Annotated in this window: 181 protein-coding genes, 5 tRNA genes and 1 other RNA gene (1 of these 187 cut by a window edge); 96 read left to right on the top strand and 91 right to left on the bottom strand. The window is 39.5% G+C overall.

Annotated features, from left to right (window positions below; translation table 11 throughout):
* Positions 1-492 precede the first annotated feature (492 nt).
* From rpoC to B3H30_RS03160, 15 genes are all read right to left on the bottom strand, one after another.
* Positions 493-4,770, bottom strand: a complete 4,278-nt coding sequence (gene rpoC / locus B3H30_RS03090; RefSeq protein WP_070566328.1) for a DNA-directed RNA polymerase subunit beta' — start codon at positions 4,768-4,770, stop codon at positions 493-495.
* A 71-nt stretch (positions 4,771-4,841) separates the two neighbouring features.
* On the bottom strand, positions 4,842-8,651 hold the full coding sequence (gene rpoB / locus B3H30_RS03095; protein ID WP_046672286.1) for a DNA-directed RNA polymerase subunit beta: 3,810 nt from the start codon (positions 8,649-8,651) through the stop codon (positions 4,842-4,844).
* Between the two features lie 168 nt (positions 8,652-8,819).
* On the bottom strand, positions 8,820-9,197 hold the full coding sequence (gene rplL / locus B3H30_RS03100) for a 50S ribosomal protein L7/L12 (RefSeq protein ID WP_002992785.1): 378 nt from the start codon (positions 9,195-9,197) through the stop codon (positions 8,820-8,822).
* 78 nt (positions 9,198-9,275) lie between these two features.
* On the bottom strand, positions 9,276-9,794 hold the full coding sequence (rplJ, locus tag B3H30_RS03105) for a 50S ribosomal protein L10 (protein ID WP_046672239.1): 519 nt from the start codon (positions 9,792-9,794) through the stop codon (positions 9,276-9,278).
* Between the two features lie 2 nt (positions 9,795-9,796).
* Positions 9,797-10,495: a 50S ribosomal protein L1 gene (rplA, locus tag B3H30_RS03110; protein WP_046672240.1), complete on the bottom strand. Its 699-nt coding sequence runs from the start codon at positions 10,493-10,495 to the stop codon at positions 9,797-9,799.
* A 22-nt stretch (positions 10,496-10,517) separates the two neighbouring features.
* Positions 10,518-10,961: a 50S ribosomal protein L11 gene (gene rplK, locus B3H30_RS03115; protein WP_070566323.1), complete on the bottom strand. Its 444-nt coding sequence runs from the start codon at positions 10,959-10,961 to the stop codon at positions 10,518-10,520.
* A gap of 267 nt (positions 10,962-11,228) precedes the next feature.
* Positions 11,229-12,812: a S41 family peptidase gene (locus tag B3H30_RS03120; RefSeq protein ID WP_286833216.1), complete on the bottom strand. Its 1,584-nt coding sequence runs from the start codon at positions 12,810-12,812 to the stop codon at positions 11,229-11,231.
* A 70-nt stretch (positions 12,813-12,882) separates the two neighbouring features.
* Positions 12,883-13,428: a transcription termination/antitermination protein NusG gene (gene nusG, locus B3H30_RS03125; RefSeq protein ID WP_046672242.1), complete on the bottom strand. Its 546-nt coding sequence runs from the start codon at positions 13,426-13,428 to the stop codon at positions 12,883-12,885.
* Between the two features lie 20 nt (positions 13,429-13,448).
* Positions 13,449-13,643 (bottom strand): preprotein translocase subunit SecE, encoded by a 195-nt coding sequence (gene secE / locus B3H30_RS03130; RefSeq protein WP_028072657.1) that lies wholly within the window; start codon positions 13,641-13,643, stop codon positions 13,449-13,451.
* A 23-nt stretch (positions 13,644-13,666) separates the two neighbouring features.
* Positions 13,667-13,737 (bottom strand) — tRNA-Trp (locus B3H30_RS03135).
* Positions 13,738-13,900: 163 nt separating this feature from the next.
* Positions 13,901-15,085: an elongation factor Tu gene (tuf, locus tag B3H30_RS03140; protein WP_075991174.1), complete on the bottom strand. Its 1,185-nt coding sequence runs from the start codon at positions 15,083-15,085 to the stop codon at positions 13,901-13,903.
* 72 nt (positions 15,086-15,157) lie between these two features.
* Positions 15,158-15,229, bottom strand: a tRNA-Thr gene (locus B3H30_RS03145).
* Positions 15,230-15,324: 95 nt separating this feature from the next.
* Positions 15,325-15,397: transfer RNA gene (locus B3H30_RS03150), tRNA-Gly, on the bottom strand.
* A gap of 50 nt (positions 15,398-15,447) precedes the next feature.
* Positions 15,448-15,528 (bottom strand) — tRNA-Tyr (locus B3H30_RS03155).
* Between the two features lie 26 nt (positions 15,529-15,554).
* A tRNA-Thr gene (locus B3H30_RS03160) sits at positions 15,555-15,627 on the bottom strand.
* A gap of 327 nt (positions 15,628-15,954) precedes the next feature.
* On the opposite strand from B3H30_RS03160, the gene B3H30_RS03165 reads away from it, so the two are divergent.
* A complete protein-coding gene (locus B3H30_RS03165) occupies positions 15,955-17,118 on the top strand; it encodes a BamA/TamA family outer membrane protein (protein WP_286833218.1) in 1,164 nt (387 codons plus the stop codon).
* Between the two features lie 197 nt (positions 17,119-17,315).
* Here B3H30_RS03165 and B3H30_RS03170 read toward each other — a convergent pair whose 3' ends face one another.
* The 4 genes from B3H30_RS03170 to B3H30_RS03185 form a co-directional block, all read right to left on the bottom strand.
* Positions 17,316-17,834, bottom strand: coding sequence for a hypothetical protein (locus tag B3H30_RS03170; protein ID WP_286833220.1), 519 nt, complete (start codon positions 17,832-17,834; stop codon positions 17,316-17,318).
* Positions 17,835-17,958: 124 nt separating this feature from the next.
* Positions 17,959-19,278, bottom strand: coding sequence for a sensor histidine kinase (locus B3H30_RS03175; RefSeq protein ID WP_286833222.1), 1,320 nt, complete (start codon positions 19,276-19,278; stop codon positions 17,959-17,961).
* A 3-nt stretch (positions 19,279-19,281) separates the two neighbouring features.
* Positions 19,282-20,643, bottom strand: coding sequence for a sigma-54-dependent transcriptional regulator (locus tag B3H30_RS03180; protein ID WP_286833225.1), 1,362 nt, complete (start codon positions 20,641-20,643; stop codon positions 19,282-19,284).
* Positions 20,644-20,675: 32 nt separating this feature from the next.
* Positions 20,676-22,055: a TolC family protein gene (locus B3H30_RS03185; protein WP_286833227.1), complete on the bottom strand. Its 1,380-nt coding sequence runs from the start codon at positions 22,053-22,055 to the stop codon at positions 20,676-20,678.
* Positions 22,056-22,667: 612 nt separating this feature from the next.
* On the opposite strand from B3H30_RS03185, the gene B3H30_RS03190 reads away from it, so the two are divergent.
* The 20 genes from B3H30_RS03190 to B3H30_RS03285 all read left to right on the top strand — a co-directional run bounded on the left by B3H30_RS03190 (position 22,668) and on the right by B3H30_RS03285 (position 66,631).
* Positions 22,668-23,921, top strand: coding sequence for an efflux RND transporter periplasmic adaptor subunit (locus B3H30_RS03190; protein WP_286833229.1), 1,254 nt, complete (start codon positions 22,668-22,670; stop codon positions 23,919-23,921).
* An 82-nt stretch (positions 23,922-24,003) separates the two neighbouring features.
* Complete coding sequence (locus tag B3H30_RS03195; protein WP_286833232.1) at positions 24,004-26,379, top strand: ABC transporter permease; 2,376 nt, start codon at positions 24,004-24,006, stop codon at positions 26,377-26,379.
* Between the two features lie 30 nt (positions 26,380-26,409).
* Positions 26,410-28,776, top strand: a complete 2,367-nt coding sequence (locus B3H30_RS03200) for an ABC transporter permease (RefSeq protein ID WP_286833235.1) — start codon at positions 26,410-26,412, stop codon at positions 28,774-28,776.
* 90 nt (positions 28,777-28,866) lie between these two features.
* Positions 28,867-29,544, top strand: a complete 678-nt coding sequence (locus tag B3H30_RS03205; RefSeq protein ID WP_286833369.1) for an ABC transporter ATP-binding protein — start codon at positions 28,867-28,869, stop codon at positions 29,542-29,544.
* A gap of 47 nt (positions 29,545-29,591) precedes the next feature.
* Positions 29,592-31,994 carry an ABC transporter permease gene (locus B3H30_RS03210; protein ID WP_286833236.1) on the top strand — a complete coding sequence of 801 codons (2,403 nt, stop codon included), beginning with the start codon at positions 29,592-29,594 and terminating at the stop codon, positions 31,992-31,994.
* A gap of 136 nt (positions 31,995-32,130) precedes the next feature.
* The gene (locus tag B3H30_RS03215) at positions 32,131-34,506 is read left to right on the top strand and encodes an ABC transporter permease (protein WP_286833240.1); all 2,376 of its coding nucleotides are present in this window, start codon (positions 32,131-32,133) and stop codon (positions 34,504-34,506) included.
* Between the two features lie 63 nt (positions 34,507-34,569).
* The gene (locus B3H30_RS03220; protein WP_286833242.1) at positions 34,570-36,990 is read left to right on the top strand and encodes an ABC transporter permease; all 2,421 of its coding nucleotides are present in this window, start codon (positions 34,570-34,572) and stop codon (positions 36,988-36,990) included.
* A 69-nt stretch (positions 36,991-37,059) separates the two neighbouring features.
* Entirely contained in the window at positions 37,060-39,462 is a 2,403-nt protein-coding gene (locus B3H30_RS03225) for an ABC transporter permease (RefSeq protein WP_286833245.1), read from the top strand.
* Positions 39,463-39,510: 48 nt separating this feature from the next.
* Entirely contained in the window at positions 39,511-41,919 is a 2,409-nt protein-coding gene (locus B3H30_RS03230; protein ID WP_286833246.1) for an ABC transporter permease, read from the top strand.
* A gap of 64 nt (positions 41,920-41,983) precedes the next feature.
* The gene (locus B3H30_RS03235; RefSeq protein ID WP_286833250.1) at positions 41,984-44,365 is read left to right on the top strand and encodes an ABC transporter permease; all 2,382 of its coding nucleotides are present in this window, start codon (positions 41,984-41,986) and stop codon (positions 44,363-44,365) included.
* Between the two features lie 32 nt (positions 44,366-44,397).
* A complete protein-coding gene (locus B3H30_RS03240) occupies positions 44,398-46,761 on the top strand; it encodes an ABC transporter permease (protein ID WP_286833253.1) in 2,364 nt (787 codons plus the stop codon).
* Positions 46,762-47,045: 284 nt separating this feature from the next.
* Positions 47,046-49,367, top strand: coding sequence for an ABC transporter permease (locus tag B3H30_RS03245; RefSeq protein ID WP_286833256.1), 2,322 nt, complete (start codon positions 47,046-47,048; stop codon positions 49,365-49,367).
* A gap of 32 nt (positions 49,368-49,399) precedes the next feature.
* A complete protein-coding gene (locus tag B3H30_RS03250; RefSeq protein WP_286833259.1) occupies positions 49,400-51,760 on the top strand; it encodes an ABC transporter permease in 2,361 nt (786 codons plus the stop codon).
* A 98-nt stretch (positions 51,761-51,858) separates the two neighbouring features.
* Positions 51,859-54,252, top strand: a complete 2,394-nt coding sequence (locus B3H30_RS03255; RefSeq protein ID WP_286833260.1) for an ABC transporter permease — start codon at positions 51,859-51,861, stop codon at positions 54,250-54,252.
* 51 nt (positions 54,253-54,303) lie between these two features.
* Positions 54,304-56,694: an ABC transporter permease gene (locus B3H30_RS03260; protein ID WP_115047335.1), complete on the top strand. Its 2,391-nt coding sequence runs from the start codon at positions 54,304-54,306 to the stop codon at positions 56,692-56,694.
* Between the two features lie 33 nt (positions 56,695-56,727).
* A complete protein-coding gene (locus B3H30_RS03265; protein ID WP_286709617.1) occupies positions 56,728-57,180 on the top strand; it encodes an ABC transporter permease in 453 nt (150 codons plus the stop codon).
* Positions 57,181-57,483: 303 nt separating this feature from the next.
* A complete protein-coding gene (locus tag B3H30_RS03270; RefSeq protein WP_286833264.1) occupies positions 57,484-59,133 on the top strand; it encodes an ABC transporter permease in 1,650 nt (549 codons plus the stop codon).
* Between the two features lie 97 nt (positions 59,134-59,230).
* The gene (locus B3H30_RS03275; protein WP_172840647.1) at positions 59,231-61,555 is read left to right on the top strand and encodes an ABC transporter permease; all 2,325 of its coding nucleotides are present in this window, start codon (positions 59,231-59,233) and stop codon (positions 61,553-61,555) included.
* A 246-nt stretch (positions 61,556-61,801) separates the two neighbouring features.
* A complete protein-coding gene (locus B3H30_RS03280) occupies positions 61,802-64,207 on the top strand; it encodes an ABC transporter permease (RefSeq protein WP_075991154.1) in 2,406 nt (801 codons plus the stop codon).
* Between the two features lie 27 nt (positions 64,208-64,234).
* Positions 64,235-66,631: an ABC transporter permease gene (locus B3H30_RS03285; RefSeq protein WP_075991153.1), complete on the top strand. Its 2,397-nt coding sequence runs from the start codon at positions 64,235-64,237 to the stop codon at positions 66,629-66,631.
* Between the two features lie 143 nt (positions 66,632-66,774).
* Here the strand turns inward: B3H30_RS03285 and B3H30_RS03290 are convergent, their stop codons facing one another.
* Complete coding sequence (locus tag B3H30_RS03290; RefSeq protein WP_157625898.1) at positions 66,775-67,398, bottom strand: hypothetical protein; 624 nt, start codon at positions 67,396-67,398, stop codon at positions 66,775-66,777.
* Between the two features lie 196 nt (positions 67,399-67,594).
* Between B3H30_RS03290 and B3H30_RS03295 the strand changes: the two genes are divergently transcribed.
* The 6 genes from B3H30_RS03295 to B3H30_RS03320 all read left to right on the top strand — a co-directional run bounded on the left by B3H30_RS03295 (position 67,595) and on the right by B3H30_RS03320 (position 77,310).
* Positions 67,595-67,819: a helix-turn-helix domain-containing protein gene (locus B3H30_RS03295; protein WP_070566237.1), complete on the top strand. Its 225-nt coding sequence runs from the start codon at positions 67,595-67,597 to the stop codon at positions 67,817-67,819.
* A gap of 204 nt (positions 67,820-68,023) precedes the next feature.
* Positions 68,024-70,465, top strand: coding sequence for an ABC transporter permease (locus tag B3H30_RS03300; RefSeq protein WP_075991151.1), 2,442 nt, complete (start codon positions 68,024-68,026; stop codon positions 70,463-70,465).
* Positions 70,466-70,492: 27 nt separating this feature from the next.
* Entirely contained in the window at positions 70,493-72,940 is a 2,448-nt protein-coding gene (locus tag B3H30_RS03305; RefSeq protein ID WP_070566233.1) for an ABC transporter permease, read from the top strand.
* A gap of 255 nt (positions 72,941-73,195) precedes the next feature.
* Entirely contained in the window at positions 73,196-75,598 is a 2,403-nt protein-coding gene (locus B3H30_RS03310) for an ABC transporter permease (protein WP_286777398.1), read from the top strand.
* 103 nt (positions 75,599-75,701) lie between these two features.
* Positions 75,702-76,361: an ABC transporter ATP-binding protein gene (locus B3H30_RS03315; RefSeq protein ID WP_046672265.1), complete on the top strand. Its 660-nt coding sequence runs from the start codon at positions 75,702-75,704 to the stop codon at positions 76,359-76,361.
* Between the two features lie 97 nt (positions 76,362-76,458).
* Positions 76,459-77,310 (top strand): transglutaminase-like domain-containing protein, encoded by an 852-nt coding sequence (locus B3H30_RS03320; protein WP_312194325.1) that lies wholly within the window; start codon positions 76,459-76,461, stop codon positions 77,308-77,310.
* Between the two features lie 8 nt (positions 77,311-77,318).
* Here B3H30_RS03320 and B3H30_RS03325 read toward each other — a convergent pair whose 3' ends face one another.
* The gene (locus B3H30_RS03325) at positions 77,319-78,479 is read right to left on the bottom strand and encodes a hypothetical protein (RefSeq protein WP_070566229.1); all 1,161 of its coding nucleotides are present in this window, start codon (positions 78,477-78,479) and stop codon (positions 77,319-77,321) included.
* Between the two features lie 178 nt (positions 78,480-78,657).
* Here B3H30_RS03325 and B3H30_RS03330 point away from each other — a divergent pair, with 178 nt between their 5' ends.
* The 12 genes from B3H30_RS03330 (at position 78,658) to B3H30_RS03385 (ending at position 88,709) form a co-directional block, all read left to right on the top strand.
* On the top strand, positions 78,658-79,308 hold the full coding sequence (locus B3H30_RS03330; protein WP_070566227.1) for an epoxyqueuosine reductase QueH: 651 nt from the start codon (positions 78,658-78,660) through the stop codon (positions 79,306-79,308).
* Between the two features lie 102 nt (positions 79,309-79,410).
* Positions 79,411-79,947 carry a YceD family protein gene (locus B3H30_RS03335; protein ID WP_046672268.1) on the top strand — a complete coding sequence of 179 codons (537 nt, stop codon included), beginning with the start codon at positions 79,411-79,413 and terminating at the stop codon, positions 79,945-79,947.
* A gap of 14 nt (positions 79,948-79,961) precedes the next feature.
* A complete protein-coding gene (gene rpmF, locus B3H30_RS03340; RefSeq protein ID WP_046672269.1) occupies positions 79,962-80,153 on the top strand; it encodes a 50S ribosomal protein L32 in 192 nt (63 codons plus the stop codon).
* 106 nt (positions 80,154-80,259) lie between these two features.
* Entirely contained in the window at positions 80,260-81,198 is a 939-nt protein-coding gene (gene plsX / locus B3H30_RS03345) for a phosphate acyltransferase PlsX (protein WP_070566225.1), read from the top strand.
* Positions 81,199-81,205: 7 nt separating this feature from the next.
* Positions 81,206-82,195 carry a beta-ketoacyl-ACP synthase III gene (locus tag B3H30_RS03350; protein ID WP_046672271.1) on the top strand — a complete coding sequence of 330 codons (990 nt, stop codon included), beginning with the start codon at positions 81,206-81,208 and terminating at the stop codon, positions 82,193-82,195.
* A 74-nt stretch (positions 82,196-82,269) separates the two neighbouring features.
* Complete coding sequence (accB, locus tag B3H30_RS03355) at positions 82,270-82,749, top strand: acetyl-CoA carboxylase biotin carboxyl carrier protein (RefSeq protein ID WP_046672272.1); 480 nt, start codon at positions 82,270-82,272, stop codon at positions 82,747-82,749.
* A gap of 73 nt (positions 82,750-82,822) precedes the next feature.
* Positions 82,823-84,178, top strand: coding sequence for an acetyl-CoA carboxylase biotin carboxylase subunit (accC, locus tag B3H30_RS03360; RefSeq protein ID WP_046672273.1), 1,356 nt, complete (start codon positions 82,823-82,825; stop codon positions 84,176-84,178).
* Positions 84,179-84,254: 76 nt separating this feature from the next.
* Complete coding sequence (gene tatC / locus B3H30_RS03365; RefSeq protein ID WP_088160308.1) at positions 84,255-85,115, top strand: twin-arginine translocase subunit TatC; 861 nt, start codon at positions 84,255-84,257, stop codon at positions 85,113-85,115.
* Positions 85,116-85,128: 13 nt separating this feature from the next.
* Positions 85,129-85,575, top strand: coding sequence for a ribose 5-phosphate isomerase B (rpiB, locus tag B3H30_RS03370; protein WP_088160307.1), 447 nt, complete (start codon positions 85,129-85,131; stop codon positions 85,573-85,575).
* 178 nt (positions 85,576-85,753) lie between these two features.
* Positions 85,754-87,328 carry a M28 family peptidase gene (locus tag B3H30_RS03375; RefSeq protein WP_286833284.1) on the top strand — a complete coding sequence of 525 codons (1,575 nt, stop codon included), beginning with the start codon at positions 85,754-85,756 and terminating at the stop codon, positions 87,326-87,328.
* 153 nt (positions 87,329-87,481) lie between these two features.
* Positions 87,482-88,414 carry a DnaJ C-terminal domain-containing protein gene (locus B3H30_RS03380; RefSeq protein ID WP_070566219.1) on the top strand — a complete coding sequence of 311 codons (933 nt, stop codon included), beginning with the start codon at positions 87,482-87,484 and terminating at the stop codon, positions 88,412-88,414.
* A 4-nt stretch (positions 88,415-88,418) separates the two neighbouring features.
* Positions 88,419-88,709, top strand: coding sequence for a chaperone modulator CbpM (locus tag B3H30_RS03385; RefSeq protein WP_046672278.1), 291 nt, complete (start codon positions 88,419-88,421; stop codon positions 88,707-88,709).
* A 23-nt stretch (positions 88,710-88,732) separates the two neighbouring features.
* Here the strand turns inward: B3H30_RS03385 and B3H30_RS03390 are convergent, their stop codons facing one another.
* The 5 genes from B3H30_RS03390 to B3H30_RS03410 form a co-directional block, all read right to left on the bottom strand.
* Positions 88,733-89,623 (bottom strand): hypothetical protein, encoded by an 891-nt coding sequence (locus B3H30_RS03390; RefSeq protein WP_070566215.1) that lies wholly within the window; start codon positions 89,621-89,623, stop codon positions 88,733-88,735.
* A 16-nt stretch (positions 89,624-89,639) separates the two neighbouring features.
* Entirely contained in the window at positions 89,640-91,373 is a 1,734-nt protein-coding gene (locus B3H30_RS03395; protein ID WP_286833287.1) for an energy transducer TonB, read from the bottom strand.
* 31 nt (positions 91,374-91,404) lie between these two features.
* Positions 91,405-91,773: a BlaI/MecI/CopY family transcriptional regulator gene (locus tag B3H30_RS03400; protein WP_115047324.1), complete on the bottom strand. Its 369-nt coding sequence runs from the start codon at positions 91,771-91,773 to the stop codon at positions 91,405-91,407.
* Between the two features lie 150 nt (positions 91,774-91,923).
* On the bottom strand, positions 91,924-92,328 hold the full coding sequence (gene arfB / locus B3H30_RS03405) for an alternative ribosome rescue aminoacyl-tRNA hydrolase ArfB (protein WP_070566211.1): 405 nt from the start codon (positions 92,326-92,328) through the stop codon (positions 91,924-91,926).
* Positions 92,325-93,044, bottom strand: a complete 720-nt coding sequence (locus tag B3H30_RS03410; RefSeq protein WP_070566208.1) for a DUF1003 domain-containing protein — start codon at positions 93,042-93,044, stop codon at positions 92,325-92,327. Before B3H30_RS03410 ends, arfB begins: the two co-directional genes overlap by 4 nt.
* Positions 93,045-93,405: 361 nt before the next feature.
* Here B3H30_RS03410 and bshA point away from each other — a divergent pair, with 361 nt between their 5' ends.
* From bshA to B3H30_RS03430, 4 genes are all read left to right on the top strand, one after another.
* Positions 93,406-94,548, top strand: coding sequence for an N-acetyl-alpha-D-glucosaminyl L-malate synthase BshA (bshA, locus tag B3H30_RS03415; protein ID WP_046672291.1), 1,143 nt, complete (start codon positions 93,406-93,408; stop codon positions 94,546-94,548).
* A gap of 73 nt (positions 94,549-94,621) precedes the next feature.
* Entirely contained in the window at positions 94,622-95,326 is a 705-nt protein-coding gene (gene pyrH, locus B3H30_RS03420) for a UMP kinase (RefSeq protein WP_046672284.1), read from the top strand.
* 28 nt (positions 95,327-95,354) lie between these two features.
* The gene (gene frr / locus B3H30_RS03425) at positions 95,355-95,918 is read left to right on the top strand and encodes a ribosome recycling factor (RefSeq protein ID WP_070566206.1); all 564 of its coding nucleotides are present in this window, start codon (positions 95,355-95,357) and stop codon (positions 95,916-95,918) included.
* 230 nt (positions 95,919-96,148) lie between these two features.
* Complete coding sequence (locus B3H30_RS03430) at positions 96,149-97,132, top strand: sugar phosphate isomerase/epimerase family protein (protein WP_236586123.1); 984 nt, start codon at positions 96,149-96,151, stop codon at positions 97,130-97,132.
* 46 nt (positions 97,133-97,178) lie between these two features.
* Here B3H30_RS03430 and purE read toward each other — a convergent pair whose 3' ends face one another.
* From purE to glyA, 8 genes are all read right to left on the bottom strand, one after another.
* On the bottom strand, positions 97,179-97,688 hold the full coding sequence (gene purE / locus B3H30_RS03435; protein WP_046674039.1) for a 5-(carboxyamino)imidazole ribonucleotide mutase: 510 nt from the start codon (positions 97,686-97,688) through the stop codon (positions 97,179-97,181).
* An 8-nt stretch (positions 97,689-97,696) separates the two neighbouring features.
* On the bottom strand, positions 97,697-98,839 hold the full coding sequence (locus B3H30_RS03440; protein WP_201639724.1) for a 5-(carboxyamino)imidazole ribonucleotide synthase: 1,143 nt from the start codon (positions 98,837-98,839) through the stop codon (positions 97,697-97,699).
* Positions 98,840-98,870: 31 nt separating this feature from the next.
* Positions 98,871-99,374, bottom strand: coding sequence for an NADH-quinone oxidoreductase subunit B (locus tag B3H30_RS03445; protein ID WP_046674041.1), 504 nt, complete (start codon positions 99,372-99,374; stop codon positions 98,871-98,873).
* A 2-nt stretch (positions 99,375-99,376) separates the two neighbouring features.
* A complete protein-coding gene (locus tag B3H30_RS03450) occupies positions 99,377-99,967 on the bottom strand; it encodes an NADH-quinone oxidoreductase subunit A (RefSeq protein WP_201639725.1) in 591 nt (196 codons plus the stop codon).
* Between the two features lie 334 nt (positions 99,968-100,301).
* Positions 100,302-101,642: a signal recognition particle protein gene (ffh, locus tag B3H30_RS03455; RefSeq protein ID WP_286833289.1), complete on the bottom strand. Its 1,341-nt coding sequence runs from the start codon at positions 101,640-101,642 to the stop codon at positions 100,302-100,304.
* Positions 101,643-101,775: 133 nt separating this feature from the next.
* Complete coding sequence (locus B3H30_RS03460) at positions 101,776-102,471, bottom strand: zinc metallopeptidase (RefSeq protein ID WP_070562330.1); 696 nt, start codon at positions 102,469-102,471, stop codon at positions 101,776-101,778.
* A gap of 458 nt (positions 102,472-102,929) precedes the next feature.
* Complete coding sequence (locus B3H30_RS03465; RefSeq protein WP_046674045.1) at positions 102,930-103,526, bottom strand: RNA polymerase sigma factor; 597 nt, start codon at positions 103,524-103,526, stop codon at positions 102,930-102,932.
* Positions 103,527-104,068: 542 nt separating this feature from the next.
* Positions 104,069-105,340 (bottom strand): serine hydroxymethyltransferase, encoded by a 1,272-nt coding sequence (glyA, locus tag B3H30_RS03470; protein WP_046674046.1) that lies wholly within the window; start codon positions 105,338-105,340, stop codon positions 104,069-104,071.
* A gap of 285 nt (positions 105,341-105,625) precedes the next feature.
* Between glyA and B3H30_RS03475 the strand changes: the two genes are divergently transcribed.
* The 7 genes from B3H30_RS03475 (at position 105,626) to B3H30_RS03505 (ending at position 113,368) form a co-directional block, all read left to right on the top strand.
* Positions 105,626-105,976, top strand: a complete 351-nt coding sequence (locus B3H30_RS03475) for a HesB/IscA family protein (RefSeq protein WP_286833292.1) — start codon at positions 105,626-105,628, stop codon at positions 105,974-105,976.
* A gap of 214 nt (positions 105,977-106,190) precedes the next feature.
* Positions 106,191-109,604 carry an isoleucine--tRNA ligase gene (gene ileS, locus B3H30_RS03480; protein WP_286833295.1) on the top strand — a complete coding sequence of 1,138 codons (3,414 nt, stop codon included), beginning with the start codon at positions 106,191-106,193 and terminating at the stop codon, positions 109,602-109,604.
* Between the two features lie 3 nt (positions 109,605-109,607).
* Positions 109,608-109,994, top strand: a complete 387-nt coding sequence (locus tag B3H30_RS03485) for a TraR/DksA family transcriptional regulator (RefSeq protein ID WP_046674049.1) — start codon at positions 109,608-109,610, stop codon at positions 109,992-109,994.
* Between the two features lie 55 nt (positions 109,995-110,049).
* Positions 110,050-110,700, top strand: coding sequence for a lipoprotein signal peptidase (locus B3H30_RS03490; protein ID WP_070562322.1), 651 nt, complete (start codon positions 110,050-110,052; stop codon positions 110,698-110,700).
* Positions 110,701-110,788: 88 nt separating this feature from the next.
* Positions 110,789-111,733 carry a M20/M25/M40 family metallo-hydrolase gene (locus B3H30_RS03495; protein ID WP_201639729.1) on the top strand — a complete coding sequence of 315 codons (945 nt, stop codon included), beginning with the start codon at positions 110,789-110,791 and terminating at the stop codon, positions 111,731-111,733.
* 178 nt (positions 111,734-111,911) lie between these two features.
* On the top strand, positions 111,912-112,826 hold the full coding sequence (locus B3H30_RS03500) for an SDR family oxidoreductase (protein ID WP_286833298.1): 915 nt from the start codon (positions 111,912-111,914) through the stop codon (positions 112,824-112,826).
* A gap of 14 nt (positions 112,827-112,840) precedes the next feature.
* On the top strand, positions 112,841-113,368 hold the full coding sequence (locus B3H30_RS03505) for an acyl-CoA thioesterase (protein ID WP_046674180.1): 528 nt from the start codon (positions 112,841-112,843) through the stop codon (positions 113,366-113,368).
* 110 nt (positions 113,369-113,478) lie between these two features.
* Here B3H30_RS03505 and B3H30_RS03510 read toward each other — a convergent pair whose 3' ends face one another.
* The 4 genes from B3H30_RS03510 to B3H30_RS03525 form a co-directional block, all read right to left on the bottom strand.
* Positions 113,479-113,886, bottom strand: a complete 408-nt coding sequence (locus B3H30_RS03510) for an EVE domain-containing protein (RefSeq protein WP_112373768.1) — start codon at positions 113,884-113,886, stop codon at positions 113,479-113,481.
* A 27-nt stretch (positions 113,887-113,913) separates the two neighbouring features.
* Positions 113,914-114,264: a gliding motility protein GldC gene (gene gldC, locus B3H30_RS03515; RefSeq protein WP_046674054.1), complete on the bottom strand. Its 351-nt coding sequence runs from the start codon at positions 114,262-114,264 to the stop codon at positions 113,914-113,916.
* Positions 114,265-114,368: 104 nt separating this feature from the next.
* A complete protein-coding gene (locus B3H30_RS03520; RefSeq protein WP_286710152.1) occupies positions 114,369-114,614 on the bottom strand; it encodes a hypothetical protein in 246 nt (81 codons plus the stop codon).
* A 6-nt stretch (positions 114,615-114,620) separates the two neighbouring features.
* Positions 114,621-115,991 carry a DEAD/DEAH box helicase gene (locus B3H30_RS03525; protein WP_286833300.1) on the bottom strand — a complete coding sequence of 457 codons (1,371 nt, stop codon included), beginning with the start codon at positions 115,989-115,991 and terminating at the stop codon, positions 114,621-114,623.
* 176 nt (positions 115,992-116,167) lie between these two features.
* On the opposite strand from B3H30_RS03525, the gene B3H30_RS03530 reads away from it, so the two are divergent.
* Together B3H30_RS03530 and B3H30_RS03535 are read left to right on the top strand one after the other, a co-directional pair.
* The gene (locus B3H30_RS03530) at positions 116,168-118,306 is read left to right on the top strand and encodes a S46 family peptidase (RefSeq protein ID WP_286833301.1); all 2,139 of its coding nucleotides are present in this window, start codon (positions 116,168-116,170) and stop codon (positions 118,304-118,306) included.
* Between the two features lie 118 nt (positions 118,307-118,424).
* Positions 118,425-118,604: a histone H1 gene (locus B3H30_RS03535; protein WP_070562307.1), complete on the top strand. Its 180-nt coding sequence runs from the start codon at positions 118,425-118,427 to the stop codon at positions 118,602-118,604.
* Positions 118,605-118,665: 61 nt separating this feature from the next.
* On the opposite strand, the gene B3H30_RS03540 is transcribed toward B3H30_RS03535, so the two are convergent.
* From B3H30_RS03540 to B3H30_RS03570, 7 genes are all read right to left on the bottom strand, one after another.
* Positions 118,666-119,457 carry a GLPGLI family protein gene (locus tag B3H30_RS03540; protein WP_070562305.1) on the bottom strand — a complete coding sequence of 264 codons (792 nt, stop codon included), beginning with the start codon at positions 119,455-119,457 and terminating at the stop codon, positions 118,666-118,668.
* Position 119,458: 1 nt separating this feature from the next.
* Positions 119,459-122,176, bottom strand: coding sequence for an outer membrane beta-barrel protein (locus tag B3H30_RS03545; RefSeq protein ID WP_286833304.1), 2,718 nt, complete (start codon positions 122,174-122,176; stop codon positions 119,459-119,461).
* A gap of 253 nt (positions 122,177-122,429) precedes the next feature.
* Positions 122,430-123,218, bottom strand: coding sequence for a GLPGLI family protein (locus B3H30_RS03550; protein WP_070562299.1), 789 nt, complete (start codon positions 123,216-123,218; stop codon positions 122,430-122,432).
* Positions 123,219-123,236: 18 nt separating this feature from the next.
* On the bottom strand, positions 123,237-125,960 hold the full coding sequence (locus B3H30_RS03555) for an outer membrane beta-barrel protein (RefSeq protein WP_286833306.1): 2,724 nt from the start codon (positions 125,958-125,960) through the stop codon (positions 123,237-123,239).
* Between the two features lie 188 nt (positions 125,961-126,148).
* Positions 126,149-126,502: a hypothetical protein gene (locus B3H30_RS03560; RefSeq protein ID WP_070562294.1), complete on the bottom strand. Its 354-nt coding sequence runs from the start codon at positions 126,500-126,502 to the stop codon at positions 126,149-126,151.
* Positions 126,495-127,046 carry an RNA polymerase sigma factor gene (locus tag B3H30_RS03565; RefSeq protein ID WP_070562291.1) on the bottom strand — a complete coding sequence of 184 codons (552 nt, stop codon included), beginning with the start codon at positions 127,044-127,046 and terminating at the stop codon, positions 126,495-126,497. Before B3H30_RS03565 ends, B3H30_RS03560 begins: the two co-directional genes overlap by 8 nt.
* Before the next feature lie 7 nt (positions 127,047-127,053).
* The gene (locus B3H30_RS03570; RefSeq protein WP_139144912.1) at positions 127,054-127,368 is read right to left on the bottom strand and encodes a hypothetical protein; all 315 of its coding nucleotides are present in this window, start codon (positions 127,366-127,368) and stop codon (positions 127,054-127,056) included.
* A gap of 107 nt (positions 127,369-127,475) precedes the next feature.
* Here B3H30_RS03570 and B3H30_RS03575 point away from each other — a divergent pair, with 107 nt between their 5' ends.
* From B3H30_RS03575 to B3H30_RS03650, 16 genes are all read left to right on the top strand, one after another.
* Positions 127,476-128,846, top strand: coding sequence for a dipeptidase (locus B3H30_RS03575; protein ID WP_070562285.1), 1,371 nt, complete (start codon positions 127,476-127,478; stop codon positions 128,844-128,846).
* Between the two features lie 61 nt (positions 128,847-128,907).
* Positions 128,908-129,810, top strand: coding sequence for a LysR family transcriptional regulator (locus tag B3H30_RS03580; RefSeq protein ID WP_070562282.1), 903 nt, complete (start codon positions 128,908-128,910; stop codon positions 129,808-129,810).
* A gap of 80 nt (positions 129,811-129,890) precedes the next feature.
* Entirely contained in the window at positions 129,891-130,871 is a 981-nt protein-coding gene (locus B3H30_RS03585) for a c-type cytochrome (RefSeq protein ID WP_115047275.1), read from the top strand.
* Positions 130,872-130,902: 31 nt separating this feature from the next.
* Positions 130,903-131,373 (top strand): DsrE family protein, encoded by a 471-nt coding sequence (locus B3H30_RS03590; protein ID WP_286710146.1) that lies wholly within the window; start codon positions 130,903-130,905, stop codon positions 131,371-131,373.
* Between the two features lie 4 nt (positions 131,374-131,377).
* The gene (locus B3H30_RS03595) at positions 131,378-132,292 is read left to right on the top strand and encodes a substrate-binding domain-containing protein (protein WP_112373778.1); all 915 of its coding nucleotides are present in this window, start codon (positions 131,378-131,380) and stop codon (positions 132,290-132,292) included.
* Positions 132,293-132,358: 66 nt separating this feature from the next.
* Positions 132,359-133,150 carry a lysophospholipid acyltransferase family protein gene (locus B3H30_RS03600; RefSeq protein ID WP_286833309.1) on the top strand — a complete coding sequence of 264 codons (792 nt, stop codon included), beginning with the start codon at positions 132,359-132,361 and terminating at the stop codon, positions 133,148-133,150.
* On the top strand, positions 133,132-133,890 hold the full coding sequence (locus B3H30_RS03605) for an ABC transporter ATP-binding protein (RefSeq protein ID WP_070562268.1): 759 nt from the start codon (positions 133,132-133,134) through the stop codon (positions 133,888-133,890). Before B3H30_RS03600 ends, B3H30_RS03605 begins: the two co-directional genes overlap by 19 nt.
* A gap of 122 nt (positions 133,891-134,012) precedes the next feature.
* Positions 134,013-134,234: a DUF2795 domain-containing protein gene (locus B3H30_RS03610; RefSeq protein ID WP_028072584.1), complete on the top strand. Its 222-nt coding sequence runs from the start codon at positions 134,013-134,015 to the stop codon at positions 134,232-134,234.
* 151 nt (positions 134,235-134,385) lie between these two features.
* Positions 134,386-134,853, top strand: a complete 468-nt coding sequence (locus B3H30_RS03615) for a hypothetical protein (RefSeq protein WP_139144911.1) — start codon at positions 134,386-134,388, stop codon at positions 134,851-134,853.
* A 361-nt stretch (positions 134,854-135,214) separates the two neighbouring features.
* The gene (gene trpD / locus B3H30_RS03620; RefSeq protein ID WP_286833311.1) at positions 135,215-136,204 is read left to right on the top strand and encodes an anthranilate phosphoribosyltransferase; all 990 of its coding nucleotides are present in this window, start codon (positions 135,215-135,217) and stop codon (positions 136,202-136,204) included.
* Position 136,205: 1 nt separating this feature from the next.
* Positions 136,206-136,832: a phosphoribosylanthranilate isomerase gene (locus B3H30_RS03625; RefSeq protein ID WP_112373782.1), complete on the top strand. Its 627-nt coding sequence runs from the start codon at positions 136,206-136,208 to the stop codon at positions 136,830-136,832.
* Entirely contained in the window at positions 136,829-138,013 is a 1,185-nt protein-coding gene (gene trpB, locus B3H30_RS03630; protein WP_286833313.1) for a tryptophan synthase subunit beta, read from the top strand. Before B3H30_RS03625 ends, trpB begins: the two co-directional genes overlap by 4 nt.
* 3 nt (positions 138,014-138,016) lie before the next feature.
* Positions 138,017-138,778, top strand: a complete 762-nt coding sequence (gene trpA / locus B3H30_RS03635; protein WP_286833316.1) for a tryptophan synthase subunit alpha — start codon at positions 138,017-138,019, stop codon at positions 138,776-138,778.
* Between the two features lie 184 nt (positions 138,779-138,962).
* Positions 138,963-141,428 (top strand): phosphocholine-specific phospholipase C, encoded by a 2,466-nt coding sequence (locus B3H30_RS03640; protein WP_286752335.1) that lies wholly within the window; start codon positions 138,963-138,965, stop codon positions 141,426-141,428.
* Positions 141,429-141,598: 170 nt separating this feature from the next.
* Complete coding sequence (locus tag B3H30_RS03645) at positions 141,599-142,198, top strand: HYC_CC_PP family protein (protein WP_201639734.1); 600 nt, start codon at positions 141,599-141,601, stop codon at positions 142,196-142,198.
* A 263-nt stretch (positions 142,199-142,461) separates the two neighbouring features.
* Positions 142,462-145,047 carry a TonB-dependent receptor domain-containing protein gene (locus B3H30_RS03650; protein ID WP_286833317.1) on the top strand — a complete coding sequence of 862 codons (2,586 nt, stop codon included), beginning with the start codon at positions 142,462-142,464 and terminating at the stop codon, positions 145,045-145,047.
* A 55-nt stretch (positions 145,048-145,102) separates the two neighbouring features.
* Here B3H30_RS03650 and B3H30_RS03655 read toward each other — a convergent pair whose 3' ends face one another.
* Both B3H30_RS03655 and B3H30_RS03660 read right to left on the bottom strand, forming a co-directional pair.
* Positions 145,103-145,681, bottom strand: a complete 579-nt coding sequence (locus tag B3H30_RS03655; RefSeq protein ID WP_115047264.1) for a Maf family protein — start codon at positions 145,679-145,681, stop codon at positions 145,103-145,105.
* 2 nt (positions 145,682-145,683) lie between these two features.
* Positions 145,684-146,202: a KdsC family phosphatase gene (locus B3H30_RS03660; protein WP_070562067.1), complete on the bottom strand. Its 519-nt coding sequence runs from the start codon at positions 146,200-146,202 to the stop codon at positions 145,684-145,686.
* A 921-nt stretch (positions 146,203-147,123) separates the two neighbouring features.
* Between B3H30_RS03660 and B3H30_RS03665 the strand changes: the two genes are divergently transcribed.
* The 7 genes from B3H30_RS03665 to B3H30_RS03695 all read left to right on the top strand — a co-directional run bounded on the left by B3H30_RS03665 (position 147,124) and on the right by B3H30_RS03695 (position 156,370).
* Positions 147,124-150,549, top strand: a complete 3,426-nt coding sequence (locus B3H30_RS03665; RefSeq protein WP_201639736.1) for a hybrid sensor histidine kinase/response regulator — start codon at positions 147,124-147,126, stop codon at positions 150,547-150,549.
* A complete protein-coding gene (locus B3H30_RS03670) occupies positions 150,537-151,376 on the top strand; it encodes a CheR family methyltransferase (RefSeq protein ID WP_236560115.1) in 840 nt (279 codons plus the stop codon). Before B3H30_RS03665 ends, B3H30_RS03670 begins: the two co-directional genes overlap by 13 nt.
* 6 nt (positions 151,377-151,382) lie before the next feature.
* Positions 151,383-151,943 carry a chemotaxis protein CheB gene (locus tag B3H30_RS03675; protein WP_070562064.1) on the top strand — a complete coding sequence of 187 codons (561 nt, stop codon included), beginning with the start codon at positions 151,383-151,385 and terminating at the stop codon, positions 151,941-151,943.
* Between the two features lie 22 nt (positions 151,944-151,965).
* Positions 151,966-153,567 (top strand): response regulator, encoded by a 1,602-nt coding sequence (locus B3H30_RS03680; RefSeq protein WP_070562062.1) that lies wholly within the window; start codon positions 151,966-151,968, stop codon positions 153,565-153,567.
* A 176-nt stretch (positions 153,568-153,743) separates the two neighbouring features.
* On the top strand, positions 153,744-154,277 hold the full coding sequence (locus B3H30_RS03685) for a plastocyanin/azurin family copper-binding protein (RefSeq protein WP_286833321.1): 534 nt from the start codon (positions 153,744-153,746) through the stop codon (positions 154,275-154,277).
* A gap of 215 nt (positions 154,278-154,492) precedes the next feature.
* Complete coding sequence (gene lpdA, locus B3H30_RS03690) at positions 154,493-155,899, top strand: dihydrolipoyl dehydrogenase (RefSeq protein WP_070560648.1); 1,407 nt, start codon at positions 154,493-154,495, stop codon at positions 155,897-155,899.
* 66 nt (positions 155,900-155,965) lie between these two features.
* On the top strand, positions 155,966-156,370 hold the full coding sequence (locus B3H30_RS03695) for an acyl-CoA thioesterase (RefSeq protein WP_046674085.1): 405 nt from the start codon (positions 155,966-155,968) through the stop codon (positions 156,368-156,370).
* 168 nt (positions 156,371-156,538) lie between these two features.
* On the opposite strand, the gene B3H30_RS03700 is transcribed toward B3H30_RS03695, so the two are convergent.
* On the bottom strand, positions 156,539-156,838 hold the full coding sequence (locus B3H30_RS03700) for a DUF3817 domain-containing protein (RefSeq protein WP_046674086.1): 300 nt from the start codon (positions 156,836-156,838) through the stop codon (positions 156,539-156,541).
* A 245-nt stretch (positions 156,839-157,083) separates the two neighbouring features.
* Between B3H30_RS03700 and lpdA (B3H30_RS03705) the strand changes: the two genes are divergently transcribed.
* Complete coding sequence (gene lpdA / locus B3H30_RS03705) at positions 157,084-158,472, top strand: dihydrolipoyl dehydrogenase (protein WP_070560650.1); 1,389 nt, start codon at positions 157,084-157,086, stop codon at positions 158,470-158,472.
* A gap of 73 nt (positions 158,473-158,545) precedes the next feature.
* Here the strand turns inward: lpdA (B3H30_RS03705) and B3H30_RS03710 are convergent, their stop codons facing one another.
* The 4 genes from B3H30_RS03710 to B3H30_RS03725 all read right to left on the bottom strand — a co-directional run bounded on the left by B3H30_RS03710 (position 158,546) and on the right by B3H30_RS03725 (position 161,445).
* Positions 158,546-159,550 carry a LacI family DNA-binding transcriptional regulator gene (locus tag B3H30_RS03710; RefSeq protein ID WP_070560710.1) on the bottom strand — a complete coding sequence of 335 codons (1,005 nt, stop codon included), beginning with the start codon at positions 159,548-159,550 and terminating at the stop codon, positions 158,546-158,548.
* Positions 159,551-159,677: 127 nt separating this feature from the next.
* Complete coding sequence (locus tag B3H30_RS03715) at positions 159,678-160,208, bottom strand: hypothetical protein (RefSeq protein ID WP_070560652.1); 531 nt, start codon at positions 160,206-160,208, stop codon at positions 159,678-159,680.
* A gap of 77 nt (positions 160,209-160,285) precedes the next feature.
* Positions 160,286-160,765, bottom strand: a complete 480-nt coding sequence (locus tag B3H30_RS03720) for a hypothetical protein (RefSeq protein WP_070560653.1) — start codon at positions 160,763-160,765, stop codon at positions 160,286-160,288.
* A gap of 29 nt (positions 160,766-160,794) precedes the next feature.
* Entirely contained in the window at positions 160,795-161,445 is a 651-nt protein-coding gene (locus B3H30_RS03725; RefSeq protein WP_172462322.1) for an ABC transporter ATP-binding protein, read from the bottom strand.
* 172 nt (positions 161,446-161,617) lie between these two features.
* Here B3H30_RS03725 and sucC point away from each other — a divergent pair, with 172 nt between their 5' ends.
* The 3 genes from sucC to B3H30_RS03740 all read left to right on the top strand — a co-directional run bounded on the left by sucC (position 161,618) and on the right by B3H30_RS03740 (position 165,349).
* Complete coding sequence (sucC, locus tag B3H30_RS03730; protein WP_046674091.1) at positions 161,618-162,811, top strand: ADP-forming succinate--CoA ligase subunit beta; 1,194 nt, start codon at positions 161,618-161,620, stop codon at positions 162,809-162,811.
* Positions 162,812-163,134: 323 nt separating this feature from the next.
* On the top strand, positions 163,135-164,580 hold the full coding sequence (asnS, locus tag B3H30_RS03735) for an asparagine--tRNA ligase (RefSeq protein ID WP_112373791.1): 1,446 nt from the start codon (positions 163,135-163,137) through the stop codon (positions 164,578-164,580).
* A 148-nt stretch (positions 164,581-164,728) separates the two neighbouring features.
* Entirely contained in the window at positions 164,729-165,349 is a 621-nt protein-coding gene (locus B3H30_RS03740) for an L-threonylcarbamoyladenylate synthase (RefSeq protein WP_070560659.1), read from the top strand.
* A 682-nt stretch (positions 165,350-166,031) separates the two neighbouring features.
* Here B3H30_RS03740 and B3H30_RS03745 read toward each other — a convergent pair.
* The 5 genes from B3H30_RS03745 to tilS form a co-directional block, all read right to left on the bottom strand.
* Entirely contained in the window at positions 166,032-166,358 is a 327-nt protein-coding gene (locus tag B3H30_RS03745; RefSeq protein WP_070560660.1) for a DUF721 domain-containing protein, read from the bottom strand.
* Complete coding sequence (recF, locus tag B3H30_RS03750) at positions 166,351-167,454, bottom strand: DNA replication/repair protein RecF (RefSeq protein WP_115047256.1); 1,104 nt, start codon at positions 167,452-167,454, stop codon at positions 166,351-166,353. The genes B3H30_RS03745 and recF overlap by 8 nt, the downstream gene beginning before the upstream one ends.
* A gap of 33 nt (positions 167,455-167,487) precedes the next feature.
* Positions 167,488-167,808: a DUF4834 family protein gene (locus tag B3H30_RS03755; RefSeq protein WP_115047254.1), complete on the bottom strand. Its 321-nt coding sequence runs from the start codon at positions 167,806-167,808 to the stop codon at positions 167,488-167,490.
* Between the two features lie 89 nt (positions 167,809-167,897).
* Entirely contained in the window at positions 167,898-168,392 is a 495-nt protein-coding gene (locus B3H30_RS03760; protein ID WP_070560665.1) for a hypothetical protein, read from the bottom strand.
* Positions 168,393-168,584: 192 nt separating this feature from the next.
* Entirely contained in the window at positions 168,585-169,916 is a 1,332-nt protein-coding gene (gene tilS / locus B3H30_RS03765) for a tRNA lysidine(34) synthetase TilS (protein WP_115047252.1), read from the bottom strand.
* A gap of 54 nt (positions 169,917-169,970) precedes the next feature.
* On the opposite strand from tilS, the gene B3H30_RS03770 reads away from it, so the two are divergent.
* Positions 169,971-172,544 (top strand): OstA-like protein, encoded by a 2,574-nt coding sequence (locus tag B3H30_RS03770; RefSeq protein WP_236560114.1) that lies wholly within the window; start codon positions 169,971-169,973, stop codon positions 172,542-172,544.
* Positions 172,545-172,702: 158 nt separating this feature from the next.
* Here B3H30_RS03770 and B3H30_RS03775 read toward each other — a convergent pair whose 3' ends face one another.
* The 7 genes from B3H30_RS03775 to B3H30_RS03805 all read right to left on the bottom strand — a co-directional run bounded on the left by B3H30_RS03775 (position 172,703) and on the right by B3H30_RS03805 (position 179,365).
* Complete coding sequence (locus tag B3H30_RS03775; protein ID WP_112374049.1) at positions 172,703-173,278, bottom strand: non-canonical purine NTP diphosphatase; 576 nt, start codon at positions 173,276-173,278, stop codon at positions 172,703-172,705.
* Between the two features lie 147 nt (positions 173,279-173,425).
* Positions 173,426-174,085: a hypothetical protein gene (locus tag B3H30_RS03780; RefSeq protein WP_236560113.1), complete on the bottom strand. Its 660-nt coding sequence runs from the start codon at positions 174,083-174,085 to the stop codon at positions 173,426-173,428.
* A 91-nt stretch (positions 174,086-174,176) separates the two neighbouring features.
* The gene (locus B3H30_RS03785) at positions 174,177-175,157 is read right to left on the bottom strand and encodes a deoxyhypusine synthase family protein (protein ID WP_046674101.1); all 981 of its coding nucleotides are present in this window, start codon (positions 175,155-175,157) and stop codon (positions 174,177-174,179) included.
* Positions 175,158-175,286: 129 nt separating this feature from the next.
* Positions 175,287-176,156 carry a hypothetical protein gene (locus B3H30_RS03790; protein WP_159332732.1) on the bottom strand — a complete coding sequence of 290 codons (870 nt, stop codon included), beginning with the start codon at positions 176,154-176,156 and terminating at the stop codon, positions 175,287-175,289.
* Positions 176,157-176,177: 21 nt separating this feature from the next.
* Positions 176,178-177,653: an N-acetylmuramoyl-L-alanine amidase gene (locus tag B3H30_RS03795; RefSeq protein WP_286833326.1), complete on the bottom strand. Its 1,476-nt coding sequence runs from the start codon at positions 177,651-177,653 to the stop codon at positions 176,178-176,180.
* Positions 177,646-178,017, bottom strand: a complete 372-nt coding sequence (locus tag B3H30_RS03800; RefSeq protein ID WP_070560671.1) for a BlaI/MecI/CopY family transcriptional regulator — start codon at positions 178,015-178,017, stop codon at positions 177,646-177,648. Before B3H30_RS03800 ends, B3H30_RS03795 begins: the two co-directional genes overlap by 8 nt.
* 250 nt (positions 178,018-178,267) lie before the next feature.
* Positions 178,268-179,365 carry a mandelate racemase/muconate lactonizing enzyme family protein gene (locus tag B3H30_RS03805; protein WP_070560672.1) on the bottom strand — a complete coding sequence of 366 codons (1,098 nt, stop codon included), beginning with the start codon at positions 179,363-179,365 and terminating at the stop codon, positions 178,268-178,270.
* A gap of 303 nt (positions 179,366-179,668) precedes the next feature.
* Between B3H30_RS03805 and gltB the strand changes: the two genes are divergently transcribed.
* The gene (gltB, locus tag B3H30_RS03810) at positions 179,669-184,183 is read left to right on the top strand and encodes a glutamate synthase large subunit (protein WP_070560673.1); all 4,515 of its coding nucleotides are present in this window, start codon (positions 179,669-179,671) and stop codon (positions 184,181-184,183) included.
* A 17-nt stretch (positions 184,184-184,200) separates the two neighbouring features.
* A complete protein-coding gene (locus B3H30_RS03815; RefSeq protein WP_286776836.1) occupies positions 184,201-185,661 on the top strand; it encodes a glutamate synthase subunit beta in 1,461 nt (486 codons plus the stop codon).
* Positions 185,662-185,809: 148 nt separating this feature from the next.
* On the opposite strand, the gene B3H30_RS03820 is transcribed toward B3H30_RS03815, so the two are convergent.
* Entirely contained in the window at positions 185,810-187,099 is a 1,290-nt protein-coding gene (locus tag B3H30_RS03820) for an esterase-like activity of phytase family protein (RefSeq protein ID WP_286776835.1), read from the bottom strand.
* 346 nt (positions 187,100-187,445) lie between these two features.
* Between B3H30_RS03820 and B3H30_RS03825 the strand changes: the two genes are divergently transcribed.
* Positions 187,446-190,484, top strand: a complete 3,039-nt coding sequence (locus B3H30_RS03825) for a VIT domain-containing protein (protein ID WP_070560677.1) — start codon at positions 187,446-187,448, stop codon at positions 190,482-190,484.
* A gap of 139 nt (positions 190,485-190,623) precedes the next feature.
* On the opposite strand, the gene B3H30_RS03830 is transcribed toward B3H30_RS03825, so the two are convergent.
* The 3 genes from B3H30_RS03830 to tgt form a co-directional block, all read right to left on the bottom strand.
* Positions 190,624-191,535: a DMT family transporter gene (locus B3H30_RS03830; RefSeq protein ID WP_070560678.1), complete on the bottom strand. Its 912-nt coding sequence runs from the start codon at positions 191,533-191,535 to the stop codon at positions 190,624-190,626.
* A gap of 96 nt (positions 191,536-191,631) precedes the next feature.
* Positions 191,632-192,708: an LptF/LptG family permease gene (locus B3H30_RS03835; protein ID WP_046674188.1), complete on the bottom strand. Its 1,077-nt coding sequence runs from the start codon at positions 192,706-192,708 to the stop codon at positions 191,632-191,634.
* Positions 192,709-192,735: 27 nt separating this feature from the next.
* On the bottom strand, positions 192,736-193,866 hold the full coding sequence (gene tgt, locus B3H30_RS03840; protein WP_070560679.1) for a tRNA guanosine(34) transglycosylase Tgt: 1,131 nt from the start codon (positions 193,864-193,866) through the stop codon (positions 192,736-192,738).
* A gap of 275 nt (positions 193,867-194,141) precedes the next feature.
* Between tgt and B3H30_RS03845 the strand changes: the two genes are divergently transcribed.
* Positions 194,142-195,284, top strand: a complete 1,143-nt coding sequence (locus B3H30_RS03845) for a glycosyltransferase (protein ID WP_070560681.1) — start codon at positions 194,142-194,144, stop codon at positions 195,282-195,284.
* Between the two features lie 22 nt (positions 195,285-195,306).
* Positions 195,307-195,942 carry a 16S rRNA (guanine(527)-N(7))-methyltransferase RsmG gene (gene rsmG, locus B3H30_RS03850; protein WP_070560683.1) on the top strand — a complete coding sequence of 212 codons (636 nt, stop codon included), beginning with the start codon at positions 195,307-195,309 and terminating at the stop codon, positions 195,940-195,942.
* On the opposite strand, the gene B3H30_RS03855 is transcribed toward rsmG, so the two are convergent.
* Both B3H30_RS03855 and B3H30_RS03860 read right to left on the bottom strand, forming a co-directional pair.
* Positions 195,943-196,533, bottom strand: a complete 591-nt coding sequence (locus tag B3H30_RS03855; RefSeq protein WP_115047236.1) for a hypothetical protein — start codon at positions 196,531-196,533, stop codon at positions 195,943-195,945. It abuts the gene before it with no gap.
* Positions 196,534-196,608: 75 nt separating this feature from the next.
* The gene (locus B3H30_RS03860) at positions 196,609-196,842 is read right to left on the bottom strand and encodes a hypothetical protein (RefSeq protein WP_070560687.1); all 234 of its coding nucleotides are present in this window, start codon (positions 196,840-196,842) and stop codon (positions 196,609-196,611) included.
* Positions 196,843-197,103: 261 nt separating this feature from the next.
* On the opposite strand from B3H30_RS03860, the gene dprA reads away from it, so the two are divergent.
* From dprA to accD, 5 genes are all read left to right on the top strand, one after another.
* Positions 197,104-198,222 (top strand): DNA-processing protein DprA, encoded by a 1,119-nt coding sequence (gene dprA / locus B3H30_RS03865; protein ID WP_070560690.1) that lies wholly within the window; start codon positions 197,104-197,106, stop codon positions 198,220-198,222.
* An 87-nt stretch (positions 198,223-198,309) separates the two neighbouring features.
* Positions 198,310-199,815: an MFS transporter gene (locus B3H30_RS03870; RefSeq protein WP_070560692.1), complete on the top strand. Its 1,506-nt coding sequence runs from the start codon at positions 198,310-198,312 to the stop codon at positions 199,813-199,815.
* The gene (locus B3H30_RS03875) at positions 199,808-200,035 is read left to right on the top strand and encodes a DUF6814 family protein (protein WP_070560694.1); all 228 of its coding nucleotides are present in this window, start codon (positions 199,808-199,810) and stop codon (positions 200,033-200,035) included. The genes B3H30_RS03870 and B3H30_RS03875 overlap by 8 nt, the downstream gene beginning before the upstream one ends.
* Before the next feature lie 306 nt (positions 200,036-200,341).
* An RNA gene (gene ffs / locus B3H30_RS03880) (signal recognition particle sRNA small type) lies at positions 200,342-200,439 on the top strand.
* A 223-nt stretch (positions 200,440-200,662) separates the two neighbouring features.
* The gene (accD, locus tag B3H30_RS03885; RefSeq protein ID WP_070560696.1) at positions 200,663-201,505 is read left to right on the top strand and encodes an acetyl-CoA carboxylase, carboxyltransferase subunit beta; all 843 of its coding nucleotides are present in this window, start codon (positions 200,663-200,665) and stop codon (positions 201,503-201,505) included.
* Positions 201,506-201,632: 127 nt separating this feature from the next.
* On the opposite strand, the gene B3H30_RS03890 is transcribed toward accD, so the two are convergent.
* Positions 201,633-201,968: a hypothetical protein gene (locus tag B3H30_RS03890; RefSeq protein WP_070560697.1), complete on the bottom strand. Its 336-nt coding sequence runs from the start codon at positions 201,966-201,968 to the stop codon at positions 201,633-201,635.
* A gap of 188 nt (positions 201,969-202,156) precedes the next feature.
* On the opposite strand from B3H30_RS03890, the gene B3H30_RS03895 reads away from it, so the two are divergent.
* Together B3H30_RS03895 and B3H30_RS03900 are read left to right on the top strand one after the other, a co-directional pair.
* Positions 202,157-202,492, top strand: a complete 336-nt coding sequence (locus B3H30_RS03895) for a MerR family transcriptional regulator (RefSeq protein WP_046674120.1) — start codon at positions 202,157-202,159, stop codon at positions 202,490-202,492.
* Positions 202,493-202,616: 124 nt separating this feature from the next.
* Positions 202,617-202,925, top strand: coding sequence for a cupin domain-containing protein (locus B3H30_RS03900; protein WP_286777345.1), 309 nt, complete (start codon positions 202,617-202,619; stop codon positions 202,923-202,925).
* 17 nt (positions 202,926-202,942) lie between these two features.
* Here the strand turns inward: B3H30_RS03900 and B3H30_RS03905 are convergent, their stop codons facing one another.
* Positions 202,943-203,437, bottom strand: a complete 495-nt coding sequence (locus tag B3H30_RS03905) for a metallophosphoesterase family protein (RefSeq protein ID WP_286777347.1) — start codon at positions 203,435-203,437, stop codon at positions 202,943-202,945.
* Between the two features lie 3 nt (positions 203,438-203,440).
* The gene (locus tag B3H30_RS03910; protein WP_112373809.1) at positions 203,441-204,148 is read right to left on the bottom strand and encodes a tRNA1(Val) (adenine(37)-N6)-methyltransferase; all 708 of its coding nucleotides are present in this window, start codon (positions 204,146-204,148) and stop codon (positions 203,441-203,443) included.
* A gap of 97 nt (positions 204,149-204,245) precedes the next feature.
* On the opposite strand from B3H30_RS03910, the gene B3H30_RS03915 reads away from it, so the two are divergent.
* Complete coding sequence (locus B3H30_RS03915; RefSeq protein WP_112373810.1) at positions 204,246-205,403, top strand: hypothetical protein; 1,158 nt, start codon at positions 204,246-204,248, stop codon at positions 205,401-205,403.
* Between the two features lie 206 nt (positions 205,404-205,609).
* Here B3H30_RS03915 and mutS read toward each other — a convergent pair whose 3' ends face one another.
* Positions 205,610-208,216, bottom strand: coding sequence for a DNA mismatch repair protein MutS (gene mutS, locus B3H30_RS03920; RefSeq protein ID WP_286728018.1), 2,607 nt, complete (start codon positions 208,214-208,216; stop codon positions 205,610-205,612).
* 136 nt (positions 208,217-208,352) lie between these two features.
* On the opposite strand from mutS, the gene mtgA reads away from it, so the two are divergent.
* Positions 208,353-209,117, top strand: a complete 765-nt coding sequence (mtgA, locus tag B3H30_RS03925) for a monofunctional biosynthetic peptidoglycan transglycosylase (protein WP_112373813.1) — start codon at positions 208,353-208,355, stop codon at positions 209,115-209,117.
* A gap of 112 nt (positions 209,118-209,229) precedes the next feature.
* Here the strand turns inward: mtgA and B3H30_RS03930 are convergent, their stop codons facing one another.
* The 16 genes from B3H30_RS03930 to B3H30_RS04005 form a co-directional block, all read right to left on the bottom strand.
* A complete protein-coding gene (locus tag B3H30_RS03930) occupies positions 209,230-209,685 on the bottom strand; it encodes an ABC transporter ATPase (RefSeq protein WP_112373814.1) in 456 nt (151 codons plus the stop codon).
* 168 nt (positions 209,686-209,853) lie between these two features.
* Positions 209,854-210,399, bottom strand: coding sequence for a DUF420 domain-containing protein (locus B3H30_RS03935; protein ID WP_286833336.1), 546 nt, complete (start codon positions 210,397-210,399; stop codon positions 209,854-209,856).
* Positions 210,400-210,406: 7 nt separating this feature from the next.
* Positions 210,407-211,135, bottom strand: coding sequence for an SCO family protein (locus B3H30_RS03940; protein ID WP_286803460.1), 729 nt, complete (start codon positions 211,133-211,135; stop codon positions 210,407-210,409).
* Between the two features lie 12 nt (positions 211,136-211,147).
* Complete coding sequence (locus B3H30_RS03945) at positions 211,148-211,525, bottom strand: cytochrome C oxidase subunit IV family protein (RefSeq protein WP_112373816.1); 378 nt, start codon at positions 211,523-211,525, stop codon at positions 211,148-211,150.
* Positions 211,526-211,552: 27 nt separating this feature from the next.
* Positions 211,553-212,287: a cytochrome c oxidase subunit 3 gene (locus B3H30_RS03950; RefSeq protein ID WP_286833340.1), complete on the bottom strand. Its 735-nt coding sequence runs from the start codon at positions 212,285-212,287 to the stop codon at positions 211,553-211,555.
* A gap of 9 nt (positions 212,288-212,296) precedes the next feature.
* Complete coding sequence (locus tag B3H30_RS03955; protein WP_070563556.1) at positions 212,297-212,878, bottom strand: cytochrome c oxidase subunit 3; 582 nt, start codon at positions 212,876-212,878, stop codon at positions 212,297-212,299.
* Complete coding sequence (gene cyoE, locus B3H30_RS03960; protein WP_070563553.1) at positions 212,878-213,783, bottom strand: heme o synthase; 906 nt, start codon at positions 213,781-213,783, stop codon at positions 212,878-212,880. Before cyoE ends, B3H30_RS03955 begins: the two co-directional genes overlap by 1 nt.
* Before the next feature lie 73 nt (positions 213,784-213,856).
* Positions 213,857-214,900: a COX15/CtaA family protein gene (locus tag B3H30_RS03965; RefSeq protein ID WP_286833341.1), complete on the bottom strand. Its 1,044-nt coding sequence runs from the start codon at positions 214,898-214,900 to the stop codon at positions 213,857-213,859.
* A gap of 77 nt (positions 214,901-214,977) precedes the next feature.
* Positions 214,978-216,747 carry a cytochrome c oxidase subunit I gene (locus B3H30_RS03970; protein ID WP_422663718.1) on the bottom strand — a complete coding sequence of 590 codons (1,770 nt, stop codon included), beginning with the start codon at positions 216,745-216,747 and terminating at the stop codon, positions 214,978-214,980.
* Positions 216,748-216,880: 133 nt separating this feature from the next.
* On the bottom strand, positions 216,881-218,218 hold the full coding sequence (locus B3H30_RS03975) for a cytochrome c oxidase subunit II (protein ID WP_070563547.1): 1,338 nt from the start codon (positions 218,216-218,218) through the stop codon (positions 216,881-216,883).
* A gap of 43 nt (positions 218,219-218,261) precedes the next feature.
* A complete protein-coding gene (locus B3H30_RS03980; protein WP_070563545.1) occupies positions 218,262-219,497 on the bottom strand; it encodes a quinol:cytochrome C oxidoreductase in 1,236 nt (411 codons plus the stop codon).
* A gap of 19 nt (positions 219,498-219,516) precedes the next feature.
* Positions 219,517-220,155, bottom strand: coding sequence for a c-type cytochrome (locus B3H30_RS03985; RefSeq protein WP_286833372.1), 639 nt, complete (start codon positions 220,153-220,155; stop codon positions 219,517-219,519).
* On the bottom strand, positions 220,139-220,675 hold the full coding sequence (locus tag B3H30_RS03990) for a DUF3341 domain-containing protein (RefSeq protein ID WP_286833343.1): 537 nt from the start codon (positions 220,673-220,675) through the stop codon (positions 220,139-220,141). The genes B3H30_RS03985 and B3H30_RS03990 overlap by 17 nt, the downstream gene beginning before the upstream one ends.
* Positions 220,676-220,681: 6 nt before the next feature.
* Positions 220,682-222,166, bottom strand: coding sequence for an NrfD/PsrC family molybdoenzyme membrane anchor subunit (gene nrfD / locus B3H30_RS03995; protein WP_046674137.1), 1,485 nt, complete (start codon positions 222,164-222,166; stop codon positions 220,682-220,684).
* A 29-nt stretch (positions 222,167-222,195) separates the two neighbouring features.
* Positions 222,196-225,210, bottom strand: a complete 3,015-nt coding sequence (locus B3H30_RS04000; RefSeq protein ID WP_070563539.1) for a TAT-variant-translocated molybdopterin oxidoreductase — start codon at positions 225,208-225,210, stop codon at positions 222,196-222,198.
* Between the two features lie 37 nt (positions 225,211-225,247).
* Positions 225,248-226,510, bottom strand: a complete 1,263-nt coding sequence (locus tag B3H30_RS04005) for a cytochrome c3 family protein (protein WP_070563536.1) — start codon at positions 226,508-226,510, stop codon at positions 225,248-225,250.
* A gap of 491 nt (positions 226,511-227,001) precedes the next feature.
* Here B3H30_RS04005 and B3H30_RS04010 point away from each other — a divergent pair, with 491 nt between their 5' ends.
* Positions 227,002-227,382: a methionine-R-sulfoxide reductase gene (locus B3H30_RS04010; protein ID WP_046674140.1), complete on the top strand. Its 381-nt coding sequence runs from the start codon at positions 227,002-227,004 to the stop codon at positions 227,380-227,382.
* Here the strand turns inward: B3H30_RS04010 and B3H30_RS04015 are convergent.
* Complete coding sequence (locus tag B3H30_RS04015; RefSeq protein ID WP_112373823.1) at positions 227,372-228,382, bottom strand: LacI family DNA-binding transcriptional regulator; 1,011 nt, start codon at positions 228,380-228,382, stop codon at positions 227,372-227,374. The two genes, B3H30_RS04010 and B3H30_RS04015, sit on opposite strands and share 11 nt — an antisense overlap.
* A 147-nt stretch (positions 228,383-228,529) precedes the next feature.
* Here B3H30_RS04015 and B3H30_RS04020 point away from each other — a divergent pair, with 147 nt between their 5' ends.
* On the top strand, positions 228,530-230,686 hold the 5' portion of the coding sequence (locus B3H30_RS04020) for a GH92 family glycosyl hydrolase (RefSeq protein WP_286833347.1). 126 nt of this gene lie beyond the right edge of the window; only the first 2,157 of its 2,283 coding nucleotides appear in the window; it begins with the start codon at positions 228,530-228,532; its stop codon lies beyond the right edge, outside the window.

Genomic DNA, 230,686 nt, shown 5'->3' on the forward strand with positions numbered 1-230,686 from the left:
TTCTGAACTTCCAAAAACTTTTTGAAGTTTTTTTTCTTTTCCCTTTTTTCGATTTCCGCGTTTAAAATAAACTGAGCGGGATTTTAAATCCTGCCAGACTTCTCTTAAACCCTTCTTTTTTCATGGCTCCTTCTCTCGAAGTAACCGTCCCTCCCTTGCGGAGTGGTGCAAAGATAGGGAGTTTACTAACAAACTTCCAAGCCTTTTGTTTATTATTTTTTAATATTAAAGTTAACTAACTGTAACATTGAACGATTCATTTAAGATAGCTATGCTTTAAACCGTCCTATCAGGTAAAATTAACCAATTAAACGGCCAAGCTGCTTGCTATAAATTTCAGTTCGCCCCCTTCCTTAACAAGCAATTTCACCGCTAAAAAAGCAAGCTAAATATATTTTACGACCTTCTTCAATATCATATAAGGTCGTTATCGAAACAAAAAAGGTCCAGACGAATGTCTGGACCTTCCTATATAAAATAATCGAGTAACGATTAATCTTCTTCTTTCGAAGCCAACAATTGATCGTACTCCTCGCGAGAGCCCACGATTAAATTGCTGTATTGACGGATACCTGTACCAGAAGGGATCAAGTGACCAACAATTACGTTTTCTTTCAAACCTAATAAGTTATCACGTTTACCTGCGATAGCAGCCTCGTTCAACACTTTTGTAGTCTCTTGGAAAGAGGCAGCAGAGATGAACGATTTCGTACCCAATGAAGCTCTGGTAATACCTTGCAACAATGGACTTGAAGTAGCCGGAATTGCTTCACGAACTTCAACAAGTTTTAAGTCACGACGTTTCAGACTAGAGTTCTCTTCTCTCAACTTACGTAAAGAAACAATTTGTCCCGGACGTAAATTATTAGAGTCCCCTGCATCAACAACAACTTTCTTGTCAAACAAAGAATCATTTTCTTCCATGAAATCCCATTTGTTAACGGCTTCTTTTTCTAAGAAACGAGTATCTCCTGGATCTTCGATGTTAACTTTTTGCATCATTTGGTGAACGATCGTCTCGAAGTGTTTATCGTTGATCTTCACACCTTGCAGACGGTATACCTCTTGGATACCATTCACAATGTAATGTTGCACCGCTGATGGACCTTTGATCGACAAGATATCCGCAGGAGAGATCGAACCATCTGATAATGGCATACCAGCTTTCACAAAGTCATTATCCTGAACAAGGATATGTTTAGAAAGAGGTACCAAGTATTTCTTGATTTGACCATCACGAGACTCGATAGACATCTCACGGTTACCACGTTTCACACCACCCAATGTTACCACACCGTCGATTTCTGTTACAACAGCAGGGTTAGAAGGGTTACGTGCTTCGAATAACTCCGTTACACGTGGTAGACCACCTGTGATATCTCGCGTTTTACCTGTAGAACGAGGGATTTTAACCAAGATACCACCTTCTTTTACTGTTACACCATTAGCAACTGCAACGTGGGCGCCTACTGGGATATTGTAGGTACGAATAACCTCGCCCGATTTATCAAGAATCTTGATGGATGGGTTTTTCGTTTTATCACGTGTTTCAATAATTACTTTCTCTTTGTGACCAGTTTGCTCGTCTGACTCCTCACGGAAGGTAACACCTTCGATAATTGCATCAAATTCAACTTTACCGGCAAATTCAGAAATAATTACAGCATTATATGGATCCCATTCAACCAATTTATCACCTTTAGCTACTGTACCGCCATCCTCAACGAACAACTGTGAACCATAAGGGATATTTTGTTGGAATACGATTTTATTATGTGCATCAATGATCTTAACCTCACCAGAACGTCCTAAGACTACCTGATGTGTGCCATTATCGTTTGTTTGCGAAACAGTACGTACGTTTTCAAATTCGATTTTACCATCGTATTTAGAAATGATACTTGAATCAGCAGCAATGTTCGATGCCGTACCACCCACGTGGAATGTACGAAGTGTCAACTGTGTACCTGGCTCACCAATTGATTGAGCGGCGATAACACCCACAGCTTCCCCTAACTGAACACGCTTACCTGACGCCAAGTTGCGTCCGTAACAACAAGCACAAACACCACGCTTAGACTCACAAGTTAATACCGTACGAATTTCAATTCCTTCGATACCTGCTTTTTCGATAGTTTCAGCAATTTCTTCAGTGATATCTTCATTTGCAGAAACGATCAATTCGTCAGTATCCGGATGAAGAACATCATGCAATGGTGTACGACCCAAAATACGATCGAACAATGGTTCAACAACATCGTCATTATCTTTCAATGCCGTTGTATAAATACCACGTAAACCACCACAATCTTGTTCCACAACGATCATATCCTGAGCAACGTCGTGTAAACGACGAGTCAAGTAACCCGCATCCGCTGTTTTCAATGCCGTATCGGCAAGACCTTTACGCGCACCGTGGGTAGAGATAAAGTATTCCAATACGGACAAACCTTCTTTAAAGTTTGACAAGATTGGGTTTTCGATAATCTCACCACCAGAAGTACCTGATTTTTGAGGTTTCGCCATCAAACCACGCATACCACATAACTGACGGATCTGCTCTTTCGAACCACGGGCTCCAGAATCCAACATCATGTAAACTGAGTTGAAACCTTGGTTATCATTCGAAAGAATATCCATAACGTGCGCAGTCAATCTGTTATTGATACGCGTCCAGATATCGATGATTTGGTTGTAACGTTCGTTGTTTGTAATGAAACCCATGTTATAGTTATTCATTACTTCTTCAACCTCGTTAGTTGCTTGTTGAATCAATTCAGCTTTCGCAGCAGGAATGTTCAAATCTTCCAAGTTGAACGAAAGACCACCTTTGAAGGCTGTTTGATATCCCAATTCTTTCATATCATCCAAGAACTGTGCTGCACGGGCCATACCCGTAGTCTTCACAATTTCACCAATGATATTACGCAAAGATTTTTTCGTAAGCAATTCATTGACAAATCCCATTTCGTCAGGAACAACTTGGTTGAAGATCACACGACCTACAGTTGTTTCTAATAAGGTATCAACGATGCTACCATCTTTTTGTCTAACTTTTGTTTTTACTTTAATCCAAGCGTGAAGGTCAATTTGCTTCTCATTTAAAGCGATGATAACCTCTTCAGCCGAATAGAAAGTCATATCTTGACCTCTTACGATGTGATCGCCAGCAGTTCTACGGCCTTTAGTAATATAGTAAAGACCCAATACCATGTCTTGAGATGGTACGGTGATTGGAGAACCATTCGCAGGGTTTAAGATATTGTGCGCGCCTAACATTAAGATTTGGGCTTCCAAAACTGCAGCATTACCAAGCGGTAAGTGGACTGCCATCTGGTCACCGTCAAAATCGGCGTTGAACGCTGTACACACTAATGGGTGTAATTGAATAGCTTTACCCTCTACTAATGTAGGTTGGAAAGCCTGAATACCCAAACGGTGAAGCGTAGGTGCACGGTTTAGTAATACAGGGTGACCTTTCAATACATTTTCAAGGATATCCCATACCACTGGATCTTTACGATCAACGATTTTCTTAGCTGATTTTACTGTTTTTACAATACCACGCTCGATCATCTTACGGATGATAAACGGTTTGTAAAGTTCTGCAGCCATATCTTTAGGAAGACCACACTCGTGTAATTTCAAGTGAGGACCTACAACAATTACCGAACGAGCCGAATAATCCACACGCTTACCTAACAAGTTTTGACGGAAACGACCTTGTTTACCTTTCAAAATATCAGATAAAGACTTCAATGCACGGTTACCTTCTGTCTTAACAGCGTTCACTTTACGTGAGTTGTCAAACAAAGAGTCTACCGCTTCTTGAAGCATACGTTTCTCGTTACGTAAGATTACCTCAGGAGCTTTGATTTCGATCAAACGTTTTAGACGGTTGTTACGGATAATCACACGACGGTATAAGTCATTCAAATCCGAAGTCGCAAAACGACCACCATCCAAAGGCACTAAAGGACGTAATTCAGGTGGAATGATTGGAACGATTTTTACAATCATCCATTCTGGACGATTCTCGATATTTTCACGTGAACTACGGAAAGCTTCAACCACATGAAGACGTTTTAACGCTTCATTTTTACGTTGTTGAGAAGTTTCGTTAGCAGCTTGGTGACGTAAATCGTATGACAATTGATCCAAATCAATACGTTTCAACAAATCTTCTAACGCCTCAGCACCCATTTTAGCAACGAATTTTTGAGGGTCATTATCGTCTAAATATTGATTTTCTTTTGGTAGAGTATCTAAAATATCTAAATATTCTTCTTCAGTCAAGAAGTCCATGAAGTTGATACCATCTTCTTCCTTAATACCAGCTTGGATAACCACATAACGTTCGTAGTAAATGATCATATCCAATTTCTTGGTAGGAAGTCCCAATAAATAACCAATTTTATTAGGAAGAGAACGGAAATACCAGATGTGCGCGACAGGAACCACCAAGTTGATATGTCCCATACGCTCACGACGCACCTTTTTCTCTGTTACTTCAACACCACAACGGTCACATACAATACCTTTATAACGGATACGTTTGTATTTACCACAGTGACATTCGTAATCCTTTACAGGACCAAAAATGCGCTCACAGAATAAACCGTCACGTTCTGGTTTGTAGGTACGATAGTTAATCGTTTCCGGTTTTGTAACTTCACCACTTGAGCGTTCCAAAATAGTTTCTGGAGAAGCCAAGCTGATCGTAATCGAAGTGAAGTTGCTTTTAATTTTATTATCTTTTTTGTAAGACATACTTATTCAAAAGTTAAAGCTTTATAAAGAAGCTTTGAAGGACTGAGCCCTTCAAAGCCCTATTTGCTTAATTAATCCAATGTGATATCTAGACCCAATCCACGTAGCTCGTGTACCAATACGTTGAACGATTCTGGTACCGATGGTGTCGGAAGGTTGTTACCTTTTACGATTGCTTCGTAAGTTTTGGCACGACCAACCACGTCATCCGATTTCACAGTCAAGATTTCTTGAAGGATGTTAGACGCACCGAATGCTTCCAATGCCCAAACCTCCATCTCACCGAAACGTTGACCACCGAATTGCGCTTTACCACCCAGAGGTTGTTGCGTGATCAATGAGTACGGACCGATTGAACGTGCGTGCATTTTATCATCAACCATGTGACCTAATTTCAACATGTAGATTACACCCACTGTCGTCGGTTGATCGAAACGGTCACCAGTCAATCCGTTGTACAAATATGTACGTCCAGATTTTGGTAGGCCAGCTTTCGCAACCCAATCCTGTACCTGATCCATTTCAGCACCATCAAAGATAGGTGTAGCAAATTTCACACCCAATTTTTGACCTGCCCAACCCAATACGGTTTCGTAGATCTGTCCCAAGTTCATCCGTGAAGGTACCCCTAGTGGGTTCAACACGATATCAACTGGTGTTCCATCTTCTAAGAATGGCATATCCTCATCACGTACGATACGTGCAACGATACCTTTGTTACCGTGACGACCGGCCATCTTATCCCCTACTTTCAACTTACGTTTCTTAGCAACGTAAACTTTAGCCATCTGCACAATTCCTGATGGAAGTTCATCACCGACAGACACTGCAAATTTATCACGTTTGAATGAACCTAACTCTTCATTAATTTTAATATTGTAATTATGAAGGGCCATTTTGATCAACTCGTTTTTATCTTCGTCAGTTGTCCATCCCATTGGGTTGATGTTGTTGTAATCTAATTCAGCTAGGATTTTTTGTGTGAACTTAGCTCCCTTAGCGACCAACAACTCTTTATAGACATTGTATACCCCTTGGCTTGTTTTACCATTCACTACTGTGAATAATTTTTCAACCAAACGATCTTTCAATGATTTAACAGCTCTATCGTGAGCAACCTCTAGTTTTTCTAAAGTTTTGCGCTCAACCTCTTTAGACATTTTCTTCGCACGCGAGAATAACTTCGTATCGATAACAACACCTTTTAATGAAGGCGGAGTTTTCAATGAAGCATCTTTCACGTCACCAGCTTTGTCACCGAAGATTGCACGTAACAATTTCTCTTCTGGAGAAGGATCAGACTCACCTTTAGGTGTGATTTTACCAATTAAGATATCACCGCCACCAACTTCAGCACCGATACGGATAATACCGTTTTCATCTAAGTCTTTTGTCGCTTCTTCAGATACGTTAGGAATATCAGCTGTTAACTCTTCCTCACCACGTTTCGTATCACGAACTTCAAGTTCGAATTCTTCAATGTGAAGAGATGTAAACCAGTCTTCTTTCGCTACACGCTCAGAGATTACAATCGCATCCTCAAAGTTATATCCTTGCCAAGGCATGAACGCTACTTTCAAGTTACGACCTAATGCTAATTCACCATTTTCAGTTGCATAACCTTCACATAATACTTGTCCTGGTTCAACTCGTTGACCTTTCTTAACGATAGGCTTCAAGTTCATACATGTATTTTGGTTGGTTTTCTTGAATTTGATCAATTTATACGTTTTGACATCATCATCGAATGATACAAGACGATCATCGTCGTTTCTGTCGTAACGGATTTTGATTTCATCAGCATCTACATATTCTACTACACCATGACCTTCCGCATTGATCAATGTACGTGAATCTTTCGCTACACGACCTTCAAGACCAGTACCTACAATAGGAGCTTGTGGACGCAATACAGGCACAGCCTGACGTTGCATGTTCGATCCCATCAATGCACGGTTGGCATCATCGTGTTCCAAGAAAGGAATCAATGAAGCCGCAATAGATGTAATTTGGTTTGGAGCAACGTCCATATAATCAAGCATATTAGGCTCGATAATTGGGAAGTCACCCTCATATCTGGCTTTCACTTTCGCATCTTCGAAATTACCTTTGTCATCATACAAAGCATTCGCTTGTGCGATTGTTTTACCATCTTCATCCTCAGCAGATAAGTATACAACCGGTTCGTCAACCACAACAACCCCATCTTTTACCTTACGGTAAGGAGTCTCGATAAATCCTAAGTGGTTAATTTTCGCATGTACAGCCAATGAGGAGATCAAACCGATGTTTGGACCCTCAGGAGTTTCAATTGTACAAAGACGACCGTAGTGTGTATAGTGAACGTCACGAACCTCGAAACCTGCACGCTCACGAGAAAGACCACCTGGACCTAAAGCTGACAAACGACGCTTGTGCGTAATTTCAGCAAGAGGGTTAGTTTGGTCCATGAACTGAGACAACTGGTTGGTACCAAAGAACGAATTGATTACGGACGAAAGTGTACGTGCATTAATCAAATCAGTTGGCGTAAATACCTCATTGTCACGAATGTTCATACGCTCACGGATTGTACGGGCCATACGAGATAGACCTACACCAAATTGAGCATATAATTGTTCACCTACAGTACGTACACGACGGTTTGACAAGTGGTCAATATCATCCACCTCGGCTTTAGAGTTGATCAAATTGATCAAATACTTCACAATTGCAATGATATCCTCACGGGTTAATACTTTCGTATCATCCGGAGTTCCCAACTTCAACTTACGATTGATACGGTAACGACCCACATCACCTAAATCATAACGTTTGTCAGAGAAGAATAAACGATCGATGATACCACGAGCAGTTTCCTCATCTGGTGGTTCAGCGTTACGCAATTGACGATAGATATGCTCTACCGCTTCTTTTTCTGAGTTGGACGTATCTTTTTGTAAAGTGTTATATATAATAGAATAGTCTGCATTGTTTGATTCATCATCTTTCGCTAAGATAATAGACTTAACGCCAGCTTCGATGATCAAATCAATGTGATCTTCTTCTAGAACAGTTTCACGCTCAAGGATAATTTCGTTACGGTCGATAGATACAACTTCACCTGTATCCTCATCCACGAAATCTTCTACCCATTTTTTCAATACCCTAGCCGCAAGACGACGACCAACATATTTTTTAAGACCAGATTTACTAACTTTTACTTCATCCGCTAAATCGAACAATTCTAAGATATCTTTATCCGAATCATAACCGATAGCACGCAATAAGGTCGTAACTGGGAATTTCTTTTTACGGTCGATGTACGCATACATGACGTTATTTACGTCAGTTGCAAATTCGATCCAAGATCCTTTGAAAGGAATTACCCTTGCAGAATAAAGTTTAGTACCATTTGTGTGTCTACTTTGACCAAAGAAAACGCCTGGTGAACGGTGTAATTGCGATACGATGACACGCTCTGCACCATTTACCACGAAAGTACCTTTAGGAGTCATATAAGGGATAGTCCCTAAATATACATCCTGAACAATAGTTTCGAAATCTTCGTGTTCTTCATCATTACAAGATAACTTTAACTTAGCCTTTAAAGGAACGCTATAAGTCAAGCCGCGCTCGATACACTCTTGGATATCATAACGTGGTGGATCAATGAAATAATCCAAAAACTCTAGCACAAAAATGTTTCTTGAATCAGAAATAGGGAAGTTTTCCGAGAATACCTTGAACAGCCCTTCCTGATGGCGGTTGTCAGAAGTAGTTTCTAATTGAAAAAACTCCTTGAAAGATTCCAATTGCACATCTAAGAAATCTGGATATTCCAATACTTTCTTACTTGTCGCAAAGTTTATTCTTTCTTGTTGAATATTATTGTTTGCCAAGGGAATATGAATTTTAGTTTTAAAAAAACTGCGCTTACACTTATGCTGTAAACCACCTTTCCACTGTGCCCAGCATATACACAGCATAGTGGCGTATTGATATAAATAGGAATAGACTCTGACGAAAAATCGTCAGAGTCTAAACCTTTTCGGGCTAATTAGTTGAGATTATTTAATCTCAACAACAGCACCAGCTTCTTCTAATTGTTTTTTCAAAGCTTCTGCTTCGTCTTTAGATACACCAGCTTTTAATTCTTTAGGTGCTCCGTCAACTAAATCTTTAGCTTCTTTCAAGCCTAATCCAGCTAAATCTTTAACCAATTTAACTACAGCTAATTTTTGACCACCAGCTTCTTTCAAGATAACGTCAAATGAAGTTTTCTCTTCTGCAGCAGCAGCACCACCTTCAGCTGGAGCAGCAGCTACAGCAACAGCAGCAGCAGCAGGCTCGATGCCATACTCGTCTTTTAAGATATCAGCTAATTCTTTAACTTCTTTTACTGTTAAGTTAACTAACTGTTCAGCAAGTTGTTTTAAATCTGCCATTTTATTTTGAATTTTTGAATGTACTTTATAAAAATTGTTAATTAAATTGTAACGAATGTTTCTGTTCTGGAGGATTCGTTAACCTCTTTCTTCTAAAGCTTTTACTAAACCTGCAACAGTATTTCCTCCTGATTGAAGAGCTGAAATAACATTTTTCGCAGGAGATTCCAAGGCTGCGATAACGTCCGCAATAAGTTCGTTTTTAGATTTAAGATTAACTAATGCAGTTAATTGATTATCTCCAACGAATGCAGTTGCTTCAATGAAAGCCGCTTTTAACAACGGTTTTTCACCTGATTTACGCAATTCTTTGATTAATTTCGCAGGTGCGTTAGCGACTTCTGAAAACATCATTGTAGACGCTCCTTTAAGCGTTCCAAAGATTTCTTCTTCATCAACACCAGCTTCGATTAATGCTTTCTTGATTAAAGTGTTTTTTACAGCTTTAATTTCGATGCCTTGTTCAAAACATTTACGACGAATGTTATTCACTTTTTCAACTGACAACTCAGCAGTATCGGTAATGTAGAAGTTACCGTAAGATTTAATCTGTTCGGCCAAAGCTAGAACAATTTCTTGTTTTTCTTCTTTTCTCATGATTAAATACCTGCTACTGATTTAGTCTCAATATGAATACCAGGACTCATAGTTGAGGAAATGTGAATACTTTTAAAGTAAGTTCCTTTAGCTGCAGATGGTTTCAAACGAGCTAGAGTTTGTAATACCTCTAGTGCGTTATCATATATCTTATCTGCATCGAACGACGCTTTACCAATAGAAGTATGGATGATACCGGTTTTGTCAACTTTGAAATCGATCTTACCACCTTTTACATCTGTTACAGCTTTACCAACTTCTGTTGTAACTGTACCAGTTTTAGGGTTAGGCATCAAGTTTCTTGGACCTAAAATACGACCCAATTTACCAACTTTAGCCATAACACTAGGCATAGTAATAATGATATCAACGTCAGTCCAACCACCTTCAATTTTGCTGATGTAATCATCTAAACCTACGTAGTCTGCACCTGCCGCTTTAGCTTCTTCTTCCTTATCAGGAGTACATAAAACTAAAACACGAACAGTTTTACCAGTACCGTGAGGTAATGTTGCAATACCACGAACCATTTGATTTGCTTTACGAGGATCTACGCCCAAACGAACGTCGATATCCACAGAAGCATCAAATTTGGTCAATGAGATTTCTTTAACTAAAGCCGAAGCTTCTTTTAAAGAGTATGCTTTACCAGCTTCAATTTTGGATAGTGCCGCTTTTTGATTTTTTGTTAATCTAGCCACTTTTCTTAAATTGATTTCTTAATTAATTGTTCCAAGGAGCATTACCTGATACAGTAATACCCATACTACGTGCTGTACCAGCTACCATTTTCATAGCAGCCTCTACAGTAAATGCATTTAAATCAGGCATTTTATCTTTAGCGATTGTCTCAACTTGTTCCCAAGTGATAGCCGCAACTTTTTTACGGTTAGGCTCGCCAGATCCACTTTTTAATTTCGCAGCGTCTTTCAACTGAACTGCTACCGGTGGAGTCTTGATGATAAAATCAAATGATTTATCAGCGTAAACTGTAATGACAACAGGCAATACTTGACCTGGTTTGTCTTGCGTACGAGCGTTGAACTGCTTACAGAAATCCATGATATTCACACCTTTAGCACCTAATGCAGGTCCTACTGGAGGTGAAGGATTCGCAGCTCCGCCCTTAACTTGTAATTTTACTAACGCACTGACTTCTTTTGCCATTTTGTTTTGAATTTAATTTTGTTAAATGTCTGTTAGTAAGTTGGAAGCAAATAACGTAACATTCATCGGCCAGGACGTAACACCCCAACCGAGGTGCAAAGTTAATAAGAAGATTTGAATCCTGCAAGTATCTAACTTTTAATTTTTCAGGAATTTATGTTTTTTTTTATATCCTAGCCCAGATTACACATCTTCCTACAAAAAAATCTTGACACCTTTCTAAATCTTAACACTAGAATTATCGATTTTAACAAATTTACATCAGTTCTACTGTACTCTAATAGACTTCAACACCTTATCCAATACCTGATCCTTCCCTTTGATAACATCATCAACATTTCGTACAATGGAAACATCCGGCATAACACCCCGTCCGGCTTCGCTTACATGATAATAAGGCTTCACGTCCATTAAGCCAAAGCGCCACCTTAAATGGGAGTTTGGCAGTTTCAGTACAGGAAGAACTCCCGCAACCGTGCCACTAGCAGCCCCGCCAGTCTCTTCACCAAAGAAAACAGCACGTTTCCCAACTTTCAGATTTGTAGCAATTAAACTCGCCGCAGAAAAAGTCCCGCCATCGATCAATACAAATAAATCACCGCGATAGCGATTCGCCTTTGATTTTTCAATTTTGCTTCCCGTAAGATGGGTGTAATTTATTCCATCTTTGGAAAACGTCTTTGTCCAAGATACTACAGCACTTGGTATAATAAATGGTGATAAAACGGGATAAGACCAACCCGGCAATCCTTTTACCTGATAAAATGGTAAGTTGAATTTTGAGGTGATAACTGCCGGCTGAACAAATTGGAATTTATCCTCTTCCACTAAGTAACTGTATAATTCACGGACATCGGACAAACGTCCGCCCAAATTGCCACGAAGATCCAAGATCAGGTATTGTACAGAATTAAGCTCCAGTCGATCAAAAATTCTTCTATAGGCTTCTTTTGGACGCCCATACGAAAAGTCAACCACTTTCAATAAAGCAACACTACTATCGCCTTTGACAGGGAAAGAGAGCTGTTTACTCATTCTTTTTAGATTGGCATTATACCCAAAGATTTTACGCTGCTTTTTTAAATCACTTTTCTTCTGATCAGGTTGGCTCACTTTTTTCACAGCCTTGGTCGTTATCTCTGATTTAGCCTTTGTATCGACACTATCAAACCTTCTTACAACAGTCCGCTGGTACGTGCTATCGGCATCGGAAAACAAGATCGCAATAGAATCCCGATAGCCCAATTCCAATTGGTAATACCGCGGTAATAAACGCTCAAAAGCCTGATCTATAAATGTCGTATTATAGCCGTCCGATGTAAAGGTTGGACGATATTTTGTATACAGATTTTGTGGTTGTATCCCCTCAACGGCAAGAATTTTAGAACCTACTACCAAGGTCGAATCTAAGGTCCCATTTTTTGAGAGATAGAGTGTATTTTCTTGCCAATGAAATCCCAATTGTGAGAAAGGACCCTTACTTTTTTGGTAGCGTACTTTATCCTTACCTTTCGGATCAAATTTTGAAATAAGAGGACTTAGCGTCATATGCCCCTGCCGAACTTGAGCCAGTACAGATGCTAATGCCAACTGAAACTGATTGGGCAATAATGGCTGGCGGATCGTCCTACGGAGGCTGTCGAACTTAATCTTTAACTGATCTTCCCGCACATATAGAAACAGGTCCGGATGCATCTTCCACAGGTTATGCTCAACATAGTTGATATCTTGCTGCATAGCTTCCACCGTCAGGGGCGTTTCAATAAATCGATTGTACTTCTCGACATTTGCACAGCTCAGCAATGTCAGCACATACATCAATACGAATAGATAAATAGTTGGCCTTTTCATTTGTAGTAAGATACAAAAAAAAGCCTTCCAATTTTCATGAAAAGCTTTTCTCTATCGTTAATTACTAATCTTACTCTTTTTCTACTTGCATGTAGTTTAGTTCAAGTGGCGTCTTACGACCGAAGACTTTCACCATCACGATTAATTTCTTTTTATCTTCGTGGACTTCTTCGATTTCTCCGGTAAATCCGTTGAAAGGACCATCGTTTACTTTCACTGTTTCACCCACATAGTAAGGAACGTTAATGGTTTCACCTTGCTCGGCCATTTCATCCACTTTACCTAGGATACGATTTACCTCTGCTTGGCGCAAAGGGACTGCATTACCAGCTTTATCTCCCAAGAAACCAATGACACTATTGATATTTTTGATGATGTGCTCTAACTCACCGTCAAGAGCTGCTTCTAATAAAACATAACCAGGATAGTAGTTACGCTCTTTAGCAACTTTCTTACCATCGCGCATCAAGTAGTATTTTTCCATTGGAATCAACACCTGAGGAATCAAGTGCTCAATACCTAAACGGCTAACTTCGGCATCAATATATTGCTTTACTTTCTTTTCTTTACCACTTACAGCACGAACTACGTACCACTTTAAACCTTGATCTGCCATAAATAAATACGATTGAAAAATTAAGAAGCAATACCGTACAAGAATTCTAACCCTACACTTGAAGCTTTATCCATTACAAAGACAACCAATGCAATAAGAAGAGAAGCAACAAGTACAATAACAGCTGAACTTTGTAACTGAGACCATGTAGGCCAAGTCACTTTCTCAGTGATCTCTACATAAGAGTCTTTAAAAAAATCAAGTACTTTTGCCATTTTAGTTTATCTGTTTTTATAAGCACGGGCACCAGGACTCGAACCCAGACCAAAGGTTTTGGAGACCTTCGTTCTACCTTTAAACTATGCCCGTGTATTTCTTATTTTGTGATGCAAATATAGTGTTTTAAACCACTTTCTGCAAATCTTTTTTCACTTTTTTTTATTTTAATCCGATAAATCGCTTATCGAAAAAATAAGCTAATCAACCTCAGTTGATTAGCTTATTCTATGTGATTCTAAATCTTTATTAAAGACTAGATAATTTCAGTTACCTGACCAGCACCTACTGTACGACCACCCTCACGGATAGCGAAACGTAGACCTTTTTCCATTGCAATAGCAGAAATTAATTTCACGCTGATTGTAACGTTATCACCTGGCATAACCATTTCAGTACCTTCTGGTAAAGAGATTTCTCCAGTTACGTCAGTTGTACGGAAATAGAATTGAGGACGGTATTTGTTGAAGAATGGAGTATGACGACCACCTTCAGCTTTTGACAATACGTAAACCTCAGCTTTGAAATGATCGTGAGGAGTTACTGAACCTGGTTTACAGATAACCATACCACGTTTGATATCAGTTTTCTCAATACCACGTAACAATAAACCTACGTTATCACCAGCCTCACCGTAATCTAAGATTTTACGGAACATCTCAACACCTGTTACTGTAGATTTCAAGTTCTCAGCACCCATACCTAAGATCTCAACTGGATCACCAGAGTTGATTACACCTCTTTCGATACGACCTGTAGCAACTGTACCACGACCTGTGATCGAGAATACATCTTCTACTGGCATCAAGAAAGGTAAGTCAGTCAAACGTGGAGGAATTGGAATGTAGTTATCTACAGCATCCATTAATTCCATGATTTTCTCAACCCACTCAGGCTCACCGTTCAATGCACCTAAAGCAGAACCTTTGATTACAGGGATATCATCACCAGGGAATTCGTAGAATGATAATAACTCACGAACTTCCATTTCAACTAAGTCTAACAACTCAGGGTCATCAACTAAGTCAGTTTTGTTCATGAATACTACTAACGCAGGAACACCTACTTGGCGAGCCAACAAGATGTGCTCACGAGTTTGAGGCATAGGACCATCAGTCGCAGCAACTACGATGATAGCACCGTCCATTTGAGCAGCACCAGTTACCATGTTCTTAACGTAGTCAGCGTGACCTGGACAGTCAACGTGTGCATAGTGACGGTTAGCTGTAGAATATTCTACGTGTGCAGTATTGATTGTGATACCACGCTCTTTTTCTTCAGGAGCAGAGTCAATTGAATCAAATGAACGAGCTTCTGACAAACCTTTATCAGCCAATACTTTAGTGATAGCAGCTGTAGTTGTAGTTTTACCGTGGTCAACGTGACCGATAGTACCAATGTTTAAGTGTGGTTTACTACGGTCAAATTTCTCTTTTGCCATGTTTATGCGAATTAGTAATTATAAATTATTTCTATTTGTTATATACTCTTGCTTAACTTTTACACAAGTACGAGCCAAAGATGGGATTTGAACCCACGACCTCTTCCTTACCAAGGAAGTGCTCTACCCCTGAGCTACTTCGGCTTACTAAAAAACCTTATTTACGTATTAATGCCCCCACCTTTAGATACATTATTATCAAAGAAGATAGAGACTAAATTTAATACTTGAAAAATTTGAGCGGAAGACGAGGTTCGAACTCGCGACCTATAGCTTGGAAGGCTATCGCTCTACCAACTGAGCTACTTCCGCTTAATAATTAGAAACTAGAGTAAATCTAACACTCTAATTAAAATAAAGTGTGGAGGGAGAAGGATTCGAACCTTCGAAGCCGAAGCAACGGATTTACAGTCCGTCCCATTTGACCGCTCTGGAACCCCTCCAGACCTGTAACTCTCGTTACATTTAGAGCCTCTTATCGGAATCGAACCAATGACCTACTGATTACAAGTCAGTTGCTCTACCAGCTGAGCTAAAGAGGCTTCTAATATCTTTATTTAAACTTACATTCTATCAACATCTGACCAAGTATTTCTACCTTTTCAGCGAGTGCAAATATCGAATTTACTTTTGATTTCTGCAAGTTTATTTTTTATTTTTTTTTCATTTAAAGAACTAAGCAAACTTTCGTTGTTTTGAACCGTTGTTCCCTTGTTTGCTGATGCAAAGATAGACACAAAACTCACTTTACAAAAATATTTGTCAAAAAAAAAAGACAGTTTTTGGCAATTATACTGATATGCAGCACAATAATTTTTCATTGCATATTTACCTATTTTGGTTATTTGGCTAATATACTATCTTTGGGCATGCAAATTTTACCGCAATCACTTTCAAAACTTACCCGATACTCCGTACTATTTACGGTACTTTTAATGGGATCGGCCGAATTGAAAGCTCAAAATATTATTCAAAAATTGAGTAAAAAATTTCTTTCCTCTGAAAGAGATTCTACACGCTCCGGTAGTTTTATGGTTTTACCGGCCGTTGGTTATGCGCAGGAAACGGGCGTCGAATATGGTCTGGCAAGTGCTTATAATTTTTATCTGGACAAATCTGATCCCAAAATCCGCACCTCCACGGTCATGGTCATGGGAACCTTTACATCTAATAGTCAGTCCAACTTTAAACTACAGACCGATCTTTGGACTAAAAATAACGACTATCATCTGATTAGTGAAATACGCTACCGTAATTGGCCCTTTAACTATTATGGTGTCGGCATGGACACCTGGAAAGCAGATGAAGAACGCATTGATCAAAAATTATTTCGCGTTAAACTCGAAGCTGAGAAAAAAATCAGCAACAACCTCTATTCTGGTATCAACATTCAATACGATAACTTCACCATTCGTAGCGACAGCGCCGATCGCATTTTCAATCATTCCGATCTTATTGGAAAGGATGGCGGACAACAACTCCTCATAGGTCTATCGCAATTGTTTGATAATAGGGATAACGTTTCTTATACGACAAAAGGTTATTATGCCAAATTACGGTTGGCATATGCTCCCAAATTATGGACAAGTACTGATTTTACAGGGGCAAACCTCGATGTTGATCTCCGTGGCTTTATTCCCCTGCACAACCAAGTCACGCTGGCCCTACAGGGAATCTTTCGTTCCACATTTGGGAAAACCGTTCCATTCTACAACTACCGTGAACTAGGCGGAGACATGATGATGCGCGGTTATTACCTCGGACGTTACCGGGACAAGAATTACCTGGCCTCACAGGCTGAACTGCGTTATCGCTTTCATCCACGCTTTGGCATCGTTGGATTTTCAGGACTCGGATCGACCTTTTCCAAGGAAAATAGCAGCCGATATGTCGCAAGTTATGGTGGCGGTTTACGCTATTTCTTTAGTCTCGAACATAATAGCAGTATACGCTTTGATTATTCCTTTGGCGAACAAAGACCCGGAGAAAAACGTCAATCGGGCTTCTACCTGTCCCTAAGTGAAGCTTTTTAATAAAAAAACATATCATAAAGAACAGCATCCATAATACCTATTGATCGATGCTGTTCTTTATTAGTAACAAACGAAATCGACTTTCCTATCCCTACTCCTTCTCAATTCTCACAAGTTTTAAATAAAATATTTTATGTCCAACGGAATGCTGTTGATGACTACCCCACCATCAATCAGGCAATGGTAGTAACTGCAGTTTAAAATCGGATCAGAAAATTCTCTTTCCGCTGTTCTTTCCTAAAGTAAACCAAACCAATCCGGTATAGATCGATCGTAATCACAACACGATTATCCTTTTTCAGGTTATTCCAATAGGCTTCTCTTTTCGCTGATAAATGGGGCTCATTTATAATTAGTATATCCCGGTCTCGAACGTTTTCCAAAACTTTCAGGTCAAGATCATCCAGATCGATATAATAGATATGCCGGTATGCATAGCTTCCACACTGCTCCTGCAAAAGGCTCCGATAACTTTCGAGCGGACGATCGCCCCAATAGCTAAAATCATCGTAAGCAAATGTCTTTAATAATCGATCGATTAATGCATACTTTTTCTGTTCTACCTTGCTTTCGTTTTGAATAAATTGGGGTAATTCTGAAACACGCGCTTTGGAGGTCTTTTGATAGATCACCTCGTCAACCAATTTATAGACAAAAGGAGAATGGGTCCCATGGCGACTATGGGATACAAAATAATGCCGCCAATACTTAAGCATGTAGTTCATTTCGCTGCAAACATCGCTAAATTTTATGATTTTTCACATGGAACATGAGGTTTTTAGTACCAATGAATACATGCTATTAAATTAGAAAAGCGACAGGTCAGAGGGAATGATATCGCTAAAACTGGAGGACAAAAACACTACCCTCTCCCTCCGTGCTATTGAGAAAAATAGTCCCTTTGTGCAATAACATGATCTGTTTGCTTAGGGTCAAGCCGACACCTGTACCCGTTTTCTTTGTCGTAAAAAATGGCGTGAAGATCTGTTCCTGGAGATCGGCAGGAATTCCGGCCCCATTATCTTCAATCCGGACCTGAACCTTACCGTCTACTTCGAGAGCAGATAAACTGATATAAGCCTCTTCCCTATTTTTTACTGCATCAATTGCATTCAGCATCAGGTTAATAATAACCTGCTCGATCAAATTGACATCTGCAGATAAAATTAACCGTGTATTTTTAAGGATAATATCTACGTCAATATTTTTCTGGATCAAGGTTGGTTCAAGCAGCTGATAGATATGCTCAAATAACTGCGAAATTTGGATCGGCGCTAGCTGAGGCTGATCGACTTTATTGATCATGCGATAACTCTTAGCAAAGTGCAAGAGTCCTTCGCTCCGGCGTTTAATGGTCGATATACCTGTTTTTAGATCATCAATATCTTCATGTCCCTTAAAATGGTCCAAACGGCCATTCAACGTTTCAGCCAACGAGCTGATCGGAGCAATAGAATTCATAATTTCATGTGTCAGTACGCGCAATAATTTGTGCCATGCCTTTGTTTCTGTTTCATCAATTGCTTCATTGATATTTTGGTACACAACAATGCGAAACAAAGCATCCTGTGTCTCAAAGCTTGAGCTTTGAATCAATAATTTAATTTTCCCTTTACTTGACTGAACGGACTCCATTTGTTGCTGCCCATTTTCAAGTAACATGGTTTTTTCATAGAGATCGTTATTTTTTTTCTTTAGCCCGGTAATGTTTCCGAGATGTGGTAAGTGAAACAGCTGCTTAAATGCTTCATTTACCCACATGACCTTACCACTATCCATCTCATAAAAAATGATCGCCGAATTCAGCATATTGATCACACGGTCCAGGTATTGATGCTGAATTTCCTGTTTAATGCTGATCTCTTTATAGGTCTCGTTGATCTGGTTAAAGGCGAGGAAAAGCTTTCCCTCTACTGATTTTGTATTTTTCACCAAAAAACGTCTGGTAAAATCGCGGTATTTTACCGCTTCTGAAAATTCAATCAACTGCCTGGTCAAAAAATTATATTGTGCATATAGATTAAAGCCCAGATAAAGCATCATACAAAAGATCAAAGACGCCTGGACGTATTCACGTTTTAGCAGCAAATAGGCACTCACAAGAGCTGCTGCCAGCAGTAATATAATCTTGATGGTATTTAAGATTTTCCCGTGCCTCATCGACTAAATATCATATTTCTCCAAACGTCTATAAAGCGCTGCTCTTGTGAGCCCTAATTCCTTTGCTGCTTTACTGATATTTCCATTGTAACGCTCAATCGCAGATTTGATTGCTTTACGTTCCAATTCTTCCAAATTTTGACTGCTGGGACTAGATTCAACAACGGGACTATCTACTTGTTGCTCGATGGGCGAGAAAAAGAGGTCATTTCCGGCAATGCTGAGCTGGTCTGCCATAATAACAGCGCGCTCGATACTGTATTGGAGTTCTCGGACGTTACCCGGAAAATGATAGGCACACATTTTCTTAACCGCATCCGATTCAAATCCTTCAATCCGCTTATTGTATTTCTTCGAATAGATATCGAGAAAATGATCAGCCAATAGTTTGATATCCTCTCCCCGCTCACGCAGCGGGGGTACCTGAATTTCTACGGTATTGATCCGATAAATTAAGTCTTTTCGAAAACGACTCTCATCCGCGAGTTGTTTCAGCGGTACGTTCGTTGCTGAAATTAAGCGGATATCAACCGGGATTGGTTGATAGGAACCCAACGGTGTCACCTGTCTATTCTGCAGTACAGTCAACAATTTGGCTTGTTGCTGCAAAGAGATATTGCCAATTTCATCGAGGAACAATGTCCCTCCATTCGCCGCTTCGAATCGCCCTTGACGGTCTTCACGTGCATCCGTAAATGCCCCCTTCTTATAACCGAAAAGCTCGCTTTCAAACAATGTTTCCGTCAGCGCGCCGACATCAACCTTAACATAGGTCCGATCTGAACGTAGTGATCGTCGCTGAATGGCTTGGGCAATCAGGTCTTTACCTGTCCCATTTTCCCCTAATATTAATATATTGGCATCTGTAGGCGCTATTTTCTCCAACTTGTATTGCAGTTCATCCATAACAATGGAGTTACCAATCAAATCAGGGCTGTTCGCACTGCTGAGCAAGGAACTTTTACTTTTCTTTTCTTTATTTTTTGATTCTGCAAGCGCGCTTTCGATTGTTGCCAGCAATTGTTCATTTTCCCAAGGTTTGACGACAAAATCAGATGCACCTTGTTTCAGCGACTTTACAGCGAGATCAACAGCTCCATAAGCTGTAATCATAATCACATGTACCTGTGGAAATTTCTCTTTGATTCGTGACAACCAATATAGCCCCTCATTGCCTGTATTAATCGTGCTTTTAAAATTCATATCTAAAAGCACCAGATCATAAGGTGTTTTCTCCAGATGTGCAATTAGATTCTCCGGATTAGGTTCAACTTGAATATGACTAACTTTAGGTTTAAGCAAGATTCTTGCCGCAGTTAATAAATCCTGGTCATCATCCACGACTAAAATAGATGCTTTTTTCATACTTCCTGACTTCATTGAAGATACTAAGATAACTATAAATTCAACGAGCTTGCGTAATAATCATTGATATATTTTTGCAGCAGCCATTCATACTGCTTGACGACCAATTGAATCTGGCTGTTGTCGAATTTGTTTTTTGCTGTCAAAAAAATCACTGAATTACTATTTCCCAACTCGAAAACTACCTTGGCAATACGAAAAGATTCCGCGTAATTTTCATTTTGACTGCGCAATTGTACAATCATATTATTTGCATTCTCCAAATTAAATACAGCTTTAGAAGTTTCAGCACGTAGATTATTTAATTCCATCTCTTTCCGGAATTTTGCAGATTCCAAATCTAATTTTGCTAACTTAACTTGATTTAGAACCTGAAATCTATTAAAAATAGGTATAGAAAGCCCCAAAGAAATAGACTTCCCCAAGTTATTATTTACCTGATCCCAAAATTTATCTGTTTTCGTATTTGAAAAATTTGAATTCATTCCAGCTCCTAGACTCAGCGATGGCCAATATGCTGCCTTGGCCACCTTAATGTTCTTTTCTGCAGCCTTAATTCGCCAATCCAAAGCAGGAATATTCGGCAAAGCTTCCGTCGCAAGTTGAAAAAGCTGTTCGGAAGATAACCTCCGTCCATCTTCCACATATTCTGGTGGCTGCAAGTCTCCGAGCTGTTGTTCATCTATATTTAAAAAGTTCGCTAATTTAACTCGATAAGCATATAATAGCTGTCGATTATTCTGAATTGTGTTCATGTCATTGGCGAGTTGCCCCTTCAGATCAAAATAATCACCAGGACTAATCGCCCCTTCCTTATGCATGGCCTCAGCCCTATTTACCTGTTCTTTGGTCACTTCTGTCTGCATTTCAGACTGCTTAAGCACATCTTTAGCCGTAAGCACTTGGATGAAACAGGTAATAACATCTAAACGTAATGCGTTTATCTGTGAATCGAATTCAAGTTTACTGGCAGACTTTGCATCCGCCTTCATACGGATATCATAAAGCAAACCCAATCCTCTAAATAGCGGAATATTAGCATCGATACCATAACTTCCAAATTCACTATTACTATTCACATATTGTTTTGTCGATTCATCAAAGAATCTACCAAAACTAAACACATGATTCATATTTGCATTCATGTTTGGCAATCGATTCGCTTTAGCCTGCGCCAAATTCACCTCCGCACGTTTCACATCCAGTTCATTCTGCAGTAAGCTTGGATTGGCTTTTACAGCCAATTGTATACATTCAGCTAAAGTTCGCTTAGTCATTTGTTTATCGTCGCTCCTCGCAACTGTTGGTGTCCCCATCGCTCTTTCCGATAGTCCTTGCTCAGCCTGTTGCGCTTCTGCGCCGACATAACTCAATAAAAAGCATAAGGTAGTATATATATAGATTCTCTTCATATCCATTTTTTATTTTTTTGCTGACCATCGCCATGCCAAACAACTAAAACATTAAATATCAAATTAATACAAAATTTGAATTTTGAAAAATGTTCATTAATGGACAGTCGGTGTGCGTAGTTGGACAATTAAAATCAACAAGGGTATAAATAGTAGAATGACAGGGATCAAATTCGGCATTTATTCGTTTTTTTAACGGATATACATCGGTTCTTGTTCGGATTTTATTCGGTTACAACCGAAGAAGCACCGAACAAGCTCCGAACAAGAACCGAAGAAGCACCGACTAAAGTCCGAATATAGTATTATTTAGATACTGCTGTTAAGTTACCATCTTAAAAGATCAATAGGACTACGAATAAGATCAGGGGAATACCGAGTAAGGATATTTTATCAAAAACCCTTAGACCTCACCACAACCTGTGGTTATAGTTATTCAGAGTGCCTCAGTTACCACAATAGATAGCAAAAAACGACAGTTGTACGTCTTCGTACAAGAAGTGTCCGCTATCGAACACCGATCGCTAAACAAAACAAAATAAACAACTATAAATCAATACATTAAATTATTGGCACAGCTTTCATAGTTACATACGAAATTGATATTAAATTATGGACAGACCTTTAGAAAAGAAGAAGTGGAATAGCAAACGTATCATGACCATTGTAGGGGTTGCTGGTTTAGTTGGCTTAATCAGCGCCAGCTTTTATTTTACATCTGGTAAAAGCAAACTCAATGTAGAAGCTGACCGCATCTCTATTGTCGAAATAAAAAACGGTAACTTTCAAGAATTTATCCCCATAAACGGTACAGTACTTCCGATTAGTAGTATATATCTCGATGCTTCTGTGGGTGGACGTGTAGAGGAAAAATTTGTAGAAGATGGTGCTATCTTGAAAAAAGGAGATGCCATCATGCGCCTATCCAATACGGATCAGGAGCTCACTCTGGTTCAACAAGAAACGCAAGTTTTGAATTTATTGACACAGTCCCAGATTGCGCAAACCAATGCCCAACAAGCTTCCATTAATAACCGCAACCAAATGGCTGATGTGGAACAAGCCTACAGAGAAGCAGAACGTGTATATAACCTCAATAAAAAATTGCTCGCTGAAAAAGCGATTGGAACACAAGAATTCGAAAAATCAAAGAACGATTATAATTATCAAAAAGAGCGTGTCAGCTTGACCAAACAGATCCTGAAACAAGACGAAATCTCCAATGCGCAAAAAACCAATCAGGACAAACAGACTTATCAACGTACACAAAGCGCTTTGGAACTGATGAAAAGGAAAATTGGGGACTTAATCGTTAGGGCACCTGTTGACGGACAATTGACTGCCTTCGATGCCGAAATTGGACAAAACAAAAACGCCGGGGAACGGTTGGGACAAATCGACGTTTTGACAGGATTTAAAGTCCGTGCTGATATTGACGAACATTATATCAACCGTATTTTCCCAGATCTACAAGGTGAATTTTCCATCGGGGAGAAAACATATAAACTCCGTATCAAGAAAGTGTACACACAAGTCACCAATGGTCGATTCCAGGTTGACATGGAATTTATCAACGATGTTCCGAAAGGGATACGTCGTGGTCAAACCCTGCAAATACGTCTTGCATTAAGTGATGAAACAAAAGCTTTGCTGCTGGCAAAAGGTGGATTTTATCAACAGACCGGCGGTAACTGGATCTTTAAATTGGACAAAAATGGATCTACAGCATATCGTGTAGATATCCAGCTTGGAAGACAAAATCCTGAATATTATGAGGTTATCAAGGGCCTACAACCGGGAGATAAAGTTATCGTATCGAGCTATGAAACCTACGATAAGGTTCAAGAATTGAATATTAAAAAGTAACATCATATAGCGACTATCGAAGAGAAGGCGATTAAGAGCATCAAATCTTTTCGATAACCGCTGTGATCATATTAAAAGAACAATGATAAAGAACGCGATCAAAACTGCAATTCGTTCCTTACTGACGAACAGGAGGTTTACTCTTCTGAATCTAACCGGACTAAGCATTAGTCTGACAGTGGTTATTGTTATTGCACTTTGGATCACAGACGAATTGTCCTTTAATAAAGTCTTCCATAATGCGAATCAAGTCTATGAACTGTCAACAAACTTCGACAAGGAAAATGACCAATTCGTTCATGCTGCACCACCGCCAATTGCACTATACGGAAAATTAAAAATTCCGGCGATACAAGAAGCTTGCCGCATTAGTGCCGCACAAGGCATACAGTTCAATAAGAGCGAACTTATGGCCACCGAACATGGAGTTTATGTTGACAGTACTTTTAACAAAGTATTTGATGCTTCTATAAGAGAATTGACTCCCGACAAATTATTCCAGGGAAAACAGTCTATTGTCATTACAGAGAAGATTGCCAATAAATATTTTAAAAATGAAAATCCACTAGGACAAACGCTCTATTTAGAAGTTGACCCTATTTTAAAAACTGGTAAGCAACCTTTTTTAATTACTGCTGTTATTAGGGACTTTCCTAGCAATAGTTCCATTAAGGCTGATTATCTATTGCCATTTGAACTATTGTCCAGCCTTTCCAAAGAACCGCTGGATGAAAAATGGGGTAATTTTCAATATTACATCTATTTTTTGCTAAAGCCAGGTTCCAACCCCGCTCAGGTAGCACAGCAACTCACTGCTATTCAAAAAGGCAATTTTCAAGGAAATCCACTGTATACTAAATTTGCATTTTTCCTTCAGAAAATAACACAAACAAATCTATATACTCCTAAAGGTGATGATAGCGGTATGCAGTCCGTTTATATATTTTCAATCATTGCCCTTGTTATCTTACTCGTTGCCTGTATTAATTACGTCAATTTAGTTACGGCCCGAGTTACAAAAAGAATAAAGGAAATCAGTATTCGTAAAATTATTGGCGCCAAGAGAAGTCATCTATTTCTTCAATATCTGACCGAATCTGCGGTGGTGTTTCTAATTTCATTATGTACTGCTATCCTACTCGCTTACCTAACGATCCCATTTTTTAATTCCCTTGCTGAAAAAAACATTCAATTCAGCTTTTTTGCGTCCGAATTATGGTTTATCTTTTTACTCACCTTTGTCGTCACTGTAATAATCGCAGGGATCTATCCTGCAATACTTTTCTCAAGCAACAAGGTGTTGAGCCAGTTAAAAAATAATAGTACACTATTTGGCAACAAAAATAATCTACGAAAAGGCCTTGTTGTCCTACAATTTTGCTGCACGGTCATACTGATTATCACCACTTTTATTTTTGAGAAACAACTGCGCTATATGCGTCACAAGGATTTGGGATACGACAAAGAAAATGTCTTTTTATTTGAACAGAAAAACTTCTTGACGCATTATGACGCAATTCGAGACGAACTGCAGAATCAACGGGGTATTGTAGGAGTCACTGCGGCCAGCAATGACATCAGTAACATTGGGTCTGAAACCGCCGACATCGATTGGGATGGAAAAGACCAAGGGCAGTCCAATTTTTTCATTAGACGCGTTGCTATCGATCCAAATTTCACTTCTGTATTAGGTATTAAATTAGCAGAAGGAGATGGTTTTAAAAACAATCCCTCGGATAGCAGCCACGCGCTACTAAATGAAACGGCAATTAAGCAAATGGGATTAAAAAATCCGATTGGTAAAACCATTACTTTTCAGGGGAAACGGCTGATCATTATGGGGATTATGAAGGATTTTAATTTCAATGATCTTAAAACAGCCATAAAACCTTGCATCTTTTTTTCCGGCATGGGCTATGCACTTGGGGGAATGTATGTAAAAACGAGTCCCGGACATGAAGAACAGGCGATTGGTGCTGTCCAAAAGCTATGGAAAAAGTACAATCCTGAATCAACCTTCAATTATGCCTTTATGGACGAATCTTTTGATAAAATGTATAAAAGGGATATTATCCATGGAACGCTTGTTCAGTTGTTTGCCGCTATAACCATATTACTTTCCTGTGTTGGCCTATCCGGACTCGTCTTATTCAGCACAGAAGCTAAACTGAAAGAAATTGGAATCCGTAAAACCCTGGGTGCATCGACACAGGATATTGTCATGATGATCGGCAAAGACTATATGATCCCGGTAGTCGTATCATTCCTGATTGCTTTTCCTCTTTCCTGGATGATTATTTCGAAATGGTTGGATAATTATGTTTACCGCACATCAATAGATCCTTGGGTTTTCCTACTAGCAGCCCTAATAACTATTTTATTGGTTGTTCTTACGGCTGGATCGGTGTCGCTCAAAGCGGCAATGGTAAACCCCACAAAAATTTTGAGAGACGAATAGAAAAATAAAATACATAATACACGATATACGATGATTAAAAACTTTATTAAAACCGCACTTCGCAACCTCTGGAAAACCAAAGGCTACAGCTTTCTTAATATTTTCGGATTGGCGGTCGGCATCGCTGCGGCATCGTTGATTTTTCTATGGGTGGAAAACGAGTTGGGTTACAACGATAATTTCGCCAACAAAAAGGATATCTATATTGTCAAATCAAAACAGACATACGACGGTGCCACCTATGTTTTTCAATCTACCCCCGGACCATTTGCACAAAGCATAGAGAAAGAGATTCCTGGTATTAAACATGCAGTCCGTATGACTTGGGATACCCCGATGCTCTTTTCAGTCGGCGATAATAATTTGTTCCAAACAGGACTATATGCTGATGGTACCATTGCCGATGTACTGTCTTTAGAATTTTTAGAAGGCGATCGTAAAAGTGCATTCGATCAAGTGAATAATATTATCCTATCGGAGACAGGTGCAAAAAAATTGTTTGGGGACCGTCCCGCATTGGGAAAAACTGTCAAAACAAATAATAAGGAACCATTTATCGTAGCAGCTGTCATCAAGGATTTACCTAAAAACAGTAGTTTTAGTTTTCAATGGCTCATCCCGTTTAAGAAATACGAATCTGGACAAGATTGGCTGGAAACCTGGGGGAATAATGGCTTACAAACACTTGTACAGGTTGATGAAAACGCCAATGTAGATCAGATCAACAAACAGATGATGGATTTCGTCAAAAAGAAAACCAATGGTGATGTTACATTTTCGCAAAACTATCTTTATCCAATGGATCGTTGGATTACTTACAATCAGTTTGACAACAGCGGAAATGAAAAAGAAGGTGGTATTAAAAATATTCGCCTATTTACTTTTATCGCTTGGATCGTTCTACTAATTGCCTGCATCAACTTTATGAATCTTGCAACTGCCCGATCAGAAAAAAGAGCAAAAGAAGTGGGCATGCGCAAAGTTATTGGTGCTAGCCGTCAATCCTTGATTGCACAATTCTTGGGAGAATCGATCGTATTAGCAACAATTTCTTCATTAGCGGCGATTCTATTGATTTACATCTTTATCCGCCCTTTCAATACAATGATCGGCCAAGAACTACAGGTCAATATTTTCGAACCTTTACACATCGGCTTTTTACTTACTGTGACGGTCTTGTGCGGTTTGTTTGCCGGGAGCTATCCTGCATTTTTTCTATCTGCATTTAAGCCGCTTTCGAGCATTAAAGGTACAAAGCAAAAGACAGGTAGCGGTAGTCTTATCCGAAAAGGACTGGTTGTCATTCAATATTCTGCTTCAGTCGTATTAATTATCAGTACCATTATTATTTATCAACAGATCCAACACAACAAAAACAGAGATCTCGGATTCGATAAGAGTCAAGTATTGACAACAGCACTCCAAGGTGATATGGCTAAACACCTCCCTTTGATTAAAAGTCAACTATTGGCAACAGGAGCCGTCCAAGAAGTGGGTGTCAGTGATATGAGTATCCTTAATATTTATTCCAACAGCTCCGGCTTCAGCTGGGAGGGAAAAGATCCGAATGCAAGTATTTTAATTGGCATGTTACGTTCGGACGAAGGACTCATCCCGGCTTTAGATCTCAAGCTATTTGACGGGAGAAATTTTCATCAAAATTTCCTGGGCGATAGTACATCTGTCGTCATCAATGAAGCATTAGCGAAACTGATCCGAAAAGATGGTCACGTCGCCGGCGACATCATCAGCTATGGCGACGAGAAATTCACCATAGCAGGCGTTGTCAAGAATTTTGTTTACAACAACGTGTATGCTGATCCTGAGCCAATGTTATTCATACCAATGAACAGAGATAATGGCATCATGACAATCAAAACCAAAGCGGGAATAGATCTACCAAATGCGATCCAGCAAATCGAAAAGGTGATCGTCAAAAATAATCCGGGCTTCCCTTTCGACTATAAATTTTTAGATGATAGCTTCAACGCTAAATTTCAAGCCGAGCTTTTTGTACAGCGACTTTCTAGTGTATTCGCTATTATGTCCATCATTATATCCTGCCTGGGACTGTTTGGCCTGGCCGCATTTGCAACAGAGCAGCGTGCCAAAGAAATCAGTATCCGCAAAGTACTGGGGGCTTCAGTATCAGGGCTTATCCAGATGCTCAATCGGGAATTTGTTATTCTTGTGGCAATATCATGTATTATTGCCTTTCCAATTGCCTGGATCATTATGAGCAAATGGTTAACCAACTATGTACATCATGTGGAGATTTCCTGGAGTATTTTTATAATCAGCGCCTTTGCAGCAATTATCATTGCCTTATTGACTATTAGTTCACAAGCATTTAAAGCAGCAATAGCCAACCCCACCAAAACATTAAGAGATCAATAAAATTTAAACGAGTTTAATAATAAAAACAGTAACCGTCCAAAGCAATTTCGCTAAGGATACAAAAACATAAAAACCATGAGCACAAAAAATATGATCAAGATCACAAACCTTCAAAAGTATTACCGCACTGAAGAAGTGGAAACCGTCGCATTAAACAACCTAAACATTCATGTTAAAGAAGGGGAATTTGTTGCTGTAATGGGACCTTCCGGCTGTGGAAAATCGACATTACTCAATATCATCGGATTACTGGATGATTTGGATGAAGGAAGCTATCTATTCAATGACATTGAGGTTGCTAAATTTAAGGAACGTGGGCGTTCAGATCTTCGCAAGCATAATATTGGTTTTGTATTCCAGAGCTTCAATCTAATTGATGAACTGACTGTATTTGAAAACGTGGAGCTTCCACTTGTTTATACCAACGTTCCAGCCGCTGAGCGTAAAAAACGTGTAGAAGAAGTCCTTGAGAAGGTTCAGATCATGCACCGTCGCAATCACTTCCCTCAGCAGCTCTCGGGAGGTCAACAACAACGCGTGGCCGTTGCTCGTGCCGTCGTGAACAATCCAAAATTGATTCTTGCCGATGAGCCTACAGGTAACCTCGATTCCAATAATGGTAACGAAGTCATGCAGCTGCTTACCGAATTGAACGAAGCTGGTACAACGATTGTCATGGTAACACATAGTGAACATGATGCCAAATTTTCTGATCGTGTAATCCGCATGTTAGACGGACAAGTTATTATGGAAACAACTGCAATATAAAGAAATAACGTGGTGACTTAGCTATTAACCCGATAACCCTAATAATGATGAGCAGCATTAAGTTAATTTTTAGACAACTCTGGCGCAACCGCCTTTTTACATTTTTAAATGTAATTGGACTTGCCATTGGAATAAGTGCCTGTTGGCTTATTTTCCGTATTGTCAATTATGAATTTAGTTTTGACCAGCATCATCCCGATAGGGAATTGATTTATAAGGTACACAGCTCTTACGAAGAAAAGGATAAGCTGGATCACTTTGACGGTATTCCTGCGCCTTTACCGGCATATATCAAAGAAAACTTCGCAAACGTTGAACTTACAGTACCTGTATTCAAGCAATACTTCGAGCGTATTAGCAATACAAATCAAAAACAGAAAATCGAATTTGAAGATCAACCGGAAATTATCGGTACCACAGGAGATTACTTCAAAATGACCCCTTATGTCTGGCTGGCCGGTGATCAAAAAAATATACTGACCAGCAGTCACGAAGTTATATTAACCGAGTCTCGCGCAAAACTCTATTTTCCGGGCACACCAATAAACCAGATCATTGGGCAAACACTGTCTTATGATAGTACACTGTATAATGTCACCGGAGTGGTGAAAGATCTGGTCCATCCGAGTAGCTTTTTGGCCAAGGAATTTATCAGGATCCCTGAAAAGGAATGGAACAGCAGCAACTGGAACAATTCAAATTCAAATTGGCAGCTTTTTATAAAGGTAAAATCTTCCGCTTCACTTCCCAATTTAATAAAGGAAACCGACAAAAAGGCTTATGAGATGACACATGCTGAATTTGACAAGTTTGGATTTAAGATGCATCTCAATACAGTACCGCTAAAAGATTTGCATTTTACTTCTTTCGCTCAAAACAATGTAGACAAGAAAATCATGTTTGGACTTATCGGTATTGGTCTCTTTCTACTCTTGCTAGCCTGTGTCAATTACATCAATCTGGCTACAGCCCAAATTCCACAACGGGCAAAGGAAATTGGCATCCGAAAAACATTGGGTGAAAGCCAAAAAAGGATCACTAAGTCCTTTTTGCTGGAAACATTGTGCATAACAACATTTTCGGTTCTTTTATCTTGGCCCCTACTTATCCTTATTCAAACAATTCTAGCTTCCTATATTCCCAATCAGCTCAATTTATATCCAGACCCATGGGGTGTATTTTTCTTTTTGGCAGCACTTACAATTCTTATTACATTAATCTCTTCAGGTTACCCGATCCTATTAACTAATAAAATTAAGATTGTTGAAGTCATTAAAATTTCAAATACTCAAGGTACCAAATTTGGCAATCTATCTTTTCGAAAAATGCTCATCATCTTTCAATTTTTGATTGCGCAATTATTTGTTATTTCAACTTGCATTATTGGTTTACAGCTGAAGCACTCCTTGCAAAGTAATCCCGGTTTTGACAAGGATGCGATTATCACCATCAACTTTCCAAGTAAAAGTTATCAGGACAGTAAGGTTGATCCTTTCGTTTTTAAACAAGCACTTAGAAATATAACGGGTATAGAACAGGTATCCTTAGGTCATCTTCCGATGAGCAACGACCATTGGGGAAATGCCCTGTTTGTAAAAAGTGATACCGGACAAGTGCAGGCAGATGTGCAAATGAAATTTGCCGATCAAGATAACTTTAAGCTCTATAATTTCAAAATGCTTGCCGGTCGCCCGCTACAGCTAGCCGATACAAGTACAGGTATTGCTTTAAACTTAGCTGCCGTGCAAAAATTAGGGTTCAAATCTGCAGCTGATGCCGTTGGGAGCTTTGTTACGTTTACGGACAAACAGCGGCAAATTGTGGGTGTAACTGACAATTTCCATACAAAAAACCATCATGCCGCCATTCAACCTGTGGTTATGTTAAGCTCCGTGAAGAAATGGGAATTAAACAGATTAAGCGTGAAGCTGAATAACAATTCAGCGACCTGGCCAGAAACACTAAAGCACATTGAAAAAGAGTGGAAGAAATATTATCCTAAAGCTCCATTTAAATACGATTTCTATGATCAACAAATTAAAGAGTTATACAGCAGTGATCTAAAATTCTCAAAGATCATCAATCTCTTTACCTCAACAACGATTCTGATCAGTTGTTTGGGATTAATTGGGCTTGTCACCATAACAACAGCACAACGTACAAAAGAAATCGGTATTCGAAAAGTCTTGGGAAGTACAGTTTTGGGTATTATCGGTCTATTATCAAAAGATTACATCAAACTTATTCTCGTTTCCATATTAATTGCCTCCCCTATTGCCTGGTGGGCAATGCACAAATGGCTGGATGATTTTGCGTATAAAATTGATCTATCCTGGTGGATGTTTATGATTCCGGCAGTCGCGACTCTTTTTATCGCATTCTTTACCATGAGCTATCAATCCATCAAAGCAGCGCGTGCAAACCCGGTTAATAGTCTGAGAGATGAATAGAACAGTCAAGAAGCTCAATAGTGATCAAGGAGAATGATGGGAATCAGCAATGATCCCATCACAATCCTTGTTTTTAAAAGACCTGTACTGAAAAAACAAAAAATAGAATTGATTAATACAATAAACACCTGTCCTTATGATAAAGAACTATTTAATAACTGCCATTAGAGAATTAAGGAAACGGAAATTTTATACCGCTATCAATATTCTAGGTCTATCAGTCAGTCTTACGGCCTCTATATTAATTATCCTTTGGGTACAAGATGAGCAGAGCTTTGATAAATTCCATCCAAATTACGAGGATATCTATAAAGTCAATTCACATTTAGACCCCGAACACAATGGTTCGATATGGGGAGGATCTCCCGGCCCTATAGGAAACTATGCGCAAAATGTACCGGAGGTAGACTATGCAACGCGAGTTTCACAGGATTACGATGTCACCTTGGTCAACGATAAGCTGAAACGTCCGATAACTGACATGAACATCTACTATGTTGACGGTAATTTTTTCAAGATGTTTCATTTTCCCCTGCAAGAGGGTTCCCTTTCCGGTTTTCAGGAAAATTATAAACAGGCACTGATTACGGCATCGACAGCCGAAAAACTTTTTAGTGCTCAAAACGTCATTGGAAAAACTTTCCGTTACCAAAAAGATCTTTTCACTGTAGCGGGTATCCTGAACGATATCCCACAAAACTCCTCAATGCAGTTTGATGTGGTGATCCCATTAGGTTATCATGCACAGCGGTTTACAAACTGGGGCGGTAATGGTAAATGGAAAACAATCGATGAAGATATGGGCAACTACAGTTTTTCAACTTATATTAAGGTCAAACCTCATGCTTCAGCAGCCCTTGTCGGAAAATCTGTTACAGACACCTATACCAAAGCTCGTGACGGTGAAAACTCGACCATCTTTGTTTTAGATCCACTCAAAACCATGCACCTCATCGCTCCTGACGGAAATAAATCGACGCTCCGCATGGTCCAGATTTTTGGGGTCATCGCCATATTGTTGTTAGTGATCGGCGCAGTAAATTATGTCAACCTAAGTACTGCAAGAGCATTGGACCGGGCGAAAGATGTTGGTATCCGCAAAATAATCGGCGCCAATCGTTTCCACCTATTCATACAATTTATCACAGAAACTGCTGTTGTATTTCTTTGCTCGCTACTGATAGCTTTCATCCTCATCTTGATCCTTCATACAGGATATAATCAAATCGCGCAGAAATCGATCAGCCTTTCTTTCCATAATACGACCATATGGCTGTACATCGGGGCTGCAATTATAGGTACATTGGGACTTTCGAGTATATATCCGGCAATTCAACTCTCTTCGTTCAGTCCAATTAACTCATTGAAAGGAAAATCATTGAAAGGGGTTTCATCAAATACGATGCGTAAAATATTGGTGGTTTTCCAGTTTACACTCTCTGTAACACTTATTGTATGTACGCTGGTGATCCGAAACCAATTGGCTTTTATCCAAAAGATCAACCTCGGCTATGACAGAGATCATGTCCTAACACTTGGTCTTCCTGAGGAGGCTTACAAACATATGGACGCGATACGTGCCGAGCTCAAAAACAATAACGCAATACAGGGAGTATCCCTATCCAGTGTATACAACATGACAGATTTCGGAAATGCCACAGGCGATATAGACTGGCCTGGTAAGTCAAAAGATAACAAATTGATTGTTTCTCAGGCTACTATCGATAAGGACTTTATCCCCTTGATGAACATGCAGTTTCTCGAAGGAAAAAACTTTAGCGGTATGCCCGCTGATTCGTCTGGCTACGTCATCAACGAGACCTTAGCGAAGCAAATGGGTTTAAAGCCGCCATATGTAGGATCCAATATGACTTTCCACGATTTTCCTGGACAAATCATCGGAGTGGTAAAAGATTTTCACTTCAAATCCATCAAGGATAAGATCGGCCCAATAGTCTTCTGGACACGCTGGGGAGGGGGCACGCTGTATGTTAAGACGAGTACGACAAAAGCTCCTGAGGCCATTAAAGCTTTAGAAAAAATCTATAACCGCTATCCATCAGATGCCCCATTTAACTATACCTTCATTGATCAGCAATTCGATAATCTCTATAAATCCGAGCAACGTACAGGCCTGTTGTTCAATATTTTTGCAGGCATCGCCATTTTTATATCCGCTTTGGGACTATTTGCATTAGCGACCCATGAAGCCCAAATGCGCATTAAGGAAATCGGTATCCGTAAAGTTCTTGGAGCGAGCACCTTTGGTGTCGTGCGTCTATTGGGGAAGAATTTCGTAATACTTGTGGCTATAGCCATTCTGATTGCCTGCCCTATTGCAGTTTACTTGATGAAACAATGGTTGAGCAATTTTGCCTATAAAACAGATCTCGAAGTGCAAACATTTGTCTTCGGTGGTATTCTGGCCCTACTGATTGCCATTATCACGGTCAGTTACCAGGCGGTTCGGGCAGCATTGTCGAACCCCGTCGATAGTTTAAGAGATGAATAAAAAGCTGAAATATAAGAAAGTAGATGATCGTTATCTATACACTAAAGATTAAGAAATAAAGCTATGATCCGCAATTATATAAAAATAGCCTGGCGCAATATCTCAAAAAATAAAGGATATTCGACCATTAATATCATTGGTCTGGCAATAGGCTTGGCCTGTTGCCTATTGATAGCAATTTATGTACAAAATGAATTGTCTTACGACAAATATCATGTAAATAAAGAGCGTATTTACCGCATCGTCCATGACTATAAAGATGTAAGCAGTACCGAGCAGCATCAAATCTGGGGCAATGGACCTATCGGAGAAGCCCTTAAGGAAGATTTTCCAGAAATAGAGAAAGTTGTTCAATTTTCAGGGCAGACTTCCATCCTACTCAAACAGGGCGATAAAAGATTCCAGGAAGAAAATGTGTTTTTTATGGATTCCACCGCTTTTGATGTGTTCAGCTGGAAAATTCTCGCTGGCGACCCTCATACGGCCTTAAAAAATGCCTATTCCGTGGTATTAACAGAAAGTACGGCAAAAAAATATTTTGGAGACCAAAATCCTATTGGTAAAACGCTCGAAGGTGGATTAGCCGCAGGCCGCGCCGATGCGGGACTGTACACCGTAACAGCCGTAATGGCCGATGTACCGGCCAACTCGCATTTTACTTTTGATGCACTACTCTCCATGACCACCTTCCGAAAAGCACTTCCAGGAGTCTTTGAAAAAGAAGGTTGGGATTATGTAGACTTCTATACCTACTTCCTGGCCTCAAAAGATTTCGATCCTGCAAAATTCAACCAAAAAATACCTGCGTTTCTAAAACGGCATCTGCCAACAAATGAAAACTCAAACGCAAGATATAATTTTCACATCGAGCCTATGCTCCAAGCCTATATGCACTCAGCAGCAGATCGGCAACCGGGAGCTAACGGCAACTATCAAAATTTATATATATTCAGTATCATTGGTGGATTTATCTTACTTATCGCCTGTGTGAATTTTATGAATCTCGCTACCTCCAGGTCTATGGAAAGAGCGAAAGAGGTGGGTGTCCGAAAAACCATTGGTGCCAGCAAACGTAATCTCGTTTTTCAGTTCATGTCTGAATCATTGGTTCTAGTATTCGTCAGTAGTATTTTAGCGATAGTGTTAGTGGTGGCTTTTCTGCCTTTTTTGGAAGCATTTTCGGGCAAACACCTTAATTACTCGTCCTTGCAAAATGCAACGACCTGGGCAATATTCATCATAACGACCATTTTTACGGGCCTATTGGCGGCAAGCTATCCGGCCCTGATCTTAGCCAATTTTAAACCAATTACAGTACTCAAGGGCACTTATAGTACCAGCAAAGGGGGGACACTATTACGTCGCGTATTAGTTGTTTTTCAATTCTGTCTTTCCATTGCGTTAATTGCAGGTACTGTTGTGGTCTTTTCTCAACTCAATCAATTGCAACACCAAGATCTTGGATTCCAAAAAGATCAACGGCTTGTGATAGATTATAATTTTGATGATAAGGTAAACAATAACCTTGAAGCTATAAAGTCCACGCTTGCAAAAGATAAAGATGTCTTGTCTGTCACCGCATCGCGCACGGTACCGGGAACATTTTTTCCAAATGCGGGAACCGAAATCATGTCGGCAAACGGAACGATGACTCAATTTGCTCCTTTCCTATACGAAGTCGATGTAGACTTTATCCCTAATATAGGTTTACAGATGGCTGCAGGGCGTGCTTATTCGAGAAATTTCCCTGCTGATACCGCTCATTCGCTTGTTATTAATGAATCTGCAGCAAAGCAATGGGGCTATTCAAATCCACAGGATATTATTGGCAAGCAGTTCCGTCAATGGGGACGAGAAGGAACAGTTATCGGTGTGGTGAAAGATTTTAACTACCTCTCCTTACACCGCAAAATTGAACCCTTAGCGTTACGACTAGAACCAGGTAGCAGCCGCTATTTAACCGTGAATATCCAACACGGAGACCAAGCTGAGACTGTTGCCAGAATCGGCAAACTGTGGAATGAACTGATACCCAACCGACCATTTTTATATAGCTTTCTGGATGATAATTTTAATAGACAATATGAAGCTGACTTTAATTTCAGAAGACTTTTTACGGCTTTCTCTGGATTAGCACTTTTCATTGCCTGTCTGGGGCTGTTAGGTCTTGTTACTTACACAGCACAGCAACGTACCAAAGAAATCGGTGTACGTAAGGTACTCGGCGCATCACTATACAATTTAATCTTGCTGCTTTCTTCTGACTTCATCAAATTACTGGTTGTAGCTCTCCTCATTGCAACGCCGCTATCCTGGATGGCGATGAAAAAATGGTTGGACAACTTCGCTTACCACATTGAGCCGCAATGGTGGATGTTTGCCTTTGCTGGTTTTGCGGCAATCTTGATCGCATTATTTACAGTCAGCTATCAAACACTTAAGGCTGCCAGAATGAACCCTGTAGACAGTTTACGGGATGAATAAATAGAATCACTAAGACAGACTTAGTAAAGCACCAATAAATATATAAGCAAGAAACAAATACATACGATCATGATAAAGAACTATATAAAGACAGCTTGGCGGACGATTAGAGCAAACCGATTTTTCAGTATCCTTAATATTAGTGGGCTGGCTATAGGTATCTGTGTATCGCTGTTGTTATTTGCCTTTATCCGCCAGGAACTAAGTTTTGATACTATGTATCCAAAAGCTGACAATATCTACCGGGTCTACATGAAACTATCCGCAGAATATAATCAGGAAAAAATGCTCACGCTCCCTAATGCCGTAGGTCCAGCTTTAAAGTCAGACATTACGCAGGTGGATAATATGGTGCGTCTTGTAAAAGACGGGTACGGTGCGACGGCTTCTCTCCGCACCGAAAATGATAATTTCTCCGAAAAACAATTATACCTAGCAGATTCTTCCCTGTTTTCCATATTCGATTTTCAATTTATTGAAGGCAATGCACATACCGCTTTTTTAAATAAAAAAAGCATCGTTCTGTCTCAATCATCAAAAGAAAGGTTATTCGGTAAACAGGAAGCAATAGGCAAATTAATTAGCATCAACCAGCGCGATACCGTGCAGGTAACCGGTGTTTTTAAAGATCTTCCAGCAAATAGCACAATAGATTGCAACATGGTCATGAATATTATGGATTCATGGATGGGGCAAAATGTACACTGGAGCAATGCGAGTTACGAAACTTATATCCTATTAAAAAAAGGTGCCGATCCAGCAAACATTGCTCAAGAAGCTACCAAATTAATTGATAGATACATCGAAAAAGACCATCAGTATTATACGCAATTTTTTCTCCAACCATTATCAAAGGTACACCTCTATTCATCAGATCTAACAAGCGGAGTTACCACACGCGCCGGAAATATAGACATCATTAGGACACTATCTGTTCTTGCCTTTCTAGTCATTATGATAGCATGCATCAATTACATGAATCTAGCAACAGCTAAATCGCAAAAAAATGCGAAACAGGTGGGTGTCAATAAGGTACTTGGTGCTACCCGTAGCCAGCTCATTATTCGTTTTTTCGTAGAAACCGCAACAATCAGTTTTTCGGCTATGCTCATTGGGATTGTCCTCGCCATTATACTCATTCCTGCGTTCAATTTGGTCGGTAAGACTGATATGACAATTCAACATCTTCTTAATTGGGATATGCTTGGAATATTGGCATTAGCATGGCTGGTCATTACGCTTGTTGCAGGCAGCTATCCTGCGCTATTCCTTTCAAATATAAAATCGATATCCTTAATGAACAAAGGATACAACAAACAAGGAAAAACAATCCTAATCAGACAAATATTAGTTGTATGCCAGTTTTCTATTTCGATCGTACTGATTATAGGCATCAGTATTATGCTCACTCAAATGAGCTTTATCCGCAATAAGGATTTAGGTTATCAGCCCGAAAATGTTGTATCTATTTCGATTCGTTCTTTGAAAAATCAAGAAAAGCTAAATACACTAGGCCAACAAGTTCAAAACCTGACCAACACGATATCCACTACTTTTGCACAATCTATACCCGGATTCAATGAAAGCGGAAAAACAACTTATAAATTAACGACCGACAAGCAGGGACTACCAACCTCAACCTGTGTCACCTATGGCAAGACGATCAATACTTTAGGACTAAAATTACTTGCGGGAACGGATTTACCGGATGTTATCGGTCGTACTGATTCAACATGTTATGTCCTGATCAACGAAAAAGTAATGAAATTTTTAGGTTACAAAACACCCGATGAAGCTATAGGGAAGCATATCGTTACAGAGATGAGTGCGACAAATTCCATTATATCCGGTATTGTTAGAGATTTTAACTATACAAACCTAAAATCTGAGATTGGTGGATATACTTATTATACCATGAATAATCCTTCTGAATCTCCCCGTAATTTATTGATCCGCTATAAAACAGCTGATCTTCAAACTTATATGGAGCAGGTAAAAAAGATCTATACAGCTATTGCCCCCGATGCCGCTTTTGATTTCTCTTTTTTAGATCAACATGTACAGGATCAATATGAAAATGAGATTCGTTCATCCAATGTTATGACTCTGTTTTCATGCTTGACTCTATTTATTGCCTGCTTGGGTTTATTAGGACTGGCTGCCTATACAGCCGAATCAAGAAGTAAGGAGATCGGTATCCGTAAAGTGCTAGGTGCAAGTATCAGCAGCATTATTCATTTACTGTCCGCGAACTACATTAAATTGATCTGTATAGCGTTTCTGATTGCGGCACCAATTGCATATTACTTATTTAATAGTTGGCTAAATAATTTTATATACCATATCGAGATGCCTTGGTGGGCATACGTGGTCGCTGTCCTGACAGTGACATTTGTTGCATTTATTACAATTGGGTTCCAAACTTTTAAAGCCGCATTACTAAATCCAGTAAATAGTTTACGGGATGAATAGCGATACAGATCACGGTAACATGTAGGGTGAACAAAAAACGAAATAACTATGATTGTAAATTCTCTTAAAACAGCCTATCGTTTTTTAAAAAAACATAAGTTGATCACTTTCATCAATATCACCAGTCTCGCGATTGGCATTACCGCTACGCTGGTGATTTTCTTAATGATCCAATACGACTACAGTTTTGATAAGCATGTTCCCAATAAAGAACAAGTATATCGGGTTGTTAACAATGGTGAATTTAAAAATGCAGGTGTCTATGTGCCATTGGTCCGTACCATGGAATCGGAGCTACCAAACATAGAAGCCGTGGCTCCCATTTATCGAAGCCATGTTCAAAAACTAAAAGTTTCCGTGACAACAGATAAATTCCAAACTTTTCCAAAAGAGCAGAAGATAGTTTTCACCAACAGTCAATATTTCGACATTTTTCCTTCGAAATGGTTGGCTGGCAATGCTAAGGCCTTGAATTCTTCCGGAAATATTATCCTTACGCAGCAATCATTGGAAAAGTTTTATGGAAAAGAACTCCCAACAAATGTCATCGGCAAAACCATCATCTATGCAGATAGTATCCCACTTCAAGTCGCGGGTGTAATCGAAAATCCGCAACATAATTCGGATTTCAATTTTGATAGTTTCATAGCTGAGTCAACTATCCCGCAAGACAATAACTTAAAGAACATGTATACCTGGGATGCATGGAACAGCATATCTGATTCCCATCAGGTGCTCATCAAGACAAAAGCACAAAGCAACCCACATCTTCTGGAGCGTAATATTGCAAGCCTCCTTAAGAAATATAAAATCAAAGAGGGCCAAAAAATCACCGACAAACTCGAATTACAACCTTTGGCTGATGTTCATTTTGACACAAGATTTAATTACGACGCCACCCATCCCGAAGCTCTCCGTAACTTAATATTGCTGGCGTTCTTTCTTTTAGCGCTAGGTGCGGTAAATTTTATCAATCTATCCACGGCGCAATCCATTGAAAGAGCCAAAGAAGTTGGTATCCGCAAAACCTTGGGCAGTTCCAAATCTACCTTGATAAAACAATTCTTGCTGGAAACATTTCTGATCACCTTGTCGGCGACAGTACTCGCAGTGCTATTACTGCCTTTGTTTTTACATGTCTTTGAAGGATTTATTCCCAAAAATTTAAGTTTAGACCGTTTAGACAAAACCTTTATTATTTTATTCTTAATCGGGCAGCTTATGACAGTCACTATTCTCGCCGGATTTTATCCTGCTTGGGTATTGACGGGTTACGCCCCTGTACTGGCACTCAAAAATCAATTAGGGAAAAACACCAACCTTTCCAGAAGTACTTGGGTACGCAAAGCATTAACTATTTTTCAGTTTGTCATGGCACAGGCTTTTCTCATTTGTGTGCTCGTTGTTGTTCGGCAGATCAACTATGTCACTCATAAGGATATGGGATTTCAAAAAGACGCTATTGTGAATGTCTACATTCCGGGAGCTTTCCAAAATTCGGCAAAAGGTGTGGTCCTTAAAAATGAGCTCAAAAAGCTAACAGATATTAAGGCAATCAGTTTCGGGAACATTGCACCCGCGATGAACGGTTGGATGACCACAGCAATTACCTACGATCAATCAGCAGACAAAGAATCCTTGACTTTTGATAGCCGATCGGGTGATGAAAACTATTTAGATGTCTATCAAATTCCACTTCTAGCAGGAAGAAATGTCCGTTTACTGGATTCCACGAGTGAAATGTTGATCAATAGAAAAGGTCTTGAATTACTACATATCAAAAATCCGCAAGATGCCATTGGCAAAACCTTCGAAAATGGACAAAATATCATCGTTGGCGTAATGGAGGATTTTGATCTGGCCTCTGCCCGGCAGGCGGTTAAACCAGTGCTCTATACAGGTAGCAAACAAGGATATGTACTCCATATTGCATTGGATCAATCACATCCCGAAAACTGGAAAAATGCCATTGATAAAATAACGTCAAGCTACAAATCGGTTTTCCCCGATGATGAATTGGACCTGCGGTTTGTGGATGAGGTAATCCAAAACTTCTATACACAAGAGAAGCAGCTGTCTAAGCTCTTATCCTGGGCAGTAGGACTTTCTGTGCTCATCGCTGGACTGGGTTTATTTGGATTAGCAATCTTTACGGCAAATCAACGTACAAAAGAGATAGGCATTCGTAAAGTACTCGGTGCATCTGTTTTCCAGATCACATTTCTACTCCTTAAAAATTTACTTTCGTTGGTTGCCATAGCCTGTCTGGTCGCCTTTCCCATTGCTTATTATTTTATGCATAACTGGCTCAATGACTTTGTTTACCGAACAACAATAAGTCCCTGGATTTTTGGACTCTCTGCCCTAGGATTGATTGCATTTGCGAGTTTTGTACTTTCAACCAAAAGTGTCTTTGCAGCAAAAGCAAATCCAATAAATAGTTTAAGGGACGAATGAATGTGTTCATAAAGCAGTAGGTTTATTATTTATAACATGTATTAATCACTTAAAACCCATAACAATGATAAAGAACTTCATCAAAACCGCATGGCGAAGTATTTTTTCTAATAAATTCTATAGTGCCATTAATATTTTAGGATTAACAGCAGGATTGGTTGTGGGGATATTCCTATTGCTCTGGATTCAGGATGAGCTGTCCTTTGACCGATTCCATAAACATCAGGGATCCATTTACAAAATAGGTATAGAAGGAGGAACAGGGATATCAAAACGAATCTTTGGATCCATCATTGCTCCCGTAGGGAGTTTTGCAAAAAAAGAGATTCCTGAAGTCCAAGATGCAGTACGTATTTTTAAGATTGGAGATGCTGCACTTAAATATAAGGAGAAGAGATTTAATGAAAAGAATTTTGCATTTGTAGACCCCAGTTATTTTAGTATTTTCGATTTTCCGCTACTAGAGGGCAATCCAAAACAGCCTTTTCCTGACAACAATTCCATTGTAATTACACAGCGTACGGCACACAGATATTTTGGCGATGAAAATCCCATTGGAAAAACTGTAACATTAGGTATAGAGGATCTATGTGTTGTCTCAGGTGTCATTGCCGATTATCCAGAAAACTCCACTTTTCAATTTCAGGTTCTGCTTCCCATTTCGAGATTTAACGAACAGGCCTATATTAAAAATAAAACGACCTATGATAATAAGACCTTTCTATCGTCCATGGATGAAGATTGGTCCAGTTTTTCGTTTGAAACCTATCTGTTGCTAAGGCCTGATGCAAATCTTGCTGCAGTCTCAAAAAAGCTACAGGCGATACATGAAAGGAACAAACCTGAAGACGCCCCTGTTCCCTATGTTACACAAGCACTCGCAAAAGTGCATCTCTATCAAATGGACGGCAGCGACGGTGGCATTGGAAGTGTTCGGATTTTTATAGGTGTAGCAATTATGATTATTGTCATCGCAAGTATCAATTATATCAATCTTTCCACAGCACGCTCTTTATCCCGAGCAAAAGAAGTAGGAATTCGCAAAATAATTGGTGCGGGCAAAAAAGAACTTTTTTTTCAATTTATATTGGAAACGGCCATGCTATTTACCCTTGCATCATTACTAGCACTGGCGCTCGTATTTATCGGCCTTCCCTGGTTTAATAATTTCTCGGGCAAACAGATTTCTTTACAGCTCTTTAATTCCACGCTATGGCTAAGTGTGCTGATCATGCTTATAGGGACATTGGCACTTACAAGTGTATACCCGGCCCTGCTTTTATCAAAATTTGATCCGATTAAAGTGCTCAAAGGCCGATTTGTCCTCAAAAACTCCAGTGCAAGAAAGATATTGGTAGTCCTACAGTTTACCGTTTCTATCATCCTGATCACCTTAACAATCGTTATTGGCCGTCAATTGGATTATATCCGGCATAAAAACCTTGGTTATGAAAAAGATCATATTATTTCCGTTGCCATGGCCCCCAAAATGTCCAGTCATTTTGATGCAGTCAAAACTGAATTATTAAAAAATAAGGATATTAATGCGGTAATCCGCTTAGGACGAGATATGGTTTACGGCGGCGGTTCAACAGGAGATAACGATTGGGAAGGAAAACCCAGCAAATCAAATCTCTGGTTCAATATGACATACGCCGATCAGTCTGCGCTCAACTTTTTTAAGATAAAAATTACCCAAGGCCGTAATTTCACGGGTTCCATAGCCGATTCAACACATTTCATTATCAATGAAACGGCAGTACGGGAAATGGGGCTAAAAGATCCTATTGGCACGCGCTTACGCATTCGAACAGTTCCGGGAACTATTATTGGTGTTGTAAAGGACTTTAATTATGCCAGCGTGAGACAAAAAATCGAACCCATGGTATTTCAATATAGTCCAAAAGATTGCTGGCAGCTTTACGTTAAAACAACAGCATCCGGAACAAAATCCGCATTAAATACCTTACAGCAAATCTGGAAAAGTTATTATGATGATATGCCAATGAGTTATAGTTTTCTTGACGAAAACTATCAAAAGCAATATATGAATGAACAGAAACAAGGCACCTTATTCAACTTTTTTGCGATGATTGCCATTGTTATCTCCTGTCTAGGACTCTTAGGACTATGTACTTATACAGCACAGGTTAGAACCAAAGAAATTGGCATCAGAAAGGTCCTTGGTGCAACGGTATTCAACATCATACAATTACTAAATAGGGAATTTTTACTCCTTGTCATTTTAGCCAATGTCATCGCTATACCGATAGCTGTATATTTCAGCATAAACTGGCTCGATGGCTTTGCGTTTAGAACAACGCTCCCAGTTACTATATTTCTATATGCCGCCGGGATAACCATTGCGATTGCATTATTTACGGTAAGCTTCCAATCCATCAAGGCCGCATATGCCAATCCTGTAAAAAGTTTGCACGATGAATAGTTTATATTTGAGAACCAAAACAACAGCATAAAATGATCCGATTATTCCTAAAAACAGCGCTTAGAAATTTGAAACGCAGTCCACTAAATACAACAATAAATATTTTGGGATTAGCACTAGGCTTTACTGTTGCCCTGATAAGTACGTTATGGGTGCTTAAACAGCTTTCTTTTGATAAGCACCACAACAATTATCAGCATATTTATCAGGTAATGATGACGGGCACTTTCAATGATGAGAAATCAACTGATCGCTCCACCCCTATTCCTTTGGTCAAAACGATCGCATCTGATTTCAAAAATGAGATGCCAGATGCCACTTTGATCACCAATATGGAAAGCAACAATCTGAAAGTAGGCGATAAAAAATTAAATGCTCCGGGGTTTTATGCCCTAGGAAAGTTTTCCGAATTATTCTCCCTCGAGTCTCTAAAAGGCAACAATGCTACTCCGACCAGTCCATCAACCATTATTATTTCCGAATCCTTGGCAAAACGACTGTTCGACCAGACAGACGTTATCGGAAAAATGCTTCAATTGAATGGTAAAGAACAGTATACTATTCAAGGTGTGTATAAAGATATTCCTGAAAACAGCACCTTTTATGGTTTGGATTATGTATTGCCTTTCGTCGACTATCTCGCTAAAGACCAAGGGGTAGAAGACAGCTGGTCCAGCTGCTTTTTTAGCACCTTCGCCAAAATCGACAATGCTGCCTTTGTTCCCGCTTTGGAAAATAAACTAACAAATATCATCAACAAAAAATTGACGGATATAAAACCTGAGATCCTATTACATCCCATGTCCAAATGGCACTTATACGATTCATTTAAGAATGGAAAGAACATAGGCGGGCAGATTCAATATGTATGGATGTTTGCCTGGATCAGCGTATTCATTATTTTATTGGCTAGTATAAATTTTATTAATCTGAGTACGGCAAGAAGTCTAAAAAGAGGGAAAGAAATTGGTGTTTTAAAATCTGTTGGTGTCAATCGCAGACAACTTATTGCTGGCTTTCTTGTGGAATCTATCCTCGCGGTAGCCTGTGCTTTTTTGATCGCTGTTCTATTCGCTACATTGCTGTTGCCTTGGGTCAATACAATCACCCATACAAGCTTACATCTACCTTTTACAGATCTTCGATTCTATTGTTACTCTCTATTCGGAATACTTACTATTGGTGTTCTTGCAGGCATGTATCCGGCATTATTTTTATCGGCTTTTAATCCTATTCTTGCATTGAAAGGTAAGATCAACAGTAGAAAAGGTGGATCCCGAACGCGGAAAGCGATGGTCATTGTCCAATTTGCCATTTCTATTTTCCTGATGATATCTACCTATCTCGTGATCCAGCAACTGCGTTATACAAAGGATCGTCCTATCGGTTATAAAAGTTCCAATTTGGTGAATATCACATCCTCTAGCCCTAAGATTGTCAAAAACTTTGACCTCCTCCGGAAAGAATTAATCGAGCAACGATTAATTCAGGATGCCGCACTTTCTTCCAGCTTTGTCAACCGTCTATCCTTGACAGGAGGTGGATTTAATTGGCAGGGTAACGATACAAGGGACGGTGCAATTATGGGTATCTTCACCATAGATGACAACTTTGCAGAGACTGTACAATGGAATTTTATAAAAGGTCGTAATTTTTCAAAAGATTTTAAAACAGATTCAACGGCCGTTATTCTGAATGAAGCTGCTGCTAGATTTATGGGCATTACCGACCTTAACAGTAAACAGCTTTCACGTGCGGGTATCGACTATCATATCGTAGGTATAATCAAAAATACACTTTCCGAATCGCCTTTTAAATCGATTACGCCAACAGCATATTTCCTCAAATTTTTACCGAAGAACAAAATCACACTTCAATTAAATGAAAAACAAGATCTTAAGCAGGACTTAAAAGCTATTGCGACAACGTTCAATCGCATAGATCCCGACCTGATTTTTGATTATACATTTACGGATCAGGAATATGCCAAACAGTTTCAACAAATGGAAATGATTAAGAGCTTAACAAGTCTATTTACAGGTCTTGCTATACTTATTTCCTGCCTTGGTCTCTACGCATTGGTTTCCTTTCTTACGGAGCAACGTGAAAAAGAAATAGGCATTCGTAAAGTATTAGGCGCATCAGAAGTTGGCTTGTGGCGACTACTTTCTACAGAATATGTTTGGCTTACGGGCATCGGCTTTGTACTTGCTGCTCCGCTAGCTTACCTCTTGATGGAATCATGGCTCGAAAATTATGTTTATCGCATATCAATTACATGGACGGTCTTTGCTACCACAGGATTAACCGCATTTGTCATTACCTTGCTGACAGTCAGTTACCAAGCGATTAAGGCAACATGGGCAAACCCTGTAAAAACCTTAAGGAGCGAATAATGTCAATTTGTTCGGGGACGGACACTACACTGTCCGTTTCCGAACATTGAAGACGCTCAAAAAATAACAACAAAAACCTAAAAATCAATACATTATATTTATGGCAAACGAATTGAACTAGCTGAATTTGCTATTTTTCATATAGCAATGCTTCTTTCTAAAGTGAGCTTGCGGAGATGAATATAGTCTAATTAATAGTCTAAATGCTCATGATCATGGTAAAGAATTATTTTAAAATCGCTTGGAGGAATATTAGAAAAAACAAAGGATTTTCTCTTTTAAATATGTTTGGACTTAGTATCGGAATAACATGTTTTCTATTGTTGGCAGCATATATATACCATGAATCAAGCTATGAGCGTTTCCTCCCTAATGCCGACCGTCTTGCCTATATCAGCCTCACCTACAAGTCGCCAAACAGCACGGAAGAAGTAAATTCTTCGGTAACACCAACAGGCCTAGCTCCGACCATACAAGCAGAATTTCCAGAGGTAGAACAGGCAACCAGACTTTACGGCTATACCAAAGGCAGTAAGATAGAATACAAGGAAGCGTTGATCACTGAAAAAGGTCTATTATATGCAGACCAAAATATTTTTAAGACATTAGGCTATAAATTTATTGAAGGGGACTCGAAATCAGCGTTAGCAGAGCCTAATCAAATTGTCCTAACAGAGAAATTAGCGGAGAAATATTTCCCTAATCAACCGGCGATCGGTCAGACGCTATCCATTGATAAAGTCAACTGGAAAATCACAGGCATTATCGCAGACTTGCCTACAAATACGCAGCTGAATTTCTCTGCACTTCTTTCCAACAAAGGATTAGAACGCTACAAAGAAATGGCTTGGTCATCTGCGAATGATATCAGCATAGCACTCTTAAAAAACAAAAATCAATTCAGTTTGATCCAGCAGAAATTAGATCAAATGGCAAAATCAAAATTTGCTGAAGCAACAAAACAAGGCTATCAATTTCGATTTGTCCTAGAAAAGCTGACCGATATCCATCTTCATTCCAAGGCTGCAGGTACAGGTAACATGACCTCTATCTATATTTTAATAGCCTTGGGTACTGCACTCATTATCCTAACCTGTATCAATTTTACAAATTTGGTCTTGGCACATGCCCTCGAACGAAAAAAAGAAATCGGGGTCAAAAAAGTTTTGGGAGCCGCAAGGAAAACAATATTCTTTCAATTCTTTTTTGAATGCAGTATCATGGTCTTTCTGGCTGTCGCTTTTAGTCTTCTGACGACAGTACTCCTGTTACCAGTATTCAGTTCATTTATGGGCGCCGAAATGAAATTGACTGTATGGACAGACCCTCGGTTCTACGCTACTTTACTTGCTTTCGTTGTCCTGTTGACACTCCTATCAGGTGGCTGGCCAGCTTATTCGATCGCCAGTTCAAAACCTATTTCTATTTTCAAACGAAAACTTACTGAAAAACAACATGGAATATCACTAAGCAAAGTACTCGTAACTTTTCAGTTCAGTATCTCTATATTCTTTATTATCTGCACCTTATTTGCCAGTAGACAGATGGATTTTATCCAGTCCAAAAATACAGGTTTGGATCGCTCTGATATGCTAGTCATTGATGGACGAGGATGGCAAGATAAAGAAAGACAATTGTTAAAAGACAAATTACTGCAGCTCAATAGTGTCCAAGGAGTGACTGCTTCGTATGATAACCCAGTCAATATCCAAGGCGGATACAGCATTAGTGAGGTAGAGGGGCAACCCAGTGATTTTGATATGAATGTTACTGCAATCCCGATTGAAAAAGATTTTGTATCCGTTTTTCATATCCCAACTGTCGCTGGCGCACCGCTTTCAGATACGGATATCTTACGCGCACGGGATACCATCTCACCAGAATATGGTTTTGTAGTAAATACCCTCGCGGCATCGGCCATGGGGTTTACGCCAGAACAAGCAATTGGAAAGAAAATCAATTTAAACGGACGCAAGGGAAGCATCAAACAAGTTGTTGCGAGTTTTAATTTTGCTTCACTCCACAACGAAGTCAAACCAATCGTACTTTTTCCTGAGTATTACTATTTCGGCAATATTTTCGTTCGGCTCAATCCTACTACGCCTCTAAAAGATGCCCTGGCACAAGTAAAAGCTGTCATCAAAGACATCGACTCAAAAAACAGTTTTGAATATCATTTTCTCAATGACGACTATAACAAGCTATATCTCAAAGATCAGCAAACAACCCGTGTAATGCAGCTGTTTTCGATCATTACAATTGCTATCGCCTGTATGGGACTATTTGCGCTATCAGCATACGCTGTGCAACAGCGCTTCAAAGAGATCGGTATCCGTAAAGTATTAGGTGCCTCAACAGGCAAAATTGTCCAGATATTAAGTGTGGACTTTATGGCACTGGTCTTCTCCGCTGTCTTAATCAGTGTGCCATTGGGCTGGTATGCCATGCACCGTTGGGTGGAAAATTTTGCGTATCACATTACATTGGACTGGTGGGTATTTATCCTGGCGGCAACCAGCGCATTATTGGTATCATTTGTTACCATCAGTTTTCAAACTGTAAAAGCAGCAATTGTAAACCCGGTTGATAGTTTAAGGGACGAATAGAAGAATCTTATCACGATCATTACTCAATAACTATGATAAAGAACTACATCAAAATCGCATGGCGGAACCTATGGAAAAGCAAGGGGTACTCTGCGATTAATATCATTGGACTTTCTATCGGATTGGCAGCAGTACTGATCATCGGTATATGGATAAAAAATCAATTGCAATTCGACAATTTCTACAGCAATCAGGAAAACATATATAAACTTTGGAATAAATATGAAGATCAGCAAAAAATCTCCGTAAATGATATCACTTCGGCACCAGCATCTCAGGCTTTGCTAGCAGATTATCCGGAGGTTGAACGCGCTGCGCGGATGTATTGGAGCAGCACCGCCCTGATGTCTTTTGGCGATAAGAAGATCAAATCCAAGGGAAATGAAGTTGATCCAGCCTTTATTGAATTATTTGATTTCAAACTTCTTAAAGGAAATAGTAAGGAGGCTCTAAAAGACACAAAAGATATTGTTTTGACGGAAAGTCTTGCTAAAAACATATTTGGAAAGACTGATCCAATAAATAAAACGCTTCTTCTCGACAATAAAGAACTGTATAGAGTATCGGCAATTATGCAGGATCTCCCCAGTAATACAAGTTTCGACTTTACCTATCTGATACCTTTAGAAAAAGCCGAAACCTATTCATCCGGCTGGGGTTCAAACACTTTCTATACTTATATCAAGCTGAAAGAAGGAACGGATGTTGATCTTTTTAATAAAAAACTAAATAATATAGTCAACAGGAAAACAAACAATGAAATAAAAGGTTCCATGTTCCTTTATCCGATGTCCAAAATGCATCTGTATTCAAAATTTGAGCAAGGCATTGCTGTTGGCGGAAAAATAGATCAAGTTAAATTGGTAGCGGGAATAGGTCTATTAATATTATTGATTGCCTGTATCAATTTTATCAATCTCAGTACAGCCCGCAGCCAGAAAAGAGCAAAAGAGGTTGCAGTAAGAAAAGTTGTAGGAGCCCAACGCTTCCATTTAATCATACAATTTCTCTCCGAATCCTTACTGTTAACCTTGATTTCAGGTATATGCGCCATTGTATTGACAATACTGACACTTCCACTCTTTAATCAGGTTTTAGATAAGGCATTAATCTTTTCATTTTCAGATTCGTCGATCTGGCTTTCTCTAATTGGTTTTATTTTCCTTACAGGGATACTGGCAGGGCTATACCCTGCTTTCGTGCTCTCCTCTTTCAAACCGATAAAATCGCTCAAAATATTTGGACGAACAAACAAGTTTTCCCTGAATTTTCGAGAATTACTGGTTGTCTTTCAATTTGGTGTTGCTATTATACTGATTATAGCAACCATTATCGTACGCAAACAGATTGAATATGCCAGCCAGCGTGAAATCGGCTATGAAAATTCGCAACTTATCGAAGTGCCCATTGAAGGCGGTATGGAAAAGAATTACGAGGCTATAAAGTCTGAACTGATCACTGCTAATATCGCCGAAGCTGTAACCCGTACAGGCTGGTCAATTACTAAAAATGGAGCCAGCTCCGGTGGTAGTTTTCTATGGCCTGGAGCTAATCCAGAACAAGCAAAAAAAATGGGATTTGAACTTGGACGCACGGAAAGTGACCTTGTTAAAACTCTCGGATTGAAGCTCATTGCTGGTCGCGACATCGACTATGGCAGGCTACCGGCAGATAGTGTTTCTGTACTGGTTAACGAAGCCGCTATCAAAGAAATGAAACTGGAGAATCCAATTGGAAGCTACCTCAAATGGGGCGATAAAACTTATACCATCGTTGGTGTAATCAATGATTATATTACGGGATCACCTTATAGTCCAATAACGCCCTTACTGATTTATCCTTCAAAAAATTGGATGTTGAATATGGTTATACGTACGAGTCCAAACAGAGCGATGGAAATGAACCTAAAGCAAATCGAGGAAATTATTAAAAAATTCAATCCAGCTTACCCCTTTGAGTACCAGTTTGTGGATCAAAAATTTGCAGCTAAATTCAACGATCAGCAACAGACAGCTCAACTTGCATTCATTTTTTCTGGATTAGCTATTTTCATCTCCTGCCTGGGCTTATTTGGGCTTGCTTCTTATATTGCTGAACTGAAGACTAAAGAAATTGGCATTCGTAAGGTACTTGGTGCATCGGTAAGTGGAATTACTGCCATGCTTTCCAAAGATTTTGTAAAGCTTGTCATTATTTCCATTCTAATTGCTTCGCCAATAGCTTGGTGGACGATGAACAAATGGCTACAGGATTTCTCGTACCGTATTGAAATACAATGGTGGGTTTTTGCATTAGCGGGAATTTCTGCCTTATTCGTCGCTTTCTTTACGGTAAGTACACAAGCCATAAAGGCTGCCAATAGTAATCCGGTAAAAACATTGAGAGACGAATAGCGATCAACATCGCGAGAAAGTCACCGTTATAAAATCAGAGACAATTGATTTATTTTTAAGCAATAAGGCCAAAAATTAAAAACGAAAGAGTAAAAATCATGATAAAGAACTATATTAAAATTGCATGGCGCAACCTGATGAAGAACAAATCCTTCTCATTGATTAACATCATTGGGTTGGCGATCGGTATGGCCGGAGCATTACTTATAGCACTTTGGCTGCAGAATATGTTGACCATGGATCGCTTTCATGAAAAGGGTGATCGCCTGTATGTATTGAGTAATCGTGACGAATTTCAGGGCGATAAATCAGCCTGGGCCTATACACCCAAAATATTGGCGCCCTCATTGGCAGCTGATTTCCCAGATATAGAGACTTTTACAAGATACAACGAGGGACATCAATTTTTAACAACTTTCAATGAAAAGAAATTAATTGCAAATACTGTTTTCATCGATCCCGGTTTTTTCAAGATGTTTTCTTTCCCATTTTTGAAAGGCGAACAGAATGTAATATTTGATCATCCCAAAGGGCTTGTCCTCACAGAAAGTTATGCCAAGGCTCTATTTGGCAGCGAAGATCCTATCGGAAAATCTGTCAAAATAGATTCGGTTAATCAGGTCTCTGTACAAGCGGTGCTCAAAGATCTTCCGAGCAATTCAAGTTTTAAATTTGACATCCTGCTTCCCTTCGAGTATGCAAAAATAATTGGCTATGTAGACGACAACTGGAGCAATAACTCAATCAGCACTTATATTTTATTAAAAGAAGGTGTTTCAGTAACGGCATTCAATGACAAAATCAGAACATATTTAAGAGACCATATCAATGCGAGCAACAAAGCTGAAGGTTATACTTCAGCCAGAAATACCGGTGAGATTTTTGCCTTTTCCTATCCCGATTCTTTCCTTTATAACAGTGGCAAAGGGGGGAATTATACTTCGGGACGTATTGATATTGTCAAGCTTTTTGCCTGGATCGGAGTTTTTATTTTATTGGTCGCCAGTATCAACTTTATGAATCTGAGCACTGCGCGTTCGGAACGCCGCGCAAAAGAAGTCGGTGTCCGCAAAGTAATTGGCGCAAATAAGACAAGCCTAATGGCGCAGTTCCTCGTTGAAAGCATATTGATCAGCCTGATCGGCATGGTACTCGCGACTATACTTGTCTTTATTGTCCTGCCATTTTTTAACGAGCTTGTCGGTAAACAGCTTAGCTTATCGTTATTAAGCTTCCCCACCTGGCTATTTTTAATTGGCTTTGCTTTATTTACAGGTGTTTTAGCTGGTACTTATCCCGCTTTTTTCCTTTCTTCATTTCAACCTATAAAAACCCTAAAAGGAAAATTCGTTTCTAAAACGAGGGGTCTTAGTATTCGCTCCATCTTAGTGGTCATTCAATTCAGTCTCGCGATTATATTGATTATCGCAACGGTCATTGTCGCCAAACAAATCCAGTACACTAAACAGCGCGACCGTGGTTATAATGAAAATGGGTTGCTTTATAGCAGTATCAAAGGTGACTTAGAAAAGAATTATAAAATTTTACGCGACGAATTACTAGCCAGCAACGCAGTTGTTTCTGTATCAAAAAATATGTCGCCAGTAACCGATTTCTATAGCAATGGCTGGGGATTTACGTCTGGGACACCAACGGAACAGGACAAACGCATTTCCTATAACCGTTTTAGTACCGATGCAGATGCCGTAAAAAATCTAGGCCTAACTCTTATACAGGGGCGGGATATCGATATTTACAAGTTTGCGACAGACAGTACTGCTTTGATTTTAAATGAATCCGCGGTAAAAAGTTTGCACCTCAAAAACCCGGTCAATAGCATTGTGGATGGTGATGGAACAAAATGGACCGTAGTTGGAGTTGTCAAAGATTTCATTATGGGATCACCTTTTGGAGACAATAAACCTATGGTGATACTAGGGCCGCAAGCCTGGTTTACAACGATTCATTATCGTTTAAATACAAACAACAACATTGCAGACAACTTAAAAACAATTGAGTCAATCTTTAAAAAGTTCAACCCCGACTATCCTTTTGAATATCAATTTATTGATAAAACATATGAAGAAAAATTTAAAGAAACAAAAGCTATAGGTACACTGGCCATGGTCTTTGCTGGACTGACGATCTTTATTTCCTGTCTCGGCTTACTGGCTTTAATTGCCTATATGGCCGAAACGCGCATGAAAGAAATTGCCGTTCGTAAAGTTCTTGGCGCGAGTGCCACCCAAGTAACATCTCTACTTTCGACCGATTTTATCAAGCTTGTCGTCATCGCAATTTTTATCGCCACACCTATTGCTTGGTGGGCCATGGATAAATGGTTACAAGATTACAGCTATCGAATTGAGATACAGTGGTATTACTTTGTCATTGCTGGACTATTGGCTATTCTGATCAGTATGGCCACGATAAGCTATCAAGCAATTAAGGCTGCACTGGGTAATCCTGTCGATAGCTTACGTGATGAGTAGCTTAAAGTCAAACAACATTTTTTTCGATAGCTTAAAACCAGATAGAAGACTATGAATTCATTCAAACTTGCTCTTCGCAGCATCATTGTCAAACGACAATATACCTGGATCAATATCTTGGGTCTAAGTATTGGGTTCTCCTTGTGTCTTCTTGTATTCGCTCTTGTCATTGAGGAAAATTCGTACGACAAAAGCTGGAAAAATGCGGATCATCTCTTTCGGATTGTCACGATAGATTCAACGGCTGGCCTTGAACGCCAAATGTCCAGGACATTCGTTAATTTAAGTACGGAACTCAAACAAGTATTTCCGGAGATTCAACATGAGGCTCGGATAGAATCCAGAAAATATTATTTAAAACCGCATGCAAGCTCAGCACAGCCCATAGGCATACAGGTTTTGGAGTCGGAAATAAATATCTTGGATATGTTGAGCATCAAGGTTCTCGAAGGCAATCCCAAACAGCTGGTCCAAGGAAAAACAAACTTGCTCATCGGCAAAGAATTCAAAGAAAAGTACTTTAAGAACGAAAATGTCATCGGCAAAGTCATCCAAAGTGCCGACCCCTATACCGATAAGCCATCCGATTATATCATCACGGGTGTTATGGATATTCTTCCTTATAATTCAACGCTCAGAGCTTCCGCCATTGCTTTAGTCCCCAAAATATCGATGGAATTAAGCAAAGATGGCTCAGGCTACTACACCGAACAATTTGTACAACTAAAACCCGGGACACCAAGAATAGATCTCGAGCAGAAACTAAATCATTGGTATAAAGGATACCTCAGTCCTAACACAAAACATGTGACTTCATTTCGCCTGCAGCCTATTCAGGATATATATATGGAGCCATTAGGCAGTGCAGATATCAGCGGCAACCAAAAAACAACAAACATATTTGTGGGTGTTGCCGTTTTGGTCTTTATTATTTCCTGTATCAATTTTATTAATATTTACGCTGGAAGAACAGTTAAAAAATTAAGAGCACTTCATATACATAAAGTATTGGGGGCCAGCCGAGCCCAGATGATCAGACGAATGCTGTTAGAAACAATCCTACTGTTTTTTATTTCTGCGTTATGTAGTTTGGTACTTTTTAGACTTGGATTGTCCCAACTGGAACACTTTATAGGCTATGATCTCGCTTATATTAAATCCATACAGCTCCCGTTGCTATTGGCCTTTATGACGACATCAATCGCCCTCGGCCTGCTAATTGGTTTTTATCCTGCATGGCTGATCTCTGGTATTAAGAGTTCAGATGCCTTAAAAAATAAGCTATCAAAAATTCCCCATGCGGAAGTCTTTATCAAAAAAATGCTTATCACTACACAGTTTAGCATTGCCATTATCGTCATCATTGGCCTTATAACAATCAAGTCCCAACTCAGTTATATGCAAGCAGCTCCCTTGGGAATGGAAGTCAAAAATGTGCTAAACATCGACTATTTCAATAAGGGTACACAAAATACAAATATAAAAGATCGAATTGGTCAACTTACTGGGGTTGAATCGGTCAGCGTCGCTGCCTGGACGCCGACAATCGGGTCAGGCTACCTTGCCAAGACAATCGTTGACAAGGACGATCCAGGGAAAAATATCCAAGTCAGTTTCATCGGTGGCGATGTCGATTTGCCCAAGACTTTGGGAATCCAGCTGGTTAAAGGTCGATTATTGACTCCTGAAGATTATACGCATGTTGAAATGGATCTGGGAGAAGATGAAGGTATCAATAATGCCCTTGTGACCGAAAGTACGGCAAAAAAGCTTGGGATAAACAAACTCGGTATCCTGTATAAAGACCTTCAAATTATCCCCGTCGGAATCATTAAAGATTTCCATAGTGAGTCTTTTCGTAGCAAAATAGTACCAACAGTAATTTTGGCAAAAGATTTTAACGGAAGCGGCAATATTCTGATAAAAGTAGGGAAAGGACAAGAACAACAAATCTTTCGATCGGTATCTCAAATTATACAAAATACCTATCCTGATAAACACGTTTCCTTCCATTGGATAGATGAGTTGATTGCAAAACAATATGAAAAAGAGAACAAGCAAGTGCAATTATTTATCCTATTCAGTGCATTGACATTGTTGATCTCCGCCTTAGGAATTACAGGATTGATTATGCAAAATCTCGAACAGCGTACTAAAGAAATTGGCATACGCAAAGTACTAGGCGCTACAGTGCTTGACATATCACGTCTCTTTTCAAAAGATTATCTCATCTTATCCACCTTGGCTATTTTTATTGCCAGTCCAATAGCGGGGTATTTTTCAAAAAAATGGCTTGAAGATTATGCGTACAATGTGGGCGTGCAATGGTGGTTCTTTATCCTTGCCGCGCTTGCCATCTTTTTGATCAGCATCATTACTGTCAATTTCCAAACAATATGTGCCGCACTAAACAATCCAGTAGATAGCTTACGAAACGAGTAAATATTCATTTATAGTAATAGAGGGGGCCTCAATATGATCAAGAATAATTTAAAAATAGCATGGAGAAATTTAACCCGCAATTTCTCTACCTCGTTTATCAACATCGTTGGGTTGGCCATGGGCATTGCAACCTGCCTTCTGATCAGCTTATATGTGACCGATGAATTTAGTTTTGATCGTTACAACGAGCATGCAGACCGTATTGTACGTGTTGTTTTCAGAGGAACGGTTAAGGGCGGAACGATCAATGAGGCACATGTAATGCCACCTGTAGCTTCGACGATGAAGTCAGAGCTGCCCGAAGTTGAAGAAACTGCACGACTAAGAATAGGTGAATCGCCTCTATTTGTCGTCAATAATAAAGTTTTCCACGAAGAAAAAATGGCTTTCGTGGATGCTTCTTTCTTCAAAATTTTCACATTCCCTTTTATTAAAGGGAATTTGTCTACAGCTATTTCTTCCCCTAATTCTGCAGTGATATCCTAATCCACCGCCTTAAAATACTTCGGCACAAACGATGTTGTCGGTCGAGACCTCATCATCAAAGACAATACAAATATTCTCAAAATCACTGGCGTAATTAAAGATGTTCCTCAAAACTCCCATTTTCATTTTGATGTATTTACCTCTTTGGATGCACTGGAAGATTCACGTTCAGATTCATGGATGACCTCCGAATACTATACGTATGCGCTTCTTTCAAAAAATGCATCACGTGAAAAGCTCGAAAAAAACTTAGCCACCCTATTCGACAAACATGTTGCCACATAATTTATGGCAGGTTTTGGCATGAGTTACCAAGAATACAAGAAAACGGGAAATAAGATTGGTCTTTACCTACAGCCGCTCACAGATATCCATCTATATTCGAATTTCAACTACGACCTCAGCGCTTCGGGGGATATACGTTACGCTTATATTTTTAGTGCTATTGCACTCTTTATGCTATTGATTGCTAAAATTAATTTCATGAATTTATCTACAGCCAGTGGCTTTAGGCGGTGTAAAGAAGTAGGTGTACGAAAAGTATTGGGTGCTGACAAACAAAACCTGATGCGACAATTTATGCTGGAGGGCGTCCTCCTGACTTATATTTCCTTGGGAATAGCTCTGGGAATTGTTTTACTTGCCCTCCCCCTATTTAATCAGATTTCCGGAAAAGAGATTGATATTCAAAAACTTGAAATATCTAAAATCATCCCCATCTTACTAGGTTTTGGTCTAATTGTCGGTCTATTTTCCAGTAGCTATCCCGCGTTATATCTATCCTCATTTAATCCGCTACGGGTATTAAAAGGGAAAATAAGCCGCTCGACTAAAGGCTTTAATTTACGTAGCGGACTTGTTGTATTTCAATTCATCATTTCCGTCGGACTTATCTTTGGAACCGTGGTGGTTGTTCAGCAGCTGGATTATATGCGTCATATTAAACTTGGATACAACAAGGATAATGTCCTTATTATACCGAGCTGGCCTTTGGGGAAAAACGAAAAGACATATTATAATTTATTGATGCAAGATAGCAGAATCAAGCATGTCTCTCATTCGTCCTATCTCCCTGCCGGAGAAAGTAACAACAACAATTTTTTCATCTATCCAGATGGCAATACTGATCAATGGGTCAAAACGATTCGTTACGATATAGATGAAGAATATATTCCGGTTATGGGGATGCAGCTTAAAGAAGGACGAAATTTCGCAAAAACATTTGGTAATGACAGCCTTTCTGTCATCATCAATGAAACCGCGGCAAAAGATCTAGGTTGGAACAATCATAGCCTTGGTAAAATATTGACCAATAAAGACAACAAAAGCTATCGTGTTATTGGTGTCGTTAAGGATTTCCATTTTCGCTCTTTACATGAGCAGATCTCCCCGCTTGTGATGGTTCTTAGCGATCAAGCCGGGAGTTTGATTCTCAAAACCCAAACAGCCGATATGGAGAAGCTCATTCAAAAATTAGCCTCTCTCTATCGATCCTTTCCAACAGACATTCCATTCAGCTATTCCTTTCTGGATGACCGATATGCACAGACCTACCAAGCAGAAGTGAAAACGGGTAAATTACTGAGCATCTTTGCGGGACTGACTATTTTTGTGGCCTGCCTTGGTTTATTCGGCTTGGCTATTTTCACCGCCAATCAACGCAGAAAAGAAATAGGGATCCGAAAAGTTGTTGGAGCTACAGTTCCCGACATCACGCGTATGCTTTCCTCGGAGTTCGTCAAACTCGTGCTAATAGCCATTATCATTTCTTCTCCCCTAGCTTGGTGGATGATGCACAAATGGTTAGAGAATTTTGCGTACCGTATTGAGATGCAATGGTGGATGTTTGTACTAGCAGGAGCACTAGCCGTTTTTATTGCTTTAATTACTGTAAGTTCACAAGCGATACGAGCGGCCCTAACAAAGCCTGTTGACAGTCTACGTGATGAATAAAAAACGTTTATAATTATCGATACAATAACCTCAAACAATGATTCAGCTATATTTTAAATCAGCTTTAAGACAATTATTTAAACACGGCTACTATACAATGCTGACGATTTTCGGGCTAGGGTTAGCCATGGCCTGTAGTTTGTTTATCTACATCTACAATAGTTTCCAATTGAGCTTTGATCAGTTTCACGTCGATAAAGATCGAACCTTTTTAGTCGTACAAGATTTAAAATTGGACAAGATAGAACACAGCAAAGGGGGCGCTTATGCCATGTATGACGCCATATCTCGTGAAATTCCTCAAGTAGAAAAAACAGCATTATATATCGATAATAAAAATCTTACGCTACGTATAGAGGATCAATTATATCAGACAGCAGGCAAAGCGTCATTTACTTCCTCCAGCTATTTCAACATATTAAATTTCCCTTGGATACAAGGCAAACCGGAGGAACTGGATCAACCCAATACGGTAGCCTTGACTAAAAGTATTTCAAAAATTTATTTTAAAGATGAAAACCCTATTGGAAAAATAATTTTAGTAGATGGCAAATTCCCCATAAAAGTCATCGGTATCATCGATGACAGCAAGAAAAATTCCGATTTTCGTTCGGATATCTATATATCGTTAAATTCACTGACAAATTTATGGCAGATTCCCAAAGATGATGGATTCTTTCTCAATTGGGGCTATACTAATTCAAGTAACAACATCATACTAAGACTAAAACATACATCCGATCAGGCTGCTGTGGAGAAAAGTATACAAAAGCTAATCACGAAATATTGGGACAAGGATGTACTTCAATACTTTCATTATAAGCTACTGCCACTACCCCATTTTCATTTTGACGCGGATTATGGCAAAGGGACCCAACGAACCTTATTGAACATCTTAGTTGTTATCGCCGTGGGCATTGGTGTTATGGCATTTATCAACTATAGTAATATCGTATTTGCCCAACAAATGAACCGGAGCGTAGAAATGGGGGTCAGAAAAATACTAGGGAGTTCCAAGCAGCAACTGTATTACCAGTTTCTGATCGAAACCTTGCTGTTGACAGCGTGCTCAGTCTTATTTGCGTTAGTACTATTGGGTCTTTCCATCTCCTGGGCCAATCAATACCTATTTGAAGATGAGCCCGTGCAAATTATCAACCTGTATTCATTTTTGGGTACAATTGGAATACTTTGGGCCGCTACCGCACTAGTCACCTCTGTTTACCCGCTGATCTTTGTAAATCGAATGAAAATCCAGCAAGCCTTAAAAAAGTTGACCATAGGCCCATGGAGCTTAACCAGAAAATCTTTTATTGTCGTACAGAATGTAATCGCCATGATTCTTCTGATTGCCACGTTCGTTATTGTCTTACAGGTAAACCATCTCAAGCAGACCGATATTGGCTTTAATCGTGAACAAGTGGTTCTCTTTCCCATGACGAATAACATGCTGAAATCAAAAGAGAAAATTGTACATTTCCTTCGTGATCGAACGGAAGTGCAATCATTTACTTTCTGCGACAATCCGCCATCACACGAAAAAGTATGGGGTGGAACTTTTCAATTTGATAACAGATCAGAATGGGAAAAATGGCCTGCTAAGTATGCAATCGGCGATTCAACCTATATCAGGACCTTTCATATCAAATTATTGGCCGGACGGAATTTTGATGACAATCCACAAAATCCAGAGTTTTTAGTCAATCGGCAGATGGCTACTACATTGGGATTTAAAAACCCCAATGATATCCTTGGTCGAAATTTGAATGCTGGCGGGCTCAATGAAGAGCACATCGGAAAAATTGTAGGTGTGGTTGCAGATTTTAGCACCAATTCGCTCAACGAGCCTATATCCCCTACCGTAATTGGCTACAATGAAAGCCGATTAAAGAACCTGGCCGTTAAGTTTAAGGGACATAAGCAAGATATATTATTGAAAACGCTAGCGCTACAATGGAAAAACTGGTATCCTGATGAAGTTTTCCAATATAAGTTTTACGATCAGCAAATTGCTAACCTTTATAAAAAAGAAGCGTTGGTTGAAAAACTTATCTGGATTGCGGCTATTGTATCGCTATGTATCAGCTCACTTGGTTTTTTAGGTTTGCTGTCCATCAATATCCTCAAACGCACAAAAGAAATTGGCATACGAAAAGTACTTGGCGCTTCCGTTTCAGGTATTGTCATTTTGCTATCTCAGGACTTTTTCAAGTGGATGGCTATTGCCTTCACCATTGCCACTCCTGTAGCATATTATCTCATGGAGCACTGGTTAACTAATTTCCCATTCCGAATAGAAATTAGCTGGTGGATCTTTTTCCTTGCTTTCTGCACTGGATTAATCTTGACGTTATTGGTCATTGCACTGCAATCCATCAAGGCTGCAATAGCAAATCCGGTCCATAGTTTACGGAACGAATGATTGACTGCTTCGGCATGGAAGAGGATCTCCAGCTACAGGCATCCGCCGAGCTGGAGATTGAATGCTGTACAATATTGAACGGCAAACTGTCCGATATCGAACAGCATTCAGCAGCACATCAGCAATAAAAAAACTAACTATCAACAACATACAGACTTGGCCAAACATTTGTATTTTTAGTTTTCTATGTCGAGGCCCCATTATACAAACAGCTTCATGAACGGAATAAATTCTTAGTATAAGACAATGAACTTTACAAACTTCAAAATTGCTTGGCGAAATATCGGAAAGAAAAAAGTGCAAAATCTGATCAATCTAATTGGATTGACCTGCGGTATTACTTTTCTACTACTTGTTGGCGCCTATGTATGGGATGTACACCAAGTGAATAGCAATATCAAAAATATTGATCGGCAATTTTTGTTGCAAAGCAAGTATAAGAAAGAAGGATTTGGTATTAACTTAACCACGTTAGGGGCGCTCCCCAAAGCCTTATATGAGGAGTATCCTAATCTCGTCTCTAATTATTATCGGATTGATGGATTGACAGGTATCGTAGCAAACGGAGCAACAATCCATGAAGAAGGGATGTCTCTCGGAGATCCTAGTCTATTGACGATGTTCGGATTCCATATTCTAGCGGGTAACGCCAATACTGCCCTGAATAATCCTTTCTCAGTTGTCATCAGTGACAAAGCAGCCATAAAATATTTCGGCCATGCGGATGTACTTGGAAAATCGCTACAAATAAAAAATTTCAAGGGTGAAAAACACGATTTTGAAATTACAGCAATCATCAAATCCGATGTCCAAAATGCCATTATGGATCTCACAAAGAATATGCATGCAGACATATTTTTACCGATCATCAACGAGCAATTCTTTGGCCGATCTATAGACAATTGGAATAATCCATATATTGCCGGCTATATTGAATTGAAGCCAGGTGTCAGCTCGGAACAAGTAGATGCTGCCATAGAGACGCTGGTAGGCAAAAATACAGATAAGGAATTTTCCAGCCAATATAGCCCTAGTTTAAAACCATTGAAAACCTATTATTTGGACGACAACCAGGGGGCTGTTCGCAAAATGATACAGACATTGATCTTGACGGCTATTTTTATCTTGACCATGGCCATTATAAATTTTATTAATTTTAGTATCGCTCAGCATATTACGCGATTAAAGGAAATGGGTGTTCGCAAGATGATGGGATCGTCTCGGGTGCAGCTTATTAGACAACTGATGACCGAATATATCCTGATCGTGGCCATAGCAACATTAATCAGTCTGCCAATCTATATCGTGACAAGCCCAATCTTCGAACATATCTTGATGCGCAAGCTCCCTACGTTAATGGAATTGCCGATTTATTTTTTTGGTCTACTGGGTATAATGACATTATTAATTGGTTTACTGGCGGGTCTATATCCAGCAATCAAGCTTTCCAATATAGCGGTACTTCCGGCAGTCAAAAATCAGTTTTCGACCTTGGGCGGCAAACAGCTGGTACGAAAAATTCTTTTGTTTTTTCAATTTGGGGTAGCCTTGCTGCTGCTGGCCTGCACACTAATTATTTCCAAACAGGTGGACCTATTTCTCCATAGCAATCTAGGTTACAACAAGGACTACTTATTAACCGTTCAAGTACCTAGAGATTGGTCCGAAAATGGTGTTCGCAAAATGGAGACTTTACAACATGAACTCAGCCAGCAACCAGAAGTAAAATCTGTAAGCTTATCTTATGAAACACCTGGATTACTGGGATTCAATATGCAATCTGCATTTGGTACGGTTGAAAACAAAGAAATCCAGGTACAACGGATTACAAGTGATAGTCACTTTTTGGGAACCTATGAGATACCGCTAATTGCGGGAACTTTTCTTCCTAAAAACTATGCTACTCATGCGGATAATAGACCAGTCGTCATCAACAGAAAGGCTATGGATGATTTTGGCTTTAAAAATGCCGAGCAGGCGATTGGTCAGCAAATAGCAATCAATGATCCTAGTTACAAAATGACTATTGTGGGCGTTGCTGAAAATTTTGTAGCCAACACACTTCATCAGGCATCCCCGCCTATTATCTGGATAGATGTACATGAGAGCCTTCAATACCGATACCTCAGTATTCGCTTACAAAAAGGCTCTCTTTCCAATGCAGTACAACAACTGGAAAAAAAGTGGAAAACGTTGCTACCTGATGCACCGTTCGAGTATAAGTTTATGGATGAACGTATCAAAAGTTTATATGAAACTGAGTTGCAGCTGCATCGCGCTTCCCAGATTGCTACGGTTGTTTCGCTACTGATCGTGGCATTGGGACTTACCGGATTAATATCGCTTTCCATCCATCTGCGCAATAAAGAAGTTGGCATTCGTAAAGTACTTGGGGCTTCACTAGCACATTTGATGTTACTCTTTTCAAAAGAGTACTACGGAATCTTCCTATTTGCTGCATTTACGACAGTTCCACTGAGCTATCTATTGATGCAATACTGGCTACAAAATTACATTATCCGAGTAGAAATCAATGCATTTACCTACTTGTTACCATTGGGCACGTTGATTGGTTTGCTGAGTTTATTGGTTGGTATTATTGTATTTCGATCAACTCGGTTTAATCCAGTTGAAAAATTAAGAGATGAATAATCTAAGAAACCAATCCACATAAACAGTATGATAAAGAATCACCTTAAAACCGCTTGGCGAACATTGATGCACAATCGGATCTATTCGCTATCAAATCTCATCGGCTTAACCATCGCGTTACTGGTATTTATGTTAATTAGTTCACTTGTCATTGATGAGCTTTCCTACGACAGACAATGGGGCAACTCCAATGAGCTTTACCGAATGAGGGTGGTACCCAAAGAAACACAGGAAGGTGTCAAAACCAATATTTCAGGAGCTCCTGAAGGTCTCTCAAAGGTCTTGAAAACTAATTTTCCTGAAATTTTAGGTTATACCACGATCAACAGTAGTTCACAGAAATTAACAATCGACGGTCTGTCAAAACAACTAGCTGAAATCAGTACCTTAGTAATTGACAGTGGTTTTTTCAATCTTTTTGATACAAAAATAATTGCAGGCAATCCAAAACAAATTATTGCAGGTGCAAAAAACATCACATTGACAGCCTCTGCTGTACAAAAATACTTCAGCGGAAAAGATGTACTCGGCAGCACATTCTACAATAAACCGCAAGAAGGGGAACCAGAGGCTTATTATGTCAATGCTATTATTGAGGATATTCCTCATAATTCATCCTTTCAGGCAGAAGCGCTCGTGCTGATGCCTAAGGTAAATGAATTCAATCCGACAGAGGCCGGCTCATTGCAAACACAAATTCTATTGCTCAAAAGCACAACTGATATTAACCACTTTTCGACCAAAATAAACAAATGGTACAATGGACAAAAACTGAATGACTGGGCGAAAAGTTTTAATCTTTTTATTGAACCCATCAAAGATATACACCTACAAAGTATTACAGGATGGGAGAATCCCATGCAAGATATTTATCTACTGGTGGGAATAGCGACACTTATTCTTATATTGGTCAGTATTAATTACATTAACCTAAGCTTTGCGCATGCCTTAAAACGCACACAACAGATAGGTATCCGTAAGGTATTGGGAGCAAGCCGAAAAAATCTAATCTTACAAATGGGCATAGAAAGTACAATACTCTTTGCCAGCTCTTTTCTGATCGCATTTTTCGGTTATATTCTTGTCAGTCCTGCATTTGAAAACTATTTAGAGCATCCACTGACAATGAGCTACCAGCATTCTTTATTCATGTTTGCTGGACTACTAACCACCTGGATAATTCTAGGCTGGCTGTGCAGTTTACCGACTGCGTTGTCTCTATCGAAAACACAGCCAACGCTTGAACTTCGGAAGCAACTTTCTTTCTTCAGACTTCCCTTAAATATGGCATTTACCAAAATACTGGTTGTCTTCCAATTTGCTATCTCCATCGTCGTAGCGATCTGCATGATGTCAATGCGGGCACAACTGCATTATTTGTATAGCAAAGATCTTGGCTACGAACCCAAAAATCTTTTAGCCATCAACTATACCTCTTGGGAAGGAAAGGATCAGGCTTTCAAACAGGAGCTATTAAAAAATTCATACATCGCATCGGTTAGCCTCACAAGCTGGACTCCCTTTAGCGGGAGTGCAGATTTTAAAATAGTAAAAGACCCTCACGACCCGAACAAAGAACTGCCTATTGTATTTGTTTATGCAGATTATGATTACATCAAAACAATGGGTATAAAACTCATTGACGGACGTCCTTTGAGTGCGGACTATGCACTGGACAGATCATTTACGGATTCGGTACACAATGGGCAACCAGTATTTACAAACATGCTCGTTTCCGAAGGAACAGCCCAACGGCTCCCTTTTAAACTCAATAAAAGTTTAGAGCTCCTAAAAAATACACCAGTGGGTATATTTAAAGAATTTAACGGAGCAAGTTTAAAGTTTCCGATCGGTCCCTTTGCAATTAAGGCAGAAACTGAATGGGAAGGTGGCTGTATGCTCATTCGAGTAGAGGAAGGCAAGAAAAAGGAAGCTTTAGCACTGGTAAACAAGACATGGAACAAATTTTTTCCAAACCGGATAGCGCAGATCAACTGGCAGGAAGATCAAGTACAGAATCAATATAACAAAGAAAAAAAACAATACCAGCAATTAGCACTTTTTACCGGTTCCAGTATGCTGATTGCCATCTTAGGGATCGTAGCTATTGCTATTTATACGCTAGAACGAAGAGTAAAAGAAATTGGTATCCGTAAAGTACTTGGGGCTTCCGTAAATACGATCACATATATGATTTCCAAATCCTTTATCTTACTCCTCCTAATAGCGATTCTAATAGCTTTCCCTATAGCATGGTGGTTTATGCATAAATGGCTAGAAAATTTCTTCTATCATATAGATGTACCGATCGTTCTATTTATTTTCACAGGGTTGTGTATTGGTTTGACAACTTTAGCGATTATCGCCACCCGCATATTCCAGACAGCCCGTATTAACCCTGTCAATAGTTTACGGGATGAATAAGAAAAAATAAGCCGTAGGTTATCTAAGCTAAAAAGTGTATTTATTATTAACCTATTGGGAATGGAAGTTTATAATTGGTGTACCTACGGCTTAGGATCTTTGAAGCAATTTTTAGCTGTTCGTGTTGGACAGCTAAAAATTGCTTATTTCTTTTCTGTCGAATCCGTGGGAGCAGCTAAAATATAACAGAATCCGTATTTAGATACTTTCCGAATAATTTTGCGTTCATCAGACCGATTAAGGAAATTATCTAGCACCTTAATCAGGTTTTTAGGATGTATATACCTTTCTAGTTTAGCACAGCATAAGTTGTGTATTTCATCAGGTCTCTTTTCCACATTAAAATATCCGATATCAATATTCTCATCCAAGAGAGTACTTATCTTTTTTACTTCTTCTATTGTCGAAATTTCATACGGGTCGAGATCATGTCGAATATCGATTAGCTTAAATTCGATTACTTTTTGATCTTGCTCTACATCAACTTTATACAGTTCATAAATAACGCGGTCACCCAATTTAGTTACATGCAATTCATATGTATACTTCTGTGACGACAAATCAATTCCGTAAGGCATCAATTCATTCATACTCTTTATTTCTAGTACAAGCTGCATGACAACCAAATCATGAACAAAAGTTCTTTTCCTTTTGAATGTCTCAACTTTATTTATAAAATCGAATGACTTTCCCATTAAAAAAGAAACTTCTTCGGGTGACAGGTGCCGCGAAATACGTTGTAGCAGCATACGATAATATATTTGCATGTCTAACTCTCCGCATCTCCTCCTATATACTTTTGTTTTTTGAAATTTCGCTGTTTTCATCATTGACATATTTAAATGATATAGATTTTCAATACAAAAGAATAGAAAATATTCCAAAAATAAAAACATTTGTATAAATAAAAATAACATTTTGTATATTTATCTATACAAAACAAGAGCATACTAAATCATAACTATGACAAAGCTAGGTGAATTTTTAGAGAAGAAATCCGTTAATAAATCGCGAATTGCGCGCAAAACAGGTTTAAGTAAGGCAAGAATTAATGAGTTAACGATGACCGAAACGGCTAAATTGCGTTTGGATGAAATGTACCTGATCGCATTGGCTATTGATACAGATCCAGCTAAAATGATGTTCGAACTATGTGATCATCTCCAGCTGAAAGAGATTGAAGAGTAAGCAATTCTCTATTTACCGTCAGCGCCTAGAACGTCTGTGCGATACTGAACGCCCAACTGTTCGATATCGTACAGACGAGCTTTTCAAATTTAAAACAACAAACTAGTTATCAACACATTAACAAAGTGGCAATGCAATTGATTTCAGCTTAAAAGTCTGTTTTGATTATAACTACCAGTCATTCAGACCTTAAAAATTTCTGCTATGATAGGAAATAATCTCAAAATAGCTTGGCGGAACATGGCGAAAAACAAGCTATATTCATTCATCAAGATTGGTGGCTTTGCCTTTAGTATTGCGATCTGTATTCTTATTGTTTTATATCTAAAACATGAGACGAGCTATAATAAGTTTTATCCGGCTATGGATAGAATTTACCGCTTGGTTGTTCAGTTACCCATAGAGAATAAAACCGAGCGCTGGGTTTCACTTTCTGCACCGGTAGCGCCAACCCTAAAAGCAGAAATACCCTCCATTGAGCAAACGGGGCGCATCCTACCTAATCCGTTATTCGGTGCGGGCAGCAACCAATTGTCATTAAATAACAGCCCGGATAGCCATTACGATGACGGATTTGTCTATGTCGACCAGTCCATTCTCGACATGTTTCCTATGCCAATGGTTTCGGGCCAGCTGTCCCATGCACTCGATAAGCCCAACACATTGGTTATTACCAGAAGCAAGGCCGAAAAATACTTTAAAAATGATCCAATTGGACAAACGATTTATCTCAACAACAATAAATCGAAGGCCTATACCATCACTGGGGTCATTGAAGATGTGCCCAACAATTCGACCCTTGCCGGTTATAGTTTTTTTATGTCGCTCGCTGGAGAACCTTTTTATCAAGGCGAACAGACTGCTTGGCTCAATAACAATTATACTGTTTATGTCAAATTAAAACCCAACGTAAATGTTGCACTGGCAGAAAAAGAAATTTCAAAGAATTACTTAGAGATACATTATCTCCCTGAATATCTAAAATCAGGACGGAAACTTAATCCGCTTTTCAAGCAGGCAAAAATAACTTTACAGAATGCACTCGACATGCATTTAAAATCTGTGGATATAAGCGACGATAAAGTTAGTACATTGAACAGAGGCGATATTCGCATGGTTTGGACCTTCGCAACAATAGCTTTATTTATTTTGTTCATTGCCTGTATTAACTTCATCAACTTATCGACAGCAAATGCAGCAACGAGAGCAAAAGAAATTGGTATCCGTAAGACTATTGGCTCCTCCAGGAAGCTGCTTGTTGGACAATTTCTTGTTGAAGCAATTTGTTATAGTGTATTGTCACTGATTATTGGGCTCTTTCTAAGCTGGCTACTACTACCCGTATTCAACCATCTAGCCAACAAATCCTTGACCATTCCTTGGATAGCAGCGTACTTCTTTCCTTCTCTTTTGGTGGCCATATTGGTGATCGGTGGTCTTGCCGGAATCTACCCAGCATTGTACCTATCCAAATTTAAACCAATTACCGCACTGAAAAACAATGTCATTGGCGCTAAATCTTCGCTGTTTAGGAATAGTTTGGTTGTCTTTCAATTCGCGACCTCAATTATCCTTATCGTTGGAGCATTGGTAACCAATAAACAGATAAACTACATATTGGACAAAGATCTGGGATTTGACAAGGAACAAGTCGTTGTGCTTCGCGGTATTGGAACATTATCGAAACAGCTTCCAAGTTTAAAAAATGAACTAAAGAGCCTCCCCAATGTTGCCTCAGTTTCCATGGGTGATTTTCTTCCAGTACCCATCGATGGAGCCAAACGAAATGGTAATCCGTTCTGGGTCGATGGCAGAAAAGATCTTGATATGGCTACACAGGGCCAATTTTGGGAAATCGATCAGGATTACCTGAGCACATTCGGTCTTCATTTAAATAAAGGACGAAATTTTGATCCCACCAGAGCCACCGATAGCAGTTCGGCTATTATCAATCAGAAATTGGCCGACGAACTTCACTTAAAGAATCCCATTGGTGCAAAAATCACCAATGGCAATACATGGACCGTCATTGGCGTAGTAGATGATTTTATTTTTGAGTCGCTAAAGGATAAGGGGTATGCAGGACTTTGTATGACATTACAAGGCAATCCTTCCCTCCTCTCTATTAAGGTAAAACCGCAACATCTCAAAGAGACGCTCGCTGATATCACAGGAGTATGGGACAAATTTGCCCCAAATCAACAAATTAACTACAGCTTCTTGGACGAAGGTTTTGAGGCTCTTTATCAAGACGTGGAACGGACCAAGAATATATTCACTTGTTTCGCTCTTGTTGCCATTTTTGTTGCTGCACTCGGGCTTTTCGGTCTCGCAACTTATGTGACACAGCAACGGACCAAAGAAATTGGCGTACGTAAGGTCCTTGGAGCCAATGCGATTAGATTACTCCGATTATTGTCTGGAGATTTTATAAAATTGGTGTTTGTAGCCTTGGTCATTGCTACACCAGTTGCGTGGTGGGCAATGAACCAATGGCTTACTGATTTTAACTATCGAATCGAAATAAATTGGCTATACTTCATTCTTGCAGGTATGAGTGCCATTTTAATTGCTTTAGGCACAATCAGCTATCAGACTTGGAAAGCCATTCGCGCCAATCCGGTGGATAGCCTGCGTGATGAATAAATACAAAAACTGTAAAAGAACTTTATTATGATAGGAAATAATTTAAAGATCGCTTGGCGAAATATGGCCAACAACAAACTTTACTCGATCATCAAGATCGGCGGGTTCGCTTTTAGTATTGCCATTTGCATTCTTATTGTACTGTACATTCGCCATGAAACCAGTTATGACAAAATGTATCCCGACATGGACCGTGTTTTCCGTCTTATCGTTTCGGCACCCGATGGTGATAAAGTGAGGCAAACCTTTGCCTTTCCTGCCCCAGCAGCTAAAACCTTGCAAGAGGAAATCCTAAGTGTAGAATTAGCCGGCCGCATTTTACCCAATACATTATTTGGTGCCGGAAGCAATCTATTTACGGTAAATGGCCGCGCAGAGAATTACCTTGATAAAGGATTTGTTTATGTCGATCAGTCCATTTTGGAAATATTTCCACTTCCGGTCGTACAAGGACAGCTATCACATGCGCTGGACAAACCCAATGCGATAGTCATTACCAAAAGTAGGGCTGAGAAATATTTCAAAGGAAATGCTGTAGGGCAGACGATCTATCTCAACAATAATAAAAGTATTTTATATAACATAACGGCTGTCATCGATGATGTTCCGAACAATTCCAGCCTCTATGGTTATGATTATTTTATATCCCTTGCAGGCGAACCATTTTACCCGGGTGAACAAAACAATTGGGGCGCAACAAATTACATTACCTATGTAAAACTGAAGGAGAATGCAGATATTGCCAACGCACAGGGTAGCATTTCAAAAAACTATATTCAGGACCATTATATTCTGATTAATAAAAAAAATGGAATGAAAATATCGCCCGAAATGATGCAGTCAACCGTCTTACTTCAAAACGCCCTCGATATGCACCTGCGTTCTAAGAATGTGTCGGAATATGGCATGGCTACTCAATATCAAGGTGATATTAAGATGGTCTGGATATTTGCTGGCATCGCATTTTTTATTTTATTGATCGCTTGTATTAACTTCATCAACCTATCCACAGCGAATGCAGCAACGCGGGCAAAAGAAATCGGAATTCGCAAAACCATTGGATCCAATCGAAAGACACTGATTATCCAATTTATGACCGAAGCGATATGTTACAGTCTTATTTCACTTCTTATAGGGTTATTATTAGCCTTCCTGTTATTACCACTATTTAACAATCTAGCCAACAAAGCGCTGTTTATACCGTGGACAGTGTGGTACTTTGTGCCTTCGCTGATTTTGAGCATGTTGTTCATCGGTATCCTCGCTGGCTTATACCCAGCGTTCTATTTATCAGGATTTCAGCCGATCAACGCATTAAAAAGCAAATCGGTTACGAATCCTAAATCTTCATTATTGCGCAATGGACTGGTTATTTTCCAGTTTGCAACATCTATTATATTGATCATCAGCGCACTCATTGCAAATCAGCAAATCAGTTTTATGCTTAATAAAGACATTGGCTTTGATAAGGATCAGGTCATTGTACTTCGTGGTGTAACGGGAATTGCCTCCCAGGCGAAAGAATTAAAAAATGAATTAAAAGCCATTCCAACAGTTCGTGATGTCTCTATTGGCGACTATTTACCGGTTCAATTGGATGGTGCAAAAAGAAATGGAAATCTTTTTTGGGCCAAAGGCAAGGAAGATCTTGAATTAGGTGAAGGTGGGCAATTCTGGAATATCGACGAAAGTTACCTTTCCACTTTTGGTCTGAAGCTAATAGCCGGCCGAAACTTCGATCCACATATCGCATCGGATAGTACAGGTGCTATTGTTAACAAAAGAATGCTTGCTGATTTAGGCATCAAAGGAAATCCCATTGGTACACAAATTACTAACGGCAGGACATGGACCATTATCGGTGTCGTCGATAATTTTATCTTTGAATCAATGAAAGATGAGGGCTACTACCCCGTTTGCATGACCCTTGCCAATAGTCCTTCCATGCTTTCTATCAAGACCAAATCGACGGACATGTCCAAAACATTAGCCGACATTAATACCGTTTGGAATAAGTTTTCGCCGAATCAAAAAATCGACTATAATTTCCTTGATGCCGGCTTCGCTGACCTCTATCAGGATGTCCAACGGACTAAAAATATCTTCAGCTGCTTTGCCTTTGTAGCCATTTTTGTTGCCGCCCTGGGACTTTTTGGACTAGCAACATATGTGACCCAGCAACGTACAAAAGAAATTGGTGTCCGTAAGGTTCTCGGTGCCAGTTCCATCCGATTACTCAAATTACTCTCCGGAGATTTCATAAAATTGGTCTTTGTAGCCTTAGTCATTGCTACACCTGTTGCATGGTGGGCAATGAATCAATGGCTGGCGGATTTCAATTATCGCATAGAAATCAATTGGTTCTACTTTGTTCTGGCAGGAATAAGTGCAATCTTAGTTGCTTTTGGGACGATTAGTTATCAAACTTGGAAAGTCGTCCGTGCCAATCCGGTCGATAGTTTAAGGGATGAATAAAGTCAGAAGATCTTAAAAATTGGTGTTTGTTGCCTTGGTAATTGCCTGCCTGTTGCGTGGTGGTCATTGAACCAATAGCTTAGGGGAATGAATGTTCGATTCTGGACGTAAACTGTTCGAAATCGAACATTCAAAAACAAAACAAAAACACGATAAGTTATTTATAATAAAACTATTACGACACTGGCAAGGGGATTGTAATTTTAATTGAGTGAAATAATTCTACTTGGTTTAAGCATACATATCCAGCGTAAGATGACAAAAAATGATTTCAAACTAGCTTGGCGTAAACTCTTAAAAAACAAAGGATTTACTCTTCTAAATATAATTGGATTGACCTTGGGTTTTACCGGTTTTATCCTTTCCTATCAATACATCAATCGAGAGACCAGCTACGATAAATGGAATCCACATTACAAGGATATCTACCAAATTGGCCTTGAAGCAGAAGGTGCATTTACGGACGAAACTTCACCTTCTCTGGCTCCATTGCTAAAACAGAATTTACCTGATATCGTCTATGCAGGTCGAAAAATAGTTTACAATTATGGAAGTTATCCCCTTTTTGGTGAAAAAACAGTCCTTATTAAAAATGCTGCACTGATTGACTCCTCAGCCGCACGAATCTTTCAAATCGAAAATGCGACCGGACCGCTCTACAAAAACAAGGATCAAAAGGATGCGACCATGGTCAAAAGCCATATTGCCGAACAACTATTCAAAAAAGAAGACTTAAATTTTGACAGCCCCCAGTCGATTCCAGCTATAAGCCTTGCTCTAGGTGTGCAGGAAACAATCTACGGTACAATCAAAGAGCAAGGTCTATCCATGATTGATTACGATCTCCTGTTTATCCGTGAACCGCAGGACCTTTTCGCCAATAATAATCCTTTTTTGTATCAAACTTATATTCAAGTACGTCCCGGTACGGATATCACGAAGTTGACCAATCGCATCAACGCGCTTTACCAGAAAGAAATTGCACCGAAAGATAAAATCCGCTCCTCCAGTTATGCCAAAGGGAGGATCTACCTAGACCCACTGTCCAACCTTCACCTTCGGCCAAAAACAGGAAGTAACACGGCTTATATCATCACGTGGATTATTGGTATTCTCTCCGTTTTGATCCTCTTACTCGCCTCTGCCAATTTTGCCAATATGATTATGGCACAAGCGGATCAACGCATTAAGGAACTCGCGCTCAAAAAAATATTGGGAAGCTCACGTTGGGCTATCGTTAGGCAATTGGTACTGGAAGTATTTATTCTGACTTTCAGTGCTGCAATTCTAAGTTTCGTTACTTTGGCCCTCACAGGAAATATTCTCCAAAAATGGTTTAATGATGATCTTAAGGGTTATATTTTGAGTTCGGAGACAATCGCCCAACTTGCTATTGCCGTACTATTGACAACAATTCTATCGGCAATATACCCAGCGATCATACTCTCTGGCTTCAAATCTGTTAATCTCCTAAAAGGTGGACTGACTTCCATTCTCAAAAAGGGCACATTTCGAAACGCACTACTAACTTTTCAGATCAGTATGGCCATCCTATTTATATCGGGCATGCTGGTTATTAGGGCACAGCTAAATTATATGCAGCAGGCGGATAAAGGATTTGAGCCTGCACAGGTTGTTAATTTCAAAGGAATAGGCATGTATTATGATTCCAAAATTGATGGTTCCTATCAACAACTAAAACGTCGGTTAGAAAATGATCCAAGTATTGCCTCTGTTGCATCAGCGACAAATATTCCAGGGGAAGGCGAACAACCTCCCAAAATGGATTTTTCCTATGCTCAAAAAAACGTTTCGTTTGCACATGTCGGTATTGATCCTGGATACTTCAAGACGCTAAATATCTCCAGTATACAAGGAAACACCACTGTTTCAATAGATCAACTGCTTCACGATTCCTTGGCCAACTATGCTATTATCAACGAATCTGCAGCCAAAAATTTAGGACTCGAAAACCCGATAGGTGCTAAAATCAAAGGCTGTGATGTCACCTTTGAAATTGTTGGCTTAGTCAAAGACAGTAAAGCTTATGGCTTTGAAAATGTAGTTCAGCCGAGCCTATATTCATTTAAAAACGAATGTGGTACTATGCGCTTTCAGACAACCCTCATGGTCAAAACAAAACCGGGAATGGTTGATCAGGCCATCAATACAGTCAAAGCAGAATGGGAGAAAAATCCATCCGCAAAAGATCTGCCTCTTGATTATTCTTTTATGGATGAGCAATATGCTTTACAGCACAAAAAACAGCACGAATTGCAGACTGCTTTTAATAGTTTCACCAGCCTTTCGGTTATCATCGCGGCCTTAGGGCTATTTAGTATGGCGGCGTATCAGGCGGCATTACGAAAAAAGGAAATGAGCATCCGCAAAGTACTGGGGGCCTCGGTACAATTGCTCTTTATTCAATTGAACAAACCATTTTTCAAGCTCTTTTTAGTCGGGATCGGCATAGCCCTTCCAATAGCCTATCTACTCATGAATAAATGGCTTTCCAATTTCGCCTATCATATTCAGCTGTTCTGGTGGTCGTTTTTGATCCCAATATTTTGCATATTTATCCTCATATTGGTTTCCATCAGCTTCCAATCTATAAAAGTCGCAAAAACAAATCCAATAGATAGCCTGCGCGATGAATAAAAGATAATTTGAGCGGTAAAGGGCCCTATTCCCCAGTCGAACAGTAATTATGATGACTAATAAAAATATAAAACAAGAATATCTAAGATCTCAATACTAAAAAATGATACAATTAAAAAATTTATTCAAGTGGTATAACGTAGGTGGTACACGCTCATTCGTCCTTAAAGATGTAAGTCTCGATATTGCTGAAGGTGATTTTATCTCCATCATGGGGCCATCAGGGTCTGGAAAATCAACTTTATTAAATATTATCGGTATGCTTGATGAACCTGATGAGGGTGAATATATCTTTATGGGCGAGAATGTATTGGAAATGAAAGCAAAGAAAAGAACGCAACTATATCAATCCCACATAGGCTATGTATTTCAAGCTTATCATCTCCTGGATGAATTGACCGTGTATGAAAATATCGAAACACCCTTGATCTATAAAGACATTTCAAGCAAAGAAAGAAAAGCTATTGTTGCCGATATGCTTGATCGCTTTGGCATTGTCGGGAAGAAGGATCTCTTCCCGGCCCAGCTATCCGGTGGTCAGCAACAGATTGTCGGTATAGCGCGTGCATTGGCGGGATCACCGAAGTTATTGCTGGCCGATGAGCCTACGGGTAACTTAAATTCCAAACAAGGCGAAGAAATCATGGATTTATTCAAACAGCTCAACGATGATGGCGTTACAATTATACAAGTAACCCATTCTGAAAAGAATGCCGAATATGGTAAAAGAGTTGTCAATATGCTGGATGGTCAGCTCAAATAATTGTATGCCAATTTAACCTGGATAATCCCTACGCAGTACATCAATGACGGTAGGGATTTTTTTAGCTCATATCTCGAATCAATTCTTTAACTTCGTTATGATGAATGAGAGAGAGTTGAAATCGCTAATATCCCTGTTGGACGACACCGACCAACAGATTATTCAGGAAGTGGAGCACCAGTTAAAAAGCCAAGGTCCTGAGATTGTACCCTATTTGGAAAAATTTTGGGAGTCCAGCTTCGATCCTCACATACAGGGTCGATTAGAGAATATTATCCATGAAATTCAATTTGATCAGACCAAAAACGAATTACAGATTTGGAACCTGAGTAACTCATTCAATCTACTGGAAGGATTAATTATCCTCAATAATTATCAATATCCTTCTTATGAGGATCATAAGATTGTTTTAGCGATAGAAGACCTCAAAACTGAGGTATGGCGCGGTTTGCATTACGACATGAGCCCGCTGGAAAAAGTGAACCTGATGAATCATGTTCTTTTTGGCTCCTTCGGCCTAACAGGAAATACAAAGGATTATCATCATCCACAGAATTCCTATATTGGTCAAGTACTCGATACCAAACAGGGGAATCCCTTAACCCTATCCTGCATTTACAGTATCATTGCACAAAAATTGGACATTCCGATCTACGGTATTAATTTACCAAAGCATTTTGTATTGGCGTATATGGATTCGGATGAAGAAGGGAATGAAAATGTGCTGTTTTACATCAATGCCTTTAATCGTGGGCAGGTTATGCAAAAAAGCGATGTAAATTCATTTTTGAAGCAACTGAACCTCAATCCGGATAGAGAATTCACCTATCCCTGCGATAATGTGACCATCCTTAAACGAGCTTTGCGAAACTTGATGTCTGCCTACGAGGAACATGAAAGTTCAAACAAGCAACAGGAAATCAAAGCGCTTTTCCAGTTGCTTGCTTAAACTGCACGTTAGAAAATATTAGCTTCACGAGCATCTAAAAAGATATAATTCGGCGTCAAAGAGCCATAGGTTTTCGCTGCAATATCGGGTTTTATATTGCCTTCACCTAGCAATGGAAAACGCGAAATTGTACGATTCGTTAGATCAGAAACATAAAAGAATTTCCCTTGTTCTGTACGATCATCAATGGCTATCCCCCAAGGTTTTACTAAGCCTGTATTAGCCCCACCGATGACGTAATCAGGCGCCACAGTTTTGTCCGTGCCTCCACTAAATAAGGTTTTTGGATCTTTGAAAAATAGCACTTCACTACCGGAAGTTACCGCCAACAAACCCTTTTTGGGTGCATAGGATACCGAGCCTAATCCCGTTTTACCATTGATATATACTTTCATCACTGGCGTAAATCTAGTGGAAGCTACAATGGTATCGCGAGGACGGTCGATGAGTTCTTGTTTGAGTTGAGAATATACAGCAAAACCACTTCTATTTTCTGTTCCTTCATTATTAAAACCAATCAGCACCAATTTCTCATTACTATCACTTGTATTGCTATTCAATAAAGTCAGTGAACTCGGAACCAGGTTCCCAAGGTTAATCTGTTTGTCAATGATTGGTGCTCCACCTTTTGATCCCACTTTTCCACTTGGTGTACTTATCGCATATAACATGGAATTACCTACTCCGCGATTTGTAACCGCCAAAAGAAATGGTGTTGTTACAGATCCAGATGTACCATTTTGTTGGGCATACGTATAATAGGCCAATCCCCTAACATTCGTAAAACCGCGGTATCCAATAGCACCTGCATTACCGGGAATTCCATAGATCTCATTGGCAAATGGAATCACCTGAAGAAAGGTATCCTGTGCCGTAACACTCGCCTGAAAGATAGCCCGGGCAGCAGCATCAAAAAGAATTGGTCCGCCCCCTTTTGCCGGAGAAAGATATTGATAGATATTATCTAAATTGGTCGTATCAGCCGGATCGATAATCATCATGTTTTTAAGCGCAGAATTGTTCTGGTCGTAATCCGAGAAAGAAACATATAATCTAGAGATCAAAGTAGCCCCCGTTCGTACAGGCTCATCATCCAGTTTCTTGCAAGAAGTAAAACCTATTACACTGGCAACGAATAGGATAATACAGGATTGAAACGAAAATTTCATATATTTTTTATTAAAAATAGCGTATTGCGTTAAACATACAAATCTACTAATATATGCAGAATATCAATGAATTTATATGATTCTTTTAGGGGCAAACCCGTATAAGTAAAACGGAAATATTTGTCAATCCGCTACTTTTTGATTAAAATTGCCTTTGTTTTTGTTAGCACATACGATTATGGAAAATAAGGAATTTGTAAGGGAGACGTTGACATTACCGGGAGAGGGCAAAAAATTACTTTTACACTCCTGCTGTGCTCCGTGTTCTGGAGAAGTGATGGAAGCACTCATTGCTTCGGATATCGATTTTACAATCTATTTTTACAATCCCAACATTCATCCCCGCAAAGAATATGATTTACGCAAAGACGAGAACATCCGATTTGCGGAAAAACATAATATCCCTTTTATTGATGCGGACTACGATGTTGATCATTGGTTTGATTTGGCCAAAGGGATGGAGCAAGAGCCTGAAAGAGGCATCCGTTGCACGATGTGTTTTGATATGCGTTTTGAAAAAACGGCTGAGTATGCGGCTGCCAATGGCTTTGATGTGATTTCAAGTTCGCTGGGTATCTCCCGTTGGAAAAACATGGAGCAGATCAATGATTGTGGTTTACGTGCTGCCTCCCGCCATGAAGGGATGGAGTATTGGACTTTCAACTGGCGTAAGAAAGGTGGTTCTGCCCGTATGCTTGAAGTCTCCAAAAAGGAGAAATTCTATATGCAGGAATATTGCGGCTGTGCTTATTCGCTACGCGATACTAACAAATGGCGTATGGCAAATGGGCGCGAAAAGATAGAGTTAGGCAAAAATTATTATGAATAAGTCCTGTTACTGGTGTATATGAAGCTTTGCTTCGGAATATTTGAAAAAATATTTCTATCCTAATGATTTTATACATACCTTTGCAGGCTCAAATGCAAGATTGTGAAACATCTAAAACAATATAGAATTCCCTTTTCGGGGCTCAACGCTGGAAAGCACAATTTTGAGTTTGACATTAATAAAAAGTTCTTTGACTGCTACGAACATTCGATTGTAAAAGATGGCAATCTGAAAGCAGAAGTTGAATTGCAAAAACAAGAAAATCTTTTGATTTTGCATTTTGATATCCAAGGCGAAATTCAATTGACTTGTGATACCTGCTTAAAAGAGTTTATGTCACCGATTTCAATTCAAGAACGAATATTAGTCAAATTCACGGATGAAGATTGGACAGATAATACCGAAGAGGTGTTGATCTTATCCAAAAGCGACCATGAGTTGGATATAGCTGAGTTATTATACGAATACATTAATTTAGCTGTTCCCTATATCGTCAAATGTGAAGAGCAGGGACAAGGCATACAATGTGATCCTGAGATGCTCGCGTTATTTACAAGCGAGCCTGATTCAGAGGAACAAAAAGAAGAAGAAATTATCGACCCACGTTGGGAAGCATTGAGAAATATTAAAAATAACTAAAACAAGAATACGAGATGGCACATCCAAAACGTAAAACTTCTAAATCAAGAAGAGACAAAAGAAGAACACATTATAAAGCTGAAGCTCCAAGCTTGACAGTATGTAAAGAAACTGGCGCAGTTCATTTACCTCACCGTGCATATACTGTAGACGGAAACTTGTACTACAACGGTAAATTGATCATTGAAAATACAGCTGTTGTCTAAGGTAAACCTTTCATAACACCAAAACATCCCAGACAAGCACTATTTTAGAAATTTGCTTTACTTTGGGATGTTTTTTGCGTATTATTGATTTACTAAATAATAACGGATGAAGATTGGTTTAGATATTTTAGGAGGAGATTATGCTCCTAAAGCAACGATAACAGGTGCTATTGAAGCACAAAAACAGCTTACTGGAGACCAAAAAATAGTCCTTTTTGGTAAAACTGAAGAGACTAAACAATTAATCAATCAAGCCGGAGGAAATTCATCTGACTTTGAATATGTGGAGGCTCCAGAAGTCATTGCAATGGGTGAACATCCAACCAAAGCAATAACTCAAAAACCCAACTCAAGTATTGCGAAGGGATTTGAATATTTAAAAAACAAAGAAATTGACTCATTCGCTTCTGCTGGTAATACTGGCGCCATGCTTGTGGGCTCAATGTTTAGCGTTAAAGCTATCCCAGGCGTATTACGCCCTGCAATAGCATCCATTGTTCCCAAATTAAAATCAGGCTTCGGAATCTTATTGGACGTCGGCGCTAATGCGGACTGTAAACCAGAGATGTTGAACCAATTTGCAATCTTGGGAAGTGTCTTTGCCGAACATGTGTTTAATGTATCCACCCCTAAAGTGGGATTATTGAATATCGGAGAAGAAGAAGAAAAAGGAAACATCCTAACAACCTCTACCTACCCCCTACTTAAAGCCAACGACAAGATTAACTTTATCGGAAATGCAGAAGGCCGTGATCTGTTCAGTGACCATGCCGACGTTTACGTCTGTGATGGATTTACAGGCAACGTCGTCTTGAAACTCGCAGAATCATTTTATGTAGTGACGTTGAAAAAAGGTTTTAAAGATGATTTCTTCGACCGATTCAACTACGAGCAGTACGGCGGTAGCCCGATCTTGGGAGTTAATGCTCCTGTCATTATTGGCCATGGTATTTCGACACCTGAGGCCATTAAAAATATGGTTTTATTTTCAAGAGATATGATCGAGTCTAAGTTCATTGACAGCATCAGATCTATTTTCAATTAGAGTATTTATGTCAAAGATTCACGCCGCAATCACGGCTGTAAATGGTTACGTTCCGGATTATATCCTTACTAACAAAGAATTGGAAACAATGGTCGACACCAACGACGAATGGATTGTTTCCAGAACGGGAATCAAAGAGCGTCGCATCTTAAAAGGTGAAGGTCTTGCTACTTCAGATCTTGCTGTACCTGCAGTGCAAGGTTTATTGAAAAAAAGAGGTATAGCTGCTACAGATATTGACCTTATTATCTTTTGTACAAGCACACCAGATATGCTGTTCCCTGCGACTGCAAATATTCTGGCCGATAAAATCGGAGCTACAAATGCATGGGGATTTGATCTTCAGGCGGCTTGTTCAGGTTTCTTGTTCGGTCTGAATACAGGAACACAATTTATCACTGCTGGCACTCATAAAAAAGTCCTTGTTATCGGTGCCGATAAAATGTCTTCGGTCATCAATTACCAAGACCGCAATACCTGTATCCTATTTGGTGATGGTTGTGGCTGTGTATTATTGGAGCCAAATGAAGAAGGCATGGGTATACAAGATGCTATTTTAAAAACCGATGGTTCCGGGGGACAGTTTTTGAATATCAAAGGTGGGGGTTCGCTGAATCCGGCGTCGCATGCAACTGTAGATGCAGGATTACATTACGCTTACCAAGAAGGTCGTACGGTGTTTAAATTTGCAGTAACCAATATGGCTGATGTAGCACATGAGGTTATGGTCAAAAATAACTTAAAGTCAGAAGATATTGCTTGGTTGGTGCCTCATCAGGCCAACAAACGTATTATTGATGCAACGGCAGAACGTGTGGGGCTTCCAGAAGAAAAAGTGATGGTGAACATTCAAAAATATGGAAATACCACCAGTGGTACTATTCCTTTATGCTTGTGGGAATGGGAATCTCAATTGAAGAAAGGAGATAATCTTATCCTTGCTGCTTTCGGTGGAGGTTTCACTTGGGGATCCATCTATTTAAAATGGGCGTATTAGTTGTCCATTTTATGGTATAATTTATTACTTTTGACAGTTAGAATTTTTTAGAAACAAACAAAACCTAGAATACTATGGGTATGGATATCAAACAAATTCAGGACTTGATTAAATTCGTTTCAAAATCAGGTGTGAATGAAGTCTCAATTGAAGAGCAAGATTTTAAAATTACAATAAAAACAAATCAAGAGCCTACGTACGTAACAGCGACTGTTCCTGCTGTTGCTCCAATTGCTGCTCCTCAAGTTGCACAAGCAGCGGCACCAGCTCCAGTAGCTAGCCCTGCAGCACCAGCCGCAAGCGCTGAAGCAAACTTGATCACAATCAAATCACCAATGATCGGTACATTTTACCGTTCGGCTGGACCTGGTAAACCATCTTTCGTCAATGTTGGTGATGATATCAATACCGGTTCTGTACTATGCATCATTGAAGCAATGAAATTATTCAACGAAATTGAATCTGAAGTTTCAGGTAAAATCGTTAAGATTTTGGTAGAAGACGCTCAACCTGTTGAGTTCGACCAACCATTATTCTTAGTTGAGCCTAAGTAATTTACAATTACGTAAATGAATACATGTAGCCTCCAAAGGGCTACATTTTTTGCAAACTTCATAATTCAAGACAATGTTCAAAAAAATATTAATTGCAAATAGAGGCGAGATTGCCCTGCGCATTATCCGTACCTGTCGTGAAATGGGTATCAAGAGTGTCGCAGTATATTCCACTGCCGATCGCGATAGTTTACACGTAAGATTTGCGGATGAAGCAGTTTGTATTGGTCCTCCACCGAGTAGAGACTCTTACTTAAACATTCCGAATATTATTTCTGCAGCTGAATTAACAAATGCAGATGCGATTCACCCAGGATATGGTTTCTTGTCGGAAAATGCTCGTTTCTCAGCTATCTGTGCAGAGTACGGTATCAAATTTATTGGTGCAACTGCAGAGCAGATCGAGAAAATGGGTGATAAATCCCGTGCAAAAGATACCATGAAAAAAGCTGGTGTTCCTACTGTTCCAGGGTCCGATGGTTTGATCTCAAACGTAAAAGAAGGTATTACCTTAGCCAATGAAATCGGCTACCCAGTTATCATCAAGGCTACAGCCGGTGGTGGTGGCCGTGGTATGCGCATCATTTGGAAAGACGAAGAGTTTGAACCAGCTTGGGATTCTGCGCGTGTCGAATCTGCGGCTGCGTTCGGTAACGACGGTATCTACCTTGAAAAATATGTAGAGGAACCGCGTCATATCGAATTCCAAATTGTGGGTGACCAATTCGGTACAGTATGTCATCTATCTGAACGTGACTGTTCGATCCAACGTCGTCATCAAAAATTGATTGAAGAATCGCCATCACCTTTTATGACTCCCGAATTGAGAGCTGAAATGGGAGAGGCTGCTGTTAAAGGTGCTAAAGCTGTAAACTATGAAGGTGCTGGTACAATCGAATTCTTGGTTGACAAACACCGCAACTTCTACTTTATGGAAATGAACACACGTATCCAAGTAGAACACCCGGTAACGGAAGAAGTCATCAACTTTGATCTGATCAAAGAACAAATTAAGGTGGCCGCAGGAATTCCGATCTCCGGAAAAAACTACGAACCAGGAATGCATGCGATCGAATGTCGTATCAATGCGGAGGATCCTTTCAACAATTTCCGTCCTTCACCAGGTAAAATCACCAACTTCCACTCACCAGGTGGACATGGTGTACGTGTAGATACACACGTTTATTCTGGTTACTCAATTCCGCCAAACTATGATTCTATGATTGCTAAATTGATCACCGTTGCGCAAACACGTGAAGAAGCAATTTGTACTATGGAACGTGCATTGAGTGAATTCGTCATTGAAGGGATCAAAACAACCATTCCTTTGCATTTGAGATTGATGCGCGACCCTAACTTTAGAGCCGGCAATTTCACGACAAAGTTTATGGAAACTTTCGACCTAACGGAATATCCTGCAGAAGATTAAATAAAATTATCTTTACATACATAAAAAATACCATTCTTTACAATAAGAATGGTATTTTTGTTTCCAAACAATTTTTATGAGTACACCTAATTCGAAAGATCTAATACAAGCTATTAAAGATAAAGGGAAGAATATAGAAGCGGAAATGTCTTTTTTTGACCACCTTGAGGTTTTAAGATGGCATTTGGTCCGTTCAGCAATTGCGATCTGTATCTTTGCAGGTATTGCCTTTACATTCTACGATTTCGTATTCAACGATATCATCATGGGGCCAAAGAATTTAAATTTTTGGACCTATCGCATGATGTGTAAAGCCGCAGATGCTTTCAATTTAGCGGACTTCTGTGTCAAGAAAATTCCTTTTAATATCATCAATACCGAACTAGCAGGTCAATTTATGCTTCAGATAAACTCCTGTTTATTGATGGCTTTGATGATGGGCTTTCCTTACCTTCTTTTTGAAATCTGGTTATTTGTAAAACCAGCATTGACCGATGTGGAAAGACGCTCTGCACGAGGGTTTGTCTTTTACTCCTCTTTATTGTTTATTTTAGGAGCGCTCTTCGGATACTACATCGTTGTACCCTTATCCATAAACTTTCTGGCAAATGTATCCCTAAGTGATGAAATCGTGAACCAGATTACCATTGATAATTACCTTTCCACGATAGCAACATTAACATTGGGCTGTGGAATTGTTTTCCTACTGCCGATACTGGTATTTATTCTCTCGAAAATAGGCATTATGACCCCTGAATTTATGCGGGCCAGCCGTCGTTATGCAACTGTAATTATTTTAGTGATAGCCGCTATCATTACACCTTCTGCAGATGTGATCACCATGTTGACCGTTGCAGCACCAATGTTCTTATTATATGAGATCAGTATTATGGTTTCTGCGGATGTCAAAAGAAAAAAATTAGCACAAGAAAAATAAAATAACAATAAAAATGAGCAGCGTAAAGAAAATTGCGATTGGAAGTGACCATGCTGGTTTTGAATACAAAACAGCTTTGGTAAGCTTTTTGAATGAACTGGGTTATGAAGTAACAGACTTTGGAACAAACTCTCCAGATTCAGTTGATTATCCAGATTTCGCACACCCAGTTGCATCAGCAGTAGAAAATAAAGAAGCTGATGCCGGAGTCTTGATTTGTGGAAGTGCAAATGGTGTTGCTATCACAGCTAATAAACACCAAAATATTCGTGCTGCTATCTGTTGGTTGGAGGAAATTTCGGCTTTAGCCCGTCAGCATAATGATGCGAACGTGGTATGTATCCCAGCACGTTTTATCGACCTTGACCTTGCTAAAAAGATCGTCAACACATTTATGAACACGGAATTCGAGGGTGGACGTCACGCTAACCGTGTAAACAAAATAGCTTGTAGCTGTTAATAAATTAACATTTTTTAAGAAGCGGATGAAAGGTAAACTACACTTTTCATCCGCTTTTTTTTATATATTGTGCAGATACTGACACCTGTTATAAGATTAAGCAGATGATGCTCGCTTAATCCGGTTAATTAGCATTACAAAATAAAGCGTTGAAAGTCGCACTAGTAAAAAATAAACAATGAAAAAAATATACAACCTGCTTTGGATCGCATGCTCCCTAATGAGCTGTGCAAAAGCACAGGACGTAAACAGTAAATATGCAGATGAAATCACAGTAGAGTCGACGCAGAAGCATCTGCGCACTTTAGCTTCTGTCGATTTTGAAGGCCGAGGGACCGGCCAAAAAGGTGGGCGCCTGGCAGCAGAATATATTGCCAATGAATTTAAAAAATATGGGCTTAGTGCGCCTGTCAATGGATCCTATTTCCAACCCCTGCAGCTAATTCGCAACAGCTTTAAGGTAAAGCAATTTAGTATTAACGATAGACCCTTCCAACATGGTAAGGACATTTTTGTCATTGGCAACAATGAGAACAAGTTCTTCGAAAGCAATGAAATTGTGTTTATTGGCTATGGCATAGATGATCCCAAGTATTCGGATATCTCAGGCATGGATCTCCACAATAAGATCGTTATGTTGATCAATGAGAATGAGCCAACAGATGAGAAAGGGAATTCATGGATTACCAGCAAAAAGGCTGCTTCGGACTGGGCAACAACCCGAAATAAAAAAGTCAAGGAGATCCTTAAACACAGTCCCAAAATGGTACTAGCCATCAATAGTCAGCTGTCTCAACTTTTGGAGGATGCAGGAGACCGTGCTATTGAGGGCCGTTATAATTTAGCGGTGGATCAACCTGCGCCGGAAAAGTCGCCCATGATCCCCGTGGTCAATATTACAGACCATGCAGCAAATTATATTCTAAACCTAGCAAGAACCAATCTTGCTACTGTGGTTGCAAAAATTAATCGTACGGGACAACCGAATTCCTTTGCTATTTCAACAAATGTTAAAGCTGAGTTTGGCACCAATGCGGCTCCTCTAGCCGATCCTAATATTCTTGGCTACTTGGAAGGAACAGATAAAAAAGACGAAATCGTTGTGATCGGGGGCCACTATGACCACGATGGAATGGATTCCAAAGGAAATATCTTCTTTGGGGCCGATGACAATGCCTCGGGCACAACAGCCGTCCTTGAGTTGGCACGTGCTTTTTCTAAAGCTAAATCAACCGGAAATGGCCCACGGCGCAGTATTTTGTTCATCACCTATGCGGCAGAAGAAAAAGGTTTACTGGGTTCCAAATTCTATACAGAAAATCCCATATTTCCATTGAAAAACACCGTTGCCTGCATTAATATTGATATGATCGGCCGTGTTGACGACAAACATCTCAAAGGTAATCACGATTATATCCATGCGATCGGTTCAGATAAATTGAGCTCGGAGTTATATCAGATCAATAAAAATGAGAATGAAAAACATACGAAACTGGAGATTGACTATATGTATGACGATCCAAAGGATCCTATGCGTTTGTACTATAGATCCGATCATTATAACTTTGCCAAGAAAGGTATTCCTTCTGTCTTTTATTTTTCGGGCCTGCATCCGGACTACCACACGCCTGCAGATACCTATGACAAGATCGACTTTCCATTAATGGTAAAACGCGAAAAGCTCGCATTTTACACGGCATGGCAAATAGCCAATAGGGAAAATCGCCTGGTCATCGACAGTAATAAAGAGTAAGGTCAAATTATCGGCTTTATCAAGGATTATTTTGTACAATACAAAAAGCAAGTAAATGATTGTTTACTTGCTTTTTTATGTACTAAAATGACCTTTAGCATAAACCTTTTATTCACAATTATTGTTATCTTTAATACAAAACAAGTATAATTTATGGCTTTTGTAGATTACTATAAAGTGCTTGGCATTGATAAAACAGCTTCAGCTGATGACATCAAAAAAGCATATCGAAAACTAGCCCGTAAATACCACCCTGATGTCAACCCCAATGACAATGAGGCCAAACAACGATTTCAGGAGATTAATGAGGCAAATGAAGTATTATCCGATCCCGAAAAGCGCAAAAAATATGACCAATACGGTGAACATTGGCAACATGGAGAGGAGTATGAAAAAGCGCAACAACAATACCGTCAGTCACAATCTAACGGAGGAAATCCATTCGGCGCTGGAGGAAATCCATTTGGTGGTGGCGGTTCCCATGAGTACACTGGAAACTTTGATGATGGGCAATTCTCTGATTTCTTCGAACAGATGTTTGGTAGCAGACGCGGAGGAGGCCGCCAAAGTACATTCCGCGGCCAGGACCTTAATGCGGAGCTCAGCTTAACCTTACAAGAAGCTTACACGACACATCAACAGACCTTCAATATCAATGGAAAAAGTATCCGCATCACGATTCATGCTGGCGTGGAGGATGGTCAAAAGATCAAACTGAAAGGTTATGGCGGAGAGGGCATCAACGGTGGCCCAAAAGGAGATCTCTATATCACTATCAACATCACGCCTGATGCCCGTTTTAAACGTCAGGGGAATGACTTATACACAACACTTGATATAGACCTCTATACAGCTATTTTAGGCGGTGAAGCAACTTTAGATACATTCGGCGGCAAAGTTAAACTGAAGATTAAAGCCGAAAGTCAAAATGGTGCAAAAATGCGACTTAAAGGAAAAGGATTCCCCTTGTATCGCAAAGAAGGTGAATTTGGCGATCTGTATGTCACATTGAATATTCAAATGCCCAATAATCTGTCTGCCGAAGAAAAGGCCTTGTTCCAACAATTGAAGGATTTAAAACACTAATCTTATGGAAACGACACTCATTAAAGTCATCGACTTCTGCCAGTCCAGAAAGGTTGAAACAACATTCCTGCAAACCATGGAGGAATACGGACTCATACATATTGTCATTCAACAAGAAGAACAATATATTGATGAAGAAGAGCTCCAAAAATTGGAACGCTTTTCAAATCTCTACTATGATCTTGAAGTAAATCCTGCCGGAATTCAGGTTGCCAGTCACCTATTGGAGAAAGTTGAACAGCTCCAAAATGAAATTTCACATTTAAAGAATAAATTGAAAGCCCTGGATTATTGATCCAAGGCTTTCAATTTATTTCGTTAGAATTTGACATCCCGCTCTGTATTCACCTTGGTCTGCCAAACAATCTTGTCCTGCAATGTGGTATATAGAATTTCATAATCCCCTTTACAAGTCACAAAGGAACCATAAAAATCACCAGGCTTCATCACGCGGTAAACAACCAGTTTTCGTTCTCCGTCAACTTCACCATAAGCTTTCATTAACATGTAACCTGTTTTATTCACCTTTTCTTCCGGAATTTTATAATCTAAATGCGAACGGCTACTACCATCATCAGGACATAAAATCTCTGTGCGGCTCGGGGTAAATTTATAACGATCGCGATACATAGCAACATTAGACATCACTACATCCTTCGCCCACGCGATATCGGTAAAATCCTCCGGGAAAAGAAAGATCAGCGACACCATTTTCTCTTGCCAAAGGCGCCCATTAAACGGAATTACAAAATGAAGCAGCTTTTGCCCCTTAAAAGTTGTAGTTGTATAAAAATATCGTCCCTCCTTATTTTGCTCCCGTTGAAAAGAACTTAAATCAAGTAGGTGATTTTTTTTCCCTTTTACATTTGGCGAGTTGTTGACTACAGCAAGCATGTCATACTGATATTTTCCTTCCAGATGTCCAGAAAACAAAACCTGATACGCGGTATCTGAATAGCGTAAATGGCGTAATACACGACGAAATCGATTGTCAACCTGCTTTGCATTAATCGGATTAGTCTTACCTTGCCAATTTTTATCCTCCATAATATCATCCCCGAGGAATACCGTAAGCTCTTTGTTAATATTAACAAAATACTCATCACCTTGTACAGCAAAACCGTTGGGAACCACTTTATAGGACTTACAGGAAGAAAGCATGGCCAAAACCACAATAAAATAGAAAATTTGAATGAATCTGCTCTGCATATTTATGATCTAATCTTTACTTCTTTAAATTTAAACGAATCGGCAATGTGTAAGCCACGCGTACCGGTTTACCGTTAACTAATCCCGGTTTCCATTTTTTCGCACCTTTTAGGAGCTCCAATGCCGCCTCTTTGGTTCCATAACCAAGATCTTTTTTTACATCAACATGGGATAAACTGCCATCCTTTTCGACAATAAAAGCCACTTCAACAATGCCATTAACCTCCCGTTTAATTGCTGCTTCCGGAAAAACAAAATTATCGCCTACCCAGATCATAAAAGATCGCATTCCCCCAATAGGTGTTGGTTGCACCTCAACTTTATCAAAAGTTACTAAATCGGACTGAAAATCCAATGAAAGATTCCAGCGGTCGCTCTCATCTTCCGTCCTTATCGATTTTACTTCCTTGAGTTGTTTTTCCGTCTCTTCACCAGATTCAGCGCCCGGGAATGAATGAGATGACATCCGGACCTTTCTGCCCAATGTGTCAGTTTCCTCCCAATAGTACGTCGTTTTTCCGCCAACGGTAACGGGTAAGGAAAGCAGCGATCGAACGACTTTCCCATTGACGATTGCAGGTTTCCATTTCCCACTTGCTTTTACAGCATTTTCCACAGCGGATGCCAAGCCATAGCCCAAATCATTCTTAGCCTTTATATGGCTCAACTCACCATTTTTCTCCACGATGGCTGAGATGACAATTACCCCGATCATATTATTTTTGATTGCTTCATCACTCACGTGGATTCTACTGCTCAATCCCATGACATACTTTTTCATTCCTCCAACTGGAATAGCAATGATCTCAGGATCTTTGTAGACCTTACTGTCTTCATTTACCTGTCCATTTTTCAGCTCCTCAGACTGGCTCGGCAATGTCTGCTCATCAGTCACAGTTAAGCCATTAACGCTTTCTTCTACATCCGCTACCATAGCCTTGGCCCTACTCGTATTAAAGACCAACGTAGACCCCGCTACCACCAATAACATGGGCAGCACAATCACATATAACAAGCGTTGTCTTTGTACAGATTTATCTTTAAATAACATCGTGATGCGCTGCTTTAAAAAAGAATGATTGGAAAACTCATGTGAAAAAGCCAATTGATCTGTACGTAATGCATGAGCAACCAGCATTTCTGCATAAGCCACTTTATCGGTCGAGCAAATTTCATCTACAATATACTCGTGTTGAAACCTTATTTCCTTTTGAAAGAAATACACAACAGGATTGAACCAATTGAAAATTTTAAGTAGCTCAATCAACAGTAAATCATAGGAATGTCCCTGCTCAGCATGAACCTGCTCATGCCATGCAATATTCTTCTTGTTTTTAATCGATTTTCCAATCACAACCCGATTAAAAAAAGAAAAACTCAGGTACTCAGGAGAAGAACGCAATACCCGAACAAGTTGCTTGATCCGTATCGCCAAGAAAAAAAAGGCGATTCCCGCTCCTATCCAATAGATCTTGGCAAGAATATCCAACAAAAAAAGAGGTTTTTTTTCGATCGGGCTCCCGATTTCGACATCCATATATGTTCCTAAGTCGACCTGTGGAATATGATTGGAAATCATTTCCGTCTTGGGTAATTCAATAAAAATACCCACAGGAGCTAATAAGGAAAATACAACCATTCCAATCAGATAGATCCGGTTCCATTGAAAAAAAGTAAGTTTTCTAAAAATCAGTTTGTAGAGCACAAAACTGATAATCAATGAAATATTGACAATCAATAAGTAAATCATAATCAAAAAGTTTATAAAAGGGTATTGGTTGTTATTTATTACGTTCGATGATCGATAAGATGTCATCAAGTTCTTTGATGTCCAGCCTATTCTCTTCCAAAAAATAAGAGAGCATACGCTTGGGCGAATTATCAAAATAATTCGTTAATAACTTTCCTGTGATACCTTTCTTATATTCCTGTTTTGAAATCTTTGGTAAATATTGATGACTTTTACCAAAAGATTCATGCCTTACAAAGCCCTTTGTTTCGAGAATACGAACGATGGTCGAGACCGTGTTATAGGCCGGTTTCGGCTCCGGAAGTCGATCAATAATTTCTTTGACAAAGCCACGGCCCATCTCCCAGAGCTCTTGCATAATCTGCTCCTCAGCTTTCGTTAACTCTTTAAAATCCTCCATAACTCCTCAGGAATAAAATAAATACCAAAATAATAAATCAATACACAAGTTATAACTAAAATCATAGTTTTACAACTAATAAATTAGTTTAAAATACAAAATACTGATAATTAAACAATTAATTTACAACAATACGTGATATTGTCATCTTTATTCGTCGAAATTCTTTTTCCTTGAGGCTTTCAATTGAGACTGCTGTTTCTTTCGATCCAGTCTTTTCAGCACACTCGAATACGGAGTTTTGGTTTTTTTACGGGGTTTTGCTGGCACAAGTGCGCCTTCCACTATACGCTTAAAGCGATCGATTGCGATTTCTTTATTACGGATCTGCGACCGATCGATATCGCACTCCAATTGCAGTATTCCTTCTTTATTGATACGGTTTGCCAACGCGTTGAAAATCATTGCTTTTTCTTCAACAGAAGCAGCTGTGGATAGCGCAACATCCCACTGCAACAATACTTTCGATGACACCTTGTTTACATGTTGTCCACCTGCTCCACCCGATCTGGAAAACTTAAACGTAAGTTCTCCTATTACTCCTTCTAAATTCATTTATTTTTAAATGCTTCTTCTATTTTTTCCATCTTTTTTAATAGAAAGCTCAATTTTTCCACTTGATCCCGTTGTACTTCGACAAGTTCTTGTTCTTTGCGGATAATGAGATGATCTATTTTCTCATGCAATTCCCTGATTTCGAGTTCAGCCTTTAAGTTGACCATATAGTCATTTCTTGCACGTTCACGATCCTTATCTTCCTGTCTGTTTTGACTCATCATAATAACTGGAGCTTGCAAAGCAGCTACGCAGGACAAAATCAGGTTCAGTAAAATAAAGGGATAAGGATCAAAGCCTTTATTATTTAACCAAAAGATATTGGCCGCAATCCAGACAATCAAAAATAAGACAAAGGAAATAATAAAGGTCCAGCTTCCGCCAAACTCAGCCACTTTATCGGCAACCCGGTCTCCTACGCTGACTGGCTCCATATTATCTCCATCCAAACTTGCGCTGATCACTTTATTTTCCTTAAAACTGTTGATGACCTGCTGATCCAATTGACTTAACTGTCCAGACTCATCTTTCAGAAATTCGGCGATATAAGTTTCTTTAAATCGTGTCAACTCACTTGCGGCGATATACTTGTCCTTACTAAAACCTGGATATTCCTTTTTTATCAGCTTAAAAATGGGTTGTCGGATTGAAGCCCCCAAAATACGTTGTTCCGAAGGAAATTGCTGTCCTGAAATATCACTTATAAAGTTATCCATATACCGATTTAATATCTATTTAAAGATAGTGCTTTTTAACCAATCAAAAAATTCACAAAACTATGGCAATTGGTTTTTGTTATTTTACGCATAAATAGACGAAATTTGCAACACAAAATTCAGGAATAAGCATCTTCAATTTACCTTATTATCATAAAGTAAAATAAGAGGGCAATTGTCAAGCTAAAGAACTTCGTCGGTGCCACATGAATGAATAGCGTTTGTATGTAATGGACATTGCGAGTCTTGAACAACGACAATCAAAGTACTAACACGAGGTTCCCGGGAGCCTTTTAACAAAAAATAAACAGCGTTTATAACGGGATGCCGTTAAAATATGCGCTCAGACATAATTACGCAGATGAAAATAGGAATTGTTTGTTATCCCACCTTTGGTGGAAGTGGTGTAGTTGCAACCGAACTAGGAAAGGCCTTGGCCGCAAATGGACATGAGATTCATTTTATAACCTATCGACAACCTGCACGTCTGGATTTCTTTTCTGAAAACCTATACTATCATGAGGTAGCTGTTTCGCAGTATCCTCTTTTTGATTTTCTACCCTATGAATCTGCGTTAGCCAGCAAACTGGTTGATGTTGTTCGCTTCGAAAAGTTGGATTTGATCCACGTCCACTATGCCATTCCACATGCATCAGCGGCATTTATGGCCAAACAGATCTTACTCACTACCTACGGCATTAATATTCCTGTCGTGACGACTTTACACGGGACGGATATTACATTGGTTGGCAAAGACAAGAGTTTTAGTCCGGTCGTAACATTCTCCATCAATCAGTCCGATGGCGTAACCGCTGTATCACAGAATCTGAAAGATCAGACGCTTCAATATTTTGATATTACGCGCGATATCAAAGTGATTCCCAACTTTATTGACCTCGACAGATTTAGCAATAAAGATCGGTCACATTTCAAAAAAGCCATTGCCCCCGGCAATGAGCGTATATTGGTCCATACGTCCAACTTTAGAAAAGTCAAAAATACAGAAGATGTCATCCGTATTTTTAAGAAAGTACATGATGTTATCCCTTCCAAATTATTGATGGTAGGTGACGGCCCTGAGCGTCGAAATGCAGAAGAGCTATCCAGAGAACTTGATGTATGCAAGGACGTCCGTTTCTTGGGGAAACAGGATGCAGTGGAAGAAATATTGTCTGTATCAGATCTATTTCTGATGCCTTCAAGTTCGGAAAGTTTCGGTCTTGCGGCCTTAGAAGCCATGGCTTGTCAAGTTCCAGTTATCTCTTCCAATACTGGAGGGTTACCTGAGCTGAATGAAAACGGCGTCACTGGATTTCTCAGTGCTGTTGGTGATGTTGAAGATATGGCAAAGAATGCGATTTATATCTTGGAAGATGGAGAGCGCTTAGAAAAATTTAAGGAAGCGGCATTAAATCATGCGAAAAAATTCCAATTGTCCAATATTATGCCTTTATATGAACAGTATTACGGAGAAGTCATTAATCAAACAATAAAAGCACAATAAATATTATTTTAGGCTTAAGGGATAAAAAAAATATTTTATCTTTGACCTTTGGAAAATTTCCAAAAAAACAATTATGAAATACAAACGTATCTTATTAAAACTTAGCGGTGAATCCTTAATGGGTGACCAAAGCTACGGTATCGATATTAACCGTGTATCACAATACGCTAATGATATCAAAGAACTTCACGATCAAGGTTTAGAAATTGCAATTGTTATCGGTGGCGGTAATATATATCGTGGTCTAAGCGCCGAAAAATCAGGCATGGACCGTGTTCAAGCAGACTATATGGGCATGCTTGCCACAGTCATCAACAGCATGGCACTTCAAGATGCGCTTGAGAAAGTTGGGAAAAAGACACGTTTGCTTACTGCGATCAAAATGGAGCAAATCTGCGAACCATTTATTCGCAGAAGAGCTGTACGCCATTTGGAAAAAGGCCGTATTGTTATTTTCGGAGCTGGTACAGGAAACCCTTATTTCACAACGGATACCGCTGCATCTTTGCGTGCAATCGAAATCAATGCGGATGCCGTATTGAAAGGAACCCGTGTGGATGGTATTTACACCGCAGATCCTGAAAAAGATCCTACTGCAACAAAATTTGAAGAAATATCATTCACAGAGGTTTATGAGAAAGGATTAAATGTTATGGATATGACAGCCTTTACCCTTTGTCAAGAAAACAAATTACCGATCATCGTATTTGATATGAACAAACCAGGCAACTTATTGAAACTTGCTAATGGTGAACATGTCGGAACTGTGGTTAAATAATTTAAATCTGTAAAAAACGTAATCTTATATGAACGAACTAATTTCAATTGAATTGGACGATTGTAAAGACAAGATGTCCAAAGCAGTTGCTCACACCGAATCCGAATTAACTAAAATTCGTGCGGGTAAAGCTTCTCCATCGATGTTAGATGGAATTTCAGTAGACTATTATGGTAGCGCCACTCCACTTTCACAAGTGGCCAACATCAATACAACTGATGCACGGACTATTGTTATCCAACCTTGGGAAAAATCGCTCATCAACGCAATTGAAAAAGCTATCACTGACGCTAACCTAGGAATCAACCCACAGAATGACGGTATCGTTATTCGTCTGAATATTCCTCCTTTAACAGAAGAAAGAAGACGTGATTTGGTTAAGAAAGTAAAAGAAGAAACTGAAAGAGGCCGTATTGGTGTACGTAATATCCGTAAAGATGTCAACGAATCCATCAAAAAATTAAAAAATGACGGCGCTTCTGAAGATGAAATCAAAACTGCTGAAGGTGAAGTTCAAAAATTAACAGATGCATTCATTGTAAAAGTTGATAAATTGGCTGAACTGAAAGAAAAAGATATCATGACTGTTTAAGTTTTCCTACTTGAATAGAAAAAAGGTCTGAAAAATATTCAGACCTTTTTTATTGGTGTGAAGAACTCCGCACTCCTCCCCTAAAAAGAACTCTTCCCAACCTACAAGACATTGACCTTCCAAAAATTTTATGGGTTAAGATTCAGCATACACTTCAAAAATATTCCCTGTTGTACCATTGATTTCTGAACAAATAATTGTACATTGTACACTAACAAGTAATCAATTATATGATGAACAATTCTCGTCGTCAATTTTTAAAGCAAGCTGGAATAGGTCTTTCGGCAGCTTATCTGGTGCCCAACTTTATATCTTGTCAAAATAAAGCCGGTGCAATCAGCGACAATCCATTACAGAATATAGGCGTACAGCTGTATTCCATTCGCGATTTAATGGATAAAGATCCGAAAGGATCTTTGGAACAAATTGCCAAAATTGGGTATAAACATGTTGAGCTCTATGGGATAGACGCCACAGCCAAGCAGTTCTGGAAATTGCCTTACAAAGAGTTGAAGAAAATATTGGATGATAACGGTCTAAAAACACATTCAGGCCATTACGATATGTCCAAATACCTCAGTAAAGCGCATACCGACAAAGAAGATCTTGCGGCTTATTTTGATGCAGCAAAAGAACTTGGCCAAGAATATGTAATTGCTCCTGTGACACCGATGTTTGATCTGAATGCATTGAAAAAAGATGATTATCTCTATGCTGCCGAGCAATTGAATAAAGCTGGTGAACAGGCTAAAAAATTGGGTCTAAAAGTTGCCTACCACAACCATTTCTGGGAATTTAGGGATCTGGGCAATAATACGACCGGTGAAGAGGTGATGTTAGCATTCACTGAACCTGATTTGGTCGATTTTGAATTAGACCTTTTCTGGGCAGAAAAAGCGGGTAAAAACCCGATAGCCTTGTTTGAAAAATTCCCCAACCGTTTTAAACTATGGCATGTCAAAGATATGGATAAAACAAAATCCAATCCCATTGAATGGCCCAAAGATGGAAAATTGCCGATTGAGCAAATCTTCAATGACATCAAGTATACCGAAGTGGGGACCGGAAGCATCAACTTCCCTGAAATCGTCAAAGAAAAGAATAAAGCCGGACTTAAATATGCATTTGTCGAGCAAGACAATATCTATATGCCAGATAAGATCGAAAGTCTCAAAAAAAGTTACGATTATGTTCAGGCAAATCTTACAAAATAAAAAAAGGGAGCAATGCTCCCCTTTTTTATTTTGTAAGATTGTCAGCTTAGAATTCGGTATCTTCGACTTCTACTGCGGTCTCGATTACTTTTCTCGCCAACTCTTCTTTAAATTCGATGATATTCTTGCTGATTGTTTCATCATGTGTACCCAGAATCTGAGCTGCCAATATACCTGCATTCTTCGCCGCATTTAAAGCGACAGTTGCTACAGGAATACCATTGGGCATCTGAAGGATAGAAAGTACCGAGTCCCATCCATCAATGGAATTTGATGATTTTACAGGTACGCCTATTACAGGTAAATGTGTAATTGAAGCGACCATTCCGGGCAAATGCGCCGCACCACCCGCTCCAGCAATAATAACTTTCAAACCACGAAATGCTGCATTTTTGGCATAATCAAACATACGTTGTGGTGTACGATGTGCTGAGACGATCGTTACCTCAAATTCCACCCCAAGGGTTTTGAGCACATCTATCGCATCCTGCATAACAGGAAGATCTGATTTGCTTCCCATGATAATGCCTACCTGGGCCTTATTATTGACTGACATAGTATTGTTTAAGCTTTAATTTTTAATATTTCTTGTACTTTTCTTGCATTGAAGATCGCTTTCTCCCGGTCATCATTGATAATACAAACATGGCCCATCTTACGGAATGGCTTCGTATATTTCTTTCCATATAAATGGATATATACGCCTTCCATTGCCAACACCTCTTCTACACCCTCGTATTTGGCCAATCCTTCATAGCCAGGTTCACCTAACAGGTTAATCATAACGGCGTTCGTTCTGCATCTGGTATCACCTAACGGTAGATTGAAGATAGCTCTTAAATGCTGTGCAAATTGCGACACATAATTACCCTCTATGGTCTGGTGACCACTATTATGCGGACGCGGAGCCAATTCATTGACCAGAATATCACCATTTTTCGTTAGGAACATCTCTACAGCCAATATACCCACGATCTGTAGATCATCGGCAATCTTTTTTGCTATAGCCTCTGCGCGTTGTTGGATCTCTACACCATACAAAGACGGCGCAATCAAAAATTCCACCAAGTTAGCCTGAGGATTAAATTCCATCTCTACCATTGGAAATGTAGACACCTCACCTTTATCATTCCGGGCAACAATGACCGCAATTTCTTTTTCAAAATCTACCCATTCTTCAATTAAGCTGGGTTCTTCGAAAGCATCTTGTATATCTTGTTGGTTAACAATCTTCTTTACCCCTTTCCCATCGTATCCATCCTTACGCAATTTCTGGATATAGGGTAAGTTTAACGAGGCATTCACTAAATTATCTTTATTGGATATCAATTGAAATGCCGAAGTGGGGATATCATTTTGTTTAAAAAATTGCTTTTGCAGACCTTTATCTTGAATCAGACGAATGATACGTGATTGTGGGTACACGATAACGCCCTCGCCTTCCAGTTTCTCTAAAGCATCTACATTCACCTTCTCAATCTCGATCGTGATCATGTCCAAATCCTTACCGAAATTATAGACCGTTTCAAAATCGCCCAATGAACCACATTCAAATTTATTGCACAACTTGCGACAAGGAGCATTCTTATCCGGGTCCAATACATGAACATTTACATTGTAATTAATGGCTTCCTGGATGAGCATTCTTCCCAGTTGACCACCGCCAAGAATACCCAATTGCAATTCACCATAAAAATCTTTTGCCATAATTGATTTAAAATCTTATAAAATTTATCTTTTAAGCTTTTCCGCTGAACAATTGCTCACCCAACAAGCTTTCTTTGTCTATCTTTTTTTGCAACTCAATAAAAGCACCAATTAATGCCTCGGGACGTGGCGGACAGCCCTGGACATAAACATCCACAGGGATCACTCGATCTACCCCTTTGACCACATGATAACCATGCTGCCAATATGGACCGCCACAGTTGGAGCAAGAGCCCATCGAGATAACATATTTAGGATCGGGCATCTGTTCATATAGTTTCTTGATACGATCGGCCATCTTAAAAGTAACCGTTCCAGCAATAATGATCACGTCGGATTGCCGTGGAGAAGGCCTTGGGAATACGCCCATCCGGTCTAAATCATACGTTGAAGCCATTGCCCCCATCATTTCAATGGCACAGCAAGCAATACCAAAGCTCATGGGCCACATTGAAGACAACCTTGCCCAATTCAGCAAATCATCTAATTTGGCAACAATAACACCATTATTCTGCAATTGACTATCTAAACTCATGCTTACTCAGGTTTTTTAAATCGAGGTTTAAAGGCTGGTTTCGGCGTCGACACCTGTTCATCTGTCGTCGTTTTGTGCGCGACAGTTTCATCTCCAAGACCTGCATAATCACGCACCTGATACGTCCTACTATTCAGGCTTGCATAGGCACTATCCGGGATAGCTACAGGAACTTTAGGTAAGGACACATTCGGTTTAACCCATTCCAAATCGCCCTTTTTCCAAACAAAAACCAATCCTAAAATTAAAATGCCAATGAACATAGCCATTTCAATCATGGTAAACCACCCCCATCTTCCATCTGCCGCAATATATTCGGACTGTCCAAATACAGTGGCCCATGGAAAAATAAAAATAAGTTCTACATCAAAAAGTAAAAATACAAGGGCAATAACATAGAACCGTGGATTAAACTGAACCCAAGAAGAACCAATGGGATCCTCTCCACATTCGTAAGTACCAGATTTGATGGGATTATTCTTTTTCGGAGAGATTAAACGTGCTAGAAAAATGGTCGCACAGACTAACAGCGCCCCTATCAGCAGAATGATAAGGATTTTGCCGTATTCCGATAATTGCGCGGGGTCATCCATAATAATTACAAATTTAACAAATATTTCGTTTACTCGGGTGAGGAACTTGAAATTACGAATTATTTCTTTAAAAACAGTTCGAATTTTAAGGCATTAATGCCCCGTATCCGGTCTGCAAGCAGTCCCCAATTCATCTGGTGCAGCACTTAGCAGCAACCGAAAATTAATCGAAAGAGCAATGCCATGTTCAAAACCTTCATGACTTTGCAGACACCAACAGCAATGAAAGCGGACTGAAGGTTCTTTCTGGCCAATAAGATCAGACATTTTCAGAAAAAAAAGAGGGCATCGTATAAAACGATGCCCTTCTTATGATGTAACTATTCTCCAAAAATTACATTTTTCCTGGCATTTTGGGCATATTACGCATCAATTTAGCCGCCATCGCCGGATTAGACATCTGCTTCATGACTTTACGCATATCACCAAATTGTTTCAATAACTTATTCACTTCATTAATATCAGTACCTGATCCCTTCGCAATACGTAAACGACGTTTTTGATCAATGACATCTGGGTTTTCGCGTTCAAAAGGTGTCATGGAATCGATAATCGCTTCAATGGGTTTGAAAGCATTGTCATCGACTTCAATATCTTTCATTGCTTTCCCAACGCCAGGGATCATTCCCATGAGGTCTTTCATATTACCCATTTTCTTGATTTGTTGAATCTGGGATTTAAAATCGTTGAAATCGAATTTATTCTTACGGATTTTCTTTTGGAGCTCTGCGGCTTGCTTCTCGTCAAACTGTTGCTGTGCACGTTCCACTAAGGATACCACGTCACCCATACCCAAAATACGAGAGGCCATACGATCAGGGTGGAATACATCCAATGCATCCATCTTTTCACCTGTACCAATAAACTTGATAGGCTTATTAACGACAGATTTAATCGATAAAGCTGCACCACCGCGTGTATCACCATCCAACTTAGTCAATACTACACCTGTAAAGTCCAGACGGTCGTTGAACGTCTTAGCTGTATTCACGGCATCTTGACCAGTCATTGAATCCACAACAAATAGGATTTCGTCTGGCTTTGCCGCCTCTTTAACTGCTGTAATCTCAACCATTAAAGGCTCATCGATGGCCAAACGACCGGCTGTATCGATGATTACGACATTATTTCCATTGCGTTTTGCTTCTTCCACACCGGCTTTGGCAATCGCAATAGGATCGTTAGATTCACGATTCACATACACTGGTACGCCCACTTGTTCGGCAAGCACTTCCAATTGATCGATCGCTGCAGGGCGATAAACGTCACCAGCCACCAACAATGGTTTTTTATTCTTTTTATCTTTAAGGTACAAGGCCAACTTACCGGAGAAAGTTGTTTTACCAGCACCATTCAAACCCGCAATTAGAATGACTGTTGGATTTTTTCCAGTCTCAAGCTCCGTAACAGATCCGCCCATCAAAGCTGTCAACTCATCGTTCATGATCTTCGTCAACAATTGGCCCGGGGAAATACTTGTCAGTACATTTTCGCCTAAAGCTTTTTGTTTAACATCGTCGGTAAAAGTTTTGGCAGTTTTATAATTCACATCGGCATCCAACAACGCTTTGCGAATTTCTTTCATCGTTTCTGCAACGTTGATCTCGGTAATACTCCCCTGTCCTTTTAATACTTTAAAGGCCCTATCTAACTTATCTTGAAGATTTGAAAACATAAAATCTGAATCTTATTCTATATAAACAGCAAAGTTAAAAAAATTGTCTATAGTAACCTCATTAACACCCCATAAAAAATGCGACTATGAAAAATAATCACATTTTTGTAGGATAAAGTTACAATATCCGTATTTAATCACTTCTACGGCCACCGAATAAAATCGATGCATAATATAAAAGTGTTACCAACGCACTTAACGCCGCTACGACATAAGTCATCGCTGCCCATTTCAAAGCATCTTTCGCACCGTCATGTTCTTCGCCATTATAGGTTACACCAGCATGGTTTAACCATTCCAGTGCGCGGTTCGACGCATCAAACTCTACGGGCAAGGTGATAAAAGAGAACAGGGTCGTAATAGCCAAAGCCCCCACTCCAACAGCTAAAAGCCATGGGTTACCCCCTTTGGAAAAAGCAAATAGCATAACACCCAGCATCAATACCCATGATGTCATTTTAGAGGCCACATTTACCATCGGAACCATTGCCGAACGGAATCCCAACCATTTATAGGCTTTGGCGTGCTGTACAGCATGGCCACATTCGTGCGCCGCTACTGCTGCAGCTGCAACACTGCGGCCACTGTAAACTTCAGGACTTAAATTTACGGTTTTATCTGACGGATTATAGTGATCTCCCAAGCGATCTGGAATAGACACTACCTTTACATCATATATACCGTTATCATTCAACATTTTTTGCGCAATCTCAGCTCCAGACATCCCATTGCTCAAAGGCATTTCGGCGTATTTCTTAAATTTGTTTTTGAATCTTGTTTGGACAATCAGGCTTACCACCATTATTCCAATAAATAAAATCAAGTACATAGCTATTCAATCGTTTTATTTTATTATATGACTATCAAACCTTATTCCAAACGTCGAAAAAAGGCATATGCATGAATTTCTAAGATAAAAAAAGTCTTTGACCTGACAAAAAGAACAGGTTCATCTGATCTCCACATGACATAATTGCCAGATCATTTGGGCAGACTCCATTTTCAGCTTCGTACAGTGAAACACCTGCGCTATTTAACAAGAATCCAAGATGTAGTCTCATCGGTGAGTATTGGAGATGCGTTTTATTTCAAGTTCGATCAGGGAGCTTATTATTGAAGCAAATGGCTTTTGAAAACACGATGCTCAACGGATTGTAGCCTTGCTATACTATTAAGACAAAGATGAGAAACTAAGACAAAAGACGAGAAACTACAAAAGCGTCGAGACTTCCTATGGCTCCAATTAGGAATGCAAATAAAAAGGGGCATTAAAAAATGCCCCCTTTATTATAAATAGCCCATTTGCAGGGTAAGATCAGTACCTTCAATCATTTTACGTAAATTGCTCAATGCGTAGCGCATCCTCCCTAAAGCAGTATTGATACTTACTTCGGTTATCTCCGCAATATCTTTAAAACTCATATCACAAAAGTGACGCATAATAAGCACTTCTTTTTGATCGTCCGGAAGCTTTTGAATCATTTTTTTAAGGTCTACATCAACCTGCTGTTTGAGCATTTTTGACTCTGCGCTTTCATCACTAAATTCGAGCACCTCAAAAATATCAAACCCGTCGGCATTCACAATATTCGGAGCACGTTTTGCTTTTCTAAAAAAGTCAACAATCATATTGTGCGCTATACGTATAGCCCAAGGTAAAAATTTACCTTCTTCATTATATTTACCGGATTTTAAGGTGTTGATGATTTTTATGAAAGTCTCCTGGAAAATATCTTCAGCAAGATATTCATCTTTAACTTTCATATATATGGAAGTATATATTTTCGATTTATATCGATTCAACAATGCCTCTAGACCGGACTCTTGGCCGCCGACATACATTTGGATCAACTCTTGATCGCTTTTACTTTTTAAAAGTCTCATACGTCACTTACTTTTTTAGCAGTTCGCAAATAAATTATCAGTTCTGTGTTAAAATGTAAATGTTTGCCGTATAAACTATCCTTTCTTATTGTAAAACAATCAATTAATCTAAAACCAAATTACCGTAAAATAAATGAGTAATCAAATTATTACAATTTATTTTAAGATTTTTTAACATTTAAAAATAAGTTATCTACCTCATAATTCCAAAATAAAGGTTCTTCGACCACAGTACGCCCCTTCAGACAAGATGGAATAACAACCTCGAACAGCTCCAAAATAACAAGTTTTAAAGTTACTACTTCATACGGACTTTATAGGGAGCTAATAGGGACCTTATAGGGACCTCATTCGGATGAATACCTATAAAATCCGTTTAAAGTCCGTATAAGATTGTTGTTAAGTTCGTCTAAAAAGTTAAGTTGATACGAGACTGTAACGGAACTATTCTTTCTAAAATAGCAGTAGAAAAAAAGACGGGATAAAAAAAGCGGAACCACCGCATCGGTAATTCCGCTTTTTCTATTCCTATGGAAAAAGTCTTATTTATACAATGGGAACTCAGCCATCATTGCTTTTACTTTACCATGGATCAAATCCAGTTGCGCATCATTAGATGCATTTTTCAATGCCTCATCGATCAATTCACCGATTTGAATAATTTCATTCTCTTTAATACCACGTGTAGTGATTGCAGCAGTACCAAAACGTACACCTGAAGTCACAAAAGGAGAACGTGTATCGAAAGGAACCATATTTTTATTTGTTGTGATACCCGCTTTACCCAATACAGCTTCGGCTTCTTTACCAGAAATATCTTTATTGCGTAGATCCACCAACATCAAGTGATTGTCTGTACCACCAGAGATGATCTTATAATCTCTTTCTACAAAGAATTGCGCCAATGCAGCTGCATTTTTCTTTACCTGAACGATATATTCCATATACTCATCGGATAAAGCCTCACCATAAGCGATTGCTTTAGCAGCGATTGTATGTTCTAAAGGACCACCTTGTGTACCTGGGAATACAGCTAAATCCAATAATTGTGTGATTGTACGGATTTCACCTTTAGGTGTTTTGATACCCCATGGATTTTCAAAATCTTTACCGACCATGATCATACCACCACGAGGGCCACGAAGCGTTTTGTGCGTCGTTGTTGTAACAATATGGCAATGTGGAAGTGGATCATTCAATAAACCACGCGCGATTAAACCTGCAGGGTGAGAAATATCTGCCATCACGATAGCACCAATTTCGTCTGCAACTTTACGGATGCGTGCGTAATCCCAATCACGAGAATAAGCAGAAGCACCACAGATAATCATCTTTGGTTTTTCACGAAGCGCTGTTTCTTCCAATTGCTCATAGTCAATTAAACCAGTGTCTTCTTTTACACCATAAAATAATGGTTGATAGATCTTACCCGATAAGTTCGCTGGCGAACCGTGTGTCAAGTGACCACCGTGAGATAAATCAAGACCTAAAATTTTGTCACCAGGTTTGATTGTCGCCAAAAAAACAGCCGCATTTGCTTGAGCACCAGAGTGAGGCTGAACATTTACCCATTCTGCGCCAAATAATTGTTTTGCACGATCAATTGCGATGGTTTCAATCTCATCCACAACTTCACAACCTCCATAGTAACGTTTTCCTGGGAGGCCTTCTGCATATTTATTTGTCAACACTGAACCAGCAGCTTCCATCACTTGTTTTGAAACAAAGTTTTCTGAAGCAATTAATTCAATACCTTCTTCTTGGCGTTTAAGCTCATCAGCTATTAAATTAAAAATGGCTTGATCTCTTTCCATTGTTTTTAAATGTTGTAAAGTAAATTTTGTAGTTTATTTTAATGCCTCAAAGATAGCATATTCCATAAAGAATATCGACAAAAAGTCCTATTTTATTAAATGTTCTTAGAAAAACAGCCTTATTTATGCGAATTACCTAATTAGGTCAAGATCATTTTATGGTGCTATCGGATCGAATAAGCGTACGAAGAATTGAATGTTTCGAAAATGTCAAAAAATCCCGGTCAAGCAATTTGCCATTAAAAAAATGTATTTTTGTATTGGATTGGCTAAAACACTATTACAATGAGTACAGAACATACAGCAGTTGCTCCTGTTTCTTTAACAGAAGGGGCAATCAAGGAACTAAATAAATTAAAGGATCAACAAGAAATCTCTGATGATTTTGGTTTACGTGTCGGTGTTGAAGGCGGCGGTTGTTCCGGTATGAGTTATATCTTGGGCTTTGACCAGAAAAAGGAGGGCGATAACGAATACGAAATTCAAGGAATTCGCATCTTTATGAACAAAGCACATGGCCTATATCTTGCCGGTATGGAAATCGACTTCAAATCGGGACTCGATGCAAGGGGCTTCACATTCAATAATCCCAATGCAACAAGTACCTGCGGATGTGGAAGCAGTTTTTCAGCATAACTGAATTTCAGTACAAATGAAATAAGAAAGGGACTGCCATAGGTAGTCCCTTTGTCGTAGTAGACACCACACTCATTTTTTGTCGGTTGATCGAGGAGAGATTTCAAAAAGTTCGACCTCGATTTAATGAGATTAGTACAACAAAGCCCTCTTTCATTTTCCATCATAAATCACTAAATTAGCGACCTTTATAAAAGAAGCATACAACAGTCTGATGTACAAAGAATATAAGCAGTTAAATTTACCCGAGATAGGTAAAGAGATTTTGACCCGTTGGGAACAGGAAAAAATATTCGAAAAAAGTATCAATAATCGTCCTGAAAGCAAGACCTATACATTTTTTGAAGGTCCGCCTTCTGCAAATGGCATGCCCGGGATTCACCACGTGATGGCACGTACGATTAAGGATATTTTCTGTCGTTACAAGACTTTGAAAGGTTACCAAGTGAAAAGAAAAGGCGGCTGGGATACCCATGGCCTGCCCATTGAACTTGCTGTCGAAAAAGCTCTTGGAATCACAAAAGAGGATATCGGCAAAAAGATTACCGTAGAACAATATAATGACGCTTGTCGCAAGGAGGTAATGAAATATACCGATGTATGGAATGACCTAACCACCAAAATGGGGTATTGGGTTGACCTTGAACATCCTTATATTACTTACAAGAATGAATACATCGAAACCTTATGGTATTTATTGAAAGAACTTTACAAAAAAGGTCTTTTGTACAAGGGTTATACGATACAGCCTTACTCTCCGGCAGCAGGTACGGGATTGAGTTCACATGAACTAAACCAGCCCGGCACCTATAAAGATGTGAAAGATACCACCATCGTTGCAGAATTTAGACTGATCAAAAGTCAGCTTCATCCAGCTATAGAAAAATTAGTTGACGACGATGCGGAGGATGTTGCATTCATTGCCTGGACCACCACACCATGGACTTTACCATCCAACACAGCTCTGGTTGTAGGCAAGAAAATAAATTATGTGAAGATCCGAACGTTCAATAAATATACCGGTGCGCCTGTATCCGTCGTATTAGCGAAAGATCTGATTAGCAAACATTTTAAAGCAGAAGGCGAAAATGCATCCTTCCAAGACTATAAATTGGGCGACAAAGTAATTCCTTGGGAGCTTGCAGCAGAATTTGTGGGCGAAGAGCTTGTTGGCTTGCGTTATGAGCAATTGTTGCCTTATATCACCAGCGAGGATTTACAAGAAAATGCTTTCCGCGTTATTCCAGGCGACTTTGTTACGACTGAAGACGGTACCGGTATCGTTCACGCTGCTCCTACTTATGGTGCGGATGACTTTCGTGTCGCAAAAGAACATGGTGTACCGGGCATCTTGGTAAAAGATGAAAACGGAAAAGAGGTTCCTACTGTGGACCGTACGGGACGTTTTGTAAGTGAAATCACCGATTTTGCCGGAAGATTTGTCAAAGAGGAATATTACAGTGCAGAGGAACGTTCAAAAGAAGATTTCAAACCCACAGACGTGTTGATCTCTATCAAACTAAAAGAGGACAACAAAGCTTTTGATGTCAAAAAATATGAGCACACCTATCCGCATTGTTGGCGTACAGACAAACCTGTTCTTTACTATCCGCTAGACAGCTGGTTTATCCGCACCACAGCAGTGAAAGAAGATTTGGTTGCCTTAAATAAAACCATCAACTGGAAACCTGAAGCAACCGGTACCGGCCGCTTTGGAAACTGGTTAGAAAACTTGGTAGACTGGAACCTTTCGCGTTCGCGTTACTGGGGAACTCCACTTCCTATCTGGCGTTCAGAAGACGAAAATGAAGAGGTTTGTATCGGTTCCTTACCTGAATTAAAGTCTTTATTGGAAGCTTCTTTGACCTCTGATGTTTTGTCTAACGATGAAAAAGCGAAGAATAAAGCTTATTTGGATAAATTCGACACCGAGCAACTGGATCTTCACCGTCCATATGTGGACGATATCGTTCTTGTTTCTGATGCCGGACAAAAGTTATTCCGCGAACCTGATCTGATCGACGTCTGGTTTGATTCGGGGGCAATGCCTTATGCGCAATGGGGACTGGATCACGAAAAATTAGCCAAAGGGGAACAATTTCCTTTTAAAGCTGGATTCGATCATGCATACCCGGCAGACTTTATTGCTGAAGGGGTTGATCAAACACGGGGCTGGTTTTTCACCTTACATGCGATTTCTACGATGATGTACAAATCGGTTTCCTTCAAAAACGTCGTTTCCAATGGCCTGGTATTGGATAAAAATGGAAATAAGATGTCCAAACGCCTGGGCAACGGTGTGGATCCATTCTCGACGATCGATCAATACAGTGCCGATGCAACACGCTGGTACATGATCAGCAATGCCGCTCCATGGGACAACCTTAAATTCAATATGGAAGGGTTGGATGAAGTCCGTCGTAAATTCTTTGGTACTTTATATAATACCTACGCTTTTTTTGCATTGTATGCCAATATCGATAAGTTCTCCTATGCAGAATCCGATATTGCGTTGGAGAAACGTCCTGAAATTGATCGTTGGATTATCTCCTTGTTAAATTCGTTGACCAAGGAAGTAGACGAATACTTGGCGGATTACGAGCCTACAAAAGCAGCGCGTGCTATTCAAAACTTTGTTGATGAACATCTCAGCAACTGGTATGTCCGTCTTTGCCGTCGTCGCTTCTGGAAAGGAGATTATACAGAAGACAAAATTTCGGCCTATCAGACACTTTATACATGTCTTGATACGATTGCGAAATTGATGTCGCCAATATCACCTTTCTTCTCGGACAGGTTATTCCTGGATTTGAATGCAGCAACGAATAAGGAACAAGTTGAATCTGTTCACCTGGCGAATTTCCCGGTTTATAATGAAAGTTTAGTCGATAAAGATCTGGAAGAACGTATGGCGCTAGCGCAGGACATCTCGTCTTTGACACTTTCCTTGCGTAAGAAAACCTCCATCAACGTACGTCAACCATTAAACAAAATTTTGGTTCCGGTACTTGATAGTGCCTTCCAGGAAAAGGTAGAAAAAGTAAAAGATCTGATACTTTCGGAGACGAATATCAAAGATATCGAGTTTATTACGGACACCACCGGTATCATTAAGAAAAAAATAAAACCAAATTTTAAAGCTCTTGGCGCGAAAGTTGGTAAGGATATGAAGTTAGTTTCTTCGTCTATCCAATCGTTGACTATAGATCAAATAAGTTCATTGGAATCAACAGGCGAATTGGCCCTAGCAGGCACGCCATATACGATTCTATTGAGCGATGTAGAAATTATAGCAGAAGACGTCGAGGGATGGCAGGTAGCGAACCTAGGTAAATTGACCGTAGCATTAGATGTACATATCACCGAAGAATTGAAAAAAGAAGGTTTGTCAAGAGAATTGATCAACCGCCTACAAAATCTAAGGAAGGATAAAGGATTAGAAGTAACTGATAGAATTAACGTAAAGTTAACAGCTGCTTCAGAAGTGGTCAATGCTGCCAACGAAAATTTATCGTATATTTGCACCGAAATTCTGGCCGATTCATTGGTATTTGAAGATTCACTAACTGAAGGAGAGACCATCGAGATCGATGGCAAAGAACTTAAGGCATTAATCCAAAAAAATTAAATTATGGCAAACAACAACGAGAAAACACGCTATAGCGATTCAGAATTACAAGAATTCAAAGATATTATCTTGGACAAGCTTAGAATAGCAAAAGAAGAGCTTTCCTCGTTGACCGCAACGCTAAATAACAGTAATGCTAATGGTACCGACGATACTGCTGGAACGTACAAGACATTGGAAGACGGTTCAGCTACTTTGGAAAAAGAGCAAACAAATCAATTGGCTGCTCGTCAAAAGAAATTTATCGACAACCTAGAAGCGGCGTTGGTGCGCATCGAGAACAAAACGTATGGTATCTGTAGAGAAACAGGGAAACTGATTCAAAAAGAACGTTTGAAAGCTGTTCCACATACAACGTTGAGCATCGAAGCGAAAAACAAACAATATTAATTTTAGGCATTAAATATATGGTCTTTGTTTAGGCAAAGACCATTTTTATAACACAATGAAGGGTTATACGAAACCGATCGCGCTTATTGTCGCGATACTTTTAATAGACCAATTGTCGAAGATCTGGGTTAAGTTATCCATGACAATCGGACAAAGCCACCATGTATTGGGCAAATTTTTCCAGATTCATTTTATTGAAAATAATGGAATGGCCTATGGGATGGAATTTGGCGGTGATTATGGAAAATTATTTTTGACGGTATTTCGTATTTTAGCCGTAGCGGGTATTGGATACGGCCTGCATTACATGATCAAAAATAAGTACAACCGGGGTTTCATCTTAAATGTTGCCTTAATTCTTGCCGGTGCACTTGGAAATATCATCGATTCTGCTTTTTACGGTGTCATCTTTAGTGAAAGCACCTGGTATGATAAAGCGAGTTTGTTTCCAGCAGGTGGTGGTTATTCTTCCTTCCTACACGGGAAAGTAGTCGATATGCTTTATTTCCCATTGATTCAAGGTAACTTCCCTTCTTGGGTGCCCTTTTGGGGCGGTGAAGAGTTTCTCTTTTTCCGACCTGTATTTAACATTGCAGACTCGGCGATTTCTGTTGGGGTGGTTTTAATCCTGTTATTTCAAAAACGGTATTTCAAAACCGAAAAAGAAGAAAAATCCAGCATACACAGCGAAATCGTTGAAGATTAACGAAATATTCCTTAAAAGCCTTGTTAATCGCAAGGCTTTTATTTTTTCTACATATAACCCAATACAACTTCTAAACTCTACTATTCGCATGAAAAACATTAGTCTACTTCTGACACTTTGCTGCCTACTAGGAATCCAAATAGCACAGGCGCAGCAGATCGAAGTTTCCAACTTAAAGAAACATATTTATTACCTCGCTGACGACAAAATGCAAGGACGAGGAACGGGCAGTAAGGAAGTCTTTAAAGCTGCAGATTATATTGAAAAGGAATTCAAAAAATACAAACTTGAGCCTAAAGGTGAAAAAGGCTACCGCCAATCCTTCAAAGCCAAAGTCTGGAAGGTAAAAGTTGCAGACAGCATTCGCAATGCAGATAATATCATTGGATTTCTTGACAATGGTGCCGACTTAACAGTTGTTATAGGCGCACATTACGATCACCTGGGAACAGGTCGTCAAGGAAGCTCAAAGGATTCTTTAGGAGTAGGCAAAATCCATAACGGAGCCGACGATAATGCCTCTGGTACCGCTGGTTTATTGGAGCTCGCACGTTACTTTAGCAGCAACAAGGAAAAAGAACCTTACAACCTATTATTTATCGCTTTCGGGGCAGAAGAATTGGGATTAGTAGGTTCCAAATATTTTACGGAACACCCTACGCTCCCATTGGAGAAAATCACAGCCATGCTGAATATGGATATGATTGGCCGTTATAATCCCAGCAATGGCCTTGCTGTAATCGGCTATGGAACAAGCAGTCAATGGCCGGCTATATTCAAAGATGTTCAGGCCCCTATAAAATTTAATCTTAGTAAGGATGGTAATGGCGGATCTGACCAAACTTCATTCTACAAAAAGAATATACCGGTGTTATTTTTCCATACTGGTGGACACCCAGACTACCATATGCCGACCGATGATGCCGATAAAATTGATTACAATGCTTTAAAATCCATTTTAGATCTAGAAAAAACAGTGGTTGAAAATATCATGAAACAATCCAGTAAAATGGACTTTATATGGACCAACTAAAACAAAAAAAGCGGATTTGTCTTTAACAGCAAGTGATAATCTAGCTTTTTATATGCTCAAATGCTATAACAGCGATTAGTAAATTAGTTTGTAGACACGAATAAACTAAACAGCGCACTTAAGTCCCTGCAAACGAGTCTTTATAAACGGGTGCTTGGATATCATTTAATTATTATTGATGAAAAAAATACTAGTGACAGGATCCAATGGATTCCTCGGCCAAAAAGTCGTTGATTTACTTGCAAAAAATGACCAATATGATGTTGTTGCCATTTCGAAGGGTCCAAATCGCAACCCGAATCAAGTGAATTATACTTTCTATCAAGTAGACCTATCGGATCGGGAAAAACTGACAGATTTTTTATCTACACAAACTTTTGATGCAATTGTACATACAGCAGCCATGACCAGTGTGGAAGCTTGTGAAGCAGATCAAGCCGCATGTCAATCGCTTAACGTCGATCTTGTGGCCTATCTTGCCTCCTATTGTACTACACATCAGACCCAATTGGTCCACTTATCTACGGACTTTGTATTTGATGGCAAAAAAAATGCCCCTTATAATGAAACAGATCTTCCCAATCCACAAAGTGAATATGGGAAAAGTAAATATGCTTCCGAACAAGTGCTTGCACAATCGGGCTGTCATTATGCTATCCTTCGCACAATATTAGTCTATGGAATCAATGCTGACCCCAATCGTTCGAATCTCGTATTATGGGCCAAAAGTAAGTTGTCACAAAATGAACCTATAAAAGTAGTCAATGACCAATGGAGAATGCCTACCTTTGTGGATGATTTAGCTTATGCTTGCCAACTCGCTATTGACCGAGAAGCACAGGGAATATTTCATATTTCAGGAGCAGAATTAATGTCGATCAATGAGGCAGTCTACAAAATTGCAGACTTCTGGCAACTAGACAAAGGATTGATTTCGGAGATCAGCGCTGCCAGCATTGGACAGGCAGAAAACAGGCCACGGCAGACAGGCTTTGATCTGACTAGATCTAACGCGGAATTGGGTTATGTGCCGACGTCATTTACGGATGCTTTGGCAATCATAGATCATCAATTCAAAACGTTTGGACGATAATGACAAATAATGATATGATAGAGAAATTTGCGCGAGAGTCATACACAGAGATGAACGAATTGGTATTACCCAACGATACCAATACATTTGGAAATTTGATGGGTGGCCGTTTATTGTATTGGATGGATATCTGTTCGGCTATTGCTGCTCAAAAACACTGTAGCAATGTCGTCGTCACAGTATCTGTTGATAATGTATCTTTTAAGCGCTCCATTAAACTGGGTGAGGTCGTCACGATACAAGCTCAAGTAACACGTGCGTTTAATAGTTCTTTGGAAGTACGCATGGAAATTTTCGCATCTAATTTACCGGAAGGCACCCGTGTAAAAACCAACGAAGCTTATTATACCTTTGTTGCTGTTGATGCGGATAACAACCCCAAAGCTGTGCCGGTACTAATTCCTGAAACAGACATAGAACACAAAGCTTACGAAGATGCATTACAACGAAGAGAGCTGCGTCTTATTCTCGCGGGGAAATTAAAGCCTGAAAATGCAAAAAAATTAAAAGCGCTGGTTAGTCTTTTTAGCCAAAAGAATTAATACCTAATTTTTATGGCTTACATACCGTGCAAATAATAAAAAAGGGAAAACAGCTTGTTTTCCCTTTTTTGTTATATCCCCATACACTGGGTTTATTTATTTGCGGTAGTTTACTCGTTACCGAGCGCTAAAATCCGATCAAACTCCTCCGGCTTCAAAGGCATCACAGACAGACGCCCCTGTCTGACCAAAGCGATATCCTGCAACTGCGCATCAGCCTTAATGGTTTCCAACGTAACGGATTTCTTCAGCGTCTCTACAGGTGCCAGATCCACAACGACCCAACGCTCGTCATCTGTTGTCGGATCCTGATAAAATTCCTTGACGACTTTGGCCACGCCGACAACTTCTTTTCCTTCATTGCTATGGTAGAACAGGACCAAATCACCTTCTTTCATAGCTTTGATATTATTCCTAGCTTGGTAATTACGAACACCATCCCAAAATGTACGGCCATCTTTATTAAATTGTTCCCAGCTATATTTAAATGGTTCAGATTTTACTAAGAAGTATTGCATGGTCAAATTTCTGTTAAGCGTTTAAAACTATTGTTGTGGCATTAAAACTTCCATTTTATCTGCAAAATGCGCACAGTAATCACGCAAGTCGCCAATAACCTTTTCTGCCATTGGATCACCGCCTGAAGAACGGATAAAGGAGTCGCCCAATGTTTGAAGTGTTTCATAGAAAAAACGTTTCATCTCATCGTAAGGCATATCTTTAGTCCAAAGATCGATACGCATTGAATTTTTATAATGTGAATCCCATAGGGCTAAAAACATGGCTTTTGCAGGTAATTCCTCTGCATTATTTCCATCTGTAGACGACCACATGATATTTTCAGGCACGTTGTTTTCATCTAACGCTACCTGTAATTTTATTTCAGCTTTTTTCATTTTAATATTATTGAGCTATTTATATTGAGCTATGTTTTTTGAAACAGAGACTATATTTGTCATCGATTCACAACCTAACTCGTCTTTATTTTTAATTTTACTTCTTACCCAAAGGTTACTTTGACAATTAAACTGGTGACACAAACGACTATCAAAAATGCCAATTGTAATAACCACATTTTTTTATTTGGCTTTACAAAGACCCTAAATACAATATCAATGACGGTCAATATCAACAACAATAGGATAAATGCACCCCATGTAAATAAGGCCTTTTCATCATTGGGGTTTTCCATAACAAACCAGGCAACAAGGCATGCACTAGCGATATTTAGTGGTGTAAAGCGCACAATAAATTAACGTTTTTTAAAATTACGATTTGCTCCCCCCGATTTTCCACCTGCAGATTTATTTTTACTTTTTGCTCTTGGTTTAAATCCCGAAGCTCGTTGTGCCTCGCGCACTTCTTTCTGTTTGATAACGTATTTTTTCTCGTGAAAAGCACCTTGGAAATCTGGATCATCTTTCCGCTTTTGATTATCAATCTCTCGTGCAATATCCTGTTTTTCATGAAAGGGTGTTTTCTCTATAAAAACATCCTCTGGTAGTGCGTAGACAGGAATACTTTGCTTGATCAATTTTTCGATTTTGCGAACATAATATTTCTCGGCATCATTACAGAACGTGATAGCATCCCCCTCATTGAAAGCTCGCCCGGTACGTCCAATACGATGCACATAATCTTCTATAACAATAGGTACTTCAAAGTTGATCACATGGCTTACATTAGAAACGTCAAGCCCTCGCGCCGCCACATCCGTTGCGACCAAAATACGAATATTCCCTTCCTTAAACGCATTGATGGAGTTGATACGTGTATTCTGACCTTTATTGGCATGAATAACACGAACCTCATCTTTACCGTATTTACGTTCCAAAAAGTGGAAAACATTATCTGCTACCTGCTTTGTTTTACAGAAAACAATCAATCGGCTAAACGCTTCATCATCTTTTAGGAGATGTTGAAGTAAATTCAATTTTGTCTTTTGGTTGGGAACGATATAGAGCGCCTGGCTTACCGTCTTCGCTGGTGTAGCTTGTTCGGACACTTCAATAACCGTCGGAAATGCTAAGAAATCGCCTGCAATTTTGCGGACAAGCTCACTCATTGTTGCTGAGAACAGTAAGTTCTGCCGTTTGCGTGGTACAATTTCAAGCACGCGATGGATCTTACTGATAAAGCCCATATCCATCATCTTATCGGCCTCATCTAAGACCAAAAATTTAAGTGACTTAACGCCAATATGTCCTTCCAGGTACAGGTCCAAAAATCGACCCGGAGTTGCAACGATAATATCCACTCCTTTTTCGAGTGCTTCTATTTGAGTTTTTGGCCCTAATCCACCATAAAGTACCACTGAACGCAAATCAAGATAAGTAGAAAACAGTTTAATATTTTCTTCGATTTGCATGGCCAATTCCCTCGTTGGTGTCAAAATCAACCCACGCGCATCATTTCCCTGAGCATACTTTAGCTTCATCAGCATGGGCAAAACGAACGCCGCCGTTTTTCCAGTTCCAGTCTGAGCGATACCCATCACATCCTGCCCGGCCAATATTGGCGTAATTGCCTTTTCCTGGATCTCTGTCGGTTGTTGATACCCCGCCTCCGCTATCGCATTTAAGATCTGTTTATTGAATTTAAAATTTTCAAATGATTGCTGCATCTTGCAAAGATAAGGAAAAGAGTCCATTTGACTTTCCTTGACAACCAATACGGTACACATTTACTTTCAATTGACATAAAAATTGGCAAAAAGCATATTATAAAGTCTAATATTTTGGTTTTTAAGAGAATTAAAGCATTTTTGTACTGTATAAACAAACTTTTTATCAGGTTGATATGAAAAAATTATGGATGTGTTTGTTGTTCATCACAACAAGCTTTGCTGCATTTGCCGATGAGGGAATGTGGTTTTTAATGTATCTAAAGCGTCTGAATGAGTCAGATATGCAGAAAAAAGGACTTCGCTTAAGTGCCGAAGAAATCTACAGCATTAACCACTCGAGCTTAAAGGATGCAATCGTACAATTCAATGGTGGCTGTACCGCTGAGATCGTTTCTGATCAAGGATTGGTATTCACCAACCATCACTGTGGATATGGTGCTATTGCAGAACTTTCTACACCAGAAAATGATCATTTAACAAATGGTTTTTGGGCCAAATCCAAAAATGAAGAGTTAAAACCTAAGTCTCTATCGGTTCGCTTTTTTGTGCGTATGGATGATGTTTCAAAACGAATCTTAGGTTTGGTCAACAACAAAATGTCTGAAGATGAACGTAAAAAGATCATTGCTGCTGAGACTGCTAAAATCCAAAAGGAAAATAGCGAAAATGGCAAGTATGTGGTTGAAGTAAAATCGTTCTATCAAGGCAATGAGTATTATTACTTTGTATACCAAGATTACAATGACGTTCGGTTGGTGGGCACGCCTCCAAATAGCATCGGTAAATTTGGTGGTGATACCGATAACTGGGAATGGCCCCGTCATACCGGAGATTTCTCGATTTTCCGCGTATATGCTGATAAAAATGGTAATCCCGCAGAGTATGCACAAGATAATGTTCCTTTGAAACCGAAACATTTCCTACCTGTCAGCTTAAAAGGTGTTCAAGAAGGAGATTTTGCAATGATCTTAGGATATCCAGGTCGCACCAATCGTTGGATGCCTTCTGGTGGCATCAACCAAAATGTTAAATTCGCTTATCCAGCTTGGGTAGAAGCTTCTAAAACAGGTATGGATGCCATGAAAAAATTCATGGACCAAGACCAGGCAGTCAAATTGAACTACGCTTCGAAATACTCTCAAGTAGCGAATTACTGGAAAAACCGTCAAGGAATGATTGACGCTTTGACATTACATAAAACGGCGGAAGCGAAAGCAAAAGACGAAGCTAAATTTGACAAATGGGCAAATAAAGCTGCTAACAAAGCAGAGTACGGTGATGTCATCAAAACAATCAACGAATTTTATGCTTCGACAAACGAGAAAGCTAGACATGACAATTATTTAATGGGCATGCTGCGTTCTAGCGCAATGGCAGCGTTACCGTATACAATCGGATCCGGTTTAGAAGTTTATGCTGCTGGAGATGAAGCAAGAAGAAATGCTATTCTTCCTCGTTTAAAGTCGGCCATCGATGCAGGTTATGAAAAAATGTATATGCCGCTTGAAGAGCAGGTATTGATTGACGAATTGAATCTTTACGCTAAAAAAGCAGGAAATATTGCACCATATATTGCAGAATTGTCGGCTAAAAACAATGGCGATTTTACGGCGTATGTCAAAGAATCTGTGAAGAACAGCATCTTCGCTTCAGCGGAACGTTTGAACAATTATCTGGCTACCCCTAACGCTGAAATCTTAGCCAATGATCCATTGTATAAACTTTCTTCGGCCCTACTTAACAGATACCGTCAAGTAGATCCTAGCTGGAAAGCACAAGACGACAAATTTGAAGGTGCTTATCGCAAATATGTTGCTGGTGTATTGGCTTCTAATCCAAAAGGTAAATTCTATCCGGATGCGAACAGTACTTTACGTTTAACTTACGGCTCGATCAAAGGCTTACCACAAGACCCGCGTAACGATGCTGACAAGAACTTTTACACGACGTTAAAAGGTACTATTGCAAAATACAAAAAGGGCGACGAGGAGTTTGATTTGCCACAGCGTTTGATGGATCTGTACAATAATAAGGACTATGGCCGCTATGCGGACAAAAAAGGACATTTACCAGTAAACTTCCTAAGTGACAATGACATAACAGGCGGAAACTCAGGTTCACCAGTGATAAATGGCAACGGTGAATTAATTGGCCTAGCTTTTGATGGTAACATTGAAGCAATGGCTGGCGATGTGATCTTCGACCATAAGCTACAACGTACAATTTCAGTTGATATCCGTTATGTATTATTTATCATCGATAAATTTGCCGGTGCAACTAACATTATTGACGAACTTAAGATTGTTGAATAGTTTTTTTTAAGCTTTTTCGATAAAAAAAAACGAAATTTATTTTCTATTTGATTCGTTTTTGTATATTTAAGGAGTGTTTAGGAAAAACCATAAAAACTAAAATTATAATTATAAAAAAATGGAAAACTACGTAAAATTAAAAGAGTTAGTAGCTTCTATCGAAGCTGATGCAGACAAGTTCTTCAACAATGGTAATTCTGCAGCTGGTACACGTGTACGTAAAGGATTACAAGAAATCAAAACCTTAGCACAAGAACTTCGTAACGAAGTTACTGCTAAGAAAAACGACGGAAAATAGTTTTTTTTCGAAGTTAGACATAAAAAGGGCCTTTCAAATGAAAGGCCTTTTTTGTTGGCTTTTACAGAAATGTACAGGCCATCACCAAATTATAAATCTTAATACCCAGGTAATCACCGAAAGAGGACTTCAGTTTATCATAAACCTGCTGCCTGGTCAAGGGTTTATCTTTCTTTTTCAACAATGTTGCCGATGAAGGATTTACAGCGCCCAATTCCACCTTTGTCGCAAACATATTGTAATGTAGTTCTGGAACGGCCAAACCAAGGATCATCCCCGGTAATCCATTAAAGGCCGAAGGACCTCCTGAAACAGGGATTTGATCCGTATAAAAAGCAACGGCATAGATGGAATCCAATACAAGTCCATTGGCCCTGCGGCAGGGATAACCTGCAATTTCACGGTACTCATTCGTAATTTTCCACTTGATCTTCAATGTCGAATCCGCCACGACAACCCTTTCCCCACCTAACTCAAAGACAGAATTAAAGGCTTTACTTTTCAGATTCTGATAGCCACTTATCCCCGACTCAAAAATTCCAGAGCGCATCAAGCCACTAACAACGTCCGAATACTCTTCAGCAATATGCTCATAGAGCACCTCATCATTGGAGAAGGTCAGTTTCTTTTTCAACACCTGATTTTCGGGAATCTGCCCCATCATTTCTTTGATGGAGTTTCGTGTATCCTCGTCTTTTGCATAAGTTGCATAGCGTTTGAGGAGGTTTTTAAGAAACACAGTCTTGTCATACGTAATTGTTCCTTGTGTAGGAAAATAAGCATATTGTCCAACAGCTGTAGCTCCCCAGAAAAAGAACAGCAATAGGACGAGTAAATTTTTGATATCTTTCATTTTATTTCGATTTTACGAGCATTTTATTTATTTCCCAAGTGAGCTTAACCATATAATATCTACTGATTGTATTGTATCGGCGTTCGGTCAGTAGTGTTCCATTTTGACTTCTGTCAAAACCCACATTCTGTTTGAAGAGGTCATTAACCATAAAGGTCAATTCGAGCTTTTCATCTTTTCGGAATTTTTTTGACAATGCAGGGCTCAGCACAAATCGTTCAAATTTTTTACTGTACACCGCCGTGGGTGCCTGATACGTATAGCTAAAATCTGCCCGCACAATAAATTTTGCCGGAAGAAAATACTTTAGGTTTCCTTCAGATGAAAACGTAAATCCCTTACTATCTTCCATTGCACCGATGGAATTGTCTTGTATAAGATATCCTGGAGACAATTCAATACCAAAGTCCAAGCCTTTGGTGGTCGATCGCTGTAGACTATAATTGATCGCATAACGCTGCACTTTGGCATTCGCCAAAACAGTATTGACATAGTTATAATTGTTGCTGAAAGATACCGATGGACCGCCACCATGTCTCAATTGAATTTTTTTCCATAATTTGCCGTAATACATTGGCCTGATGCTAATTTGATTATTGCTGTTATGATTCAAATTTCCCCAGACAAATGTCGTCTTGCCCAATGAATCAATCGTTGTATTTTGCACCAAAGCATTGTTGGTACGTGATGCACTCAAAAATATACCTATAAACTTATCTTCCAACACGGAATACGTTCTAAAGCTTAGATTCAAATTATTGGTGTAGGAGGGTTTCAAATTTTCATTACCTAGATATTCATTCAAAGGGTCCAAATTCGACCGGAGTGGCTGGATCTGATTCAAAGAAGGCAAACCATTGGTACCCTGATATTCCAGATTGATCGATTTATTTTTTTGTATTTCATAATTAACATTAGCCACCGGATTATAGACAAAAAAAGATCGTGAGAGTCTCGAATTTTCCATCCGGTTTAACTGTGACAGATTACTGTTTTCGAACTTATTCGAGACATTGATCACTAGCTTTTCCAGGGGTTTATAATTAATTGCGAAATTATAGGTGTTTTTTATCGTTTTATATAAGAAATCATTGCTATACAAACTATCTAGCCTATCAAAAGTACCGGTATGCTGATTTTTATCGAAAGATCTAACTGCGTTGTTATTTCTGTTGAGATTCAATCCATATTCAAAAGAAAGGATCATCTTTTTTGAAATCGGTTCGGAATAAGCGAATTCACCGCCCGTGGAAAAAGAGCTGTTTTTCACAAATTTCTTCTGGTCGAGAGTCGAATCTCTTTCAGCATTCCCTTCTTTGTAAAATTTGAGTTTAGAAAACAAATCTTGCTCACCATCCTGTTTATTACCTGATGTAAAATAGTTGAATGATAACGAACGGCCTTTCTTTTTAAAACGTCTTACATAGAGTGCTGAGGCATTATACTGTTCTGACTTAGAATCGTTCGTAAACTTCCTCATGTTATCGTTGATCTTTTGATCAAATTGATTTACAGTAGTTGATTGTGTCTCTGAAGAACTATTATCATGTCTTTTGTTTGCACCTGCCCAGACCGTTAAATCCGACATGGAATCGACCTTAAATTCATATTTCAAACCAATATTATGCTTTCTGTTCTCATTTGACGCCAATGTGCTGCTATTGCTAGTCAATATCGTGTCGCGTGCCGCATTGCGCGTAAACACACTGCGATCCAGATCAACATCAGATCGGATATGCTTATAGTCGATCCGCCAAGCATGTTTTTTGTTAGCGGTTTTATCCGAATATAAAAATCCTGTATTCAAGGATTTGGGAATACCTTCGCCATTAAAATTATCACCGCCATCGTAATCTCCCCCCATACTATTCACTTCATCATAGCTGAGACCGGTCTTCCCGGTATTGCTTGCAATCAAATAAGCCGAAGCTTTAAACGATTGATTAAAATAGTTCAAAAAGCCCTGTCCAGCGTAGAATTTATCGCTACCTCCACCGACATCAACTTTTCCGAATATTCCGCGTCTAGCTTCCTCTTTTAGTTTCACGTTGATTGTCTGTGTACGTTCACCGTCATCAATTCCTGTTTTCTCAGCTTTATCAGACTTCTTTTCATAAACCTGAATTTTATCAACCATATCAGAACGAATATTCCGGCTTACTAAAATGGGATCGTCACCAAAGAACTCTTCCCCGTCAACAAGCATTTTCTTCACTGTTTTTCCTTGGGCAGTAATTTTTCCAGAGGCATCGACGGTAATCCCAGGTAAGACTTTCAACAAATCTTCAACTTTGGCGTTCTTTTCCACTTTAAAACTTCCAGCATCATATTCCGTTGTGTCCCCCTTGATACTAATGGGCACCCGTCCCATTACAATGACTTCCTCCAGCAAGGTTGCGCTGCTGGTCATTCCAATAGATAGGTTATTGTAATGGTGCCCTGGCAAGATCTCCGCGTAATATTCACCATACTTCGGATAGGTTACAATGATAAAATATTGTCCCGTATCTGGTCGCTCAAGAGAGAACTTACCTTGTTCATCTGAACGGGTAAAATTGGTCAAAATAGAATCTTTGGCAGTTAACAACATAATGGTTGCATTATGCAGCTTAAGCTGATCCTTTACATCACTGATTTTTCCTTCAATTCGCGATTGAGCATGAACTATTCCGCAGAAACAGAATAAAAGAAGTAAAAGTAGTTGCCCCACTCTTTTCATAATACGGTTTTGGATAGTATATAATTATATAAATAATAAAATTCGTGCACAAAACTAATATTTTGTTTCAGTTAATTTCAGTTTATCCCCAAAAAAATACAAGCAATAAAAAGGTATTAAAAAATAAAACAAACAATTGACTAACAATGCAATACAAAATAAAAGCCATAAAAAAAGCTCTTCTTTTGAAGAGCTTTTTTATCTAAACAGTTAGAAATACACAACATATGATGTGAATAGCATACTGTGATTGTTATAAATTACCGAGTTCCATAATAAATTGAACAGTTTCTTTATTCATGTGTTGAGACAGCACACTTGTAATCTGATCTGTCATGGCCTTTCTTGTCATTCGTTTGACTTTGGTATTCTCGAATTTCTTTTTGTCCATCACTACGGTGTTGCTGAGTTCAACTTTTGTTGCAAAATAGGAAACGTGCTGACTAGGTACCACCAAGCCTAAAATCATTCCGGGGAGACCATTGATGGACTCTGGGCCACCACTGATCGGAATTTCATTGCAGTAATATCCAATGACATAAATGGAATCCGGTGTAATACCATTGGCTCTCCTGCAATTGTACCCAGCGATCTCACGGTATTCATCGGTGATTTTCCATTTGATACGCTTCATGGAATCCTGAACAATAATTTTTTCACCTACAATATCATTGTATCTCAAAAAAGATCGGTTGGACATATTTGAAAGTGTGGATGCATCAAAGTCTAGCGCAAGCATCATAATATACTGCTTAATCTCCGCATCCAGGCTCTCGTCTTTTACCGACTCAAACAAAGTCTCCGTGGTATTAAATTTCATAGACTTCTTTAACACGGCACTTTCTGGTAATCTCGGTATTATACGCTCAAAAAATTGTTTTGAGTTATCATCGGCTTTAGCGATGAATTTTTTACTTACGATATTCTTCATATACATCGTCTTATCGTAGGAAATAGTTCCCGATCGACCAAACAACGTATACTGTGCTTTAAGACCAAAGGCTGAACAACAGAAGAAGAGAAAAAAGATATATTTTAACATTGTATTTCGCTTAATATTTTATAAAAACATTTTTGTAAAATCCCATGATAGTTTAAGCATATAATATCTGCGTATCGTATCATATCGACGTTGCGTAAAGACAGAAGTCGATGCCGAACGACTAAAGCCCTTGTTTTGGTTAAGAACATCATTGATCATAAAATCCAACACCAACGATTCATTTTTCAAGAATTTCTTGCTTACACCCGGATGCAACAAAAACTGCTCAAACTTCTCATCAAAAGCTTTGGTCGCTGCCTCGTAGGAGTAGGTATAATTCGTGTAAACCTTAAATGTTTTGTTGAAGAAATACTCCACACTTCCGTTGGACGCGAATACGAAACCATTGCTATTGGTATTGCGTTCCAAACTTGATTTCATCAAACGATATTGTGGACTAAAGTTCAGGTCAAAATTTAAACCTGTCTTGGTATCTCTTTTAAAATTATACGTAAAATTAAAGTTCGTCGTATTTACTTTATTCAATTGGTGATTGAACATATTATAATTATCACTCATATTCACATAAAACTGTGGCGAGTTGGACAGGCCAAGTTTTTTGCTCAACTTGAAATAAACTCCAGACCATACGTTCAGGGAAGTATTGGTCTTACCCTCAACGTTATTCCAAGTATATGTATTGATCCCGTTCAATGTATCAATATTTTGTGTTATCGGGTTTCTTTCGGTAGAAATATTACCGCCGACATACACGTAATTCCCGGTCAACACACGGAACGAATTATAATTCAGATTCAATGAATTTCTAAAAGAAGGTTTTAGGTTTTCATTTCCCAAATAGCGATTAATCTGGTCTGAGTTGTCTAATATCGGTTGGATCTGGCTCAAAGAAGGCAATTGATTTTTACCGGTATAATTCATCCATAACCCCTTAGTTTTTGTAAAGGAATAGCCTGCACTTACATTTGGATTGTAAGTAAAGTAACTTCTTGTAATCCCCTCGCTTGTATAGTTATTGAACTGTTTCAATTTGTCATTATTGAAATTATTAGCCACCGTGAACTTAAATTTTTCAGTTGTATGGACTATAGCCAATTTGTACCTATTGCTGCTTCTATCAAAATCATAGTTATTACTGAAACGACGATCCAATTGCGTGTAATTTCCCTCTCCATCCTTATTGAAAGACTCCACGATGGAACTACTATTACTTTGCTCAATTCCAGTTCCCACAACAAGGTTCCAAATTTTGGACAAAGGTTCGGTATAGGAAATTGAAGCGCTTAGCACATCACTTGTATTGTTACGTACCTTACTTTGATCTGTAGTTGAATCTGTTTTTAAGCTATAATTTCTCAGGTCAGAATTTAAATGCCCAGTACCTTTCATTTCATTTCTTTTCCATTGACCATCAAATGTAAAAGAACGTCCCTTTTTCTTGAATTTATGGGTAAAATAGGTACTCAAGTTGAACTCGTTGATATTATTTTTCACCAATTCCCTTGTATTCTCGGCAATGGTTGTGTCTGCGTTTTGGCCAAACTGATAAGCTTCACGTTTGTTATCTGACCAAAGATTCTTTCTTGATGCTCCACCTCGTATGGTTAGGAGATTTAACGAATCTAATTTCAGGTCATATTTCAGATTCGCACGATGCTGGTCATTTTCGGAATCTATATTCTTCACCGATTTGTTATTGATCAAACCTGTTGTAATCGTCTCATCATTTCCATCACTCCTCAATCTTCCGTATTTATAGTTAATGTTGACTGTATGTTTATCTTTATCAAATTTATCCGAGAAGTTAACGCCCGAATTTATGGCTTTAGGTACACCAATAACTCCTTGTCCAGAAAAAGGATCCGTAAAATTAGACCAGCTCATCGATCCGTCATCACCATAGGATACACCTGAATCACCACCATACTTTTGGGCATCCTGCCAGTTCATGCTCGTGGTACCATTATTACCGAAAAGCCCATAAACTGATATTTTTTGCGAACCCTTAAACTTGTTCAACATCAATTGCCCCATATAGTAGTCGTCGGTTCCACCACCAAGAAGCGCTTTTCCGAACATGCCATTTTTAGAGCCTTCTTTTAGCTTTACATTGATAGTTTGCTCACGCTGACCATCATCCACTCCTGTTCGCTCTGCCTGCTCGGATTTTTTCTCGTAAACCTGAACTTTATCCACCATATCCGATCGGATGTTGCGCGTTACCAGCGTCGGATCATCGCCAAAAAATTCCTCGCCGTCTACCAATACTTTTTTGACTGTTTTACCTTGTGCAGTAATCTTTCCAGATGCATCAACCGTGATGCCGGGCAAAGCTTTCAACAGGTCTTCAACTTTGGCATTCTTCTCAACTTTAAAACTGCCGGCGTCATATTCAGTGGTATCACCTTTAATGGTGATTGGGATACGGCCCGTAACGATGACTTCTTGTAATAATGTAGCTGTGTTTGTTAGACCAATAGCCAATTTGGAATAATCCACACCGGATTGGATCTCCGTATAAAAATCACCATACTTGGGGTAACTCACAATAAGCACATAAGATCCTGTATCGGGCTTGGCTAAGGAAAATAGACCATTTTCATCAGACCGGGTAAAGCCTGTTAATATAGAATCTTTAGCAGTCAATAGCATAACTGTTGCGTCTGATAACTTTAGTTGGTCCTTTACATCACTTATTTTTCCAGCAATCTTGGATTGACCCAAAGCCAGACCAGGAATAGCAAAAATGAAAAATAAGAGCATTTGTAAAACTCTTTTCATAAAATTGTTGGATAGTAAATTAATATCAATATAACATTAGTAGATAAAACCAATGTTTTGTTACAGTAAATTTAATTTTATTTCTAAAAAAACTAATTTTGGCCCACGCCCCCGCTATTTGAACGAAATAGGAAGTCCTTTGTACAAAAACTCAGGTCCTATACCTTTACTCAAAAAAAGATTTTTTGCTAGACTTGATAATGTTTTTTCTGTTGCATATTGATCAACCGCCACAACTGCAGACAAAAGAAGCATATCAATAGGGCAAAAGATATTTGACAAGCTATCGCACTATAATTTTTAAGATCCGTGGTTATATCTGCAACTTCAATTTTGGCCATCAGATAATTATTTAACAGGATTCCGCAAACAGTCCCAAGGAGAAAAAATGTAATCGCATACTTTTTATTTGACAGGGCTTTTTCTTTATCTTTCTCAAGCGCTAAGATGCTGCCCATGATCCGTTGTTCAAAATCGTCGAATGGCATTTCTATTTTGCTCATTTGCATAACCCTTCTGAATTTTTCCTGCTGCTTATCCATAATACTCTGCTTTTTTAATTAACTGACTCAAGATGATCTGCATATTTTTACGGGCCCGGTGTAAGATCACTTTTGTATTTGCCAATGTCCAGCCCATAATTTCCTGAATTTCATCCATAGACTGTTCTTCTAAATAAAATAAACGTAATGCAACAGACTCCCGGGCGGGCAGGATAGTGAGTGCATCGTTGATCATTTCTTTTCTTTCATGCGCGATTATTTCATCCAATACAGAATCCTCATGCGATGTGTCATGGTGGGAAAGATCAAAATTGACCAGGTCCAGTTTCTTATGTCGAACGGCATTAAAAGCCACATGCACCACAATCCGGTAAAACCAGGTACTAAATTTAGATTTCCCTTTAAAGGAAGACAGCGATTGATAGCATTTTATAAATGCATCCTGAACGGCATCTTCTGCCAAATGCTCTTCCTTCACAATAGAAAGAGCGACAGAAAATGCCATATCCTTATACGTTTTTATAAAATAACGATAAGACTCCACATCACCTGACAGAACTTTTCGAATATAGATTTCATCCATTGGCGGGTTAAATATCGCGTTTTTTATCCAATCGGTTAGCAATTATCATCGCAACTCCTGCAGAAATAATCAAAATTGCTACGGCAAGTGAATCTGGCAAGTCTGTATTGATATAGTTATCCAAAATCCCGACAATGAACAGGCCTACTCCGATACCAAGGACCAAAATTCCGGGTTTTTGCCAATCCAAAGACTCCTTTTTCCTACTTTCGCTAGGTAGGTGTACTGTGGCACTTCGATAACGCATAATAAAATAAACACACAAGGTAATACACGTAAATAATCCAACGCCCAAAACGGCTGCTACTGATTGCTTTTCCATAATTATTTGAATTAGTTTTTACATTAGTCACGGCTATTCCCGAAAAGGTTACAACAAATTGAGTTAAATGTCTCGATTTGTGTAAATTTGTTTCAAACACAAACAATATGCAAAACATTAAAGAATATGTAGAAGCAAACAAGCAACGTTTTTTAGATGAGTTGTTTGATTTATTGCGTTTACCATCAGTAAGTGCCGATCCTAAATTTAAAGGAGATGTGGAAAAGACTGCTGACTTTGTTGCTCAGAAATTGCGTGAAGCCGGAGCCGACAATGTAGAAGTCTGTCCTACCGCTGGTAATCCAATCGTTTATGGAGAAAAAATTATCGATCCGGCACTTCCTACAGTGTTGACATATGGTCACTACGATGTACAACCTGCTGATCCTTACGAGCTGTGGGATACCCCTCCTTTCGAACCGACGGTCCGTGATGGCAAAATTTATGCACGTGGTTCTGCCGATGATAAAGGTCAGTTTTATATGCATGTAAAAGCCTTCGAATACATGATTAAAAATGATGCTTTAGCATGTAACATCAAATTTATGATTGAGGGTGAAGAGGAAGTAGGCTCAGTCAATTTGGGCACGTTTGTTAAAGAAAATACAGAGAGACTGAAAGCAGATGTTATCGTTATTTCTGATACCTCGATGATCAGCATGGAGCAACCTTCTTTAGAAACTGGCTTACGCGGCCTTTCTTATGTTGAAGTTGAAGTTACGGGGCCTAATAGAGATTTACACTCCGGCGTATATGGTGGAGCAGTAGCCAATCCGGCGACGATATTAGCAAAACTGATTGCATCATTACATGACGAAAACAATCATATCGCTATCCCTGGATTTTATGATGATGTTGTCGAATTGACTGCCGAAGAACGCAAAGCATTAAATGAAGCACCTTTTGACGTTGAAGAATACAAAACAGACCTGGGTATCCAAAATATCTGGGGAGAAAAAGGTTTCACAACATTAGAACGCACCGGTATTCGACCAACCTTGGAGGTAAATGGTATCTGGGGTGGTTATATCGGTGAAGGCGCCAAAACAGTACTTCCATCAAAAGCGAATGCGAAAATCTCCATGCGTCTTGTACCAAACCAAAACTCTCACCGTATTACGGAGCTTTTCAAAAAACATTTTGAATCTATTGCACCAGATTATGTGAAAGTTGAAGTAAAGCCCCATCATGGTGGTGAGCCTGTCGTGACACCGACCGACAGCATTGCTTACAAAGCTGCAGAGAGAGCGCTACATGAAACATTTGGTGTTCAACCGATCCCAACTCGGGGTGGCGGATCTATTCCAATCGTTGCTCTTTTTGAGGAAGTATTGGGTTTAAAAACAGTACTTCTAGGCTTCGGTTTGGATAGTGACAACCTGCACTCGCCAAATGAAAAATATGGTATTGAGAATTACCTAATGGGAATTTCAACAATACCTTTATTTCATAAATATTACGCGGAACTAAGCAAATAATTTAGTTTTTCATTAGATAAAGGGTTATTTTTAAATTTTAGAAATAACCCTTTATCGTTTTATGGATTTTGACTTCCGCTTAATTGTATTTTACACTGCTGCTCAGCACCTTAACTTCACCAAAACGGCCGCTGCCCTTTTTATCTCGCAACCAGCAGTAAGCAAAAACATCCAAGAACTAGAAAAGAAACTTGGCGTACCACTCTTCGAAAGAAAGGGTAACAATCTTAATTTAACCGATTCAGGTCAAATTCTTTATAAATATGCCCAACAGATTATCAATCTATACAATCAGGCGGGCCAAGAAATACAGGAATTGCAAGAAGGACGAAAAGGAAATCTGGTGTTGGGAGCCAGCACAACCATCTCCCAATATGTTTTACCCGCTCTACTTGCTGATTTTCTATCCCAATACCCCAACAACCGTATTCAGTCTTTTCAATCCAATAGCCGCAGTATTGAGGAACAGCTTATTGATAAAACATTGGATTTAGGTATCACGGAGGGGTCTACCGACAACCGGGCCCTGAAATACATTCCTTTTATGAAGGATGAACTGGTTCTTGTCACAAATAGCCAAAACCCACTATTAGATCAATTAAAAAATCCAGTATTATCCGATATCACACGCTTACCTTTGGTACTACGCGAGCAGGGCTCGGGTACACGAACAATTATTGAGAACGCACTAAAAGATAACCGCATCAATCTATCCGAAGTACAGATAGAAATGATCTTACCTTCAACAGAGAGTATCAAAGGCTACCTTGCCCGTCGCAACAGCTTTGCTTTTTTGTCAATTCATACGGTGCAAAAAGAAGTGTTAAATAATTTATTGACCATTGTCGATATTCCACAATTGACAATAGAACGTTACTTCTATTTTACCCATTTATATGGAGGACTTGCCGGTACGCCCAACCAGTTTCTGCAATTCTGTCTACGGCAAAACTTCAAGTTATAACCAAATGTTATGTCTCATAAACAAACTTCGTTTTAATTCCAGGTTGGAGCCGCATAGATTTGTACAAATGAATTAGCGGAATGGATTATAAAAAACTTACAAATTACTTAAAGGCACTCAGCTGGATCATCGTCGCATTGGTCATTACTTGTACAACTTTATGTGTGTTTCCACTCAAACATGAGAATCGGAAAAACCAAGCAGATGCTATTGATATACACAACGACTCCCTTATTACACACGTTTCCCAATTTAAGGAAATCTCCTTCAAAGATAGCCCCGAAGGTGAAATGGCCAGTTATGGTGAAAAGCTAATTAAAAACACATACGATTATTTTTATGATGGTGAAGTCAAGATTGGAAACAGGCTGGCCTGTAGCAGCTGCCATCTTAATGGCGGCACAAAGGCTTTTGCTGCTCCTTACGTCGGGCTCACCAATGTTTTTCCAACCTATATTGGACGAGAAAATAAGATTGAATCACTTGAAGAGCGCATCAATGGTTGTTTTGAGCGGAGTATGAATGGTCGAGCTATTCCCGAAAACAGCAAGGAAATGAGGGCTATTGTCACCTATATCAAGAACATCAGCGTGAATACAGTTAATAAAGGTCGGTTGGCAGGCCAAGGATTTATAAAAATGGATATTCCCAACCGTGCGGCGGACCTGAAACATGGTCAAGTGGTCTTTGAGAACAAATGTGCCAGTTGTCATGGACGAGATGGACAGGGGCTGCCTCAAACAGCTGGCAAAGGATATCAATATCCACCCTTATGGGGTAAAGACAGCTACAATGATGGCGCGGGGATGGCACGATTGCTTACCGCGGCCCGTTTTATCAAAGCGAATATGCCTTTAGGCGCAACTTATGATGCACCTCAGTTGAAAGACGACGAAGCCTATGATGTGGCGGCGTATATCAATTCTTTCGATAGACCTCAAAAAACAGATAAGCAATTGGACTATCCTAATCTAAGCAAAAAGCCCAAAGATAGCCCCTATCCACCTTATGCCGATAACATTAGTATAGAACAACATAAACTCGGACCTTTTAATTTTTAAACATACATATCCCTTTAAATCAATAATAAATATGAAAAAACAATTTACAATCGCTTGTATTTTATTAGCGATAATGACTATTCAAGCGAAAGCACAGGACAATAAATTGTTGCTCGATAACCATCAATACAGCGGTGCCGTTGCGAAGAAAAAAGCGTATAAAGCTATCTATCAACTGGACAGCAATGATCCAAAAACAATTGAAAAAGCAATTCGCAATATTAACAATGTCTTGAAGGACCCGCGATTAAAAGGACGTTTACAAATTGAACTGGTTGCATTTTCTGGCGGTACCGAAGCCTACCTAAAAAAGAACAGCCAATACGAGAAACCCTTGAAAGATCTCGTCGAGAAAGGCATTATCGTAGCGCAATGCCTGAATACATTGGAAGAGAAACATATTGCCAAAGAAGAGCTATTTGATTTTATAGGTTATGTTCCTAGCGGAAATGGTGAATTAATCTTACGTGCAAATGAAGGTTGGGTTATCGTTAAACCATAGTATAATGAGAAATTTTCTACTGCTTGGTCTAACAATAGCATTATTGGGTGTCCAGGAAATTAAGGCACAAGAACATCGTTTTGATCCGCCCTGGAATACTCCACCAGAATCGGCGCTAAATTTTACGGTGCCCGGGATAGACAATATTCCAGATTTGTATGGTGATATCGAGAATCCGCAGCTTACCGTTTTTTTCGCTGGCAATCAATTTATGGTCGTCGATGATCTACTCGCATCATTCAAACAAGAATACCCACAATACGAACGTATTTTTGTTGAAACACTGCCACCAGGCATTTTAGCCAAGCAGATTAAAGGCGGTTCAATTACGATAGGCAATCTACGCATTACGCATAAACCCGATATTTACACGGCGAGTAAACGGGCGATCAACGAAATGGCAGATTATTTTAGCCATACGCAGGTGTATTGCTATAACAATATCTGTTTGATGGTTCCAAAAGGAAATCCCGCTAATATCAGCACATTGAATGATCTAGGGAATGACAAAGTTCGTATCAGCATGCCTAATCCCCAATGGGAAGGAATTGGGGAGCAGATCAAAGCATCCTATAGAAAAGCCGGGGGCGAACAACTCGTCAAAAAAATCATGGAAGATAAGGTCAACGACGGCAGCACTTATCTGACTAAGATCCACCATCGCGAAAGCCCCATGCGTGTATTGTATGGACAGGCTGATGCGGCTCCAGTTTGGGCTTCTGAAGTCGTTTATCAAAAACTAATTGGCCATCCTGTCGAAGGGATTACCATTCCTGATGCGCAAAATACAACCGCAACTTACGTTGCTGCAAAATTGAAAAACGCACCGCATACGCAGGCTGCAGATGACTTTTTAAAATTCATGGACTCGCCAACAGCCAAGCGTATTTACAAGAAGTATGGTTTTACAGTAGACTAAAAAAGAAAATGGATAATTAATTATCCATTTTCTTTTTTTACTTTAGGTCAAAATTAGTTGACTTGTATGATCCTATTGCTCAAAAAACTCCATCGGTATTGGTATTTTATCAGCGTTCTACTTGTTTTTCTTCTGTTTTTCCCTTATATCTATTTTTTAGCACGACGTCCCGAAAAAAATTATGCTCGGATTGCCCGTATGCGACGCTGGGTATCAGTTGGTGGTTCGGCCTTAGCTGGTGTATTTTTTAAGGTGAGCTATGAATCAAAAATAGATTGGAACCGTTCCATGGTATTGTGTCCCAATCATACTTCGGTCTTGGATATAACAGCCCTTACCTACTTGTGCCCAGCTCCTTTTTCATTTATTGGAAAAGCTTCCCTGCTTAAAAACCCGGTTACACGCATTTTTTTCAAAACAATAGATATCCCGGTCACAAGAAGAAGTAAAGTATCTTCTTTCAAGGCTTTTCAACGTGCCAATGAACTCGTCCGAAGCGGAACAAGTGTGGTTATCTTCCCAGAAGGAAAAATCGACGATGGTTTCCCCCCACAGATTCACGCATTTAAATCCGGAGCCTTTCGAATTGCTATTCAGAATGACGTTCCCACAGTACCCATTATTATAGAAAATGCCTGGGATATCTTTTTCGATGACGGCTCGAAAAGAGGGTCTCGGCCGGGGATAGTTAAAATACATGTATTCAAGCCGATAGAGACTAAAGATTTTAACGATGATAATGCATCGGAACTAGAAAAAGTTGTATATGACAAAATGCATTCCTATTGGATTATGAAGAATAAATCGTATTTTCATAACCTAGAGAACCTCCAAAAAATATGTCAGGAAAGATCTTAATCGAAATCAAGGATATTGCCAGAGAGTACCAAATTGGTGCAGAAACAATTCATGCCTTAAGCTCCGTTACACTCAACATCCATAAAGGAGAATTTGTTGCCTTAATGGGGCCTTCAGGATCAGGCAAGTCCACGTTAATGAACATTCTCGGTTGTTTGGATACCCCTAGCCGGGGAGAATATATCCTCAACGGGATTAATGTGAGTGACATGACTGACGATGAACTCGCCGAAGTAAGAAACAAAGAAATTGGTTTTGTCTTTCAAACGTTTAACCTATTACCAAAGAATACAGCACTTGAAAATGTTGCACTTCCCCTAATTTATGCGGGCTATAATAAAGTTAAACGTGAGGAAAAAGCTACTGCAGCATTGGAAAGTGTCGGCTTAGGACATCGTATGGATCATAGGCCGAACGAGCTCTCAGGAGGACAACGACAACGTGTGGCTGTTGCAAGAGCGTTGATCAACGATCCATCCATTATACTTGCCGATGAGCCAACAGGAAACCTTGATACCAAAACGTCTATTGAAATTATGGGTCTACTGGAAGAAATTCACTCCAAGGGCAATACCATTATCCTAGTGACTCATGAAGAGGATATCGCATTACATGCACACCGTATTGTACGCATGCGAGATGGCTTGATCGAAAATGATTATCCAAATCCTGATATTAAATCCGTGTCCCCAAGACTTAATGCGTTAAACGAAAAGGGAAGTGATTTTGAGAATATCTAAAAATATTATAACGTTAAAAATCAACCACTTACATTAAAACCACAAAAATAACACGTGATTTACTTGCTTAAGTTAAATTAAATCATAGTTTTGCGAAAATAGAGAACTTAAATTGTTTTTATATGTATTGGACATTAGAATTAGCTTCGCATCTAGAAGATGCACCATGGCCAGCAACAAAAGATGAATTAATCGATTACGCTATTCGTTCGGGTGCACCTGTTGAGGTGATTGAAAACTTACAATCTCTTGAGGACGATGGTGAGCCATATGAAAATATCGAAGAAATTTGGCCCGACTATCCAACAAAAGACGATTTCTTCTTCAATGAAGATGAATACTAAAAAATAAAAAACGCCTTTTTAATAAAGGCGTTTTTTATTGAAAACATCCCCCTCTTTTCGGAGACACCTCAGTATGGTGTATACCGATTAGCTCCCGAGTTTTTTTATTCCATGGTTTTAATCCATTTAGATGAAGCTAAGTCTTACAGATATGAAGATAAAATTAAAGCTATTGTTGTTCCTATTGATTAGCTGTATGGTCAGCCAAAGCCTATTTTCTCAGGAACAACAAACATCCAATGAATATATTGTTGTTTTAAAAAGGTTTGTCCAACGTTTACATGATCCTAGTCTAGCTACTGATATTATACTAAGTCAAGATCTAATCACATCAAAAAAACTAAACGAAGACCTGCAAGAATACTTATTGGCAAGCATCGATGAAATCAGGATAAATGTACAGAGCAAGAATATCAACCAACTGGAATATCTTAGCTTTGCTCAAGCGGGAAGAAAAGAAACCAGTGATATCGATCTCGAAGGTATTGATCCACAACAAGTCTACTTTGTCAAATACCTCAAGCGTTTTGTATTTGCTGCCGTTATTCGTGATAGAAAAATAGCTTCTTTTACATTAGTCTCTAAAGGTAACAATAAGGCCCATTTTGTATTCTATTAATTTTCATCTTGTTTTCATCGCCCCCATTTTATCAGATACCTGCTCTTATAACCCTTAAATATCACGCTCAGGCTTACATAAATGCGCGCTTATCAGGTTTTATTTTACAGCATATTTGTGAGCAATATTAAGCCAATGATGCTTTCTTAAAAATTTTTCAATAAAAACACTTGCATTTTATAATTCTATCAACCATATTTGTATTAATAAAAACAACAATGATAACAACTGTCTCAAATAAAGCTTGGTGGTGGCACAACGAATAACGTTGTGGCAAATTCCTATTGCATTATTTGATTAATACGTCAAGATATGATGGGCTTGCCTAAATAAGGTAAGCCCTTTTTTTATTTAAATTACCATGAAAGAAATTTTAGCGCATTTATTTGAATACAAGACATTTTCTCGGCAAGAGGCCTACGAGATTCTAACCAACATTGCCATGGGCAAATATGACAGCCACCAAATTGCGGCATTTATGACCGCTTATGGTATGCGCAGCATTCGCGTTGAAGAGCTTGGAGGGTTTAGGGATGCGATGTATGATTTATGTCTCAAACTGGATTTTGATGGTTATGATTTAATTGACCTTTGCGGTACAGGTGGGGATGGTAAAAATACCTTTAATATCTCGACAATAGCATCTTTTATCACAGCTGGGGCTGGTTACCATGTCGCAAAACACGGTAATATCGGGGTATCTTCGAGCTGTGGTTCTTCCAATGTCATGGAATATTTAGGCTATCAATTCAGCAACGATAAGGCTGAACTACAACGCCAGCTTGATGAAGCCAACATCTGTTTTCTCCATGCACCATTGTTTCACCCTGCAATGAAAACTGTTGCCCCGATACGTCGTGCATTGGGTGTTAAGACTTTCTTTAACATGTTAGGGCCATTGACAAATCCTTCCAATCCTAGATTTCAGTCTGTTGGTGTATTTAGTTTAGAATTGGCAAGACTATATGGTTATTTATACCAAAACACCAACAAACAATATTCCATTATTCATGCTTTGGACGGTTATGACGAGATATCCATGACTGGTGATTTTAAGTTAATCAACAACCAAGGGGAAAATTACTACAACATGGAAGAGCTTGGTTTCACCCCAGTCTCAGCCCAGGAGCTGACAGGAGGTGAAACGGTAGCGGATGCCGCCCACACATTCTTATCGATATTGAACAATCAGGGTACAGATGTGCAGAACAATGTTGTTTTGACCAATGCCGCATTTGCGATCAAGACCTTTAACCCCGAAAAATCTTTTGGCGACTGTTTTTATGAAGCAGAAGGTTCATTGATGGGAGGTAAAGCTTTACGAAGTTTCCAAAAACTAATCAAAAAATAAAATGGCGGTCAAAGTAAAAGTTTGTGGTATGAAATATCCCGACAATATAACCGCTGTAGCTTCCTTGGGCATCGATTATATGGGATTTATATTTTATGATCAATCCAAACGTTATGTTGGTCAAAGCTCCTCCGCATACATTAAGGAGCTTGACGGTCTAAGCAAAGTCGGCGTTTTCGTCAATGCTAGCCTCTCAGCAATTCTAGATAAAATAACTGAATTCCAACTAAATGTAATTCAATTGCATGGCGATGAATCTGTCGAATTCTGTCTTGAATTGAAAGAAAAATCAGGGGTTATCATCTTGAAAGCCTTCGGAGTTGATCAAAACTTTGACTGGATACAGCTTGATCCTTACGCTAAAGTTGTGGACTACTTTTTATTTGATACCAAAAGTAGTTCCTATGGTGGTACAGGAGTACAATTTGACTGGTCCCTATTGGACCAATACAAACTTACTACCCCCTATTTTCTCAGCGGTGGTTTAGATCCCGAAAATATCAAAACAGCGCTAGAAAGAAATGATCCACGACTATATGCCCTGGATTTAAATTCAAAATTTGAAGTAGAACCCGGCTTAAAAGATATTGCGCTATTAAGCCACAGTATAAATACAATTAAAAAATGAGTATATATCAAGTCAATGAAAAAGGATATTATGGTCCCTTTGGAGGAGCCTATATCCCTGAGATGCTCTATCCAAATGTGAAAGAGCTACATGAAGAATATCTCAAAATTATCGAAGAAGAGAGCTTTCAGGAGGAATTTAACCAACTGCTCAGCGATTATGTCGGACGTCCTTCTCCATTATATCATGCCAAGCGTCTATCTGAAAAATATGGAACTACGATTTACTTAAAACGGGAGGATCTTAACCATACCGGAGCGCATAAAATCAACAATACCATTGGCCAAATTCTATTAGCGGAACGCCTGGGCAAAAAGCGCATCATTGCGGAGACAGGCGCAGGACAGCATGGCGTAGCGACAGCGACCGTCTGTGCGCTCAAAGGTATACAATGTGCAGTGTACATGGGAGAAGTTGATATTCAACGTCAGGCTCCAAATGTAGCACGGATGAAAATGATGGGTGCCGAAGTTATTCCGGCAACATCAGGGTCCAAAACGCTAAAGGATGCTACCAATGAAGCTTTGCGAGATTGGATCAACAATCCTGTCGACACCCATTATATCATTGGGTCTGTTGTGGGACCACATCCTTATCCCGATATGGTTGCTCGCTTTCAGTCTATTATTTCTGCCGAAACGAAAAAACAGCTCTTGACAAAAACAGGAAGAGAAAATCCAGATATTGTATTGGCCTGTGTCGGTGGAGGCTCCAATGCGGCAGGTATGTTCTATCATTACCTCGATGAAGAATCGGTTCAATTGTATGCCGTAGAGGCCGCTGGCCACGGTGTTGATTCAGGCGAATCCGCTGCTACAACAGCATTAGGAAAAGAGGGAGTTTTACATGGAAGCCGATCTATACTTATGCAAACAGCGGATGGCCAGGTCATCGAACCTTACTCCATATCGGCGGGACTCGATTATCCCGGTATTGGCCCCCAACACGCTTGGTTATTCAAATCCGGTAGAGGTAACTATGTCAGCGTAACTGACGACGAAGCGATGCGTGCAGGTCTTGAGCTTACGCGATTAGAAGGTATCATACCGGCTATTGAGAGTTCTCATGCGCTGGCTTATCTGGAAAAAATACCTTTTAAAGGCGATGAGACTGTCGTTGTCTGTCTTTCTGGACGTGGTGACAAGGATCTAGATAATTATATGAAATACTTTGATTTTTAAGGCATGAATACAATTGAGAAAAAAGAAGGTACCCCCCTTTTATCGATATATTTTACAGCTGGGTATCCAACATTGGACAGCACAATCCATATTGCAAAGAAATTGGAAGATGCCGGCGCGGACTTTCTGGAAATCGGTTTCCCTTATTCCGATCCAGTGGCAGATGGACCTGTCATTCAGCACAGTTCTGAAATTGCCTTGGCAAATGGTATGACTGTAGAAAAGTTATTTAATCAGTTGAATGACCTGCGTAAGCATGTCAGTATCCCCGTATTTTTGATGGGCTACTTTAATCCTGTACTTCAATTTGGTGTGGAAAGATTCTGTGAAGCATGTAAAAATGTAGGCATTAATGGTGTCATTATACCCGACCTACCAATGGATGAATACGAAGAACTTTACAAAGAGACGTTCGAGAAAAATGGGATCGCCAATATATTCATCGTAACACCGCAGACTTCTGAAGAACGCGTCAGAAAAATAGACAGCCTTTCTAGGAGCTTTATTTATTTACTTTCTTCCAATGCAACGACGGGTAAAACACTTGATGTTGGAGACGATACAGCAGCTTACTTTAAGCGGATACATGATCTCCAATTAAAAAACCCATTGATCGTTGGCTTCGGTATCTCCGATAAACCGACCTTTCAAAAAGCAAGCAAGCATACGGCGGGTGCCATTATAGGTACTGCATTTGTAAAACGGTTAAAGGAACCGGATTATCTCGACCAAATCCCAGCATTTATCTCGTCTATCAAAGCTTAACCTACAGGCTAAAAATTAGCAAAGCATTATTTTTTTAATAAGAGTTCGATCTAAAGTCTTTTTTCTTGGATCGAACTCTTATTTTTAAGACGGTTTTTGAAAATGTATTTTTTCAAAGAGAATATCTTTGCTGCCTTAATTAACCAAGCAATAGGCGGCCCGTCAAATCTATACTGATATAACCATGGATACACGAAGAGATTTTTTAAAGAAAGCGGCTATGCTTGCCGGGGGAGCATCTCTCTCCCATGTTATTCCATCCGCTATTGCGAAGGCGATGGCTATTAATCCAGCATTGGGCAGCACCTTTTATGATGCCGAGCACGTCGTTTTATTAATGCAGGAAAACCGTTCATTTGATCATGCCTTTGGAACACTACGTGGTGTAAGAGGCTTCAATGACCCAAGAGCTATCCGTCAACCCAATCGAAATAAAGTATGGTTTCAGACGCAAAAATCCGGAGAAACATTTGCCCCCTTCCGATTGGATATCAAAGATTCAAAAGTTACCTGGATGGGCTGTCTTCCGCACAACTGGACCGATCAAACCGACGCAAGGAATAAGGGTAAAATGAACAGATGGTTGGATGTAAAACATTCTGGATTTAAAGAATTTGCCGATCTACCGTTGACTATGGGACATTATACCCGTGAAGACATTCCTTTTTACTACTCTCTGGCAGACTCTTTCACAATCTGTGACCAACACTTTTGTTCGAGCATCACCGGCACGAATCCAAACCGGCTTTATTTCTGGACGGCCAATATCCGGGAAAATCTGACAGGAAAAGCCTTAGTTTGGAATGGAGACTCCGAGTTTAGCGGGAAAGCAACATGGACCACTTTTCCTGAACGCCTTTCGGAATTAGGCGTAGACTGGAAAATCTATCAAAATGAAATTTCTTCAAGCAGTGCTGGTTATAGTGGAGAGGCAAACAGCTGGCTCGCCAATTTTGGTTGTAATCCGATGGAGTACTTCCCCCAATATCAGGTCAAATATCATCCCCGCTATCGCCAGCTCCTGACTCTAAAAAAAGAAGATCTCGAGCGCAAAATTAGCGAAACACCAGCTGCCGAAGCACTTGAAGATTTAAAGAAAAATCTCAAGCATATTCAAGAAGAATTACAGCGATATACAGCCGATAACTTTGAAAAGCTCGACGAGCGGACAAAAGATATTCATCGCCGTGCCTTTGTTAACAACAGTGCGCAGCAAGATTATATGGAATTGGAAACAATGCATTATCAAGAAGGGGGGCAACAGCGCGAGTTACAGATCCCTAAAGGAGATGTCCTGTATCAATTCCGAAAAGATGTTGAGGAGGGTAAACTTCCAACCGTATCTTGGTTAGCTCCGCCCCAGCTTTTTTCTGACCACCCCGATTCTCCTTGGTTCGGCGCATGGTATGTCAGCGAAATTATGGACATTCTCACCCAAAATCCAGAAGTTTGGAAAAAGACAATTTTTATACTTACTTATGATGAGAATGATGGGTATTTCGATCACTTTGCACCCTTTACAGCACCAAACCCTGATGATACAGAAAGTGGAAAAGTATCCGAGGGAATAAATCCTGCATTGGAATTTGTACGCCGCGATGAGCAATATTATCCTGAAAGCGGAAGAGAAAGCAATATCGGTCTTGGCTATCGTGTACCGATGATTATTGCTTCTCCGTGGACCAGAGGCGGTTGGGTCAATTCACAAGTGTTTGACCATACCTCCAGTTTACAATTCCTGGAGAAGTTTATTAATCACAAAATCAATAAAAATATAAAAGAAACCAACATCAGCACTTGGCGGCGTACTGTATGTGGAGACTTAACTTCGGCATTTAGACCCTATCATGGCGAAACCATGAACAAACCTATTGTGCTGGAGCGGGAACCTTTTATCCAAGAGATTCACCAAGCCAAGTTCAAAGGTCTTCCCATGGGGTTCAAAGCGCTTAGCGCAATGGAGATCAAACAAATAGAGCAAGACCCCGGCAGTTCACCCTATTTCCCAAAACAAGAAAAAGGGCTTCGGGATTCATGTATCCTTCCTTATGAACTTTATGTGCATGGCGAATACCAATCCAAAGGGGATTACCTGGTCACATTTGAGGCTTCAGATAAAATTTTTGGCAAACAGGCCGCAGGCGCACCATTTACAGTTTACCATGCTGCTAGCTACAAAGGAGAAGTTGGAACCTCCAGAAATTATGCGGTTGCTCCAGGAGATCATGTAACAGACCATTGGCCGCTAGATGCCTTCGACAAAAGAATGTACCACCTCGAAATCCATGGTCCAAACGGATTTTATCGGGAATTTAAAGGCGACGCGGATAATCCACATGTAAAGATCCGCTGTACGTATGAAAAAAGTAAAAATGAAGCAGCATTTACTGGCCGTTTGTCTTTCTCCTGTACAAACAATGGAAAAACAACCGAGCAACTTATTTTTGAGGATCTCAGCTATGGAAAGGAAAAAAGAAGTTTGCAACTTAAAGGTGGACAATCCATCACGATACATTTTGAATTGGCTAAACAAAACTTTTGGTACGACTTCAGCCTTACTTGCAATGGTTTTCTAAACTTCGAAGAACGATATGCAGGTCGTGTAGAGATTGGAAATGCCGGAAAAAGTGACCCTTTATTAAGCCGATAAACAACACGAATGGGAGCATCTAGAAAATGTTCCCATTCTTATAAAATCTTCCTTGAGTAGTCAAATTTAAGGGACTAAACTACATAGGCTGTTTCCCTGTAAAGTGCTCCTAAAAAACACCGAACATACTGTACTATTCCTGTATACGACGAGCCAGATGGTAAAATCCCTTGTACAATAGAATTGCCCCAACAATCAAAAAGATAGCTAGCAAATACGAGCTGACCGGATTGATAAATAATAAATTCATAACTTTGGTAAATTTTAGTTTTTCATTTGTTACTACAAGTTATAACATTTATCCAAAATATTACAAAAAAAAATTACATATTTTCTTTATTTTTGCTTCGATGAAGAAAATTGCACTATTAATCGGCCTATTTTTCTATTTGCTCGCAGCAAGTGGTGCCTCAGTGCATCTTCATTTTTGCCAAGGGGAAACACAAAGTGTATCGTTATCGGAAAGCCATAATATGGCCTGCCCTCTGTGTGCCAAGTCTGCAAAAAAACAGCAGAAACACTGTCATGAAACAGGAAGCTGTAAAGATGTTAAGATCGAAGCACAAAAGGTCGATAAATTCAGCAGAGTAACACAAAATCTTGATTTCAACCATTTTTCTCCTGCGATAATTACGCTTCATTGGATACTTAATTATTATCATTTCGCTGGGGAGGAAGACGATTTTTCTAAACTAACGTATACCGATTTTGCGAGTTACAATAGACAGAGCTCTCCTGTTTTTATTCTCAATCAAAATTTTAGAATTTAATATCACCTCTTTTCACTGAACGCAGTTCATTTTCTTGAATTGATCGAAGTCCACTATAGTTTTTATATCTCGCGAGAATAGCAGACTGTTATTCCCAACATTCATCTTTTCGTAGCTTATCACGGAACAAAAAAGTGGATTTTAAATCATTCAGCAAAAAAATTGTAGAACTGAAAAAAATAAATCCGTACCCCTTGCATGTGGTTGCGCGATATCATGAAGGTAAAATTAAATGCTAGTTGAAGCGAATACTCTTAATTAAAATGATGAATCAAATTTTCAAAAAAATATATACAACGACCATCCTATCCTTATTTTTTCTGGCATTTGTACAGGCACAGACCGACAGTACCCGCACACTTACAGTGGCTGGAAATTGCGCTATGTGTAAAAAACGTATTGAAACGGCCGCAAAAATGCATGGCGTAGAAACGGCCATTTGGAATGCAGGAGACAACCTATTGCAAATCAAATATAACCCCCAAAAAGTTCAGTTGGAGGCAATCAAGAAAAATATTGCTCAGGTTGGTCATGATGTTGACAACCTGGTGGCCACTGATGAAGCCTATGCTAAACTCCATGAATGCTGTATGTATCCGCGACTGGAAAATGGCAAAGTACCCGAAAAGAAAGCGGTGACAACCGATAACCATGATCATCCACATACCGTTACCGGTGTTGTTGTTGAAGAAAATGAAAAGAGGGATCTTAAACCCATCATTGGCGCCAATTTACACTGGGCCAACCTCCCAACCAAAAACACAAGGACAAACGAAAATGGTGTTTTTAAATTGGACCACAAAGAAGGGTTCAACAAATTGGTTGTAAGTTATGTTGGGATGAAATCTGACACCATCACCATCAAAGATCTGCATGAAGTCATTATGATTACAGCGAAGGGCAATGTGTTGATGGAAGTCGAGGTTAAAGGAACACGACGCTCAAATTATATTGACCGTATGACACCTGCACGACTAGAAGTTCTTACCGGAAAAGAGTTATTCAAAGCCGCTTGCTGTGATTTAAGCGAAAGCTTTGAAACCAACGCCTCCGTCGATGTCGTCAGTGCTGATGCAGTAACAGGCAGTAAACAGATTCAAATGCTAGGCCTTAGCGGTATTTATACCCAATTAACCGTTGAAAATTTACCTGGGCCACGTGGGCTCGCTTCTCCTTTAGGTTTAAATTCTATTGCAGGGACATGGATTGAATCAATTCAAATTGCGAAAAGTATCGGTTCCGTAGCCAACGGTTTCGAAAACATGGCCGGACAGATCAATGTCGAATTGAAGAAACCTCAAAATTCAGAAAAATTGTTTTTTAATGCCTATGCAAACAACATGGGACGTACAGATGTCAACTTAAATCTTTCACAAAAAATTGGTCAGCATTGGTCCACTGCAGTGCTCCTGCATGACAATTTCATGTACAATAAATCCATGAACTTTAGTCACAACGGTTTTAGAGATATACCCGTTGGCAATCTATTCTCTGGTGTCAACCGCTGGTTTTATGAAAATGGAAAAGGGCTTATGGTACAATTTGGGGTTAAATATCTCAATGACGACCGTACAGGCGGACAGATTGATTTTAACAAAAAGACAGATAAAGGTACGACAAATCGCTATGGTTTGGGATTTGATATCGAACGCGTAGAAGGTTTTGCTAAAATTGGTTATGTGTTCCCCGAAAATAAGCACCGCAGCATAGGTCTCCAGCTTGCAGGATCAAACTACAATCAAAAAAGCTATTTTGGGCTCAATAACTACGATTCGGAGCAACAAAATGGATATGCTAATCTCTTATTTCAAGATATTATCGGGACAGTCGCCCACAAGTATCGCGTTGGTGCCTCCATTAATTATGACAATTACAATGAGTGGTATTTAAAAGATCAAAACTTCAAAAGGAAAGAAGTGGTTTCGGGAGCATTTGCAGAATATACCTATAGTCCATCAGAAAAATTTGATGCCATTATTGGTCTTCGCCAAGACTACAACTCCCTGTATGGATGGTTTACAACACCACGCATCCATTTACGTTATGCCCCGCTTTCGGGAACAACAGTTCGAGCTAGCTCAGGAAGAGGTCAACGTACTGCAAATATATTTGCGGAGAACACGGCAGTATTGGCTAGTAGCAGAAAATTGGTTATCCAATCGCCTAATATATACGATAAGGCTTATGGCCTACAACCTGAAGTCTCCTGGAATAGCGGAATAGCGATAGACCAAAGTATGCGGATCTTCGGACGTGAGGCTTCGGCATCAGTTGAATTTTTCCATAACAGCTTCTCTAATCAGGTCGTGGTCGATTACGAAAATCCCCGAGAGATCAATTTTTATAATTTGAATGGAAAATCTTTCTCCAATAGTTTGCAAACAGAATTTCGCTTGATGCCAGCACCACATTTTGAAACGAGGTTGGCCTATCGCTTACTTGATGTTCAAACTGATTTTGAAAGTGGCAGAAAGACCAAACCGCTATTGGCCAAACACCGTGGTTTTGTCAACCTGGCATATAATCACCATTCTGGCTGGAGTGTAGATTATACATTGAATGTCGTTGGACAAAAACGCATTCCATCAACAGCAGAGAACCCCGTTGAATATCAAATGCCTACAGCATCAAAGGCTTATGCGACAATGAATGCGCAGATTAGCAAAACTTTTGGGAAAGAGAAAAACTTCACCGTGTATGTGGGCGGAGAAAATCTGTCTAATTATTTCCAAAATATGCCAATCCTTGCCGCGGATCAACCCTTTGGAAACTATTTTGATACGTCAATGCTTTGGGGTCCTTTAACAGGACGCATGTTCTACACCGGCGTTCGTTATTTCATCAAATAACAGGTAAGCTAAAAAAAATCAAAGAGTAATAAAAAAGCGGCAAAAGCCGCTTTTTTTATATTAACTTTTTCAATTCTTGATAAAGCTTTGCCGTGGGTAATCCGACCACATTATTGTATTCCCCTTCTATCTTTTTTATGGCGATTAAGCCGATCCATTCCTGTATTCCATAAGAACCTGCTTTATCTAGTGGCGAAAATTGAGTAACATAATGATCGATTTCATCCAGCTCTAGTTCGTAAAAATAAACAGTTGTCGTCTCGACAAAAGTGCTCATCTTACCCTCCCATGAGATCGCTACAGCAGTCAGCACCACATGTTTCTGACCAGACAAGTTTGTTAGCGTTTCTCTGGCTTCCTGTTCATCTTTGGGCTTACCTAAGATTTCGCCCTTATCCGATACCACAATAGTATCGGCACAGATAACCAAACAATCTTTTTTATCCGCAAATGCTTCCGCTTTACAAATAGCAATTTGACGAACGACCTCAGCTGCAGACAAATTCGGATCCACATATTCTGCCGTTTCCCGTACGTCGACTTCAAATGTCAGTCCAAGCCCTGCTAACAGCTGCTTTCTCCGTGGAGACTGAGACCCTAATATAATTGTTCTATTTTTTAGATTTTTCAACATCCCTATATGCTTTTTACCGTTTCATCCTCATACCAGTTGCCTTGTACTTTCATTACCTTTTCGATCAATTCACGTACAACTCCCTTTCCGCCACAAAAACCAGACACATAATGTGAAATTTTCTTGATCTCTTCTACTGCATCTGCCGGAGAAACAGCTATCCCAACGGACTTCATGCAGCTAAGATCAGGGATATCGTCGCCGATGTACATCAATTGATTTAATTCAAGCTTGTAATCACAAGCAAGTTCTTTCATTTTAGAAAGCTTGTCCGTAACTTTTGAATAGACTTCTTTGATCCCCAAACCCTTCATCCGCTGCTCGACGCCCTTCGAACCTCCACCTGTGATAATAAAAATCGGATAACCTTTCTTGATCGCCAACTGCATGGCATAGCCATCTTTTATATGAAATGTACGTAACTGATGCCCTTCTTCATTAACTTGCACAGTACCATCAGTCAGCACACCATCTACATCCAATACAAATGCTTTTATCGATTTAAATTCAGTCAATACCATAAATATATTTTTTGTAAAAGTAAGGCATTTCGAGTAATAATTCGCGAAGCGATACTGATCTAATTGACAACACTGTCAGATAATTATTCAGATAAGCCAAAATATCATTTGTGTGTCACAACATAGTTGTATTAGCAACTTATTCTTAAAAATATTTGGATGCTACGGTATATTTACCGTATCTTTGTAGAAGATAATTAAAGGTTATCTCGCTATGAAACACTAACAACAAGCAATCAGAAGAGTTATTGACTTGAAGCTTGCATAAGATTAAAAAAACAATCATTTTTAGTTTTCACGGCACAACACGGCAACTAATTTAGTTTAGAAGCCCTTAAAGAGTCTTTTCATAATTTAGGTTTATAATTGGTTAGTAACGAACCCTGGTGCCCATCATCAGGGTTTTGTTTTTATAAGTATTTTTTCTTCTTCTATTTCATAGATTCTACTATTTGATGATTACCATAATATCTTATTATCAATCGAAATAACAATCGGTCTGACAGATCTTCATATCACCTTAAAGCTTACTACAGTTTTCCATCTATTATTAAACAGTGATCAGTCACTCAATATTCAGTTCATACTGAGTAATCACTGAACAAGCACTGAACAATCACTGAACGAGCACTGAACAAATACTGTTAGAATATCAAACCTGATCACTACTTGCCCCCAATGTGCTGCGACTAAGAATGAAAAGACAAAAAATGGTCTAAGTTACGCTTATGCAACAAAAAGTCGATGTTGTGCGCAAATAGATTGGTGGGATCCTTGACGGCTGTACAGGTTTGTTTCTATGCTGACTTTTGATTATTTTAGGAATAGCAAGTTTTTTTGTTATTTTACATATATCTTTTTCCCCAGGTACCATCGAAACACAATACCTACAGAAAAGTAAAACGATAAACTCATTCTCACATGGATCGAAAAAATTATAGAAAGCAAATTACCATTGGAGTGATCATTTCTTTTTCGCTTATCTTCCTTTCAGCCCTATATTTTTTCATATCGCTGCATCATAACTTAAATAACGAGCGAAGTATTGTTCGTGTCGCCGAAAATAGATTCAATATCATTAATGAAATCAAATCAAGTGTAGACGAGGTAAATGACATCAAACTTGATTACGTGAATAAGAAAGACGCTTCACTATTTATTCCTTATAAAATGGACTTAAAAAAAATGGATGAACTGTTACGATCTTTAAGTCTAAAAGATGATTTCTATCATGTTCAGCCAAACAGCACTGAAAACATCCGAAAGGATATTGTTGCATTTTACGACTTTGAGCAGGATATTGACAACACGAAGGAAACACAATCCATATCCCATAATATTCACGAGCGAAAAGCCGCGATATTAAATCAGATCGATCTCATGTCGAGAGACTTATTGGATCAACGGGCAAGACTCTTAGAAAGATCTAGAAATGAACTACAACTGGCCCAGTACATTACTTACCTTTTTATCGCTATTGGCTTAAGTGGATTTTTCTATATTCTCGCCAAAATTTCCTCGATCTCTAGATTTCTGAGGTCTACAGTGAAAAGTCAGCAAGAATCCAATAACCGCCTCCAACTATTGCAAGACCAGACCAACAGTGATAACTGGATTTTGAATGCTATAAATGGCATCGACGAACAATTACGCGGTGACTATACAGACAAGAAAATTGCCGAAATAAGCCTACATGCTATTGCTTCCACGACAAAAGCTTTAGGTGGGACTATTTATATTTTCGATGATAACTATCAGGAGTATCAGCTTTGCCACAAAATTGGCATTTCCTCCACACAGTTTATCAAACGAACGTTTAAGGAAAACGATGGTATTTTGGGCGAAGTCGCAAACAATCATGAAGTCGTTAAAATAAAGGACGTCGACCACAAGCATCTTATCTTAGAAACCTCATTATCCGACCGCTTAGAAACTGAGATTTATATTGTACCCTTCTCTTATGAAAACCAGTGTGTCGGTATCATGGAAATTTGTTGCCCAATTATTAATGCGAAGGACGAGCAACTGCGATTTAACTTCTTGGATAAAGCAAAAGATAACATTGCCGTTGTCATAAAAGTAGCCCAAACGCATGGAAAGCTTGCTGATCTTTATGAGGAACTTCAACAACAAACAGAGGAATTAGAGACTCAACAGGAGGAATTGAGAACAACCAATGAGGAGTTAATCCATAAGACACATTTGTTGGAGGCTTCTGAGGAAGAGCTTAGAGTACAGCAGGAAGAGCTTATCCAAACCAATAATGAGCTGGACGAGAAGGCCAAATTGCTCTTTGCACAAAATGAAGATCTGGAAAAAGCCCGTCAGGCCATAGCTCAAAAAATAGAGGAAGTAGAGCTGTCGAGCAAATATAAATCTGAATTTATGGCCAATATGAGCCATGAATTGCGGACACCACTCAATAGTATTCTCATTCTTGCCAAATTACTTCAGGATAACAAAAAGAAAAACCTCAGTGAAGACCAAATAAAGTATGCTTCTGTTATTCATAGTGCCGGCTCAGATCTCCTACATTTAATTAACGAATTGTTGGATCTGGCAAAAATTGAATCGGGGAAGGTTGAAGTCCAAAAAGAACGTATCAACACGTACGACCTTGTCAATTATATTAAAGATTTTTTCAGCGATACCGCAGCGTCGAAAGATATTCACTTCTTACTCGATGTCAATGTAAATGCACCGCAGGAATTCATTGGTGATGAACATCGTATACAACAAGTCCTCAAGAATTTATTATCGAATGCGTTCAAGTTTACAAGTGAAAAAGGCGAAGTTTCTTTAGGAATAATAGCTGAAGCAGAAAATCTTCTTTTTACGGTCAAAGATAACGGGATCGGGATCGCCCCTGAAAAACAAGAGCTTATCTTTGATGCTTTTAAACAGGAAGATGGCTCAACGAGCCGTAAATATGGTGGCACAGGTTTAGGCTTATCGATATGCCGCGAAATTGCTAGCTTATTAAAAGGGAAAATAATCTTATCCAGTAAGGTTGGTGAAGGTAGTATTTTCACCTTCAGTATCCCGCTAGAACAAGAAATTCAGGTTCCGAAAGTACCATCTATCGAAAAAGAAAGTAATCCGCCAACACAAATTCCGAAGGAAAATCCTATAGTCGAAAAAACAAAGTCAATCGACAACGATGGAAAACACAATAAACTGCTGATTATTGAAGACGATTTCATTTTTGCAGATATTCTAAAAGACTACGCCGAACAAAACGGCTACGATGTATACATCAGCTATGATGGGCAAGATGGGCTACAAAAAGCACAGAATTTACGCCCTGCCGCGATTATCCTAGATATTATGTTGCCTAAAATGGACGGCTGGGAAGTTCTTCGTAACCTCAAAAAAATCGACAGCACCAAGGAGATTCCTGTGCACATGATGTCGGCAGGAACATTTTTACATGACGAACCTATTTCTGCCGGGGCCATCGGGTTTATGGCTAAACCTGTGTCAGAAGAATCTTTGGCTGAAACATTCTTAAAAATAAAAGCATCGACTAGTCATCCACTGAAAAAAATTCTGCTGGTGGAAGATCAGGAAATCCAAAGCGATTTTATCAAACAATCTTTGGAAGAACAGCACATTCAGATATTTCAGGCCTTCAATGCGAGACAGGCTTTCGATTTATTAGATCAAGAGAAATTGTTTGACTGCATCATTATGGACCTAAACCTTCCTGACAAATCGGGCATTGAACTCCTGAATGAAATCAAATCGAACGATCAATTTAGGGATTTACCTATTATCATCAATACGGCAATGGAACTCACCACAGAGCAGACTTCCGAAATTTTGCATCACAGCCAAGCGATGGTCCTTAAGTCAGCGAAATCAAATAATCGCCTGATCGATGAAGTTAATTTATTCTTAAATAAAATCCGCAGCAATAAGCGCGAATACAATATGTTCAATCACGCCGGAGCTTCTGTCATTGCTGAAAACAATTTAGCTTCCAAAACAGTACTACTAGCAGATGACGATATGCGAAATATATTTGCCCTTAGCACGGCGTTTGAAAGCTATGATATGAACATTGAAATTGCCAATAATGGTCAGGAGGCATTAGATATTCTTGAACGAAATGAACAGATTGACCTTGTCTTAATGGATATCATGATGCCCGTGATGGATGGTTATGAAGCTATTGAAAAAATAAGGGCAAACAAGAAATTTGCAAACCTTCCAATTATTGCTGTGACAGCGAAAGCCATGAAAGGTGATCGGGAAAAAACAATTGCTGTTGGTGCAAACGATTATATTAGTAAACCGGTTGATGTTGACAAATTAATATCCCTAATGCGCGTATGGCTGAGTTAACTGATAAAATAGTAGCAATGATCAATTTTGAAGAGTTAGAAGAAGTTATTGATATAGTCAAAAATCTCCACGGATATGATGTGTCCGGCTATACAAGAGCTTCTTTAAAAAGACGTGTGACTAGAATAATGGAACTTAACAAGCTCAATCTACAGGAGCTAAAGTCCAATTTGATCAATCAGCCCGGATTCAGCACCTATTTCCTACAGGAAATTACAGTCAATGTGACTGAAATGTTTAGGGATCCCGATTTTTATAAAGCTGTAAAAACGGATGTATTTCCCTATCTCGCAACTTATCCACATATCAAACTCTGGAGTGCAGGTTGTTCGACTGGCGAAGAAGTCTATTCGCTAGCCATCTTATTAGAAGAAGCAAATCTTTACCAACGGGCGTTTATCTATGGCACCGATATCAATGGCAAAGTGTTAGAAAAGGCAAAACGCGGTATTTATTCGCTTACGAAAGTTAAGGAATACTCGGAAAATTTTATTAAGACGGAACCGAAAAACTCATTGTCAGATTATTATACAGCGATGTACAACGCCGCTACCATTAATAATAGTCTTAAAAAAAATGTCCTTTTCTCCATACATAGTTTGGTATCCGATGGCGTTTTTAATGAATTTCAACTGATTACCTGCCGTAATGTATTGATCTATTTTGATACTGAATTGCAAAATAAAGTCCTGGATTTATTCTATCATTCACTTTGCCATCTGGGCTTCTTATGTTTGGGAGCAAAAGAATCTTTAATCAACTATAAAGATGCTGCTAAATTTAAGATCGTAAACAAAAAACAGAATATTTACCAAAAAATTGGGTAGTAGGTAATGGAAAGAAAAATTCTTTTATTAGCGGGGTCTGCAGGTGGGTTTAGTGTGATTCTAAATATTTTAAAGTCATTGGAACGGCCAATTCGCATACCCGTTATTGTCATCGTACACAGAAACCCTAAGTATGCTTCTAGTATTGAGGACACGCTATCTAAAGCACTTGTTCAAAAAATAAAAACTGCAGATGATAAGGAAGCGATAGAAAATGGAACGATCTATTTTGCCCCTGCAGGCTATCATCTTTTAGTTGAACCAGACTATAGCTTTTCTTTGGATATCTCAGAACCTGTTCAATATTCCAGACCATCAATTGATGTGACTTTTGAATCCGTAGCCGAAATATATAAAGAAAATTGTACAGCTATTTTATTCTCTGGGGCGAATCAGGATGGTGCACAAGGATTATTAATGATAAAACGATACGGCGGGAAGACATTTGTACAAGACCCTGTGACTGCTGAAGTTCCCATCATGCCCGAAGCAGCTATTCAACTCGATGCGCAGGAACGCATTTTGAGCATTCAAGAAATAAAGGACTACGTCAAACAGTTGACTTAAAATTGTATTTAGATTTGCTAAAATGAAGAAGGTAAATATATTGATTGTCGATGATAAAATTGAAAATATTATCAGTCTAACAGCATTACTGGAGGATATCGAAAATATAAATATAGTGACGAGCACAGATCCCAACGAAGCTTTGAAAATCTGTTGGAAAGAGGATATTGATTTAGCACTTGTTGACGTACAGATGCCCGAGATCAATGGTTTTGAATTTGTTTCCTTCCTAAAGAAGAATCCGAAAACAAACCATATTATCCCTATTATGGTAACAGCAATCTCAAAAGAAGACAAATACCTTATTCAGGGACTAAATAGTGGAGCTGTGGATTATTTATATAAACCGCTTAACCCGGAAGCAACGATCGCGAAAGTAAAATCTTTTGTCCAGCAATTACTGATACAGCAAGAAATTAAAGAGAAAAACATAGCCTTAGAAGAATCAAAACAGGCGATTCTCAAAGCTAAAGAAGAGGCCGATCTTGCTCGAAAATCCAAGGAAACCTTTTTGGCCAATATGAGCCATGAGATCCGTACCCCGATTAACGGTATTATGGGCATTACACAGATGCTAAAAAACTCGCAGCTCACGCTAGAGCAAGAAAATTGGATCAATAAATTGGATTCTGCCTCTCAAAATCTGTTGACTATTATCAACGACATACTCGACCTATCGAAAGTTGACTCGGGTATGATGAAACTTAATATGGAATCTACCTCTGTACATGATATTACGGATGATCTAAACAATCTCTTCATTGATAAAGCGGTCTACAAAGGCCTGGATTTTTCAATTGATGTGGACGATCGGATCACAAGTTATTTTCTAACCGATCCACTTCGATTAAAACAAATACTGACCAACTTTATCTCCAATAGTTTTAAATTCACCTCGGAAGGTTCTGTTGTATTAAAGATTCAACTCCTAGCAGAAGATAACCATAGCATTTGTTTAGGGTTTCAGGTAATAGACACAGGGATCGGCATTGTAGAAGACGCCCTGGAGAAAATATTTATTGCGTTTGAACAGGGAGAGGATAGTATCACCAAAAAGTTTGGCGGTACAGGACTAGGTCTTGCGATTGTAAAACGTATTGCTGCGCTGCTCAACGGTCGGGTTTTTGCTTCAAGTGAATACGGTAAAGGAAGTATATTTTCTTTTGAATGTACCTTTGACAAAATCAAAGACAAACCGGTAGAGAAAGAAACGCAGGTACTCTATACGGAATTACCCAAGTTCAACTTTCCGATGATTCTCATTGCTGAAGACAATGAATTAAACAGTTTTATGCTGGCAAATATCCTGAAGAGCTGGAATTGCGAGATCACTTTGGCGACCAATGGCCTCATTGCATTAGAAGAAATCAATAAGAAAAAAATTGATCTGGTGTTTATGGACGCCCATATGCCACTCATGAGTGGTTTTGAAGCGATCAAGGAAATACGTCGAAACACGAATCCGATAATCGCAAACATGCCGATTATTTCCATTTCAGCCTCTGTGCTTCAAGCCGAACAACAGGAAGCGCTCGATGCTGGAGCCAATGAAGTTGTCGGAAAGCCATTCGATCCTATCAAATTATATAAAACAATTGATACTTTATTGTCAAAATTGAAATGATAGTTTCAATTTATCAATGAAATCATTAATTTTAGAACATAAACAATATGTTTTGATGTTATTTCTCAAGAACGCACATCCAGAAAGGAATCAAGTTCGTCATAACTTCATCACTAAACCGCTAAAGGCTGCGGAAATGCCTACAATAAATAAAAGATAAACAAACAATCATTCAAATGAAAAAACTTTTTATGATACCAGCAGTTGCAGTTGCTTTATCAATTGCATCTTGTGGTGGAAACAGTGACAAGTCTGAAAAATCAACTGGTACAGAAGCGACAACTTCAACCGAAAGCCAAGCAACAGAAACAGTGCTTGGTATTGAAAACGTAGCTATTTCCAACAGCTTATCTTTAGAAGGTAACGATCAAATGAAATATAATAAGGATCTTTTCCGTGTAAAAGCGGGTGAACCAGTAGAATTATCTTTCAAAAATGCAGGTACTATGCCGAAAGAGTCCATGGGACATAACGTCGTTATCCTAAAACCAGGTGTTGATCTTCCAACTTTCGGTGCTGAGGCTGCTGCAGCTGCTGCAGACGAATATATTCCAAAATCAGCTTTATCTTCAATTGTTTCCCACACCAAATTATTGGGACCTGGAGAAACTGATAAAATCACATTTACACTTGAAAAAGGAGTTTATACGTTTATTTGTAGCTTCCCTGGTCACTATGGTGTCATGCAAGGAAAAATTGTTGCAGAATAACAAATAAGTAAAAAAAGGATATTCATATTTTGAATATCCTTTTTTAGATTTATCCCCTTTATAAGCACCGCCCCGTTCCTCCCCAAGGTGCATACTTTCCATTCTTTTATCAAAAAAATGTAAAGTAAGGGTCTTTGATCACAAATCGTAAGTTTTGATTTCCTATCCCATTAATAATCATTAAATTTGTGCTACAAAAAAATAAAACGTAATCAATGCAATACGACGTAATTGTAATCGGAAGTGGTCCAGGCGGATATGTAGGAGCTATCCGTTGTGCCCAATTAGGATTAAAAACAGCTGTTATTGAAAAATATAGCACATTTGGTGGTACTTGTCTTAACGTTGGATGTATTCCTTCAAAAGCGCTTTTAGATTCTTCGGAGCATTACCACAATGCTGCGCACAATTTTGATGCATTTGGCATCAGTTTGAAAGATCTGAAAGTAGACATGGCAAAGATGATTGCTCGTAAAGACGATGTCATTGCCCAAAATACTGCCGGTATCACCTTCTTATTTAAGAAGAATAAAATTGACAGTTTTCAGGGTGTCGGTTCATTTGTGGACAAAAACACCATCAAAATAACGAAAGCAGATGGTTCTACAGAGCAGATCACTGCTAAAAATGTAATTATCGCAACGGGATCGAAACCGACTTCATTGCCTTTCTTACCTGTTGATAAAAAAAGAATCATTACCTCAACCGAAGCACTTAACCTAAAAGAAATACCAAAACACCTTATTGTCATTGGTGGTGGTGTTATCGGTTTGGAACTCGGTTCAGTTTATGCGCGTTTGGGTTCAAAAGTATCTGTTGTTGAATTTGCAAAATCTATCATCGGTACAATGGATGGTGGCTTAGGAAAAGAACTACAACGTGTTTTGAAAAAATCATTGGGCATGGAGTTCTATTTAGGTCATAAAGTGACTGGAGCTTCCGCGAAAGGTAAAGTTGTAAAAGTAACTGCTGAAGATCCAAAAGGACAAGAAGTAACTTTAGAAGGCGACTACTGTATCGTAGCCGTTGGTCGTACCGCGTATTCTGAAGGTTTAGGATTAGAAAATATCGGCATCACAGTAGAAGAAAGAGGTAAGAAAATCCCCGTTAATGCCCATCTGGAAACAGCAGTGCAAGGTGTATTTGCAATTGGTGATGTGATCACTGGAGCAATGTTGGCACACAAAGCTGAGGACGAAGGTGTATATGTTGCAGAATATATCGCAGGTCAAAAACCACATATTGATTATAATTTGATTCCAGGTGTTGTTTATACTTGGCCTGAAGTTGCTTCTGTTGGCAAGACGGAAGAACAACTTAAAGAGGCTGGTGTAAAATACAAAGCTGGATCATTCTCTTTCAAAGCTTCTGGTCGTGCAAAAGCATCGGGTGACACCGACGGTTTTGTAAAAGTACTGGCAGACGCGACAACTGACGAAGTATTAGGTGTACATATGATCGGTCCTCGTGCAGCAGATATGATTGGTGAGGCAACCGTAGCTATGGAATACCGTGCATCTGCAGAAGATATCGCACGTATTTGCCACGCACACCCAACCTACACGGAAGCAATCAAAGAGGCGGCGCTAGCAGCTACAGCAAATAGAGCAATACACGCTTAGGCGATAAATATCGAAACGTAAGGGGAAAAGGAAACTTTTCCCCTTTCTCTTAACTACCTAAACACGATGAATTTTTACACAAGAAAGTGGGTCAAACCCGAAGACCTAAATCCCAATGGAACATTATTTGGCGGAACACTCCTGCGATGGATTGATGAAGAAGCGGTCATTTATGCTATCGTTCAATTAGGAAACCCCAAAGTGGTTACGAAATTTATTTCAGAAATTAACTTTGTAAGCTCAGCCAAACAAGGCGATATACTTGAACTGGGTATTGAAGCGATCAATTTTGGAACAACATCGTTAACGATGCGCTGCGAGGTCCGCAATAAAATATCCAGAAAAACAATTCTATCAATCGATAAATTGGTCTTTGTAAACCTGGATGAAGAAGGTAATCCTGCTCCCCACGGAAGGGATAGCATTACCTATGCGTATATGGGTATTGAGAAGACAGGTAGAGAGGATTAAACATCTCTCTCCTGTTCTTATTAATTGATATCTCCCGCAAAGGAAAGGGACACAAGTATTCGTCCATTGAATACAGGTGATTCCTCTGGTCTATTCGCAATCCAATTCCTTCTCTTACCTCTTCCTGAACCTTTATAAAAATCATGCATTTGAATTTTTATACAAACACTATGACTTCTGTCTTTTTCCTTCGATTTCTTTTTTAAGGTCCAATTCCACCCAAAAGCCAAAAATAGGGATCAAGGATGCTAAGAAATATTTTACCGCTTTTAATATAGGCCACTTGTATTCTACTGTTGACATAATCAGCATAACCACAAAAATAACAACAAAGAAGCCATGAATGGAACCGGCTATTTTGACAGCTTCGGGGATTCCCGCAAAATACTTCAAGGGCATAGCAATAAAAAACAAGCAAATGGTGGAGATAGCTTCCCACAAGGCGATCTGTCTGAATATTCTTAACATAATGATAAACTGTGTATTGTGAACTTCAAAAATAAGACACTAAAAACGCTTTAACTATTATTTTTCCCCCTTTGACCAGGATGTGACATTCAGCCAGAAACAGCGACAGTGTTTTATCAGAAACCGCCAATTTTACAATAAATAGTTCATATTCATCAGAAAAAATGCGTACTTTTGAATGAATATATGCTTCACATATTTTGTCATTTGAAGCTATAACACTCAACTACAGAATATTTATTTATATGAATTACGACATCATTGTAATCGGTAGTGGTCCAGGCGGGTATGTTGCTGCCATTAGAGCCGCTCAGTTAGGGTTCAAAACAGCGATTATTGAACGCGAATCATTAGGCGGAATCTGTCTAAACTGGGGCTGTATCCCTACAAAAGCATTATTGAAAAGTGCTCAGGTATTTGAATATTTAAACCATGCCGCTGATTACGGCATCAATGTTCAAGGTGGTGAGGCTGATTTTGACGCCATTGTCAAAAGAAGTCGCGGGGTTGCTGAAGGAATGAGTAAAGGTATTCAGTTCTTGATGAAAAAGAATAAAATCGACGTCATCAATGGAACTGCAAAAATTAAAAAAGGTGGTAAAATCGATGTGAAAGGAGCAGACGGTTCTACTAAAGAATATTCGGCAAAACATACCATCCTAGCGACTGGTGCACGTTCACGTGAATTGCCTAATTTACCGCAAGATGGTAAAAAAATCATCGGTTACCGTCAGGCAATGACACTTCCTAAGCAACCAAAGTCTTTAGTTGTTGTTGGCTCCGGTGCAATCGGTGTTGAATTCGCTTATTTCTATAATGCAATCGGAACAAAGGTAACGATCGTAGAGTTTATGGATAGAATCGTTCCTGTTGAAGATGAAGAAATTTCAAAACAATTAGAGAAAAGCTTAAAGAAACAAGGTATCACCATCTTAACGAAATCTGAAGTTCAATCCGTTGACACAACAGGTGAGTTGAGCAAAGTTTCAATCAAAACAGAAAAAGGTATTGAAGTTATCGAAGCAGAGATTGTCTTATCGGCTGTTGGTATCGCTCCAAATATCGAAAATATCGGCTTGGAAGAGGTTGGTGTAAAAACTGATCGCGGCCGTGTTGTTGTAGATGATTTCTACAAAACAAACATCGAAGGTGTATATGCTATCGGTGACATCGTTAAAGGCCAAGCCCTGGCTCACGTTGCCTCAGCAGAAGGGATCACATGTGTTGAAAAAATCAAAGGGCTACATGTTGAACCTATTGACTACAATAATATCCCAGGCTGTACCTATTGCTCCCCAGAAATTGCTTCTGTAGGTTATACTGAAAAAGCGGCAAAAGAAGCCGGCTATGAAATTAAAGTTGGTAAATTCCCATTCTCAGCTTCAGGAAAAGCTTCAGCTGCTGGTGCGAAAGATGGCTTTGTTAAAGTTATCTTTGACGCTAAATATGGTGAGTTTCTAGGCGCACACCTTATCGGAGCCAATGTGACCGAGATGATTGCAGAAGTTGTTGTTGCCCGCAAATTGGAAACAACAGGTCATGAAATGATTAAAACGATCCATCCTCACCCAACAATGAGTGAAGCGATTATGGAAGCTTGTGCTGATGCTTACGGTGAAGTGATCCACTTGTAGTATTAAAAAAAATAAAACTAAAAAGGGGAAANNTTTCCCCTTTTTAGTTTTATTGCCGAATGGATAATAGCGATTACATAACCAATCGTGACTTAAAGACGATCTGTTGATCGACAATTTCGGTATTGTCAATGCGTTCAAATAAGATTTCAGCGGCTTTACGCGCTTGCATGCCTGGAAATTGCTCTATGCGTCCCATTGGCGGATTTTCCATATATTGCCATAACGGATAGTTGGCATAACTAATAAAGAAAATATCTTGATTTAAGACAAGCCCCTTTTGTCTGGCTGCTTTCATCAAATCAAGTGTAACAAAGTCATTAAAAGATATAATGGCTGAAGGCCGCTCAGACATCGCGAATATATGATCCATCGCTTTCTCGTTTCCTTCCGTACTCAAATCCGTTTCGATGATATTCTTCTCCAGAATATCCATCCCATTCCTTTTCATTGCCGATAGGTAAGCTACTTTTCTGTCTTCACTAGCGGGCAGTGTTTTCGGCCCATTTACAAGCGCGATAACTTTGTGTCCACGGGCTACGAAGGCGTCCACAGCTTCGTTCATACCCGTAGAAAGATCACTTTGTACTTTATTGATATTGGGTAAACTAGGCACACAGTCAAAGAAAACAATCGGGATACCGGACGATTCCAATTTCTCAATAAATTCCAAATTGGTCGTCTTTTTACCTATAGACATTAAAATCCCGTCAACACGATGGTTTTTAAATGTTTTTAAAATTTGCTCTTCCCGATCAGGATCATCCAAGGATTGCCCCATCAGAACTGTATATCGGTGTTCTGATGCAACATTTTCAATTTCACTAATGGCGAAAGAAAAAAACGGTTCAGACAAACTCGGTAAGATTACAGCAATCGTAAAAGTTTTACGCTGCTTGAAGAATATAGCCGTCTGATTGGGTTCATAATTCAATTCTTCGGCCATTTTTTTAACCCGCATTGTTGTTACCAGTCCAATACTTGGGTGATCATTCAATGCTCTAGAAACTGTCGAAGGACTGATTTTGAGCTTCTTGGCAATTTCTTTAATCGTGGCAGGCTTGTTCACTTTATTCATAAATCCAAGGGCTTTATATAAAAATAGGGCTTTTATATCCCTAATCATAATTTTTTCTCAACAATATCGACAACGACTTTAATGGCAATTATTGTTGGTAGATTCAACAAAGATACTGACTGTAAACTTAGTCTACAAATTGAATTGCAGCCGTTTCAACGGTAAACTCCTTGGCGAGGAACTCCAATGGATCAATTTCCCTAAAAACAAGTTCATCTTTAAAATAAACCTTTATATCATCCCCATATTCACCCCAATCCACAAATTTAACTTTATTGAGTTGTTCTAGCGGATTTCCTTTCGTCAAAATACATACATGTTTATCTGCCGCTTTTAATTGCTTAAACAGCGTATTAATATGATCAAACAAATGTAACCGTAGCGGCAAAATTGCATTGACATGAAGCCGCTCAAAATTCTCTTTATATTTTGGATCAAATCCAAAAGTTTGCTGCGCATGTTCGAACAATAAATACTCACCTTGATGCTCAAGGTGATTTTTCATAAATTGAACCAAATCTGCTTGCGCAGGAACAGTCTCTGTAAATTCTATAAAACTAGCAAAAAGATAATATACTTGAAGTAAGTAATCCTTTTTAGGAAAAACAACATCATCCAATTCAAAAACATATACCTTTTTATCTTCTGGAAACATCATGATAAGTAAAAGCTTAAAATTAAGGGTTGTGTCGACATCGTTAAAACCTTAATGACACTGGCCACAACAATAAGATTCTATTTGGACACACAGATTAGCGCTAAGTCCTCGCCTGAATCCGAAGTGACAAACAATCCATCCAATGGCCTGTCAAATCTCGTCGAATCCAATAAATTGTTCCCCTTCGAAAGGAGTTTATAAGGCAATTCAGCAGGTGGATTTTCCATAACAGGAATAGTTTCAAGCTGCTGTTTATCGGGGACAAGAACGGAGATCTGATATTCCTCAAATAAAACCTTGGCAGTGGACAATGGCTCCAGCTCAAAACCACCCAGAGGCAAAACATAATCAACCTCTTGGTCTAAACTTAATTTGAGTATCTCATGCGCAAAAGTAGGAAGAAGACCTTTTGGAATTTTAGCATATTTCCCTGAGGCTAAAAGCAATTCGGGAATATCTTCTGAACTTGCATATAATATTTCGAAATCAGTCCCAAGTCTTTTAGCGATACGCATCGCCAAAGGTCTGGTCCCGAAAGTTATGAGTATTTTCTTCATTAAAAATATAATTATAATCCCGATTACTGTTACACGACTAACCCATCGCGCATATGAATCGTTCGATCCGAAATTCGGGCAAGCTCCTCATTATGAGTAACGATAATAAATGTCTGTTGAAATTTATGTCTAAGATCAAAAAACAATTGATGTAAAGCTGCCGCGTTCTCTGAGTCAAGATTACCCGAAGGTTCATCGGCCAAAATAATGGAAGGATCATTGATCAAAGCGCGGGCCACAGAAACGCGTTGTTGTTCGCCGCCAGACATTTCAGCGGGCTTGTGGTCAATACGATGAGAAACCCCCAATAATTCCAGCAATTCTCTTGCTTTAGCTTCCGCCTCGGATCTCCCTTTTCCCTGAATAAAAGCTGGAATACATACGTTTTCCAAGGCCGTAAATTCAGGCAGCAAATGGTGAAATTGAAAAACAAAACCGATATGTTCATTACGGAAAGCACTGAGCTTTTTAGCATTCAATTTTTGAACATCAACACCATTGATGAAAACTGTTCCCTGATCAGGCTTATCCAAGGTACCAATAATATGCAACAGTGTACTTTTTCCAGCTCCTGAGGCACCAACAATACTGACGATTTCCCCTTTTTCAACAGCGATATCAACACCTTTCAAAATTGGTAATGATCCATAAGCTTTGTGAATTCCTTTGGCATGTAACATCATAGGACAAAGATAAATAAATTTACGATACCACGAGTTTGAATAAATAAGCTGTTATTTCTCTATTCCAGCCATTTTATTTTGTCTAAATGTCAAAAAATAGATAAAAGAGCAACTTATCCCTTGTCTTATCCCCCAAAAAATTATATTTTTACGCCAAATATTTTTGCAAATGAACATTCACGAATATCAAGGAAAGCAAATACTAAAGAGCTTTGGTGTGCGCGTACAGGAAGGTATCGTAGCAGATACTCCAGAGCAAGCTGTGGAAGCGGCCAAAAAAATGAAAGAAGACTACAATTCTGATTGGGTTGTTGTTAAAGCTCAAATTCACGCTGGTGGCCGTGGTAAAGGTGGTGGTGTCAAGTTGGCTAAGAACTTAGATGAAGTCAAACAAAGAGCAACTGACATCATTGGCATGCAATTAGTAACGCCTCAAACTGGACCTGAAGGTAAAAAAGTAAACAAAGTTTTGGTAGCTCAAGACGTTTATTATCCAGGCGAGAGCGAAACAAAAGAATTCTACATGTCTGTATTATTAGACCGTGCTAAAGGACGTAACATCGTTATGTACTCTACAGAAGGTGGTATGGATATCGAAGAAGTTGCAGAAAAAACACCACACTTGATTTTCAAAGAAGAAATCGATCCAAAAGTAGGCTTACAAGGATTCCAAGCACGTAAAATTGCTTTCAATCTTGGTCTTTCTGGTGCTGCACACAAAGAAATGGTAAAATTTGTTGCTGCTCTTTACAAAGCATACGATTCTACAGACTCTTCTATGTTTGAGATCAATCCGGTATTAAAAACTTCAGACGACAAGATCTTAGCAGTTGATGCGAAGGTAAATCTTGATGAGAACGCTTTGTACCGTCACCCAGATTACGCTGCTATGCGTGACGTAACTGAAGAAGATCCGACGGAAGTTGAAGCTGGTGAATCAAACCTTAACTACGTTAAATTAGATGGTAACGTAGGTTGTATGGTAAATGGTGCTGGTTTAGCAATGGCTACAATGGACATCATCAAATTAGCTGGTGGTGAACCTGCAAATTTCTTGGACGTAGGTGGTACTGCTAACGCTGAAACTGTAAAGGCTGGTTTCAATATCATCTTAAAGGACCCTAACGTAAAAGCGATCTTAATTAATATCTTCGGTGGTATTGTTCGTTGTGACCGTGTTGCTCAAGGTGTAATTGATGCTTACAGCGAAATCGGTAACATCCCTGTTCCAATCATCGTTCGCCTTCAAGGTACGAATGCTGAAGAGGCTAAAAAATTAATTGATGAGTCCGGTTTACAAGTTTATTCCGCAATCTTATTGAAAGAAGCTGCTGAATTGGTAACAAAAGTATTAAAAGGTTAGTTCCTTTAATCATCATAACAAAAAGCGCGGATTAGTTATAATCCGCGCTTTTTTGTTTCTATCGGCTATTTCTGTACGCCACAACGAAAAAAAAGCACTTCCTACCGATCCGATATTTCATAGCAAAGTGAGCTATGTGTCGTTTCCCCTGCTTTGCGTTTTCACCCATCTTTATTTCAGAAAATATTTTTCCTTTGCACATTAACGAACCATCTTCAAGTGAATTAAATCAACATTTATAACCAATAAACCAACAGAATAGCTTATTTTTGTATTGCTTTTCTAACAAAGCATCTTTTACAAGTCAATCTCCAAAAATTAAGATGGAACACACAAGAATAAAGGAACTATTGAATGCCACAGAATTTGGCAAAGAGGTCGTTGTTAAAGGTTGGGTAAGAACTTTCCGTAACAATCAGTTTATAGCAATCAATGACGGTTCGTCAATCAATAATATTCAAGCAGTAGTCGATTTTGAAAATACACCTGAAGATATCTTAAAACGGATCACCACTGGAGCAGCAGTTCGCGTAAAAGGTCAATTGGTAGAATCACTGGGTAAAGGGCAAAAAGTTGAGGTTAAAGCGACAGAAGTTAGTATTATTGGCGACTCTGATCCCGAAAAATATCCATTACAGCCCAAAAAGCATAGCTTAGAATTTTTACGTGAAATTGCGCATTTGCGTTTCCGTACCGGAACATTCAATGCGGTTTTCAAAGTGCGTAATGCTTTAGCATTTGCAGTACACAAGTTTTTTCAGGAAAATGACTTTGTCTACATGCATACACCAATCATCACAGGTTCGGATGCGGAAGGTGCTGGAGAAATGTTCCAGGTTACAACCTTGGATTTAAAAAACCCGCCACGTAAAGAAAATGGAGATATCGATTTCAAAGAAGACTTCTTTGGGAAATCGACGAACCTTACTGTATCAGGCCAATTAGAAGGGGAGCTTGGCGCTATGGCCTTTGGAAACATCTATACGTTCGGCCCTACATTTAGAGCGGAAAACTCAAATACAACACGTCACTTAGCCGAATTTTGGATGATCGAACCAGAAATGGCTTTCTATGAATTGGAAGACAATATGGATCTGGCCGAAGCTTTGCTGAAATATGTCATCAAATACGCTTTGGAAACTTGTCCAGAAGAAATTGAGTTCTTAACAAATCGCTTAATGGAAGAAGAGAAATCAAAACCAGCTGCGGAACGGTCAGAATTAAACCTGGTAGAGAAATTGAACTTTGTTTTAACAAACGATTTTGAACGCGTAACCTATACAGATGCCGTTGAAATATTAAAGCGTAGCAAACCAAACCAGAAGAAACAATTCAAATATTTAATTGATGACTGGGGAGCTGATTTACAATCGGAACACGAACGTTATTTGGTGGAAAAACACTTCAAAAAACCTGTTATCTTAACAGACTATCCACGCGAAATCAAGTCCTTTTATATGAAGCAAAATGAGCCGGATGCACAAGGAAGAAACACAGTCCGTGCCATGGACATTCTTTTTCCAGGTATTGGTGAAATGGTCGGTGGTTCGCAACGTGAAGAAAATCTTGATCGCTTACTCGATCGCATGGCTGAAGTTGGTATTCCTGCAGAAGAAATGGAGTGGTTCTTGGATACACGACGCTTTGGTTCAGTCCCACATTCAGGATTTGGTGTAGGCTTTGAGCGCTTGGTATTATTCACAACCGGAATGACAAATATCCGCGATGTAATACCATTTCCGCGCACACCGAAAAACGCAGAATTTTAATCTAAAGAACAACAGCCAAAACAAAATATTTTGGCTGTTGTTCTTTTATATATAGTGTATCTGAATGCAGATAATAACCATTGCCCTATTGACATCCTACAATAGGGCCTGAGATTAGACCTAATTCAGGTGCTTAACAAAAATAAAAATGCTCATTAAGATATATAACGATAACCCCAATCCCAGGGCAATAGAACAGGCAGTTGATATTCTTCGCCGTGGTGGTGTAATTATCTACCCTACCGATACCGTATACGGTATTGGCTGTGATATCACGCAACAAAAAGCCATAGAACGCTTATGTGAAATTAGGGGGCTAAAACCAGAAAAGGCGAACCTATCATTTATCTGCTATGATTTAACAGATATTTCGCAGTACACAAAATCCTTCGATACCTCCGTATTCCGTGTATTGAAAAAAGCATTGCCAGGACCCTTTACTTTTATTTTTAACGCAACAACTAAAGTCCCTAAGCTCCTAAGTTCCAAAAAGAAGACCGTGGGTATCCGTGTTCCAGACAATAATATTGTTCGTGAAATTGTCAGACAATTAGGCAACCCTATTGTGACAGCCTCCATTCACGATGAAGATGAAATTATTGAATATTCTACCGATCCAGAATTAATTCACGAAAAATACGAAGATCTAGTTGATGCTGTTATAGATGGCGGTTATGGCGATAATGTCGCATCTACCGTGGTTGATCTTACAGAAGGAACTTTTGAAGTAATTCGTGAAGGAAAAGGTGACTTGGAGCAATTCCTATAAAAACCAACTTTCAATAGAAATTCTACATACTGACCTATTTGCAAAATTTTCCCCAGCGTCATTGTTGGTAATTTGTGCATAAACTACTCCCGTCAACATACTTATTAACAAAACAAGCTACTTATTAACATAGAGAATGTTAATAAGTAGCTTAATGACCTATGCGCATCAACATAAAATGTGCACAAGTAACCACTTATCAACATGAAATTGTTAATAACACAAATTAACAGGAGTCAAAAAAACACCAAAATGTGTATAAGTAGGGGGTTATACACATAAAAATGTGTATAAGTTAGCGGTCATCGACAAATTTGTTAAATAGCGTGTTTATAAAAAAGCTATACTAACCGATCCCTGTGGAAAGTTAAGAACTATATGCTATCCGTCTTTTTATCGCTATGTTGAAAAGGTCAAATCTGCGCTTTGTTTCTATAAGTAGTTTTCAGAAAAGGAAAAAACAATCCAACACAATTCACCTTGGACAAATCTAACCTGTGCATTTCCGACCGGTTGCTTTTCAAACTGTTTGATAGTTGGGCTCCATTCCTCTTCTGCTGTCGCGTCAATGAGAATACTCGTTTTAATTCAATACGCTCGAAGTTTGAGAAAAGTTTTAAGGCACTAGCCTCAGATATAGGAAAAAAATATTAAAAGAGTTGCTCTAACATGAAAGGAGGTTTTATAAAATCACGACTTCTTCAATAATGACGTGACCTACATATTCATTTACTCTTCCTAGAATTTGTCTTCGCATAAGCGCCAATTCATTCTTAATAACAGCAGACTCTACCCGTACGAACAGTTTTTTATCACGAACATATAGCTGCTGTGTGCGATTAGCAATAGCCTTACCAATTAATTGAGGCCAAACAGATGCGATCGAAGTTTCATCAAATTTCCTTCGTAGCTTATAAGCCTCCAAAAGACGCTCAACCCCCTCTTTAATCGTCATATCGTCGCTTGACCGAATGAATTCTAGGCTTTTTTTAGTTTGCTTCTTATACATTGACTTGTCCTCCTTCAATATCAAAGATACGAACAGGGCGGCTGATTTCGTCAAAGATTCGCTGAATTCTCATGGAATCTGTATCCGTCAGGAAAATCTGTCCAAAATCATCTTCTGAAACCATCTGCATCAATTTATGTGTACGGCGATCATCAAGTTTATCAAAGATGTCATCCAAAAGAAGTAAAGGCTTAAAACCTTTTTTCTGTTGTAGATAAGAATATTGCGCAAGCTTCAGTGCAATTAGAAAAGATTTTTGTTGGCCCTGGGAGCCAAACTTTTTTAAGGGCATTCCACCGTGAATGGTAAAGATCAGATCATCTTTATGTATTCCCTGAGTTGTGCGTTCCAGAATACGGTCACGTTCCAAATTCTTCTCCAAAATATTTAGAAAAGAATCAGCCATTAAAGGCGATTCATAGTGTAAGTGAACAGACTCTGCATCCTCGGTAAGGAACTGATAGTGTCGATCAAACTCTGACTGAAATTCCTCCATAAAAGACCTTCTTTTCTGGAAAATAATATTTCCTACTTCTTCAAGTTGAAAATTGAGAATTTCGATTAGGCCCAGATCCAATACACTGGTTTGACGCGCTTGTTTAAGGAGACTATTACGTTGGGCTAAAAACTTATTATAAATAATTAGGGTATCTAAATATTTATTATCTGTCTGGGAAATCACATTATCGACAAACTTTCTGCGCTCTTCACTCCCATCTGTTACGATGATGCTATCATTGGGAGATATCATGACCAAAGGAAATAAGCCGATATGGTCAGCGAGTCGGGGATAATCCTTTTTATTTTTTTTAAACTGCTTTTTCTGATTTTTCTTAAGGCTACAAGAAATGAAGTCACTAATTGATTCTTTATCAAACTCACCCTGTACCATAAACCAGTCATTACCTGATTTGATATGCTGCGAATCAATTGGATTGAAATAACTTTTACAGAGTGATAAATAGTGAATCGCATCCAAAAGATTGGTTTTACCAACACCATTATTCCCTGTAAACGCATTTACCTCGGGAAGAAATTCCAAAGATGATTCCGAGTAATTCTTGAAATTCAGAACAGAAAGTTGCTTCAGCCACATAGCACAAAGATACGCTATTTGGGTTGCTAAAAATTATTTTATTTCCTCAAAATCCACAAACTCACCAGCAGTTTCAGTCCCTTTACGTTCAGGGCCATCCTTCGGTGGAATGTAATCGACATGTACCTTCCCTTCGGGCTGAGACCTTTTACTTTCCTGTTGTCCTTGACCATTACATTCATAATAAAATGTACCGCCTGATCCTTGGCTACCGTATGCTCCACCCTGCTGCTGCGCTTTTTTCATCAACTTTTCAGCTGCCTTACGCATTGCAAATGGTAAAAATAATCTAAATAAGAATCTTACTACAAAGTAAACAGCGAATGCAATAAGTATAAATTTTAAAAATGCCATAGTTAATTCGTTGCTATTTTCTCAAATTTAACCAATAACTCGATAAACTGTTGTCTTTAAAATGTCAGATAAGAATTTATTAACAAATTTTAAGACTTTCCTAATCGCCCTTTTGTTTCCATAATTATTCGATAGAGCTCTTCTTGGCGCTGTGTTCCCAATACGTAAGTAAGACCATCTTTATCTGTTAAAAAAACAGCATTTTTGCCACCAGCAAAGAATTTAATCTTTCCTTTTGTATGCAGGTTATAAACCGGATTATTGAAAAAGAATGTGCTATAAGGCGCCTTTTCTATTTTTGTAATAGAGGCAAGATCGATTTTGACGACACGAGTAGACCATAGTCCACTAATCAGTATATGGTCTTGAAATACTTCCGTACGGAATAATACCATATACATCATGACAATGGACGTGATGATAATACCTACTCCTACGATAAAGAACAATTGACTCGATATCAAATGGTCTAAATTCAAATAAAATGCTGTGAAGCAAAAAAGTACGAGCACCAAACGCACGCTTATCCAAACACGGTCACGACCTAAATATTGATTTTCCGAATAAAGTACACCTTCTTTCATTTACTTAAGATTTAGCTATTAATTTGGAGACTTCACACCATTGTTTTCTAATAGCAGAGCTTCTCAATAACTTCGTTTTTACTTCTATAGATTTTGTCACCTCCAGGGCCCATTGTTTGGACTATCAAGCATATGGCATTAATTCTCAAAACAGAGACCCTTGGCGCTGATTAACATCAGCAATTTTTGCTGCTAATCAGTTTTGCAAACTAAAGTAAGGACTTTTTTTGTATTGGTGGTAATTTTATAACGATTGTCCATGCGATAATTGGCTACCCATAGGATATCTCCATTTCCATTCACTACGATCGGAATATTTTCTTTTTCAAATAAGCTGATCTTCTTATTGATAAAAAAATCGCTCAACTTCTTCCGCCCTTCCATACCTAAAGGATAAAAGCTGTCGCCAACTTTCCATGATCGAATCGTGAGCGGGAAAACTAATACATCATAATCCAGCTTTGCAACCTCACTCGCTTTGACGATAGCTAGATCCGCAGAAACATTGGCATGAAAACAATAGTGTTTCCACTCCACAGTTGAAGTTTCGGAGGTGATTAAAGCCTCGTCGGGAGAAATAAATTCCTTTTCACGAATAAAAAGCTCATTTCTATCCAAGAGCATATGGTAGGCATCGGATTGAAAAATACGCCCAGACTCTCTCGTCCAAGCCTGTTGAAGATCACTTAGTACCGCCTTTGAGAAATTAAAAGCCGAAAACAACTCATAGAGTAAAGGCAAATTATCCATATAGGGTTCCAGGTCTTCTTTCCGAACTCCCCAGCCCTCATCTATAGGATAAAACAGCTTTCTCCGGATAGGCTCCACAAATTGCTGCAACAGCTGATAAGATTCCTTAAAATGATTGATATTCTGCTCGAAGACTATCTCAAAATCTGGCTGAAGTTTTTTAAAATGTGGGATGATATCAATTCTTATTTTATTACGCGCATATTTTGTTGAAAAGTTGGATTGATCGTCTCGATAAGCAATCCCATACATATCAACAAAATGTTCAATCTCGCTTGCTTTCAGAAAAAGTAGTGGCCGAATGATGCGTTCCCGGATAGGGAAAATACCCTGGAGTCCTTGGAGACCCGTTCCACGTGAAAGGTTCAGGAGTACCGTTTCGATATGATCGTTCAGATGCTGGGCTACTGCAATTCGATCGAACTGCAGTTCATGTCGCAATTTCTCAAACCAAGTATAGCGAAGTTCCCGGGCCGCCATTTGAATCGAAATCTGATGGTCCTTTGCGTAAGCTTTTGTATCAAAGTGCTTCACGTATATTGGAACATTATTTTCCGTTGCAAATTTCCGAACTAAAGCTTCATCCTCATCAGATTCTGTTCCTCTTAATTGAAAATTGCAATGTGCAATCGCAATAGTATACCCTGCTTTTGCAAATAAATGTGCCATTAACATCGAGTCCTTTCCCCCACTCACCGTAAGCAATATTTTATCATGAGGCATCAACAAATGCTCCTTTTCAATATAGCCCATTAGTCTTTCCAGCACATTCATAGAACAAAGTTACGGTATATTTTGTCCGAATGATAAATTCAACTCTTAAAATTTGTGAAATCCAGTGAAGTAGCAATTAAAATCCATATTTTTGCCCTTGTGAAACAATACATTTATACACTTATTGTATTTATTTTAACTGGCTTGTCGGTCCAAGCACAGAAACAGGATGAACTAAAGCTTCTTTCGTCATCCCATATTATTACTGGGAAAGACGGCAATATTTTGTTTTACCGTCCAGTCTATGAACATGTAGGTTCAACGCTATCATCAGATAGTGGCTATTTACATAAAGACAACATTGGCCGACAATTTTTTGAAGCCTTTGGAAACGTAATCATTACTCAACGCGACGGTACACAGATATTTTCCAATAAATTACATTATGAAGCAGCAATGCAGCTCGCTACGCTTACAGGCGCTGTTCGAATGGTCAGCACTAGTGGATCGGTATTAACGACCGATCATCTTGTCTACAATATGCGAAGTAAAATCGGCAATTATTACAGCGGCGGGCGTATTCTATCAGGAAGCGATACAATTACAAGCCAGCGAGCTACTTATTTCGAAAATACAGGGGAATCTTATTTCAATCAAAAAGTTGTGGTTCGATCGACCAATGTAAAAGTCTACACAGACTCCATGAAATATAATGGTAATACACGCATTACTGATTTCTATGGTCCCACGAATATCAAGGGAAATAAAGGGGAAAACCTGTATACTGAAAAAGGCCGATACCATATGGCAACGGGCCAGGCTTATTTCTCTAAAAACAACCTCTACACAGAAGGGACAAAGTTTCTTAAAGGAGACAGCCTATTCTACGATAGACAAGTGGGAATCGGTAAAGCCGTAAAAAATGTGGTCTTTGTTGATACCTTAGACAAATTTTACGCCTATGGTGGATTTGGTTTGTACAACGGGAGGAACGAATCCATTACAATGACAGACAAACCCCTGATTATTTCGGTGGTCAAAAAAGATTCAACACAAAAAGATTCTGTATCTTCTTTGTCTCCTGCCCAACAAAAATCGGAGAAAGAGCGAAAAAATGAAGCCAAGGAATTGAAGAAGATTGAAAAAGAACAAAACAAAGATGAACTCAAATCAAATAAAGCCACATCGCAAGTTGTTCTAGAAGAAAAGGAACATCCAGGTAAGAATATCAAAAGCGATAATAGTAAAACCCTTAAGGCTGATTCACAAGTCGATTCTGTTTTTATGACAGCCGACACCCTCTTCTCACAGATGATATTTCGCCGAGATTATATTGCAAAAGATTTTAAATTGAATCGTGAAGGTGGGGCTATTGAAGATGACAATGAAGTCGATTATGGTGACCAGGATTCCAGCTCAACAACAGTTGATTCTACTGGTACATCAGATAACACAAGAGTTAACCTTCACAAGGGAATAGACAGTTTGTCTAAAAAAGACAGTGACAAACCGGTTCTTGAAAAGAGCATTAAAAAAGTACAAGATACACTTATAAATAAAAAACCGATTGCACCAAAGAAAACACCAGTTATTGTCGGCGATCAAAACAAGATAGAAATTGAAAAAAACCTCAAGGCTGATAGTGTTTTGCGTAAAAAAGCGATCATCCCCAAAGGCGGTGAATCCGATAAATTGATGGGAGCAGCTTTAAAAAATGCCCAAGAGAATAGAAGAGATTCTCTCGCACAGGATACTGCTAAAACACGGATTATAAAAGCCTACTATAATGCACGATTATTTAAATCAGACTTGCAGGCTGTAGCAGATTCTATGTATTATGGTATGCAAGATTCGATGTTCAGGCTGATGGGAAAACCAATGATGTGGGCCGAAAACTCACAAATCTCCGGAGATACCATATTTTTACAGGTAAAGAATCAGAAATTGGACAATTCCTTACTCGTCGGTAATGCTTTCATGGTGAACGCAACAAGCGACTCATTAAAGTTCAATCAGATTAAGGGCCGTAAGATTACCAGCTTTTTCACCAATAACCGTATGGAACGTTTGTTTGTTGATGGCAATGCAGAAAATATCTTTTACAATATTGATGAAAAGACCAATGTAACCACTGAGCTTGTACATGATCGAAGCAGTCGTTTCAAGATCTTGATGGAAGATAATAAGTTGAAGGAATATGTATCTATTCGAAAAGTGGATGGCAAAGTCTATCCCATTGCTGAAGTCACGGCCGACAAAGAATTTCTTCCGAATTTCACCTGGCGTCCCGAAGATCGACCTAAATCAAAAAATGATTTATTAAATCGAAAAAGGGATCTTTCAAAAGCGTCATTTACGGTTCCGACTGCACCAGAAGGTGAAGAATCCGGGACAATGAAGTCTATTAAAAAAGGCGATAAAACAACGACTCCTCAAAAAGGTGCCGCTAAGAAAGCTGGTACTACCGAAACGCTCGAGGAAGAAAAAGAGGTGGGTGCTGCAAACAATAAAACAAACGCTGTAACCAAAACAGCTAAGCCATCTGAAACAACGGATAAAGTTAGCGCTACAAAAACAAATGTAAAGACCGCAACCGACAAAGCAGCTGCGAAGTCTGACTCAACAACCAATAAATCGGCGATAATACCTGCTCAAGATAGTATTCAAACAAAAGTAAAAGCTAAATAACCGTCAATACTGAGTCGCACAAAAAAGCAGCGCAAAACAAATTGTTTTGCGCTGCTTTTTTAATTTAAGGCTATCTCCTGATCGTATCAGACGCACTCATTCCTTAGCTCAGAGAAATGAAAATTTCTATTTATAACTCAAATGAGGTAGTTATTAACCTATTTCGTTTTTAAATATGTAGCAAGTTTACCAACTGCAATCGCTCGATGGCTAATGCTATTTTTTTCTGCCGCTGTCATTTCGGCAAACGTCCTATCATAGCCATTCGGAATAAAAATAGGATCATAACCAAAGCCATCAATACCTCTACGTTCTTCAATAATTTTCCCCTCGATACTTCCTTCAAAAAAGTGCTGCTGCTCATTCAAATATAATGAAATAACTGTTTTGAATCTCGCTGTACGATTGGTGTTATCGCCTAATTTTTGTAGGACAAGATCAATATTCTTTTCCATATCCCTTGATCCCGAATAACGTGCTGAATAAACTCCCGGTTCGCCATTTAATGCATCAATTTCCAAACCTGAGTCATCTCCAAAACAGTAAAGTCCATATTTATTAACCAAATAATCTGTTTTCTGCTTGGCATTTTCCTCAAAGGTCTCTCCTGTCTCTGGAATATCATCGCTACAGTCAATATCATTTAAACTCTTAATGATAAAAGCACTTCCCACGATCGCTTGGACTTCCTCCAATTTATGGGCATTATTGGTTGCAAATACAAGTTCTAGCATCTTCTTCAAATTTAGCTTTTTGTTTGTTCTTTCTCTTTGTTGACAGTGCTCCTCACGTTGTAGTATGTTACTATCTTTCCATGAATTCACGCCCCCAAAAATAAGCATTAAACCCCAATTTTTATTCAGAACAAGTATCTGATAAAATCAGGAAACAATAAAGGTCTTAAATTCGTTCCAGAACAGCTTCTTTTTATTTACATCGACAAACATCTCTTCAAAACTGAACGTATTAAAAACCGTTGCAATACGGCCTTTCATGTAGGAATTATGTTCAATAAATGGAAGTTTCAAAGACGCGGGTTCCACACCCAACAATATAATCTTAGTCGGTTGAAAAAACTGCATAATGCGCTTAAAATCATTCGGATTATGGGGATTTGCCAAATTGAGTACCGCAACGGTCTCTTTAGTCAATTTCAAGGCACCAATTGTTTTTTCAAAAGCGTCCAATGCTGCGGGAGAAAAGTAGGGATATTGCTCGTAGCGCAATATAAATAGTATGCCCTGATCCTTATTTCCTTGATAAATAAATTCACCTCCCAATACCTCCAGATTGTCAACAGTATCGCCAACCCTGCCGGACTCAATAGCCATAGCGGCCTGCTCCGCACCTACCCCCACTGCCACATACGAGGTATCCTTCGTTGTCGATGATGAGGGGGCAGCATATTGCACATGAGTACTGTTCTCCTCCTGTAAAGGATGTACAGACAGATCGGCTTTAAAATCAAAACCATTTCCAAAGATTGTTTCATCCATTAAGGTCTGAAGTGCAACGGGATTATCTGTTGTAAGATTGCTCATCGGGAAAAGAAATATTAGACCGTAAAGATAAAGAAGAAAAAGGGAAAAGAAAAAGGAGCGAAGAATCGCTCCTTTCTATATGTCAAAAAGATTAATGACCTAAGATATAGGAGAAAATTAATGGCGCAACGATCGTCGCGTCAGATTCTACGATAAATTTAGGTGTATCAATATCTAATTTGCCCCAAGTGATTTTCTCGTTTGGAACAGCACCAGAGTAAGAACCATACGAAGTAGTTGAATCCGAAATCTGACAGAAATAAGCCCAGAAAGGTACTTCTTCCCATTCAAGATCCTGATACATCATCGGAACTACACAGATTGGGAAGTCACCAGAAATACCGCCTGCGATTTGGAAAAATCCAACACCTTTACCTGCGGAGTTGTTACGGTACCACTCTGTCAAGTAAATCATGTATTCGATACCCGATTTTACTGTACTTGCTTTCAATTTACCTTTTATCACATTGGAAGCGAAGATATTACCTGTCGTTGAATCTTCCCATCCCGGACATACGATCGGTAAATTTTTCTCAGCGGCTGCAACAATCCAAGAATCTTTTGGGTCGATCTCATAATATTGTTCCAACACACCCGAGTTAACAACTTGATAAAGAAACTCATGTGGTAAGTAACGCTCACCTTTAGCTTCAGCAGCATGCCAAACATCCTCGAGATGTTTTTGCAGACGACGAAAAGCTTCCTCTTCTGGAATACAAGTATCTGTAACACGATTATAGTGATTATCCAATAGCTCTCTTTCTTGCTCAGCTGTCAAATCTCTATAATTCGGAATTCTTTTGTAGTGTGAGTGTGCGACAAGGTTCATCACGTCCTCTTCCAAATTGGCACCAGTACAAGAAATAAAGTGTACTTTATCTTGACGGATCATTTCTGCTAAAGAAACACCCAATTCGGCAGTAGACATTGCACCCCCCAAAGAGATCAACATTTTTCCACCATCCAACAGATGCTCCTCGTAACCTTTTGCAGCGTCTACTAATGCAGCTGCGTTAAAGTGACGGTAATTATGCTCAATAAATTGAGAAATAGGTCCTTTTTGAGTACTCATGATATTTTCTAACTTTTATAAAATAATAAGTACCGCAAAGGTACTGAATATAATCTATTTTCGTCCCAATAGAGATTTAAAACACGTATAGACCACATTTTTTTAACAAATGTAAAAGGAATCGTATTCCTAGGCTGCACTTATAAATGTTCCATCGGCTGAAAAATCATTTTGATAGACGCCTATCTCCTCATAATTATTGCGAAGATAATTCCAGTTCAATTCAATAGACGACTGCTTGTCGATTCGATAACTCATGCCCAAACGACCATTTAATTCCTGCGTACTATTCGTCTCTTTATTCAGCTGTCCGATCACATAATGAACATTTTCACGATACGCAAGTTCACGCCTACGGTCAACATCAAAATAATTCGAAGAGCGTGCAACGGAAAAACTGGAGTTTAAGGTCCATTTCTTCATTCCATACTGCAGCCCCACGCCATTATTACATTTCCAAAGCCTTCCTTTTGATGCTCCTAAAAAAACATTTCCTGTTAGACCTTTCAGGACATCCTTTTTGATACGAATATCAATTACTCCACCGGCCCCTTCCGCACTCCATTTTGCTGGTGGAATGGTCATGAGATCAATGCTCTCTAAAGAGCTTGCCGGGATAGATTTTAAATAGGCGATCAAAGAGGTTCCGTTGAGATAGGTCTGCTTGCCGTTGACGGTAATCAACACGCCCGTTTTTCCCTGTAAAGAAAAATTGCCTAATTCGTCTACCTGTATACTCGGAATGGCATTTAAAACAGCCAACGTATTTCCATTCAATAAAACGGGATTGCTGTCCGTTCGAATACGGACCCGATCCAAAAGTTGCTGTTCGAGAGGCCCTGATCCCTCAACAAGCACTGTATCTATCCTCCTTGAATCGGATCCAGTATTTCGCAGCATCGTGCTGTCGATTAATTGCTGTTTAGTTTTGGGGACTATTTGCGCCGATAACAGACATGGCAATGCCATGGATAACCCTATAAGTATCCTAAACTTCATGATATCTACGAAAATTAACGCTTAGTCTTCAAAGCTTTGGTCTATAGCCTGTGCTAGTTTATGGATAAATTCAGGTTTTACGTTTTTATCAATGGCATTGATGTTCTCCAGCTCAAGGAGAAGCGCCGGTATTTTAGCACCGCGTAAAATTGCAAGCTTTGTATTTATCGCTGGAGTACCCGCAGCCAGTCCATTCTGTTGCAACATTTGGCCCAAACTAAACGCAAATTTGCGGTTAAGCTCTTCTAGCATCGTATGACTAACCCCCGACTGATATAATATTCGTATAGGAAGAGATTGTTTGCCCTTTACATTGTCGAAATGGATTGATAACAATAAATCCCCTTCAACGTTCGATCGGTCTCCGAGTAATTTATATTCATCAGCCGCTCTTGACAATACGACTTTGTGCCCCTTGCGCTCCAGCTCCTGTTTCAAAAGCAAACAGGTTTCCCAGGTCAATGATTTTTCTTCCAATCCGAAAGATGAAATACCACCCGTGTCTTTTCCTCCATGTCCGGGGTCAAGAATGATCGTTTTAGACCGATTACTTCCTTCTTTTAAAGAAGTAGAAAACCAAGTGCTCTTCGGTGGATTAATAAAAGAGTAAAATAACAGTGAAAGACCTAGTAATGGAATATTCAATACGTACTGCCATCTTGCCTTTTTGGAGGAAGGTTTTGACATCATAACCTGTACCCGCTCCACCAACTCATGTCTATTCTTAAATAAACTACTCTGCAACCCAGTGGGACATGGCTGCTGTGTTTGAGTCAGTAGAAAACGGGCATAGCCGCTGTTACCATATCGATTGGCTAACACCTCGTCTACCTGATATTCATGCAGCAAATACAGCTGTCTACGCAACCAATAAACAAATGGATTTAGCCAATAAAGGCAACGAAAAATTTCTATCAACCATTTATCCCGGCAATGATTAAAAACAATATGCTGACGCTCATGCTCAAAAATCAATTTACCTTCTGGCGTATTGAGCTGATCCTCTTCCATAACAATGACATGCTGCACAGAACAATTCGCATAATGTCCAAAAGGAGCAACCATTGTAAATCCGTCAAATTTATACTGACTTAACTGTCCAATTCGACGGTACAAGCGGATATAGCGAAACGCAAAGCGGCACAACAATACAAAAGATACAAGCAGATAACCATAAGCAATGCCATATCCGATCGAAAAAGAATGCCAGAAAGAATCGGCCATTTCTACTTCTGACACGAGACCACTCGCAGTTCCGATGGAATGAGTTAGTGTATTGGATTGTCCAAAAGCGAGAGCCGGACTTGCCGACGGAAGAAATAATTCACCCAAACGTACAGTTCCAAATGGCAGAAGCAGACTCAACAAACATAAACCTAGGATAAAATAACGGTTCCATTGAAAAAATGAAAGCTGTCTGAATACCAGAAAATAAAGAACTGCCCCGATTACCAGACTGCAGTTAACTTCAAATAAATAATAAAGTAAGCTATTCATGATCTTCTTGTTTTTTGATGAGTTGTTCTATTTTCTGAATATCCTCCGCCGAAAGCTTCTTTTCTTTTACCATAAAAGAGAGTAAATTCTCTACCGAATCATCAAAATAATGATCGAGCACTCTCGAGAATGATAATTTCCGGTATTGCATCTTCGAAATCAAAGGATAATATTGGTAAGTTTTTCCGAAGGCCTTATAACCTACATACCCTTTCTTTTCCAATATTCTTACAATCGAGGAGATTGTATTATAAGGAATTGAACTGCTTGGATCCAGATACTCAATAATATCTTTGACAAAGACCTCGTTGAGTTTCCAGATCACCTGCATGACTTCCTCTTCTTTTTTTGTTAATTCTTCCATAATTTGATGCGTTGTTTATACTAATATAAAGCTATAACTTATTTTTCAGTTTTACAACTTAAAAATAAGTTACAAAACTGAAAAACAAGTTCACAGAAGGAATTCAATCAAAAAAAGGCAATTAAAACCTACTTTTTCAACAACTTAGAGAAAAACAAAAAGGCCGCTATCAAAAAGATAATGATAATAATCAGGACAATAATCTCTTGTGTCCCTATTCCCCAGTTCATACTATTCATATTTTTTCAATTTAAATGATCCATTTCTCGCATTGATCTAAAAATGTCTGTTCCATATCTGCTCCGATTCCAATTTGGTCTGAGATATGTATTTTGTATCCATCATATTGAATCCCACCTATAACAGGGTCCTTCAGATGGCCAACCATACAGGTGTCCAGATCAAAAAACTTGACATTCGGTGCAGCATAAGCGAAATGTACTTTAGCTGCTAAAGCCAAGCGAGATTCCAACATCCCTCCGATCATACAAGTAATACCGTATTCCGCGGCAATATGATTAATTTTTAAGGCTTCCTGTATGCCTCCTGATTTCGAAAATTTAATATTGATATAATCGCAAGCATCCGCTTTGCAGAGACGCTCTGCGTCATGTTGAGAATAAACGGATTCATCCGCCATCACGGGAACAATTGTTTCTGCACGCAATTGCGGTAAATATTCGTCGTCCCATGTACGCATCGGTTGCTCGCAAAATTGTATCTTATAAGGTTCCAACCCCTGTAATGCTTCTAATGCCTCCTCATAAGACCAGCCTTGGTTTGCATCAACACGAATAGGCATTTCGAATCCAACAGCCTTACGTATTTCACGTATACGCGCAATATCTGTTTTTGGATCCTTTCCCAACTTAACTTTCAACATGACCGCACCTTCGCTCTGTAAACGTTTTGCTTTCAACGCCATCTCTTCTGGAGACGCAATTCCCAAGGTGATATCTGTCGTAATCTCTCGCTTCGCTCCCTTTAGAAATTGATAAAGTGGCAGACCAGCATGTTTGGCCGCCAGATCATGCAAGGCCATATCAAAAGCTGATTTGATCGTCTTGTTACCGGCGATATATAGGTCCAATTCTGCCAAACGCTCTTCTATAGCCAAAGGATCGCGCCCCTTCCAAATCTTTGCAAAATCCCTTGCCAGAACTAAACAAGTATCTTGTGTTTCTCCTACGATCATCGGAAAGGCAGAACATTCGCCCACACCATATATATTAGCATCTGTATATATACGTATAAAAGTATTTTGCGCATAATCCATCGTCCCTGTTGCGATAACAAAAGGTTCCATAGGAATGCTTAGTCGATAAATTTCAATTTCAGTTATTTTCATCTCACTCTTTAGTTAAGCCATGTCGATACAGCATAAAGGATATGCAATACTTTGCCTAATTTATATATATTCTTGCAATCTTGGGATGATTTTTCCATATCCCACAAAAAATATTGCCAAATGTTGCATTATTCAGCGATGCATCAAACTGAATTGATTGCGGCGAATATCAAATACAATATCGGCAATAAAACATATCAAAAGAAATGATAAAATCAAACTAAATACATTTTCATTATAATATTTATAATATTTCCGTTTTTTATTCCTATATTAGCAATGTATAATATTTGAAAAGGAAAGATGATTCAACAAAGACCGAAAACGGAGGGCCTCTACGACCCTAATTTTGAGCATGACGCCTGTGGGGTAGGCTTTGTCGCCCATATCAAAGGGAATAAATCACACGCACAAGTAAAAGATGCATTAACCATGTTGGAGAATATGGAGCACCGTGGTGCTTGTGGCTGTGACCCAGAAAGCGGTGATGGAGCGGGTATCATGATCCAGCTTCCCCATGAATTTTTATGGGAAGAATGTATCAACTTGGGTATACAATTGGAAGAGCCAGGTTATTATGGCACAGGTATGGTCTTTCTTCCAAAAGAAGAAGACATGAACAAAATATGTCGGGATTTGATTGAGGAAGCGGCAGCAGAAAGGGGTATGAAATTCCTTGGCTACCGTCCAGTACCAGTCAATCGTGAAGGTATTGGACCAACAGCGCTCAGTGCAGAACCTGAAATAGTCCAATTTTTTGTTAGCAGACCGGACGGCGTTTCAAACACTGAAGAATTTGAACGCAAACTTTTTGTACTACGTCGCCTGATCATTCAAAAAGTTAAACAACAACAAGAATACCCTCTCCCCCTTTACTTTGCATCGCTTTCTTGCAAAACAATTATTTACAAAGGTCAATTAACAACATACCAGGTCGGAACTTATTATCTTGATTTACGCGATCCTCGTGTGGTATCTGCTTTTGGCTTAGTTCACTCGCGCTTTTCCACCAATACTTTTCCTTCATGGTCCCTCGCTCAGCCATTCCGTATGCTGGCACACAATGGCGAGATCAATACATTGACAGGTAACCTGAATTGGTTTTACGCAGGTATGCGCGCTTTATCATCGCCGTATTTTACGGAAGAAGAGATGGAAATCTTACTTCCTATTGTTGACCGTGGTCAATCAGATTCTGCCTGCCTTGACAATGTAGCCGAGCTGCTTTTACATAGCGGACGTAGTCTCACCCATGTGATGTTGATGTTGGTCCCTGAGGCTTGGGATGGCAATACGCAAATGGATCCTTTAAAACGTGCTTTCTACGAATATCACGCAACCTTGATGGAGCCTTGGGATGGTCCTGCAGCACTCTGCTTCACCGATGGCAAGCATATTGGTGCTACATTAGACCGCAACGGCTTACGCCCGCTACGTTATGCCGTAACCTCAGACGACCGCGTCGTTGTTGCTTCTGAAGCAGGGGCACTTCCGATCGAGGAGTCTACCATCATCAAAAAAGGCCGTCAACAAGCAGGCAAGATTTTCCTTGTCGACATGGAACAAGGCCGTATCCTCACCGATAACGAAGTAAAAGATCAATTGATCAACCAACAGCCTTATAGTGATTGGTTGGACAACTATAAAATTAAGCTAGAAGAACTGGAAGAACCTCGTGTAACCTACACCTATCTTTCCAAAGATTCTGTTTTCAAATATCAAAAGACATTTGGTTTCTCCCGCGAGGATCTAGAAACCATCCTGACCCCAATGGCATTGACAGGATACGAACCAACAGGCTCCATGGGGTCCGATGTTCCGCTAGCCATTCTTTCCGATCAACCACAACATATTTCAAGTTATTTTAAGCAATTTTTTGCCCAAGTAACCAACCCACCGATCGATCCGATTCGCGAACGCTTGGTCATGAGTTTAGCAACATTTATCGGTAACGCAGGCAATATCCTAATCGAAGACAAGAAATTCTGTCACTGTGTAACCTTACCGCATCCGATCCTGACCTCCAAAGAACTGGAGAAATTGCGTTCGATCGATACAGGATTGTTCCAAGCAAAAACCATCCAGTCTTACTTCCGCTCAGATGGTAAACCTGGATCATTGGAAGCCGGTCTGGAACGCTTGTGCCGCTATGCGGATGATGCTGTACGTGATGGTTTTGAAGTACTCATTCTTTCGGATCGTGCGATTGACTCCAAACATGCAGCTATACCTTCATTACTTGCTGTTTCGGCAGTCCATCACCACTTGATCAAAACAGGTAATCGTGGTGCTGTAGGCCTAGTGGTCGAAGCCGGTGATGCTTGGGAAGTACACCATTTTGCCTGCCTATTGGCATTCGGTGCCACAGCGATCAATCCTTATATGGCCTTGGCAAGTATCCGTACCATGAAGGAACAAAACACCTTGGATACCGAACTGACTTGGCCTGAACTATCCAAAAATTACGTCAAAGCCGTTAACAATGGTTTGTTGAAAATTTTCTCCAAAATGGGGATCTCCACATTGCAATCCTACCACGGTGCACAGATCTTTGAGGTACTTGGTATTGACAAGTCTGTTGTCGATAAATTCTTTTGCGGAGCTGTCTCACGTATCGGCGGTATGACCTTGGATGATCTGGCTAAAGAAGCTCTTTCAAAACATTGGCGCGGATTTGAAAAAAGCCGTACTCCACAAAATCTATTGCCAGAAGGCGGTATTTATCAATGGAAGCGTCGTGGTGAAGGCCACCTTTGGAATCCAGACACGATTCACCTATTGCAACAAGCCTGTCGCACTGGAGATTATGCGACCTATAAAAAATACGCGCAGAAAATCAATGAGCAAAAAGAACACATGTTTACCCTTCGCGGATTGTTGGACTTTGCAAAACATCGCAATTCTATTCCATTGGAGCAAGTAGAACCTGCTAGTGAAATTCTAAAACGTTTCGCAACCGGTGCGATGTCTTTTGGATCAATTTCCCACGAAGCGCATAGCACCCTTGCCATCGCCATGAACCGCATCGGCGCAAAATCGAACACCGGTGAAGGCGGCGAAGATGAATTGCGTTATCAACCGCTTCCAAATGGAGATTCTATGCGCTCGGCAATAAAACAGGTTGCCTCGGCTCGTTTTGGTGTTACTTCCAACTATCTGACACAAGCAGACGAACTACAAATCAAAATGGCGCAAGGTGCCAAACCGGGAGAAGGAGGTCAATTACCCGGCGCCAAAGTGGATGCCTGGATTGCAAAAACCAGACACTCTACACCGGGTGTCGGTCTAATTTCACCACCACCCCATCACGATATTTACTCCATCGAAGATTTAGCGCAGCTGATCTTTGACCTAAAGAATGCTAACCGTCAAGCAAGAATCAACGTAAAGTTGGTCTCTAAAGCGGGTGTTGGTACCATTGCTGCCGGAGTGGCGAAGGCCCATGCCGACGTGATTCTTATCGCAGGTTTTGATGGTGGTACAGGTGCATCCCCGATCAGTTCAATCAAACACGCTGGATTGCCTTGGGAATTAGGGCTTGCAGAAGCGCATCAGACACTTGTTAAAAACAAATTGCGCAGTCGCGTTGTGTTGCAGGCGGACGGTCAGGTAAAAACAGGTCGTGACATCATCATCGCCACACTATTGGGCGCTGAGGAATGGGGCGTATCTACAGCAGCATTGGTTGCCGGTGGCTGTATCATGATGCGTAAATGCCACTTGAATACATGCCCTGTGGGTGTTGCAACGCAAGATCCAGAACTGCGTAAATTATTCTCTGGAAAACCAGAAGATATTGTCAACTTATTTACCTTCCTAGCAGAGGAAGTCCGTGAAACGATGGCTTATCTTGGCTTCCGCACCATCAACGAGATGGTCGGGCGGGCTCAGTTCTTAAAGAAACGGGAAAATATAGACCATTGGAAAGCTAAGAAAATTGATTTCACAGACATTCTACATGTGGAACGCAACGAGCCTGGACAATCGTTATACAATACCGAAGAGCAGGATCACGGTATGGCCATGATTTTGGATTGGGGCTTATTAAAACAATCCAAGTTGGCTTTAGAAAGCAAAACGCCTGTATTTGGCACATTTAAAGTAAAAAACACAGACCGTACCATCGGAACCATGCTGTCCAATGAAATTTCAAAACTTTATGGTTCAGAAGGTCTTCCAGACAATACCATCAATTTCAAATTTGAAGGTTCTGCCGGACAGAGTTTTGGTGCATTTTCAACGAAAGGTCTTTCATTTGAATTACAAGGTGAAGCCAATGACTATGTTGGAAAAGGACTATCAGGAGCTCAGTTAGCCATCTATCCAGTTGCAGAAAGTGCTCTAGTACCGGAAGATAATATCATTATTGGCAACGTTGCACTATTTGGAGCAACATCTGGGCATCTATTCGTCAACGGACAGGCCGGTGAACGCTTCGCCGTACGTAACTCTGGTGCAACAGCTGTAGTTGAAGGTGTTGGTGACCATGGCTGTGAGTACATGACAGGGGGGCGTGCGCTGATCTTGGGTGCTACAGGTCGTAACTTTGCTGCCGGAATGAGCGGTGGCATTGCGTGGATCTACGACATTAATGAAGATTTCCGCGAAAACTGTAATCAGGAAATGGTCGATCTGGATCCATTGGAAAGTGAAGACGAAACCGCAATTATCGCCTTACTGAAACGTCATATCTTGCTCACCAATAGCCGTAGAGCAGATTTCATACTACAAAATTGGTCAAGAGAAAAAAATAAATTCATTAAGGTATTCCCGAGAGAATACAAAAATGTCATTCGTCAAAAATTAGTTGAAGCATAATATAGGAAGCACAGATCATGGGAAAAATTACAGGTTTTAAAGAATTTGAGCGCGTGCTTCCAACAAAAGAAGCTGTTGAAGGTCGCGTACAGCACTATAAAGAATTCAATAAAGGGTATTCTGAGAACGAGCTCAATAAGCAGGCCGCGCGCTGCATGGACTGCGGTATTCCATTTTGTCATTCAGGCTGTCCACTGGGCAATGTCATCCCTGAATTTAACGATGCCGTATACGATGGAAAATGGGAAGAGGCCTATCAGATTTTGTCCTCCACCAATAACTTCCCTGAATTTACAGGTAGAATATGTCCGGCACCATGCGAATCAGCCTGTGTACTTGGTATACATAGTACTCCGATCACTATCGAGGAGATCGAAAAACATATTATCGAGATTGCTTTTAAAAAGGGTTATGTCAAAGCACATAAAAGTTATTTAAAAACAGGCAAACGCGTCGCCGTCGTGGGCTCCGGTCCAGCCGGACTAGCGGCTGCTGCTCAGCTCAATAAAGCAGGACACGATGTTGTTGTTTTCGAACGTGATGATCAGGTTGGAGGATTACTCCGCTACGGTATTCCGGATTTTAAATTAGAAAAATCGGTGATCGATCGCCGTGTCAATCTCCTGAAAGAATCGGGAATAGAATTCAAGGTGAATACAGAAGTTGGCAAAGACATCAGCTTTTATGAATTAAAAGCTTATGATGCTGTTATATTGGCAACAGGCTCTACCGTTCCATGGCACATGCAATTACCAGGGCATGAAGCTAAAGGCATACATTTTGCTATGGACTTTCTGACCCAGCAAAATAAAGAAGTAAGTGGAATTGCTATCGAACAAGACCGCATCCTGGCAACAGACAAGCATGTTGTTGTCATCGGTGATGGTGATACCGGATCAGACTGTATTGGTACATCCAATCGTCATCGTGCAAAAAGTATCACACAGATTGCCCGCAAACCTACACCTTCTAAACAACGTCTAAAGAACAATCCTTGGCCAATGGACAAGCTCACATTCGAAACCTCCTCTTCTCAGGAAGAAGGCTGTGAAAGACTTTGGGCTACAGAAACGCAAGAATTTGTTAAAGATGAAGATGGCCATATCAAAGCTATAAAAATCAAAGAGGTTCAATACGAAGTTGATGAATTTGGAAAAAGAACCCGCTTAGGAGAATCCGAGATCCGTGAAATACCAGCAGACCTCGTCTTATTGGCTATTGGTTATCAACACACTGAACATACGCTCCTAGAACAATTGGGTGTACGTGTCGATGAAAAAGGAAATATCCTTGCAAATGATAAAGACTACCAAACGACAATTGATAATATCTTCACTGCTGGAGATTGCCGTAAAGGCCAGTCGCTTGTTGTTTGGGCCATCTCTGAAGGACGCGAATGTGCTCGAAAAGTAGACGAATACTTAATGGGGTATTCAGAGCTTGAAAGCAAGGACTTCCTGGCAACAATAAATGCTTAAAAGAAGGAAGTTCTCAATAGAGAGATCATACCAGTGATATGCTAAGCTACGTTTAGACTTCGTAACAAGGATAAAAGCTTGGACAGCACAAAACATAAAAAGGTCCGTTGAGAATTCAACGGACCTTTTTATAATTAATAGTTAGCCACTATTTCAATGGATCCTTAAGTTTAACAAAATAAATACTGTTTTTGTCTACGGTCTTTATATAAGGTAATATTTTCGTCGCATAAAAACCTTTTCCCGTTACCCCAAAATCATCATCATTACATACCGCGATCAGAGATGGATTAATGACAGCCAGGCCCTCAGCTTTATCATGCGGATACAATTCCTTGATATCCGTCATTAAATCGGCGACCAATGTCTTATTGACTGGTTTAATATTATATTTTGCCAATGTAGCCGCGTCTTTGAGTTCCTCCACAGTTTTACCATCAAATAATTTCCCCGTTGCCGTATTATTCGCATCTGAGATATCTGTTGCGCCAGAAAGATCTATTTTATAAATCTTCTTAAATACAGTAGAACGAGTTGTTTCTGTCGCGTATTCCCCGTCACGTTCCAATACAATAAATGTTGAATTGCTCACGGCAGCGATTTCACTTACTGCCTGCAAATCGGTACGCTCCATCATATAGACATATTGTTTCGTGACGCCGCTCGCAATATCCAGCGTAACAATACGGATTGCCAATGAATTTTTAATCGCATCTTTAGATGGATTATAAAGTGGAAATTGCATAATTCCGACCAGTGTTTTACCATCTGGTGTAAGCGTCAATCCTTCCATTCCACGATTAGGACGACGTTTGGCAAATACCAAAGGCAACTTTTTACCCGTAGACCACGGATTGATCCGCTCTATTTCCTTTCCCGAAGCGTCAAAATGAACGATATGTGGTCCGTATTCGTCACTGACCCACCAAGAACCATCCGCCGCTCTCGCTAGTCCCTCTGAATCGATTCCATCCTCACTTTTCCCTAGATCATTACCATCAACCCCCAATGCTTTTTCCCCAGAACCACCTTTCCCTTCTGGATTTGGTAGACCATTCAATTTCACACCATCTTTATTTTTCAATTCGATAACAGATTCCAATGTTAGCGTATTGTCTTTTAATCTGAATTTACCGATCTGCGGTGTAAATGTTGGCGAAGCAAATACTTTACTATCATTTTCCGTCCCATCAATATTTGGTCCCCTATCCGTTAAAAGATAAAATATAGATTTATCAGTAGGATCTTGAGCCATCGATGATCCATAACCCCCATTATACACTTTTACCCCATTAACATCAATCAATACTTTGGGATCTGTTGCTATGGCCTTTTCGGGATAGGTCAGTTCAATCGGATCAGTAATCTGCGATACGTCATCTTTACTACATGAAGCACATAATAGGGCCAACGCCAATACACTGTATATTTTTTTCATCTGTCTAAATTTTTCAAATAATGCTTACTGTTATCCATATTTCGGACACGTTCAACTAGTTAAATTTCATTCTTATCGTCTTGCTTAGGCTATAACACAGCAGGTTTTGTCTACACAATCCATGCGCAGTGGGCAACCCAACGATATTGCAAACATAAAAGCCAAATATTAGCCAATGATTAACATAAGTTTAAATAAACTGCATCAACCGTAAAAAACACGGTATAAAAATTAATTATCCTCGATTATGGAATTTTGAATTTCCCGGCATCACTACAAGAATAAATAGCTAATTGTGCAGCGAATTAACAGTATATTCTCTGCCCTCACTACTAAAAATAGAAAGATGAAAAAGATCATAGTTGCCCTTTGCATAATTTTGGTATTTTCCAATGTGGATACGAAATCTCAGATCAGAACTACACGCGAAATACCAAGCTTAAAAATTAAAGATGGCGATGGCCAGCAAAACAAGGTGATATTGGCAGACCTAAAAATAGCTGTCGTCATATTCGGAAATATAGCCAAAACGACGATGACAATGGTCTTTGATAACAAGACCAACCGCGATCTCGAGGGCGAACTGACATTCCCTATGCCTGAAGGTGTCTCCGTGAGCGGCTACGCCTTAGATATCAACGGCAAATTACGACAAGCAGTTCCAGTCGATAAGAATAAAGGAACCGAAGTATTTGAAAGTATAGAAACACGCCGCATTGATCCGGGTTTATTGGAAAAAGTCGAAGGAAATAATTTCCGAACTCGAATTTACCCTTTACCAGCGAATGGGAAGCGTACCGTTCAGATTAGCTATTCAGAAAATCTGACCACAACATCGGATCAGGCTCGGTACTACCATCTACCCTTAAACTATAGTTCCCCCATTGAAAACTTCGCATTGGATATTCATGTCTTTCAAAATACCGATAAGCCAGATTTCACCGAGAAACCAGACGGTTCTTTGGCTTTCTCACAGCATAACAGCAATTACACAGCTTCTTTACATAAACAACAGTTTAAATCCCAGCGAAATTTAGTTCTTCAACTGCCGACAGGCAACAAGGAAGCATCTGGCCTATTTCAGGAAAATGGGGATAAAAGCTTCTACTTTCTTGCCAATGTAACGGCAAACGCGACAAAATCTACTCAAAAAAAATGGGGGCACAGTATTGGAATTATATGGGACCGCTCGCTCAGCAGTAAAAATAGAGATATAGAAAAGGAACTCGCCCTATTAGATCTCTTTTTTAAAGAAAACCCCAATATGACTGTCGATCTCGGCTTATTGGATATCCGCTTTGTAAAAGGTCATACGTTTCAGGTACGACAAGGTAATTGGAATGATCTCAAAAACTACATCAAAGGAATTGACTACGATGGCGGCACAGACTATAGTCAAATAAAAACCGGTGTAATACAGGCCAACAATTACCTGCTGTTTAGCGATGGCCTTTCTACATTTGGTCAAAGTAAAATCAACCTTGACAATCCAGTTTATTGCATTACTTCGTCCAATGGATCGGACTACGGTGTCCTAAAACAAATTTCCCAGAAACATCTTGGAAAGATGATCAATTTAGCCAATACCTCAACAACTGAAGCGTACCATAAGCTAAATACGATAGACCTTATTTACCTGGGGATAAAAGAAAAAAATGATTTTGAGGAAGTTTATCCTCAAAAAGGCACGCCAGTACAAGCCAATTTTTCTCTCGCAGGCGTAGGGAAAAGCCCGGGATTAAAGCAGATCACCGTACTTGTAGGAGATGGGCAACAAGCACCGCAAGAGATTAGTATAGCGCTACAGCCTGACCATGGTGAAATTGACCTACAGCAGATCTGGGCACAAAAGAAAATTGAAGCGTTGGATCTTCAATACGAAGACAATCGTGAAGAAATTGAAACACTTGGCAAACAGTTCGGTATTGTTACCCGAAATACCAGCCTGATTGTACTGGAAACCACAGAAGATTACGTACGTTATGCAATAACTCCGCCCGCCGAATTGCTTTCCGAATTCAATCGGCTCATCAAAGAAGAACATATAGAAAAGGAAGAACGTGTAGCAGACTTGTTGGATCAGGCTCAAGACATTACCAAACAGCTTCAGTCCTGGTGGAATACCGATTTTCAGCAAAAAAAGAAATACCCAACGCGTAAAAAATTGATTTCCATCCCTGAACTTGCTGTTGCCGAAGAAATGGCTACCGGAGTTGCTCCTGTTACACCTATACCGTCGCGTCCTTCAGCTAGCCCTGCCGCGACATCACGAGCCGAAGAACTCAGGTCATCAGCTCCCGCTAGTGAAAAAAGAGTGTCAGCCGAAGGCAATTCAAATACCGCCAAAGCTGTTACCAGTGAATTGGCGATGGCGGCATCTGATGATGTTCTTCAGGATTTCGCTGTTGTTCAATCCTTAGAAGAACGCGTAGCTGGCATACAAACGACAAGCAGCATCAACAGCATACATGGAAAAATAAGCATCCCTGAAATTAAAGAAGACCAAGCCTATTTACAGGACCTTAATCAATCCAAAGATCCTTACAAAAGCTATCTCCAACTTCGGAATCAGTATATGGGAACGCCAACTTTCTATTTTGATGTCGCAAACTTCTTTTTCAAAAGAGGAGATCACAACAAAGCCTTACTCATCTTAAGCGCACTTGCAGACTTACAAATTGAAAATGCAGATCTCTACAAAACCATTTCCTATAAGTTACGGGAATGGGGAGATTACGACAATGCACTGTTCATTACTGCTAAGGTATTAAAATGGCGTCCCATGGATCCACAAAGCCACCGCGATTATGCCCTCGTTTTACAAGACAAAGGTATGTTCAAGGAGGCACTAGAACAATTATATGGGATTTTGACCCAGAGCTACTCCCCAGAAGCTGCCGATCGCGATGATGGTATTGAAGAAACATTGGTCATGGAAATCAATAATCTCATTAAAGCAAACAAAGCTGCAAGCTCCAAAGTTGCCGTGAACAAAAAATTGATTGCTGACCTACCCGTCGACATTCGTGTTGTCATTAATTGGAATTCACGAAACACCGATATCGACCTTTGGGTAACTGATCCAAATCAAGAAAAATGCTTCTATAGTAATCCTGCCACAGCCATTGGGGGCCGACTCAGCAATGACTTTACTGGTGGCTATGGCCCTGAACAATTTCTATTAAAAAAAGCTTTAAAAGGAAAATACAAAATTGAAGTTGACTTCTATAACGATGATTCCCTTACTTTAGCAGGACCAGCAGCGGTCATGGCCGAAATTTATACCTACTATAGCAGTGGCAAGCAAGAACGAAAAATCGTTACGATCTATCTTGACCGCAATAAAGAGCGCAATATTGGGATTGGCGAATTTTCATTCCAGTAGTTGAGCAGAGACAGAAGGTGTTCAAAAAAACAAATCAAACCCTTTGAAAATTAGCTCTATGAAATGATGCTTTAGGGGAAAGGTATATAACCACATGAAATCGGGGCTATCCAAAAAGATTGGATAGCCCCGATTTCAATTAATGCAATTTACGAATAACAAGATCTTTTTGTCTATTCTCTAATTTCGTTTTGACATAAGGGTAAGTGAATACTGCTCCCAAAACGATACAAGCGCCAAGATAAAACCCACCGCTCATGGTCTCCTTTTGTCCAAATATCAACATCGCCAACAGAATACCATAAACAGGTTCCAGATTTGTTGTCAGCGCAACAGTAAAAGCAGATAATTCCTTCATGACAGCAACCCCCATAACATAGGCCACCGCCGTACAAACCACACCTAACAACAGCAGATAAATTAAATCTTGCTGTCCCAATTTCATTTCAGCATTGAAATCTCCTGTAAACAACATCAATATGCTGATCCAGAAGCATGCCCCCATCATCTCATAGAACGTAATCAAGGTCGGGCTCGATTTTTTAACCATTCGCGCATTGGCGATAGAAAATATACTCGCGCAAAACGCACAGCCAAGCCCCGCCAATAGACCAACAAGGTAATGTGTTTCAAAAGAAAAGATTGTATAAATACCGATGATAATGACCAAACCAACAACAATATCCAACAGCGCAATACGCTTTTTATTCACAATAGGCTCCAATATTGCCGTAAATAAAGTCACCGAGGATAGCGTGACCAATGTCACCGATACGGTAGATACTTTGATCGAATAAAAAAATAATACCCAATGCAGTCCAACAACGGCCCCCACCATAAAAAATTGGAGAAATTGTTTCCGCGAAACTACAATCGATTGTTTAGTTACCAAGAAATAGATCAACAGCGCGATAGACGCTATTGCAACACGATACCACACTAAATGAAGGGCAGATACGGAAATCAAGCTACCCAAAATTCCGGTAAATCCCCAAATAAGTATTGTTAAATGCAGAATTAGAATATTCCGATTTAATTGAATTTTAGTCATATTCTCTAGAATACATTTGTATAGAAATGATGAGCAATACCTATTATTTCCCTTTATAAGGCAGGCTCACTGAAGTTATTGAAAACTAACAAAAAATTACTTTGGCGCTTTTATCGCCAGGTATAGTGCTACCAAAAAGAAGGTAACATTCGGAATTAATACGGCTATCAACGGTGGCAGTCCCCCTTTCAAAGAAAACATAGTCGCAAACTGTATAAATACGATATACGTAAAACTTAGCGCGATACCAATACCAAGACTCAATCCTATCCCCCCACGCACTTTCTTGGAGGACAGTGCCACACCCATCAAGGTCAATACAAAAGCTGAAAATGGATATACGTAACGCTTGTATTTCTCCAGTAATAAATCGTTCATGACTCCGGTTCCCCTGATCTCCTCCTTATGGATACGAATATTTAATTCGCGTGTATCCATAGCGGTAAACATATTATCACGTACCTCAAAATCAGAAGGTTTCATATCCAAGGTTGTGTCTTTAACAGCTCCTTTGTCCATGCGTTCATGTAGTCCATTGATAATACGATTGGTATACCCTTCGATCTTCCATTTTGTCGCCACCGAGTCCCACGTAATACGATCAGCCATCATTTTCTCCTTAAGGGTATCCCCTTTGAAAATTTCAAGTACAAATCCGTAGCCTGTTTTGGTAGAATTATCAAAGTTGTCTATATAAACATAGCTGTTTTTGTCCAGTTGCATATGGGTAGAAACCCTCGAGTTATCCTTAGGTGGCTTTACATAGATATTTTCAAAATCAACCTTCATCTTATTGGTCTTCGGAATAATAAAGATGTTAAATACCAAAGAAATGGCAAAGATTAGGGTTGCAGCGATCATGTAGGGACGAAGCAAACGGTTAAAGCTATATCCGGCACTGAGAATCGGGACAATTTCGGTTTGGTCTGCCATCTTTGAGGTAAAGAAAATAACCGCAATAAAGTTGATCAGCGGACAAAGAAAATTTAGGTAAAAGGGAATAAACCCTGCATAATACTCAAAAATAATCTTATCGAGAGGAGCATGATATTTTAAAAAATCATCCAATCGTTCGGACACGTCAAAAACCACCATGACAACAGTAAATATTGCCATAGTGAATAAAAAAGTACTTAGATACTTTTTGATGATGTAACGATCGATTAACGACAGCATTTTTTTAACTTGAGCTATTTAGTTTTACAAACGTTGATCCAATATTTTCACCATTTTGTTTTTCCAATCGTAGAAAGTTCCATCAATGATTCGTTCCCTAGCCTGATTCACCAACCAAAGGTAAAAATGTAAATTATGTAAAGAAGCAATTTGTGCTCCAAGAATTTCCTGCGATTTAATCAAATGTCTTAGATAAGCTTTCGAATAAAATTGATCTGCCTGCAGATCACTCTCCGCTTCTATTGGTGAAAAATCATCTTTCCACTTTTCATTTTTGATATTGATAATACCATTTTGCGTGAAAAGCATACCATTTCTAGCATTACGGGTTGGCATAACGCAATCGAACATATCCACCCCTAAAGCAATATTTTCAAGGATATTTACCGGTGTACCTACCCCCATGAGATAACGTGGCTTGTCATGTGGTAAGATATCACAGACAACTTCGGTCATCGCATACATTTCTTCCGCCGGTTCGCCTACCGACAATCCACCAATCGCATTTCCTTCGCGGTTAAACGAAGCGATAGTCTCCGCAGATTTTATCCTTAAATCTTTGTAAACAGATCCTTGAACGATTGGAAACAAAGTCTGGTCATATCCATAAAGCGGATCTGTACTATCAAAACGATCCACACAGCGTTTCAGCCAACGATGGGTCATATCCAAAGAACGACGTGCATACCCATAATCACATGGATAAGGCGTACACTCGTCAAATGCCATAATGATATCCGCACCGATAATACGTTGTGTATCCATGACATTCTCTGGTGTAAATAGATGTTTTGATCCATCAATATGGGAACGAAAGGTAACCCCTTCTTCTTTGATTTTACGTACTTCGGTCAACGAATACACCTGATAACCACCGGAATCCGTTAAAATAGGTCGATCCCAACCATTAAATTTATGCAGCCCGCCCGCCTTATTCAACACATTCAATCCGGGACGTAAATAGAGGTGGTACGTATTACCCAGAATAATCTGCGCTTCAATATCGTTCTTCAATTCATGTTGATGAATTGCTTTCACTGTACCTGCCGTACCAACAGGCATAAAAATAGGTGTTTGAATGGGACCGTGTGCAGTTTCGACAACACCTGCACGTGCTTTTGACAATTTATCTTGTGCTTGTAGCGTAAATTTCATTAATATTTTTCCTCTGAGACTATTTCTATTTTAAAGGATGATTTGCCATGGACATGGCGATATCGGCATTTGGTGTAAAAAATTAAAAACTCATTTTCAGTCAGTTGTAACTTAAAAAGTCGTTATAGCTTTTCTAATTTTCACCCAAGCTCGGATTCATCCCTAGAATACGTTGCAAAAATACTATAAAAAGATTTGCAAACAGGATGTTTCAAAAATAAATTATCATTTTTCCCCTATAAAAAAGTTGCGGAAAGCACTTATCTTTGTGAGCTATGCTTGACCTTCACGTATTTTTGGCCAATCTTCCATATATTGCTTTCGGAGTATTGGGTCTTTTCCTCTTGATACAATTGTACTACATCTTATTTGTATATAGCAAATTGAGTGGTTATCAAATTGAAACTGTACAAGAAGGAACTGAATTCCCACCGCTGTCCGTTATTATTTGTGCACACAATGAACAGGATAATATTCGGGAATTCCTCCCGAGTGTACTGAATCAAGACTATCCCAATTTTGAAGTCATTGTGGTCAATGACTTTTCGACTGACAATACGCCCTGGATATTGCATGAGTTCGAAGCAAAATACCCCCATTTAAAGATTGTGGATATCAAAGAGCATATTCGCTTGAAACATGGTAAAAAGTTTGCCGTTAGTATGGGTATCAAAGCGTCAAAGCACCAGACACTGGTGTTTACTGACGCAGATTGTGCACCACAATCCGATCAATGGCTCAAAGAAATTGCAGCAGCCTTCAGACCAGAAACAGAAATTGTACTTGGCTATTCTCCTTATTTTAAGCAAAAAAGCTTGCTAAATCTATTGATTCGATTTGAAACCAGCCATACGGCCATGAGTTACTTTGCCTATGCACTAAAGGGAGATGCCTATATGGGAGTAGGACGCAATATGGCTTACAAAAAAGACCTTTTCTTTCGTAACAAAGGTTTTGCAGCCCATATGCATATTAAGTCTGGCGATGATGATCTTTTTGTCAACCAAAATGCAAATCCGACCAACGTTAACATTGCACTGGCAGCCGAATCCATTGTCTATTCGGAACCCAAAGCGACCTGGAGGAGCTATTACAAGCAAAAAGCAAGACACTCAGGAGCCTCTACCATTTACAAAAAGCGACATCAGCGCATGCTCGGCACGCAGCTGGTATCAGCCGTCCTTTTTTATGTCGCCCTTATCGCAACAGCAATTGCCTTTCCAATGTACTGGTATGTTCCTGTTACAGCCTACCTCCTAAGGCTGATTGCACAATGGATAATATTTGCCAACATCTATAAAAAACTAGAAGTAAAGGAACTCATTTGGTGGCTACCTTTGGCAGACTTCATCTACTATTTCTATATTTGCATCAATGGCATGTTCAGCAGAAAAAAGAAAAAAATAAGCTGGAAATAATTCACTTTTAAAACATTAAGCTTTGAATCCAACAGTTGATATCATCTATAAGTATTTTCCAAAATTAACGGATATTCAAAAAGAACAGTTTGCAAAACTTGCCGACCTCTATACATTTTGGAATAGCCAAATCAATGTCATTTCACGTAAGGACATAGATAGCCTCTACCTGCACCATGTGTTACACTCGCTAGGTATCGCTAAATTTGTTCAAGAGCTCACGCCAGGAACACAAATTTTGGACGTGGGAACCGGCGGGGGCTTTCCAGGTATCCCAATGGCCATTATGTTTCCTGAAGTCAAATTCCATTTGGTCGATTCTATCGGCAAAAAAATAAAAGTCGTACGCGAAGTTGCTGCAGGACTGGGTCTCCAAAATGTTGAAGCAGATCATATCCGCGCAGAACAACTCGACGACAAGTACGATTTTGTGATATCACGAGCTGTGACAAGACTTGGAGAATTTACGCCTTGGATACAGAATAAATTCGCAAAAAAAGATAAAAACGGTATTCCTAATGGAATTCTTTACTTGAAAGGCGGAGATCTCACCGAAGAGATCAAAGAATCTAAGCTCAAAGCAGAATTACACCCGCTTTCCGGTTACTTTAAAGAAGATTTCTTTGATACAAAATACCTGGTATACGTACCTATGTAGTTAAAGTTTGGCATTACCCATAGGAAATTGAAGTCGCCTATGGATAATGTCTACAGAATCCAGGTAGTTCGTTAAACACAGATGGATATAAGCAATCTTCTCATACCGATCATTCTCACGAAGCCACTTTAAGGAAGGCTCATAGTATATTCTAAATTTGCGCAGAGAATCTCCCGACAACTTACTGTATTCCTGAGTCAGCGGATACCATTCCTCGCGAATCAGATCCTGTTGGTATTCTTTTTCAAACTGACGTTGAAGCTTCCGCGAATTTCGTCCCTTTCGACTGAATTTATTGTAAAGCTTGTTCAGATTGACCGCAATTCCTCCCTGGTGAGGCAAGGTCACCATATTTTTCGTATCACCCCAGAAAAAGATCGACTTATACTCCTCCTTTTTTTCTTCCCATTTATCCGTTGCTGATTTACGCTTGATCGAAACAGTGTCCAAACGTAAAGTATCTTTTTGACTGCCTTTTTTCGCAATGGTATCCTGATGATAAAATTCCGTTGGATAGGCAAAAAGCCCCTGCCTATTAAATGAGAAATAGACACAGAAAAACAATAAAGATAGAAATCCGATACGTACCATATTTATAATTGACAAACTAAAATAACCAACTATAAATAAAATTAAAAAGCATTTAACTATCTTTAACTTAGAGAACTAAAGACCTAATTCTTTTTTAATTTCTAGGCCAATTAAATTGATTTCTTCATCCATACCGAACATAGGAAGCTCCGTTTCTGGATTAAGTTTCAACCAGTTTGTATCATTGTCTTTAATAATCTTTACGTATTCCACACCATCCTTAAAAATAACATACGTATCTTCTTCCTCAGGGAAAACAGAATAAACTATATCCCCCAATTCAATATCAAAAGGTTCTTTCATTTCCATAGTTAAAATATCATTAATCGCTCAAAGGTACCAATTCCTCATCTTCTTTCCATAATCGACCAATATTTCATTCCTTGATATCTCAAATAAGCTTAGGAAAAGCGCATTCATGCCATGGCGATCCGCGGATTTTCGAGCAGACACGCGATCGCCTCCGACTAAGAACTTTGTCATTGCTTTAAAAACATAATATGCCTAAGCAATTCTAACAAAAAGTATGACAGCTACTTATATTTTTCCTATATTTAAATAAACCCAATTATGAAACTAATTTATCCCATAGCTTTGACGAAAATCAAGGGCATTGGCCCTAGGACAGCGCGTAACATCATTGACCAAGGTCACGAGTTGGCAGACTTATTTGCTTACTCAAAAAAAGATTTGATGCAAATTCTTGGGATACGGGAATCGATCGCAGAAGCCATACACAATAAAAGCTATATGTCTGCCTGTGAAAAAGAACTTGCTTTTATCGAAAAACATCAGATACAAGCGTTATGGCTGGGGGACCAAAATTATCCAAATAGGCTACGACAATGTGAAGACGCTCCGCTTGTTGTCTATTATAAAGGGAATCAGCCACTCAACAGCACAAAAATTATAAGTATCGTCGGCACTAGACATGCAACCTACTATGGCCAGAAAATATGCGAAGATCTGCTAGAGGCTATGAATGGTTCCAAAGACACCTTAATCGTAAGCGGTCTTGCTTATGGTATTGATGCTTTAGCACATCGCAACGCACTAAAAAATAATATTCCCACCGTTGCTGTATTAGGGCATGGTCTCGATCGCATTTACCCGGCATCCCATCGTGAACTTGCCACAAAAATGCTAGATCAAGGAGGTTTATTGACAGAATTTACATCCAACACATTACCTGAACGCAGTAACTTCCCTATGCGCAATCGCATCATAGCCGGTATGGCGGATGTCACCATTGTTGTAGAAGCTGCAATTAAAGGAGGTGCTTTGATTACCGCCGAAATAGCCAACAGCTACAATCGCGATGTATGTGCCTTTCCAGGCGCCGTTTACGAAAAAAGTTCTGAAGGCACCAATTACCTCATCAAAACCAACCGCGCGCATATGATTAGAGGTCTTCAGGATCTGGAATACCTCATGAATTGGGAAATCAGTACAAAAGCTGTTGGTCAACAGCTTAGCCTTCCTTTGACATTGACAAAAGATCAACAACTCCTTTTTACGCTCATTCAGCAAAAGGGACAATTAGAAATAGACCATATGATTGACCTCACAAAATGGCCACAAAGTAAATTGGCCTTAATCCTATTGGAACTTGAAATGCAGTCACTCATTCACAGCCTACCCGGAAAACGCTATAAAATAGTCGGACAGACCGAAATTCAAAAGAATTAGCTCTTTTTCGATCATGCAACAGCGCCGAAATGCCGTTTGGAGCGCAATTAAAATGTACATTTATATCCAACCAAAAACCAAAAATTAATGAACGAAAACAATACAAAAAGCATCTGGAAAGTCATCGGAGCCTCCTCCATGGGAACGCTTATTGAATGGTATGATTTTTTCATTTTTGGCAGCCTATCCATTGTAATTTCCACCAAATTCTTTCCGGCAGAAAATCCAACTGCTGCTTTTCTTTCCACCCTAGCCACATTTGCTGCAGGATTTGTCGTCCGGCCATTTGGCGCTCTATTTTTTGGCCGACTAGGCGATATTATCGGTCGAAAATATACGTTTATGGTAACTTTAATGCTCATGGGCGGCGCAACATTTCTCATCGGTTGCATCCCCAGTTATGAAAGTATCGGTTTTTGGGCACCGCTGCTCGTGTTGATCCTTCGTCTCTTGCAAGGTCTTGCCCTAGGCGGAGAATATGGCGGTGCGGCAACTTACGTCGCCGAACATGCTCCATTGGGCCAGCGGGGCTATTGGACATCCTGGATACAAACAACAGCTACTTTTGGCCTTTTCATATCTCTGGTCGTCATCCTCCTTACCAAAGGCTTTCTCAGCGAATCACAATTTGATTCCTGGGGATGGCGGCTTCCCTTCCTCCTCTCTTTGGTGATGGTATATGTTTCCTATCTCATCCGTAAGAAAATGAAGGAGTCACCCGAATTTAGCAAGGCCAAAGCGGAAGGGAAAACAAGTACAAATCCGCTAAAAGAAAGTTTTGGCAACCGCTACAACCTCAAATTTGTGCTGCTCGCGCTATTTGGTGCAGCCATGGGACAGGGCGTTGTTTGGTACACCGGACAGTTTTACTCGATGAGTTTCATGAAAACAGTCATGCACCTCCAATCTGACCAAGCCGATACCATCCTCGGTATCGCCTTACTCTTGGGAACGCCATTTTTTGTCGTATTTGGATGGCTTAGTGACAAAATTGGGCGAAAATGGATCATGCTTGGCGGGATGTTACTTGCCGTATTGACCTATCGTCCGATTTACGAATCCATGTACCAACTTTCCAATACCGAACAGAAAGTCAAGGTGAACGAAACAACGGAGAACCCTCATGGATTACAAACTGCAGAAACCATTTCCATCATCAAAACACAATATGAGGACCAAACGGAAGTTACTCGAGCCAGCATGATTCATCAATCCGGTAAACTGAAAGGGCAGCAAACAACCAAAACCACAGTCCATATTGCAGGCAAAAACTATATGCTGCTCGTCCTGCTGATCTTTATACAAGTGATTTATATTACGATGGTGTACGGCCCCATTGCAGCATTCCTTGTTGAACTGTTCCCCGTAAAAATCCGCTACACATCCATGTCCTTACCCTATCATGTTGGCAATGGAATATTCGGCGGACTCCTTCCGGCTGTATCGACATATTTAACGACAAATGCCGAAGCTTCCAATACCCCGCAATTCTATCTTGCAGGTTTATGGTACCCTATTATCATTGCCATTGTATGTTTTATCATAGGCAGTATTTATATCAACAACAAATCAACTTCAGCACCCCATGAATAATCTCAAAAAATTCCTCGGCATACTTTGGATCGTTTTAGCATTGTTTACTGCTTATTTTTCCATTTTTGAACTGGCCCTGCCAAAGATATCAACGGGACATCAGGAAGATCTCGTTTTTGGAATCATTATCCTGTGCATCTTGACCCCCATAATCTCCATTGGACTCGGTTTATTTGGCTATTATTCCCTATTGGGCGAATACGATCAAGAAAAAATGTAGTCCCAAAAATGAGATCGACTTTGAATAGGCAAAATTAGCCGATTATGCTTATTCAAAGTCGATCTCCTATACGTCAGATAATGCAACTTTCCGACATTTTGAAAAGAACATTTACGGCAAATGGACTTCGTCAAGCGCTTTTTTCACGCCATTTTTAGCTGTTTTACACAAATACCAAATCTACTCCGCCATAAATTGGTGCTATGAAAAGATATCAAATGCAATTTATTGCCATGATAATCAACCGAATAAGATAAAAAGGTGTTTTTTCTTTCCTAAAACTGTTTTTTTTTCTACTTTTGTGGCGGGTAAGTCTTCTACGACCAGCTCCCATTGACTCCCCCAGGTTGGGAACAAAGCAAGGGTATTTGGTTGAGCGGTGCGATAGGAGTAGCTTACCCTTTTTTTATGCCCATTTTTTTTGACTAATCTTCCGGTCCAAAATTCAATTCTAACCTAATAATCAGCTAAATACCATGTATATCCCAATTGTTACCCGCATTTCCCCTATTTATAGAAGCCCTGTTACACAAGGAGTTTTAATCGCTTGGCATGTACATTCAACACAATTATAATTGTATATAAAAGCAAATTTATATAAGTTTGTAATCGAATAAGAACTATCGTATGAGTTGGTTTAAAAGAGAAAAAGCTGGTATTAGCACAGCTACCGCTAATAAAAAAGAAGCACCTGATGGTATGTGGAACAAATGTCCTACATGTAAAAAACCATTGTTGCATCTTGAACAAGTAGAAAACGACTATGTTTGTCAATATTGTGGCCACCACTTAAGAATTGGCTCCAAAGAATATTTTTCAATTTTATTTGATAATAACGAATTCACAGAACTATTTCCTAATCTAAATTCTGGTGATCCATTAGAATTTTTCGATTCAAAGCCATACCCTGAACGTTTAAAGGAAAGTCAAGCCAAAACAGGTCTTAAAGATGCTTTACGTTCTGGCCATGGAAAAATGAATGGTCAAGACATTGTTATTGCTTGTATGGACTTTAGTTTCATCGGCGGATCCATGGGATCTGTCGTTGGCGAAAAAATCGCGCGTTCGATAGATTACTGTATTGAGCATAAAATTCCATTTATGTTAATATCCAAATCAGGTGGTGCACGGATGATGGAAGCCGCATTTTCATTGATGCAAATGGCTAAAACTTCGGCTAAATTAGCGTTATTGGCAAAAGCAGAACTTCCTTACGTTTGTTTATTGACCGACCCTACTACAGGGGGAGTTACAGCATCTTACGCGATGTTGGGTGATATAAATATCGCAGAACCTGGTGCGTTAATCGGATTTGCCGGACCCCGTGTCATTAAAGAAACAATTAAAAAGGATCTTCCAAAAGGATTCCAGACTTCGGAATTCGTGCTCGAGCATGGATTTTTGGATTTCATTGTCGACCGTAGACAGTTAAAAAACCAAGTGGCTACCTACCTTAAATTAGTGGGATAATCATTGTCAGGATATAAAAGAAAGCGGTGCCAAGAATATTCTTGGTACCGCTTTCTTTTTTCGCCCCATAACTGTTGTGCCTGCGACCTCTTGTCGGATATATAGAACGTATAAATCAACCGTCTTTTTAAAGATATCGCCAAAAAGCCCATATTTTTCTTTTGGACAGATAATCCGTTTCACCCTCCTTCTCATAAGCTTCCCGCTCAAACGAAATACGCCGGTACGCTTTATCAAAATCCCGAAATTGAATAAAATGAACGGCAAATTCAAGAAGATACCAAACATAGAAAAAGAGAATACCTAATTCAAGCGCTTGTCGCAAATGTATACGCTCATGACGAATCAAGTCGTCCTTCTGTTTAAAAAAAGTACTTTTCAGAAAGATAAAAGGATAAATAGTAATTGCATTGGCTTTTCCAAAAGAGAAGAAATTCGTCCAAAATTTGCTAACTATAATCATATAAGAAGTCCAGACCGTTTTCAAACGAATCAAACTTAGAAAAATTTACCTTTATACACAATTATTATTGGCTTCTTATGAATTGTACTATATCCCTATCGTTCAGTCCTTGATCCGATAAGAGATCGCAAAAATTTCTTTTTGAATAGGAATTTTTATTAAGTTTGCTATAGATTAATTGTGAAGATATGCCGTACAAAGAGCGTGAAATAAATAAATTGTATTATACAATGGGAGAAGTTACAGAAATGTTTGATGTAAATGCATCCCAGATACGTTTTTATGAGCGTGAATTTGATATTCTACAGCCTAAGAAAAATAAAAAGGGTAATCGCTTATTTACGCAAGAAGATATTGCCAATTTAAAGATCATCTTCAATTTGGTTAAAGATAAAGGTTATACACTACAGGGGGCACGTGATTACCTGCGTGACAACAAATCTGAGGCAAAAGAAAATCAACGTGTTGTAGATTCATTGGAGCGTTTGAAGAACTTTCTTCTTGAAGTTCGTGACTCACTGTAGTACCTGAGAAACTTCTATTTAAAACTCCCCCAATAGGAATTTTTCCGTTATTTTGACCCAATTCTTCCCGCCTATCCTAAGTGGGGATAAAATATTAGCAACAACAGATAATAGTACTACGATCATGCAGACAGCATCTATTTTTCAAAACGTCACTTTCCAGGACAAGAAGCCCAAAATGGACCTTCTCCTAGAAACAAATGGCAGCAAAGAATATCGTTTGACTTTTGCAGAAGGGCAATATCTAAAGGAACATAAAACAGCTGCATCAATTATTGTAGAAATTGTCGAAGGCAATATTGATTTTGGTGTTAACGGAAGCAAAATCAGTCTAACAAAAGGCATGTTAGTGACACTGGAACCAAATGTACCGCACGATCTCTTCGCCATTACCCAAAGTATTGTTCGTCTGTCTATTCACAAAAAACACTAAAGAAGAGTCTGGGTGACTTAACGGTCTTTGAGTTCAATAACCTCTAGGTTCTCAATTTTATCTTTATTGATATCAAACCGCATTAACGTCCTCACTTTATGCCAGCCCTGCTTACCCGCTGCACCTGGATTAAGGTGGAGGCATTGAATCTTAGGATCGAAGATAACCTTTAGAATATGGGAATGTCCAGTAATAAATAATTTTGGCGGATTTTTCATCAATTCTCCTTTAATACGTGCAGCATATTTCCCGGGATAACCACCAATATGTGTCATAAAGACGTCCACTTCCTCACACCTAAACCTCAAATCTTCTGGAAATTGTAAACGAATTTCTTGACCATCAATATTACCAAAAACTCCGCGCAGCGGTTTAAAAGCCGCCAACCGATCTGCAACATCCACATCACCAAAATCGCCTACATGCCAAATCTCGTCGCAGGCTGCAAAATGAGTAAATACCGCTTCATCTAAAAAAGAATGTGTATCTGAGAGTAATCCGATCTTTGTCATCATTTAAAAAGCTAAAAAATAAGGTGCCAGGGCCGTGCGATATGCTTCTGAATAAATACCTTTAGCAGCATAAATAACAAACTCACGTACTGCAACCGACTCAACAGGTCTCCGTTCAAACGTTACGATCTTACGTAGCACCGATTCTCCTTCAAAGGAACTTATCCGAACTTCAGTAGAACAATGTAAACCTCTTTCTGTAGAAATACTGACTAAGGTATCCGCTAATGCCGCTGGAAGGATAAGGATTAATTTCCCCCGATTCGATAAGCGTATAGAGGCGAAATCCAACAGTTCAAAGAAAAAATCCAGATCCGTATGTCTAGCCAGTTTCCTCCGTTCATCCGGATTATGCAACGAATCCGTATAAAAAGGTGGATTTGATACAATCAAATCATAATTTCCTGTTGTATCCAGTTGCTGAAAGGAACTAGCATGTAGCGTTAGGCGTTCACGGAAAATGGAATTGCGAAAATTTTTATCCGCCATCAACGCAGCCAAAGCGTCGACTTCAACAGCTTCTATCTGGCTATTCCCAAGACGCTGAGCCAACATCAAGGCAATGACTCCAGTGCCTGTGCCCACATCTAAGACACGTTCTACAGGTTCTATCTCCGACAATGAAGCCAACAAAACACCATCTGTATTGATCTTCATCGCACAGTCAGACTGATCAACCTCAAATTGTTTAAACCGAAATATCGACGCCATACGCCAAAGATAAAACTTTTAGGACCTTTGGCACAAACAAACCCATGTAACCTGCGATTTATTTGCTAATTTAGTCAGCAACAAATCTATATAAGCCATGAATATCCGTCAGCTTGCTCTTATGATATTGATTATGAGCTGTGTCCTTCCCACAAAACTATTGTATGGACAGGAAAATTGTGAACGATATACCGTTGAGACACTTCCCCTATTGACACAAGCCTTAAACAACAATGACTTTGACAAAATTGACCCTTTACTTAATAGCATAGAGGCAAGCTGTGGTATCAATGAATTTGTACAAAGGTTACGCATCCTTATGCAAATCATTGAAAAGAAAAATAGTGCTGCAGCGATTGACCTCTATTGGAACAGTCAATTTGATAAAAGCTTTCTACAAAGACTGGATGCGGCAGACCAGGACGATTTCTCAACGCAATACGAACAGCATAAGGAAAAATACAATTTTTACCCATTGCGGCACCCACTGGATGGCCTCATCAAAGTAAGGGCACAAGCACTCCTTGTTTCTGACAGTTACACGTTAACGGATCAGGAAAAAGATATTTTACTGCTTTTTTCAGATACTGACGTTTCCAGTGCCGAGCAAGACCGACAAGCTGATGAACAAGATAATCAACAGCGGTTTCCAGCACCCAAAGTGTACAGAGATAGACAAAAAGCCAAACTTGGCTATGTTCCTTCAATCGGCGTAGTCACCCCACTTGGTGGAGCCAACAAAATTTTCGGAACCAACATAAGCTTTGGATTTATGCTGACGAGCTCGCTGGAAAGAAAATTTATTTTTGAAGGTGGCTTCAAGGTGCGCATCAACTCAAACGACCGCAATATTGATTACAATTACGAGGGCTCCAATGTTTCGGTCAATTCTTCAGCGACCGCATTTATGGGCGGTGCTGTAGGTTACAAAGTTTTTGACAACGACAAATGTATACTGATTCCAAAAGGTATCCTTGGCATAGATATTACAGATACCGGTATTACAGAAAGCGCTTATTCCTCTGGTTATTATGATCCGGATGGTTATTATTATGATGGTGGATACACCGATCGTATGGTAACCATCAATAATGTGCACTTAGGACTTGGTCTCGCATCCCTATTTCGCATGAAAAACCAAAAGTACATTGGTTTCGAACTCGGCTATCATTACGCGCCTTATGATGCCAGCAGTAAGGTATTGATCCCAATACAGGCGAATTACGGAAGCTTGGAACTATTTTTCAGGTTTTAAGCAATAGCCCTTCAAAAACTTTCATGACTTCGCAGACATCAACAACAATGAAAGCGAGCTCAAGGTTCTCTCTAACCAATAAGATCAGGCACTTTCAGAAAAAAATACGCCAGATGATGTTCTGTTTTAAAAAACATGATCTGGCGTGTTCAAATCGAAGAAAACAAGTCCCACTTGAGATCAGGTGTACAAGTCCAAAAGAAGATTTAATTCTTTAGCAGGCGTTGTATCTCATCCAGCTTCATTAATGCCTCAACTGGAGTAAGCGAATTAACATCCAGATTATTCAGCATATCCCTGATCTTATTCAAGACAGGATCATCAATGGAAAACATTTGCAATTGGTAGGCCTGTTTCTGAATCTTACGCATACTATCCTTAATCTGCTCCCCACCAGTTCGCTCCTGCTCCAATCTTTTCAGGATCTGGTTGGCACGATTCAGCAACTTTTGTGGCATCCCCGCGAGCTTTGCCACATGAATACCAAAACTATGTTCTGAGCCTCCTGGAACGAGCTTCCGCAAGAAAATAACTTTGTTATTGACTTCCTTCACCGTCACATTATAATTTTTAATACGATCCAATGAAGTTGTCAGCTCATTTAATTCATGGTAATGCGTTGCAAACAATGTTTTTGCTTTGGCTGCGGGATTATTGTGTAAAAACTCAGCAATAGCCCAAGCAATAGAAATACCGTCATAGGTACTGGTACCACGACCGATTTCATCTAAAAGAATGAGACTACGGTCTGATAAATTATTCATGATGCTCGCCGTCTCATTCATCTCTACCATAAACGTAGATTCTCCAGAAGAAAGATTATCTGAAGCGCCCACACGGGTGAAAATTTTGTCAACCAGACCGATCTTTGCTTCTTTTGCCGGTACGAAACAACCAATTTGCGCCATCAACACGATCAATCCAGTCTGACGGAGTAACGCCGATTTACCGGCCATATTAGGCCCCGTAATAATAATAATCTGTTGTGTCTTTGGGTCCAAGAAGGTATCATTGGTAATATAGTCCTCGCCTATTGGCAGGTTTCTTTCAATGACAGGGTGTCTTCCGCCTTTAATATCCAAGATCTTGCTCTCGCTGATTTCAGGCTTTACATAATAATTTTTCTCTGCTACAACCGCAAAGTTAAGCAGCACATCCAGCTTAGCGATCAGCTGTGCATCGAGCTGAATAGGTTTGATATATTCAGCAATGGAAAGCAATAGCTCTGCATATAATCTATTCTCCAGTGCTTGGATCTTCTCCTCAGCACCTAGAATCTGTTCTTCATATTCTTTCAGTTCCTCCGTAATGTAACGTTCAGCATTCACCAGCGTCTGTTTACGTATCCACGTCGTAGGAACCTTATCCCTATGGGTATTGGTAACCTCCAGGTAATAACCAAAGACATTATTGAATGCAATTTTCAAGGATGGAATTCCAGTGAGTTCTGCTTCCCTTTTTTGAATCTCAAGCAAATAATCCTTACCGCCAAAGGCAATTTTACGCAATCGATCCAATTCCGGATCAACGCCATCAGCAATTACGCTACCCTTATTGATTGCCACTGGGGGCTCGGCCTGAACCTGCAGCTCTATTCTTTCCCGGATAACTGTACAAGCATCCAATTGCTCCGATATGGTCTGTAGCGCGTTGGCATCTTTACGATCTGTAAGTTCCTTCAACTTTTCTATCGCATATAAAGCCCGTTTTAATTGCACGATTTCCCGCGGATTCGCTTTTTGTAGTCCTATCTTGGAAATTAGGCGTTCAAGATCCCCCACCTGCTTGATCTGACCAATCAACTCATCCCTTAAATTGCGATCAGCAACAAAGAAATCCACCACATTCAATCGTTCCTGAATACTTTTCTTGTCTTTTAACGGCATCACAATCCAGCGCTTGAGCAAGCGCGCTCCCATTGGACTGGATGTATGATCCAATACATCAGAAAGGGTGACAGCATTTTCATTCAACGAACCGATTAATTCCAAATTGCGGATCGTAAAGCGATCCAGCCACATAAAACGATCTTCTTCGATACGCGAAAGCGTAGAAATGTGTTGTAGGTTACGATGCTCGGTCTCGTTTAAGTAATGTAAAGCTACACCGGCAGCAACAATCCCCGCAGGCATCCGATCAACGCCAAACCCTTTCATCGACGAAACCTCAAAATGCTTCAATAATGTTTCTGTAGCATAGTCTCCCGTATACGGCCATTCGTCAAGAAAATAAGTATAGTAATGCGACCCAAACTGCTCCGCAAAATCCTTGCTCTGTTTTTTGGAAAGAATGACTTCCGTTGGCTTAAAACCTTGAAGCAATTTATCGATATAGGTAACACTTCCCTGAGCAACCAAAAATTCGCCTGTTGAAATATCAAGAAAAGAAATACCGATCCGCTCTTTTTCGATAAAGATTGACGCTAAATAATTATTCGATTTCTGCTGAACAATATTGTCATTGTAGGAAACGCCAGGGGTAACCAACTCTGTCACACCACGCTTAACGATTGTTTTTGTCGTCTTAGGATCCTCCAACTGATCACAGATCGCCACCCGTTGGCCGGCACGCACCAATTTTGGAAGATAGGTCTCCAACGAATGATGAGGAAAACCAGCCAACGCGGTTTCCGATTCCGAGCCATTACCACGCTTCGTCAAAACAATGCCCAAAATCTGGGCAGCTTTGATTGCATCCTCACCAAATGTCTCGTAAAAATCGCCAACACGGAACAACAATAACGCTCCAGGATATTTAATCTTGATCGCATTATACTGTTGCATCAATGGGGTCACTTTCTTTTCTTTTGCCAACTTGTAAATCAATTTTTATGAAGCGTAAAAATAGGATAATATCGTCGCTTTGGCAAACGATACCCTCAACTTCTCGACAAAATCATTTCCATTAAACAAGAATATAAGCTAAGTTTGTATCCGAAAAAAATTAGTCATGGCCATCAAAAGATCTGGTAAACAAAATACGTCCAGCAAACAACAAAATACCTTCAAAAAAAAATCCTTCAACCCATTGAAGTCCATAAAATCTCCGATCCTGCGCATTGCGACACGGGTAGTGCTCTATTTTATTGGTATTTCACTCTTTTGGGTCATTAGCTTAAGGTTCGTCAATCCTCCCATCACCTGGTTGATGATTCAACGTGGGTTTGAACTAAAAGAGCAGGGCAAAGGATTTAAACTGGAAAAAAACTGGCTGGATTACGATGAACTTTCGGACAACCTCAAGTTAGCGGCCATTGCAGGAGAAGATGCTCACTTTATGACACACTGGGGATTCGACATGCAAGGGATTCAGAATGCCATTAAAAAAAATGCACAGGGAAAGAAATTACGCGGCGGAAGTACAATCAGTCAGCAGGTCGCCAAAAATGTCTTTCTATGGCCAGGGCGCTCCTGGTTAAGAAAAGGTTTCGAGACCTACTTTACAATTCTTATAGAAACATTCTGGAGCAAGAAACGCATCCTCGAAGTTTATCTCAATGTGATTGAAATGGGACAGGGAGTTTATGGTGCCGATGCGGCAGCGTCGTATTATTTTAGTAAAACAGGCAGCAATCTTTCAAAAAAACAAGCCGCATTGATTATAGCCATACTGCCAAACCCAAGAGAATGGGATGCCCGTAACCCTTCTGCTTATGTCAATAGACGCGCAAATGCGATTGCAAAATACATGCACCATTATACTATTCCTGAATAAGCGAAGCTATCGCCATTCGGCGGACCAATCAGAAAGAGAAGCAATACAGATCTATAGATCAAAAAGAAAGGCCACAATTACATATGGCCTTTCTTTTATACTTGTTTACAACTTATTTAAAAAGTCGTTTATGCCAGCTTTGATGGAAGGGCACTGCCCAAGCATTCTCCATTTGATGTTCATGGGTAATAGTATTATCAAATACTAAGGTATTATCATTGATGGTACCGTCTGCCAGTAGCTTCTCAAATCCGTCACGGTTAACCACGCCTATTCCTTGATCCCCTTTATATGCAAATTGCATGCGATCAAATAGTTGAATACCATACTTCGATTCAACTCCTTTTAAAAATCGAACCGAACTATCAATAGAACAACCTGATGCAGCCGCCACTTCCTCGTCCACCTTAAGGATAATAAAAAGATTATCCCGCAATTCTGCGGAAGCAGAAAGTGGTTTTCCATGTACTTTCCACTGTTCAGCAAAAGCTTCTAGGTCAGTAACAATCTCCTGTCCCTCTGCTGCCGTTAGCAGACGATCTGCCTGATAAATCCAGATACGCTTCATATGCAAATGATTTTTTAAAGATCCATCTAGCCGATACAAATCGGCTGATTAATCCTACGCTGTTTATACTCTTGAATGGCTGGAATATATACTCCTTCGCTTCCAATTTCATTTCAATTTTAAGCCAGATCCCCCACATCGAATCCGTTGCACCCCGCCCCTTTCTCACTAACAGATATAATACGGAGAAATCATTAAATAAACTATCACACCGGTAACAGCCACGTAAAGCCACATTGGATAAGTAATGCGGGCAAGCTTTTTATGACGCTCGTAAGAACCGGATATACCTCTTACAAAAGTAAAAAGCACAAAAGGGATGATAATGATAGAAAGCAAGATATGCGTAATCAGGATAAAGAAATAGATCGGTCTCAAAATTCCCTCGCCACCATATTTTGTTTCGATTGAAGTCATGTGATAAGCGACATACATCGCCAGGAAAACTAAAGAGCAAGCAATACACAATTTGATCAAACGCTCGTGCAAGGGCTTATTACCCTTTTTTATCGCAGCCACAGCCCAAAACAGTAATACAGCAGTAATCCCATTGATAGCCGCGTAGATAGGGGGTAAAAATGTTAGCGGTTTTACATCATAACCCAGCTTTTGTAAATTCACTGTAAAGAGGATAGCAACCACTATCGGTATAACGATAGATAACAACCAAATCCATTTACTGTACTTTTTTTCTTTATTCAAACTCTCTTCCATGATATAACTATCTTTTTTGTTCTATTGTTGCTGGATGGTTTCGGATTTCCTCGACCAATAATAATTTAATTTCATCTTCCAGGCGGTCGACATCTGTCTTTACGTTGATGTCATATATCCCTCTTATACGTCCTTTTGTATCGAGTAAAAGATAATTAGAGCCAATAATGAATGGTTTATTGCCATCATTGTTGACAAGCGCGTCCTGCAATAGACTTTCTTTAGCAAATTTAAAGATATCAACAGAAGGATCTGTCACAAAAAACCAAGATTTGGTCCAGGGATTGTAAACTTTCGCGTATTTCGCTAATACATCAGGTGTATCATAGGCTGTATCAACCGTGATAGAATATAACTTAACTTTCTGATTCTGAATAAACCGATTAGCAATTTGATCTAATCGCTTAATCATTGTCCTTGATAAGGAAGCGTCCCTAGAATACATCAGGTGGACTACAGAGAGTGTTGTATCATTGTCCAACAAATGCACTTTCTTACCATCGTAATTCACAAAATCAACAGGCGTCACCGTATGGTAGATGGTATCGGGAATATCACGTCCCCATTTTCGATGTGTTGTTCCAGGCACTTCCTTTTTCCCAAAAATTGGTAAGGAGGCGTAGCTATTCGAGCCGCTTTTATTTAGTATAAAATATAAAAATCCCGGCAGTAAAAGAATTACTGCCAGGATCAATATAGTTTTAATACCTTTCTTTTGTCCAGTATTATTATCCATTATCCACTTTATCTATTTATTTGGAAACAATTGATGCTCTTGAAAAGCACCTGCCAAGAAACCTCCCTCAACCAACATCAGGACAATAAAATAAATAATAAAAATAAAGACAATTGCAACGGTAACAATGAAGCTCGACTTCTCGAATTTCAAGTGCATAAAGAATGCAACGATATAATAAGCTTTAACTAAAGTAAGCACGATATAAATAGTATTTACTAACGCCCCTTTAGTTAGAATTTGCCAATGGTGCACAAAGCCCAATGCAATTAAGAACTCCAGACAAGTAAGCGCTAAAAGCACTCCAAATACTCTCCAGATGGCTTTTTTATCCATCCCACCTTCGTGAGCATGCTCTCCATGAGCGATATTATCTTGATATTGTGACATAGCTATCTAAAATTATTTATTGCGTAATTAGATTAAGTAGAAGAATGTAAATACAAATACCCATACTAAATCCACAAAGTGCCAATATAAACCTACTTTTTCGATCATTAAGTAAGAACCACGGTTTTCAAATGTATTATTTAAAGTCATGCATAGGATGATGATATTTAAAATAATACCCACAGTAACGTGGAATCCGTGAAAACCAGTAATTGTAAAGAACAGGTTAGCAAATTGCAACGCTGAAGTATAAGAAATATCATGCGTAAAATATGGCATCAATGCTGTTTTAATGGCATCACCTTCCAAACCTGTTGCAGGGTTTTTACCAAACCAGAAACCCATGTGGTGTAAGTGAGTCCACTCGATAGCCTGACAACCAACGAAACAAAGACCACCTAAGATTGTCCATAACATCCATTTAACAACCTCATGCTTCGAATTACGATGTCCAGCTTCAACCGCCAACACCATAGTTACTGAAGACATAATCAAAATAAACGTCATTAAACCGACAAATACTAAGGGTTGTCCCCCGTCAGTAATTCCTGGAATAGATTGAAAAACCTTATCAGGATCCGGCCATACAGCGTGTGAAAATCGTTGCGCGCCATAATAAACCAAAAATGCAGAAAATGTGAAGGCATCCCCTACCAAGAAAAACCACATCATGATTTTTCCATACTCTAAGTTCCAAGGTGATTTTCCACCATTCCATGGACCAGTTTTTACCTTATCCAATTGCGATACTGTTGTACTCATTGTTTACTATTATTGATTCAAAAGTAAGAAAACATATATATAAATCCATAAAAGATCGAGAAAATGCCAAAAAATACTGGCAAGATCCATGCGGAAAAGATTGCCGTCTTTAGGAAGTTTGTTAATTCCTATAATCGCGCCAATCAAAACGATCAACCCCGCAATAATATGCGCCAAGTGCATCCATATAAAAACGTAAATAAAAGATTGCGATGCATTGTTATTCACAAAATAAACACCCCTATCGATCAATACATTCCAAGCATGAACTTGCAAGGCAAAAAATACAACTCCCAAAATAAAAGTTGCTATCAAAAACAACCGCTGTTTGGAAGACTCGCCATTTTTAGCCGCTCTATGGGCTAAAAACATCGTTAGACTACTAACCACAATCACCAAGGTACTATATAAAAGTGCATTTGGCAATAGGGTCTTAATCCCTTTGTCCACACCGCTCGCTGTATATACAATGAAACCACTGGATAACGCCGCAAACATCATGAACATCCCCAACATACCCAACCATAGGTTGAACTTTTGGGCTTTTCTCTGTACTAACTTCTCGTCAGTTTGTGCTTGTATATCTAACATTATTTCAACGGAATAAAGTTAAGCAATAATACGAGTTGTGTCACAGGCAAATAGATAAATGAGGTAAACATCACTTTCTTTGCTGAAGGAATATCACAATTCTTAAACAGCAAATAACCGTAATAACCAAACATTATTCCTCCGACCACAGATACAATCGTAAACCAAATTCCACCAAAGCCAAAATGATACGGTATAAAACCTGCAGGTATCATAAACAAACCTGAAATGAATACCATAAAAGCCGATATCTTATCACGTTTTGTCGTCGGCAATAAGCGAAAACCCGCTAATTTATAGTCATCATCCACAACCCAAGCAATTGCCCAGAAATGCGGAAACTGCCATAAAAATTGAATAGCAAACAACACAAAGGGAATAATAATAATTGCCGCTTCATTATGTCCACTATAGTAGGCTAAATCGTCTTGCGAAAAGGCTGCATAATATCCAATTAATGGCGGAAATGCACCCGGAAACGCGCCGACAAACACTGCTATTGGTGATTTTCTTTTTAATGGTGTATAGATAAATGCGTAAAGAAGAATACAGAAAACCGACAGCAGACCAGCGACAAAGTTTAAGCGAACAAGCACCAAGGTTCCTAAGATGCCCATAAAGACACTTAATACCAAAGCTTGTCCTGTTGTCATGCGGCCTGATGGCAACGGTCTGTCCTCCGTACGTTTCATCAGTTTATCCAAATCCTTTTCAATGATCTCATTAAAACCATTAGCAGAACCTGTCACCAGAAAACCACCTATAGTCAACAATAACCAATTGAACCAGAATATATCACCCTGTTGTTTTGATCCTATCAGAAAAGCAATTGACGCAGAAAATACAACCGTCAACGTAAGTCTCAACTTAACAAGCTTTTTGAAATCTGAAATAAATTCTTTCATAACTAAAAGAGACCTCCTACTATCAGTGTAATTAAACACGTACTTTTAAACATAAACATCCCGAATGCCAAGATTAGTGCCTTTGCTTGTTTAACAATAACAACAGGTAGAACTGCGCGCCAAATAACAGCGTAGCTACCACCAAATGCGTTGTTTGTGCAAATGCAGGTATTGCAAATCGAGCTAAGATAAATCCTGATAGCATTTGGATACCCACTAGAATCAATGCGATTAAAGCAAATTTATATTGCTTAGACCCCGTATTAAAACTCGTGCGGACCAAAAAGAATAATACAATAACTAAAATCAAAGAACAATATGCCAACCAGCGATGTAACTCAAACTGTTGGCCAATAGTTGTTATAAAATCAGTCCGGGCTATCGTTGAACCGGTTAATAAATCAACCTCCTCGCGAACTCCCGTTCCGACAATTACCTGTGTTAGCATCAATAAAATTGAAGCAATAGCAAGTCCTTTTAATATACCCAAAGAACGATTGACCAGTAAGGTCTTGTTTCGCAAAGTAACTGCTTTGAAATATGTATAAATACTAATACAAACAATTACAATGGCTAAGAGCATATGTACCGTAATAATCCAGGGCATCAGATTTGTCGATACAACGATCGATCCCAACCAGGCCTGAAGTACGACAACAAAAAGATTAATCACTGACCAAACAACGATCGAGCTTTTTGATTTTAAATAGGTGAAAGAATAAATAGCTGTAAATAACAAACAGAATCCGGAAACAACGCCTACCAACCGATTGATATATTCCGTCCAGGTTTTCGCAACATTAAACTCTTCATGCTGCAAAATACTCTTATCAGTACGGAGCTTGTAAGCCATTTCTTTATCGCCGAAAAATTCTACAATTTTCGCGAAACGTTCGTTCTTCTTTGCCCTTCCTTCACTATAATGCTGTTCATATCCTTGCGGTAATTGGGAGATATCTGTTGGAGGAATAATACGGTTAAAACATCTTGGCCAATCTGGGCATCCCATTCCTGACCCTGTACTCCGAACAACTCCGCCAGCAATAATGACCAAAAACAACACAATGATCGTTATAAAATTGGTCTTTATAAATCGCTTCTCAGCTGCTGGAAACATAATACTACCCCTACCTCTTAAAATACAAACTTCTATAAAATAGAGTAGGAATCCCTACTCTATTTTATAAGATTTTATTAGTCTTTTCTACCATTTTGAGCATTCCATTCTGCCTGGATACGCTCAGCTTCCTCGTCTCCTTCGAAATCATGAGGCAAATTAGAGCTCATTGTTTCAGAGAAAGGAACACTTTGAGGAATAAAATCCTCACCATGACCTGGCTTACTGTAATCGTAAGGCCAACGGTGTACAGTTGGAATTTCTCCTGGCCAGTTACCATGGATATGCTCTACCGGAGTAGTCCATTCCAATGTGTTTGACTGCCAAGGGTTTTGTGGGGCTTTTTTACCGAAGAAAATCGATGTAAAGAAGTTCCACAGGAAAGCTACCTGACCTAAAGCAGCCACAATCGCAGCCCAAGTTACCAATTGGTTGACAGAAACCCATTTTGCCATGAAATCAAAGTGTGTAAATGCATAGTAACGGCGAGGCACACCATCGATACCCATAAAGTGCATTGGGAAGAATACCATGTAAGCACCAACGAAAGTCAACCAGAAGTGTAAATAACCTAATTTTGTGTTCATCATACGACCGAACATCTTAGGATACCAGTGGTAAACACCACAAAGCATACCGAAGATTGACGCCGATCCCATTACCAAGTGGAAGTGGGCAACAACAAAATACGTATCGTGTAAGTTGATATCTAATGCCGCATTACCTAGGAACAATCCTGTCAAACCACCAGAGATAAAGAACGATACCAAACCGATAGCAAACATCATCGCCGGAGTGAAACGGATATTACCTTTCCACAACGTTGCAAGATAGTTAAACGCTTTTACCGCTGAAGGAACCGCGATAATCAATGTTGTAATCATAAATACACCACCCAAGAACGGGTTCATACCTGTTACAAACATGTGGTGACCCCATACGATAAACGATAACACGGTAATACCGATCAACGAATAAACCATCGCATGGTAACCAAAGATTGGTTTACGTGAGTTGGTTGCAATAACCTCAGAAGTTAAACCTAAAGCCGGCATAACAACGATATATACCTCAGGGTGACCTAAGAACCAGAACAAGTGTTGGAACAAAATTGGTGAACCACCTTCGTTCGGTAAAATTTGTCCTTGAACAACAAGATCCGACAAATAGAATGACGTACCAGCAGCACGGTCAAAAATCAGAAGAACAACCGCCGAAACCAATACTGGGAATGACAACATACCTACGATAGCAGTTAAGAAGAACGCCCAGATTGTCAAAGGCATTTTCCATAAGTCCATTCCTTTTGTGCGCATGTTCAAAATTGTACTTACATAGTTAATACCACCGATCAACTGTGAAGCTACAAATAGAACCATACTCACCAACCATAAAGTCATACCTGTTGCAGATCCTGCGATTGCAGTAGGAACAGCCGATAGTGGCGGGGGGATCGTCCAACCANNAGCAGAAGCAGGTCCACTTTCTACGAAGAACGATGCAACCATAATAACTGATGCTACAAAGAACAACCAGTAAGACAACATGTTCATAAAAGGAGATGCCATATCGCGTGCTCCGATTTGATATGGAATCAATAAGTTACTAAAAGTACCCGATAGACCAGCCGTTAACACGAAGAATACCATAACGGTACCGTGAATGGTTACCAAGGAAAGGAAAAACTCCGGTTTTATACGACCGCCTTCAGCCCATTTACCTAAGAATACTTCTAATATAGGGAACTCTTTATCCGGCCATGCTAATTGGATACGGAATAATACTGATAAAAGCATCGCAAAAACTGCCATGATGATACCAGTGATCAAGAATTGCTTAGCAATCATCTTGTGGTCACCCGAGAAGATATACTTTCTGATGAACGACTCCTCATGATGATGGCCGTGCGAATCGTGATGTTCAGCGCTATGCGATATTACTGTACTTGACATATTCGATTTTATATTCAAAAATTCTTAATTAGTTCAAAGATGCTGTAACTTGTACGCTATCCTTTTTCACGTTAGCTGTTTTACCACTGAACTCTTTTTGCAAATCCTCAGTAAAATATTTATTTTGTTTAGCTAACCACTCTTTATATTTCTCTTCAGTTACGACAACCACTTTCTTTTGCATGTTGTAGTGACCAGATCCACAGATCTTGTTACACAACATCACGAAGTCATAGTTATAATCACCCAAACGATCACGCATTTCTTCTGTTGTTACAGTAGGTGTGAATTGGAAATAGTTGGTCATCCCTGGTACCGCATTGATTTGAACACGGAAATCAGGAATATAGAAAGAGTGAATAATATCTTTTGAAACGATATGGAAACGAACAGGTTTGTTTACAGGCAACCAAATTTCAGATCCCTGAATATCATCCCAGGAATTTTTATCATTAAAGTCAATACCGTAAGGGTTGGTTGGTGTCGTCATTTTATAATTACGTTTACCAATAATCCCATCTGAACCAGCATAACGGACATTCCATTGGAATTGCTCGCCTAATACCTCAACTTGTAATGCTGATTTTTGAAGATCTTCAGGAATATTTGTGATCGATCTCCATGTAAAGAAACCGAACAATACCAATACTGTCAAAACAACAGCTGGAACAATTGTCCACAATTTCTCGATTGCATTGTTATGAGGATAATAATAAGCCTGACGTTTTGCACGCATGCGGTACAAGAATGTAAATGTCATCAACAAGATGTGTGTGATAACCAATACAAATGTTGTAATTGCTGTCGTAATGATAAACATCGTATCAATACGCTCACCGTGCTCAGTTACTGCCGATCTCCAATAAGCAGCTCCCCAGTGTACATATGACCAATATACACCATAAAGGAATACAACCAAGAAAATGAATAACAATGCCGATTGAAATGTGTTATTCGCAAACGGATTGTATTTACCGTTCATCTTTCTTGTCAATTCATAGATCGAAAGTACTTTACCGATAACGGCAACAACTGTACATATAACCAAGAATAACAAGACATAATATGTGAAGTTTTTATAAACCTGAGGGTCTATTTGCTTCACTTCTTCAACAGCAGGAGCAGCAGCACTAGCTTCTGTAGAAGAACTAGCAGATCCAACAGCAGCAGTACCTGCTGCCGCTGTTGTATCTTTTGCAACCGAATCCGTTGCTGCAGGGGCAGCTACTGCTGTAGTTGCCGCTTTAGCAGAATCAGATGCTACTGTATCTTGTTGACTTGCTAGGATAGGAGTCGCAAAAAGCAATCCTAGTGCAAGCACAAAACCCGAGATGGATTTGAATCTATTATTTAATTTAAAGCTCATTTCTTTTATAACGTTTTTACGTAACCTTCCTTTAAAAGTGAAACTATATCTGGTGATGCAAACTCTCATCCAAGAAAGGATGATTTTTAGGCACCAATGCTTGTTTACTCAATTTACTCATCACTAAGAAGATGAACAAACCTAAGAAACCAAGTGCAGTTCCGATTTCAATGATACCAAATCCTCTATGTTCAGCAACAGTACCAGGCATGATCATGATATAATAATCTAGCCAGTGACCAGCCAATAATAGAATCGCTACGAACAACATTACATTTTGTTTACGTTTAGCATCGCGATCCACTAATAGTAACAATGGTGCCACAAAGTTAATGATAATACTCAACCAAAACCAAGGTTTGTATTCAGGTTCCCAACGTTTGTAGAAATAAACTGTTTCCTCCGGCATGTTTGAATACCAAATCAACATGAATTGTGCAAACCAAACGTAAGTCCAGAAGATCGAGAAACCGAACATCAATTTACCCAAATCGTGTAAATGATTTTCGTTTACCCAGTTCATATAACCAGCTTTCTTCAATACAACAACGATGATCGTGATACATGAAATACCGCTAACCCACATTGCTGCAAAGTTATACCAACCGAACATCGTTGAAAACCAGTGTGCTTCTAAAGACATTACTGTATCGAAAGACCAGATAGGTGTAGTAAAACCGAAGATAACTAAGAAGATTGCCGACAATTTGAATGACTTTTTATAAGAAGCCAATCCGCCTTCCAAATCTTCTTTATAAGAAAGTTTCGCAAAAATAACAGCAAAAATGCTATATGTTCCCAAAAATACCACCTGACGGATCAAGAAGAATGGAACATTTAAATAAGCAGATTTACCTGCGATAATAGGGTCAAAATTTGTACTATGCGGATCAGTGATACCATCTGCATTCCAGTGGTGATATAAGTTATGCGTGGTTAAACCTAAACCTACAATAACTAATAAAACTAATGATGCAATTGGTAAAACACTCGCCATAGCCTGAGGTATACGTACCAAACCTGCAGACCATGCAGATTGTGTTACATATTGCAAGGCAACAAAGAATGTTCCAGCTGCGCATACACATGTAAAGTAATAACCCATCAATAACAAGTTGGCATAAGTACGCTCTACAGTAACGTGATCGCCCGAAAGCAACCCGAAAGCTACAGCAGCTACGCCTAGTACAACAGCGACAATACTGAACATTTTAGCTTTGCCAGCAAACTCGTATCGCTCGTTGAAATTATAATCGTGATGATGACTGTGAGTTCCCATTTATATATCTGATGTTAGATTATTTCTTTTGTAATTCGTGAACATACATAACAACTTTCCATCGCTCCTCTGGAGACAATTGAGATGCATGTGATCCCATGGAGTTGTGTCCGTAATAAATTGTATGGTAAATTTTACCATCAGTCAAGTCAGCCATCAAACCACCCCGTGAAGAGCTCGCCGCATCTGTTCTGTGATAAGATGGTGGCGGAGGAAAGTTCTCTAATTGACGAGTACCTCTTGAATCAGTCACGCTACGGTCTTTTGTGATAGGACCATCACCTTTACCTTCTACTCCATGACATATCGAGCAGTAAGTGGTGAACAAAGCTTTACCTTTTTCAAGATTTTCGGCATTTACGACCAAAGGACTTTTTACTTCTCTTCCTGCACGTTCATAATCCTCTAATGTATTGGCGTATTCAAAACGAGTGAAACCAATTGGATCTGTACCTTTAGGAGGTGTTTGTGCTGTTTTTCCATCAGCAAAATTCGCATTAGGTTGATCCGGATTGAAAGCAAGCGGATCGTACATGTTACGAGAAAACTCTAAACCTGTACTACGAGTTGTTTTGTCACCACAAGAAGAAACAAGTGCTGTCAATGCCACAGCTGCGCATAGCGTTCCAAGTAAATTCTTCTTATTCATAGCTAACATATTTTCTATAATTGTACTTAACTTCAACAGCTCCAGCTTCTTTCAATAAGCTATCGATCAAAGCGTGATCTGTATTTTCTTTGGCATCTACTGCAAGGATGAAACGATCATCTGTTGCTCTCAAGTCCATTACACGAGGTGCACGTCCCGGAAATAAGTGGTTACGGAAGAAAAACGTGGCAACCATACCCAAGGCACACAATAAGATGGTAACCTCAAATGTAACTGGAACAAAGTTTGGCATACCAAAAGATGGTTTACCACCGATATTCATCGGCCAATCATATGCCATTGTATAATACAACAAACTAAAACCTAATGTCGTTCCTAATGCTCCAAAGCAAAATGCTGCGATAGGCAAGCGAGAAGGTTTCACACCCAGCTTTGCTTCGATGCCGTGAATAGGCATCGGAGTAAAGCAGTCGTAAATACTTATATTGTTTGCTTGCAATTTGTCGATCCCATGCATCATTTCATCGGGATCCGCAAAACTACCTAATATATATTTTGTATTGTTCATTGCTGATTATTTTCTAACTGATAATTCTTTAATCTCTTCTTCTGTCACTGAATCATATTTCTCTAATGACTCCTGGAAGTACTTCACTTGTTCCTCAGGGAATGCGCCTTCTTGAGCCAATTTAGTTTTATGTTGTAATGAAGATGATTTCAACAACAATTTCACTTCGGCGATAGCGATACCTGGTAAGAAACGTAAGAACAACAAGAATAATGTAAAGAATAATCCGATTGAACCTACAAAGATACCTACGTCTGTCCAAGTTGGGTAGAACATTGCCCAAGATGAAGGCAAGTAATCACGGTGCAATGAAGTCACGATAATTACAAAACGCTCAAACCACATACCGATGTTTACAACAATCGATAAGATCCATGAGATAGGAATACTTGTACGGATTTTTTTGAACCAGAATAACTGTGGAGAAATTACGTTACAAGTCATCATTGACCAGTAAGCCCAAGCGTATGGACCCAACATACGGTTCTCGAAAGCATACATTTCGTATTCTGAACGAGAGTACATGGCGATAAACAACTCAGTCAAGTAAGCCACACCCACGATAGAACCAGTTGTCATGATGATAATATTCATCGACTCAATGTGGAACATCGTGATGTAGTTCTCAAAGTTCATTACTTTACGTAAGATCAACAATAACGTCTGTACCATCGCGAAACCAGAGAAGATCGCACCCGCCACGAAGTATGGAGGGAAGATCGTTGTATGCCATCCAGGGATAACCGAAGTGGCAAAGTCCATGGATACGATCGTGTGTACAGAAAGTACAAGCGGCGTAGAGATACCTGCCAAGATCAATGACACGATTTCAAAACGTTGCCAAGTCTTAACTGAACCATTCCATCCGAATGATAATACAGAATAGATTTTTTGTTTTAATCCAGTAGCACGGTCACGAATTGTTGCAATATCCGGCAACAAACCACAGTACCAGAATACCAAGGATACTGTAAAGTAAGTTGAGATCGCAAACGCATCCCATACCAAAGGAGAGTTGAAGTTTACCCAAAGTGATCCAAATTGATTTGGAAGTGGGAAAATCCAATAAGCCAACCAAGGACGACCCATGTGAGCTACAACGTATGTAGCCGCACAGATTACCGCAAAGATCGTCATCGCCTCTGCAGAACGGTTGATTGAATTACGCCAGTTCTGGCGGAAGATTAATAATACAGCTGAAATCAACGTACCCGCGTGACCGATACCTACCCACCATACGAAGTCGGTGATATCCCAAGCCCAGCCTACAGTTTTATTCAGACCCCAAGCGCCGATACCTGTCCAAAAGGTATAACTAACGCTAACTACCCATAATAAAGCACCTAATACAGCAACGGTAAAACCAATCCACCATGCTTTATTCGGTTTATTTTCAACCGGTAGTAAGATATCATCCGTAATTTTTGCATACGTAATGTCCTTACCGGTCATTAATGGTTCTCTTAATATTGATTCGTTATGCGATGACATAGTATTTTTATTTCAAATATTGTACAAGATTACGCCTCAAAAGTGTTTCTAACTTTTGTCATATAACCGATACCCGGTTGAACATTGATTTCCTCAAGTACGTAATAAACACGCTCGTTGCGTAATGCTTTAGATACTTCTGATTCTGGATCATTTGCATCACCAAAGATAATTGCATTTGCAGAACATGCTTGTTGACAAGCCATTTGGATATCGCCATCTTTAACTTTGCGATTTTGAATCTTAGCTTGTAATTTACCTGCTTGAATACGTTGGATACACATTGAACATTTCTCCATTACCCCACGTGAACGAGTAACAACATCTGGATTCAATACCAATTGTGTGAACTCATTGTTCAAGTAGTTGTCAAAACGTGAATCATTCCAGTATGCAAACCAGTTGAAACGACGAACTTTGAAAGGACAGTTGTTCGCACAGTAACGTGTACCAAAACAACGGTTATATGCCATATGGTTCAAACCTTCTGAAGAGTGTACTGTTGCCAATACCGGACAAACCGTTTCACAAGGTGCGTGACCACAGTGTTGACACAACATCGGTTGGTGAACAACAGTGATATCTTCGAAATCCAAATCAGCCGAAGCTCTCGCAATTTCTTTCTCTTTTGTAAGATCTTGATCTTTTCCTTCGATTGTATAGTAACGGTCAATACGTAACCAGTGCATTTCACGACGACGACGAACCTCATCACGACCTACAACAGGAATATTATTTTCAACGTTACAAGCAACGATACAAGCACCACACCCTGTACATGCGTTCAAGTCGATCGCCATCACCCATTTGTGACCAGGTTGCTCATATTTGTTCCACAAATCGTATGTTTTGTGATTATCCGTAAAGCGGCCTGCCTCAGAGTTAGGATCTTTCAGATATTTCGCAAATGTCGTTTCACGAATAACGTTACGACCTTCGATCGTGTGGTGTGTCTGTGTTTGTGCCAATTGGTAAGTACCAGACGCTTTCGCTACAGTTGCTTTAGCAACACCTTGTACTGTACCATTGATGATAGAAGCAAAAGGGAATGCGTTTTTACCAACTTCATTACCTGCTTTACCAACTTTTGTACGGCCGTAACCTACAGCAACTGAAACTGTTCCTTGTGCTTGACCTGGTTGTTGTACAACTGGCAATTCCAATTCAACACCATTTGCTTTTAAAGTCACTTTACCGTCTTCACCCAATCCTAATTTCTCAGCATCTTTCGGGTTAAGAGCAGCGTAGTTATCCCAAGTTACTTTAGAAACAGGGTCAGGCAGTTCTTGTAAATAAGCGTTGTTCGCGTAACGACCGTCACGAAGACCAGCAGGCTCATAAAGTTTCAATTCAAACTCACCGGTAATCGCTTTGCTTGATGCCTCAATTGCTGAAGCTGCCGCTGCAGCATTTCCTGTAAATGCAGGAGCTGTTGCCGCTTTAGCACCTTTATATTCAAAACCAGTTTGCAATACAGCATCCCAGTTTTTCGTAGAACCTGCTAAGATTTGTGTAGACCACAAGTTCTTAACGAAGTTGTACATATCGGTATCATTTCCTGCCCAAGTCAACAAGCTTTGTTCAACTTGACGTGTTTTGAAAACAGGATTAATTGTTGGTTGAACGATCGAGAACAAACCTTCTTTTGGATTCGCATCACCCCAAGACTCCAAGAATGTACTTGCTGGAGCGATCGCTGTCAATTCAGAAGCTGTTTCATCCGCACGTTGCGAAAACGATAAGGTGAAAGGAACTTGTTTCAACGCTGCTTTTACATCTTCTGCTTTGAAGTAATCATACACCGGGTTGCTATTCAAGAAGAACGCAACACCAACTTGACCTGATTTCGCAGCTGCTAAGAAAGCTTGGAACGAAGAATCTGAACCTTGGTATTGTTTAGAATAGTTATCCAAATCGATGATTGTACCGTACGCGCCTAATGCAACGTTAATTGCATTGACCAATACCTGTACATTGACATCGTTAGAACCAGCAACAACAACTGCTGCGCCTTTGCTGTTCACCAATTCTTTCGCTGCTAGAGCGACACCTTTTTGTGCTTTTTTGTTTGCAGTGGCACCAGCCAAAGACTGACCAGTGATTGCATTATATAAAGCAACCAATGTAGCTCCTTCTTCCGAAGGTTTGATGGCGATACGAGCATCCGCATTTGTACCAGTCATCGAAAGACCAGACTCAAATTGCACGTGACGTGACATTTTTCCGTTTTTCAACGATTTATAATCACGGTTTTTAGCGTATTGTTGTGTATGCTCCTCACCTGCTAACCAAGTTCCTAAGAAATCAGCTGCAACGGAAACAATCACATTTGCCTTTTCAAAATTGTATGAAGGGACAACAGCTTTCCCAAATGAAGCTTTATTCGCCTCAATAATACCGCTGTAAGATACAGCATCGTATTGTACATGGTTAACTGTTGGGAATTTCGTTGCGAAAGCAGCGATAGCCGCCAACGTTGAAGGACTGTTTACGGTGTTAGAAACGATCGTAATTTGTTTACCAGAAGATGCTGCTGCATTCAAAGCTTTAACAACTTCCCCATCCAATTTAGACCACTCTACATCTTGACCTTTCAATTGTGCCTGTTTCAATTTGGACTCATCGTATAAATCCAATACAGAAGCAGCAGTCGTTGAATCCAAACCTTGGTTCAAACCAATTGCATTCGGGTTAGGCTCAACATTGATCGGACGACCTTCGCGCGTTTTAACCAAGATACTTTGACCGTTGAACGTCGAAGCATAATAGTTAGGGATACCTGGAGTTACCTCTTCAGGTTTAATCAAATAAGGAACTGCCTTATGCACAGGAGTACGGTTACAAGCCGCTAAAGAAACAGCACCCAAACCAAATCCTAATGCTTTCAAGAAGTCACGGCGAGGAGTTTTAGTACTCAAGCCAGCTTCGTTTAATACATCTTCTACAGGAATAGATTCGGCAAACTCACCCTTGCTTCCTTCAACGAAAGCAGGAGTTTGATTTAACTCTTCCAAACCTTTCCAATATTTTTTATTGCTATCCATTTAAGCTGTATATAAGATTGCGTATTTCAAATAATTATTAATAGTGACACTTACCACACTCAAGACCACCGATCATGGCTGCAGTCATTTTCTCACCTTTCTTAATTCTTTCGTGTGCTTTGATCAAATCTTCATAGTATTTGTTATCCGATTTGATATCTGTCTTTTTGTGACAATCAACACACCATTTCATCGTCAATGGAGAGTATTGGTATACTTCTTCCATATTTTGGATTGGACCGTGACAAGTTTGACACTCAACACCAGCTACCACAACGTGTTGTGAGTGGTTGAAGTAAGCAAAGTCAGGTAAGTTGTGGATACGAACCCATTGAATTGGTTTCGGATTGTTACCGTAAGTACGCGTATCAGGATTCCAATCCAATGCACGATAGATTTTAGCAATTTCCGGAGAAATCTCACCATCATAATGCTCTGAAGCAGTGATTGTATTGTGACAGTTCATACATACGTTAGCCGATGGAATAGACGCATTTTTAGATTTAAATGCTCCACCGTGACAGTATTGACACTCAATTTTGTTAACACCCGCGTGGATTTGGTGCGAGAACTTAATTGGTTGAACCGGCTGATAGCCTTGGTGAACACCAACGTTCCACATGGTCTTCCAACCACCTACAGCTAATAATGCAACTAACATCAAGACTGTAAAGCCAACCAACTTTTTGTTTTTAACGAATGCTTTCGCAAACTTCACAAAACGTTGGCTATCTTCTGGCTCTTGTTGCGCAGCAATAGCTTCTTGGTTTTTAGCAATTACATTTTCTAAGGTACGGATCACACGATTCAACACCACGATAACCACTACAGCCAAAACAACAACTGCGATCAAGCCCAAAATCATGAACATAGACGCGTTATCATCTTTAGCGCCAGCACCACCAGCAGCAGCCTCTTTCGGTTTCTCCTTAGAAGCATCGGTGATATACGCTAATACCGACTTGATCTGATCGTCAGATAAATCAGTAAAAGAAGTCATCACAAGCTTGTTGTTCTCTTCGAAGATTTTAACTGCATCAGCATCGCCAGACGCAATTAAAGCCTGAGAGTTCTTGATCCACTTGATTAACCAAGCTTCGTCTTTCGTCTCTGGAATCCCCTTTAAAGCAGGACCAACCACTTTTCTGTCAATGGCGTGACAGGATGTACACTTAGATTTGAAGATTTTTTCACCTTCCTTGACATCTTGCGCATGCAACGTCGTAACGGCAAATAATAGCATCAAACTCGTTGACACCACCCTCGCAAGGCTTCCCAAAACGGATGAGATAGTTCTCATATTTAGCACTTTATACTATTTATTTGTGAATGTAAAAAATTAACTCCCATGGTTAAAGGAGCCACTACCCCCCTAACAATGCCACAAAAGTATGATTTATTAACAAATCGCTGACAATTTTGTGACCTTTAATATCAATTTATAATCATTCTAAACAAATGCGTTTAAACAAGGATAAAAACAACATTACGCTATTAAAGTGGTTCCATCACTACAACTTTTCATTTGAATAGCTACCCAAATATAAGACAATTCCATGACAATTTAAAATATTCAAAATAACAGATCGCAGAAGACACAAAAGGTTTTTTTTCGACTTAATTTCCGTAACTTTATCAAGATGAATGGAGACTGGGCCAGGATCAATTCCCAGACTGAAAATGAAAGAATCTGGATGATACTACTTTTATAGAGATGCTCTTTTATATAAAGGAATAGATTGATCCCAGTCGACCGCTCCTGTCAAAATCAACGACTAACATACGACAGCCATGGAAACAAACAAAAAATACAACCCGCTAAGTAAAGAAGAGGAATACATTATTATACACAAGGGAACTGAGCGGCCTTTTACGGGTGAACTTTTAGACAATAAGCTCAAAGGAACGTATATCTGCCGCCGTTGTGACAGCCCGCTATACCGTTCGGAGTCGAAATTTGAATCTGGCTGTGGCTGGCCAAGTTTTGATGATGAGATTCCTGGAGCAATTACAAGGATCACCGATGCCGATGGTCGCCGCACTGAAATCCTTTGTAGCACATGTGGCGCGCATTTAGGCCATGTATTCCTCGGAGAAGGCTTTACGACAAAAAACACGCGTCACTGCGTTAATTCTATTTCAATGAAATTTGTAGCCGATACTACGAAGTAACTTTCACTTTAGTCGACTCACGAACTTTCAGTTCACAAGGCAACACCATTCTACGTGTTGCTTTTATTTTACCCTGAAGACGAAGCAACAAAATATTAATCAGGTTCTCAGCAATGTCCTTGATCGGCTGCGAAACAACTGTGATAGCAGGTTCTACCAACTTAAAAACTGTATGGTCGTCAAAAGCAATGACTGCTGGCATCGTAAAGTTGAACTTTTTAGCGGCCTTCAAGCCCGAAATCGCCAAATAGTTAGTGGAGAACAAAACAGCATCCAGCCTGTTTTCACAGATGAACTCCCGCAAAGATTCCATCGCCTCCTCATCCGAAGCATCCATTTGGATCTTCTGGATAAAACTTTGCTGCTTATTATTATCCATAGCTTTCATATAGCCATCTGAACGCTCTTTCATTTGAGTTTGATCCGAGTAGAGCGATACAAATCCGATACGTCTATAACCTTGTTGACACAAATGGTTACTTGCATCAAAGGCCCCCTGAAAATTGTCGGCCCCAACATAGTCTGTTTCAAGCCCCGGAAAATATCGGTCGAAGAGCACAACCGGGATATTATTCTGCTGTAACTGCTTTACGGTATCTTCCAAACCATCGGAAGGTGTAATAATAAAACCATCCACCTGCCGATCGTAAAACATCTGGATCAACTCCTTCGCTTTTTCTACATCATTGTTGGTACTACAATAAATAATACGATAGCCCTGCTCATAGACCTTACTTTCGATCAGGCGTGCTATATTCCCAAAAAAAGGATTGGAAATATCTTCGATAATCAAACCTAGAATCTTCGTCTTCCCTGTGCGGAGACTTTTTGCCAACTCATTGGGCTTATAGCCGACCTTTTTGACATAGTCCAAAACCCGCTTAGTCAAAGCCTCACTAATACGCTTTTCTTTTGCCTTATCATTTAAAATAAAGGACACAGTAGTTACAGAAATCCCCAAGGCCTTTGCGATATCACTGATCAGAATACGTTTCTTCATGTAGTAGTAGTAGGTTTGTTAAGTTTTTTATTACGAAGATTACTAAAGTAAAAAATTTAACGACAATTTACTAAAATAATAATAAAATTGCGCTAAAAGGTTTTATTTACTAATTTTAAGCAGTTTTCAAATACCCGAACAAAACCTATGACAGGAAATAAACTACTCAAAACAGTGTTGGGCACACTAATTTTACCATTTTGTGCGCAAGCCCAGCAAAATCTTACACAATATGTCAACCCCTTTATTGGGTCCGCGGATCATGGCCACGTCTTTGTTGGTGCGAATGTACCTTTAGGTGCGGTGCAATTGGGGCCTACTCAAATTCCACAGATTTGGGACAAGTTCAACGGATGGGATTGGTGCAGTGGATACAATTACAAAAGCCAGGAAATTTTAGGTTTTACCCATACCCACCTGAGCGGAACAGGTATCGGTGACCTCAACGACCTTATGATCGTTCCTGCTAACGGAAAATTACAATTAACGCCCGCAGAATTCAACAAAATGAATACAGGTTATGGCTCTTCCTTCAAAAAAGAAAATGAGGTAGCAAAACCGGGATTCTATAGCGCTTATTTAGATGACTATCAGGTGCAGGCCAAACTGACAGCCACCGAACGTGTTGGTTATCATCAATATCGCTATGAAAAAACAGACAATGCACATATTTTGGTCGATTTAGGTTACCATATCAATTGGGATAAACCGACAGACACCTACATCAAACAGGTGAACGATTCGACCTTTGTTGGTTACCGCTTTTCAACAGGATGGGCGACTGACCAAAAATTGTATTTTGCCATCAGAACTTCCCAACCGATACAAAAAGTAAGATTTTTCGAAGGTAAAGAAGAAAAATTAGGCCAAACAACATTCAAAGGACAGGCAATCAAAGCGGCTTTATTCTTTGATGCTGTTAAAAATAAAACCATCGAACTCAAAGTCGGTATTTCTCCGGTAAGCTCGACCAATGCGCTGAACAACATCAACGCCGAGATTCCAGGCTGGAATTTTGAAAAAGTAAAGCAAGACGCCGATCAACGTTGGAACAAAACCTTAAATAAGATTCAATTTGAAGCCGACAAAGATACGAAGACAATCTTCTATACGGCATTATACCACACCTACTTCGCTCCTACCATCTTCAACGATGCAAATGGCGATTATTTAGGAACTGACAAACAAGTATATGAAAAACAGGATTTTGTCAACCATACGGTATTTTCGCTTTGGGATACTTACCGTGGTCTTCATCCTTTGATGACGATCTTGGAGGACCGTAAAATCAACCAGGATTTTATCAAAACCATGTTGGCGATCTATCAACAACAAGGTAAATTACCCATGTGGCACTTACAAGGCAATGAAACCAATACAATGGTTGGATTACCTGCAATTCCAGTGATTGCTGACGCCTTCTTAAAAGGAATTATTGACGAGAAAGATTATCCTTTGATGTGGGAAGCTGTTAAGACCACGGCCATGGGTAATGATCACGGTCTGAAATATGCGCGTGAACTGACTTACATTCCTATCGACAGCATGCCTAATGAGTCTGTAGCATGGGCATTAGAGTATGCGATTGCTGACTTTGGTGCTTATAAAATTGCCGAAAAACTGGGTAAAACAGAAGACGCTGCTTATTTCAAAAAACGCTACAAACTATACGAGCAATATTTTGACAAAGAGGTAGGTCATTTCGTCGGTAAAAAAGCCAATGGCGAGTTCCGCAGACCTTTCGACCCCCTCATGGCCAAACACCGCGAGAATGACTATTGCGAAGGTAATGCATGGCAATACACCTGGTTAGTACCCCAAGATGTCAAAGGGCTGATCAATCTTTTCGGTGGCGAGGAGAAATTTTTGAAAAAACTGGATTATTTTACGACCATGTCATCGGATCTTGGTGGTGAAGCTTCACCGGATATTTCAGGACTAATCGGCCAATATGCGCAAGGTAACGAACCAAATCACCATATCCCCTACTTGTATGCTTACGCGGGACAACCTTGGAAAGGTGCAGCCTTAGTCCGTAAAGCGATGACTGAGTTTTACACAAACAGTCCAGCTGGTCTATGTGGAAATGATGACGTCGGACAAATGAGCGCATGGTATGTATTCTCGGCAATGGGCTTCTATCCATTAAATGCAATGAGTGGTGTTTATGTCTTCGGTTCGCCGATGATGCAACATGCGAATATCAATCTACCGAATGGCAAAACGTTAGCGATCGATGTTAAAAACCAAGGCAAAGCCAATCCATATATCAAATCAATCAAATTAAATGGCCAGCCTTACGCC

Source organism: Sphingobacterium sp. UBA7038 (genome assembly GCF_002494055.1).
In the GTDB taxonomy this organism is placed as follows: Bacteria; Bacteroidota; Bacteroidia; order Sphingobacteriales; family Sphingobacteriaceae; genus Sphingobacterium; species Sphingobacterium multivorum.

Excerpts from the sequence above, each read along its gene's own strand:
- B3H30_RS04015 (WP_112373823.1), bottom strand. The coding sequence starts at position 228,382 with ATGAAGAAACGTATTCTGATCAGTGATATCGCAAAGGCCTTGGGGATT.
- bshA (WP_046672291.1), top strand. The coding sequence starts at position 93,406 with ATGAAAATAGGAATTGTTTGTTATCCCACCTTTGGTGGAAGTGGTGTA.
- arfB (WP_070566211.1), bottom strand. The coding sequence starts at position 92,328 with ATGAATTTAGAAGGAGTAATAGGAGAACTTACGTTTAAGTTTTCCAGA.
- B3H30_RS03910 (WP_112373809.1), bottom strand. The coding sequence starts at position 204,148 with ATGGCGTCGATATTTCGGTTTAAACAATTTGAGGTTGATCAGTCTGAC.
- B3H30_RS03195 (WP_286833232.1), top strand. The coding sequence starts at position 24,004 with ATGATAAAGAACGCGATCAAAACTGCAATTCGTTCCTTACTGACGAAC.
- B3H30_RS03315 (WP_046672265.1), top strand. The coding sequence starts at position 75,702 with ATGATACAATTAAAAAATTTATTCAAGTGGTATAACGTAGGTGGTACA.
- B3H30_RS03215 (WP_286833240.1), top strand. The coding sequence starts at position 32,131 with ATGATAAAGAACTATTTAATAACTGCCATTAGAGAATTAAGGAAACGG.
- B3H30_RS03655 (WP_115047264.1), bottom strand. The coding sequence starts at position 145,681 with ATGTTGAAAAATCTAAAAAATAGAACAATTATATTAGGGTCTCAGTCT.
- B3H30_RS03990 (WP_286833343.1), bottom strand. The coding sequence starts at position 220,675 with ATGAACAATACAAAATATATATTAGGTAGTTTTGCGGATCCCGATGAA.
- B3H30_RS03230 (WP_286833246.1), top strand. The coding sequence starts at position 39,511 with ATGATTGTAAATTCTCTTAAAACAGCCTATCGTTTTTTAAAAAAACAT.
- B3H30_RS03495 (WP_201639729.1), top strand. The coding sequence starts at position 110,789 with ATGAAAAACATTAGTCTACTTCTGACACTTTGCTGCCTACTAGGAATC.
- B3H30_RS03295 (WP_070566237.1), top strand. The coding sequence starts at position 67,595 with ATGACAAAGCTAGGTGAATTTTTAGAGAAGAAATCCGTTAATAAATCG.
- B3H30_RS03185 (WP_286833227.1), bottom strand. The coding sequence starts at position 22,055 with ATGAAGAGAATCTATATATATACTACCTTATGCTTTTTATTGAGTTAT.
- B3H30_RS03890 (WP_070560697.1), bottom strand. The coding sequence starts at position 201,968 with ATGATTATAGTTAGCAAATTTTGGACGAATTTCTTCTCTTTTGGAAAA.
- B3H30_RS03535 (WP_070562307.1), top strand. The coding sequence starts at position 118,425 with ATGGAAAACTACGTAAAATTAAAAGAGTTAGTAGCTTCTATCGAAGCT.
- B3H30_RS03440 (WP_201639724.1), bottom strand. The coding sequence starts at position 98,839 with ATGGCAAAAGATTTTTATGGTGAATTGCAATTGGGTATTCTTGGCGGT.
- B3H30_RS03780 (WP_236560113.1), bottom strand. The coding sequence starts at position 174,085 with ATGAGCAATCTTACAACAGATAATCCCGTTGCACTTCAGACCTTAATG.
- B3H30_RS03760 (WP_070560665.1), bottom strand. The coding sequence starts at position 168,392 with ATGAAAGAAGGTGTACTTTATTCGGAAAATCAATATTTAGGTCGTGAC.
- B3H30_RS03945 (WP_112373816.1), bottom strand. The coding sequence starts at position 211,525 with ATGTCACAATATCAAGATAATATCGCTCATGGAGAGCATGCTCACGAA.
- B3H30_RS03380 (WP_070566219.1), top strand. The coding sequence starts at position 87,482 with ATGGCTTTTGTAGATTACTATAAAGTGCTTGGCATTGATAAAACAGCT.
- sucC (WP_046674091.1), top strand. The coding sequence starts at position 161,618 with ATGAACATTCACGAATATCAAGGAAAGCAAATACTAAAGAGCTTTGGT.
- B3H30_RS03210 (WP_286833236.1), top strand. The coding sequence starts at position 29,592 with ATGAGCAGCATTAAGTTAATTTTTAGACAACTCTGGCGCAACCGCCTT.
- B3H30_RS03375 (WP_286833284.1), top strand. The coding sequence starts at position 85,754 with ATGAAAAAAATATACAACCTGCTTTGGATCGCATGCTCCCTAATGAGC.
- B3H30_RS03250 (WP_286833259.1), top strand. The coding sequence starts at position 49,400 with ATGATAAAGAACTACATCAAAATCGCATGGCGGAACCTATGGAAAAGC.
- B3H30_RS03510 (WP_112373768.1), bottom strand. The coding sequence starts at position 113,886 with ATGCAATACTTCTTAGTAAAATCTGAACCATTTAAATATAGCTGGGAA.
- B3H30_RS03450 (WP_201639725.1), bottom strand. The coding sequence starts at position 99,967 with ATGGATGACCCCGCGCAATTATCGGAATACGGCAAAATCCTTATCATT.
- B3H30_RS03755 (WP_115047254.1), bottom strand. The coding sequence starts at position 167,808 with ATGGCATTTTTAAAATTTATACTTATTGCATTCGCTGTTTACTTTGTA.
- ileS (WP_286833295.1), top strand. The coding sequence starts at position 106,191 with ATGTACAAAGAATATAAGCAGTTAAATTTACCCGAGATAGGTAAAGAG.
- B3H30_RS03775 (WP_112374049.1), bottom strand. The coding sequence starts at position 173,278 with ATGCTAGAACTTGTATTTGCAACCAATAATGCCCATAAATTGGAGGAA.
- B3H30_RS03320 (WP_312194325.1), top strand. The coding sequence starts at position 76,459 with ATGATGAATGAGAGAGAGTTGAAATCGCTAATATCCCTGTTGGACGAC.
- B3H30_RS03475 (WP_286833292.1), top strand. The coding sequence starts at position 105,626 with ATGAGTACAGAACATACAGCAGTTGCTCCTGTTTCTTTAACAGAAGGG.
- B3H30_RS03285 (WP_075991153.1), top strand. The coding sequence starts at position 64,235 with ATGATAAAGAATCACCTTAAAACCGCTTGGCGAACATTGATGCACAAT.
- secE (WP_028072657.1), bottom strand. The coding sequence starts at position 13,643 with ATGGCAAAAGTACTTGATTTTTTTAAAGACTCTTATGTAGAGATCACT.
- B3H30_RS03800 (WP_070560671.1), bottom strand. The coding sequence starts at position 178,017 with ATGGAAGAATTAACAAAAAAAGAAGAGGAAGTCATGCAGGTGATCTGG.
- B3H30_RS03485 (WP_046674049.1), top strand. The coding sequence starts at position 109,608 with ATGGCAAACAACAACGAGAAAACACGCTATAGCGATTCAGAATTACAA.
- B3H30_RS04000 (WP_070563539.1), bottom strand. The coding sequence starts at position 225,210 with ATGGATAGCAATAAAAAATATTGGAAAGGTTTGGAAGAGTTAAATCAA.
- mtgA (WP_112373813.1), top strand. The coding sequence starts at position 208,353 with ATGGCCATCAAAAGATCTGGTAAACAAAATACGTCCAGCAAACAACAA.
- B3H30_RS03570 (WP_139144912.1), bottom strand. The coding sequence starts at position 127,368 with ATGGAAAAGCAATCAGTAGCAGCCGTTTTGGGCGTTGGATTATTTACG.
- B3H30_RS03190 (WP_286833229.1), top strand. The coding sequence starts at position 22,668 with ATGGACAGACCTTTAGAAAAGAAGAAGTGGAATAGCAAACGTATCATG.
- nusG (WP_046672242.1), bottom strand. The coding sequence starts at position 13,428 with ATGGCAGATCAAGGTTTAAAGTGGTACGTAGTTCGTGCTGTAAGTGGT.
- B3H30_RS03680 (WP_070562062.1), top strand. The coding sequence starts at position 151,966 with ATGAAGAAGGTAAATATATTGATTGTCGATGATAAAATTGAAAATATT.
- trpB (WP_286833313.1), top strand. The coding sequence starts at position 136,829 with ATGAGTATATATCAAGTCAATGAAAAAGGATATTATGGTCCCTTTGGA.
- B3H30_RS03860 (WP_070560687.1), bottom strand. The coding sequence starts at position 196,842 with ATGGAAATGAAAGAACCTTTTGATATTGAATTGGGGGATATAGTTTAT.
- tilS (WP_115047252.1), bottom strand. The coding sequence starts at position 169,916 with ATGAATGTGCTGGAAAGACTAATGGGCTATATTGAAAAGGAGCATTTG.
- B3H30_RS03300 (WP_075991151.1), top strand. The coding sequence starts at position 68,024 with ATGATAGGAAATAATCTCAAAATAGCTTGGCGGAACATGGCGAAAAAC.
- B3H30_RS03985 (WP_286833372.1), bottom strand. The coding sequence starts at position 220,155 with ATGTTAGCTATGAATAAGAAGAATTTACTTGGAACGCTATGCGCAGCT.
- cyoE (WP_070563553.1), bottom strand. The coding sequence starts at position 213,783 with ATGAAAGAATTTATTTCAGATTTCAAAAAGCTTGTTAAGTTGAGACTT.
- B3H30_RS03220 (WP_286833242.1), top strand. The coding sequence starts at position 34,570 with ATGATCCGCAATTATATAAAAATAGCCTGGCGCAATATCTCAAAAAAT.
- B3H30_RS03310 (WP_286777398.1), top strand. The coding sequence starts at position 73,196 with ATGACAAAAAATGATTTCAAACTAGCTTGGCGTAAACTCTTAAAAAAC.
- B3H30_RS03490 (WP_070562322.1), top strand. The coding sequence starts at position 110,050 with ATGAAGGGTTATACGAAACCGATCGCGCTTATTGTCGCGATACTTTTA.
- B3H30_RS03465 (WP_046674045.1), bottom strand. The coding sequence starts at position 103,526 with ATGAGACTTTTAAAAAGTAAAAGCGATCAAGAGTTGATCCAAATGTAT.
- B3H30_RS03330 (WP_070566227.1), top strand. The coding sequence starts at position 78,658 with ATGGAAAATAAGGAATTTGTAAGGGAGACGTTGACATTACCGGGAGAG.
- B3H30_RS03650 (WP_286833317.1), top strand. The coding sequence starts at position 142,462 with ATGATGAATCAAATTTTCAAAAAAATATATACAACGACCATCCTATCC.
- tatC (WP_088160308.1), top strand. The coding sequence starts at position 84,255 with ATGAGTACACCTAATTCGAAAGATCTAATACAAGCTATTAAAGATAAA.
- B3H30_RS03845 (WP_070560681.1), top strand. The coding sequence starts at position 194,142 with ATGCTTGACCTTCACGTATTTTTGGCCAATCTTCCATATATTGCTTTC.
- B3H30_RS03550 (WP_070562299.1), bottom strand. The coding sequence starts at position 123,218 with ATGTTAAAATATATCTTTTTTCTCTTCTTCTGTTGTTCAGCCTTTGGT.
- B3H30_RS03505 (WP_046674180.1), top strand. The coding sequence starts at position 112,841 with ATGATAGAGAAATTTGCGCGAGAGTCATACACAGAGATGAACGAATTG.
- B3H30_RS03670 (WP_236560115.1), top strand. The coding sequence starts at position 150,537 with ATGGCTGAGTTAACTGATAAAATAGTAGCAATGATCAATTTTGAAGAG.
- B3H30_RS03225 (WP_286833245.1), top strand. The coding sequence starts at position 37,060 with ATGATAAAGAACTATATAAAGACAGCTTGGCGGACGATTAGAGCAAAC.
- B3H30_RS03870 (WP_070560692.1), top strand. The coding sequence starts at position 198,310 with ATGAACGAAAACAATACAAAAAGCATCTGGAAAGTCATCGGAGCCTCC.
- B3H30_RS03565 (WP_070562291.1), bottom strand. The coding sequence starts at position 127,046 with ATGGATGAAATCTATATTCGAAAAGTTCTGTCAGGTGATGTGGAGTCT.
- B3H30_RS03965 (WP_286833341.1), bottom strand. The coding sequence starts at position 214,900 with ATGTTTCCAGCAGCTGAGAAGCGATTTATAAAGACCAATTTTATAACG.
- frr (WP_070566206.1), top strand. The coding sequence starts at position 95,355 with ATGAACGAACTAATTTCAATTGAATTGGACGATTGTAAAGACAAGATG.
- nrfD (WP_046674137.1), bottom strand. The coding sequence starts at position 222,166 with ATGTCATCGCATAACGAATCAATATTAAGAGAACCATTAATGACCGGT.
- rpiB (WP_088160307.1), top strand. The coding sequence starts at position 85,129 with ATGAGCAGCGTAAAGAAAATTGCGATTGGAAGTGACCATGCTGGTTTT.
- B3H30_RS04005 (WP_070563536.1), bottom strand. The coding sequence starts at position 226,510 with ATGAGAACTATCTCATCCGTTTTGGGAAGCCTTGCGAGGGTGGTGTCA.
- B3H30_RS03270 (WP_286833264.1), top strand. The coding sequence starts at position 57,484 with ATGAGTTACCAAGAATACAAGAAAACGGGAAATAAGATTGGTCTTTAC.
- B3H30_RS03820 (WP_286776835.1), bottom strand. The coding sequence starts at position 187,099 with ATGAAAAAAATATACAGTGTATTGGCGTTGGCCCTATTATGTGCTTCA.
- accB (WP_046672272.1), top strand. The coding sequence starts at position 82,270 with ATGGGTATGGATATCAAACAAATTCAGGACTTGATTAAATTCGTTTCA.
- B3H30_RS03390 (WP_070566215.1), bottom strand. The coding sequence starts at position 89,623 with ATGCAGAGCAGATTCATTCAAATTTTCTATTTTATTGTGGTTTTGGCC.
- gltB (WP_070560673.1), top strand. The coding sequence starts at position 179,669 with ATGATTCAACAAAGACCGAAAACGGAGGGCCTCTACGACCCTAATTTT.
- B3H30_RS03350 (WP_046672271.1), top strand. The coding sequence starts at position 81,206 with ATGTCAAAGATTCACGCCGCAATCACGGCTGTAAATGGTTACGTTCCG.
- B3H30_RS03905 (WP_286777347.1), bottom strand. The coding sequence starts at position 203,437 with ATGACAAAGATCGGATTACTCTCAGATACACATTCTTTTTTAGATGAA.
- B3H30_RS03205 (WP_286833369.1), top strand. The coding sequence starts at position 28,867 with ATGATCAAGATCACAAACCTTCAAAAGTATTACCGCACTGAAGAAGTG.
- B3H30_RS03280 (WP_075991154.1), top strand. The coding sequence starts at position 61,802 with ATGAACTTTACAAACTTCAAAATTGCTTGGCGAAATATCGGAAAGAAA.
- B3H30_RS03895 (WP_046674120.1), top strand. The coding sequence starts at position 202,157 with ATGCCGTACAAAGAGCGTGAAATAAATAAATTGTATTATACAATGGGA.
- B3H30_RS03165 (WP_286833218.1), top strand. The coding sequence starts at position 15,955 with ATGCAAATTTTACCGCAATCACTTTCAAAACTTACCCGATACTCCGTA.
- tuf (WP_075991174.1), bottom strand. The coding sequence starts at position 15,085 with ATGGCAAAAGAGAAATTTGACCGTAGTAAACCACACTTAAACATTGGT.
- B3H30_RS03395 (WP_286833287.1), bottom strand. The coding sequence starts at position 91,373 with ATGATTTACTTATTGATTGTCAATATTTCATTGATTATCAGTTTTGTG.
- B3H30_RS03525 (WP_286833300.1), bottom strand. The coding sequence starts at position 115,991 with ATGCAGCAATCATTTGAAAATTTTAAATTCAATAAACAGATCTTAAAT.
- B3H30_RS03240 (WP_286833253.1), top strand. The coding sequence starts at position 44,398 with ATGATCCGATTATTCCTAAAAACAGCGCTTAGAAATTTGAAACGCAGT.
- B3H30_RS03235 (WP_286833250.1), top strand. The coding sequence starts at position 41,984 with ATGATAAAGAACTTCATCAAAACCGCATGGCGAAGTATTTTTTCTAAT.
- B3H30_RS03545 (WP_286833304.1), bottom strand. The coding sequence starts at position 122,176 with ATGAAAAGAGTGGGGCAACTACTTTTACTTCTTTTATTCTGTTTCTGC.
- B3H30_RS03610 (WP_028072584.1), top strand. The coding sequence starts at position 134,013 with ATGTATTGGACATTAGAATTAGCTTCGCATCTAGAAGATGCACCATGG.
- glyA (WP_046674046.1), bottom strand. The coding sequence starts at position 105,340 with ATGGAAAGAGATCAAGCCATTTTTAATTTAATAGCTGATGAGCTTAAA.
- dprA (WP_070560690.1), top strand. The coding sequence starts at position 197,104 with ATGAAACTAATTTATCCCATAGCTTTGACGAAAATCAAGGGCATTGGC.
- B3H30_RS03460 (WP_070562330.1), bottom strand. The coding sequence starts at position 102,471 with ATGTACTTGATTTTATTTATTGGAATAATGGTGGTAAGCCTGATTGTC.
- B3H30_RS03325 (WP_070566229.1), bottom strand. The coding sequence starts at position 78,479 with ATGAAATTTTCGTTTCAATCCTGTATTATCCTATTCGTTGCCAGTGTA.
- trpD (WP_286833311.1), top strand. The coding sequence starts at position 135,215 with ATGAAAGAAATTTTAGCGCATTTATTTGAATACAAGACATTTTCTCGG.
- B3H30_RS03815 (WP_286776836.1), top strand. The coding sequence starts at position 184,201 with ATGGGAAAAATTACAGGTTTTAAAGAATTTGAGCGCGTGCTTCCAACA.
- purE (WP_046674039.1), bottom strand. The coding sequence starts at position 97,688 with ATGTCAGTCAATAATAAGGCCCAGGTAGGCATTATCATGGGAAGCAAA.
- B3H30_RS03180 (WP_286833225.1), bottom strand. The coding sequence starts at position 20,643 with ATGAAAAAAGCATCTATTTTAGTCGTGGATGATGACCAGGATTTATTA.
- B3H30_RS03305 (WP_070566233.1), top strand. The coding sequence starts at position 70,493 with ATGATAGGAAATAATTTAAAGATCGCTTGGCGAAATATGGCCAACAAC.
- B3H30_RS03275 (WP_172840647.1), top strand. The coding sequence starts at position 59,231 with ATGCTGACGATTTTCGGGCTAGGGTTAGCCATGGCCTGTAGTTTGTTT.
- B3H30_RS03795 (WP_286833326.1), bottom strand. The coding sequence starts at position 177,653 with ATGAATAGCTTACTTTATTATTTATTTGAAGTTAACTGCAGTCTGGTA.
- B3H30_RS03790 (WP_159332732.1), bottom strand. The coding sequence starts at position 176,156 with ATGAAGTTTAGGATACTTATAGGGTTATCCATGGCATTGCCATGTCTG.
- B3H30_RS03875 (WP_070560694.1), top strand. The coding sequence starts at position 199,808 with ATGAATAATCTCAAAAAATTCCTCGGCATACTTTGGATCGTTTTAGCA.
- B3H30_RS03640 (WP_286752335.1), top strand. The coding sequence starts at position 138,963 with ATGGATACACGAAGAGATTTTTTAAAGAAAGCGGCTATGCTTGCCGGG.
- gldC (WP_046674054.1), bottom strand. The coding sequence starts at position 114,264 with ATGAAAAAAGCTGAAATAAAATTACAGGTAGCGTTAGATGAAAACAAC.
- recF (WP_115047256.1), bottom strand. The coding sequence starts at position 167,454 with ATGTGGCTGAAGCAACTTTCTGTTCTGAATTTCAAGAATTACTCGGAA.
- B3H30_RS03200 (WP_286833235.1), top strand. The coding sequence starts at position 26,410 with ATGATTAAAAACTTTATTAAAACCGCACTTCGCAACCTCTGGAAAACC.
- B3H30_RS03935 (WP_286833336.1), bottom strand. The coding sequence starts at position 210,399 with ATGGAAGAGAGTTTGAATAAAGAAAAAAAGTACAGTAAATGGATTTGG.
- B3H30_RS03825 (WP_070560677.1), top strand. The coding sequence starts at position 187,446 with ATGAAAAAGATCATAGTTGCCCTTTGCATAATTTTGGTATTTTCCAAT.
- B3H30_RS03660 (WP_070562067.1), bottom strand. The coding sequence starts at position 146,202 with ATGGTATTGACTGAATTTAAATCGATAAAAGCATTTGTATTGGATGTA.
- B3H30_RS03980 (WP_070563545.1), bottom strand. The coding sequence starts at position 219,497 with ATGGGAACTCACAGTCATCATCACGATTATAATTTCAACGAGCGATAC.
- B3H30_RS03385 (WP_046672278.1), top strand. The coding sequence starts at position 88,419 with ATGGAAACGACACTCATTAAAGTCATCGACTTCTGCCAGTCCAGAAAG.
- B3H30_RS03625 (WP_112373782.1), top strand. The coding sequence starts at position 136,206 with ATGGCGGTCAAAGTAAAAGTTTGTGGTATGAAATATCCCGACAATATA.
- rplK (WP_070566323.1), bottom strand. The coding sequence starts at position 10,961 with ATGGCAAAAGAAGTCAGTGCGTTAGTAAAATTACAAGTTAAGGGCGGA.
- B3H30_RS03805 (WP_070560672.1), bottom strand. The coding sequence starts at position 179,365 with ATGAAAATAACTGAAATTGAAATTTATCGACTAAGCATTCCTATGGAA.
- B3H30_RS03580 (WP_070562282.1), top strand. The coding sequence starts at position 128,908 with ATGGATTTTGACTTCCGCTTAATTGTATTTTACACTGCTGCTCAGCAC.
- asnS (WP_112373791.1), top strand. The coding sequence starts at position 163,135 with ATGGAACACACAAGAATAAAGGAACTATTGAATGCCACAGAATTTGGC.
- B3H30_RS03855 (WP_115047236.1), bottom strand. The coding sequence starts at position 196,533 with ATGGTACGTATCGGATTTCTATCTTTATTGTTTTTCTGTGTCTATTTC.
- pyrH (WP_046672284.1), top strand. The coding sequence starts at position 94,622 with ATGAAATACAAACGTATCTTATTAAAACTTAGCGGTGAATCCTTAATG.
- B3H30_RS03120 (WP_286833216.1), bottom strand. The coding sequence starts at position 12,812 with ATGAAAAGGCCAACTATTTATCTATTCGTATTGATGTATGTGCTGACA.
- B3H30_RS03255 (WP_286833260.1), top strand. The coding sequence starts at position 51,859 with ATGATAAAGAACTATATTAAAATTGCATGGCGCAACCTGATGAAGAAC.
- accC (WP_046672273.1), top strand. The coding sequence starts at position 82,823 with ATGTTCAAAAAAATATTAATTGCAAATAGAGGCGAGATTGCCCTGCGC.
- rpoC (WP_070566328.1), bottom strand. The coding sequence starts at position 4,770 with ATGTCTTACAAAAAAGATAATAAAATTAAAAGCAACTTCACTTCGATT.
- B3H30_RS03685 (WP_286833321.1), top strand. The coding sequence starts at position 153,744 with ATGAAAAAACTTTTTATGATACCAGCAGTTGCAGTTGCTTTATCAATT.
- B3H30_RS04010 (WP_046674140.1), top strand. The coding sequence starts at position 227,002 with ATGGAAACAAACAAAAAATACAACCCGCTAAGTAAAGAAGAGGAATAC.
- B3H30_RS03695 (WP_046674085.1), top strand. The coding sequence starts at position 155,966 with ATGAATTTTTACACAAGAAAGTGGGTCAAACCCGAAGACCTAAATCCC.
- B3H30_RS03725 (WP_172462322.1), bottom strand. The coding sequence starts at position 161,445 with ATGTTACATGCCAAAGGAATTCACAAAGCTTATGGATCATTACCAATT.
- B3H30_RS03700 (WP_046674086.1), bottom strand. The coding sequence starts at position 156,838 with ATGTTAAGAATATTCAGACAGATCGCCTTGTGGGAAGCTATCTCCACC.
- B3H30_RS03530 (WP_286833301.1), top strand. The coding sequence starts at position 116,168 with ATGAAAAAATTATGGATGTGTTTGTTGTTCATCACAACAAGCTTTGCT.
- B3H30_RS03290 (WP_157625898.1), bottom strand. The coding sequence starts at position 67,398 with ATGCAAATATATTATCGTATGCTGCTACAACGTATTTCGCGGCACCTG.
- trpA (WP_286833316.1), top strand. The coding sequence starts at position 138,017 with ATGAATACAATTGAGAAAAAAGAAGGTACCCCCCTTTTATCGATATAT.
- lpdA (WP_070560648.1), top strand. The coding sequence starts at position 154,493 with ATGCAATACGACGTAATTGTAATCGGAAGTGGTCCAGGCGGATATGTA.
- B3H30_RS03260 (WP_115047335.1), top strand. The coding sequence starts at position 54,304 with ATGAATTCATTCAAACTTGCTCTTCGCAGCATCATTGTCAAACGACAA.
- lpdA (WP_070560650.1), top strand. The coding sequence starts at position 157,084 with ATGAATTACGACATCATTGTAATCGGTAGTGGTCCAGGCGGGTATGTT.
- B3H30_RS03955 (WP_070563556.1), bottom strand. The coding sequence starts at position 212,878 with ATGTTAGATATACAAGCACAAACTGACGAGAAGTTAGTACAGAGAAAA.
- B3H30_RS03585 (WP_115047275.1), top strand. The coding sequence starts at position 129,891 with ATGGATTATAAAAAACTTACAAATTACTTAAAGGCACTCAGCTGGATC.
- B3H30_RS03720 (WP_070560653.1), bottom strand. The coding sequence starts at position 160,765 with ATGAAGAAAATACTCATAACTTTCGGGACCAGACCTTTGGCGATGCGT.
- B3H30_RS03745 (WP_070560660.1), bottom strand. The coding sequence starts at position 166,358 with ATGTATAAGAAGCAAACTAAAAAAAGCCTAGAATTCATTCGGTCAAGC.
- accD (WP_070560696.1), top strand. The coding sequence starts at position 200,663 with ATGAGTTGGTTTAAAAGAGAAAAAGCTGGTATTAGCACAGCTACCGCT.
- B3H30_RS03170 (WP_286833220.1), bottom strand. The coding sequence starts at position 17,834 with ATGCTTAAGTATTGGCGGCATTATTTTGTATCCCATAGTCGCCATGGG.
- B3H30_RS03715 (WP_070560652.1), bottom strand. The coding sequence starts at position 160,208 with ATGATGTTTCCAGAAGATAAAAAGGTATATGTTTTTGAATTGGATGAT.
- B3H30_RS03430 (WP_236586123.1), top strand. The coding sequence starts at position 96,149 with ATGATGAACAATTCTCGTCGTCAATTTTTAAAGCAAGCTGGAATAGGT.
- rpmF (WP_046672269.1), top strand. The coding sequence starts at position 79,962 with ATGGCACATCCAAAACGTAAAACTTCTAAATCAAGAAGAGACAAAAGA.
- B3H30_RS03615 (WP_139144911.1), top strand. The coding sequence starts at position 134,386 with ATGAAGATAAAATTAAAGCTATTGTTGTTCCTATTGATTAGCTGTATG.
- B3H30_RS03900 (WP_286777345.1), top strand. The coding sequence starts at position 202,617 with ATGCAGACAGCATCTATTTTTCAAAACGTCACTTTCCAGGACAAGAAG.
- B3H30_RS03400 (WP_115047324.1), bottom strand. The coding sequence starts at position 91,773 with ATGGAGGATTTTAAAGAGTTAACGAAAGCTGAGGAGCAGATTATGCAA.
- B3H30_RS03595 (WP_112373778.1), top strand. The coding sequence starts at position 131,378 with ATGAGAAATTTTCTACTGCTTGGTCTAACAATAGCATTATTGGGTGTC.
- B3H30_RS03665 (WP_201639736.1), top strand. The coding sequence starts at position 147,124 with ATGGATCGAAAAAATTATAGAAAGCAAATTACCATTGGAGTGATCATT.
- B3H30_RS03940 (WP_286803460.1), bottom strand. The coding sequence starts at position 211,135 with ATGGATAATAATACTGGACAAAAGAAAGGTATTAAAACTATATTGATC.
- B3H30_RS03740 (WP_070560659.1), top strand. The coding sequence starts at position 164,729 with ATGCTCATTAAGATATATAACGATAACCCCAATCCCAGGGCAATAGAA.
- B3H30_RS03265 (WP_286709617.1), top strand. The coding sequence starts at position 56,728 with ATGATCAAGAATAATTTAAAAATAGCATGGAGAAATTTAACCCGCAAT.
- B3H30_RS03555 (WP_286833306.1), bottom strand. The coding sequence starts at position 125,960 with ATGAAAAGAGTTTTACAAATGCTCTTATTTTTCATTTTTGCTATTCCT.
- B3H30_RS03590 (WP_286710146.1), top strand. The coding sequence starts at position 130,903 with ATGAAAAAACAATTTACAATCGCTTGTATTTTATTAGCGATAATGACT.
- B3H30_RS03175 (WP_286833222.1), bottom strand. The coding sequence starts at position 19,278 with ATGAGGCACGGGAAAATCTTAAATACCATCAAGATTATATTACTGCTG.
- B3H30_RS03600 (WP_286833309.1), top strand. The coding sequence starts at position 132,359 with ATGATCCTATTGCTCAAAAAACTCCATCGGTATTGGTATTTTATCAGC.
- ffh (WP_286833289.1), bottom strand. The coding sequence starts at position 101,642 with ATGTTTTCAAATCTTCAAGATAAGTTAGATAGGGCCTTTAAAGTATTA.
- B3H30_RS03605 (WP_070562268.1), top strand. The coding sequence starts at position 133,132 with ATGTCAGGAAAGATCTTAATCGAAATCAAGGATATTGCCAGAGAGTAC.
- B3H30_RS03560 (WP_070562294.1), bottom strand. The coding sequence starts at position 126,502 with ATGGATAAGCAGCAGGAAAAATTCAGAAGGGTTATGCAAATGAGCAAA.
- B3H30_RS03410 (WP_070566208.1), bottom strand. The coding sequence starts at position 93,044 with ATGGATAACTTTATAAGTGATATTTCAGGACAGCAATTTCCTTCGGAA.
- B3H30_RS03445 (WP_046674041.1), bottom strand. The coding sequence starts at position 99,374 with ATGAGTTTAGATAGTCAATTGCAGAATAATGGTGTTATTGTTGCCAAA.
- B3H30_RS03540 (WP_070562305.1), bottom strand. The coding sequence starts at position 119,457 with ATGAAAGATATCAAAAATTTACTCGTCCTATTGCTGTTCTTTTTCTGG.
- rplJ (WP_046672239.1), bottom strand. The coding sequence starts at position 9,794 with ATGAGAAAAGAAGAAAAACAAGAAATTGTTCTAGCTTTGGCCGAACAG.
- B3H30_RS03710 (WP_070560710.1), bottom strand. The coding sequence starts at position 159,550 with ATGAATAAAGTGAACAAGCCTGCCACGATTAAAGAAATTGCCAAGAAG.
- B3H30_RS03245 (WP_286833256.1), top strand. The coding sequence starts at position 47,046 with ATGTTTGGACTTAGTATCGGAATAACATGTTTTCTATTGTTGGCAGCA.
- B3H30_RS03975 (WP_070563547.1), bottom strand. The coding sequence starts at position 218,218 with ATGAGCTTTAAATTAAATAATAGATTCAAATCCATCTCGGGTTTTGTG.
- B3H30_RS03575 (WP_070562285.1), top strand. The coding sequence starts at position 127,476 with ATGCAAAACATTAAAGAATATGTAGAAGCAAACAAGCAACGTTTTTTA.
- B3H30_RS03930 (WP_112373814.1), bottom strand. The coding sequence starts at position 209,685 with ATGAAGCGTATCTGGATTTATCAGGCAGATCGTCTGCTAACGGCAGCA.
- B3H30_RS03500 (WP_286833298.1), top strand. The coding sequence starts at position 111,912 with ATGAAAAAAATACTAGTGACAGGATCCAATGGATTCCTCGGCCAAAAA.
- B3H30_RS03950 (WP_286833340.1), bottom strand. The coding sequence starts at position 212,287 with ATGAGTACAACAGTATCGCAATTGGATAAGGTAAAAACTGGTCCATGG.
- B3H30_RS03785 (WP_046674101.1), bottom strand. The coding sequence starts at position 175,157 with ATGAGTACTCAAAAAGGACCTATTTCTCAATTTATTGAGCATAATTAC.
- B3H30_RS03675 (WP_070562064.1), top strand. The coding sequence starts at position 151,383 with ATGGAAAGAAAAATTCTTTTATTAGCGGGGTCTGCAGGTGGGTTTAGT.
- plsX (WP_070566225.1), top strand. The coding sequence starts at position 80,260 with ATGAAGATTGGTTTAGATATTTTAGGAGGAGATTATGCTCCTAAAGCA.
- rplL (WP_002992785.1), bottom strand. The coding sequence starts at position 9,197 with ATGGCAGATTTAAAACAACTTGCTGAACAGTTAGTTAACTTAACAGTA.
- B3H30_RS03915 (WP_112373810.1), top strand. The coding sequence starts at position 204,246 with ATGAATATCCGTCAGCTTGCTCTTATGATATTGATTATGAGCTGTGTC.
- tgt (WP_070560679.1), bottom strand. The coding sequence starts at position 193,866 with ATGAAATTTACGCTACAAGCACAAGATAAATTGTCAAAAGCACGTGCA.
- B3H30_RS03830 (WP_070560678.1), bottom strand. The coding sequence starts at position 191,535 with ATGACTAAAATTCAATTAAATCGGAATATTCTAATTCTGCATTTAACA.